We start from the raw sequence: 223,689 nt of genomic DNA, 5'->3' as shown, positions 1-223,689 counted from the left end.
GGCGAGGCGATCTTCGTCGGCCTTGAGACGACCATCGCCCTGATGCGCCAGGCGATGGACGAGGGCCGCGCCGCCGGATAAAGCGGGCGTATGATCCTCGGCATCGGCTCCGACCTCTGCGACATCCGCCGCATCGAGAACTCGCTGCAGCGGTTCGGGACGCGCTTCACGCAGCGCGTCTTCACGGAAGGCGAGCAGGCGAAATCGGACCGAAGGGCGACCCGCGCGGCCTCCTATGCCCGCCGCTTCGCTGCCAAGGAAGCCTGCTCCAAGGCACTCGGGACCGGCATCAGCCACGGCGTGTTCTGGCGTGACATGGAGGTGGTCAACCTGCCGGGAGGCCGGCCGACCATGAAGCTGACCGGCGGCGCAGCGGCGCGGCTCGCCGAGATGACGCCGCCAGGGCACGAAGCGATCGTCCATGTCTCGCTGACGGACGATCCGCCGCTGGCGCAGGCCTTCGTGGTGATCGAGGCGCGCCCGATCCTCGCCTAACAAAAAAACCGGCCGCCCGCGGGGGCAGCCGGTCAATTCTTCGACAAGCCCGGCGCCGAAGCGTCGGGACCATGCCTTTTCAGGCCTCGTCGTTGATCCAGCGATAGAGCACGCCGCCGCAGATGCCGCCGAGGATCGGCGCCAGCCAGAACAGCCAGAGCTGCGAGATCGCCCAGCCGCCGACGAACAGCGCCGGGCCGGTCGAGCGCGCCGGATTCACCGAGGTGTTGGTGACGGGAATGCTGACGAGATGGATCAGCACCAGCGCCAGGCCGATGGCCAGAGGCGCGAAGCCGACCGGCGCCTGCTTGCTGGTCGCGCCGAAGATCACGAAGAGGAAGACGGCGGTCATGACGAATTCCATGACGAAGGCCGCGCCGAGCCCGTACTTGCCCGGCGAATGCTCGCCGTAGCCATTGGAGGCGAAACCCTTGGCGACGTCGAAGCCGGGAGCGCCGCTGGCGATGAAATAGAGCACCGCCGCCGCCGCGATGCCGCCGATGACCTGCGATACGATGTAGCCAGGGACCTGGCTCGCCGGGAAACGCCCACCAGCCGCCAGACCGATGGTCACGGCCGGGTTGAAGTGCCCGCCGGAGATATGGCCGACCGCATAGGCCATCGTCACGACGGTGAGACCGAAGGCGAGCGCGACGCCGAGCAGGCCGATGCCGACTTGCGGGAACCCGGCAGCGATGACCGCGCTGCCGCAGCCGGCAAAGGTCAGCCAGAAGGTGCCGATGACTTCGGCGGCGTATTTCTTTGCACTCATGTTGATTCCCCCAAAAGCGCCAGTCTCAGGCGAGACTGTTCTTGTGCCGCACTTTCGTCAACGCGCATCGCTGTACTTCGCCCGCGCACTGGGCAGGCCGGCCATGCGCCGTCCGGAGGTTCCGCCACGCACGAGGCCGTGACGCGATGCGCGTTGTCCCTTGCCCGACATTCGGCTAGACCGCGCATTCGAACAGGTAGCCAGCGGGAGCCCCTTGTGGCCAACGACGCCGAAATCAAGAGCAAGGCCAAGGACGAAGGCGGGTTCCTGGAGACCGTGAAGGTGGTCGTCCAGGCGCTGCTGATCGCGCTGGTGATCCGTACCTTGCTGTTCCAGCCCTTCAACATCCCTTCAGGCTCGCTGATCCCGACGCTGCTGATCGGCGATTACCTCTTCGTCTCGAAGTACACCTATGGCTATTCCAAGCACTCGGTGCCGTTCAGCCCGCCGCTGTTCAACGGCCGCGTCTGGGCCGCCGAGCCGAAGCGCGGCGACATCGCCGTGTTCAAGCTGCCGAGCGACAATTCGACCGACTACATCAAGCGCGTGATCGGCCTGCCGGGCGACCGGATCCAGATGATCGACGGCGTGCTGCACATCAACAACCAGGCAGTGAAGCGCGAGCGCATCGCCGATTTCACCACCACCGATCCCTGGGGCCGCACGGCGCCGGCGATCCAGTATCGCGAGACGCTGCCCAACGGCGTCAGCCACAACATCATCGAGCGCGAGGGCGACACCGGCACCTTCGACAACACCCCGGTGTTCACCGTGCCGGCCGGCCATTTCTTCATGATGGGCGACAATCGCGACAACTCGCTGGATTCGCGCGACCGCAGCGTTGGCTACGTGCCCTTCGAGAACTTCGTCGGCCGCGCCGAGATCATCTTCTTCTCGATCGACGAGGGCGCCTCTGCCTGGCGGATCTGGGAATGGCCCTGGACCGTGCGCTGGAACCGCATGTTCACGACGATCAAGTGACGAAAACCAGTGAAACCGGCCGCAAGCTGCCGGAGCTCTCGCGGCTCGAGGCAAAGCTCGGCCACCGCTTCGCCGAACGCTCCCTGCTGGAGACGGCGCTGACCCATATGAGCGCCGACCAGCGTCGGCTCGCGAGCTATCAGCGCCTGGAGTTCCTCGGCGACCGCGTACTCGGCCTCTCCATCGCCGACATGCTGTTCACCACCTTCCCGCAGGCGGTCGAGGGCGACATGTCGCGCCGCCTCGCCGATCTCGTGCGCAAGGAAACCTGCGCCGAGGTCGCCGCCGCCTGGGAGCTCGGCCCGCATCTGCGCCTCGGCGAAGGCGAGATCCTGGCCGGGGCGCGAAAGAACAAGGCGATCCTGGCCGATGCCTGCGAGGCCGTCATCGGCGCCGTCTTCATCGATGGTGGCTATGCCGCCGCCCGCAAGCTGGTCGAGGCCGGCTTCGGCCAGCGCCTGCTGAAGCCCGTCACGCCGCTGCGCGACGCCAAGACGGCACTGCAAGAATGGGCTCAGGGTCAGGGCCACCCGACCCCGACCTATGCGGAACTCGGCCGCTCTGGGCCTGACCACGCCCCGGTATTCCGGATCGTGGTACGGATCGGCACGCTCTCGGAAGCGGAAGCCGAGGGGCGCTCAAAGCGCCTCGCCGAGCAGGCGGCCGCCGAAACTCTCCTGCGCCGGCAGGGCCTGTGGAACGAAAATGCGGAGGGCGAGCATGGCTGAGCCTCAACTGCCGACCCGTTGCGGCTTCGTCGCGCTGATCGGCGCCCCCAATGCCGGCAAGTCGACGCTGCTCAATCAGCTCGTCGGCGCCAAGGTCTCGATCGTCTCGCGCAAGGTCCAGACGACGAGGACGCAGGTGCGCGGCATCGCGCTCTCCGGACCGACCCAGATCATCTTCGTCGACACGCCCGGCATCTTCGCACCGAAGCGCCGGCTCGACCGCGCCATGGTCACCAGCGCCTGGGGCGGTGCCGGCGATGCCGACCTGATCGGCGTGCTGATCGACGTCGAGCGCTTCGACCATGAGGAGAATACGCGCCTGCTGGAGAAGCTCGCCGAGCTGAAGCAGCCGAAATTCCTGATCCTCAACAAGATCGACACGATCCCGAAGGAGAAGCTGCTCGCCATCACCGCTAAGGTCAACGAGCTCGGATCGTTCGAGACGACCTTCATGATCGCCGCGCTGACCGGCTACGGCGTCAAGGACATCCTGACCTGGCTCGAGACGCGGCTGAAGCCCGGACCGTGGCTCTACCCGGAAGACCAGATCTCGGATGCGCCGCTGCGCTTCCTCGCCGCCGAGATCACGCGCGAGAAGATTTTCGAGCGCCTGCACGACGAATTGCCCTACCGCTCGACCGTCGAAACGGAGAGCTGGCAGCAGCGTCCGGACGGTTCGGTCCGGATCGAGCAGACGATCTATGTCGAGCGCGAAAGCCAGCGCAAGATCGTGCTCGGCGAAGGCGGGCAGACCATCAAGGCGATCGGCCAGAAGGCCCGCATCGAAATCTCCGAGGCGGCCGAGGCGAAGGTCCACCTCTTCCTGTTCGTCAAGGTTCGCGAGAACTGGAGCGACGATCCGGAGCGCTATCGCGAAATGGGACTGGAATTCCCGAAGGGCTGAGCCGGCCCGCCCCTGCCCTCACCGCGCCAGAAAACAGCGCGCAACGCCTCAGTGCGTACGACCGATGCCGGAATTTCGACCGGCATTCGACATTGTTACAACGCCTTTGTTTCAGATTCTTTATAATCGAGTGAATTTCAGCAGGAGATATTGCCATGGCAGCCGAGCCGCGCATCGCGCTCTTCATTGACGGCGCAAATCTCTATGCGACCTCGAAGCAGCTCGGCTTCGACATGGATTACCGCCGGCTGCTCAAGGAATTCCAGGGCCGCGGCAATCTGATCCGGGCCTTCTACTTCACCACCCTGGTCGAGAGTGAGGAGTACACCTCGATCCGGCCGCTGGTCGACTGGCTCGACTATAACGGCTACCGGGTCATCACGAAGGCGGCGAAGGAATTCACCGACGCGACCGGACGCCGGCGCGTCAAGGGCAATATGGACATCGAGCTGGCGATCGAGATGCTCGAACTCGCGCCGCATCTCGACCAGATCTACCTGTTTTCCGGCGACGGCGATTTCCGGCCGCTGGTCGAGGCGGTGCAGCGCAAGGGCGTCAAGGTTTCAGTGGTCTCGACCATCAATACCAACCCGCCCATGGTCGCCGACGATCTGCGCCGGCAATGCGACGAGTTCGTCGAGCTCGGCAACCTGATGCAGAAGGTCGGACGCGACCCGGCCGAGCGCAGCGCCCGCGCCCCGAGCGGGCATGGTACGCCCGCCCATCCCGGGTTGGAGCGGCGCTACGGCATCCGCCAGAGCGACGAGCCTACCGACACCTGAGGCTACAATCGTCTTTGAAGTCCGACGCGGAGCAGGCGCCCCCCTTTGTCATTCCGGCCGCGGCGAAACTGGGCGCCGGAAGCCGTCACAGGGTCCTGCGTTCCAGGATGGTTTGCGGCGCTCGTCCGGCACGACGCGATCGTTAGACAAACCGCACCCGGGGCGACACTAGCCCCCGGTCTTCATGATCCGCGCCTTGTCGCGGTTCCAGTCCCGGGTCTTCTCGGTCTCGCGCTTGTCGTGGAGCTTCTTGCCCTTGCCGAGGCCGAGCTCGACCTTCGCCCGGCCCTTGTCGTTGAAATAGACCTTGAGCGGGATGATCGTGTAGCCTTCGCGCTGGATCGCGCCCATCAGCTTGTCGATCTGGCGCCGGTGAAGCAGCAGCTTCCTCGGCCGGCGCACATCATGGTTGAAGCGATTGGCTTCCAGATATTCCGGGATATGGGCGTTGAACAGGAAGAGCTCGTCGCCCATCGGGCCGGCATAGCTCTCGCCGATCGTCGCCTTGCCGCCGCGCAGGGACTTGATCTCGGTGCCCTGCAGGGCGATCCCGGCTTCCAGCGTCTCGGTGATCGCGTAGTTGTAGCGGGCCTTGCGATTATCGGCCGCGAGCTTGTAGCGCTCGGGATCGGGCTTGCTCATTCAGAAAACTCCGGCTTCGGCGGCCGCGGATAGCGACCGCCGAACGCCTCACTTAAGCATTGAGCAGGCCGGCGTGAACCATGGCGCCGCGAATGACCTCGCCGGTCGCCGGTGTCACCGGCAGCAGGGGCAGGCGAACCTCCTCGGAAATGCGGCCGAGCAGCTTCAGCCCGTGCTTGGCGCCGGCGAGGCCCGGCTCCTTGAACACGGCGTCATGCAGCGGAACCAGCCGGTCCTGCAGCTTCAGCGCGCCGGCATAATCGCCCTTGAGCGCGCAGACCATCAGTTCGGCACAGAGCTTGGGGGCGACATTGGCGACGACCGAAATGCAGCCATGGCCACCGGCTGCCATATAGGCCAGCGCCGTCATGTCCTCGCCCGAGAGCTGGATGAAGTCCGGGCCGAGCGCATGACGCTGCTGCGAGACTCGCGCGAGATTGGCGGTGGCGTCCTTCACCCCGGCGATGTTCTTCAGCTCGTAGAGCCGCTTCATCGTCTCGACCGACATGTCGACGACGGAGCGCGGCGGGATGTTGTAGATGATGATCGGGATGCCTACGGCATCGTTCACCGCCTTGAAGTGCTGATACATGCCCTCCTGGGTCGGCTTGTTGTAGTAGGGCGTGACCACGAGCAGCCCCTGGGCGCCGGCCTTCTCGGCGTGCTTGGCCAGGGCGATCGCCTCGGTGGTGTTGTTCGAGCCGGCGCCGGCGATCACCGGCACCCTGCCCTTCGCCTGGTCGATGACGATCTCGGTGATCTCACCATGCTCGTCATGGCTCAGCGTCGGGCTTTCGCCGGTGGTGCCGACCGGCACGAGCCCATGGCTGCCGCTCTCGATCTGCCAGTCGACCAGCGCGCGCAGGGTCGCTTCGTCGATCTTGCCGTCCTTGAACGGCGTCACCAGCGCGGTGAGCGAACCGGTGAAGGGCACATGCTTGGTCATGGGCGGTCCTGAAAACGACATAGTTGCGCGGAAAACGGGCGACAGACATAGCCTTTCAGTCGCAGTCCGCAAAGCCGGCAACCCATCAATTATCGTGGCGGCATGGTTAGGACTTCATAAAGCTCCGTCTCGGAGCATAGGCCACTGCTACGATTCTGTTTGCCGGAGCAGGTTCCGCAAAAGTCGGCAGCTCTTTTGCGATGAGAACGTGCTCCAGTTCGTAACGCTGCGCGCCTTCTCCCGTTCGGCCGCTTTCGACCGACCGAGAGAAAGTGCGCTAGGGGGGATCCCTCGATGGCGCTATCGCCGGGCCGACGGTTCTTTGGAGCTGGCCTGACGCTCATATTGGTGGCAACCGGCCCGTGCTCGGCAGGCCCCGACGGCTCGCATCCCTTTCAGGAAGAGCGGCTGGCGAGCGTCAACACGCCTGCAGCAGATACCGGAAACACCAGCGTCGATGTCGGCGTCACCGCTTCGCTCGCGCCGCAGGTCGAGCCGCCCGCATCGCCCGTGCCGCCGGCCGAGATCGCCCGGCCGGAAGAGCGGATCGACCTCGAGCCGCTGAAGAAGGCGGTCCTGGCCTATCGGACCGGCAAGCTGGAAGAAGGCGACGCCGTCGCCCGCGGCGTCGACGACAAGGCGGTGCGCGGCATGCTGGAATGGGTGGCGCTGCGCAGCCTGACCAATGTGGTGAGCTTCGAGCGCATCGACGCCTTCCTCGACGAGTTCCCGAACTATCCCGGCACCACGCCGTTCCGCCGGCGCGCCGAGGCGGCGCTGATCAACGACCGCCGCAGCCCGGAGACCGTCCGTGCCTTCTTCCATGGCGGCGAGCCGATCAGCCCGGCCGGCCGCGTCGCGCTCGCGCGGGCCCTTGCCGCCGAAGGCAAGCAGCAGGAAGCGCTGGCACTGGCGCGTCGGACCTGGCTCAACGACCATCTCGGCGTCGGGCTCGAAAAGATCGTGCTCGACAATTTCGGCGACAAGCTCAGCACCCCCGATCATCGTCTGCGCACCGAGCGTTACCTCTTCGCCGGGAAAAGCGAGGAGGCGCTGCGCAATGCCGCGCGCGTCTCGCAGGACTATGTCGCGCTGGCGAAGGTCCGCCTCGCCTCGGCCAAGGCCAAGGGCCCGATCGCGCAGAAGCAGATCGACGCCGTGCCGGCGGCCATGAAGAAGGACATCTCCTTCGCTTTCCTGCAGGCGCAACAGGCGCGCCGCAGCGGCAAGGCTGCCGATGCCGCAAAGGCCATTGCCGAGGTCCCGCGCGACCCGGCCCTGCTCGGCGACGGCGATGGCTGGTGGACCGAGCGCCGGCTGATCGCCCGCAGGCTGCTCGACGATGGCGACGCCAAGGCTGCCTATGCCGTGGTTTCCGGCCATGGCGCCGAGGATGCGGCCGAACGCATCGACGCCGAATGGCATGCCGGCTGGATCGCGCTGCGCTTCGAGAAGGATGCGGAACGGGCAGCGAAACACTTCGCCGAAGCCGCCAAGATTGCCGAGACGCCGATCTCGGTTGCGCGCGCCACCTATTGGCAGGGCCGGGCTGCCGACGTTCTCGGCAAGGCCGAGGAAGCGAAGGCCTTCTATGCCCGGGCCGCCGAGCACCCTGTCGCCTATTACGGCCAGCTTGCCCGTGCCCGGCTCGGTCTCACCGAGCTGCCGGTCAGGCGTACCGTCGCGGCGCCGCTCGCGCACCTGCCCGGCTTCAAGGCCGCCAAGCTGCTCTACGAGATCGAGGCGCCCGACCTTGCCGGCCAGTTGCTGATCGACCTGTCGCAGCGCCTGCACGACACCGCCGCTCTCGAGGCCATCGCCGACCTCGCCCGCCAGCGCGGCGACCCCAAGACCCTCCTCACCATCGGCAAGATCGCGCTGCAGCGCGGCTTCCCGCTGGACGAGGCGGCATTCCCGACTTTCGGCGTGCCAGAGTTCCCAACCCTGGGGGACCCGATGGAGCGCGCCATCGTCCATGCCATCGCCCGGCAGGAAAGCGCCTTCGACCCGGCGGCGGTCTCGCATGCCGGCGCGCTCGGGCTGATGCAGATGATGCCGGCGACCGCGCGCGAAACGGCAAGGCGGGCACAGCTGCCCTTCGAGCTCGAACGGCTGACCAAGGACCCGCTCTATTCGGCGAAGATGGGCGCCGCCCATCTCAACGACCTGCTCGGCGACTGGCGGGGGTCCTACATCCTGACCTTCGCCGCCTACAATGCCGGCTCGGGCAATGTGAAGAAATGGATCACCGCCTATGGCGACCCGCGCCTGCCCGAGGTCGATGCCGTCGACTGGGTCGAGCGCATCCCGTTCACCGAGACGCGCAACTATGTCCAGCGCGTCATGGAGAACCTGCAGGTCTATCGCCAGCGCCTGAACCAGCGCACCGCCTACATGATCGACCAGGATCTGAAGCGCGGAGGAAAGCGCGAGTGAGGCGTAGGTCATCCCGCCCGAAAGAGGCGAGAACGGGCTTTGCCGCAGCGGAGCCGGCATGCGACAAGCCTTGTCGACCACGCCAGAGGATCGCGCATGGACGCCGATAGCGGATTCCGCTCGCTCTATTTCAGCGCCCGCGACGGGCTGAAACTGCATGTGCGTGAATACGGCCCGCTCGCGGCGCGTGCCCTGCCCGTCATCTGCCTGCCCGGCCTCGCGCGCACGGCGGCCGACTTCCACGAGCTGGCGCTGGCGCTGAGCAGCGATGCGGCCGAGCCCCGGCGCGTCCTCGCGCTCGATTATCGTGGACGCGGCCGCTCGGAATACGACCGCGACTGGCGCAATTACGACATCCGCGTCGAGCTCGACGATCTCATGCAGGTTCTCGCAGCTACCGGCATCGAGGAGGCGGCCTTCGTCGGGACCTCGCGCGGCGGGCTCCTGACCATGGCCCTGGCGGTGGCGCGGCCGAGCGTGATCAAGGGCGTCGTGCTCAACGATGTCGGACCGGTGATCGATGCGCGCGGCCTGCTGCGCATCCGCGGCTATGTCGGCAAGCTGCCGACGCCGCGCAGTTTCGCCGAGGGTGCCGAAATCCTGAAACGGCTGTCCGACCAGCAGTTCCCCCTCTTCGGTGACCGGGAATGGGAGATCATGGCCCGCCGCACCTGGACGGAGCGCAGTGGCGCGCTCGTCCCCGATTACGATCCAAGGCTGCTCAAGACGCTCGAGGAGCTCGATCTCGAAGCGCCGCTGCCTGTGCTCTGGCCCTATTTCACCGCGCTGAACCACGTCCCCGTGCTCGGTATCCGCGGGGAGAACTCCGACCTTCTGGCCGACCAGACCTTGACGGAGATGGCCGAGCGCCATCCGCAATGCGAAATCTTCACCGCCCCGGGACAGGGCCACGCGCCGTTGCTCGGCAGCCGCGACATGACGAAACGGATCGGCAGGCTGGTCGGCCGCGCGGAGAAACACGCCGCCTGACGGCACGCCAATATCAGGCTCGCCGGCAATCGGACGGTTCCTCACCCCCTGCCGCGTCGCTCCTTCTCTGCGCGCGAATGCGCCGTCTCGCCACCGGCGGCCAGGATGCGCGCCTCGGCCCGCCATTGCTCGGCGATGTCGCGCCCCGGGAAACCGGTGTGGTGCGCAATGTAGCGCAGCTCTTCCGCCCCGAGCGAAGCGAGTTGGTCGAAATGCCAGATACCGAGCCCGTTCAGCTTTTCGGCGATGGTGCTGCCGACGCCGTCGATCAGGGAGAGATCGTCCGGCCTGCCGTCGCGGGCCGACGCGAGCAGATTGCCCGGCCGCGTGCCTTCGAGAGCCGCACCGGACATGGTCACAGGCGCCGCCTGATCGGCCGGCGCCGCATTTCCGGCCAGCGCCGCAGCCTGCGCGACCCATTCCTCGCGCTCTATCCGGCCGGGGAAGGCGAGGTAGCCGCCGACCCAGTCGACATTCTCCGGTGTCCAGGCCGCGATCTGGCTGAAATGCCAGATGCCGAGCGCGTGCAGGCGCTCCTCGTTCTGCGGGCCGACGCCCTTGATCAGCTTGAGATCGTCGGCAACGCCGCCGCGCGCCGCGACATAGCCCGCCGGCCGGCGTCCGGCGATCGCATCCTCGCCCTCGAGCTTCGGCATCGGCGCCGGCTCGGCTGACGCGGAGCGCGCGGCTGCGGCTGCGGCTGGCGCCGGGAGACCAGGAGCCGGCTGCGGCAGCGCCAGGCGCGGCGCCGGCAAGGCCAACGCCGCCTCGGGCACCACCTCGCTGCCCTTCAACAGGCAGCCGACCAGGCAGCCGGCGGCATAGACCGCGACATAGAGCAGGCCGGTTTCGACCCAGAAGGCCGGCTGGTTGTTCAAGGCGCGTAGCCAGACCAGTGCCGCCGCCCCACCCCAGAGCAGAACGACGAGCAGCACCGGTCCCGACATGAGACCGCGCAAGCCGCCGCGGCAGGTCAGCCAGCCGAAAACCAGACCGATGGCGAAGGCCGCCACGAGGAACCAGACGAAATGGAGCGCGAGATACAGCATGGCTTGCGTCCCTATTTCGCGACGGTGAACTGGACGCGGCGATTCTTGACCTTGGCTTCGGTATCGCCATGGGCAACCAGCGGCCGCTCGACGCCATAGCCCTTGACCTCGAGCTGGTCGGGTTCCAGCCCGCGCCGCACGAGTTCCTCGCGGACCCGCAAGGCGCGCCGCCGCGACAGGTCGAGATTGTTGAAGCCTGCACGCTCGCCGTCGAGATTGGCATGGCCCTCGACGGTGACGCGCGAGGTCGGGCATTGCTTCAGGATCGCCGCCGCCTCGGTCATCGCCCGCTCGGTGATGGGGTCGAGCGTCACGACCGCAGTGCCCTGCCCGAACATCACATAGTAGCGCTGGGTCAAGGCATCGAGGTCGTTCTGGCAGGTGCTGGGCGGATCGATGACGCAACCGGTCTGGCGCAGACCGACCTCGGCCTTGCCGGTGAAGCCTTCCGGAAGGCCGCCCGCGGCATTGGTTTCGATCTCCGCGCGGATCAGATCGCGGCAGGTCAATCCCTGGACGCTGACTTCGTGATCCACGACGCTTACCGAACCGAGGTCGAGCCGCAGCAAATCCTGAACCGCACTGCGCGCCGCGACACCGAACCCCGCCGGCGCCGCCGGCACGATCGTCGTCTCGTCCTGGATCTTGCCATGCAGCGGCGAGGCCTCGATCAAGGCCGCGATCGCCTGCTTCGAACCGGCGTCCGGCAGATGCCCCGTCAGCGTGCCGCCGGTCTTGTCGACTGTGGCCGAGAAGCCGTAGCGGTTGATCGTCAGCGCCGGCACGCCGGAAAGCGCAAGGCCGGCAGGCAGGGCTTGACCCTTCAGTGCCTCCCGCAGCGCCGTCCAGCCCGCATGATCGGACGCCGCGCCCGCAACCGAGAGATTGCCGCCGGCCAGGTTGACGCTGCCGCGCTCGATCTTCGACAGCAGTCCGAGAGCGAAGCGCGTCACGGCACCGTAGTCGGCGGCATTGCGCAGATTCGGCTCGACACTGGTCTGGTCGGAAAGCGTCCCGCCGTTCAGGGCCCCGCGGGCGAGTTCCGCTGCGGCCGCCTTGGCAGCAGCATCGGGCGCGAAGCCCGACAAGGTGATGCCGGCGGCAGATTTTTCCGCCCGCCATTGCAGCGGGCGCGCCGGAACCGCAGGAGCAGGCGGCGGTGCCGGGGGCGGCGGCGCGGTCGCCACCGTCGGCGCGGCAGGAGCCTGCGGCGCGGGAGGTTCCACGGCCGCCGGCGGCGGCGGGGCAAAGGTCAGGTTGAGAGCCGGCGCCTCCGGCATGGGCGGCATCGCCGGCGCGGGAGGGGGCGGCGGTGGCGGCGGGCAGGTAATCGTCGCTACCGCGACCGATTCCGGGCCGTCGGCCTGGGCGATATTGAGCCGCAGCGCCTCGCAGCTGGCGAAATCCTTCGGGCCTTCGCCGCCGATCCGGTAACGGGGCCCATCGATCTCGACCTTGCCGCTATGCAGCCGCGCCAACTCCGAGATCGCGCGTCCGATCTGCGTCAGAAAAGCCGGGGGCTCGCCGGCAGCCGGCAGCGACCGATCGGTGATCCTGCCGTCGCCCGGAAAGGCGCGTGCGAGCGAGCTGGCGAGCTCGCGCTTCACGGCTTCCGACGGGTAGTAGCCGGAAACGGTGACGGCGCCGGCGGCGTTCTTCTCGGCAGTCCACACATAGGGCGCGACGGTCGGCGGGTTGAGCGTGCAGTCGACCCGCGTGAAGCCGGTCAGAGCCGCCGTGGCGGCGGCGGCGCGTAGCGCAAGGTAGGCTTCCGGAGACGAGGCCGTGCCCTCGACGCAGTAGCGGGCATCGTCGAGCGCGACCTTGCCGGCCGAGAGCCGGCCGAGATCGGCGATCATCGTCGCGGTCAGGGCGGCGAACCCGGTCGGCGCGCCGAAAGCGATCTTCTGCTGATCGTCGATCTGCAGATCGCTGCCAAGCGCCCGGGCAGCAGCAATATTGGCTTTGGCCGTCGCCTCGTCGGGCACGTGGCCGGCAAGCGTCACGCGCTTCGCGTCACGGCTCGCAGACCAGCTATAGGGCTTTTGGGCGACCACCTGGGTCAGGCCGCCGATGACGCGTCGGACGCCGAATTCGGAGCCGAGCTGTGCCAATGCCCGGGCGGCGCCGTCGGCACTCGTCGCTTCGCCGTCGAGATAGACGTCGCGACCGTCGACCTTGACCGTCACTTCGCGAATTCCCGGTGCCGCACCAGCGAGCGCACCGGCTGCGAGCGCCCTGCCCTCGACATCGCGGCGCACCGCGTCCGCCTGGATCAGATTGGCCGAGCTCCACAAAACCGCCAGTGGAACGAACCCCCACAGCCAACCGGCCTGCCGTGCCATCCCCGACCCTCGCCCCTGCCACCGAATCGAACCGATTCCGGCTCTTACGGCACCGCAAGAATCAGGCCCTATCCCATGATCAAGTCAAGCAAAGCGGGCAGGTTCTACCCTGAAATTCATTGCCTCCGGGGACGTCGACATGGTCGAGCGCTCCAGCCTCCCGGGGACACCCCAAACGCGCCGGCACCCGCCAAAACGAAAGAAGCCCCGGGTTTCCCCGGGGCTTCCGTCTTCACGATCGGAAGATCGATCAGAAGTCGCGCTGGATGCGGAAGCGGCCAGCCCAAGCGTCGTCGGACTTGATGCTGGTGCCAGCAACACGGCCACCGACGTTGTTGACGGCCAGGACGCGCGAGGCGAGCTCGGTACGGGTGTAGAGAACCTCAACACCGATATCCAGGCCCGAAACCGGCGACCAGATCAGGTTACCAGCGATGATGGCTTCCTTCGGATCAAGCGAGCGGATCGGCGCGCCAGCGGCGTAGACGCCGGTCGGAGCGTTGTAGCCGAGCTTGAGCTCCGAGTACGAGCCGTAGAGCTCCGAACGCAGGGTCGGGGTCCAGAAGTGGCGGAGACCCGCAACGATCGACCAGCCGGTCGAGTTCTTGACGCCGCCAAGGGCATTGATGCCGATGTCGCCGATCACGAGCTGGTTGAGGGCAGTCGCCGAGGTGATGCGGCCCGAACCGAACTGACCACCCCAGCCGAGATAGCCGAGAGCGCCGTCAGCATAGGCAGCCTGCAAGAAGAGGACGTCGCCAGCGGCGAGCATCGGCAGGTTGATCTTGACACCACCCTGGATGGCCCAGCCGAGCTCGTCGCCGCTGTTGATCGCCGGGACCGTGAGCGTGCCGAGCTGGTTGCCGACGCTACGCTGCGTCAGAGCACCCGACAGCTGAGCGGAGCCCCAACCCTGATCGACGCGCAGCGAGGCGACGACGTCCGGGAAGTCCTGACCTTCAAGAGCGACAGCAGTGCCGTCGAAGGCGGCGCCGCCGAGCAGGCCGCTGCGGAAGAACGCGCCGTTCTCACGGGTACCCGTGCCGGAGTTGCGGTCTTCGAGCGAGACGGTGGCCGAGAAGCCCGAACCGAAGGTGGCGGTGTAGGCCAACAGGTTCAGACGGCTATCAGCCGTGCGCAGGGTCGAGAAGCCGAAGTCGTTGGCGTAGAAGTCGAAGAACGACTGAGCGCGACCAGCGGTGATCGGACCGAACTGCACGAAGGCGAGGTCGACCAGCGAGGTCGTCGCAGCCGTCGTGAAGCGACCCTGACCCGGGGCGATGATGCCCTGGTTGCCGCCGATGGCGCCAGCGTACATGCCGGTGCTGTTGGTCAGCTCGTAGCGGAAGAAGGTGCGCAGCGTGCCATAGGCAGTCGCGGTACGGGCGTCGACGTTCAAGCGACCGCGAGCGCGGGTGCCGTAGGCGTCCTGACCGTTACCGTAGCGGGTGCCGACGGTGTACTCAGCGCGGACACGACCGCCAACGCGAAGGCAGGTGTCGGTGCCCGGGATGTAGAAGAAGCCAGCGCCGTAGGCGGAGCAGACGCGAACGTATTCGACCGGAGCGGCCTTCCGCGAAGGAAGGTCGGCGGCCTGAGCCCCGGCAACCGCGGCGATACCGGCGGCAGAACCGAGGAGGAGGCTCTTAACGAGCTTCATTTGATAACCTCCAAAAGAGTTTCGAGACCCTCGGGCTTCGGCGAACTCGTTTTCCGGACGGCCCCAGGAGACCCCACCGGCGAACCCGCCTATCCCGGTCTTCCCCCCCCACTCCCGAACCACTCAGAAGCGAAGTTGAAAAACAGCGACCGGGAATGTCCCGCCGCACAGTCACCATTACGAATGCCCGCCTCGCGATCAACCTTCATCACGTCGGGGTGAGGCTCGGCGGGGCGCTTTGGACCCCGGTGTTGCACGTCGGCCACGCTTTGAGCGCGGAACTTAAGACGCTGTTAACCGGCCGAGCCAGGATCGCTGCTCCCAGAGCGCATCCTGACCTTCTTATGAGGCGAATCTTCGGCCCTGGACGGCGGCGGCGATTCCCCGCCGGCCGACTCAGTATTCCCACTCGGCTCCGACGCCGACCGCGGCGCTGCCGTCGGCATTGGTCTCGGCCTGGAGCTTCAGCCGCCTTGTCACGTCGATGCCGACCGAGACCCCGCTTTCGGAGGGCTTGGCCCCCGCCTTCACGCCGATGGTGATGTTGTCGGACAAGGCGCGCGAGACGCCGACCGTCGGCCCATCCGGGCCCATCTGCACGTCGAGATTGTCGACGCCGAGCTGGCGCCGCAGCTTCTCGAACACGTCGTCGCCACCGGCGCCCGAGAACTGCGCTGCAGTCTGGGCCAGCTGGAGCGCCTGGAATGGCGAGAGCGAGCCGGAGGCGCGCTCGAAGAGCAGCCGTGACAGCACCTCGTCCGGAGGCAGCTCGGGCGAGGAGGTGAAGGTGAATTCCGGCGCCGATGCCTGGCCGCTGACGATGATCCTGGCCGTGACGTCGGCGGCGCGCGTCTCGGCGACGAAATCCAGCTCCGGCATGACATCGCCGGAGAAGGTCACGCGACCGCGGCTGAAATCGAGGCGCTGGCTCAGAACGCTCAGGCGTCCGCGGCGCAGATCGAAGCCGCCATTGAGCACGGGATTCGCCGAAGTACCGCCGACACGCAGCTCGCCGCCCAGCTCGGCGTCGATGCCGCGGCCACGGATGAAGACACGTCCCGGTGCTGAAACCGTGATGTCGAGCACGGCATCGAAGGCCGGCGCGCGCGAGCCTTTGCGCTGCGCGGCGGCACGAGCCTTGCGCTGCGCCGCGAGGCGCTGCGCAGCCTGTCCCTTGGCGTGGACATGCCTGATGCCGTCGACCGGGCGCAGGCTCGACGGCAGCCGGTCCGGCACGGCGACCTCGATCGTGACGACGCCGATCCGCCCGGCGATGCGCGGACGCTGCGCCAGCGGCCCGGCAAGGTCGAGCCCGAGATCGGCCACCGCGGTCACCAGCCCGTTGGCAACGAGCTGGGCGCGCTTCCCCTCGATCCGAATCGTCCCCGGGAAACCCGCTTCCGGATCGAGCCGGACATTGCCCCGGGCCGAGAGCGTTCCGCCGCCCGGTGTCTGCGCCGAGAAACGCTCGATCGCGAGCTCGGGACCGCGCGCGGCGAGCCGCGCTTCGATCGCTGTCAGCCTGACACCCTGGAGGGCATCGCTGAAGCTGCCATTGGTGAGCGTCGCGCCACCGGAGAGCTGCGGTGCGGACATCGTTCCGCCAGCCCGCATGTCGATGGCGATCTGCCCGGTCAGGTTCCGGCCATCGGCCGAGAGCTGGGTGTTGGCGAGCGCTGCGTCGACCCGGCCCTGAACGGCGAGATCGAGCGCGCCATTGCCGCCGAGCGGTACCGTGCCCTTCGCGGTGAGCGCGATGAAGCGGCCGCCATTGAGGCTGGCGTCGAGACTGGTCTGGCGGCCGTTCAGGGTCCCCTGCCCGGCGATCTCAAGCGGCGGCAGTCCGGCCTGGCGGGTCTGCGGCGCGACGAGGCGAGCGATCTTCACCCGCCATGGGCCGGTCGGGGCTTCCGGCGTTCCCTTGATCGTCGCCTCCGCGTCGAGCGTGCCGGACAGATCGAGCGTCGGCGCGGCGAGCCTGGCGGCCGAGAGCGGCACGTTCTGCGCCTGGAAGCGCAGGTCGAGCGCGCGGCCGACTGCGCCGTCGAGCGTGATGCGGCCGGCATCGACGGCGATGGCGAGATCGCGGATGGCGACGCCGCCGTCGATGGCGGTGAAGCTCGCCGGCTTGGAGAGCGCGATGCGGCGGCCATCGCGGCTGGCGGTGAAGCTGGCGAGGTCGAAGCGCAGCGGCTCGGACACGGAGAGCCTGCCCTTGGCCGCCAGCGCGAAACCGCGGGCCGTGGCATCGAGGCTGATATCGCTGGTCTCGGCTGCCCCCTGCGAGACCAGCCTGATGGCGCTGACCGGCTCGCCGGCGATGACGGCCCGGTCGATCTGGACGTTGCCGTCGATCCTTGGCTTGCGGAGCGCATCGACGATGGCGAGCGTGGCATCTAGCTTCTCGAGGGTCAGGCTCGGCGCGGACAGGCGCTGCGCATTGGCCTTGAGGTCGATGTTCTGGCCGCCATTCGGCCGGGCGAGGCGCAGATCGGCATCGATGCGGCCACCGAGCTTGGCCAGCGCCAGGGCCGAGAGATCGTCGAGATTACGGGCGGCGAGCTTCAGATTGCCTTCCGCGAGATTGGCAGCGTCGAGATCGAGCGCGCCGTTCAGCATCACCGAGCCGATGGCGATATCGAGCTGCGGCAGGCTCCAGCCGCCGGGATCGCGCTTGGCGAAGCGCAACGTGCCGGTCGCGGGCTTGCCTTCGACCTCTCCGGAGAGCTTCGCCTCGCCGGTGAGCGCGCCCTGCAGGTCACGCAGCACCGCATCGAGCGCGAGGCGCGGCACCGGCCGGCCGAGCGCCGTGGCGTTGGTGATGGCCGCGCGCAGCGTCGCGTCGAGCTTGTCGAGCGGGCCGGACAGGGTGGCATCGAAGGCGCCCTGCCCCGACAGCCGCGGGTCGGCGCGGCGCAGATCGGGAATCGCGATGTTGGCGCGCAGGTCAGACCCCTGGGCTCCGAGCGCGCCGTCGGCGGCCGCGGTGACATGGGTGCCGGCGATGCGCAGGCCGTTGACGACGAGCCCGCCGCTGCCGGGAACACGGACTTCGCCGCCGAGCGTCAGCTTGCCGGCGAGCAGACGATCGAGCGCCTCCTGATCGAGACCGAGTGCCTCGGCCGAACCGTCGAGCTTCACCGCATAGCTCTTGCGATGCGGCTCGGCATCGACCGCCGCGGCCAGGGTCGCGGCGCCCTTGAGCTTGCGGTCGGCAAGCCCGCTCAGGCGGGACAGATCAGGCAGCCGCGCCTGGACCTTGCCGAGGATGCGCTTGGGACCGAGCTGGCCGACATAGTCGAGCTCCGCGCCGCCGAAGGCGAGCTTCAACGTCTCGAACTCGCCGCCACCGCCCTCGCTCGCCGTGCCGCGCAAGGTGAAGCGGACGCGGTCGCCGACGAAGCGCGCGAGACCGGGATCGGCGAGCGCAATACCCGAAGCCTCGCCATCCGAGACCAGGACGGTCCGGGTCGCAGGATCGCCAAGCGCTCCGTTCGGCGTCGCGGTGAAGGTCAGGTCGAGCTTGCCGAGCTTGCCTGCCGGCACCGAGGCACCTTCCGCCTGCAGGCTGGCATTGACGCGCGGTCCGGCGGCCGGCCCCTGGATCCTGGCGTCGAAGGCGAGCTTGGCGATCTCGGTGCCGGAGGCGACCGTGCGGCCGTCGGCATTTGGCCTTGCCGCCGCGGTCACCGTGAAATCGAGATTCTTGTCGGCGCCGTAGAGACCTTTCACGTCGAGCCGGGCCAGGGCCGAAACCAGCGCCAGTTCCTCGACGGCGACCGCCCCGTCATCGGCGAAGGCAACGGCACCGTCGAGCTTGGTCGAGCCCTGGAAGACCGGAGCGACCGGAGCCGGCATCAGACCGGCGATACGGGAATCGAGCGCGAGCAGCAGGCGGCGCCCGGCGCCGCGCCGCGACAGGTCGGCGGTGCCGTCAGCGCCGATGCTCGGCCCGGCATTGAAGGCGAGCGTCGCCTTGAAACGGTCGAGCGGGCCATCGCCCGAGAGATCGAGCTTGACCGGCGGGCGGTCCGGCAGATCGGCGATGGTCGAAAGCAGGCCGCCCTGCGGCTCGTCGAGCTTCACCGCGAGCTGGAGCTGCGTCGTCTGCGGCACGAAGCGCAAATTGACGTCGAGCGTGCCGCCCATGTCGAGCCGACGGCCGGCAAGGCGCAGGTCGAGCCCCTCATTGGGCGGGCCGAGACGGGCAGAACCTGTCGCCGAAAGCCGCGCCGGCGCCCCGATCACGGTCGGGCCGAGTACGAGTTCGCCGAGCTGGAATGCCTCGATGATCACTTTCAGCGGCAATTCGGGCAGGAGCGGTCCGTCATTGGCCTGTGCGGCCGCGGTCGCCGGATCGGGCAGCGGCCTGCGCAGGATCTCGAGCTTGCCGATCTCGAGCCGGTTGACCTCGAGCCGGCGCAGCAGCAACGCCGAGCGCGTCCATATCAGGCGCGCCCGGTCGAGCCGGAGCCAGGGGCCGTCGCGATCGGAGATGACGATGTCGCGGATCGAGGCGTCCGAGGACAATGCCCCGTCCACGGCGCCGATCGAGACCTGGCTGCCATCTGTCGAGAGCGCCTTGGAGATCAGGTCCGCGAGGACGCCACGCTCGCCCGAGTTCTGAGCATGCAGGCCAAAACCCGAAACGAACATCAGCAGCCCGGCGATCAGGAGCGCCGCGAGGGATAGCACCAGCCGGGGTAAGCGGAGCGCGCCCATCAGAAGGCCTGCCCGATGCTGATGTAGAGGGCGACGGGCTTGTCGCCCTTGCGCGGGTTGAGCGGCGCCGCGACGTCGACGCGGATCGGCCCGATCGGCGTATAGTAGCGCAGGCCGAGGCCGGCGGCGAACTGCAGCTGCTCCTTGAAGTTCGGCACCTGCGATTCGAAGGCCATGCCTGCATCGAGGAAGGGCACGATGCCGATCGTGTTGGTGATCTTGATGCGGGCCTCGACCGAAGCCTCGAAAAGGCTGCGCCCGCCGGTCAGCTGGTAGTAGGGCCCGAGCGGCGCCAGCGAGCGATAGGCGTAGCCGCGCACCGAGCCACCACCGCCGGCATAGAAGCGCCGCGTCGCCGGGATCTCGTCGAGATCGGCGCCGGCGACCGAACCCAGCCCGATCCGCCCGGCGAGCACATAGCGGCTGTCCTCGTCGAGCGAGTAATAGCCGGACAGCGCAGCCTTGCTCTGGAAGAAGGGCGCCGCCGAATGGCCGTAGGAGTAGTAGGGCGCGACCGAAGCGGTGACGCGGATACCCCGCGTCGGGTCGAGCAGGCTGTCGGTCGAATCGTAGCGCAGCGAAAGCGGCACACCGAACATCGTGTAGTCGACCTGGCCGAGCACGTCGCTGGTCTGGCCGCGCTCGGCCTCCAGCCCGGCCTGGATCGAAAAGACGTCGCTGAAGCGGTGACGGATGGCGGCGGTGGCGTTGACGTAGCGGGCGGTATAGCCGCCGTAACGATTGGTGCCGACGCGCTCGCGCGTGGCGACGACATCGACGAGCAGATCGTTACGGGTGCCGCCAAGCGCCGGCTTCATGAAGCCGATCGAGAAACGAGCGCCGAGATCGGACGGCAGGAAATCGCCGAAGCGCTGGATCTTGGTGCCGTCGATCCGCGGCGCGAAGAAGAGATCGCCCTCCAGCCGCAGGCGCTCGGCACCGCCGAACAGGTTGCGATGCTCCCAATAGGTCCGCACCGTCGGGCCATCGATGGTTGAATAGCGCGCCGAGAAGCCGAGCAGGCGCTTGGGCCGCTCGTTGACTTCGACGAAGATCGGCAGGTTGCCGCGGGCATCGAGGGCCGTGCCCTCCCGCATCCGCACCGCGCCGACGGCAGGGATCTGCGCGATCGACTTGCGGGTGTCGGCGAGTGCCTTGGGCGAATAGGGATCGCCAGGCTCGAGGTAGATGAAGGAGCGGATCACCGGCTCGGGGATGTCTCCGCTCTCGCCGATGCTGAAGTCGCCGAAGCCGGCGACCGGACCGGGGTCGACGACGATAGCGACATCCATGATCTTCGCGGCATGGTCGACCACGGGCCGGATCTCGACGACCTTGGCGAGCGGGCGCGAGCGAGCGCGCCAATAGTCGACGAGCGCCGCCTGCGCCGCGCGCAACGAAGCCGACGCGGCCGGGTCGCCCGGCCTCAGCCCGGAGACCTTGCCGGGATCGGCGATCACCGCAGTCGGATCGCGCTTCGCGCCGGGGACGATGTCGACATTGCGGAGCGTGAAGAGCGGCCCGGGATTGACGGTGACGACCACCGGCGCCGGGGCGCGGTTGCGAAAGCGCTCGGCCGCCGCGGCGAAGCCCGGAGGCGGCTCGCCCGCCTGGCGGACCACCGCACCATCGACCGCGATCGTCACCTGAGCGCTGAAATAGCCGCGCGCCCAGAGCGCATCGAGCATCGGGTCGATATCGGCGCTGGCCCGGCGCGCAAGGCTATCGCCGTCGGGCGGCGGATCCTGCCGCAAGCGATAGAGCAGCGAGGCATCCTGCAGATTACGGGTCAGCGCGCTGGCATCGGGCGTATCGCCCAGTTCGAAGCTGAGTTCGTAGGGCAGCGTGGTGGCGCTGACCGCCGGCGGCTTCTCCTTCGAGCCGAACAGTCCGAAGACGTCGAGCGAGGACAGGTCGAAGGCGCGGGCCGGCGGAGTTTCGGCCGCAAGCATCGCGACGAAAGCGCATAAGCCCCCGCCCGCAACACCGAGCCCCCTACTCCGTCTCGACCGCATCAAACCTCCAACGCAACGCGACTAGAATGCAGAAAATGAGTTCTTTTTGTGATCTTGCCGTCAGTTGATCACAATTCAACGCTGCCGACCCGCAGCATGATCCGAGCACCGGCGAAGTAAACGTACCGTTACGTCGCCGCAACGAAAGCGCTCGCGGGCGAGAGTTTCCCGCGAGCGCACGGCCGGCTACGCCAGCGCGAAGGAGATCGCCGTGACCGGGTCGAGCCGGGCGATCACCGGCCCTAGCGTCGGCGCGAGAACGCCGCCGCAGAGGCTGCCGGTGGTGATGATCTGGCCGGCCTTCAGGCCACCGAGCGGCGTCTCGGCCGGGCGATTGGCCCAGGCCAGCGCCGTCACCAGCGGGTCGCCATTGGCGTGCTCGGCCGGGCGCTCATAGAGGACATCGCCATCGAGCTCGACGCTGCAGGTCAGGGCCGAGACGTCGTCGAAGATGCTGAAGGGAACCTCCGGCCCGAGCAGATAGGAGCCGTGGCCGAGCGCGTCGGCCAGCCAGAGCGGAAAGGCGACATGGGTCCAGTCGGCGATGCGGCTCTCGACGATCTCGATGCCGACCAGCGCGGCGTCGCAATGGTCGATCAGCTCGGCGCGCGTGTAGGGGTTGCCGGGCCGCAGCGGCATGTCGCGGCCGAGCCGCACCGCAAGCTCGATCTCGACGCGCAGCTCGGCGCCATGGGCGGAGCGATGCGTGTCGCCCGACTTCAGATACGGGCCCGGCATCGGGGCGGCGATCGGCCTGCCGCCCTCGGCGATCGAGACCTTCCAGCCGGCATCGGCGTAGCCCATCGCCTTCTGGACCTTGGCCTGCACGGCGAGCGCGGCATCGATATCGGCCGGGACCGGCAAGGTCGAGATATCGACCAGGCTGTGGCCGCGGCGTGCGGCGGTCAGCGCCTCGGCAAGGGTATCAATCGTCGTCGCCATCGTGCTGGGTTCCTGTCGCAGCAGCCTCGTAGAGCTCACTGGCTACAGCATCGGTCGGCGAATGGGAATTCTTCAGGCGCCGGGGCGGCTGCCGCCATGCGCGGGCCGGCGCCGCGCTAGGAAAGACGCACAGAGAGGAAACAGGAGAGATTCGATGACCAGATCCGAGAACGACCGCCGTATCGACTATGTCGAATTCGTCGTCACCGACCTTGCGCGGGCGCGGGCCTTCTACGAAGCCGCCTTCGGCTGGACGATGACCGATTACGGCCCGCAATACTGCGCCTTCGCCGATGGACGGCTGGAAGGCGGGTTCACGACGCAGGGTACGCCAAGGCCGGGCGGGCCGCTGATCGTGCTCTATGCCGACGACCTCGCCGCCATGCAGGCGTCGATCGAGGCGGCGGGCGGGCGGATCGTGCAGCCGGCCTTCGACTTTCCCGGCGGCCGGCGCTTCCACTTCGCCGACCCGGACGGCTACGAGCTCGCGGTCTGGACGAAGGGCTGAGCCCTTTCGTCACAAATCGCGGCCAGGAAGCCGGTTTTCGTGGTAGGATCGCCTCCGCAAATGTGGAGGCGCGTCATGCATGCCGTCATGCAGTTGCTGTCAGCCTACATCACCTGGCTCGCCCGGGCGCTCCAGGTGAGCCCCGACTTCATCACCAAGGACCGGCGCGGCAACCTGCCGCCGCCATCGGGAGGCATCGGGGCGTACTGATCGCCCCTGAGCCTCCCTCGCTTAATGCAACGCCGTGATGGCCTGTGCTACTTGCCCCAGCGCAGCGCCAGGGGGTTGAGTTCGCGCGCGAGCTCGATCAGGCCCTCACGGGTCTTCGGGTGCAGCGGCACGAGCGGATGGCGAACGGCCTCGCTCTTGATCACGCCACCCTCCTTCATAAGCGACTTCGTCGCACGCAGGCCGCACTGGCGGTTCTCGAAATTGATGATCGGCAGGACGTCGCGATAGAGCGCGGCGGCCTTCTTGCGATCACCCGCGGCATGGGCGGTGACGATCGGCTTGATCAGATCGGGGATCATGGCCGAGGTCATCGTGCCGGTGGCGCCGGCATCGAGATCGGCCATCAGCGTGATCGCCTCCTCGCCGTCGAACGGACCGACCACCGCCTTGCCGCCGGCCTCGATCAGCGCGCGCAGCTTGTTGGCGGTGCCGGCGATCTCGATCTTGAAATAGCAGACGAGCGGAACCGCCTTGGCCAGCCGGACCATGAAGGGCACGCTCATGTTGACGCCGGCGAGCGGCGCGTCCTGCAGGATGATCGGCAGGCCGCTGGCGTCGGCGACGCGCGCGAAATGCTCGATCATGCCGTCTTCGTCGGCCTTGAGCAGGGCGCCGTGATAGGGCGGCATCATCATCAGCATCTTGGCGCCGGCATCGGCGGCGGCCTTGCCGCGCTGGGCGGCGATGCGGGTCGAGAAATGCGAGGTGGTGACGATCACCGGCACGCGGCCGGCAACCTGCTCGATCGAGAGGAGCATTACCTGGTGACGCTCCTCGTCCGTCAGCAGGAACTGCTCGGAATAGTTGGCGAGGATGCAGATGCCATCGACGCCCTGGTCGATCATCAGGTCCATGACGCGCTTGTTGCCCTCGATGTCGAGGTCACCATTGTCGTGGAAGATCGTCGGCGCGATCGGGAAAATGCCCTTGTAGGCTTCGGTCATGGCAGGTCTCTCTGCGGCGGTGGAGCTGTCAGGCCTTTGCGGCCCGGGCGGTCGTCAGCTTGCGGATGCCGCGCCTGGCCGAACCCAACAGCGGGAAGAGAAGAAGGGCGAGCGCGATCGACATCAGCGACGCGACCAGCGGGTTCGACCAGAAGATCGAGAGCGAGCCTTGGCTGAAGATCATCGACTGGCGGAAGGCGTCCTCCGCCTTGTCGCCGATGACCATGGCCAGCACCAAGGGCGCGATCGGATAATCGAGCTTCTTGAAGAAGTAGCCGAGGATGCCGAAGGCGAGCGCGAGCCAGATGTCGAACTCCTTGCTGGCGACCGTATAGGCGCCAATGAAGCAGACGACGACGATCGCCGGGCCGATGATCGAGAAGGGGATGCGCAGGATCGAGGCGAAGAGCGGCACGGTTGCCAGCACGACGACGACGGCGACGACGTTGCCGAGATACATCGAGGCGATCAGGCCCCAGACGAAGTCCGGACGCTCGACGAAGAGCATCGGGCCGGGGTTGAGGCCCCAGATCATCAGCCCGCCCATCATCACGGCGGCGGTCGCGGAGCCGGGAATGCCGAGCGCGAGCATCGGCAGCATGGCGGCGGAGCCGGCGGCATGGTCGGCCGTCTCGGGCGAGATCACGCCCTCCGGCTCGCCCTTGCCGAACTTCTCCGGATTGCGCGAGGAGCGCTTGGCCATGGCGTAGCTCATGAAGGAGGCCGCAGTCGGGCCGCCGGGCGTGATGCCCATCCAGATGCCGATGATGCTTGAGCGCAGCAGCGCGAACCAGTAGCGCGGCAGCTTGAGCGCCGTCAGGAAGACGTCGCGCGGGCGGACCTTGGCCTTCACGCCGTCGAAGCGCAGCCCGTCCTCCATGGTCTGCAGGAGCTCGCCAAGACCGAACAGGCCGATAACCGCGATCAGGAAACTGACGCCAGCGAGCAGCACGTCGAACTCATAGGTCAGGCGGACATTGCCGGAGACCGAATCCATGCCGATGGATGCGAAGGTGAAGCCCATCGCCATCGAGACGAGGGTCTTCAGCGGCGAGGCGCCGCCGAGGCCGACGAAGCTGGCGAAGGTCATGAAATAGACCGCGAAATACTCCGGCGAGGAGAATTTCAGCGCGAAGCGCGCGACCCAGCCCGAGAGCAGCGTGATCAGGATGACGCCGGCCATGGCGCCGAAGCCAGCCGAGAGGAAGGCGAAGGACAGCGCTTCGGCCGCCCTGCCCTGCTTGGCCATCGGATGGCCGTCGAAGGTGGTGGCGACGGAAGACGGCTCGCCGGGGATATTGAACAGCACCGAGGTGGTCGAACCGCCGAACAGCGCGCCCCAATAGAGCGAGGTCAGGAGGATGATCGCCGAGACCGGGTCCATGGTGAAGGTCAGCGGCAGCATCAGCGAGACGCCGTTCGGGGCGCCGAGCCCGGGCAGCACGCCGACGAGGATGCCGAGAAGCACGCCGGCCATCATCAGCGCGATGTGATGGGTGGTCAGCGCGACTTCAAAGCCGTGAAGGAGCGAGGCGAAATTTTCCATGGGTCGATCCGCTCGCGAAGGTCAGAGGCCGAGCATCGTCTCGACCGGCCCCTTGAGCAGGGAAACCTGGGCGAACTTCTCGAGGCCGAAATAGAAGAAGGCAGCGGTGCCGAAGGCGGTCGCGAGCGTCGGCAACCAGCCGAAGCGCCCCTGGAAGCGCATCGCGAAAACGAGGTAGAGCACCATCGCGATATACATGCCGAGCGTGACGCTGAGCACGATGAAGGCGAGCATCGGCACGAAGAACGAGAGGACACGCTTGGCCTGCTCGCGATCGAGGAAGGTCTCGGCGAGCCCGGCCGAGCCGCCGATGCGCCGGCCGATCGTGGTGACGACGGTCCCGGCGCTGGCGAGCGCAATCAGCAGACCGCAATAGAACGGGAAGGCACCGGGCTGGGGGCCGGAAGAGTCCCAGCCGACGCCGAACTCGCGGGCGCCGTTGACGATCACGAGGCCGAAGGCGAGCGTCGCCAGGGCTGTCGCGATTTCGGCCTGGAAGCGGGTGATCATCGGCAGCCTTCCATCCCTGTCGGTTCTTGTGGCGGGAGGCGGACGAAAGGCCCGCCTCCCGAAGTCTTGCTGGACCGAGCTGCGATGGCTCGCGGGCACCTGTTGCGGTGCCCGCCCATCGCCTCTCAGCCGATCAGTTGACGACCCAGCCTTCGTTCTTGAAGGTCTTGGCGTTGGCGGCCTCGTCCTTGGCGACGAAGTCGTTGAGTTCTTTGCCCTTCATGAAGCGCGCGGTCTGCGCCGTGCGGGCGACGAACTCGGCCCATTCCGGGGTCTTGCTGACCTTCTCCATCACGTCGGCATAGAAGGTCACGGCATCGGCCGGAACCTCGGCCGGCAGCCAGACGGTACGCGGCATCTGGAACGACTCGAGCGGCAGGCCGGCTTCCTTGCAGGTCGGGATATCGCCCCAGCCCTTGCCGTTGTGGACCGGCTCGCCCTTGGCGAGACGCACCGGCGAGAAGACGCAGAGCGGCTTGACCTGACCGGCCTTCCACTGGCCGAGATTCTCGTTCGGGTTGTTGGTGTTGGAGTCGACATGGCCACCGGCGAGCTGCGTCGCGGCAGCGCCACCGCCCTGGAAGGGTACGTAGATCCACTTGGCGCCGGTGGCCTCCTGGATCATCGCGGTCAGCGTCTGGTCGGTGTCCTTGGACTGGCTGCCGGCCATCTTGAAGCCGCCGGGCTTCGCCTTCACCGCGTCGATATAGGCCTTGGCGTCGTTATAGGGCGAGTTGCCGTTGACCCAGATCAGGAACTCGTCGAGCGCGAGCGCGGCGACCGGGGTGAGATCCGAGAACTTGTAGCCGAGCTTGGCGACGTAAGGCAGCAGATAGGCGTTGTTGGTGCCGAAGATGACCTTGTGGGCATCGCCCTTGCCACCCTTGCCGTAGACGAAGGTCTCGGCGCCGCTGCCGCCGCCCTTGTTGAGCACGACGATCGGCTGCTCGACCAGCTTGTGCTTGGTGATGATCGACTGGATGACGCGGGCGAAGTTGTCGGTGCCGCCGCCGGGGCCCGAGGCCACGACGAACTCGATCGGCTTGGTCGGCTGCCAGGCCTGCGCCGGCATCGCCGTCGCGAAGGACGCGGCGACGAAGCTCGCCGCGATCGTGAACTTCTTCATGCTGTTCTCTCCCTTTCTTTGAATGATCGGGCGGCTCTTGACGGCCGCCCTGCCGGAACGTCTCAGGCGGCCGCCTTGCGCGCCGCCTTCCCTTCGCTCGCCATCTTGATGGCGAGCGACAGCGCCGCCCGGGTCGCGCCGAGATTGGCGATGCCCTTGCCGGCGATCTCGTAGGCCGTGCCATGGGCCGGCGTGCAGATCGGGAACGGGAAGCCGCCGATCAGCGTGACACCGCGATCGAAGCCCATCAGCTTCATCGCGATCTGGCCCTGGTCGTGATACATCGTCAGCACGGCATCGAAGTCGCCGTTCTTGGCGCGCAGGAACACGGTGTCGGACGGGAACGGCCCTTCGACCGTATAGCCCTTGGCCTTGGCCGCATTCACCGCCGGCTCGATCGTGTCGATCTCGTCGCGACCGAAATTGCCACCGTCGCCGGCATGGGGATTGATGCCTGCGACCGCGATGCGCGGCGGGTTGAAGCCGGCAGCGCGCAGGTTCTTGTCGGCGAGATCGAGCGCCCGCAGGATGCGCTCCTGGGTGACGTTCTTCGCAACTTCAGAGAGCGGGACATGCGAGGTGACGCGGGCGTTCCAGAGCTTGTCGAGCACATTGAACTCGCTCGCAGGCCCATCAAAGGCGATGGCGTCGCGCACGAAACGGATCTCGTCGTCATAGCCCGGATAGGCGAAGCGCATCGCCGCCTTGTTGAAGGGCGTGAAGAACACCGCGTCGGCCTTGCCGGAAGCAGCCAATTGCAGGGCACGGCGGAAATTCTCGGTCGCAGCCTTGCCGCCGGCGAGGGTCGCCTTGCCGCGCTGCAGATCGGCCGGATCATGGTTGGCGAGATCGACGAAGACCGGCTTGCCGGCATCGGCCGGCAGGGCCTCGCCGTCCTTGACCACGTGCACGTCGGCCTTGAGGCCGGCATCGGCAGCGCCGAGCTCGAGCAGGCGCAGATCGCCGAAGACGACATAGCGCGCAGCCGAGCGCAGATCGGCCTCGGCGAGAATGCGAACAGTGAGCTCAGGGCTGATGCCAGACGGATCGCCCATGGCGACCGCAATGACCGGCTGGGCGGTTTGCGCCTGCGTTTCCAAACAATCCTCCCTCGATCCGGTCAAGAAGCCGGCGACATGGCTTTGGCCTAACATGCGCCCAATGGCTAGGCAAGTATTCTGTATGCAGCATAATTTTAGTGGCGTAGAATGGTTTCGGAGACGCTGCCGGCAGACCGGCCAGAGGCCGCAGGCGTGCGTTTCCACAGCTTCCGCGGCTGCGCCTTCCCGCGCGTTGACACCGGGAAGTGGCCATGCCGTACAGGATGACGGAAAAGGAGCGTCTATGACGAGCGGAGCCGGGACGTTGGACGAAGCGCAGGAGGCCTATCCGCGCATTCAGCGCCGGACCTTGCACGACGAGGTGCTCGAGCGCATGCGCGACATGATCATCGAGGGCACCCTCGCGCCTGGGCAGCGGATCAACGAGGGGCTGATCGGCGCCCAGCTCGGCGTCTCACGCACGCCCCTGCGCGAGGCGATCAAGACGCTCGCCAGCGAAGGCCTCGTCGAGATTCAGCCGGCCAAGGGCGCCATCGTGCGCAAGTTCAGCTCGACGGACATGCGCCATATTCTCGAGGTGCTGAAGAGCCTCGAGCAGCTCGGCGGCCGCATGGCCTGCGAGAATGCCAGCGACGAGACGATCGCGGCGATCCGGGCGCTGCATGACGAGATGATGGAGCAGTACCGCGTCAGGAACCGGCTCGAATATTTTAAGCTCAACCAGGCGATCCATTCGGCCATCGTCGCCGCCTCGGGTAATGATGTGCTGGTGGAGATGCACGGCACGCTCCAGGCCCGCATCAAGCGGCTGCGCTTCATCGGCAATGAGGGCCCGGAGAAATGGGCGGGAGCCGTCGCCGAGCACGAGACCATGATCGAGTCGCTGGAGAAGCGCGACGTCGACGCACTGATGGAAGTCATTCGCCTCCACATGGATTCGACGCGGCTGCGGGTCTGGGACGTGCTCTGAGGCGCGCCCACGGCAGCCCCACCAGGAAGCAGAAGCCGAAGCACCGCACGGCGCCCGCCGTAGCGTTGCGCTGCGCGCAAGGCAGCGTCATCAGATTTTTGTTTAACAGGCCTACCGACGAATGCTACGGTCGGATAGTCGAAATCTGTACAGTTTTTCTAGAAAACTTCCAGACACGCACTCAATAGAATTTTATCCAGAATCCAAAGCAACATGACTGACTGCCGTAGACGTTTCGATGTCGAGGGAAAGCGTCCATGTCTTGGCTCCATGCTCTATTCAATCAATCCCCCGAGATCGCCTTGTTCCTGTCACTGGCGATCGGTTATTGGGTCGGCAAATTCCAGTTCGGCAAGTTTCAACTTGGTGGCGTCGCCGGCTCGCTTCTGGCGGCGGTGATCATCAGCCAGGTCGGCGTCTCCATCGACAATGGCATCAAATCCGTCCTCTTCGCTCTCTTCATTTACGCGGTCGGATTCGAGAGCGGGCCGCAATTCTTCCGCTCGCTGGGGCGTCAGTCGTTGCGCGAAATCGCGATGGCGACGGTGCTTGCCGTCAGCGGGCTCATTACCGTCGTCGTGCTCGCGCGGATGTTCGGCCTCGACAAGGGCCTCGCTGCCGGCATCGCAGCGGGCGGCCTGACCCAGTCAGCGATCATCGGCACGGCTGGATCGGCAATCGGCAAGCTCGGCCTCGCGGCGGACGAGACCCAGCGCCTGCAGGCCAATGTCGCGATCGGCTACGCCGTCACCTACATCTTCGGCTCGTTCGGCGCGATCATCGTCTGCGTCAACATCCTGCCCTGGTTCATGCGCCGCAGCATTCGCGACGACGCGATCAAGGCCGAGGCGGAAATGCTGGCCGGCGCGCGCAATCTCGGCGTCGGCGAATATGCAGCAGCGCCCGATCTCGTCGGCCGGATTTACCGTATCGACAGCGCTGCCGGCCGCACGGTCAGTGAGGTCGAGGGCGGTGCCGCGCTGCCGATCAGCATCGAGCGGGTCAAGCGCGATGGCGCCCTGATCGGGCCCGAGCCTTCGCTCAAACTGCAGGCGGGCGATATCGTGCTCGTGGTCGGCCGGCGCGCCGGCGTCGTCGGCCTGTCCTCGAAGCTCGGCCCCGAGCTCCAGTCCTCGGAAGGGATGGACGTGATCGTCGTGACGCGCGAGGTCGCAGTCACCGCTCCCGCTTTCGTCAAGCGCACTGTTGCCGAGATCCGCACCTCGACGGCCGCCGACATGCGCCACGGCGTCTACGTCGTCGAGGTGAAGCGCGCCGGGGTTCGGTTGTCCCTGAAGGACGATACGGTGATCGAGCCGGGAGATGTCGTCACGCTCTACGGCACCTCCGAGGATGTGCAGCGCGCCGCCCGCCAGGTCGGCAGCATCATCATCCCGAGCGACAAGACCGATTTCGTCTTCCACGGCCTCGGCCTCGTCGTCGGCCTGCTCATCGGCCTCGTGGTTGTCCGCTTCGGCGACATCCCGCTGACCCTGGGCAGCGGCGGCGGCGCCCTGCTCTCCGGCCTCGCCTTCGGCTGGTACCGCAGCCGCAACATGGCGCTCGGCAACATGCCGACCGCCGCCTCGACGCTGCTGCGCGATCTCGGTCTGGCCGGCTTCGTCGCGGTGGTCGGGCTGCAGTCCGGCCAGCAGGCGGTCACCACGATCGCCGAAAAGGGGCTGTCGATCTTCCTGATCGGCGTCGTCGTGACGCTTCTGCCGCTGCTGATCACCATGGTATTCGGCCGCTACGTGCTGCGCTACGACAACACCGCGGTCTTCGCCGGCGCGCTGTCCGGCTCGCGCAGCGCCAATCCGGCCTTCGGCGAGGTGCTCGACAAGGCCGGCAACTCGATCCCCACCACCCCTTTCGCCATCACCTACGCGCTCGCAAACGTCTTCCTGACCCTGCTCGGACCTCTCGTCGTCGCCTTCGTCTGAACCGATCGGAGACCGCCCATGACCACCGATTATTCGAAATATGCGAAGCTCAGCCCGTTCGAGCTGAAGGACGAGCTGATCAAGCTGGCCTCCGGCAAAGCGAACCGCCTGATGCTCAATGCCGGCCGTGGCAACCCGAACTTCCTCGCCACCCTGCCCCGCCGGGCCTTCTTCCGCCTCGGCCTTTTCGCCGTGGCCGAGGCCGAGCTGTCCTATTCCTACATGGAGAACGGCGTCGGCGGCCTGCCCAAGATCGAGGGTATCGAGGGACGGTTCGAGCGCTTCACGGCCGAGCACCGCGACCAGCAGGGCGTCGTCTTCCTCGGCCGGGCCTTGAGCTATGTCCGCGACCAGCTCGGGCTTTCCGCCTCGGACTTCCTGCATGAGATGGTCGAGGGCATCCTCGGCAGCAATTATCCGGTGCCGCCGCGCATGCTCCGGATCAGCGAAGAGATCGTCAAACAGTACATCGTCAAGGAGATGATCGGCGGCTTCCTGCCGGCCGGCAGCATCGACCTCTTCGCCACGGAGGGCGGCACGGCCGCGATGGCCTACATCTTCAACACGCTGAAGCAGAACGGGCTGCTCAAGCGCGGCGACAAGGTCGCGATCGGCCTGCCCGTGTTCACGCCCTATATCGAGATCCCGGAGCTCGACGAGTACGGGCTGGTCGAGGTCGCGATCAATGCCGACCCCGCCATGGAATGGCAGTACCCGGACAGCGAGCTCGACAAGCTCAAGGACCCGGCGATCAAGATCTTCTTCTGCGTCAATCCGAGCAACCCGCCTTCGGTGAAGATGGATGATCGCAGCCTCGACCGCGTCGCGGCGATCGTCAGGGAGCATCGGCCGGACCTGTTCATCCTGACCGACGATGTCTACGGCACCTTTGCCGACGGGTTCCGCTCGCTCTTCGCGACCTGTCCGCAGAACACCATGCTGGTCTACTCCTTCTCCAAGTATTTCGGCGCTACCGGCTGGCGTCTCGGCGTGATCGCCACGCACAAGCAGAACGTCTTCGACGGCGCCCTCGACGCGCTGCCCGAAAAGGCCAAGAAGGGGCTCGACCACCGCTACGGCTCGCTGCTGCCGGATGTGAGGTCGCTGCGCTTCATCGACCGCATCGTTGCCGACAGCCGGGCCGTCGCCCTCAACCACACGGCCGGCCTGTCGACGCCGCAGCAGGTCCAGATGGTACTGTTCTCGCTGTTCGCGCTGATGGACGAGAGCGATAGCTACAAGGCCGAGCTGAAGAAGCTGATCCGCCGCCGCGAGGCGGCGCTCTATCGCGAGCTCGGCATCGAGCAGGAGAGCGATCCGAACGCCGTCGACTACTACACCCTGCTCGATCTCGAGGCGATTTCGCGCAAGCTCTATGGCGACGATTTCGCGGCGTGGGTGCTCGAACGCTCGCAATCGGGCGACTTCCTGTTCCGCATCGCCGACGAGACCGGGATCGTGCTGCTGCCCGGGCGCGGCTTCGGGACGAAACAGCCGGCCGGCCGGGCTTCGCTCGCCAACCTCAACGAGTACGAATACGCCAGGATCGGCCGTTCCCTGCGCGCCATGGCCGAAGAGTTCCATGCCGCCTACAAGAAAGGCGGGGGGTGAACGGCGCGAGCAGCGCCTTGGCCATGAGATCGACAGGAGAATGCCGATGATCAAGCGCGCCATAGCCGCAGCGCTCGTCCTCGCCGCCTTCGGCGGCGGCGCCGGCATCACCGCCGCCTCCGCCTGCAACCGGATGGATGGCTGCATCCACGAGTTTCAGAACGAGAACTACGGGATGATGCATGACGGGCGCATGGACGAGATGATGCGCAGCGGGGCGGCCAATGTCGAAGCGTTCCGGTCGCCCGGCAGCGCTGCGCCGCCCCCGCCGGAGAACACCCGGCCGCATGTCTCGGGACGGTCCGGGCGGCGCTAAGGCCGAGGCTGGGCGGCAAGCCGCCTTTGCGTTCCACCGGTCGCTGACGGCAAGCGGATCGCCCCGCTTGACAGTTTTCCCGCGCTCGCTTCCGCTGGCGAAACAAGACCGGCGCGGGGGACCGCCTTGCCATGCTGACGCTGCGCCAGATCGAGGTGGTTCGGGCGATCATGATCACCGGCACGGTCGCCGGCGCCGCGAAGCTCCTGAACGTATCCGCGCCTGGCATCAGCCGGCTGATGAAGCACACCGAGCGGGCCCTGCGGCTCAGGCTGTTCGAGCGTCGGCACGGACGCTACGTGCCCACACCGGAAGCCAAGGACATCTTCGAGCAGATCAACGGCGTCTACCAGAAGGTCGACGACCTCCAATACACGCTGGCGCGGATCGATCGGGGTGGCGGAGTCGAGCTCCGGCTCGGCTCGGTGCCGAGCATCTGCAATGTCATGGTGCCGCGTGCGATCGATCGGCTGAAGCGCAAGCACCCGGACCTGCGCATCGAGATCAACATCCTCAAGATCGAGGAGGCGCTCGACTATCTCCTGCTCGGCAAGGGTGAGATCGCGGCGATGAGCTATCGGCTCGACCATCCCGGCCTCGACTTCGTGCCGCTGGCGATGGGCGAGCTGCTCTGCATCGTGCCCGAGGGCCATCCGCTGGCCGGGCGCGACAGGGTCTCGGCCAACGAGATCGTCGCGCACCCGCTGATCGGCATCGATCCGAACGATCCCTATGGTCGGATCATGAGCGAGATCTTCGTCCGCAGCGGGCTCAGCTTCGAGATGGCGATCAAGGCTCGCTTCGGCACCACTGTCTGCGCGCTGGTCAAGGCGGGGCTCGGCATCGCGATCATCGACCAGTTCACCGTCGCCCATGGTGCGATGCCGGGGATCGTCGCGATCCCGATCGCGGAACCGACGCAGTTCCAGACCTATGTCGCGATCAAGAAGGACAAGGCCCCTTCCCTCTATGCCGAGAGCTTCGTCAAGCTGCTGCGCGAGGAGATGAATGCGGTCGTGGTACCGCAGGGGCACGGCACGGCCTCGTCTGCGCCCAAAAGATAACATCGAGTTAGGTATGTGCGATAGATTGGTTATCGCGTTAGCGCAGGGGATCGGCTTATCTTTCGCCATCGCGCAGCCTGCAGAGACGGGCGCGCCCGGAAGGGACGGACATGCCGGCAAGCGTCAACGCCAGGAAAGCCAAGCGGGTCCTGCTCGGGCTGATCGGATACCCGATCGCCCATTCGGCCACACCGGCGATGCAGGAGGCGGCGGCCCGTGCGGCCGGATTCGAGGCGCATTACCATCTGATCGAGGTCGAAGGCGCCGGCACGAAAGATCTCGCCGCCATGCTCGACGGCGTCCGCCGGCTCGGCTTCTCCGGGATCAACGTCACCTACCCCTACAAGGAAGCGGTGGTGCCGCTGCTCGACGCGCTCTCGCCCGAGGCCGCGGCGATGGGCGCGGTCAACACTATCACCGTCAACGATGGGCGCCTCACCGGCCACAACACCGATGCCAGCGGCTTTGCCGCCGCCTATCGCAGGCTCGGCCGCCGGGATGGCGACGGGCCGGTCGCGATCATCGGCGCCGGCGGCGTCGGCAAGGCGATCGCCTTCGCGCTGTCCGGCAGCGGCGTCGGAACCTTGCGGCTTTACGACATTGACCGTGGCAAATGCGAAGCTCTGGCGCAGGCGCTCGCCGGCCGCGCCCGAATCGAGATTGCTCCGAGCGCAGCCGCTGCGGCGGAGGGCGCTGCCGGCATCGTCAACGGCACCCCGCTCGGCATGGCGCCGAACCGCGAAATGCCAGTTCCGGCCAGCGTTTTGCAGCCAGCGCAATGGATCGCCGATTCCGTCTACCATCCGCTCTGGACACCGCTCATGAAGGCTGCGCAAAGCATTGGCGCAACGGTGATGAGCGGGCGTGAGCTCGCCATCAACCAGGCTCTCGACGCCTTCACGCTGTTCACCGGCGCGGAAGCATCGGAAACCGCGATGAGCAGTGCGTTCGATGCCGCGATGGCGGAGCGCACCGGCGAACGTGCGGCATAAGAAGACGGACCGGCACGACCGGGACGACAAGAAACAAAACGGTTGGAGGAGACGTAAGACCATGAAGTCGCATTGGATCATCGCCGCCGCGCTCAGCGCCGGCATCGCCCTGCCCGCCTCGGCGCAGGACAAGGTCAAGCTGATCAACGTCGTCGAGCTCTCGGGCGCGGGCGCCACGGCCGGCACCAACTTCAAGAACGGCATCGACCTCGCCGTGGCCGAGATCAACGCCAAGGGCGGCCTGCTCGGCAAGCAGATCGAGATCATCCACTACGATACCCAGACCAATCCGGGGAACACCCGCGCCGCCGTGCAGCGCGCGATCGACGAGGGCACCTATGCCGTGCTCGGCCCGGTCTTCTCCGGCCCGATCGGCGCCTCGATGCAGATCGCCCAGCGCGCCGAGATCGCCCAGATCGTCGGCGGCGAGGCAGCCGGCCTGACCAAGCAGGGCAACCAGTACCTGTTCCGCACCTCGCTCAGCCAGGCGGCGGCGATGCCAAAGATCGCCAACTATCTCAAGAACACGGTCAAGGCGAACTCCGTCGCCGTGGTCTGGGTCAACAACGACTTCGGCAAGGGCGGCCGCGACGCGATCATCCCCGAGCTCGAGAAGGCCGGCATCAAGGTCGCCGCCGACGTTTCGACCGAGCAGGGCCAGGCCGATTTCTCGGCCGACGCGATCAAGATCAAGAACGCCAATGCCGACGCGGTCTTCGTCTATCTCAACGAGGAGGAAAGCGCCCGCTTCCTGCGCGCCGCCAAGCAGCAGGGCGTCAACAAGCCGATGGTCGGCGAGACGACGCTGCTCGGCGCCAAGGTGATCGAACTCGCCGGCGACGCCGCCAACGGCGCCAAGGGCCATGTCGGCCTCTCGATCGACGCGCCGATCCCGGCCTTCCAGGAGTTCGGCAAGAAGTTCCAGACCAAATACAACTACGCCTCGGACCATAACGGCATGAAGGGCTATATGGGCGTCTACATGATCAAGTGGGCGACCGAGAAGCAGAAGAAGTTCGACAAGAAGGGCCTTGCCGACACGCTGCGCGGCGCCACGATCAAGCCCTCCGAGGAGCCCGGCATCCTGATGGAGACCACGATCGAGCCCAATGGCGACCTCGATCGCGTCAGCTTCATCGCCGAAGTCATCGACGGCAAGCAGGTGATCAACGCGACCCTGCCGAAGATCAAGCCGTAAGGACCGTTCCACCCTCGACGTCATCCCGGGCGAGCAAGGCTCGACCCGGGATCGATCGAAGGGCGGCACGGCTGCATGGATCCCGGCGCTCCGCGTGCCTGCGGCCGGGATGACGCGAGCAGATAGAACGCAACGCTCAACGAACCGAGCGAGAACACCGCCATGGCCGAATTCATCGCCTATCTCATCGCCGGCGTCGCGACGGGCGCGATCTACGCGCTCGCCGCCATCGGCTTCACTTTGGTCTGGCAGACCTCGCAGACCATCAACTTCGCCCAGGGCGAGTTCGTGATGCTGCCGGCGGTGCTGGTGCTGCTCGCGATCAAGCTGTTCGGCGCACCGATCTGGCTCGCCGCGATCATCGGGATTGCGGCCTTCATCCTGATCTTCGGGGTCGGCTTCAAGATCGCCGTGGTCGACCCGATGATCCGCCATGGCGTGCTGCCGCTCGCCATCGCCACCATGGCGCTCTCGATCATCATGAAGGAAGGCGCCAAGGACGGGTTCTCGGCCGAGGCCCAGAACTTCCCCTCTTTCGTGCCGACCGACACGCTCTCGATCTTCGGCGCGGCGATCTCGCTGCAGCACCTCGCCATCATCGCCGTCGCCTTCGCCGTGATCGGCGCGCTGCAATGGTTCGTCGGCGGCACGAGGCTCGGCCGCCAGATGCAGGCGACGGCGCAGAACCCGACTGTCGCCCGCATCCTCGGCATACCCGTCGAGCGCATGGTGCTGCTGACCTTCGTGATCAACGCGGCGCTCGCCGTGGTCGCCTCGGTGCTGATCTCGCCGATCTATCTGGCGAAATTCTCGAATGGCGAGGTGATCGGTCTCTTCGCCTTCATCGCGGCGATCGTCGGCGGCTTCAACCAGGTGCGCGGCGCCCTCGTCGGCGGCCTGATCGTCGGCATCGTCGACAGCCTCGCGGCCGGCTACTTCTCGAGCCAGTACAAGCTCGCCGTGCCGCTCGTCCTGCTCATCATCATCATCCTGCTCAAGCCGGAAGGCCTGATGGGCCGCAGAGAGGAGCGCCGCGTATGACCGCGCCCGCAAGCCGCGCCGCCGTCCAGGCCGCGCCCGCCCGCTCGGCCGCCCTCGGCGGCTTCGCCGACGGTCCCCTGATCGCCCTGGTGATCGGCGCCGTCATCCTCTGGTTCGCCCCTTCCGGCATGGGCCGCTACGGCACCTATGTGCTCTCGCTCTGGCTGGTGATGGCGATCGCCGTGATGGGCCTCAACCTGACGCTCGGCTATGCCGGCCTGAAATCGCTGGCGCAGGCCGCCTTCATGGGCATCGGCGCCTATATCACCGCGCTCCTGACCACCAAGACCGGCATCTCCTGGTACGCCGCCTTCGCGATCTCCGGCATCGTCACCTTCGCGGTCGGCCTCTTGCTCGGCTTCCCGGCGCTGAGGGTCAAGGCGCATTACCTCGCTTTCGTGACGCTGGCCTTCTCGACCCTGGTCTGGCTGGTGATGCGCAACGAGCAATGGCTGACCGGCGGCGTCTTCGGCCTCTCCAACATCCCCCGGCCCTCGCTGTTCGGCTTCAAGCTCGACGGAGCGCTCGCCTTCCATCGCTTCGTCGTGGTGGTGACCTTTCTGCTCGCGGTGCTGCTCTGGTGGATGATCCGCTCGCCCTGGGGCCGTGCCTTCACGGCGCTGCGCGAGAACCCGATCCGGGCGGCGAGCCTCGGCATCGACACGCGCATGTACACGCTGCTCGCCTTCGCCATCGGCTCGGCCTATGCCGGCTTTGCCGGCGCGCTCTACGCGCCGCTGGTCGAGTTCATCGACCCCTCGCCCTTCTCGCTGTCGCAGAGCTTCTTCCTGCTGCTGATGGTGGTCGCGGGCGGCGCCGGCTACCTGCTCGGTCCGTTCATCGGCGCGCTGCTCGGCGTCGTGCTGCCGGAATGGCTGCGCTTTGCCGGCTCGCTCTACCTGATCATCTTCGCCGCCATCGTCATGCTGCTGCTGATCGCCTGCCCGCAGGGGATGAGCGGGCTGATCGAACGCGGCTGGGCCTGGATCACCGGCCGTAACAAGGCGGGAGGCGGCCGATGACACAGGTCCTCGAAGTCACCAACCTGCACAAGGCCTTCGGCGGCATCAAGGCGGTGAACGGGGTCTCCTTCTCGGTCAATGAAGGCGAGATCCTCGGCATCATCGGCCCCAATGGCTGCGGCAAGTCGACCCTGTTCAACTGCATCCTCGGCCAGCTCGAGCCGACCGAAGGCACGGTGAAGCTCGACGGCCGCGAGGTCACCAATATGCGCCCCTCCGAGCTCAACCGGCTCGGCGTCAGCCGCACCTTCCAGCTGCTGCAGGTCTTCCCCGAGCTCACCGTGCGCGAGAACCTGATCCTCGCCGGGCAGGAGCATCAGGGCTCGATGCTGTCGCGCTTCTTCGGCGCCCGCGATGCCGGGCTCGGCGAGGCCGCCGACAGGATGATCAGCTTCTTCAAGCTCGGCCATCTGATCGACGCCAAGGCCGGCGGACTGTCCTATGGCCAGCAGAAGCTGCTCGACGCCGCCATGGCCTTCATGGCCGGGCCGCGGCTGGTGCTGCTCGACGAGCCGGCCGGCGGCGTCAACCTGACCATGCTCGGCGACCTGAAGGAGCGCCTGCGGGCCATCAATGCCGAGCAGGGCTCCACCTTCGTCGTCATCGAACACAACATGGATTTCGTGATGTCGCTGTGCACGCGCGTCCTCGTGCTGGCCGAAGGCAAGGTGCTGGCGGAAGGCACGCCGGCCGAGGTCAGGGCCAATCCGGCGGTGATCGAAGCCTATCTCGGGCATTGAGGAGCGGTGCCATGACCACATCCCCCATCCTCGAGCTCGACGGCGTGGTCGGCGGCTACGGCGCCATGACCATCCTCAACGGCACGAGCTTCAAGGTTCGCCGCGCCGCGATCACCACCGTGATCGGCCCGAACGGCGCCGGCAAATCCACCGTGTTCAAGGCGATCTTCGGCCTGCTCAAGGTGCGCGAGGGCCATATCCGTCTCGATGGGCGGGACATCACCAACTGGAACCAGCGCAAGCTGCTGGAAGCCGGGATCTGCTATGTCCCGCAAGGGCGGAACATCTTCCCCGAGCTTTCCGTGCGCCACAATATCGAGCTCGGCAGCGTCGCGGCGGGGGCCGGCATCACCGACATGCCGAAGCGGCTGGAGGCGGCGCTCGACCGCTTCCCGGCACTGAGGCGCAAGGCCGACCAGCAGGCCTCGACCCTTTCGGGCGGCGAGCAGAAGCAGCTCGAAATCGTCCGCGGCCTGCTGCTCGACCCGCAGCTCGTGCTGATCGACGAGCCCTCGATCGGGCTCTCGCCGATGATGGTGCAGGAGACCTTCGGCATCCTGAAGGACCTGCGCGCGAAGGGCGTCACCATCCTGATGGTCGAGCAGAACGCCCGCTCGGCACTGGAAATTTCCGACGAGGGCCTGGTGCTCGAGCTTGGCCAGACCAGGATGCAGGGCCCGGCCGCAGAAATCCTCGCCGATCCGCGCGTCGGCCAGCTCTTCCTCGGCGGCGCGATGACGGACGCGGCGTGATCGGACCTCAGCCTGTTTGGCTCCCCGCTCCGGTCATCCCGGGCGGAGCGCAGCGTAGACCCGGGATCCATGCCTGGACCGTTCCGGCATGGATCCCGGATCGGCGCCGCTGACGCGGCTTGTCCGGGACGACCAAGAGGCACCACGGCACTGTTTCTGGCTAGCTGAGGACACGCATGAACCCGACCTCGATCGCCACCGTCTCGATCAGCGGCGACCTCGCCGAGAAGCTGACGGCGATCGCCGCAGCCGGCTTCGAGGGGATCGAGGTCTTCGAGAACGACTTCCTGAGCTTCGATGGCGGCCCGCGCGATGTCGGGCGGATGGTCGCCGATCTCGGCCTGAAGATCTACGCCTTCCAGCCCTTCCGCGATTTCGAGGGCATGCCGGAGCCGCTGCGGGCCCGCACCTTCGCCCGTGCCGCCCGCAAGTTCGAGGTGATGAACGAGCTCAGCGCCGAACTCATGCTGATCTGCTCGAATGTCTCGCCGCAATCCCTGGGCGGCATCGACCGGGCCGCCGCCGATTTCGCCGAGCTCGGCGAGCTTGCCGCCAAGCACGGCGTCAGGGTCGGGTACGAGGCGCTGGCCTGGGGCCGGCATGTCAACGACTACCGCGATGCCTGGGAGATCGTACGCCGCGCCAATCATGAGCGCATCGGCTTGATCCTCGATTCCTTCCATACGCTGGCACGCCGTTCGCCGCTGGAGCCGATCGCCAGCATTCCGGGCGACCGGATCTTCCTCGTCCAGCTCGCCGATGCGCCAAAGCTCGACATGGACGTGCTGAGCTGGAGCCGGCATTTCCGCAATTTTCCGGGCCAGGGCGACCTGGCGGTCGTCGATTTCGTCAAGGCAGTCGAGGCCACCGGCTATTCCGGCCCGCTCTCGCTGGAGATCTTCAACGACCAGTTCCGCGCGGGATCGACGCGGCGCCTCGCCACCGACGGGCTGCGCTCGCTGATCCAGCTCGGCGACAAGGTCGCGCGACTGGAGACGCCGGCCCGGTCCGAGATGCCCGATCGCGCCCCCTGCCTCGGCGTCGAGTTCATCGAGTTCGCACTCGACGAGGAGCCGGCCCATGAACTCGCCGCCCTCTTCACCGCCCTCGGCTTCCACCAGAGCGGAACGCATCGCAGCAAGGCGGTGACGCGCTGGAGCCAGGGTGGCATCAACCTGATCATCAACACCGAGAAGGATGGCTTCGCCCAGTCGCATGCGATCATGCACGGGCCCGGCGTCTGCGCGCTGGCGCTGCGGGTCGCCGATGTCGAGGCGACGATGGCGCGGGCGCGGGCGCTGAAGGTGCCGACTTTCGAGCAGCCGGTCGGCCCCGGCGAGATGGAAATCCCGGCGATCCGCGGCGTCGGCGGCAGCCTGATCTATTTCACCGAGCCCACCGGCGACCGAGCACATAGCTGGGAGAACGACTTCCTGCCGGTCGAAGACGACAGCGGCCGTCCTGCCCTGCTCGCCGGCGTCGACCACATCTCTCAGTCGATGGACTATGACGAGATGCTGTCCTGGCTGCTGTTCTACACCTCGCTTTTCGCGCTCGACCGGATTCCGCAGCTCGCCATCGCCGATCCTGCCGGGCTGGTGGAGAGCCGGCCGCTGGTCAATGCCGAGGGCAGCCTGCGCTTCATCCTCAACGGCTCGCAGGCGACGCGGACCCTGTCGTCACGCTTCGTCTCCGAGCATTTCGGCTCCGGCGTGCAGCACATCGCCTTCTCGGCCCCCGACATCTTCGCGGCGGTGACGGCGATGCGCGAGGCCGGCCTCTCCTTCCTCGACATTCCCGAGAACTATTACGACGACCTCGAAGCCCGCTACGATCTCGATCCGGACTTCCTCGAGCGCCTGCGCGAGCACCACATCCTCTACGACCGCGACGGTGAGGCCGAGTTCCTGCAGGTCTACACCCATGTCTTCGCGCAGCGCTTCTTCTTCGAGATCGTCGAGCGCCGCGGCGGCTATTCCGGCTTCGGCGCCGTCAACGCGCCGGTCCGTCTCGCCGCACAGGCGAGAGAGGCGCGGCCGGTGACGGTGCCGCGCCCCCTTCGCGAGGACTAGATCGTCACGACCACCTTGCCGACGAGGCGGCCGCCTTCGAGCAGTTCATGAGCTTCGGCGATGCGCTCCAGCGGGAAGCGCGCCGCGACCGCGTGGCTGAGCCAGCCCTGGCGCACCCCCTCGCCGATGGCGGCGGCCGCCGCGTCATGCGCAGCCCGATCCATCACATAGACGAGAACGAAGCGGATCGTCGCATCGAGCGTGATCAGCGGCCAGAACGGCACGGCCGGATCCGGGATCGCGTCCGAGGCATAGGTCGCGACGACACCACGCGGCGCCAGCACCTGCATGGTCACATCGAGATTGGCGCCGAAGGCAACATCGACGATGCGATCGACGCCGCGCTCCGCACCGGCGAAGGCGCGAATGCCGGCGGGCAGGTCATCGCTCAGGCGGTTGAGCACGAGGTCGGCACCAGCCGCCCTGGCCGAGCGCGCCTGCTCCTCGCGGCTGACTGTGGCGATCACCCGCGCTCCGCCCTGCTTGGCAAACTGGATCGCATAGCGGCCGACCGCGCCGGCACCGCCGGTGACGAGGACGACCTTGCCGGAGACCGGCCCGTCGGCGAAGACGCAGCGATGCGCCGTCATCGCCGGCACGCCAAGGCAGGCGCCCTCCTCGAAGGAGACGCCGTCCGGCAGCGGCTGGACCTGCCGCTCCGGCAGCGCGACGTATTCCGCCGCCCCGCCGAAGGGGCGGCCGAGCGCCGCCTCGTAGAACCAGACCCGCTCGCCGACACGGTGCTCCAGCTCCGGCGAGCCGGCCGCGACGACCTCGCCGGCACCGTCCTGATGCGGGATGATCAGCGGGAACGGCATCTGGTCGCGGCCGAGCCAGCCGGCGCGCGCCTTCCAGTCCGACGGATTGATGCCGCTGGCGCGAACCCTGACCAGCAACTCGCCCGGTCCCGGCGCCGGATCAGGCCGCTCACCCAGTTGCAGAACCTCGCGCGCCGGGCCCTTGCGCTCGTACCATGCTGCCTTCATCGCCGTGCTCCTGCTCGATTGCGAAAGCAGGCAAATGCCGCCATGGTTCACATTGTACAAGTACGTACAAAGAGAACATGTACTATCATGAATGTAAGTGTCGAGACTGAAATCGAGCCCCAAGCGGCGGAGACGAGGCCGAGACGGCGCCCCGCCGGCCGTACCGGCTGCGGGGTCGAGGCGACGCTCTCGGTTCTCGGCGGCGTCTGGAAGCCGGTGCTGCTCTTCCATCTGCTGCGCGGCAAGCTTCGCTTCAACGCGCTCTGCCGGCTGACGCCGCGGGCGACGCAGCGGATGATCACCTTGCAGCTGCGCGAGCTGGAAAACGACGGCGTGCTGCGCCGGATCGTCTATCCGGAAGTGCCGCCGAAGGTGGAATACGAGCTCACCGAGTTCGGCCGTTCGCTGGAGCCGGTGCTGCTGAGCATGCGCGCCTGGGGCGAGGCCTTCCAGGCGCGCATGGACGGGCCGGACAAGCCGGCGCGGACCTGCTGAGCCGCGTTCAGGCCCGCAGGGCCTCCAGCCCCTGCCAGTCGAAGGCGATGCCGTGGCCCGGGCGCGACGGAGCGATGGCAAACCCCTCCTCGATGCGCAGGGGCTCGGCGATGTAGCGGTCGAGCCCAAAACCGTGCGCTTCGAGGAAGGCGCCGTTCGGCGCCGCGGCGAGCAGGTGCACCGTGACGTCGTGGGCCCCGTGCGAGGTCACCGGCAGGTTGAAGGCCTCGGCGAGGTGGGCAATCTTCTGGAAGGCGGTGACGCCGCCGCAATTGGTGACGTCGGGCTCGGGGAAGGTGACGCCGCCGGTGGCGACGAGCTGCTTGAACTCCCAGAGCGTGCGCAGATTCTCGCCGGCGGCGACCGGCAGGCCGCCCTCGCGGACGATACGGGCGTGCCCGGCAACATCGTCGGGAATGATCGGCTCCTCCAGCCAGGTCAGCTCATAGGGCTGGAAGGCCCGTGCGGCGCGGATCGCCTCGTCGACGCTCCACTTCATGTTGGCGTCGACCATCAGCGAGAAGCCGTCGCCGAGGTGCCGGCGCATCGCCGCGACGCGCTCGACATCCTCCGACAGGCGCTTGCGGCCGACCTTCATCTTGATCGCCCGGAAGCCCTTCTTCAGGTTCCCGTCCGTCTGCGCCAGCAGCTTCTCCAGCGGGTAGTCGAGATCGATGCCGCCGGCATAGCAGGTGACGCGGTCGGCGTTGCCGCCGAGCAGCTTCCACAGGGGTTGGCCGAGGCGCACGCCCTTCAGGTCCCAGAGTGCGATGTCGGCGGCCGAGAGCGCGAGCACGGTCGGCCCGCCGCGGCCGCCATAATGCTGCGCCCACCAGATCTTGTTCCAGAGATGCTCGATGCGGTCGGCATCCTCGCCGATCAGCAGCTCCGGCAATTCGCGACGCAGGATGGCGTCGATGGCGGCGCCGTTGCGGCCGCAGGTATAGGTGTAGCCGACGCCGACCGCGCCGTCGGCATCGGTGATGCGGACGGTATTGAGCTCGAAGGCCAGCATCTCGCCATGCATGCTGTCGCTGACCGCGACCTCGAGCGGGATGCGGTAGAAGCCCGCCTCGACCTTGCTGATGAGCGCCATGGAACCTCCCGTGGATGGCCCGGACCCGTCCAGGCGTCGTTGGGAGGGAGCCTAAGGAGGCCGCGGCCCCGCCGGAAGGCGCCCGGCTGCATGCAGGCAGGCGCCCGGACGCGGGGCGGACGCAAGGGGTCGTCAAGACCGCGCCAGCCTAACCCTTTTCATCACCACCAGGACCGGCCGGCCACCGTCACCTTCGACGCCAGGGGGAAGGTCGCTTCGGCGTCGAGCCGGATTTTTGCGACCTGCCCGCGCGAGGGCGGGCGAAAGGCGCGCTGGAACTCCGCCGGGAGCGGGACGGTGATCGGCTGGATCTCGGAAATCGTGCCGTCCGTCTGCTTGAAGCCGTCGGCGACCTTCACGGGGTCGCCGACCTTGACCTCGTACAAGGTCCCGGTCTCCAGATAGACCAGCGCGAATTTGTGGCCGACATAGAGCTGCATCAGATTGTCGCCCGGCCGCAGGACGTCGCCCTGGACCGCTGTCTTCGGTCCGATGGTTCCGTCGGCGGGCGCCGTGATGATGCCGTCATTGTAGCTCCGGCGCAGCTGCTCCAGGGCTTGCCGGGCCTCGCCCAGCGACAGGTCGAGCTGGGCGAGCTGCTCGATCGTGCCGCGGCGCTCGGCCTCGCGCGAGACCTTCTCCTGCATGGCGGCATAGCGGTCCTTCTGGACGTTCGCGGCAAAGGCGTCCGAGACGAAGCCAAGCCCGGCGCGGGAGCTGTTGACCTTCCGCAACTGCACCTCGGTCTCCTTGAGCCGCTCCTCGGCCGTTTTCATCACCGCATTGGCGACTTCGAGCTTGATCGCGAGTTCGGCCTGCCGGGCCGTGGTCTCGGCAGCCCTGGAGGTCAGCGTCGCCATGGCCTCCATGATCTGCGGTGAGCTGACCGTGGCCAGGACATCGCCCTGCTTCACCAGTTGTCCGGGCTGCGCCGCCATCTTCGTGACCTGGACCGCATAGGGCGAGGCCACGATGACATGATCGGACAGGATCAGGCCTTCCGCCCTCAGCCAGAGCAGGTTTCCGACCAGGACATCCCCGAGATACAGGAAGGTCGCGATCACGGCCGCGATGTAGACATAGCGCCCGTAGTTGCGCCTCGCCTTTTGGTTGGCGCGCACGTCGTTGAGGAACTTGTCCGCGCGCTCATGGTCTCTCAGTTGCGTGATCATGGCGTCACCGTTTCCAGTGGGCTTGGTGGGAGACGCGGGATGGCGAATAGGAGTCGCGCGCCGAGGCGCGATAGATCCACTCCTCCCAATAGGCATGGAGACGCACGCACCGCATGAAGACGCCGTTGTAGAGGCCGAAGGTCAGGATGTAGGGGGCGATGGTCCAGACCATGGCGGCGCTGTAGCGCCGGCAGATCGTCAGGGCCATCAGGAAGCCGATGGCGTCGAGGACGAGATAGACGAGCGCGACCGCGATCAGGATGTTCAGGGCGCCGAGGCCGAAGCACAGGAACAGCCAGGCGACGTAGATCGGGAAGACCAGCGTCACGAGACCGTTCATCACCAGCCATTCGCACTGCTCGAAGGTCTCCAGCAGCGCGAACCGGCGCCGCCTGGCATGGAACGTGTCGCGGAACTTGCGCAGGCGCGTGCGCAGGGTGTCGCGGTCCCAGCGGCGGCGCTGGCGTATCAGCGCGGCAAGGGTCGCCGGGGTATCGGTGAAGCACCAGGAATTGGCGGCGAACCGGATCTTCCAGCCGCAACGGCGCAGCCGCAGCGTCAGGTCGAAATCCTCGCCCGGGCCGGGCGCGAGCAGGCCGACCTGATGGATCGCCTCGCGGCGAAAGGCGCCGAAGGCACCCGAGGCGCAGACGACCATATCGAGCATGTCGAGGGCGCGCTTACCCATGCCGATCGAGACGATGTACTCGATCGCCTGATAGGCGGTGACGGCGGAGTAGTCGTAATTGCGCACCCCGATCGAGCCGGTCGTGGCGCCGACCCTGGGATCGATGAAGGGCTCGATCAGCCTCTCGATGGCGTCGCAGTCATAGGAGCAATCGGCGTCGAGATTGATGATGATGTCGCCCTTGGCCAGGGAGAAGCCGAGGTTGCACGAGGCCGATTTTCCGCTGCGCACCTGATTGGACAGGGCGATGTCGATCTGACCCAGGAGCCGGTACTTGTGGATGATCTCGCGCATCCCGTCGGTCGAGCCGTCATCGATGAAGATGATCTCGTCGATCTTGCGGGTCTGCTCGCCGAGCGATCGCAGGCAGCGCTCGATGGCATCCGCCTCATTGTGGCCGGCGATGACGATGCTGAGCTTCAGCCCGTCGAGATGGCGCTGTTCCGCCGGCGTCGGCACGGCGGCCTTGGCGAAACTCGCGGCGAAGACCGCGATGGCAGACAGCGTGTAGCGCGGGACCTCGAGGAGCACCATGAACCAGAACATGGAAAACCAGGTGGCCCAGTCGAACTGCCCCAGCATCACCAAGGGAGCGTCGAGGTCGATCATGTTCAACCCTGCCGGCTGCGGAGGCCTTCGAGCACGACGTCATCGACCAGCGTGAAGCGAAAGCCCGGATCGACCTTGAGGACGCTCCTGATCCTGCCGGCGACCAGCTGCAGCGCGCGCGCGGCATCGTGTGGACCCGTGCGGGGCATCAGGATGAGGAAGCCCTCGGCATGCTCACGCACGGCATCGACCTCACGCAGTGCGCTGTGCAGGGTGTCGCCGACGAGTTGCAGGCTCTGTTCCCAGAGCCGCAAATCCTGCTCTGCGATCAGCTCGCGGTTGGTGAAGGTGACGTTTGCGACCTGATAGGGCGAGCCAAATTCCCGCTGCTCCTTCCTGGTGTGATCGAGCAGGAGCTGGAAGCGATCGAGCCCGGTCTGAGCCGGCAGGCTTTCGTCGGCTGCGCCCCGCAGCACCCGGCGCTGGCCGACAGCGGTCAGGCTGTAGGCGTACCAGGTCCGAGCCGGGACCTGGTCGGGCGCGTGATGAGCACCGCAGTCGATGCACTTGAAGCCGACCGCAGGCTTGTCGTTGATCGCTCCGCACTCGAAGCAGCGGGTGATCGAGCCCGGCTTGTCGTAGTCGAGCCCGATATGGCGCAGCGGCCGGGCGCATTTCGGACAGGTGAAGCCGCCATGGCTGCGGAACTGCGATTCCGGTGCCTCGTGCGCGCACTGGAAATGGTGGACGACGACCTCTTCGCTGATGTTGGCGGAGCGGCAGGAATGACATTCCTCCCGCACCGACAAATGCGCGGAACGGCATTGCGGACAGCAGAACAGCCGGTCGAAGAAGCGGCGCCTCAGGTAGCCCTTGTTGTCGAGACCGGCCGCCAGTTCCGAGACATTGTCGAGCGCCCCGGCGACTGGATAGCGCACCAGGTCTCGCAAGCCGGGATCATGGATCGGGACAAGCCCCTGATCGCGCGAATAGACCCTGGCAAGCAGGATGTCCTCGGGTTCGGCACTGTGGCGGATCGAGACAGGCAGCTCGCGCAGCTTGGCCTGAATCGCATAGGCGCGTTCCCAGGCGAACTGCTCGCCCTGCCCGGCCGCATCGATGCCCTGCCGTTCGTCCGGGACCAGGCTGACGATCGGCACCAGCGGATCGCCGATATGTGCCAGGATCGTCCGAAGCGCGTGATCGGGCACGGCGGCCGTCAGCACCAATGCGTCGATCATCTCGCCGCGTGCCACGAGTTGCCAGCCCGGCGGAAAGCGGCATTCGTCGTGGAGCCTTGGATAAGCGAGGAAGTTTGCGGTCGGCGTCAGTGCAAAGCCGTCGACCCCCATGAGCATGACGATACTCCATGCAGGAAGCGACGGGACCAGCCAGCACCGGCCGGCGGCCGCCTCTCAACGGGACACGAACGGGTGCGTCGGGAAATTTGGTAACACATCTTAACCATGCGGGAATGGCAAAGCCCCGCTCCCGCGGGGGGCATTCGGACTACTCCGTCCAGGCTCGCCGTGCGGTCGCACAAATGCGCGATCAGGTTTCGCCCGGCGACCGCAAGAGACACGGCAAGGACAACAACACAGCATGGCTGGAACCGCCGCTACCGCGGGAACGGGAAGGCGCGCCTGCGCTCTCCGGCGCGCGCTCCCCTGCCCTGGGCGGATCGGCTCGCTCCGCTCAGCCCCGCAGCATCTGCATCGGCGCCGGGTAGTAGCGGAAGCCTTCGCCGGCCTTGGCGAGATTGCCGAAGCCCGGCCAGGCGAAGTGATAGGACATCACCGGCGTCTTGTTCTCGGCGAGCATGCCGAGCAGCCGCACGCGCGACTGCGCCGCCTGCTTGGGATCGCTATCATAGGCGAATTCCATCAGCGGCTTTTCCAGCAGCAGCACGGCGTGATGGGTGAGATCCCCGAGGAAGGCGAAGGACTTTCCGCCGGACGAGACCACGAAGATGTGGTGGCCGAAGGTATGGCCGGGTGCGGCGATGGCCTGGACGCCGGGGAGAAACTCCTGCCCGTCCTTGAAGAAGACGATGCGGTCGCGCACCGGCAGGAGATTGGCCCTCGCATGCTCGATGAAGGCCTTGAGCGGCGAGCCGAGCTTGCTCTCATCGGTCCAGAAGTCGAAATCGGTCTGGCTGAGATAGATCTGGGCGTTCGGGAAGTGGGTCTTGCCCTCGGCCGAGCAGATGCCGCCGATATGGTCGATATGGGCGTGGCTGCAGACGATGGCGTCGATGTCGCCGGGATTGATGCCGGCCTCCTGCATGCTCTTCAAGAGCCGCCCCGTAGTCGGCCCGAAGGCCTTCGAGAAGCCCATGCCGGTGTCGAACATCACCAGCCGGTCGCCGAAATTGACGATCGGGATGTTCTGCTCGAGCACGACATTGTCCTTGGGCAGGAAGTTCGTCTCCAACATCTTGTAGACGTCCTCCTTGGGGACGCCGGCGAAGTTGGTGCCGGGATCGCCGAGCGGCAGGGGCCCGTCGGAGACGACGCTGACCTCGGCCTGGCCCAGCATGAAGCGATAGAAGTACGGCGCCTGACTGCCCGCGAGCGGCGCCTTGGCGAGCACCGGCCCGGCAGCCGGCAGGCCTGCTCCCACGGCGAGCGCCGCCGCCCCGGAGAGGAAGCCGCGGCGGCTGGTCGGCGATGTGATGAGCTTCGACATGGCGTTCCTCCTGGTTTCAGAGCGACGCCGGGTCTGGGCGGGCGCCCGGCCTTGCCGCACGGGCAGCTTGCACGCCCGCGCAGTGGACGGCCAATAAGCCTTCGCTCTAGTCTGCATAAGCGAAAGCTGCCGCCGCCCGCCGGGCCGGCAGGGCGCTGATCAGAGATCGGGAAGCAGGAGCGGCGATGGATCTGCGCCAATTGCGCTATTTCACGGCCATCGTCGAACAGGGCTCTTTCTCGAAGGCGGCGACCAAGCTGCGTGTTGCGCAGCCGGCGCTGAGCCAGCATCTGCGGCATATGGAGGACGAGCTCGGCGTTGCGCTTCTGCACCGGGGCACGCGCGGGGTCGTGGCGACGGAGGCCGGCGAACGCCTGCTCGAGCGGGCCCGTACCATCCTCGCCGAATTCGCGGGACTGCGCGACTGCGTACGCGGCGAGACGGTCGCCCCGACCGGCGAGGTCCGCATCGGCTTGCCGGGGACCGTCAGCGAACAGTTCAGCGTGCCGCTGATCGAGGCTGCGAAGGAGCGCTACCCGGCGGTGCGCATCCGCATTGCCGAGGCGATGAGCGGCTTCGTGCTCGACTGGCTGCGCAAGGGCGAGGTCGACCTCGCCGTGATCTATTCGACCTCTGATCCCAAGGGGCTCGGCATCCACCATGTCCTGACCGAGGAACTCTGCCTGTTCGGCGTGCCGGCGCTGACGGCGCTCGCAACGCCGCCGGGCGAGCCGGTGACGCTGGCCGAGGCGGCGGGGCTCGACCTGATCCTGCCGGGGCCTGGCCATGGCCTGCGCGACCAGATCGACGAGGCAGCGACCGGCATCAACGCCACGGTCCACGCCGCCGTCGAGATCGAATCCTATGCGCAGATCAAGCGCCTCGCCGAACGCGGCCTCGGCTACGGCATCCTGCCGCGAATGGCCGTGAGGGCGCAGGAAAAGGCCGGCATCTTCCGGACCTGGCCGATCGAGCGGCCCTCGCTCTATCGCAAAGTCTATCTCGCCTATTCGACGGAACGGCCGATGCCGGCGGCGGCACGAGCCATCGGCCAGCTCTCCTGGGAGATCCTGCGCGGCCTCGTCACCGATGAGAGCTGGGCTGCGACGCTCGGCGAGGATGGTGATCAACCGGCCTTATATGGCTGATCGGCATTTCGTCTTTGACAGGATGCCGACGAAGCCGAACACTCGCGCAACCATCCTCAGCCCTCGTCCTGAGGAGCCGCGCGGCGGCGTCTCGAAGGATGCTCCAGGAGATTCTGGAGACAACTCGTCCATCCTTCGAGACGCGATCTGCGATCGCTCCTCAGGATGAGGTCTGAGCTCAACGAAGCGTTCGATGCGAGGATACGCCTTGAAGACCCGTGCCGCCGTCCTCCATGCCAGCCCCGTCGCCGCCCCCTATGCGCAATCGAAGCCTCTCCGGATCGAGGAGGTCGAGCTCGCCCCGCCCGGCATGGGCGAGGTGCTGGTCAAAGTGCGGGCCGCCGGGCTCTGCCATTCCGACCTCTCGGTGATCGACGGCAACCGGCCGCGCCCGGTGCCGATGGTGCTCGGCCATGAGGCGGCCGGCGAGGTCGAGGAGGTCGGCCCAGGCGTCAACGACCTCAAGAACGGCGACCGGGTCATCATGGTCTTCGTGCCGTCCTGCGGCCATTGCGCGCCCTGCAGCGAGGGCCGCCCTGCCCTGTGCGAGCCCGGCAATGCCGCCAATGGCGTCGGCGAACTGATGGCCGGCGGGCGCCGGCTCTCGCAGAACGGCAAGCCGGTGAACCATCATGTCGGCGTCTCCGCCTTCGCCGAGCATGCGGTGATGTCGCGGCATTCGCTGGTCAAGATCGAAGCCGATATCCCGCACGAGATCGCCGCCCTGTTCGGCTGCGCCGTGCTGACCGGCGTCGGCGCCGCCGTGAACACCGCCAAGGTGCGTGCCGGCGAAACAGTGGCCGTGGTCGGGCTCGGCGGCGTCGGGCTTTCGGCTCTGCTCGGGGCCGCCGCCTGTGGTGCTGCCCGCGTCATCGCCGTCGACCTCTCGGACGAGAAGCTGAAGATCGCGCGCGAACTCGGCGCCACCGACACCTTCAACGCCGGCGCGCCGGATGTCGTCGAGGCGATCCGCGCCGCCACGAAGGGCGGCGTCGACCACGGCCTCGAAATGGCCGGTTCGGTCAAGGCGCTCGAACTCGCCTACCAGATCACCCGGCGCGGCGGCACGACCACCACTGCCGGCCTTGCCAACCCCGCCCATACGATGTCGCTGGCGCCGGTGCGTCTCGTCGGCGAGGAGCGGACGCTGAAGGGCTCCTATGTCGGCTCCTGCATCCCGGTGCGCGACATTCCCCGCTTCATCGACCTCTATCAGCGCGGCCGGCTGCCGGTGGACAAGCTCTGGACCAGCTCGAGCCCGCTCGACGGCATCAATGAGGGCTTCGACGCGCTGCATGAAGGCCGCACGATCCGGCACATCATCCAGATGTGAGGCCTATTCGGCGGGCTGGTTTCCTGCCGCCGCGGTACGCGGGGCGAGCGCGGTGGCGAGCGCCGCCGTCAGCATCAGAGCGACCGCCGTCAGCGCAAGCGCCGCAAAACCGGCGCGGGCGTAGAGCGGCCCGAAGGCCGTCGTCCCGACGAAGAGCGCGAGATAGGTCACGCCGCTGTTGAGGCCCATGATCGCGCCCCGGCGGGCAGGATCGAGCGCGGCCAGTCTGACGATCAGCACGTTCAGCGCCGCATGGTTGGCCATGCCCCAGCAGAACACCACGGCGAGCAGCGCGGGATAGGACCCGGCGACCAGGCTCATCAGCAGGTAGACGCAGCCGACCACCGCGAAGAACAGCGGCAGCAGCCGGGCCGGGCCGAGGCGATCGATCCAGCGATCGAGAAAGGCGGTCGCCCCGAAGCCGAGGCCGTAGCAGAGGGCGAGCAGGCCGGCGGCGCTTACGGGGAGACCCAGCACCCGGTGCAGATGGTCGCCGAAGTAGGCGTAGACGCCGTAGAACGAGGCCATGAAGGCGGCACAGGCGAGGAGCAGCGGCGCGATGCCGGGAACACGCAAGGCGGAGAGTGGCGATGGCGCAGCGCGGCCGGCCGCACTGCCTGCAGCAGTGAGCTTGGAGGTTCCGGCGACGGCCGCCAGGCCTGCTACGACGACGATGCCGTAGACCATGCGCCAGCCGAAGAGATCGGCGATCACCGCCGAAAGCGAGACGCCCGCGACCATGCTCAGTGTCCAGCCGAACAGGACGACGCCGAGCGTGTCGCTCTCGCGGCCGGGCGGCGATGCCAGCGCGGCGAGCGTGTAGATCGCGGGGAGCGCGACGCCGGCGGCGAGCCCGGCCAGCAATTGCGCGCCGATAAAGGCCGGCAGGACCGGCGCCGCCCCGCTCGCCGCAAGCGCGGCCAGAAAGGCGAGCAGCGCATAGCGCAGCATGCGCCCCGGCCCGAAGCGGTCGATCAGCCCGGCGAGCAGGAGCGCGCTCGCCGCCGTGCCGATCCCGAAGGCGGCAGAAGCGGCCATTACCGCCGGCACGTCGCTGGCGAAGCTCTCCGCCACCCGGGGTGCGATCGGGCCGAGCGCGAGGGAGTTCGCGCCAACCAGCCCGATGCACAGGCAGAGCGCATAGGCGGCCGCCGGAACCCGAGAGGTGATTTGATCTGAATTCGCCATTTCGGCAAAATGACCGAACTGCATTCCGGTTCAATCGGAGAATATCGAATGCTGGAAAAAACAGATGGCGTTCGGCGCGGCCGCACCTCCGAGCGCGAGCTCGATGCGATGGACCGAAAGCTGTTAGGCGTTCTCGTCGAGGATGCGACGACGAGCTACGCCGAACTCGGCGAGCGCGTGGGCCTGTCGCCACCGGCGGCGCATGAACGGGTGAAGCGCCTGCGGCGTTCCGGCGCGATCAAGCGGATCGCGGCGCTGATCGAACCGGAGGCCACCGGCAAGACGCTGCTCGCCTTCGTCCATGTCGACACCACCGGCTGGGGCAAGACGACGACGCTGCTGGCGATCGAAGCGCATCCCGAGGTCGAGGAGATCCATTCGGTCGCCGGCGACACCTGCATGCTGCTGAAGGTCCGCACCGAGAGCACGCATGCGCTCGAAGGCCTGCTGGCGAAGATCTACGACGTGCCCGGCGTCACCGCGACGCGCAGCTATGTCGTGCTCTCGACCTATCTGGAACGGCCGGTCCAGCCGGGCATCACGCAGGAATGGCCTGGGCGGGTCAAGGATCCGCGCGCACCGGGCGGGCCCAATACCAGATAGGCGACGCTGTCAGCCGTAAAGTGCGGGATTGCCCCCCGGACGCGGTCCGACCGGCACCTTGAGATGGTGCAACCGGATCGGCTGATGCAGGAGATAGCCGCGCCCGTCGCGCTCCGACAGGGTTTCGAAACGCGCCTGCAGCTTGTCGCGCGCCGCCACCGCCTGCTCCAGGCGCGCCGGATCGGCGGCGACCGCACGCGCGACGAAGGCGGCGAGATCGGGGAAGGCCTCGATCCGATCGAATTCGATGCGGCGCTGCTCGCTGACGACGCCGCGACGCATCGCCCTGACGATTGCATCCTGGGCCGCCTGGCGAACCTCGGTCTCGTCCTCGATCAGGCGCAGCGCATCGAAGAAGGTACCTTCCGAAAGCGGCTCGACGACGATGACGGTGCCGCCCTTGCCGACGACGCGGGCGGCCTCCTCCAGCGCCGGCAGCATCTCCGGGACCGGCACGTGATGCAGGCTGTTGAGGAAGATCGCCACATGCATGGAGGCATCGCCCCAGGGCAGATGCAGCGCGCCGGCCTTGCGGAGCTGCGCCTTGGGCACGAGCGCGCGCGCCGCTTCCAGCGCCGCCTCGTCGGGATCGACGCCGGCCATGCGAGCGCCACGCTCGGCCAGCGCATGCAAGAGATGGCCCCGCCCGCAGCCGATATCGACGATGCGGCGATCCTGCAGGGGCGTCAGCAGCGCTGCGAGAATGTCGACGGTGTCGCCAGCCGGCCGGGTTCCCATGTCGGTCATTGGATACGCGGCCGGCGAACCGGCGCAAGACCCGATTTCGGGGGATCCTGCGCCGGGCGTTTTAGAGCCGGGCTCAGCCGTGCTTGTGCACGATGGTCTTGGTCACCGCGAACTCCTCGAGCGCCATGAAGCCCTTCTCGCGGCCATGGCCGCTCTTGCCGGTGCCGCCGAAGGGCAGCTCGATGCCGCCGCCAGCGCCATAGCCGTTGATGAAGACCTGGCCGGCCCGGACGCGCTTGGCGACACGCTGCTGGCGCCCGCCATTGCCCGTCCAGACGCCGGCGACGAGGCCATAGTCGGTGGAGTTGGCGAGCCGGACCGCATCCTCCTCGTCCTCGAAGGAGAAGGCGGCGAGCACCGGGCCGAACACCTCTTCCTGCTCCAGCCGGTTGCCGCGCGGCACCTGGCCGAACAGGGTCGGCGTCACATAGAAGCCGCCATTCGGCACGCCCTGGGCGATCGCGCCCTCGGCGAGAACCGGGATGCCCTGCTCGCGGGCCTGGTCGATGAAGCTCTGCACCCGGCCACGCTGCTTGGCGTTGATCACCGGGCCGCAATCGAGGTCCATCTCCGGCGTGCCGGCGCGCAGCTTGGTGAACTCCTTGGCGACGGCGCCGATGAAGTCGTCATAGACGTTCTTCTGGACGAGCACACGGCTACCGGCCGAGCAGGTCTGCCCGGTGTTCTGGACGATCGCCTTGCAGACGGTCGGGATCGCCGCGTCGAAATCGGCGTCGTCGAAGATGATCTGCGGAGACTTGCCGCCGAGCTCGAGCGTGCAGGTGATGAAATTGTCGGCGCAGGCCTTTTGGATGATCTGGCCGACCTGCGGCGAGCCGGTGAAGGAGATGAAGCCGACGCCGGGATTGCGGCAGAGCGCCTCGCCCGCCTCATGGCCGCGGCCGGTGACGATGTTGATCGCGCCATCGGGGAAGCCGACTTCCGAGGCGAGTTCGGCGAGGCGCAGCGCGCTCTGGCAGGCATCCTCGGCCGGCTTCAGCACGACCGCATTGCCCATGGCCAACGAAGCGGTCAGCGAGCGGCCAATCATCTGCGCCGGATAGTTCCAGGGCAGGATATGGCCGGTGACGCCGTAGGGCTCGTGGACGACGTTGACGCTGTAGCCGTTGAGGAACGGGATGATGTGGCCGTGCACCTTGTCGGCAGCCCCGCCATAGAACTCGAAATAGCGCGCGGTCGCCTCGATATCGGCCCGCGCCTGCGCCATCGGCTTGCCGGTGTCCCGCGCCTCGATCTTCGCCAGCTCCTCGAAATGATCCTGGACCTTGAGGGCGAGCTTGGAGATCAGCCGGCCGCGCTCGGCGGCGGTGAGCTTGCCCCAGGCGCCCTCATAGGCGGCCTGCGCCGCCTTCACCGCATCGTCGATATCCTGCGCGTTGCCGCAGGCGATGCGGGTGAACTCCTCGCCGGTCGCCGGGGCGAGCACGGCCATAGTCTCGCCGGTGCGGCCGGCCACATAACGGCCGTTGATGAAATGCTGGGTCATGTAAGATCCTTCCAAGTCCTGCGAGGCATGTCCTGTGAGGCGAGCCCCGACCTGTGGCGCCCCTTGTGAGGGATCGTCAGGGATAGGGATAGTCGGCCGTGCGATCGGACGCCTTGCGCTGGCCGCACGACGAATCGCTGCGGGCAGTAAAAGGTCGCCTCCCTCGCCCGCCCTGCCCGGCTCGGGAAAGGAACTTGCGCCCGGCCCTCAATGCAGCCCAGCCGCAGCGAGCGAGCTCGCGGCCAGCGCAGCCTCGCTGACCTCGCCACGCTCGATAGCATAGGCTTTCTCGGCAAAGTTGCGCAGCAGGCTCGGATTGGATTCGGTGATCAGCAGGGCGATGTCGGGGTGGCTGTCGCGCAAGGTCCGCAGCGCCGCCGCATAGCGGTTCGCCAGGACCGGGGCGAGCCCCTGGAAAGGCTCGTCCAGCAGGATCACGCGACTGCCGACCATCAGGGCCCGCGCCAGCGCCGCCATCTTGCCCTGGCCGCCGGAGAGGCCCGCCGCCGGCCGGTGGCGCAGCTCGGCGAGTTCCGGCAGCACGGCATAGATGCCCTCCAGCCGGCGTGCGATCTCCGCCGCCGGCAGCTTCATCACCTCGGCCGGGAGGCGAATATTCTCCTCGATGCTGAAGCTCGAGAACAGCCGCCGGTCCTCCGGCGCGTAGCCGATGCCGAGCCGCGGGCGCAGATGCGCCTTGACGCTGTCGAGCGGGCGCCCATCGAAGCTGATCGCGCCCTCCGTCACCTTCATGAAGCCCATGATGGCGCGCAGCAGGCTGGTCTTGCCGGCGCCATTGCGGCCGATCAGCGCCACGGTCGCGCCCTCGGCCAGCGACAGGTTCGCGCGGCGCAGCACCTGCACGCCCTCGATCTCGGCTGACAATCCCTTGATTTCCAGCATGATCAGACCCCCACTCCGATCACGGTCTCGCGCACTTCGGGATGGTTCAGGATCTCCTCGGGAGAGCCTTCGAGCGCGATCCTGCCGCCGGACCAGACGGCGACGCGGCTGGCATAGCGGGCAACCACGTCCATATCGTGCTCGACGAAGATCGCCGTGGTGGCGCGGGCGTCGAGGGCGCGCGTCAGCGTGTCCATGACCTCGAATTTCTCGGTCGAGGAGACGCCGCTGGTCGGCTCGTCCATGAAGATCAGCTTCGGTTCGAGCGCCAGCGCGACGGCGATGTCGACGAGCTTGCGCATGCCCTCCGGCAATTCGCGCACGATGCGTCCGCCGATCGCCTTCAGCCCGACCATGTCGAGCAGCTCCCACATCTCCTCAGCCTTCGGATGGCGCTCCATCACCAGGAAGGGCGACCATGAGCCCTCGCGGGCGGAGAGCGCCAGCAGCAGGTTGTCGATCACCGTGTTGTCGAGGAAGAGCTGCGGGATCTGGAAGGAACGGCCGATGCCGAGCCTGGTGATGGCGCGCGGCGAGAGCGCTGTGATGTCCTGCCCGGCGAAGACGACGCGGCCGGATTGCGGCTTGAGATAGCCGGTGCAGAGATTGATGAAGGTGGTCTTGCCGGCGCCATTGGGGCCGATGATGGAGATACGCTCATTGGCCGAGACCTTGAGCGAGGCACCGTTCGCCGCCTGCACCCCGCCGAAGCGCAGATTGAGGTCGCTCGCCTCGAGGATGATGCTCATCGCCCGCCCTCCTTGCGGCGCGAGCCGGTGGCGATGCCATAGAGTCCGGCCGGCGCGAAGAAGATGATGACGAGCAGCATGACGCCGAGCACGGCATGCCAGGTCTCGGGCGCGTAGACCGCCGCATAGCCGCGGATGATCTGGAACATCAGCGCCCCGAGGAAGGGCCCGGCGACGCCGCCGATGCCGCCGAGGATGGCGATGAAGACGAATTCGCCGGAACGCACCCAATAGGCCAGCTCCGGCGTGACATGCCCGGAGACCAGTGCGATGACCGCGCCGCCGAGGCCGGCAAGCAGGCCCGAGAGCAGATAGGCGCCGAACAGCACCCTGCGCGGGGATACGCCGAGATATTCGAGCCGCGTCTCGTTCGACTTGATCGCCTCCAGCGCTTTGCCGCCGGGGGAGGCCAGGTAACGGGCGACGAAGAGCGCCGCGACGAGGCAGAGGCCGAGCGTGATATAGAAGATCCAGAGCTCGAACTGCTCGCGGCCAAACTCCATCCCCGCGAGCGTCGGGCGCGGCACGCGCTTGCCGTCGGCGCCGCCGGTGATCGGGAAGAGCTTCTCCAGAAGCGAAAAGAACACCATCGAGATGGCGAGGTTGAGCATGCCGAAGAAGATCGCCCGGTAGCGGACGATGAACAGGCCGACGATGGCTGCGAGCAGGCCGGATGCCGCGGTCGCGACCGGGATCAGGATCAATGCTTCATGGCCGAGCCGGGCCGCCGCCATGAAGGCGACGGCATAGGCGCTGAACGAGAAGAACAGGCCATGGCCGAAGGAGACCTGACCGGCGCGCAGCAGCACCATGATGCCGAGCGCCGCCAGCCCCTCGCAGAGCGCGACGGTCAGGATCACCGTCGACCAGGGCGAGAACAGCGGGAAGACGGCGAGCGCGATGAGCAGCGCGAGGCCGAGGACGAGCTGGCGCGCCATCACACCTTCCTCGTCTGCACGGTCGAGAACAGGCCCTGCGGACGCACCAGCAGCACCAGCATCATGATGAGATAGGGGATCAGCACGTCGAACTCCGGCGCGAAATAGACCGCGACGGAGCGCCCGAGACCGATCAGCAGGGCCGCGACCGCCGCGCCCTCGATGCGCCCGAGCCCGGCTGTCGCGGCGACCGCGAAGGAGAGCACCAGCGTGCCAGCCCCGATGCCGGGGGTCAGCGAGGTGGTGGCGGAGGCGAGCGCGCCGCCGAGCGCCGCCAGCGAGGCGCCGATGATGAAGGTGATGAGGTAGACGCGGGCCGCGTCGATGCCCATCGCCGTCGCAGCCTCGCGGTCCTGCGTCACCGCGACGATGGCGCGGCCGAAACTCGTCCGGCGCAGGAAGAAGCGCAGGCCGGCGAGCACTGCGAGCGCCACCAGCGGCATCAGGATGAGCTGATACTTGGTGTAGAAGATGCCGAAGACCTCGACCGTGCCGAGCCAGTTCATCGGCGCATTGGCGAAATAGGGCTGCACCCCGAACACCACCTTCTGCGCGTCCTCCAGGATCATGAAGACGGCGAAGGTGACGATCAGCTGCAGCACCTCCTCCTTGCCGTAGACCCGGCGCAGCAGGACGATCTCGACGAGGCCGCCGACCACGGTGCCGACCAGCGCCGCGGCGACCAGCAGAAAGGGAAAGGCGAGCCAGGCGGGCAGGCCCATCGCGCCCATCGCGAGAACGCCGGCGGCGGCGACATAGGCGCCGATCGCGTAGAACGAGCCATGGGCGACGTTGATGATGCCGAGTACGCCGAAGATCAGCGAGAGTCCGACCGCGACCAGGAAGATCAGCGAGCCATAGGCCAGGCCGTCCAGCGCGGCGAGAAGAAGCATTTCAATGGGCATGCAGACCGTTCTTCAGAAACTGATTCAAGTGCCTGAGAGGCTGATTCAATTTGTCGCTCCCATCGTCCCGGGCGAATGCAGGGAGCCCCCGGGACCCATGCCTGAACCGTTCCGGCATGGGTCCCGGATCAGCGCCGCTGACGCGGCTTGTCCGGGACGACCATTGACGAGGACAGCCGCACTCACTTCGCGTAGTCGAAGGTCTCGATCGACTTGTCGTTGACCAGGGCCTGGGTCGCCTTGGCGAACCAGTCGAGCGACTTCTCGCCGACCGGCGTCGTCACCAGCTTGCCGGGATAGAGCGCCATCTTGTCGTAGACCGCGAACGGGTATTCGGGCACGCGCTTGGTCGTGCCGAGCATCTGGTCCTCCAGCCCCTGATGGTCCGCGCGGATGGTGATCGTGCCGGTCAGCGACTTGAACTCCAGCCCCTCGAAGGCGGCGATAACCTGCTCCTTGCTCGGCCATTTGCCGCCAGCACCCGCCTTCTCATAGGCCTTGGCTAGCCCGGTCAGGGCCTGCTGCATGTGGAAGGTCGGATAGATCGGATAGACGCCGGTCTTGTCCTTGTACTTCTTGACGAAGGCCTGCATCTCCGGGGTGTTCTTGGTCTTCGGGTGCAGCCAGTAATGGTCGCCGCGAGCGCCGACGATGACGCCTTCGGGCAGCACGTTGCCGAGCCGCTCCAGCGAGCTTTCGGCCAGCGGCAGCACGAAGGTCGACTGCTTCAGGAGGCCGCGCGCCGCCGCCTGCTGGACGAAGGTGTCGAGGTCGCCGCCCCAGGAAGTCGAGAGCACGACGTCGGGCCGCAGCGCCGAGAGCCTCGTGATCTCGGTCGAGAAATCAGGCGCGCCGAATTTCGGGAAGAGCTCGGCGACGACCTTCACATCGGGCTTCAGCGCCTTCAGCCCGGCCTGGAACAGCGCCCAGGATTCGCGGCCCCAGGCGTAGTCCTGGTTGACCACTGCGATCGACTTGAAGTCGGGCTTGACCTTCATCAGGTAGAGCAGCGTCGCCATCATCTCGGCGCCGGCATGCCCTTGCGTGCGGACGGAATACTTCCACTTGCCGTCCTCGAAGATCGTCTGCGTGCCGCAATCCCACATCACGTTGACGACCTTGAGGTCTTCCGCGACCGGCGCGAGCGCGTTGCAGGAGCCGGACGAGATCGCACCCAGCATGACCTGCGCGCCCTGCTCCTGCACGACACGGCGATATTCGGAGAGAAGCTGGTTGGTGCCGGCGCCCTCGTCGACATAGACCGGCTTCACCGGCACGCCGAGAATACCGCCCTTGGCGTTGAGTTCCTCGATCAAGAGGTCGGCGGCGTTCTTGCCGGGCACGCCGAACACCGAGGCCGGGCCGGAGAGGAAGGTCGCGATGCCGACCACGAGCTCTTTCGGCTTGTCCTGCGCCAGCGCCGGCAGCGACGCGAGCACACCAGCCAGGACGGCACCCGCCGCCGCCAGTTTCATCCTCACCATGATCTCCTCCCTGATGTCCGCAGAACGGGGCACGGCGCTCTTTTGCGGCGCCTGAACCATGGCGGAAGGGGCGCATAGGCGCGCTGAGCTCACAAGTAGGATAAAGCGATGAAGCCCATAGCGATTTTCTATAGTCCCTCGCCCGCGCCGCGAGCCGGCAGCGCTATGGCCCCCATCGCAAAAGACTATTTGACTTCGCCCTGCCGAACGGCGCGTCTCGCCCGAAACGGAAGGCGGACCAAATCAAGATGGCGGATGCTCTCGAAGGAATCCTGGTGGTGGCCTTGGAACAGGCGGTGGCGGCGCCGATCGCCAGTTGCCGCCTCGCCGATGCCGGAGCACGCATCATCAAGCTCGAACGGGCCGAGGGCGATTTCTCGCGCGGCTATGACGACTACGCGGAAGGCCTGTCCTCCTATTTCGTCTGGATCAACCGCGGCAAGGAATCCTGCCGGGTCGACCTCAAGGACCCGAACGACCTCGCTCTGGTCGAGACGATGCTGTCCGAGGCCGATGTCTTCATCCAGAATCTCGCGCCCGGTGCCACCGGCCGGCTCGGCATCGGCTCGGCCGAGCTGCGCCAGCGCTATCCAAAGCTGATCACCTGCGACATTTCCGGCTATGCGCCGGGAACGCCGCACTACAACCGCAAGGCCTACGACCTCCTGATCCAGGCCGAGGCGGGCCTCTCGGCGATCACCGGCAGCGAGAGCTCGGGGCCGATGCGGATCGGCGTCTCGATCGCCGACATCGCCACCGGCAACGCCGCCTATGCCGCGATCCTGGAGGCGCTGCTCCGGCGGGCACGCACCGGCCAGGGCTCGCAGATCCAGCTCTCGCTGTTCGACACCATCGCCGACCTGATGAACGTGCCTTATCTCACCCGGCGCTATGGCGGGATCGAGCCGCCGAAGCTCGGCCTCGCCCATCCCTCGATCGCACCCTATGGCGTCTTCCGCCTGGCCGATGCCGAGGTGCTGCTGGCGGTGCAGAGCGAGCCGGAATGGCGCATCCTCGCCCGCGACGTGCTGCGCGACGAGGCCCTCGCCGATGATCCGCGCTTTGCGAGCAATGTCCTGCGCGTCCGCAACCGCGCCGCACTCGACGCGGCGATCCAGGCCATTCTCGCGCCGCGCAGCTTCGCCGAGGCGACCGCCGCGCTCGACAAGGCGCGCATCGCCTATGGCACCGTCTCGCATGTCGGCGACCTGATCAGCCATCCCGCCGCGACGGCGCTGCCGGTCGAGACGCAGAACGGGCCGGTCCAGGTGCTGGCGCCGCCGGCGATCGTCGACGGCAAGCGCACGGTGATGCGGCGCGTGCCCGCGCTCGGTGAGCACGAAGCCGCGCTGCGCCGGGAATTCGCGCCCAAGGCAGCGCGCACGGCCTGAGTTGATCCGATGACGCAGCACGACCACAGCGAAATCCGCCACGCCGTCGCCAGGCTCTGCGCCGATTTCCCCGGCGAGTACTGGCGCAGGCTCGACCGTGAGATGGCCTATCCCACGGAGTTCGTGACCGCGCTAACGCAGAGCGGCTTCCTCTCGGCGCTGATCCCGGAGGCTTATGGCGGCGCCGGCCTCCCTCTCTCGGCTGCTGCGGTGATCATGGAGGAGATCCAGCGCCAGGGCTGCAACGGCGCCGCCTGCCATGCCCAGATGTATGTGATGGGCACGCTTTTGCGCCATGGCTCCGACGCCCAGAAGCAGCAATACCTGCCGAAGATCGCTTCGGGCGAACTCAGGCTGCAGGCCTTCGGCGTCACCGAGCCGACGAGCGGCACCGACACCACGGCCCTGCGCACCACCGCAAGGCGCGACGGCGACCACTACGTCGTCAATGGCCAGAAGATCTGGACGAGCCGGGCGGCGCAATCCGACCTGATGCTGCTGCTGGCGCGGACGACGCCGCGCGATCAGGTGCAAAAACGCACCGACGGGCTCTCGGTCTTCATCCTCGACATGCGCGAAGCGCTGAAGGCCGGCCTTACCATCCGGCCGATCCGGACGATGATGAACCACGCCACCACTGAGGTGTTCTTCGACAATGTCCGCGTGCCGGCGGAGAACCTCATCGGCGAGGAAGGCAAGGGCTTCCGCTACATCCTCTCGGGCATGAATGCCGAACGCATCCTGATCGCCGCCGAATGCGTCGGCGACGCGAAATGGTTCATCGAGAAGGCGTCGGCTTACGCGAGGGAGCGGCAGGTCTTCGGCCGGCCGATCGGCCAGAATCAGGGCATCCAGTTCCCGATCGCGAAGGCCTACGCCAATATGCGCGCCGCCGAGCTAATGGTGCGCGAGGCGATCTCCCTCTACGAGGCCGGCGAGAACCCGGGCGCCGAAGCGAACATGGCCAAAATGCTCGCGGCCGACGCTTCCTTCGAGGCGGCCAATGCCTGCATCCAGACACATGGCGGCTTCGGCTTCGCCGAGGAATACGATGTCGAGCGCAAGTTCCGGGAGACGCGGCTCTATCAGGTCGCCCCGATCTCGACCAACCTCATCCTCTCCTATCTTGCCGAGCATGTGCTTGGCATGCCGCGGTCGTATTGAAGACAACGACATCGACCATCACCCCTGCCCCTCTCCTGGAAGGAGAGGGGCAGGGGTGAGGTGTTCGGACTGGAAACGTTGGCTTGAACCCAGCCGCGCGGTGAGCGCTCGCGGAACTGGTCACAGGGCCTACACCTCACCACTCTCCTTCCAGGAGAGGGTGCCCCGCGCCCTTCCTTGCAGGGAACATCATGGACATCGACCATCTGAAATCCTGGATCGGCAGGACGGAAGAGGCTTCCGACCTCGTCACGCCGCGGCTCGTCGCGAGCTATGAGGCGACGTTTGCCCCTCATCTGGCGCCGTACCAGCAAGGCGAGGCGCCGCTCGCCCTGCACTGGTGCCTCGCTCCGCCGATCGCGCCGATGGCCGCGCTCGGGGAGGACGGACACCCGGCCAAGGGCGGTTTCCTGCCGCCGATCCCACTGCCACGACGGATGTGGGCCGGCGGGACGATCGAGACGATCGCCCCCTTGCAGACCGGCGACGAAGTCACCCGCCGCTCGCGCATCGCCGACATCGCCTACAAGGAGGGACGCAGCGGGCCGCTCTGCTTCGTCGCCGTCGACCATGAGCTCGTCACGCCGCGTGGCCTGGCCCTGCGCGAGCGTCACAACATCGTCTACCGCGAGGCCGCGCAGGCCGGCGCCGAACCGGCAGCGACCACACCGCCCGTACCGGCGGCCGAGCCGCGGACGGCCGACCTCATCTGGACGGTCGAGGGCTCGCCGGTGCTGCTGTTCCGCTATTCGGCGCTGACCTTCAACGGCCACCGCATCCATTACGATGAGCCCTATGTCACCGGGGTCGAGGGCTATGCCGGCCTCGTCGTGCACGGCCCGATCCAGGCGACGCTGATCATGAACATCATCGCGACGCTCTCCGGCGGCGAGCCGATCCGGCTCGAATATCGTGGCCTCGCCCCGCTGATCGCCGGCGAGCCCTTCGTAGTGAAGGCGAAGCGGCTCCCGAACGGGGCGATCGCCGCCTGGACGGAGGGCCCGGATGGCCGCGTGCGGATGGAGGGCGTGAGCCGCTGAAGAGAGCCTTTTCACAAGACAGAGAGAACCGCCACGCGAACCCCTCTCACGGATGGGAGAAGGGTTTCCCGCGCTCCTCCGTCAGCTGGCTCGCTGCACAGCCATCTTCTGCGATGTCACGGTCCTGCCATGGTGCTAGCGTCTGTCGCAGCACCTCGCTTCAGGAGCCGACGATGGACCGCGCCCCCCGTTTCAGCCGCCGCGACACGCTCAAGGCTGGAGCGGCGATCGCCGCCTCGGCCGCCCTGCCCGCCCCGCTCGCGGCGCAGGCCCCGGCGCGCCTGAAACTCAGGCTGCTCGAAACCACCGATCTGCACGTCAATGTCGTACCTTACGACTATTTCCGCGACGCGCCGGACGACACGGTCGGCCTTGCCAAGACCGCGAACCTGATCAAGGCGGCGCAGGCGGAAGCCAGGAACAGCCTGCTCTTCGACAATGGCGATTTCCTCCAAGGCTCCTCGCTCGGCGACTATGTCGCCTACAAGAAGGGGCTGAAGGCGGGCGAGACCCATCCGATGATCGCCGCGATGAACGCCCTACCCTATCAGTGCGGCACGCTCGGCAACCATGAGTTCAATTACGGGCTCGACTTCCTTGAGCACGGGCTCGCCCGCGCCGAGTTCCCGATCGTCTGCGCCAATGTCGAGCGCGTCGGCGGCGGCATGCTGATCGAGCCCTGGCGCATCTTCGAGCAGAGTTTCGAGGACGAGGCCGGCGCCAGGCATGTCCTCAACATCGCGGTGATCGGCTTCGTGCCGCCGCAGATCATGCAATGGGACAAGGCCCATCTCGATCGCAAGGTGACCGCGACCGACATCGTCGAAGCCGCGCAGAAATACCTGCCGGAGATCGCGCTCGCCCATCCGGACCTGACGATCGCGCTCTGCCATTCCGGCATCGCCGGCGGCGAGCGCCGGGGCGGCGAAGAGAACGCGGCGCTGCATCTTGCGAAGCTCGACGGCATCGACGTGATCCTGACCGGGCACCAGCATCTGGTCTTCCCCGGAGCGAAGGCCTTCGACGGCATTGCCGGCGTCGACAACAAGAAGGGCTCGCTGCATGGCAAGCCCGCCTGCCAGCCCGGCTTCTGGGGCTCGCATATCGGCATCCTCGACCTCGAACTGGAGAAGCGCGAGGGCGGCTGGAAGATCGCCGATTTCAAGATTGATCCCAGGCCGATCTTCGAGCGCACGCCCGACCGAAAGATCGTGCCGAAGGCGCAGGCCGAACCCGCGATCCTCGCCACGGTGAAGGCTGATCACGAGGCGACGCTGGACTATATGCGTGAGCCGGTGGGCGCGACCTCGGCGCCGATCACCAGCTTCTTCGCTTTGGTCGCCGACGATCCTTCGGTGCAGATCGTCGCCGACGCGCAGCTCGCCTATGCCCGGCCGCTGATGGCGCAGACGCAGTACAAGGATCTGCCGATCCTCTCTGCCGCCGCCCCCTTCAAATCCGGCGGGCGCGGCGGTCCGGGCTTCTTCACCGACATCCCGGCCGGGCCGCTGGCGATCAAGAACGTCGCCGACATCTATCTCTACCCGAACACGGTGCAGGTGGTGAAAGTCACGGGTGCGCAGCTTCACGAATGGCTGGAGCGCTCGGCCGGCATCTTCAACCGCATCGACGTCGCGAAATCCGAAGAACAGCCGCTGATCAATACGGGCTTCCCGGCCTTCAATTTCGACGTGATCGACGGCGTGACCTATCGGATCGACGTGACGCAACCCTCGCGCTACGACCTCGACGGCAAGCTGGTCGCGCCGGACGCGCGGCGCATCGTCGACCTTTCCTTCGAGGGCAAATCGGTCGACGAGAAGGCGCAGTTCCTCGTCGTCACCAACAACTACCGCGCCTCGGGCGGCGGCAATTTCCCGGGCACCAGGACGACGATCGTTCTGGAAGCGCCGGACCTCAACCGCGACGTCGTGGTGCGCTACATCCTCGACAAGAAGACGATCGACCCGACCGCCGACGGCAACTGGTCGCTCGTGCCGCTGCCGGCCAACGTCAACGTCACATTCCCGACCTCCCCGGCCGCCGCGAGCCGAAAGCCGGAGGGGCTGAAGGCGCAGGCCGTGGGCGATGCCGGCGAAGGGTTTGTTAAATACCGGCTGGGCGGGTGAGCGTAGCCGAGCGGCAAACCAATTCAGTAGATACCAATATCGCCAATCATATATTTAGAAAAAAAATTGCATTTATTGTCGACAACACAAAAGACAACACAATCATCGCCGTCGCGGCTTTTTTAGACTGGACAATAAGCGCTTCAGAGACATTTCCTCGCTCAACCCCCTTGCGAAGAGGGCTTATCAACATCATTACGAGCCCCAAAAAAATTAAGAAAATCGCCAGAAAAGTCACTATTAATTGAGTATCAAGACTCATTAATCTACACATATGATTGAATAATAGTATCTGCATAATGATAAGCGCAGGCCCCAGCCAAATGGCATCCGGGTCGATCTTCTTCCACAAGAATGTCGGGAACGGCATACCAGGGTCTCCGAATCACGACCTTGGGTAGCGATCTCTCGATGCCGCGACCATAAGCATCTGCAAATTGACTTAACGAGCCTTGCCCAGGAGGCCCTGGATGGCGGCATAGTCCCGCGAACGGCCTTCCACGCCGGTTCGCTATCGTGCTGCGCGTTTGGCCCATCGGCGCCTCGTCGCGGCCCTTCCAGCTACGGGGACGCCTTCTCGTTAGAACCTGACCTCGAACCTGCCCTTGAGGGCGTGGTCGCGGGTGCGCTCGCCGATGGCGGCGGAGTAGGCGATGCCGACCGTGGTCGAAGCGGTGGCGCGCCAGTCGAGCCCGGCCTCGGCGACGAGGGCGTTGCGGTCGATCTGGGCGGCATAGACCCGCGCCGGGGTGATGCCGGCGACGAAGGCGGTTCCGGCCTGCGGGGTGAGATCGCCAAAGCCGTAGCGCCAGCCGACGACGCCGCGCGCGAACAGCGGCATCGCCCCGATCTGCGCCTCGGCCCTAAGGCCGAGCGTGGTGAAGCCGAGAGACTGGTCCTTCGACGCGACCCAGAGCGCCGCTGCTCCACCCTGCTCGATCGCCGAGCCGGAGGAGACCCGCAGCAGCGCGATCTGGGCGAAGGGCTCGAGCGCAAAGCCCTGGAAGCGGAAGGCGTAGCCGAGCTCGGCGAAGGCCTGCAGCAGGTCGGTATCACGCTCCGAGCGCAAGCTGTCGCCAAGACCGCGGATCCGGACCTGGCGGGTCAGATTGGTCTCGCCGAAGGAATAGCCGACGCCGCCATCGAGCCGCCAGTTACCGTAACGCCCCCCGGCATAGAGCAGGACATGGCCGCTCTCGAGCCGGCCGCTCGACAGCCTGGCGTCGACGTCGAAATCCGAGCGGGTATAGCCGCCGGCGATGCCGACCCTGAGCGAGCTCAGGCCGCTGTCGTAGAGCTTCAGGTCGGCGCCGACCACGGCGCCACCGGTGCGGCGCGACAGGCTCGCGGCATTGCCGTCGCCATCGGTGTTGGCATGGGCACCGAACGCCTCGCCCCAGAGGGTGAAGCGCTCGTCGAGACGCGGCGCCGGCATCACGACCGGCCCCTTGGCGCTCGGCAGATCAGCCGAGAACCCAGCCGAAATCTCAGCCCCCGGCACCGGCAGCAGCGAGCCGCGCAGGCGCCCGAGCACCGCCTCGCGCACCAGCCGGCTTTCGCCGACCGCGACCGCAACGCCCTGGGCATGGGCCTCGCCAGAGAGCGCATCGAAGCCCGCCCTTGCCTCGGCTGCCGTTGCCGAGACCAGCGTGTCGTAGATCGGGTTGCCGACGCCCAGCCGCTCCGCCGCATTGGCGATGAAGCCCTGGTTGCGGGTCGCAGCGATGTAGGGCCGGGAGCCGGCATTGCCGCCGCTGCCGCCGCCCGTGGCCCCGCCGCCACCGGAGCCGCCCGAACCACCACCGCTCCCGCCCCCCGCGCTTCCACCACCCGACCCGCCTCCGCCATCCGGGCCGAAGCCGGTGTCGTTGCGGGTCATGGTCAGCGTCACGTCGCTGGCACCATGGACCAGCGTCGGGGTCAGGAAGGCGAGGTTCGACGAGACGCCGGCGAAGCGGCCGGCCACGCCGCCATTCGCGGTCAGGATGGTGTAGTTCGTCGCCGCCGCATAATTGCCGGCCTCGGCCAGCACCTGGACGGTTCCGCCGGACAAAGTCGCCATCCCCGTCGCAGCGATCCGGTCGCCCTGGCCGGCGGCGTTGATCTCGACCTGATAGGTGGAGCCTGCCGCGAAGGCGACATTGCCGGCGACGTTCAGCGTCCCGATCGAGTTGCCCGGCGCCACCGTGCCGCCGCTTGCCACCGCGATCCCGCCGACCGTGCCGGAGCCGCCGAGCGTCGCCCCGCCATTGACCGTCACTGCGCTCGCCAGCGAGCCGTTGACCACCAGCTTGCCGGCATTGACCGTAGTCACGCCGGTATAAGTGTTGGCGCCCGACAGCGTCAGCGTGCCGGCGCCGGTCTTGATCAGCGCGCCGCCGCCGCTGATCACCGCGGCCAGCGTCGCGGCGTCCGTGAAATCGGCGACGATGCGGCCCTCATTGCGGATGATGCCGGCGTCGAGCTGGACCGTTCCAGCCTTGTCGCCCGCGCCGAGATTGAGCGTACCGAACTCAGCGATGACGATGTCGCCTGAGGTCTGGACGAGCGTGCCGCCATCGGCGACCGTAACCGAAGCCGCGAAGGTTTCGCCGGAGCGGCCGATCTCCAGCCCGCCATCGACGCTCCAGCGCGAGCCGGTGCCGGTCACCAGCACGGAAGCATTCGCGCCGAGGCCGTAGACGCCGCCCCCCGGGCCGGGCCCCAAGCCGCTGGCGCGCGACGTCAGCGTGGCGCCAGCGGATATGCTCACCGTCGCGGGATCGAAGAAGCCCTGCACGAAGGTGTCGCCGACCGTCACGCGGGTGCCGGCGCCGTCGATGCGCAGCGCCGAGGCGACGAGGAGGCCATTTCCGCCAGCATCGAGCCTGCCGCCCTGGTCGACGACGAGCGTGCCGCTGGAGACCATGACGAAGTCGCCAAGCGTCAGCGAACCGCCGCGGATGACGAAGGAGCCGCCGCCAGCGCCGCAGGAACAGACCGAGAGCCCTCCGCCGAGCGAGCCGGTGCCGGTGTAGATCTGGGTGCCCGTACCATTGTACTCGAGCGAGCCACCGCCGCTGAAGCTGCCGGAGAAGGTGGTCGTCGCATTGGTAGAGCCGGTGACGAGCACGCTGCCGGTGCCGATCACGACCTCGCCGGCTCCCGCGAGCGAGCCGACCCCATAGAGGCCCCCGCCGCCGGTGGCTTCCAGCACCGCCCCGGCTGCGATCGTGTAGTCGGAGTTCGGCGACAACCCGGCCGCGGTATCACTCACCAGCCGTCCGCCGAGCACTGATGTCGCGCCGGAATAATCATGCGTCCCGCTCAGCACCAATGAGCCGGCGCCGGCCTTGGAGAGCGAGCCGGGCCCGGAAAAGGATTGCGTCACCGTGAAGCTGTGGCCGGCCTCGACGATGTCGAAGCCGCCGCCATTGGCGCCGAAGACGATGTCGCGGGTGAGCCCGGCCAGCGCCGTCCCGGTGACCTGCAGCACGCCGCCATCCAGGGTCAGCGCCCCCGACACGTTGCCGAGCTTGCCCTCCTTCTCGATGCTGATCGCCCCGCCCGCGATCGTGGTGCCACCGGAATAGCTGTTCTCCCCGGTCAGTGTCAGCGTGCCGGTGCCGAGCTTCCGCAGGCTGCCGCTGCCGTAGATCATGCCGGAGAAGCTGACCGCATCGCTGCGGTTGAAGATGAGCTGTGCATTGTTTGCGATATTGCCGGTGATCGAGCCGGTCGTGCCGCCATTGCCGATCTGCAGCGCACCGGCAGAAATGGTCGTACCGCCGGTGTAGGTGTTCGTGCCGGTCAGGGTCAGCGTGCCCGTGCCGGTCTTGACCAACGCGCCGCCGGCGCCGGAAATGACACCGCTCACCTCAGTCGAGAGGTCGTTCGAGCCGACCGTGAACTGCTTGGCGCCGATGAGGTAGTTGCCGGCGCCTTCGATCGAGCCCGCGGTCATCGTCGCGTGGCCGGTCGGGTCCGAGATATCGACAACGCCGCCGGACTGAGTGATGAAGCGGGCTCCGGCGCTGCTGCCGGCGGCGATGAACTGGGTCGTGGCGCCGGCGGCCGTCGTGATCGTCGCGGTGGCGGCCGTGCTGAAGCCGCGAAAGATCAGGCTGCTCTCATTGACGATCGTCGCGCCGTCGGCGGAGCTGCTATCGTAGAATGTCAGGCTGTTCCGGTTGGTGATCGTGGCGCTTCCGGCCTTGCTGTTGTCGTAGAAGCTCAGGCTGGCATTGTTGGTGATCGATGCGTTCCCGGCCGTGCTGTCGGTATGGAAATTGATCAGGCCCGAATTGTTGCTGATCGTGGCGCTGCCGGCGGTGCTGTTGTCGTAGAACAGCAAGGTCCCCGTGTTTGTGATGGTGGCGCTGCCCGCCGTACTGGTGCCGTGGAACTCCGTGAAGAAGCTGTTCGTGATGGAGGCGCTGCCAGCGGAGCTGGCGTTCCGGAAGTAGAGGTCGCCGCTGTTGGCGATGGTTGCGCCGCCGCCATTGATGACGATGCCCGCGCCGGTGAATTCGAGCACGCGGCTGTTGCTGAAGCTGTAGTTCGCGGCCCCTGCGTTGAACGTCCATCCGCCGATCTGCGCGTCACTCGCGAAGAACAGGCTGGTCCGGTTCGATGCGCCGAAGAAGGCCGTGCCCGTCGGCAACGTGCTGGTGCTCCAGTTTGCGCCGGCGTTGAAATTGGCCGAGCCGGGCGCCGCGAGCCAGGTCGCATCCTGCGCCAGGGTAGAATCCCCGGCGGCTGCCAGAGCCGCCGCGGCCAGGAAGGCGGCGCCCAGGACGCGGCCGAGCGTCAGCGTCGATGTGGAATGGCGTAGCCGGCTGCGCGCCGGCAGCCTCCCTGCAGGCTTCCTGTCATTTCGCATCGATATTCGGACCCCAACCGCAGCGGCAGGGTTCACGCAGCTCGGCGCGCAAGGCAATGAACCGCCATTCACAACCCGCCAAATCGCTCCGGTGTGGCAAATCTGCTGCCGAAACCGCCCCCGCCCCGCTTCCAGCTCATGGCTAGCCGCCACGCTACGTGCTAAAGGCCCGCCGCCATGCTCGCCCGCTTCTTCGCCTATTACCGCCCGCATCGCGGCCTCTTCCTGCTCGACTTCTCCTGCGCGGTGATCTCAGGGCTGCTCGAGCTCGGCTTCCCGATTGCGGTCAAGCTGTTCGTCGACGAGTTGCTGCCCGGCGGCGACTGGCCGCTGATCCTGCTGGCCTCGCTCGGCCTGCTGGCGATCTATCTCGTCAATACCGGGCTGATGGTGGTGGTGACCTATTGGGGCCACATGCTCGGCATCAACATCGAGACCGAGATGCGCCGCAAGGCGTTCGACCATCTGCAGAAACTCTCCTTCGGCTGGTTCGATAACCAGAAGACCGGCCATCTAGTCGGCCGGTTGACCAAGGACCTGGAAGAGATCGGCGAAGTCGCCCATCACGGGCCGGAAGATCTGTTCATCGCGGTGATGACCTTCATCGGCGCCTTCGCGCTGATGCTGATGGTCCATGTCGAGCTGGCGCTGATGACGGCGGTGATCGTGCCGCTGATGGCCTGGCTGACCAGCCGCTATGGACGGCGGATGACCAAGACCTGGCAGAGCCTGTTCGGCCGCGTCGGCGCCTTCAACGCCCGGATCGAGGAGAATGTCGGCGGCATCCGCGTCGTCCAGGCCTTCGCCAACGAAGAGCATGAGCGCAAGCTGTTCGCGCAGGACAACCAGCGCTACCGCACCACCAAGCTCGACGCCTACCGGCTGATGGCCGCCTCGATCTCGCTCTCCTATTTCGGCATGCGGCTGACGCAGATGGCGGTGATGATCGCCGGCGCCTATTACGTGCTGATCGGCGATCTCAGCGCCGGCGGCTTCGTCGGCTTCCTGCTGCTGGTCAACGTCTTCTTCCGCCCGATCGAGAAGATCAACTCGGTGATCGAGACCTATCCGAAGGGGATCGCGGGCTTCCGGCGCTACACCGAATTCCTCGACACCCGGCCGGACATCGCCGACCTGCCCGGCGCCGTCGCCGTTGCCGGCCTCAAGGGCGACATCGCCTATGAGAACGTCTCCTTCGGCTACACCAGGGACCGCAGCATCCTCAGCGGCATCGATCTTGCGATCCGCGCCGGCGAGACCATCGCCTTCGTCGGCCCGTCGGGCGCCGGAAAGACCACGATCTGCTCGCTGCTGCCGCGCTTCTACGACGTCACGGGTGGGCGCATCATCATCGACGGCATCGACATCCGCCAGATGACACTGGCCTCGCTGCGCGGCCAGATCGGCATCGTCCAGCAGGACGTCTTCCTGTTCGCCGGGACGCTGCGCGAGAACATCGCCTATGGCAGGCTCGGCGCCAGCGAGGCCGAGATAGAGGACGCGGCGCGGCGCGCAAAGCTCGACGAGATGATCGCGCGACTGCCGGACGGACTCGACACCGTGATCGGCGAGCGCGGCGTCAAGCTCTCCGGCGGGCAGAAGCAGCGCCTCGCCATCGCCCGGATGTTCTTGAAGAACCCGCCGATCCTGATCCTCGACGAGGCGACCTCGGCGCTCGACACCGAGACCGAGCGGGCGATCCAGGCCTCGCTGGCCGAGCTGTCGAAGGGCCGCACCACGCTCGTCATCGCCCACCGGCTCGCGACGATCCAGGACGCCGACCGCATCATCGTGATCGACGAGAGCGGCGTCGCCGAGCAGGGCCGGCATCAGGACCTGGTGCAGCGGCCAGGCATCTACCGGCGTCTGCACGAGGCGCAATATGGCGGGGGCGGACGCTAGCTAGCCAGCCGCCGCGCCTGCTCCTTGCAAGTCGAACCTCGTCAGATTGCGCCCGTGCCTTGAGGTTTAGTCTGGGACAGAACTTATCCCCAGCGCGTTTTCCGAGCTTACTATCTGTATCCGTCGCGGAGATCAGGGACGGATGCTCAGCTATCGCTCAATCCTAAGAAATACCAGCACCGGCCGGTTGCGAAGGAACGCCGTTGCGAGCCGCATCGCTGGTGAGAAGATGATGGCCGCCTTCACGCGGTTGCAAACATTAGTACTCACAGCAAAGTTCAACCCAGACCAGCCTCGCGCGCCAGCAGATTCCGCCATTCAACTACTGAGAACAGCGATGGTCATGATGCGTAGAGGGTTGACCTACCGAAGCGACACCGGCGACCTTGCGGTTCCGGTGACGGTCCACGCTCCCCTCAAAGGCGAGCACGACTGGTCCTGTGCCTACGAGATCGGCTGGCCGGACCGGACACACCGCGGCCACGGCTACGGAATCGACGCCACGCAGGCGATGTTGCTCGCCCTGAAGGCTATCGGGGCTGACATCTACACCAGCGACTTTCACCGGGCCGGCAGACTTCGCTGGCTGGAGCAGGGCGACGGCTACGGTTTCCCTGTGCCCAGTGCCATCCGGCACCTCCTGATCGGCGGGGATGCCGAGGCCGAGGGGTAGCGCCTCAGCCCTCGACCAGCCTTCGCGCGATCACCTGCGCCTGGATCTCGGCCGCGCCCTCGAAGATGTTGAGGATGCGGGCGTCGCAGAGCACGCGACTGACCGGATATTCCAGCGCAAAGCCGTTGCCGCCATGGATCTGCAGGGCGTTGTCGGCCGCGGCCCAGGCGACGCGGGCGCCTAACAGTTTGGCCATGCCGGCTTCGAGATCGCAGCGCCGCTCGGCATCCTTCTCGCGGGCGGCGAAATAGGTGAGCTGACGGGCGATGACGAGCTCGGCCGCCATCATGGCGAGCTTGTCGGCGACGCGCGGGAAGGCGATCAGCGGCTTGCCGAACTGGATGCGCTCCTGAGCATAGCGCAAGCCGAGATCGAAGGCCGATTGCGCGACGCCGAGCGCGCGCGCCGCAGTCTGGATACGGGCGGCCTCGAAAGTCTGCATCAACTGCTTGAAGCCCTGCCCTTCGACGCCGCCGAGCAGATTCTCGCTCTTGACCTCGAAACCGTCGAAGGCGAGCTCGTATTCCTTCATGCCGCGATAGCCGAGCACCTCGATCTCGCCGCCGGTCAACCCCTCGACCGGGAACGGCTCGGCGTCGGTGCCGCGCGGCTTCTCGGCGATCAGCATGGAGAGGCCGCGATAGCCCGGCGCATCGGGATCGGTGCGGACCAGCAGGGTCATGATGTCGGCGCGGACGGGATGGGTGATCCAGGTCTTGTTGCCGTAGACTTTCCAGACGTCATCGTCCTTCACTGCCTTGGTGCGCAGCGATGCAAGGTCCGAGCCGGTGTTCGGCTCGGTGAAGACAGCGGTCGGCAGGATCTCGCCGGACGCGATCTTCGGCAGCCAATAGGCCTTCTGCTCGTCGGTGCCACCGCAGAGGATCAACTCGGCAGCGATCTCGGAGCGGGTGCCGAGCGAGCCGACGCCGATATAGCCGCGCGAAAGTTCCTCGGAGACGACGCACATCGAGACCTTGCTGAGGCCCATGCCGCCGAATTCCTCGGGGATGGTCAGGCCGAAGACGCCGAGCTCGGCCATCTGCTCGACCACCGGCATCGGGATGTACTCGTTGGCGAGATGCCATTCATGAGCGTGCGGCGTGACCTGCGCCTCGCAGAAGCGGCGCATCTCGGAACGGATCGCCTCGAGCGTCTCGTCGAGGCCGGGATCGCCGACGCTGGCGAGGCCCTGCGACTGGCTGAACAGGGAAACGAAGCGGGCGCGGTTCTCGGGCGTGTTGCCCTGCGCGATCAGCGCGTCCGCAGCGTCGGAGCAGGCATCTGCAACCGCCTTGGCCGAGAGCCCGAGTGCCGGGAGCCGGACGATCTCGCCCTGGCTCATCGGAATGCCGCCGAAGATCTGCGCGGCATATTCGCCGGCGCCAATCCTGATGGCGTAGTCCTCGATCGCGCCGTAGCGATCCTCGGCCTGGAGGCGCTCGCCATAGGCCTTGAGCTCGCGCAGCGCCATGACATAGGTGGCAAGCCAGGAGAGGCCGTGGGCAGCGTGCTGCTCGTGCTCGAGCTTCGCCGCGGAAACCCGGCCCTCGACCACCACCTTCTGACGAACCGCCGCGACGGCCTGCTCCAGCAGGGTCTCGAAGCCCGGTAGCGCGGCGCCGATCAGCTCGATGGCGGAAGCTTGCGTCGCGGTCCTGAGGGCGGCGTTGGCGCTCATGTCTCTCTCCCTTGTTGCGGCGCAGCATAAGGGAAGTCGGAGCGCTTGCGATAGTCGTGTTTCGGCGCCCGGTGCCCTACTTTCGGCTGGCGAGAACAACGCCGAGCACGGCGACCGACATGCCGACGAGCTGGATCGGCGACAGGGTTTCGCCGAAGAGCAGCCAGGCCTCGACCGCCACCGCCGGCGGCACCAGAAAAAGGAAGGTCGCAGTGCGCGAGACCTGGCCGCGGCGGATCAGGATCAGATAGAGGCCGATCCCGCCGAGCGAGAGCGCCAGCACCGACCAGGCGAGCACCAGCGTCATCGTCAGGTTCCACTCCATCCGCATCGGCTCGAGCAGGAAGGCGAAGGGCAGCGTGAACAGGAAGGCGGCGGCATATTGCACCGCCGTCACCGTGCGCAGGTCGCCGGAGACGATCCGCGCCTTCTGCCAGAACGAGCCGAAGGTGACGGCAAACATGCCGATGACATTGACCACAATCGGCACCAGCACGGCGCGCAGCGCCTCGGGCTCGACGCCGACGAGCTTGGGCTCGAGGACGAGCCCGATTCCGACAAAACCGCAGACGATGCCGGCCCAGCGCACAGGCGAGATCCGCTCGCCGACGATCAGCGGGGCGAAAAGGGCCGTCAGCACCGGCTGCAAACCCGCGATCAGCCCGGAGACGCCGGCCGGCAGGCCATGGCGCACCGCCCACCAGACGCCGCCGAGATAGAGCGCGTGCAGGAGGATGCCGGCGATGGCACAATCGATCCAGGCACGCCGCCCCTTCGGCCAGGGCGCCCCGACCGCGACGGAGAGCGCCGCGAGCGCGACGAAGGCGCAGGCGAAGCGCAGCGAGAGGAAGGTCAGCGCGTCCGAATGCCGGGCCGAGTAGCCGGCGACGATCCAGCCGCTCGACCAGAGGAAGACGAAGAGCACCGGCGCGAGGCGCAGGAAGAGCGGCGAGTCGAACATCGGGCGACCTTTCCGAAGGGCCTGATACGCCGGAACGGCCTCCCTTGTCGTCGCCGCGGACGCCGTGACGGCATGTCCTCCGCGCCTTCCCAGCTTGCCAGCGGCGACGAAGCTGTGACAATCGCCGCCTGCCCTACCGAGCCTGCCGATGTCCCTGCTCTCCGCCCCCGCCATCGCCTTCGAGCGCTTCATCGCCCATGACGGCTGGGCGATCGCCAGCCACATCGCGCTGTCGGTGCTGATGTCGCTGTTCCCCTTCCTGATCATCGTCACCGCGCTCGGCGGCCTGTTCGGCTCGCAGGCGGCAGCCGACGAGGCGGCGCAGCTCCTGCTCGAAGCCTGGCCGCGCGAGATCGCCGAGCCGATCGCGCGCGAGGTCCGCTCGGTGCTGACCGCGGTGCGGCGGGATGCGCTGACGCTCGGCGCCGTGCTGGCTCTGTACTTCTCCTCCTCCGGCGTCGAGGCGCTGCGGATCGGGCTCAACCGGGCCTACGAAGCCTATGAATGGCGCTCCTGGTGGCGCACCCGGCTGGAATCGATCGTCTATGTGATCGGCGGCGCCTTCTTCATGCTGGCCTTCTCGCTGCTGGTCGTGCTCGGGCCGCTGATCTGGCGAGGCGTCGTCGGCTACGTGCCGGCGCTGGCGCCGCTCGGCTTCCTGCAGGCCTTCCTGCGCCTCTCCGCTGCGACGGTGGTGATCGTGCTGGCGCTCTGCGTCGCCCACAAGCTGCTGCCGGCGCGGGCGCCGCATATCGGGGCGATGTGGCCGGGCATCCTCATGACGCTCGCGGTCTGGCTGGTCGGGGGGCTCGGCTTCGGCTGGTATCTCGATTCCTTCGCCGGGGCCTATGTCACGACCTATGCCGGCCTCGCGACGGCGATGATCGCGCTGGTCTTCCTGTACTGGCTGGCTGCGATTTTCCTCTACGGGGCCGAGCTCAATGCCGCGATCGCGATCGTGAGGGCGCCGAAAGCCACGCCGGGCGAAGCGATCGCGTCGCTCTAGCCGGTGATGTCGACGCGCAGTGCCAAGATGGGGTCTGTGACCGGATGATCGAGACTGCGCGCCTGCAACTGCGCCCTCATGCGCTCGGGGACTTCGAAGCCTGGTACGCGATGTTCTCCGACCGGGAGCTGTTCCGGTTCATCGCCGCGCCGCAGCTTTCGCGCGAGGATGGCTGGAACCGGCTGTTGCGCTATGCCGGCCACTGGTCCCTGCTCGGCTACGGCATGTTCGCGGTCTTCGACAGAGCGAACGACGCGTTCATCGGCGATGTCGGCTTCGCCGATTTCCATCGCGGCCTGGGCGAGCGCTTCGATGCCATCCCGGAAGCGTCCTGGATTCTGAACCGCGCGGCACAGGGGCGCGGGCTCGCCGCCGAGGCCGTCGCGGCCTGCCATGACTGGATCGACCGGACGCGTGCGCCGGCCCGTACCGTCTGCCTGATCAATCCCGACAATGCCGCGTCGCTGCGCATCGCCGACCGGTTCGGTTATCGAGCCTTCGGGAACTGCCTCTACAAGGATGCGCCGTGCATCATGCTGGAACGGCTGTGTCCTCTGCCGTAAACGGCGCGGCGCGATTGAATATCTCCGAACCGAGGGAAAGCCTGCCACCATGCGGATCGAAGCCTGCACCGCCGACATGCTGGACGACTGGGTCGCGCTGCGCCTTGCGCTGTGGCCGGAAGGCGGCGCGCAGGACCATCGCGACGAGGCCGCAGGGATGCTCGAAAGCGAGAATGACGTGGCCTTCATCGCGCGAGATGATGACGGGCTCGCCATCGGACTGGCCGAGGCTGCCCTGCGGCACGACTATGTCAATGGCTGCGACAGCTCGCCGGTCGGCTTTCTCGAAGGCATCTATGTGCAGCCCGAGAACCGGAAGCGCGGCGTGGCCCGTGCGCTGTGCCGCGCGGTCGAGGCTTGGGCCGCCGGCCATGGCTGCGCCGAATTCGCCTCCGATGCGGGCCTGCTCAACACCGGCTCGCAGCAGATGCACGAAGCGCTCGGCTTCGAGGAAACCGAGCGGGTCGTCTATTACCGCAAGCTGCTGCAGCCGGGCTGAGCGTCCGGCCGGCAGCGTCAGCCCTCGCCGAGCAGCGACATCGCCCGGGTGATGTCGGTCTTCTCGAGCCGGCAGGCGACGCAATAGGCGGGGTTGAAGACGTTGGCGACGTCGTAGCGCACCATCTGTCCAAGCAGATGGCTCGCCTCGAGCGCATCGACGCCGAGATCCTCGACGATCCAGCGCAGCATCTCGGTCGTCGCGAACTGCAGCGGCTGGTCGAGCGGGCGGCCGCTCGCCAGGGTGACGATCTCGGTCGCGGTCTCGCAGCGCGGCCAGCGGCCCGGCGCGTTCTTGCGCAGATGCAGCGTGAACTCGATCTCGAAGCTGGTCTCGATGCCGGTGCCGACGATCTCGCCATCGCCCTGGCAGGCATGCCCGTCGCCGAGGAAGAACAGCCCGCCCTTCTCGGATACCGGAAAGGCGATGCGCGCCCCCGGCCCGAAGCGGCGATAGTCCATATTGCCGCCATAGGCGCCGCTGGTCGCGGTCGAGATCGCCTGGCCGCCGGCCGGCGCAACGCCGAAGCAGCCGATCATCGGCGCCAGCGGAAAGCTCCAGCCGGAAATGCGCTCCGAACCGCCGATCAGGCTGACCGTGCCCTTCTGCGCATCGATCGCCCATTCGAAGCGCTCGCTCTTCGGCAGATCGGCGACCGCCTTTGGATCGACCACCTGCTGCGAGAGCGGCGAATAGGTCCAGCCGGTGGCCCGGTTCGGGGTCATCCGCTCGATCGTCACGATGATCGCATCGCCGGGCTCGGCGCCCTCGACCGCGAACGGGCCGGTCATCGGATTGCCGCGCGGCGCCTTCTGGACGCCGGCATGGTCGAAGCCGGCAGCGTCGAGCGTCGTCGTCACGATCGTGTCGCCACTCGCGACCGTGAGAACCGGCGGCAGCGTCGCCATGACGTTGGAATAGGTGGTCGGGACGAAACGATGAAGCGTCATGGGTCTCCTTCCGGTCTTTACAGGCGCCGCGGACGGCAAGGATCAGCCGTCGCGACGCATGCCGGCCGAATCCCGCGGGAGCCGGCCGTTGCGTCAGCCTAGGCGAACGCGCGGCGAGAACGCCAGCGATGCGACTCGGTGGCGCCGGGCTGGCGGCCGGTGGCCGGGCAACGGCAACGCTTGCCCGACCCCACACCGGGTTGTGAACGGCGGTCCACAGCGCCGGCGCTTCGGAGGGCACAGCAAGGCGATGCGGGCCGAAGCGTCTCCGCCTGTGAACAACCGTTCGAATGGCCGGTTTGACGGTCCCGGCGGGCGTGAAGCCTATCGCGACGCCGCCGGACCAGGCGGTGATCGAAGAGGCTCCACCATGAAACTCAAGCTTTCGGCGCTGCTCCTGGCGGGCGGCGTTCTGGCCAGCGCATCCGCTTTCGCGCAGAGCGCCGACGACAAGAAATGGATCAACCAGTGTCTGAGCGACAACAAGGACGCGAAGGTCGCGGCCAGTGTCGTCAGCACCTACTGCACCTGCATGAACGGCAAGATGAGCGACAACGAGACCCGCTCGATCACGCAGTGGGAGAAGGCCAACCCGAACGCCCGCAAGGCCTGCGAGCAGGAAGCCGGCTGGAGCTGAGCGAGCGGGCTTCAGCCTCCCAGCGGCCGGCCCGCAAGGCCGGCCGCCCATTCTTCGACTGCTGCTGCCAGGAGCTGTCAATCATTGCCGAGTTTGGGCTTCAACGGGGGAGACGCCTGTTGCACGATCGCCCCGCCACGACGGCAATGAGTGTCGAGATGTCCCAGGTGCTGCCCGGCCAACCCTCCCCGTCCCTGCCCGGCGGCACGGCGCTGCTGCTCGGTCAGATGCTGCTCTGCTCCTGCCTGTGGGGTTCGTCATTCCTGCTGATGAAGTTGATCGGCACGGAGATCTCGCCGCTGGCACTGACCGCGCTGCGAGGCCTGATGGGCGCCATCCTGCTCGGGCTCTGGCTCGCCTCGCGGGGCGAGAACGTGCTGCCGCAGGGGCGCGAGTGGCGCGACTGGGCGATGCTGGGCCTGCTGCAGGGCGCGATCCCCAACACGCTGACGGCCTATGCGCTGACGCAGATCACGGCCTCGCTGACCTCGCTGATCCAGGCCTGCACGCCGCTGATCGTCGCCCTGCTGGCGCATCTGCTGTTTGCCGACGAGCGGCTGTCGGCGAAGCGCGCCCTCGGCGTGCTGGTCGGCTTTTCCGGCATGGCGATCCTGCTCGGCCCCGCCGCCTTCGCTTCGGGCACGCCGAGCGCCATGGGCACGCTCGCCATGGCCGTCACAGCGCTGAGCTATGCACTCGGCAATCTCTATATCCGCAGCATCCCGAAGGTTCGGCCGGCGCGGCTCGCGCTCGGCCAGCAGGTCTTCTCGGGACTGCCGACGCTTGCGCTGATGCTCGCCCTTTCCGGCCCGGCCGCCTTCGCGGCGGCACCCGGCCTCGCCCTGCCCTTGCTAGCGCTCGGCATCTTCGCGACCGCGCTGCCGATTCTGCTCTACATGCACATCGTGCACCGCGCCGGCCCCGTGCTCGGCTCGATGAACGGTTACCTCGTGCCGTTCTGGACGATCCTGATGGGCGTCGGCCTGCTCGGCGAAAGCGTCGGCCTGCGCGAGATCACCGGCGGTCTCGTGGTGCTGGCCGGCCTCGTCATCGTTTCCCTGACGCGCCGGCCCGCCGCTGCCGTCAAGGCGTGAGCGCGGCGAGCCCTTCACGATAGCGGCGGCCTACCCCGGGCCTTCAGCCGTCCAGCGCCTCGGCCACGTCCTCATAGGTGCGCAGGCCGGTGCGCGGAGCGTAGACCAGCACGGCCATGTTGCCGGGCGCATGCTCGTTCTTCCACATCTTGTGGTGGGCGAGCGGGATCTTGTCCCAGGGGAAGACCTCGGACATGCAGGGGTCGATCCGGCGGTCGAGCACGAACTGGTTGGCGGCCGACGCCTGCTTGAGATGGGCGAAATGCGAGCCCTGCACGCGCTTTTGCCGCATCCAGACATAGCGGGCGTCGAAGGTGATGTTGAAGCCGGAAGTGCCGGCGCAGAACACCACCATGCCGCCGCGCTTGGCGACGAGGCAGGAGACCGGGAAGGTCGCCTCGCCCGGATGCTCGAAGACGATGTCGACGTCCTTCTTGCCGGTGATGTCCCAGATCGCCTTGCCGAACTTGCGGGCTTCCTTGGTCCACTCCGCATATTCGGGCGAATTGACCTTGGGCATCTGGCCCCAGCAGTTGAAATCCTTGCGGTTGATCACGCCCTTGGCGCCGAGGCCGAGCACATAGTCGCGCTTGGTCTCGTCGGAGATCACGCCGATCGCGTTGGCGCCCGACGCCGCACAGAGCTGCACGCCGAAGACGCCGAGGCCGCCCGAGGCGCCCCAGATCAGGACGTTGTCGCCGGGCTTGATCGTGTGCGGCGCGTGGCCGAAGAGCATGCGATAGGCGGTCGCCAGCGTCAGCGTGTAGCAGGCCGATTCCTCCCAGGAGAGGTGCTTCGGCTTGAGCATCAATTGCCGCGACTGCACCCGGCAGAACTGGGCGAAGGAGCCGTCCGGCGTCTCATAGCCCCAGATGCGCTGGGACGACGAGAACATCGGGTCGCCGCCATTGCACTCCTCGTCGTCGCCATCGTCCTGGTTGCAGTGGACGATGACCTCGTCGCCGACCTTCCAGCGCTTCACCTTGGAGCCGACGGCCCAGACGATGCCGGAGGCGTCGGAGCCGGCGATGTGAAGGGAGCCCTTATGGACGTCGAAGGGCGAGATCGGCTGGCCGAGGCCGGCCCAGATGCCGTTGTAGTTGACGCCGCCGGCCATGACGAGGAGCAGCACCTCCTCCTCGCCGATCGACCAGGTGGGCACCACCTCGACCTGGAAGCTGTCCTGCGGCGGGCCATGGCGCTCGCGGCGGATCGTCCAGGCGTACATGCTGGCCGGGACATGGCCGAGCGGCGGGAGTTCGCCGAGCTCGTAGAGATCCTTCAGCGCGGGCTTCGCGACGGGTTGCGGCTTCGACATTCGCTTTCTCCCTTGTCGCCACGCCTGTTTTCGGTGGCGTTGCCGGCGATCATGACGCTCGATGCTGCATCGCGCCATACTCCTATGGAATTATTCCGCATTGCAACAAAAACGGTCGACATCGGCTCGACACCGTCTGAGGCGAGGTTTCCGAGGCCATGGTCGATTGCGCTCGCGGCGTTATCGCGGCGGCGGAAAGCCGAAGGCGATCCGGACGAGGCCGGCCTGGCTGTTGACATCGGTCTTCGCGTAGACGGCCTTGAGCTGCGCCCGCACCGTCTCGAGCCCTATGCCGCTGCTCTCGGCGACCTGGATCGGCGTCAGCCCGGCGACGATGCCTTCGACGGTCCGCGTCTCGGCGCGCGTCAAGCCGTAGCGGCGCGCCAGCCAGCCGATGTCCGGAGCCCCGGCGGGGCGCGCCTCCTCGATGATCAGCGTCGCGGCAAGCCCGGAAAAGTAGCCGGTGGCGCCCTCGGCCTCCGCCTTGACCAGGGTCAGCCTGTAGGCGCCGAGATGCGTGCTGAGGGAACGCGGACCGGCATAGTCGCGCATCAGCATCTGTTTCAGCAGGGTTGCGGCCGCATCATCCCGCAGCCGCAGCCTCCCCATGGCCGTCAGCCCAACCACTGCTCCCGATGAGAGCAAGGCTTCAGCCCGCGGCGAAGCCGCCCGCACCACCATGCCCTCCCCGACCACGATGACGCCGACATCAGGCGATTCCAGCAGCGAGCCGCCGAACTGCGCGAGCGCTCCGTCGAAGCGGCCGGTACGATAATAACGGAAGGCCCGGGTCAGATGCGGCGTCAGCCGAGTCAGCAGGTCGGCGACCTGCTGGTTCGCGTCGGGGTCGATGCGCGCCGTCAGGGTGCTGAGCAGGAACGAGCAGGCTTCCTCGCGCCAAAGCGTCACCCCGACTCCGGCCTCGATCTCGCGGCGACGCAGGAAGTCGGCGTAATATTCAGTCCTGACGAACTCGTCGCGCGGAACGATGCGCTCCCCGATGATTCCGGTGCCGAGCGGCGTGCGCGCGACATTGTGCATCCACGGGTTCAGGCCGACATAGTGGGCGGCGTAGTCGCGCGCCGTGTCGGCATCGAGCCCGGCCGCCAGGGAGATACCGCCTTCTCCCGATTTCTCGTCATGGAAGAACAGGGTCGAGACGCCGCCCGGGATCAGGGCGTTCAGCCGGTCGAGAAAGTCCTGCCACGATCTCTCGCCGAGCAGAGCGGCATAGATCAGATCAGTCAAATCCCGCTCGGCAGGCTCGATCATCGTCTCCTTCAGCATGCCGCGCTCGCCAGTGTCCTGTCTCCATATCCGGGCCGCGCAAGAGCGACTCAGGAAAACCTAACCGCATCCCCTAGGGATGCACCATACTTCTTGGCGAATCTGACACGGCGCACAGTGTCCGGCGCCTCTACCAAGCTTCCTTTCGGGCCTAGCCCTGCGATGTTCTTCATTCACCCGCGCAGGCGCAGCGGCCTCTTAGGGACATGATGCAGCAGGGAACGCCGCCCGCGCCGGCCCGGAAGCGGCGCTTGCCCCGGATCGAAGCCCCGGCGATACCGCTGCCATGGACATGATTCGAGAGCTTCACGGCACGCATGTGCTGATCTGCGCGGAAAATGGTCCGCCGCTCGCCAGCGAGCGCGACGCCAACGACTTCCTCGGCGCCGCCTGGGCGGCCGAGGCGACGATGGTGGCGATCCCTGTTGCGCGGCTCGATCCCGCCTTCTTCCAGCTCGCAACGCGGCTCGCCGGCGAGGTCGCCCAGAAATTCGTCAATTACCGGATACGCCTGGCGATCGTCGGCGACATCTCGCCCCAATGCGCGCAGAGCAAGGCGCTCCGCGACTTCGTCCACGAGAGCAACCAGGGCCAGGCGCTCTGGTTCGTCAGGGATATCGCAGCACTCGACGCCCGGCTCGCGGCCTGACGGCTCAGGCCGCGGCGCGCGCCGCCAGCATGTAGTTGACGTCCATGTCGGCCGAGAGCGACCAGCGATCGGCGAGCGGATTGTAGGCAACGCCCTGGCGCGAGAACGGCGTGAACCCGCCGGAAGCGATCGCCGCCTCGAGCTCGTCCGGCGTCACGAACTTCTCCCAGTCATGGGTGCCACGCGGCAACCAGCGCAGGATGTACTCGGCGCCGACGATGGCGAGCGCCCAGGATTTGAGGGTGCGGTTCAAGGTGGCCATCACCAGCAGGCCATCGGGCTTGGCAGCGGCGCAGCAGGCGGAAACGAAGGCCTCGACATCGGCGACATGCTCGACCACCTCCATGGCCAGCACGATGTCGAAGCGCCGGCCGGAGGCGACCACGGCCTCGATGGTCTCGTCGCGGTAGTCGATGGCGAGCCCGGATTTCTCGGCATGGGCCCGCGCCACCGCGATGTTGCCGGCGGCGGGATCGAGCCCCGTCACCTTGGCGCCCAGCCGCACCAGCGGCTCCGACAGCACGCCGCCGCCGCAGCCGATATCGACGACATCGAGCCCTTCCAGAGCCCGCAGCGATTTCGGATCGCGGCCGTAATGCTCGCAGGCAAGGTCGCGGACATAGGCGAGGCGCACCGGGTTGAACTTGTGCAGCACCGCCATCGGGCCCTTCGGGTCCCACCAGCTCTTCGCCATGGCGTCGAAACGGGAGACCTCTGCCGGATCGATCGTCGAGCCTTCGCGCGCCGCTGCGCTCATCGCCTTGTCTCCCCGTTTACGCCGGTGGCGCGCCGGCCGCATTGACACTTTCGGCGCTGGCCGTCATCTACACCGGCCCTTCGCCCGGCGCGAGGGGACGTTTCGTCCCGGCCCGCGCCGGGGCAGTCTCGAAAGCCTTTGGATGTCATGGCCCGTTTGGTGATGAAATTCGGCGGCACGTCCGTCGCCACCGTGGAGCGTATCAAGAACGCGGCCCGCCACGTCAAACGCGAGTTCGACGCGGGCCACGAGGTCGCGGTCGTGGTCTCCGCCATGTCCGGGAAGACCAACGAGCTCGTCGCCTGGGCCAAGGAGGCCGCGCCGAACTACGACCCGGCGGAGTACGATGTCGTCGTCGCCTCCGGCGAGCAGGTCACCTCCGGCCTGATGGCGCTGGTGCTGCAGCAGATGGGCCTGCCGGCGCGTTCCTGGCAGGGCTGGCAGATCCCGATCTACGGCTCGGACGCGCATAGTGCGGCCAGGATCGAGAGCGTCGACGGCGCCGGCATCGTCGCAGGCTTCGACCGCAACCGCGAGATCGCGGTCTGCTCCGGTTTCCAGGGCATCAACCCGCGCAGCCACCGCATCGTCACGCTCGGTCGTGGCGGCTCGGACACCAGCGCGGTCGCGCTCGCCGCCGGCCTCAAGGCCGATCGCTGCGACATCTACACCGATGTCGATGGCGTCTACACCACCGATCCGCGCGTCGTGCCCAAGGCGCGCCGCATGGACAAGGTCTCCTTCGAGGAGATGCTGGAAATGGCCTCGCTCGGCTCCAAGGTGCTGCAGGTGCGCTCGGTCGAGATCGCCATGGTCCAGCGCGTGCCGACCTATGTCCGCTCCTCCTTCGACGACCCAGACAACCCCAATCCAGGCACCCTCATCTGCGACGAGGACGATATCGTGGAACAGCAGATCGTCACCGGCATCGCGTTCTCGCGCGACGAAGCCCAGATCACGCTCCGGCGCGTGGCCGACAAGCCCGGCGTCGCCGCGGCGATCTTCGGCCCGCTCGCCGACGCCAACATCAATGTCGACATGATCATCCAGGTCGTCTCCGACGACCAGGCGACCACCGACATCACCTTCACCGTGCCGACCGGCGATTTCGAGCGGGCCAAGGCGCTGCTCGAATCGAAGCACGAGACCATCGCCTATCAGTCGCTGCAGGGCGCGACCGAGGTGGTGAAGATCTCGGCCATCGGCGTCGGCATGCGCAGCCATGCCGGCGTCGCGGCGCGCGCCTTCCGGGCGCTCGCCGAGAAGGGCATCAACATCCGCGCGATCACCACCTCCGAGATCAAGTTCTCGGTGCTGATCGACGCCGCCTATACCGAGCTTGCGGTGCGCACGCTGCACTCGCTCTACGGGCTCGACGCCGCCTGAGCATCGGACGCTTGGGCTGGGACTGCCACTAATCCTTAATAGTGGCCGCGAGAGATTGCGGCCGCACGCGCCCACATGCTTGATGGAAGCTCCTTCATCTCGGACAGACCGCGATGCATCCGAGCCTTCTCTCCTGCCCGCTCAAGACCATGCGGATCCGGTTCGACGGCCTTCAGCCTGCAGCAGGCGGGATGGCGACCGTCAACTCCGCGCGTTTTGGCTGGACACGAAAGGACGAGACTGGGCTACCGAAATGCCATCAGGGCATCGACCTCGACGCGGAGGTGGGCACTCCCCTCTATTCGATCGCTGATGGCAAAATTACCTATGCGGGCTCAACCAAAGGCAACTATGGCAACATAATTATTCTTTCTTTCAAGCCTTCGAATGCTTGGGTTCGTTTCCTTGCTTCACAGAACGTCGCTGACAAGGACGGCCTTTTTCATGCGCTCTACGCCCATCTCAAGGGCGTCAACGTCAAGCCGGGCCCGGTCAAGCGCGGCCAGTTCATCGGCAGCGTCGGCATTTCGGGAAATGGTGACCAGCGCTATCCGCATCTGCATTTCGAAATCTGCAGAGTTGCACGCTTCGTCAGCGGCCTCGACGGGCGGATCGACCCGGAGCTCCTATTCAAGGTCGACTATGCGCGCCCGACCGAGGCGATAGCCCGTACAAGAAATATCGCCTGAGGTCATTCCTAGCCGCTCTATGATTACGAATTGCGCTGATCACGTTCAGCGTCAGATCCGGCCACGAAGTCGGCAGTCGCGCAACAGCGGACTCGCACAGGTCGCAACAACAGCGAACCGACGGTCGTCACGAGAATTGCCGGCCGATCAACGCATGATGGTGTGGCTCTGCTCGCGCATGAACTGCGGCAGGTACCAGGCGCCGAGCCCGCCCTTCGAACCGGTGCCGGAGCCCTTCCAGCCGCAGAAGGTCTGGATGCCCGGCCAGGCGCCGGTCGTCGCGCCGCTGGCGCGATTGGCATAGAGCACGCCGGCCTCGGCGGTCTCGAGGAATTCCTCCAGCTCGGCCGGCTCGCCCGTGTAGACGCCGGCGGTCAGGCCATAGGGCACAGCATTGCCGCGCGCGATCGCATCGCCGAGATCGCTGAAGGTCCTGACCGTCAGGAAGGGCATGAAGAGCTCGTCGCGGTGCAGGGCATGATCGTCCGGCAGGCCAGTGACGATCGCCGGACGGACATAGGCGCCGTGATCGTAAAGCCCGCCGGTCAGCCGCTCGCCGCCATGGACCCTGCCGCCGGCCGACTTCGCCTGCATCCGTGAAGTCTCGAAGCGCTCCAGCGCGGCCTCGCTGATCAGCGGCCCCATGAAGCTCTCGCGCTCGCAGGGATCGTCGACGACCAGAGCGGCCGCTGCCGAGCGGAACCGGTCGAGGAAAGCGTCGGCCAGCGTCTCGTGAAGGAAGACGACCGAGCCTGCCGAGCACTTCTGCCCCTGCAGGCCAAAAGCCGAGCGCAGCACGCCGGAGACGGCGGTATCGAGATCGGCGGAAGCGGCGACATAGGTCGGGTTCTTGCCGCCCATCTCGGCCAGCACCGGGCGCGCATGCCGGCCGCCGCAGCCGAACTCGCGCAGCATGCGCATGCCGACCGCGTGCGAACCGGTGAAGGCGATGCCGTCGATGCCGGAATGAGCGGCGAGTGCCGCGCCGGTCTCGGCGCCGCCGCAGATCAGGTTGAAGACGCCGGCGGGCAGGCCGGCCTCGACCAGGCAATCGCTGAGCAGGCGCCCGGTCAGGCCCGCCATCGGGCTCGGCTTGAACACGACAGTGTTGCCGGCGAGGAGCGCGCAGATCGACATGCCGAGCGAGAGCGCGACCGGAAAGTTGAACGGCGCGATCACGGCGAAGACGCCGTAGGGACGCAGCACGTCGAAGGTCTCCTCGCGCGGATTGGCTCGCGCCAGATCGCGCCGGAAACCGTCATTCGCCTCCATCTCGCCGGCGTAGAAGCGAATCAGGTCGATCGCCTCCTCGACCTCGCCGAGTGCTTCCATCCGCGACTTGCCGACTTCGAGCAGGCAGGCTGCGGCGACTTCGAACTTGCGGGCTTCCAGCAGGTCGGCCGCGGCACGCGCCAGCGCGACGCGACGCGGCCAGCCGAGATCGCGCCAGCCGCGCTGAGCCGCCCTGGCGGCCGCGACGGCGCTGTCCACCTCTCGCGGCGAGGCGGCGAAGAATGTCCCGAGGCTGAGCCTGCGATCGATCGGGCATGGCGCGTCATAGGCGGTGCCCTCCGTGCTGTCGCGCCCGCCGACATGGTTCGGCCGTTCGAGGCCCAGTTGCCTGCCGCGCATTTCGGCAATGACCTTGCCGAAATGCGCGTGAACGCCGGAAAAGTCCTCGGCGATGTTGGAGTAGGTCACGCGCGGCAAGGCGGCAACGTCGTTCATTCTCGTCCTCCCAAGACAAAGCACCCTGCCCTGTGACGCCGGGCAGGTCGCAAACGATAGCCGTTCATGTGGCGCCCCGGCATGCGGCGCGTGCCTGCGGGCAATGCCGAAGGCTGCGGACGGGCAAGCTCAGTTCCAGAATGGCTTCGCCGCCGCAAATTCCCGCCAGCGCTTCAAGAGCTTGCGGCTGGCGTCGAGCTCATGCCGGCGCTGCCAGCCAAGGACCGCACCGGCCGCGAAGTCCAGCTCCGGCCGGGGCTCGCCGCGCCGCAGTTCGGCAAGCAAGGGCTGCGTCGTCGCGACGTCGTTGGCCGCGCCGAGCACCTCCTGCAGCTTCTCCAGGCGGGCGAGATATTTGCGGGCGGCCGGTTGCTCGGCATAGAGCGGCAGGAAGAACTCGATCGTATAACGCAGCTTCTTCAGCGACAGCCTGAGCTCGTGGCGGGCTTCCGGCGCCAGCTTGGCAAAATGCCGGCCGCGCCGCAGCGCCTTGCGGTGGCTGCGCGCCAGCACCCGCCCGGCAAAGGCGCCGACCGGCTCGGCCAGCACCGTCAGCGCCTCGCTGGCGATGCCGTTGCGCCAGCTGCGTCGCTCGATCAGAACGCCGAAAGCAAGGAGGAAGCGGTTGACCCTCCGGCTGGCGAGCGCGGCGTGGACGGCGGCATAGCTTTCCGCCTGCATCGGCCGCGCCGCCTCCTGCAGGCTCGAAAGGTCGATGTCGGTCAGCCCTTCGGCGGTGATGTCCGGCAATGTCTGCGTGATGAAGACGTCCCAGTTGCGGGCCGGGCCGAGCACATGGGCAAGGCGCTTGGCCTCCGCTGCGATCGGCTCCAGCGCCGGCGGCGCCAACTCGCGTCCGAACAGCGAGAAGGCCGTGCGCAGGCGGCGCAACGAAACCCGCATCTGGTGAACCGCCTCGGGCAGGCCACCGGCAGCGGCCGGGCCGAGATTGGCGATGAGGTGGCGATAGCCATTGCCGAGGATCGTCGCGATGGCGGCATCGACATTGTCGCCCGCCGCGAGCGCGACGGGCTTTGCCTTCTGCGCCTGCAAGGGCAGGTCGAAGGCGAGCCGGCAGCCGCGCGCCGCCTTGCTCGCGGTTTCGACCCGCAAGGGCGCGATGTCGAGCAGTGCGTGCCCGAACTCGTAGAGCGCCGCCGCCTCGCCCGACTTCAGTTCAAGCTCGACTTCGCAGAGCGGCAAACGCCGGTCGGCGATCTCGATCGCCCCATCGTCAAGCGCCAGCTCGATCTCGGCGCCGCCGAAATCGAGCTTCTGAACCCGGCGGCGCACCTTGGTGGCGAAGGCCAGCGCGAGCGACGTGGCAGGCAGGGAGACGAGCGGCTCGCCGATTTCCGCCAGCGGCAGCAGGCCAAGGTCGAGCTTCTCGTCCGGGAGGTTTACTTCCCACTCGTCACGCGCCAGCGGGTCACCCGACTTATTGGCGCGCTTCACGGTCTGGACATGGCGCCGACCACTGCGCCGTACCCGCAGGGAAAGGCCGTTGCGGTCGAGCAGGCGATCCGGCGTGTCGTAGTAGACCGCCTCGAGCCGGCGCACGACGCCGCGATTGCGGGCGTGCCGTGCGATCAGCTCGGCATCGCGCAGGGTCGCCAGCGCTTCGGCCGAACCGGCAAGCTTGAGTTCCACTTCGCGCGGCGCAGCCTTCGCCGGCGACGAAACATCGTCCGACTGCGGCTCCTTCGCGTCGGGGTTCGGGTTGGCTTCCAAATCGGCTCCTTTTGCGAGACCGCGGGTCAGCGCCCGGCGAAAGACTAGCCTCGCCGGGCGCGAACTGTCACCCTGTCCTTCCGGACAGGCCCCAGGGGCGACATGTCGCAGCGTCAGAGCGCCTGCCGAATTGAGGCCTCGACGGGCGAGTAGGCGCCATCCTCCCGGTCGAGCCTCAACGGCTCGCGCGGCAGCAAGGGCGGCTGCGCCAGGAAGCGCGGCCTCGTACCGCGATGCGGTTGCGCGGAATGCACCAGGAAAGGATGGCAGAGATAGACCGTGCCGGCCTGTCCCGTCGCCAACACTTCCTCGCGCCCGGCACTGCCGGCGAAGCCGTCGGCGACGAGCTCGCGCAGCGACAACCCGGCCTCTCCCGCGGGCGCGAGCTGGCGGGCGATGTCATGGTGCGAGCCCGCCCGGATACGCGTCGGCGCGTCCTCCTCGCGGACGTCCGAGAACAGGAAAAGCATCAGCAGCGCCCTGCCCTTCGAGGCGAGATTGACGCGCCAGTTCATGAAATCCGGGTCGTCGAAGCCGAAGCTGACATCGACATGCCAGCCAGCATCGCCGGGATCCTCCGGCGAGGGAAAACGCACCGGGAAGGTGCCCATCGCGCGACAAGGCAGCCAGCGCCCGGCGCCGACGAGCTGGTCGAAGGCGCCCTGCAGGCGCGGGGCGTTCGCCGCCGCGACGAAGGGCGCGTCGCTGTACATGCCGAGCCGAATGACCGGCTTCGTCCAGCTCGCGGGATCGCAGGGATCGCAGCCGAGATCGCGCCAGAGGATGGCGCGTGCCGCTTCGGCGAGCTCAGGCGGGAAGGCATGGTCGATGCGGACGAAGCCGCGTTCCACGAAATGGGCGATCTGCGCGTCGTCGAGGACGCGTGCATCGGATTCAGGGTGAGCCATTGATTGACGTCTTTCGATAGCGGCCAGCCAAAACGCCCGCCGCGCGGGCAGGCTGGCAAAGGACCTCCGGACGCAAGGCGCGTCCGTTCGCGGTGCCGGAGCGCCTTTGGCGCCTCAGGTCCGCACGAAGGTCAGGCGAGATCGAAGACTGCGAACATCATCATGGTGCGGGCAGTATCGCAGCCCCAGCTTGCACGATCAACCCGTGCCCGGCCGCCTGAGCCGAAAGGCGCACTGGCCAAGCCGGCATTCGCGCTGCCAGATACGCCAAGACCAGCGGACCCGCCTCGCCCGACATGCGCATCGCCGTTCTCTCGGACATCCACGCGAACCGCGAGGCACTGGAGGCGGTGCTGGAGGCGGTGAGCCATCTGCGGCCGGATCGGCTCGTGTTGCTCGGCGACATCGTCGGCTACGGACCCGATCCCGGCTTCGCCGTCGACATGGCGACCAGGCTCGTCTCGGCCGGCGCGCTGTGCATCCTCGGCAACCATGACGAGGCCGCCGTGCACGGCCCAGTCGGCATGACGCCACATGCCCGTGAAGCAGCCCTATGGACGCGCGCGCAGCTTTCGCCGGAGCAGCGCGGCTTTCTCGCGGGCCTGCCATTCTTGGTGACGATCGACGACACGCTCTTCGTCCATGCGAGCGCGCGGACGCCGGCCGACTGGCCCTATGTCACGGACGCCCATGCCGCCGGACAATGCCTCGCCGCCAGCGAAGCCCCGCTGATCGTCTGCGGACATACCCATATCCCGGCGCTGTTCTACGCCAGGCCGGGCCGCGAGCCGGTGAAGTTCACGCCGCGCCGCAACCTCGCCGCGCCGCTCTCGGCGCTGCGGCGGCACGTGCTGGTGGTCGGTGCCGTCGGCCAGCCGCGCGATGGCGACCCGGCGGCCTGTTTCGCCTTGCTCGACACCGATCTCGCCGAGGTGACGATGGTTCGCGTGCCCTATGACATGCAGGCGACTGCCCGCAAGATCGCCGCCGCCGGACTGCCGGAATGGCTCGGCATGCGCCTGCTGATCGGCCGCTGAGGGAGAACCGGAATGGAGAGGCCGCAGGTGGGCACGGTGATCGACGGCTTCACGCTGACGGAAAAGCTGAAGGCCGGCGGCATGGCGACGCTCTGGCGCGCCAGCCATCCGGACGAGGCGGCGCCGCTCGTGCTCAAGATCCCGTTCTTCGACCCGGGCGACGACGTCTCGGCAATCCTCGGCTACGAGGCCGAGGCGCTGATCCATCGCCGGCTCGCCGGCCCGCATGTGCCGCGCTTCGTCGCCGCCGGCGATCTTGCCCGCACGCCCTATATCGCCATGGAGTTCGTCGCCGGCACGAGCCTGGCGGAGATCATGCGCCGGGCACCCTTGCCGGCCGCCGAGATCGCGCGCATCGGCGAGGCGATCGCCATCGCACTCGCCGAACTCCACCGGCAGGGTGTGGTGCATCTCGATCTCAAGCCCGAGAACGTGATGATGGTCGGGAACCGGGTGGTGCTGCTCGATTTCGGCCTGGCGCATCATGCCGAGCTGCCGGACCTGCTCGGCGCCGAGAGCACCATGCCGATGGGCACCGCCGCCTATATCGCGCCCGAGCAGGTGCTGGGCGACCGCGCCGACCCGGCGAGCGATCTCTTCGCGCTCGGCTGCCTGCTCTATCAGATGGCCTGCGGCGAGGAGCCCTTCGGCCGGCCGCAGACCGTCGCCGGCATGAAGCGCCGACTCTATCATCAGCCGAAGCCGCTCAGGGCCGTCAATCCGGAGGCTCCCGCCTGGCTCGAGGAGATCGTCCGGCGCTGCCTCGAGGTCGATCGCGGCCGGCGCTATGCCGATGCCAGCAAGCTCGCCTTCGACCTGCGCCATCCCGAACAGGTCACGGTGGCGCGCCGGCGGCGCGAGCGGCCGCACGGGCTCTGGCAGCGCCTCGTCGCCCTGTTCCAGAAGCGCGACGAGCAGGAGATCACCGGCGCACCGACACAGGCCCGCCGCAAGGCCGGCCCATCGATCATCCTGACGGCGGTCGACCTCTCGGAGGGCGAAGGGCCGCTGGCCGGCGCGATCCTGGCCGAGACCAACCGCCTGCTCGCGGCGCGCGAGGATTCCTGGCTCGCCTGCGTCACCGTGCTGCGCACCGAGATCATCGGCGAAACCAGGACCGTCGATGAAGAGGGCCGCTCGCTCTACATCAAGCGGCTGGTGGCGCTGAAAGACTGGGCGAGGCCGCTGCACCTGCCGGAGGAACGGGTGAGCTATCACGTCATCGAGGCCGTCAGCGCCGCCGATGCGATCCTGCGCCATGCCGAGCGCAACGACATCGACCATATCGTGGTCGGCGCCCGCTCCTCTTCGGCCGTGCGCCGCCATCTCGGCAGCGTCTCGACCAAGGTCGTCGCCGAAGCGCTCTGCTCGGTCTCGGTGGTCAGGCTCAAAACCGGAGAGCCGGACTGAGCGCGCTTGCGCGTTGACCTTCCCCGGCACGCCCCCGAATATGCCCGCCATGTCAGCCGGCCCTGCCTCCGCTCCCCCCGAATTCGATCCCGCCCGGCTCGACGCCTTCCTGCGTTCCGCCCTGCCCGGCCGCGCCGCCGGCAAGCTGGAGCTGGAGCGGATCAGCGGCGGCCAGTCGAACCCGACCTTCTTCGTCTCCTATCCCGACGCCGGCACGCGCCTCGTCCTGCGCAAGAAGCCGCCGGGGCCGCTCCTGCCCTCGGCCCATGCGGTCGAGCGCGAATACCGCATCCTGAAGGCGCTCGCGGGCTCCGCCGTGCCGGTGCCGCCGGTATTGCTGCTGCACGAGACCGACGATGTCGTCGGCACGCCGTTCTATCTGATGGAGCGGCTGGAAGGCCGCGTCTTCCACGAGACCGCTCTCCCCGGCATCGCGCCGGCCGATCGCCGGGCGATGTATTTCGCCATGGCTGAGACGCTGGCCGCGCTGCACGGCTTCGACTGGCAGGCTGCGGGCCTCGCCGATTTCGGCAAGCCGGGGAATTATTATGCCCGCCAGCTCGCGCGCTGGGGCCGGCAATGGCGGGAAACCAAGACGCAGGACATCCCCGCGATCGACCACGCCATCGACTGGCTCGGCGCAAATCTCGACGAGACGCCGGACACAACCATCGTCCATGGTGACTTCCGATTGGGCAATCTGATGTTCGCGCCCGCGGAGCCGAAGGTCGTCGCCGTGCTCGACTGGGAACTCTCGACGCTCGGCCACCCGCTCTCGGATGTCGCCTTCTCCTGCCTGCCCTGGCACTCGACGCCGGACATGTATGCCGGCATCGTCGGGCTCGACCGGGAAGCGCTCGGCATACCGACGCAGGAAGAGTACATCGACCGCTACTGCGCCGCCGCCGGCCGGGCGCGGGGACCGGGGCGCTTCCATATCGCCTTCTCGCTGTTCCGCTTCGCCGTCATCCTCGACGGCATCGCCGCGCGGGCAAAGACCGGAAACGCGGCCGCCGAGAACGCGGTCTCGGTCGGCGCGATGGCCGAAAGCTTCGCGCGACGTGCCGCGAGCGTGATCGAGCGCAATGACGTCTAGGTTTGTTCTTGTTGTCATTCTCGGACGGAGCGAAGCGCAGACCCGAGCATGACACCTTAGGTTCGAGGAGAAACACCATGGATTTCGCTTATTCGGCCAGGGTCGAGGAGCTGCGCGCGAAGCTGCAGGACTTCATGGATACCCATATCCAGCCGGCCGACGCCGCCTGGAAGCACGAGGTCGAGGCCGGGCGTTATCCGACGGCCCTGATCGACGGCCTCAAGCAGAAGGCCAGGGCGGCCGGGCTCTGGAACCTGTTCCTGCCGGCGCTGAAGGAAGGCGAGCCGGGAACGCGGCTCAGCAATCTCGAATACGCCCCGCTTGCCGAGATCATGGGCCGGATCTTCTGGTCCTCGGAGGTGTTCAACTGCAACGCCCCCGACACCGGGAACATGGAAATCCTGCACATGTTCGCGACGCCCGAGCAGCGCGAACACTGGCTGAACCCGCTGCTCAACGGCGAGATCCGCTCCTGCGTCGGGATCACCGAGCCGGGCGTCGCCTCCTCTGACCCGACCAATCTCCAGACCACGATCATCCGCGACGGCGACGATTACGTCATCAACGGCCGGAAATGGTGGACGACCGGCGCTCTGCATCCGAAGGCGAAGCTCTGCATCGTCATGGGCCTGTCGGATACGGCGCCCGACGCCGATCCGCACAAGCGCCACAGCATGATCATCGTGCCGATGGACGCTCCCGGCCTCACCGTGATGCGCAACCTGCCGCTGCTGAACCATTATTCGATCGAAGGCCACACAGAGACCGACTTCAACAATGTCCGCGTGCCGGCGGCCAACCTGCTCGGCGAGGAAGGCGCAGGCTTCGCGCTCGCCCAGGCGCGGCTCGGGCCGGGCCGCATCCATCATTGCATGCGCACGATCGGCCAGTGCGAGGTGGCGCTCGAACTGATGGTCGAGCGCGCGCTGGAGCGGAAGGCCTTCGGCCGCCACCTCTCCGACTATGCCAATGTCCAGGACTGGATCGCCGAGGGACGCATGGAGATCGACCAGGCCCGCCTGCTCTGCCTGCGCGCCGCCTGGATGATGGACAAGCACGGCAACAAGGCCGCGCGCACCGAGGTTTCGGCGATCAAGGTCGTGGCTGCCAGACTGCAGACCAAGATCGCCGACAGGGCCATGCAGGTCTTCGGCGCCGGCGGGCTCTCCAACGACACGCCGCTGGCCTTCATCTACAGCTGGGGCCGTGCACTGCGCTTCATCGACGGGCCGGACGAGGTGCACCTGCGCACCGTCGCCCGCGCCGAGATCAAGAAGCGCAAGGAGAGCAATCGCAGCACCTTCGCCGAACAGGGCGTGCTGCGGCCGCATGTGAAGGCGAGCGGGTCCTGACGCCCGCTTTTCCAGATTGTCGCTGTCATTCCGGACGAGCGGCTAAGCCGCGCGACTCCGGAGGCAACCGTAGAGCGCGAGCTTGAGGCGTCAGCGCCCTACGATGGCCTCCGGCCCTCCGCTTCGCTGCGGCCGGAATGACGGGCGCTGTCGTAAAGGTCCGTCCCGGCCGCCTCAGCGGCTGAAGATACCGTGAAAGCGCCCTAGGAAGCTGCGCAGGCGCTCGTTCTTCGGATTGTCGAAGACCTCGGAGGGCTTGCCCTCCTGCGCGACCCGGCCCTGGTCGAGGAACAGGACGTGGTGCGAGACCTCGCGGACGAAGAGCATTTCGTGGCTGACCAGCAGCATGGTCATGCCGGATTCGGCGAGCGCCTGCATCACGCCGAGCACCTCGGCGACCAGCTCGGGATCGAGCGCCGAGGTGACCTCGTCGAAGAGCAGGAGCCGCGGCTGCATGGCGACGGCACGGGCGATCGCGACGCGCTGCTGCTGGCCGCCCGAGAGCTGGTAGGGGTAGTGGTCGCGGCGCTCGGCGAGGCCGACGCGGCCGAGCCAGTGCTCGGCGATCTCCTTCGCCTCGGTGGCGCTCTTGCCCTGCACCTTGGTCAGGCCGAGCATGACGTTCTGGCCGGCGGTCAGATGCGGGAACAGGTTGAACTGCTGGAAGACCATGCCGATACGGGCGCGCTGGGCCGAGATTTTCGTCTCGCTCAGGCGCTTGCGGGTCTCGCCCACCATCCGGTAGCCGATCGGGTCGCCGTCGAGCAGGATCTCGCCGCCATCATGCTCCTCGAGGAGGTTGACGCAGCGCAGGAAGGTCGTCTTGCCGGAGCCGGAGGCGCCGATCAGCGACACCACCTGCCCCTGCCTGACGGTGAGATCGATCCCCTTCAGCACCTCGATCTCGCCGAAATGCTTGCGGACATTGGTGGCCTGGAGCAGGGCTGGCTCGGTCATCGGCAGTCGCATCCCGTTCAGTAGCGCAGATAGGAGGTCTTGCGTTCCAGCAGCGCGCCGAGCTGCGCCAGCGTGAAGTTGATGATCAGGTAGAGAACTACCGTCAGCATGTAGAACTCGACGATCATGTAGTTGCGCGCCATCTGCTGCTGGGCCGAGAGCAGCAGCTCGACCACGCCGATGATCGAGAGCAGCGTCGTGCCCTTGACGATCTCGAGCCCGGTATTGACCCAGGGTGGCAGCATGCGCCGGAACGCCTGCGGCAGGATCACATAATACAGGCGCCGGCCGAAGGTCAGGCCGATCGCCTTCGCGGCCTCCATCTGCCCGGCCGGCACGGATTCGACCGCCCCGCGAAAATTCTCGGCGACATGGGCGGTGGCGAAGGCGCCGAGCGCGATCACCCCGGCCCAGAAGGCGGCGACGTTCACGCCGAACAGGGCGAGCCCGTAATAGGTGAAGAGGATCAGCACGAGCACCGGGATGCCGCGCATCAGGTCGACATAGAGCCTGGCCAGCAGCCTCAGCCACCACCAGCCATAGGACAGCGCGACACCCATCAGGACGCCGCAGAAGGTCGCCATCACGATGCTCAGCGCCGAGCTCAGCAAGGTGACACCCAGGCCGGAGAGCAGCGAGGCGCGCGCCTGCCATGCCTCGAACCAGAAGGTGCCGGGAGCCATCGAGAAATCCATCGCCGGCTCCTAGATCACGATGATTTTGGATCGTGTCGATCCAAAATCATAAAACGTGATCGATTCTAAGAGTTTAGAGCAGGATTGCTGCAAAAAACCGGTTTCCACTTTTTCGCATCCTGCTCTAGCGGATCGAGGCGTAGCGGCGCTCGACCTGGCGCAGCAGGAAGGCGATGAGATAGGCGGTGGCGAGATAGAGCGCGCTCGCCGTCAACCAGACCTCCATGACCCGGAAGGTGTTGGCATTGATCTGCCTTGCGATGAAGGTCAGTTCCGGCACCGCGATCGCCGCCGCGAGCGAAGTGTCCTTGAACAGCGAGATCAGGTTGTTGCTGACCGCCGGCAGGGTGATCCGGAACATCACCGGCAGTACGACATAGGCCTGACGCTGCCAGGGCCGCAGGCCGATCGCCTTGGCCGCCTCGACATATTGCTTGGGGATCGAGGAGAGGCCGGCGCGGAAGACCTCGGACATGTAGGCGCCGGCATAGAGCGAGAGCGAGAGTACGAAGCTCTCGGTCTTGTCTAGGAAGTTGATGTCGAATTCCGGCAGGCCGAAATACAGAAAGAAGATCAGCAGCAGCAGCGGCGTGCAGCGGATGAACTCGACATAGGCCCAGACCGGCCCCGAAAGCCATTTCTTGCCGGAAAGCCGGGCATAGGCCGTCAGGATGCCGATGATGCAGCCGATCGCCAGCGAGATCACCGCCAGCCAGAGCCCGAGCAGCAGAGCGTCGGTCAGCTTGTCCCAGTTCCGCGCGATGACGGACCAGTCGAAATGGTAGTCGATCATGGCTGTCGCGATGTTCCCGAAAGCGGCGGGCCGCAGGAGCGGCCCGCCATCGCCACGTTGCGATCAGGCGAATGCGGGATCAGGCGAATTCCTGCGGGAAGCCGACCTTCGGGATCGGCAGGTCGATGCCGAACCACTTCTTGTAGGAGGCGGCGAAGTAGTCGAAATCGACGCCCATCATCGCCTCCTTGTAGACGGTGTTGACCCAGTTCAGCCAGATCGGGTCACCCGGCTTCACCGCCGAGGCGTAGGAGTTCGGCATCCAGCCGAAGCCGGAATCGACGAAGCGGCCGGGCGCCTGCTGCATCAGCCAGCGCATCGCCGACTGGTCCTGCATCGAGGCGTCGATGCGGCGGGCGTTGAGCGCCTGCATCGCTGCATCCGGGCTGTCGAAGGCGTCGACCTTGGCCTGCGGCAGGGCCTTGCGGATCCACTCCTCGAGGAAGACGTTCTGCATGCCGCCGACGGTGACGTCCTTGCCGGCCGCCTTCAGCTCCTCGTAATTCTTGAACTTGCCGCCGCGAGCCAGCATCAGCAGGCCGACGCCTTCGCGGTAATAGGGGACGGTGAACTCGACCTGCTGGGCCCGGCCCGGCGTCACCGTCATCCATTGGACGACGATGTCGACCTTGTCGGTGACGAGGCTGGGGATGCGGGCATCCGAGCCCTGCAGCACGAACTCGACCTTCTCGTAATCGTCGAACAGGCCCTTCGCCAGAAGCCTGGCAAGGTCGATATCCATGCCGACGAGCTTCCCGCTGGCGTCCTGGAAGTGCCAGGGCGGGTTGGTGCTGCCGGTGCCGACGATCAGCTTGCCGCGTTCCTTGACGATATGGAGTTTGCTCTTCGCCGCCGTCTGGGCCTGGGCCGAAGCCGGGGTCAGGAGCCCGGTCGCCGCCGCGCCGATCGCAGCGCCGGCGAGGCCGAGGCCGAACAGGCTGCGTCGCTCCAGGGTCAGGGCCGCCTCGTCTTTTTGGGGAGTGGCGCCGTCCAAAGTTCCGTCGTCATGAATGCCCATCACGAACTCCCCTCTTTTGATCCACGTTCCCTGCAGACTTCAGCCCGCAGCATCATGAACGTGGCAAGAAAAATGCCAGCTGCAAAGCCGGATAATTCGACTTTCCGCCAAGGGAATTCGGAAGCGTTCTCAGGCGGCCTCTAGGGCAGGCTCGCAAAGCCTCCTGCCTCCGACCGTTCAGGGTGGCAGGCGTCGCGATGTCGACGGACCGAACGAGGTGCGCCTGCGTGCATCGCCGGGGCCGGTATCGAGACGTGCAAGTATAAGCAACAGCGACGCCTCTGCCGAAGCGGGCAGTGGCGCGCTCTTGAGCAAACGGCGCAGCAGCTCGACGTTGCTCAGACGTCTTCGATCAGCGCGTGCAGACGAAAATCCGATCGAGCCCCTGCGGGGCAAGCGCGTGGGTCTCCGTCAAGCGATGCTCCTCGCCCTCTTTCGGCGAGAAGGAGATTTCGTCGACCTTGAAGCCGACCGCGGCGAGCTTGTCCGGAAAATCGCGGCCATAGAGCCGGACATGGTCCCAGCCGCAGATGCTTTCGACCTCCTCCGCCGACATCTCCGGCGGCGGCTCCCAGGTTTCGGCTCTGGATTGATCGAGCGGCACCGAGAAGAATGCCGTGCCGCCGGGCTTCAGGACACGGAAGCACTCCCGGATGCCCTGGGCGTCGTTGGGCACGTGCTCGAGGACATGGTGGCAGATCACATGGTCGAAATGGCCATCGCCGAACTTGATGTCGGTGATGTCGACCACGGCGTTCGCGACCTTGCTGATCTTGATGTCGCCGGCGACATAGCCGGGATAGTGCTTCCACTGCCTGAAGAACGGTCGCTCGGCAGAGAAGTGCAGAAGGTTCTTGTCCTTCATGTCGACGCCGTTATTGCGCAGGTAGAGTCCCATGATCCGGTCGCGCTCCTTGGAGGAGCAGTTCGGACAGCGTGCTTCCGGGCGCGGGCCGACATCGAGGAAACGCCCCTCATGGCCGCAGATCGTGCACAGGCGCTTCGGGCGGGTCTCCAGGAATTGCTTCGGTTGGCGGATCGCTGCGCGCAGATACTCTTGTACGTAGACACCGATATCCATGCCGGAAACCCCAGCCGAAACAGCCGCGCGAAGCTGCGATCCGCAGCCCCAGCGCGAGATGTCCCGGCTCCCCCCAAGTGACGACCGAACAAATCGGTCGGACTTGGGCGCCTCCTGCACCCGCATGCATCACCCAAAAGGGTGATGAAGCCGAATTTTTCTGCTGCCCCCTGCCCTGGCCGAGCACCCACGCACCAGAGGCCACGCGAGACCAGGACGCGCGCGAGGAAAGCAACCGCAGCGCGTTTGCAGCACAGGAGTGAGGAAGCCTTGGGTGAAGGGGAGCAGGTCCGGAGTTCGGGCTTTGGGTGCCTCGTCGCCGGACAAGGAGGCGGCCGGTCCAATCGGCCGATCGCTGGCTCTCAATCGGCTGCAACAGGCGGTCCGGCGAGCTGGGCAGCAACCGTGCCGAACCAGCGCGTTTCGACCTCGAAGCGCAAGGGCAGCGGAAACTCGCCGCCCTCGCGCAGCGCGATCAGGACCGAGCCTTTCAGGGGCCGCATCGCCGCCTGCCGATCATCGTCATGCCGGAAGCCGGCGATCGTCCGGACGGTGAAGCCGCAGTTCAGAGCGCGGCCGTTCAACGACCCCTGGTCGCTCACCTCAACCTTCGCCGACGAGGTCATGACCGCGACCGAGCGGCGGCGGCCGTCATAGATCGCCGTCGAGCCGTCGCAGCTTTCTGTCTCCGCCACCTTCTTCAGCATTCCGGCAACGCCGGAGAGCGAGTCGACCGTGCCGCGGATCAGCTCGGGCGGGACGGCCTCGCGGTCCTCGTTCGACGGCTCCTGCCGCCGTATCGTCGGCAAGCCGCGCTGATAGAGCAATTCGCTGACATAGGTCCGGCCGCGCCACGAGCCGTTCGCGCTGTAGAGCCGAGGCTCGGGGCCGCTGCGGCCCCAGCGACCTTCCACCTTGCCCGATTGCTCCGCGGCCCCGACGAGCTGAGCCGCCCCGGAGGGCCGCGAGCGGATCTCGATGCGATAGCCGGCGCGGTCGAGCATCGCCTTCATTTCGATCTCGCCGAGAGAGACCCCGCCCAGCACCGTGACATCGTAGCGAAGGCGCAGCTCGCGCGCCGAGGCGGACGAGGGTGCCGCGCAGGCGAACGTCCCAGCGATCAGGGCACTTGCCACGATGGCCCGTGCCTGTCTCGATGCGATGCCGGCTGCCCTCCCGCCGCGCTCGGGCCTCATCATCATCGTCGGAGAGGCTGCGCGGCCTCGCAGCCGCTGCGCGTCGTCGCTGTCGCATTCGCGCCCGAGCATCCGCATCATCCCGCACAGGACCAGCTGGTCCCCTTCCCTACGTGTGACTGCCCGGTGTTACCGGGCCACGGCGATGTGCCGTTTTAGAGCGGACGACGAGAGCCCCGCCATGCACGAAGGCGCGACGAGCGCAGTCGCCGGTCGAGCCATACAGGGCCCAATGCCGGCGGGCGCCCACCGACACGCCTGGCGTTCATCGCCTCCCAGGCCGGGCAGCTGCGCACCATCGCCCGCATCCCAGGCGACGTTGAACTCCCCCGGGATTGTCAGAATTCGCGATCAAAAGAGCGTGAAGTATCGATTTGATGCACGATTTCACTACCGGCGTCATTCCGTCGAACGCAAGGTATTAGCGGTGCGTTCAGGATGGTCGTTCACTTTCAGGCTGCGAAGATCGCTTCTACGCAACAACAAGCCGGAGGAGACACTATGCGCTTAAAGCTCTTAGCCGCTGTCGTCCTTGCCAGCGGTATAGCCAACTCAGCCTACTCGGCTGATCTCCCGGTCCGACAGGCGCCTCCCGTGTACGTGCCTGTCTTCACATGGGCGGGCTTCTACATTGGCCTGAACGCAGGTGTCGGGTGGGCCAACTCCCGCAACGTCCACATCACCGGGCCTACGGTTGCCTCGTCCGGCATTCTGTCAGGTGGCGGCGGTGACGGGTCCTTCGTCGGCGGAGGGCAGATCGGCTATAACTGGCAGTCCGGCGCGATCGTGTACGGTCTGGAGACAGACATTCAGTACGTCGATATCGGCGGGCGCGTTGCCTGGGGGCCTTACGACTGGTGGCGCGGCAGGGGCGAGGATGACGGCGGCTATCTCGGAACCGTTCGCGCTCGCGTCGGTTACGCCTTCGACCGCACGCTGATCTATATTACGGGCGGCTTGGCCTATGGCGGCCTGAACAGCAACCCGCTGACGGGCAATAACACCAGCAACGTGGGTTGGACGATCGGCGGCGGCGTCGAGTACGCCTTTACCAACAACTGGTCGGTCAAGCTCGAAGGTCTCTACCTCGACACCAGTGAGGGCAGGAAGTCGAGATTCTTCGTCAACCCGCCGGGCGGAGCGCTTCCGGCGGGCACCTATACAGCGACGACCGATAGCAGCGCTGGAGCCGGCCTCGTCCGGGTGGGCGTCAACTACAAATGGTGAGCTAGACGATGTGTGCAGCCCAGTCGGCGATTGGGCTGCTCACATCGGCGCTCGTGACCGCAAGATCGGGCAGGCGACGTCCGCCATATCGCCTCGACCGAAAGCAACGACAGCCAAAGCACCTTGAGCTGCAAGCGCGAACATCGGCTTCCGACCGGTAGGCTGATGTCTGCTTGCGGCGCCCCACGCCAACCTGGCGTTGCTGTGAACGTCATGGCCGAACAGCATCACCATTGCAGCCAACCCAATAGAGCTTAGCCCCGCCATGCCTTCCGGCATGACAGGGCTGTCGGCAGGGACGGGAACCGGCAGGATCGCGCAAAGCGCAACCCTGCCAGCGATCCCCTAGGCCGCCTCGGCCAGCTCCCCCTTCTCCTCCACCCCATGCTGGCGCAGCGGCTTGTTGCCCGAGAGCTTGCGCATCAGCACGTAGAAGACCGGCGTCAGGAAGATGCCGAAGGCGGTGACGCCGATCATGCCGGCGAAGACCGCGATGCCCATGGCCTGGCGCATCTCGGCGCCCGCCCCGGTCGAGATCACCAGCGGCACCACGCCCATGATGAAGGCGAGCGAGGTCATCAGGATAGGCCGCAGGCGCAGGCGGCTGGCCTCGATCGCGGCCTCGACCGGCGTCCGGCCCTCGAATTCGAGCTCGCGCGCGAATTCGACGATCAGGATGGCGTTCTTGGCCGATAGCCCGACAAGGACGACGAGGCCGATCTGGGTGAAGACATTGTTGTCGCCACCGCTCCACCAGACACCGGCCATCGCCGCGAGCAGGCCCATCGGGATGATCAGCAGGATCGCGACCGGCAGGGTCAGGCTCTCATACTGCGCCGCCAGCACCAGGAAGACGAGCAGGATCGCGACCGGGAAGACCAGGACGGCGGAATTGCCGGCCAGGATCTCCTGATAGGTCAGCTCGGTCCATTCGAAGGCAAAACCCTTGGGCAGCGTCTCGGCGGCGATGCGGGTGACGGCGTCCTGCGCCTGGCCCGAGGAGAAGCCGGGAGCCGGGCCGGCATTGATGTCGGCGCTGAGGAAGCCGTTATAGCGCATCGCCCGTTCGGGGCCGGCATCGGTGCGCACGTTGAGCACGGCCGAGAGCGGCACCATCTCGCCCGAGAGCGAGCGGACCTTGAGCTTGCCGATATCCTCCTGATAGGCGCGGTAGGGCGCGTCGGCCTGGACGCGCACGGTGTAGGTGCGGCCGAACTTGTTGAAGTCGTTCACATAGGACGATCCCAGATAGATCTGCAGCGTCTCGAAGACATCGGTGACGGGAACGCCGAGCTGGCGCGCCTTGGTCCGGTCGATGTCGGCATAGAGCTGGGGCACGTTGACCTGGAAGCTCGAGAACATGCCGGCGAGCTCGGGCGCCGCCGCGGCCTTGGCCATGAAGGCCTTGGTCGCCTCGTCGAGCGCCTTGTAGCCGAGGCCGGCGCGGTCCTCGATCTGCAGCTTGAAGCCGCCGATGGTGCCGAGGCCCTGGACGGGCGGCGGCGGAAACATCGCGATGAACGCCTCCTTGATGCCGGCGAACTCCTTGTTGAGCTGCATGGCAATGGCGTTGCCCGAGAGCGAGGGGTCCTTGCGCTGGTCGAAGGGCTTCAGGCCGACGAAGACGATGCCGGCATTGGAGGAGTTGGTGAATCCGTTGATCGACAGGCCCGGGAAGGAGATCGCGTTCTCGACGCCGGGATGCTTCAGCGCGATCTCGTCCATCTTGCGGATGACGTCCTCGGTGCGGTCAAGCGTCGCCGCGTCGGGAAGCTGGGCGAAGCCGACGAGATACTGCTTGTCCTGGCCCGGCACGAAGCCCGACGGCACCGCGCGGAAGAGCACCACGGTCAGGCCGACGAGCACGAGATAGACCGCCATCATCGCCGTCTTGCGGGTCAGGATGCGGCCGACGCCGACACCATAGGCCTGCGAGGAGCGGTTGAAGAAGCGGTTGAAGCCGCGGAAGAACCAGCCGAACAGCTTGTCCATGAAGCGGGTCAGCGCGTCCTTGGGGGCGTCGTGCCCACGCAGCAGCAGCGCGGCGAGCGCCGGCGAGAGCGTCAACGAGTTGATCGCCGAGATGACCGTCGAGATCGCGATGGTGAGCGCGAACTGGCGGTAAAACTGGCCGGTCAGGCCGCTGATGAAGGCGAGCGGCACGAAGACCGCGACGAGGACGAGCGCGATCGCGATGATCGGGCCGGAGACCTCGCGCATCGCCTTGTAGGTGGCCTCGCGCGGCGAGAGCCCGTTCTCGATGTTGCGCTCGACGTTCTCGACCACGACGATCGCGTCGTCGACGACGATGCCGATCGCCAGGACGAGGCCGAACAGCGAAAGCGCGTTGATCGAGAAGCCGAAGAGATACATCACCGCGAAGGTGCCGACGACCGAGACCGGGACCGCGGCGAGCGGGATGATCGAGGCGCGCCAGGTCTGCAGGAAGACGATGACGACGAGCACGACCAGCGCCACCGCCTCGAGCAGCGTGGTGATCACCGCCTTGATCGAGGCGCGGACGAACTGCGTGGTGTCGTAGACGATCGAGTAGTCCACGCCTTCCGGCATGTTCTGCTTGATCTCGCGCATCGTCTCCTGGACCTGGTCGGCCACGGCGATGGCGTTCGAGTTCGGGGCCTGGAAGATCGGCACGGCGACAGCCGACTTGCCGTTGAGCAACGAGCGCAGCGCGTAGTCGGCGGCGCCGAGCTCGATGCGCGCAATGTCCTTCAGGCGCACGACCGCGCCGCTCGGAGCGGTCTTGACGATGATCTCGCCGAACTCCTCCTCGCTGGCGAGGCGGCCCTGCGCATTGACCGAGAGCTGCAGGTCGAGCCCAGGCCCGCTCGGCGAGGCGCCGATGACGCCGGCCGCGGCCTGGACGTTCTGGGCGCGGATCTCGCGGACGATGTCGGAGGGCGAGAGCCCGTGCTCGGCGACCTTCTGCGGGTCGAGCCAGACGCGCATCGAATAGTCGCCCGAGCCGAAGAGCTGGACCTGGCCGACGCCGTCGATGCGCGCCAACCGGTCCTTGACGTTAAGGACGGCGTAGTTGCGCAGATAGGTCATGTCGTAGCGGCCGTTCGGCGAGGTGATGTGCACCACCATCGTCAGGTCGGGCGAGCTCTTGATGGTGGTGACGCCGAGGCGGCGCACCTCCTCCGGCAGGCGTGGCTCCGCCTGGGAGACGCGGTTCTGGACCAGTTGCTGGGCCTTGTCCGGATCGGTGCCGAGGCGGAAGGTGACGTTCAGCGTCATCACGCCGTCGGTCGTCGCCTGGCTCGACATGTAGAGCATACCCTCGACGCCGTTGATCTGCTCCTCGATCGGCGTCGCCACGGTCTCGGCGATGACGCGCGGATTGGCGCCGGGATACTGGGCCCGCACCACCACGGTCGGCGGCACGACCTCGGGATATTCCGAGATCGGCAGCACGCGCAGCGAGAGCAGGCCGGCGATCAGGATGAGGACGGAGAGGACGCCGGCGAAGATCGGCCGGTCGATGAAGAACTTCGAGAGGTTCATTGGGGTGCCCCTTCAAGGCGGCTGCCCCGCCGGTCCCGAAGCGGCCGGCGGGGCGGGGAAACGGGCGCGCGCTCAGCGCTGCGCGAGTTCGGTTGCAGGCTTCTTCAGTTCGGTGCGCTCGGCCATCGGCACCTGCTCGGGAGCGACGGTCGCGCCCGGGCGGATGCGCTGCAGGCCGTTGACGACGATCTGCTCTCCGGCCTCGAGCCCGCTGGTGACGACGCGCAGGCCCTCCGCGGCGGTGCCGAGCGTGACCTCGCGCCACAGCGCCTTCTGGTCCTTGCCGACTACGAAGACGAACTTCTTGTTCTGGTCGGTGCCGACGGCGCGCTCGTTGATCACCAGCGCCGGCTCGCTCCTGGCCTGGCCCATGCGCAGGCGCACGAACTGGCCCGGCAGCAGCGCGCCATCGGCATTGTCGAAGATCGCCCGGACGCGGACCGTGCCGGTCGCCGCGTCGACGCCGTTGTCGACGAAGTTGAGATGGCCGGAGACCGGTGCGGCCTCGTTGACCGCGGTCGTCATCTGCACCGGGATGCGCTTGAGATCGCGGGCCTTGCCGGGCTCGACCGGCAGGGTGGCCAGCGCCTTGAGGAGCGAGCCCTCATCGGCGCTGAAGCCGGCATAGACCGGATCGACCGAGACCAGGGTGGTCAGCAGCGGCGCGGCGGCACCGGCGGCGACGAGATTGCCGACGGTGACCTCGAGCCGGCCGATGCGGCCGGAAATCGGGGCGCGGATCTGGGTGTAGTCGAGGTTCAGCCGCGCCGATTGCAGGGCAGCGCGGGCGGCGCGCTCATTGGCCTGCGCCTCGCGCAGCGCGTTCAGCCGTGTGTCGAGATCACGCTGCGAGACGTTCTGCGAGGACATCAGGCGCTGGCCGCGCTCATGCTCGTTCGCGGCGAGCGCGACGCGCGCCTCGGCCGCGAGCAGCTGCGCCTGGGCGCGCTCGAACTCAGCCTGATAGGGCGCCTGATCGATGCTGACGAGCAGATCGCCCTGCTTCACCAATGCGCCTTGCGAGAAGTGGACCTGCTCGACCACGCCCGAGACCCGCGAGCGGATCTCGACGCGCTCGATCGCCTCGAGCCGGCCGGAGAACTCGGCCCAGCTGACGAGATCGCGCTGCTCGACCACGGCGACGGAAACCGGGGTCGGCGGCGGCGCGGCAGGCGCGGTATCGCCCTGCGCCTTGTCGGAGCCGTGGACGGCGACGGCGAGCGCGGCGAGCGAAACGCCGGCGGCCAGAGCGGTGCCCAACAGGGCGTGACGGATCGTTCCCAGAATCATGGGTCATTCCTTCCTGGAGCTGAAATTCGAAAGTCGGGGGTGGCGGCGCGCCCTAGCGAGGCGCGGTCATCGAGAAGAATTCGCTTACATTCTGGCAGGCCGAACAGAGGCAGGAGCCGTCCCGCGGCGCCTCCGCGAAAGCCTCCGGCCAACGGCTCGGGCCGCCGACGACATGGACCGTCGCCTCGCCCCCGGCAGCCCGCAGCCGAAGCCCGTAATTGACGCTCTCATCGCGCAGCAGGTCGTCCTCGGCGCTGACGATCAGTGCCGGCGGCAAGCCGGACAGGCGCGAGGCATTGGCCGGCGTCGCATAGGGATGCGCGGCCTTCTCCGGCGAGCCGAGATAGGCGTGCCAGCCATCCGCCCAGCGGCAGCCGACCGGACCGGCCTCGGCATGACGAAAAGAATAGGTGCCGAGGCAGGCATCGAGCATCGGCGAGAACAGGATCTGCCCGGCGAGCGGCGGGCCATGCCGGTCGCGCGCCATCATGGCGAGCGCGGCGGCGAGGTTGCCGCCGGCCTCCTCGCCCGCCACATAGAGCGGTGCCCGCTTGCCGACCCAGCGCGCCTTGTCGCGGGCGATCTTCTCGAGCGCTGCATAGGCGGTCTCGAGCGCCTGCGGGAAGCGGGCTTCCGGCGCCAGCGGATAAGGCAGCGAGATCACGATCGCGCCGGCCTCCGCCAGCGTTGTGGCGACCGCCTCGCCGGAAGCGAGCGAGCCGCTGTCGAAGGTGCCGCCATGCAGATGCAGGACGAGGCCCGCATCGTCGGGCACCGAGGCCGGAGCATAGAGCCGTCCGGACAGCGTCTGCGAGCCGGCCTTGACGGCCTGCTCGCGCCAGAAGACGGCGCGGCGATAGCGGCTTTGGGGGAGCGAAGGAGCGAGCATGACTGACGACTGACGAATATTGCGATCCGTCAGCATTTAGGAGATAGTGCGAACGCAATAAACCGCCGATCCGCTCCCACATTGTTTCCATATGGAAACAATCCCCGGATCAACCAGGAGATCTGGATGGACCAGCTCAACGCCATGCGCGCCTTCGTGCGCGTCGTCGAGGTCGGCACCTTCACCCGCGCGGCGGAGCTGCTCGACCTGCCCAAGCCGACCGTGACCAAGCTGATCCAGCAGCTCGAGGGCCATTTGCGAGCGCAGCTGCTCAACCGCACGACGCGGCGCGTCACCGTGACCATGGACGGCGCCGCCTATTACGAGCGGGCGCTACGCGTGCTCAGCGAGATCGACGAGCTCGATTCCAGCATGGCATCGTCGCAGGCGAGGCCGAGCGGGCGCCTGCGCCTCGACGTCAGCGCGCCCCTGGCGATCGATGTGATCCTGCCCGCCCTCCCCGGCTTCCTGGCGCGCTATCCGGAAATCCAGATCGATATCGGCCTCGGCGACCGCCCGGCCGACCTGATCGGCGAGAATCTCGATCTCGCCGTCCGCGCCGGCGAGATCCAGGACCAGAGCCTGATCGCGCGGCGCGTCGGCGAGATGCTGCTCGTCACCTGCGCCGCACCGGACTACCTCGCCCGGCACGGCACGCCGGAACATCCGCTCGACCTCGAAACCGGCCACAAGGTGATCGGCTATCGCGCCGCCGGGACCAGCCGGATCCTGCCCTTCACCTTCGCGACCCATAAGGAGACGATCGAGGTGCGCGGCGAGTATACCGTCTCGCTGAACGAGGGCACCGGCTATCTCGCCGCCGGGCTCGCGGGTCTCGGCGTGATGCAGGTGCCGACCTTCATGGCGCAGGAGCACATCGCCGCCGGGCGGCTGGTGCCGCTGCTCACCGGCTGGTGCACGGCACCCAAGCCGCTGCACATCGTCTATCCGCCGAACCGGCATCTCTCCAACAAGGTCCGGGTCTTCGTCGACTGGCTCGCCGAGCTCTTCGCCAGGGACGATCTGATCCAGCGCCGCTCCACCCTGCCCGCCCCCTGCGGCGAGGCCGCCTGAGCCCCGGGCGGGGTTTCTTCGACCACGGAATGCGCTAACCAGAAGCGCCGCCGGATGCGGTGCCCGAACCGAGGTCGATTCCCATGTCACGCAGCGCCCGCGACCAGCTTGAATCCATCTTCGGCCGCATTGGCGACGGCAGCCCCGTCTTCACCCGCCTCCTCGCCGAAACCGCGCGCGCCGAAGCCGACGCCGCCGACACCCGCCGGGCTGCCGGGCTCAAGCTGAGCCCCCTCGACGGCACGATCATCTCGATCAAGGACCTGTTCGACGTCGGCGGCGAGACCACCTGGGCCGGCTCCAGCCTGCTCAAGGGCGCGGCCCCCGCGGCGCAGGATGCGCCGATCGTCGCCCGGCTGCGCCAAGCCGGCGCGGTGGTCATCGGCAAGACCAATATGAGCGAGTTCGCCTTCTCCGGGCTCGGCCTCAATGCCACCTTCGGCACGCCCGGCAATGCGCTGGATGCGGAACGCATTCCCGGCGGCTCTTCATCGGGGGCGGCGGTCTCGGTCGCGCAAGGCTCCTCCGAGCTGACCGTCGGCACCGATACCGGCGGCTCCTGCCGCATCCCGGCGGCGCTCAACGGCATCGTCGGCATGAAGCCGACCCACGGTTCGGTTCCCGACGAAGGCTGCTTCCCGCTGGCGCCGAGCCTCGACGTGATCGGCCCGCTGGCGAAGGACGTCGCGGGCTGCGCGAGGCTGCTTTCGGTGCTGGCCGGCCGCCCCTTCGCGCTTGCCGAGGGGCTCAAGCCCGGCCGCTTCCGCATCGGCGTCGCGCGCGGCGGCTTCCTCGCCGAGTCAACCCCCTCGGTGGTCAAGGCCTATGAGGCGGCGATCGAGCGCGTCGCCCGCCTCGGCGTCGCCGTCGAGCCAGTGGATTTCGACGGGGTCTGGCAGGAGATGATGGCCGCCTATTCGGTGCCGCTGGTCGCCGTCGAGGCCGCCGCGGTGCATCGCGAAGCGATCGCGAGCAAGCCGGAAGCCTTCGACCGGCGCGTCGCGGCACGCATCTCGCTCGGCACCTCCTACAAGGCCGCCGACTATATCGCGGCGATGCAGACGCGTCGCAGGCTGATCGGCAAGCTCGCCGCGCTTCTCGACGGACTCGACGGCTTCCTGGCGCCGACCGTGCCGATCGAGGCGCCGACGATCGCCGCGCTGGAGGCCAGCGACGACGCCTTCTTCACCGCCAACCGGCTGATGCTGCGTAATGCCGCTTTCGGCAACCTGTTCGACCTGTGCTCGATCTCGCTGCCGATGCCGCTCGGCGACAAGCTCTCGGGCGGGCTGATGCTGAGCGCCGTGGCCGGACGGGATGAGCGCCTGCTCAACCTGGCAAAGCTGATCGAGCCGGCAGCCGCCGGGCACTGAAACACACGTGCCGCGCGCCCCGCGCCAATTCGAGGCGGGACGCGCGGCACGGCAGAAAACGACGAATGCCCGGATCAGCTCCCGGGCTTCTGGTCAGTGGCTGGCGAAGACCGTGTGGGAGCCGTCCTTGGCGATCAGCCAGGTGTCGTAGCGATCGGCCTTGACGCCGGGGACTTCCATGCCGGGCGAGCCAACCGGCATCTCCGGCACGGCGAGACCGCGGGCCTGGGGACGTTCGCGCAGCAGGCGGCGGACATCGGCCGCGGGCACGTGGCCTTCGACGAAATAGCCGTCGACCATCGCAGTGTGGCAGGATTCGGCGGCATCCGGCACGCCGAACTCGCGCTTGCGGGCCGCCAGCTCCTCGGTCATCACCACCTTGGTCTCGAAACCGGCCTTCTTCATATGGTCGACCCAGGCGCCGCAGCAGCCGCAGGAGGCGCTGCGATAGACGGTGACGACCGGAGCCGCCCCCTGGGCTGCGAGAGGCAGCGACGCGGAGCAGGCAAGGGCCCCGGCGATCAGGCCACGACGCGTAAGCATTCGAACTCTCCTTCTGGCGGGCGAAGCTGCAGCCCTCATTCCGGCTGCTCTTCCTGCGTCCCTTCGCGGACGCAGACACCCTTGATGCAACTGACGATGACGACCTTGTGCGCCGAGCCGAAGCAATTGGCACGATAGCTCGTCACCCCGTCCCGGTCGAACAGCTTCTCAAGCTGGAAACGGGGACAACCGGCCTCGAGCAGCACGGATTGCAGGTTCCCGTCGCTGCCGAGGCCGACCTGCGGCGCGCCCAGCGCGATCACCGCGGCCAGGCAAGCCGGCCGGAGGATCGCGAGGGCGTGCCGGGGGCTCATTTCTGGATCTTCGTGACCGTAAGCTGGCCGTTCACGCGCTCGGCGGTGAACTTGATCTTGTCGCCGGCCTTGACGGTCTTGAGCATGTCGGGGTCGCCGGCCCGGAACACCATGGTCATCGAGTCCATATCGAGGTTCTTGATCGGGCCGTGGTCGACGGTGAGTTTGCCCTGAGCGGTGTCGACCTTCTTGATCGTCCCGTTGACCAGCGGCGGCGTCTGGGCGAGTGCCGGCATGGCAAGCAGCGAAGCAAAGGCGAAGGCGGTGATGGCGGTACGCATGGAAGAACTCCTCTCGGGTTTTGTCTGGCGGCTCACTTGACGATGACCTTGCCGGTCATGCCGGCCTCGCGATGGCCGGGGATCAGGCAGGAGAAATCGAACTCGCCGGCCTTGGTGAACTGCCAGAGGATCTCGCCGGTCTTCTTCGGCGCGAGACGCTTGGCGTTCGGGTCGTCGTGCTCCATGTCAGGGTTCTTCTGCATCTCGACGGCGTGCTTGAGGTTCTCCTCCAGCGTCGCGACGACCAGCTCATGGTCGAGCTCGCCATTGTTGCGGAGCTGGAAGCGGACCTGCTCGCCACGGCGCACCTCGACCCGGTCCGGGATGAACAGCATCTTGCCGTCGCGCTCGGTCATCGAGACCTGGACGATGCGGGCCGGCTTCTTCGGATCGCCCGGCTTGCCATAGGCGGTCTCGTCGCCGTGGCCGTGGCCGGCGCCGCCGGGACCGGCGAACGCCGCCGCCGAAAGCGCCAGGGCCGCGACGGCGCCAAGGGCGATGGATCTGATCTGCGTCTTCATCGGCGTGCTCCGTTTGCGATTGCGCCTTCAGTGATTGGAATGTCCGCCGGCCTTGGCGCCGGAAAGCGGCCTGCCGTCCGGCCCGAGCTGCGGCTTGCGCCGGTCCTTGACGCGCCAGTCGACCGAGGGCGCCCCGCTGTCGGGCCCCTCCGTGCGCGGCGCCTCGGCGAGCTTCGGGCCCTTGTATTCGTAGGCCACGGTGCCTTCGGGGTGCTTGAACCAGCCCGGATCCTTGTAGTCGTTCTTGGCCAGGCCCTCGCGGACCTTCACGACCGAGAACATGCCGCCCATCTCGACCGGACCGAACTGGGCGAAGCCGGTCATCATCGGCAGGGTGTTCTGGGGCAAGGGCATCTCCATCGAGCCCATCTCGCCCATGCCGTTGGAGCCCATCGGCATGTAGCCCGGGGCGATCTTGGCGATGCGCTTGGCGAGGTCCTTCTTGCTGACGCCGATATAGTTCTTCACGTCATGGCCCATCGCATTCATCGTGTGATGCGATTTGTGGCAATGGATCGCCCAGTCGCCGAGCTCGTCGGCGACGAAGTCGAAGGCGCGCATCTGGCCGACGGCGACGTCGATCGAGACCTCGTCCCAGGCAGCGGCGGGATCGACCCAGCCGCCATCCGTGCACGACACCTTGAACTCGTAGCCATGCATGTGGATCGGGTGGTTGGTCATCGTCAGATTGCCGAAGCGGATTCGGACCTTGTCGTTCTTGCCGACGACGAAGGGGTCGATGCCCGGGAACACGCGGCTGTTCCAGCACCACATGTTGAAATCGGTCATCTCGTTGACCCGCGGCACATAGGAGCCGGGCTCGATGTCGAAGGCGTTGAGCAGGAAGACGAAGTCGCGGTCGACGCGGCGGAAGGCCGGGTCCTTGGGATGGACGACGAAGAAGCCCATCATGCCCATCGCCATCTGGACCATCTCGTCCGAATGCGGGTGGTACATATAGGTGCCCGAGCGCCGCAGCTGGAACTCGTAGACGAAGGTCTTGCCGGCCGGGATATGCGGCTGGTTCAACCCGCCGACGCCGTCCATGCCGTTGGGCAGGCGCTGGCCGTGCCAGTGGATCGTGGTGCTCTCCGGCAGCTTGTTGGTGACGAAGATGCGGACCTTGTCACCCTCGACCGCCTCGATGGTCGGGCCCGGCGACTGGCCGTTATAGCCCCAGAGATAGGCCTTCATGCCGGGCGACAATTCGCGCTCGACCGGCTCGGCAACGAGGTGGAATTCCTTCCAGTCGCCATTCATGCGCCAGGGCAAGGTCCAGCCGTTGAGCGTCGCGACCGGCTGGTAGTCCGGCCCGCTGGTCGGGGTGAGCGGCGCCTGGGTCGACGCTTCCCTCATGGTCGGCGCCTCCGGCACCGAAGCGAAGGCCGTGCGGCCGGAGACGGCGCCGGCCGCGGCGACGACGAGGCCGGACGTGCCGATGAAGCCTCTGCGTGAAATGGTCATGCTGTCGTTCCCCGCTCGCTAGTGACCGCCGCCGCCGGCATCGCCGCCGCCCGCAGCGGCGACGGTGACCCCGCCTCCACCCGAGCCGCCGCCGATGACGACATGCTTGAGGTCGGTATGGGCGATCCAGAAGTCCCGCCGCGCATTGATCGCGACGACGTTCGAGAGGATGCGGGCGCGCGCATCGGTGATGAGCTGCGTCACGTCGATCAGCATGCCGCTGTAGTGCAGCAGCGACTCGTCCTGGATGATCTTGCGCAACGGCAGCACATTGTTCTGGTACTGGCGGGCGATGTCGTAGGTGGCGCGGTAGCCGACATAGGCCTCGCGCGCCTCGGAGCGGATGTTGACCGCCTTCTCAGCCAGCTTGTTCGCCGCCTGCATGTAGTTCTGCTCGGCCTGGACGACCTTGGTCTGGCCGAAATCGAAGATCGGGATCTCGATATCGAGCTCGACGGTCCGGCTGCGGCTCGTCTCGCGCTCGACATGGCCGTCGCCGGAGATGCTGCGGCCGCGGTCATAGGTGCGCCGGCCCAGCAGGTCGATGTCGTTGACGAAGCGGGTGGCATTGGTCAGGCCGAGCGACTTGGCGAGCACGTCGAGATCGGCGCGGGCGACCTGGAGGTCGATGCGCTTGCGCAGCGCCTCGGATTCGATGGCCTTGGCACTCTGCAGCCGCGGCAGCGGGGGAAGCGTGCCCGGCAACTTGAACTTGAGGTCGTCGCCCCAGAGCCCGAGCAGGCGCACCAGCCGCTCGCGCTCCTGGCGCTGCACCAGCCGCGCCTGGGCGAGCTGCGCGCCGAGCTCGGCGTCGAAGGCGTATTCGCGCGCCTGATCAAGCTTGTTGACGCCGCCGGATTCGCCTAGGCGCTTGAACAGTTCGGAGGCGGCCTCGGCCGAGCCCTTGGCCTGCTCGATGAAGCCGACCTGAGCGTTGGCCGCGACGGCACGATGGAACTGCCGGCGGGTGTCGGCCGCGAGGGTCATGACGGTCTCGGCCGTGCGCAGCTGCTGCGACTGGAAGCGATCGCGGGCGATCTCGGCGCGGAAGGGCAAGGTGACGAGCGCAAACAGGCTGCCGGCGATCTGGCGCTCGACCTCGATCTCGAAACGGCCGGAAAGCTTGGAAATGCCGAAGGTCGGGTTGGGCGGCAGGCTCGCCGCGACCATCTGCGCCTCGGCGACGCCAAGCTCGTTGAAGGCGGCTTGCAGGCCGCGATTGTTGAGCAGCGCGATCTGCACCGCGGCGTCGGCGGTGAGCGGCTTCTTCAGGAGCTGATCGACGCGCTCCTTGGCGCTGATCGCGCCGGCGACGTCGTTGATCTTGACCACGTCCTTGTTGAGCTCGGCGAAGGCGGAGTTCCGCGCGACGTCGAGCCCGCCATCGGGCGAGAAGGAGGCGCAACCGCCGAGGAAGGCAGCGAGTGCGAAAGGCAGGCCGCGACGGCCGTGGGCTAGGGTCCGCAGCTTCACGATCAATGCCCCTTCGGCGTCACTTGGCGGTTGAGCTCCTGCCAGCCCTTGGGATCGACCGGACGCAGCGGCGCAGCGCCGGAAACGGCGACATAGGACGGCGCCGCGACGGCGACGCTGGCATCGGCCGGATGGCGACCGGCGATCGGCGGCACCGTCGCGGTGCAGCCTGCGAGCAGGGCAGAGAATGCGGCGCCGACGGCGACGCGGCGCATTGTGCAAGAACGTCGGAGAGGACGCGGTGGTGGCTCTATCGGCATCGTTCGCTGGCTTTGCTCGGTGAATCAGTGGGCAAAGCGAAACTAGCGAAGCGCCCTCCGGCGCGGTGTTACATATTGTTTCAGCGGCCCGCGGGCGCCTCCGCGCCCGTCTGCGGCAGGCGGACCCGCGCCCGCAAGCCGCCTTCCGCGCGGTTCTGCAAGGTGACGTCGCCGCCATGGCCGCGCAGCGCGCCGCGGGCGATGGTCAGGCCGAGGCCGACGCCGCCGGTCTCGCGACTGCGCGAGGTTTCGAGCCGTACGAACGGCATGAAGACCTGCTCGAGCTGGCTCTCCGGCAGCCCTGGCCCGTCATCGTCGATCAGGATGAGCGCCTCTCCGGCGGCTCGCGACAGGCTGATCCTGACCCGTCCCCCATAGCGCGCGGCGTTGTGGACGAGATTGGTCAGGGCCCGCTTCAGAAGCAGGCGCCGGCCGCGCCAGCGCAGCTTGGCCGGCCCTTCGAGCATCACGTCGTGCCCGGCATCGAGCGCGTCGTCCTTGATCGTCTCCAGCAGGGCCGCGAGGTCGAAATCGCGCAGCGGCTCCTCGCTGCGCTCGCCGCGCAGGAAGGTCAGGCTGGCGTCGAGCATCGCCTCCATCTCGTCGAGATCGGCATCGATCGCCGGCGGCAGCGCCTCGTCCCGGACGCCCTTCGCCTCGCGCAGCTCCTGGGCCCGCAGCCGCAGCCTGGTCAGCGGCGTCTTCAGATCGTGCGAGATCGCCGCCAGCGTCTGGGTGCGCTCGTCGATCAGCCGCTTGATCCGGTTCTGCATGTCGTTGAAGGCGCTGGCGAGCTCGCGCACCTCGGCCGGTCCCTCGACCGGCAATTGCGGCGCCTCCGCCCCGACATAGGCGCGGCGGGCGGCATCGGCGAACATGCGCAGCGGCCGCGTCAGCCAGCGCACCATCAGGATCGCGACGAGGACGACGCCGAGCGCCATCAGGCTCGTCGACCAGACGATGCCGTGCATGCTGCCATGCGGCCCGCTGAGCCTTGTGACGCTGAAGTTCACCCAGCCCTGGTCCTGGGCCTTGATCGAGAGCTGGAACTGATGCGAATCGACGCCGCCCTCGGGCAGGCGCGGCGCGGAGAGGATCAGGCGTTCCTGTGCGAGCTCCGGCGCAAGCTCGAGCAGCCTGGCCCGCAACGTCTCGAGCTCGGGACCGGCGTTGGCCCCCGCGCCGCCGGCGGTCAGCTCGGTCGCGCTCCAGTGCACCTCGATCGGCCCGCCCGAGAGCGAATGGGCGATCGTCTCGCGCTCGCCCACCGGCAGCGCCAGCACGGCACGCTTGATGGTGACCAGCCGCTCGGCCAGGCGGCTCTCATTGGCGAGATCGACCTCCGAGCGCAGACCGACCTGATAGCTCCACAGGCTGAGCAGATGAAACAGGCCGAGCCCCAGCAGCAGGACGATGACGGTGCGCGACTGGATGGTATCGGCGGCACGCCAGTTCATCGGCGCTCGACCTGCGGCAGGAACATGTAGCCGGTGCCGCGCACCGTCTTGATCATGGCGTCGCCGCCGGCATCGGCCTCGATCTTCTTGCGCAGGCGGCTGATCTGGACATCGACGACACGGTCGAACCCGGTCGCGACACGGTTCTTGGCGATGTCGAGCAGCGCCTCGCGGGTCAGGACCTTGCCCGGCGCCTCGACGAAGGCGCGCAGCATGTCGAATTCGCCGGTGCTGAGATCGACGATGGTGCCATGCGGGTCAACCAGCTCGCGACGGACGATGTCGAGCGCCCAGCCGGAGAAGGCATAGGTCCGGACCGGGGCTGCCCCCGCCTGGCTGACCGCCCGGCGGGCCCGCCGGATCAGCGCATTGATCCGCGCCACCAGCTCGCCCGGGCTGAACGGCTTGGCGAGGTAGTCGTCGGCGCCGAGATCGAGCCCGGCGATGCGATCATTCTCCTCGCCGCGCGCCGTCAGCATGATCACCGGCACGGCCGAGCTGCGGCGCAATTCACTGCAGAGGTCGAAACCGGAGGTGCCCGGCAGCATGACGTCGAGCACGATCAGGTCGACCGGCGCGCCCTGCAGGAACTCGTTCATCTCCCGGCCGTTGGCGGCGGCGCTGACGCGATAGCCATTGGCGCGCAGCAGGCGGCTGACCAGGAAGCGGATCTGCGGATCATCGTCGACGACGAGGATATGGGCTTCGGGAGAGCCGAGCGGAGCAGCGCTCGCGGCGGCGGTGTCGGTCACGGCTTGCTGATCCCTGCTCGCCTGCGGCGAAAGCCCCTTCTAGCGCGGGCGACCCCGGCTCGATCGTGACAAATTGTTTCACCCAGCGCCACGCCCCCGCGCCGCCGCTATCGCGGCAACGCTTTGGACCGGGGCCAAGGAGGCCTTCGCCTTGTTGCGGTCGGCGAAGTCGATAATATCGCCGTTCGATCACAACGCGGCAAGACGGGGCGCCGTGCTCACCAGCAAGGGCAAGTACGGCCTCAAGGCCATCATTCATCTCGCCGGGCTCGAAGCGGGCGCGACCGCGCAGGTCGCCGAGATCGCGCAGAAGAACAACATCTCCAAGAAGTTCCTCGACGCGATCCTGCTCGACCTGCGCAATGCCGGCATGCTGCGCAGCAAGAAGGGGCCGGGCGGCGGCTACGCGCTGGCGAAACCGGCACGCACAATCATGGTCGGCGCCGTGATCCGGGCGCTCGAGGGGCCCGTTGCGCCGATCGCCTGCGCCAGCCGCTCGGCCTACCGCCCTTGCGAAGATTGCAGCGACACCGAAGCCTGCTCGGTGCGCGCAGTGATGGGCGAGGTCCGCGACGCGATAGCCGAGATCGTCGACAACACGACGATCGCCGACCTCGTCCGGCGTTCGCAAGCGGCGGCGCGCGGCGTGAGCGACTACGTGATCTGAGCAACGGCCTTCCCGCCTCTCGGACAAGGAGCCTGCCCCCGGACACCGGCACGGACGAGAAGCGGCAACCCGCCAGCTGCAGCACGGTTTCGGGAACTCTCCAATTGGCTCGGAAGGGCCGCTCAGTAGGCGAGGAACAAGGGAACGGGGCTGTTTTCGAGCAGCGAGCGCGTCGTTCCTCCCAAGACGGCCTGGCGAAAGCGCGAGTGCACGAAGGCCCCCATGACGACGAGTTCGACCGCGCTGTCGAGGACATGCCGGCGCAGGGTCTCGGCAACATCGCCGCCGACTGCCTCAAGGGCCACCAGATCGCTCTTCACGCCATGATGCTCGAGATAGCCGATCAAGCCGCTGGCAGGCGCGACGCGGCTCAGATCCTTCTCGCCCCCGATGACGACGACGGAGACCGATTGCGCGGCCGCCAGCAGAGGCAGCGCATCGCCGACCGCGCGGGCCGAGCGGGCGCTTCCGTCCCATGCGACCGCGATCCGCTTTGGCGCGGGGTTGCCACCCGTCTTGGGGATCACGATCAAGGGGCGGCCGCTGTTGAACAGCGCCTCCTCGATCATGCTCCGATTGTTGCCCAGCAGATCGTCACCCGCATCGAGAACCGTCACGTCCTGCAGCCTCGCCTGCTGGATGAAGCGCTCCGCAAGCTCCTCGAGAGCCAGATCGGGCAGATCGGCGACGCAGGCCAAACCGGCCTCGTTCGCCAAGGCCCTGGCCGCGGCGGCGGCGGCCTCGACAAGTTCGCGCCGCCGCTTGTTCTCCTCTGCAACCATGCCGGCGGCAAAGCCGCCGACGACGCTGTACGGCAGCGTCACATGCGGGACGATCGCCTGGAACGTCAGGGCCGCCCCGAAATGTCGCGCAAGCCCGACGCCGAAGCACACCGCAGCCGTCGCCCCGCCACTCTCGTCGGCCGGTACCAGCCCGATCAAGACCTTCCTGAAGTCGTGCGCCATCTGTCTTCTCCTGGCAGCGAAACCGGCAATCTTTTCCTTGCGGCGACAGTTTTTTGCTGCGGCGTGAACTCGTCGACGAGCTTGCCGACTTCCAAGGTGAGCACGGCGCCGACATTCTTCTGCCGGAGCAGCCGAGGAACCGGATCGCCCCCCAGGCCTCTGCTAGTGCCCCCTGCCGAAGCGCGCGCCAGCTACATCCTCATGACGACACGGCCGTCGATCTGGTTCTTCCGCATTCTGTCGAAGATGCCGTTGATGTCCTCCAGCCGCTCGACGGAGTAGTGAACCTTCACTTTCCCCTCCCCGGCGAATTGCAGGCACTCGGCGAGATCGAGGCGCGTGCCGACGATCGAGCCGCGAATCGTCTTCCGCATCAGCACGGTCTCGAAAATGTCGAGATCGAAGGTTCCCGGCGGCAGGCCGACCAGAGCCATGGTTCCGCGCTTCGAGAGCATGCCGAGTGCCTGGCTGAACGCTTTCGGAGAAACCGCGGTCACGAGCACGCCCTGGGCACCGCCGCACAGCGCCTGCACTTCGGCGACCGGTTCGGTCGTCATCGCATTCACCGTGGCCGAAGCGCCCATCTCCCTGGCGAGCGCCAGCTTCTCCTCGGAGATATCGACGGCGATGACATCGAGCCCCATCGCCTTCGCATACTGCACGGCGATGTGCCCGAGCCCGCCAATGCCTGAGATCACCACGGTATCCCCGGGCTTGGTGTCGGTCTCCTTGAGGCCCTTGTAGACAGTCACCCCGGCGCAGAGGATCGGAGCGGCTGTTTCCCAGCCGAGCGCGTCGGGCAGGTGGCCGACATAGTCGGGGTCGGCCAAGGTGTACTCCGCGAAGCCGCCATTGACCGAGTAACCGGTGTTCTGCTGCTCGTCGCAGACCGTCTCCCAGCCACCGAGGCAATGCCGGCAATGGCCGCAGGCCGTGTGCAGCCAGGGAACGCCGACGCGGTCGCCCTCCTTCACCGCCCTGACCCCTGCGCCGACGGCAACCACGGTGCCGACGCCTTCGTGGCCGGGTATGAAAGGCGGCTTGGGTTTGACCGGCCAGTCGCCATCCGCGGCATGGAGGTCGGTATGGCAGACGCCCGACGCCTCGATCTTCACCAGGATCTGGCCCTGCCCGACCTCCGGTATCGCGACTTCTTCGATCGACAGCGGTCGCCCGAATTCGCGCACGACCGCCGCCTTCATCGTTCTTGCCATTGCGATGCTCCCTGTCTGCACCTCGATCAGATCCCGCACCGGTGCGGCGTCGACTGCGATCGCCTCGCAGACAAGGCACGGCGAAACCGGCCCCCGCGATGCGGCAAAGGACATGGCAACCCTGCCGGCGCGCCTTCGTCCAGAGGCGCGTCCTCTGCGATGCCGGCCTCAACAGCTTCTCCGCTGAAACGCCGCAGTCAACCCAAAGCTGTTTCTCCATCGCGGCAGGCCCCGGGGGGCGTGGCACCAGGGCATCGAGGGCAAGCCCGGCCGTCCTCGGGGGCCGACGCGAGCAAGTCCGCTGACCACGAGATCTGGATCTGACCGCAGAGCGCGGAAGACAAGCCGGGAGGCTTGAAGCGCTAGATCGGCTGCAGGCGCATCTCTGTCATGGGCGACCGCAGTGGCTGCTGCGCCGGCTTTCGACGGCATTTGCTCCTGGCAGCGTCGATCGAGACGTCCACTTCCCCGCAAGGGGCAACTTCCGCAGTTCGCGCGCGCTCGCCGCCTGCGGCTGGTCTGCCGTGCTCATCGGCTCCATCCGATCACCGACCGTCCGCTGGTCAGATCCGATAGCAGTCGCTCGACGCCGCCTGCTTCCGATTTGGGCGCCGACACCGACAGGATGGCGCCGCCCTCCGTGAAGGCCTGGACGGCAGCCTGCACGCCTGAAAGAGCGCCCAAACGCGCTTGAACCAGCGCCAGATCACTGAAGCCGCATGTCACCGTCCCGGAGACCGTCTCGACAAGCGCCTCCCTTTCAGCCTCGCGCAAGCACAGGGCCGCCGTTCCGCCATAGGCACGGATCAAGCCGCCGCTTCCCAGAAGAATGCCTCCGAACCAGCGTGTCACGACAACAACGATGCCATCGAGGCCTTGCCCGTCGATTGCGGCCAGGATTGGCTTGCCGGCGGTCCCGCTGGGTTCGCCGTCGTCGCTGAAGCGGTACCGCTGCCCCAAGCGCCATGCCCAGCAATTGTGATTGGCCGCCCGATCTGACCGCGCCGCAATGAAACTCTTTGCTGCCGCCTCGTCGGCGATGGGACCAGCGACCGCAGCGAAGCGGCTCTTCTTGATCTCCTGCTGACGGCTGGCGATTTCAACGAGAGTAAGGCGTGCAACCATACGCCCGCATATCACGCCCTGAGATCCTGATCCCCGCAAAAGCGAGGAAGCGCAGCTTCCCATCGCCCGCCGGCATGCTCTAACTGTGACATGCCGCAAGAGCCCGCCACGCAGACCACGGCCGAGACCGCCGAAGCCGACCTGGCCGCCGCGGGCGAAAAGCCTCGCTACGGCCGCTATGCGGTTTTCGCGCCGTTGCGCCAGCCGATTTTCCGTGCGGTCTGGATCGCAAGCCTCGTCTCGAACTTCGGCGGCCTCGTTCAGATGGTCGGCGCCGCCTGGCTGATGACCTCGCTCTCGGATTCGCCGGACATGGTCGCGCTCGTCCAGGCCTCGACCACGCTGCCGGTGATGATGTTCTCGCTGGCCGCCGGCGCGATCGCGGACAACTACGACCGCCGCAGGATCATGCTGACGGCACAGGGCTTCATGCTCGCCGTCTCGGCCATGCTGGCGGTCTTCGCCTGGTATGGGCTGCTCTCGCCCTGGCCGCTGCTTGTCTTCACCTTCCTGCTCGGTTGCGGCAACGCGCTCAACAACCCGGCCTGGCAATCCTCGGTCGGCGACATGGTGCCGCGAGCCGAGGTGCCGGCGGCAGTGACGTTGAACAGCGTCGCCTTCAACATCGCTCGCAGCGTCGGCCCGGCGATCGGCGGCGCCATCGTCGCCGCCTCCGGGGCGGTCGCCGCCTTCGTCGTCAATGCCTTCAGCTATATCGGCCTGCTCGTCGTGCTGGCCCGCTGGCAGCCGCCACGTGTCGAGCGCGTGCTGCCGCGCGAGACGCTGTGGCTCGCGATGAGCGCCGGTCTCCGCTATGTCGCGATGTCGCCGAACATCCGCGCGGTGCTACTGCGCGCCTTCCTCTTCGGCTTCGGCGGTGTCGCCGGTCTCGCTTTGATGCCGCTGGTCGCACGCGATCTGGTGCGCGGCGGCCCGCTGACATTCGGCATCCTGCTCGGAGCCTTCGGCGCCGGTGCGGTCGCCGGAGCTTTCCTCAGCGCCCGGTTGCGACGCCGCTTCAGCACCGAAACCCTCGTGCGCCTGACCTTCCTGGCCTATGCGGCCGCGTCCCTGGTTGTGGGGCTGAGCCCCACCATGTGGCTCACCATGCCGGCGCTTGCTGTCGGCGGCGCCTGCTGGGTGCTGGCGCTCTCGACCTTCAACTCGACGGTGCAGCTCTCGGCGCCACGCTGGGTCGTGGGGCGCGCGCTCGCGCTCTACCAGATGGCTGCCTTCGGCGGCATGGCTGCGGGCAGTTGGGCCTGGGGCTGGGTCACCCTCCATTCCGGCGCCGCCGGCGGCCTCAGCGCGGCGGCGGTCGCGCTCGTCTTCGGCGCAGCCGTCGGGCTGCGCTATCAGCTGCCCCCGCTCGAGGCGCTCAATCTCGATCCGCTCGGCCGCTGGCGAAAGCCCGAGGTCGCGGTCGATATCGAGCCGCGCAGCGGCCCGGTCTTCGTCACCATCGAATGGCGGATCAGGCAGGAGGATGTGGTCGAGTTCCTGAAGGCGATGGAGGAACGCCGGCGCATCCGCCGCCGCGACGGCGCGCGCCACTGGTCGCTGCTGCGCGACCTGACCGATGCCGAGCTCTGGATCGAGCGCTACGACAGCCCGACCTGGGTCGAATATGTCCGCCAGGCCCAGCGCGTCACCCAGGCCGACGCCGAAATCGGCGACCGGGTCAGGGGCCTGCATATCGGTCCTGAGCCGCCGGTCGTGCACCGCATGGTCGAGCGTCAGACCGGCGTGCTGCCGCGCGAGGTGCTGCGCGCGAGCCGGCAGGCACAGGCGTCACCCTGAGCAGCGGCGCCGGCGCGCAAGGCGACGATCCAAGCCCGCCCTTCCCGACGCGAGACGCGTTTCACCGGGGCAGCTCAAACGATCCCATGGTGGGCGGCACCTTTTCGAGCTTCGGCACGAAGCCGTGCACAGCGCCGATCGACCTGCCCGAGAAAGTTCAACCCTGGGATCACTCGCTGCTGGCGATGTCAGTGGTTTCTCATGCGCATCCAGGTCCGGCGCCGCTTGCGCGCCCCTGCCCGATCAAACGAACCGCCTTGATCTTGAACTCGCGCCCAAACTTAGTGGCTGCATATGCCACGCCCGGCTTCATGAGACATCCAATCGCGGTATCCACCAAACGGGCAGCAGGCCATTACGTCAGTTCGAAGTGAGCGAGATCGAAGGGCCGATGCGGCAGGTTTGCCCCATCACCGGACCACGACCTTCATGCCAACATGAACCTGGTCGTAAAGCGCGATCACGTCCTCGTTGAACATGCGAATGCAGCCGGAAGAGGCCTGGGTACCGATCGTCCAGGGCTCGCTGGTGCCGTGTATGCGGTAGAGCGTGTCACGCCCATTCCGGTAAAGATAAAGCGCCCGCGCGCCCAGCGGATTATCGTCGCCCGGCGGAATGCGCGCCGGGATTCCGGGCGCGTCCCGCCGCATCTCATCCGTAGGGTACCAGGCGGGCCAGCGCGCCATCCGGCCTACCGTCGCGCTGCCCTTCCAGGCATAGCCGCTGGTCCCGACGGCGATGCCGTAGCGCAGAGCCTGATCCCTGCTCCGGCTCAGATACAGATGTCTTCCGGCGGTATCGATCAGAATGCTTCCCGGCTCCTGACCGGTGACGTTTGCCACGATGGTCGGTCGCAAGGCGGGCTCGAACCGCTCGCGATTGACGCGACGCACGGGAAACGGCTCGCCAGGCACGAACCACCCATCCCTGCCATGGGGACGCTCGGTATCCGCTTGGCATCCCACCAGCGGCAGAGCCAACGCTCCGCCGAAGGCCGCTTCGATCCAGCGGCGGCGCGACACCCCGGAGGACGCTGCGCCACCGCGAGGCAGTCCCGGCGATTGCGCGCCGCCTTCCGATTTGCCGGTCACGCCGCCGCTCAGTTACCAGACGACCTTGATGCCGGCGCGGCCGCCCAGGCTCGTCCCCTTGCCCTGGTCGAGCGCGAAGTTGTAGTCGGCCGTGGCGAAGAGGCTGACATTGCTCGTCACCTGACTGGCGACGCCGAGCCCGACCTGACCCCACGTACCGCCAAGGCTCGTCCCGAGGGTCACCGGGTTGAGGCCCTGCAAGCTGGCGAAACTGGTCTTGGCGTCGCCCCCGAAGCTATGCCAGACATTGGCCCGGGCCCAGGTCGTGATCGCGCGTCCGCTGTCGAGGGTCCAGGATTTCGTCAGCCGGCCGCCGAGGCGGCCAAAGAGCGTGTCGGTATCGTCATAGCTGATCCGGCCGAAGCGGTCGGCAGCGCCATCGATCGAGATGCGCTGGTAGATCAGCTGAGCCTGCGGCTCGATCGTCCAGCCGGCACCGAGCGCAATCGGGTAGCCGCCTTCGAGCGAGGCTGCGAAACCCCACCCGTCAGTGCTCAGCGTCTCACCCAGCACCGAGCGCGCCCGGATTTGATCGTACCAGGTGGCCTGCACCACCGCATCGACATACCAGCCGGAGGCTCCCTTTCGCGTCCAATAGGCTCCGACCGAGTAACCGTCCATCGAGGTCGAGCCCGCCTTGCCGCCCAGGACCGCCCTGACATCGCTCTCGATCCGGCCGAAGCCGACGAAGAGGCCAGCGATGTCGCGCATGCCATTGTCGTATTGCTTGCGATAGAGGTCCATTCCGACCTGAAAGCCGCCGAGATCGTAATCGTAGGACGGGCCGTTCTGAAGGAACTTGCCGAGCCTCCCGAACTGACCGCCCCGGTTGCCGTAACCGACCGAGCCGGTCTCACCGAAGACACGACCCCAGCCTGCGAAACGGCGGCCTCCTTCGCCGGTCGCCGCATCGGCATAGGCGGCATTCTGCTCCGCCGTCGGCATGCAGCGGAAGTTGCGGGCCGGATCCTTGCACCAGATTGGCGCGACCGGCGCCGGCTGCGGCAGGGCATCGGGGTAATCCTCGCCTGCCCGATCATGATAGCTGCCGAGCATCGCGAGCCCCAGTCGGCTCGCCAGCGCCGGCACAACCATGTCGACGGGGACCTCGACACGATGGTTCGGCGTCGGAGTCGGCGTGGGAGTGGGGGTCGGCGACGGGGGAACCGGCGGCACGGGCGCCGGCGGCTCTGGCGAGGGGGGCGTCGGTGTAGGCGGTACCGGTGTCGGCGGCGTGGGTGTAGGCGGTTCGACGGTGTTCCGCAGGTACCAATTGCCGTCGGCAGAATCCCCGCCAACGCCGTTGTGATAGAGCAGATACTCGAAGGCTCCGCTCGCCACGCGACTGCCGAGCACGAAGGCGTCCCCGGCCGAAGCGGTCTTGTTGCGTACCTCGACCAGCGCGATGCCGTTGCCGAGGGTGAGCGCGCCGGCCGAAGCCGGATCGGGGGTGATCAGGATTCGCGTAGCGCCTCCAGGACCCGTCTGGGTCGAGTCGACGATCAGCATGTCAGAGTAGCTGTTGGTTTGGCCTCCGGGCGGAATGCCGGAGTTGAGCACGGTGTTGAGCAGGAGCTGGCCGCCATTGGAGATATAGACGCCATTGCCAGCTTGGGGCACTCCTCCAACGACACCGGGGCCACCGGTAATGAAGAGCGTATTGCCGGTGACCGTGCCCCTCAGATCGATGACGCCGGCATTGCTGAAGCGCTCGAGATTGACCATCTGGCCCTGGAGCAGGCCCGCACGCGTGAAATCGTAGAAACTGGCCTCCAGCGCCCTGCTGTCGATGCCGGTCGTCGGGCGGTAGTAGCCGGCCGGATCTGTCGCGGCTGCCGCTGCGACCGGAGCAAGCCGCACCACACCATTGGTCTCGTTGAGAAACAGGTCGTTGCCGGCGCCGAAATCGGAAATCGCAACGCGCTTGGTGTCACGGATGCCATCGCCATTGGTATCGGCGAAGTGGCGCATGTCGAAGGAAGTGGGCGTCAAGTTCCTGAAGGTCGCATCGCCGGCACCGAGCTGGATGAAACCGGTGACATTGCCGTTGTTGACGATGCTCAGCGGCCCGAGCGCGCCGATGCCGAAGCGATCGAGCTCGACGATGGCGCGATCCGACAAGGCGCCCACTGCGCCATTGTTCGTCAGCGTGGTTCCCGTCCCGCGGGATCCAAGCGCGATTCCGCTGGCGGGCACGCCGCTCAGGCCGACGCTCGCCAGATCGGATTGCCAGCCGCCGGACACGCTGCCCCCGGCACCGATCGTTACATCCGCGCGGTTGCCGAACGCATAGATGCCGGCCGAGAAGTTTCCGCTGGCATTCAACGCACCCGCGCTGGTCACGGTCACGGCTCCGACCGTGGTGCCGGCTACGCTTGCCTGAAGGCCGTTGCTGTTGGCGCCCGTCGTGGTCACAGACCCTTGATTGGAGATCGTGACCGCACCCGCGGCCCCGGTCGAGGTGCTCGTCGCGGTGGCGACGATGCCGTGACTCTGGCTGCCCGCGGTCGCAATGCTGTTGCTGCTCGTGATGGAAATCGCGCCGGAGGCATTCGCGCCATTGGTCAAAGTGTCGATGATGATGCCGCTGCTGTTGTTGCCTGACGTCGTGATCGGGCCCGAATTGGTGATGGTGACGTTTCCGAGCCTGGCATCCCCCCGGATGCCGGCGGCACGGGGTCCCGACGTGATGATCGCAGCCCCGGTCGTCAGGCCGATCGTGCCGACGCCAAGGGTCGTCACGTAAATTCCGGAGTTCGGCCTCAGCGCGTTGTTCGCACCCGCGATGGTATTGTCCAGATTTATCGTGAGGCCGGATCCGACATTTCCGCTGATGTTTCCGCCAGCGGCGAGAGAATCGATCAGTATCCCGTTGCCGCCCTTGACGTTGACCGTGCCGGACGCGTCCGGCATGTTCAGCGTGGCGTTTCCGCCGCCATGCGTCGTGGTCTCGATGCCATCGTTGTCGTCGGTATTCGTCACAAGGCTGTTGACAGTGATCGTCCCGGATATGTTCGTTGTGGCACTTCCGGTTCCACGAACATTTGTCTCAACGGACGTTCCATTCGCAGTCGTCACGGAATTGGTTCCCGTCATCGTCAGCGTACCGTTTCCGGCCGAACTGAACGACGATATCAGCATGTACACACCGATGGACGGGTATGTTGTATTGTTATTTATGACTGTCGTATCGCTGACAGTCGCCGTCCCCGAGGCAGCATTTCCGGTAACTTCCGCGAGAATACCGTTGTGGACCACAGCCGCATTCGGGACGGTTATCGTCGCCGGGCCGGTCATCGTGAAATTCACGGCGCCCGCGCTGGTGCACGTTACCTCACCGGTATAATTGCCCGGTCCGTTGGTGCAGGCGGCCCATGATGGCGAGGGAAAGAGACTGGAGTATGCAGCAATTGCAGAGAGACTCGTCGCACCCAGTAAGGTAATCCTTTTTAGCCCCTTGATTACTTCGCTGCTGCAGCTCCGCATCGCATATCTCCCTGGATTATAGTCACAGAGGGTTGAATCAACAGGCAAGAACCTCAGAATGCGTTTTGTCTCGGATCTGACCGACAAGGCGCTTCAAGAGCAGGGATTACTGACGAAACGAGATGGTCCGCGGGATCTAAATTCGATTCATCTTGCAACCGCGTTGACCGAGAGGCATCGCCGAGCCATGCGACGGCGCAATGCAAAGGAGGTTTTCGTGAGAACAACGCGGCAGATGACAGACATGTGGCAGCCCTGCGTTTCGCGCTCGTTGTGAACGGGCATCTATTCAGGCGCAGGCACAGGCGAAATCAGGATGGCGCCAAGTGAGGCGCCCTTGTTAGCGTGAGCCCTTGAAAGCGCACCCGCGTCGGCCTAGGCCGATCGAGCGGCCTTCCGAGACGTGAAAAGCCCGACGCGCTCGCCCTCGAAACACGCACATGGGCATGGCGGCACGGCACCTGCCCAGCCGGATGCACATGCCTGGGGAGTCTGGGATGGGGCTGCTCATGCCCCCCGTACCGCCAGCCAGGACATGGCCTGACCGGGCGCTCAGCATATTCTTGTCGCCAGTCGTCGAAATCTTGAGGCCGAAATCCGTCGCCTTGAAAGCCATGACGCCTCCACAGGTTGTTTCGAACTGCCGGAGCCCTAGAATTCGGTACCTTCCGCCAAAACCAACAACGAATCACAGAGATTAAAGATTTGAAATCACAGGACGTCAAGGTCTTGCGAACAGAGCATACTGCCCTTCGGCAGGATTTCGGTGTTCTATTTTTATCTATCGATTTCTCTAGATGCTTCGCCCGTATCAATCAGTTTACGCCGTTAGTAATAATTTCTTAGTTTTAAGGCTCTGGACGATGCGCAGGACGCTACCGGGTGTTCACAAGCGCGTGACCGCCCCCCCCCGCAGGTGGCCGCTGCGAACGAGCGATAAGCAGTCCGGCGATGGCCACCCAACCTGCGGCGGAGCCCCCGTGCCCACGGGCGAATCGAAGCAAATCGAGGAACGCCCAGCGAAAGCAAAAGCTGCAGACCAAATTGGACAGAGAGATCAGGAGCGCTTCGACGTATTCTCGTGACGTGCGGAGCCCTGTCGCTCTGCGTCGTGATCGCGAGCTGCCCTCGCCGCCGGTGAGGCAGAGAGGGACAGGCTGGCACGCAAGAGTACTGGCCCGGAAGCACTGATCGACCTCACGAAGGGCAGTCAGCGCGACGGCCGGTTTGATCGCGAGATCGGCCCGATTGGCTGCTCGCTTGGCGACTGATGCGTTTGCTGCGGCATCGTCACGGGCGCCCGATCCGCCGCAGCCATGGGAGAGAATAGGTGAGCGACGCGCTCCCTGATCATGACACCTTCACCCTGTCGGCGCTTATGATGGTGATGGACATCCATGGATGGTGGGCAAGGGCTTGGCGGTGATAGTCTGCCGCAATGCGCAATCCGCAGCGACCCTACGACAGCAATGGCACGATGGCTCAGCCGGCAACCAGCGATTGAACTGTCCGTGCGATCCAGCGCAAAGAGCGGAGGTTGCCGCGTGCTAGTCAGTTCCGGCCAGGCGTCTGGGAAGGGCGCTAGCCGGTTCGTCGAGAATCGTATCCGCTGACTTCCCTGGGCACACGGAAATCGCCGAACCATGACGCTCGCCCTGCTCAGACGCGCGCTTGAACCCGCCAAGATCACGGTGATCGCCGGCTGTCCCGAGGCAGAGCTGCTGGCGACACAGATCCGCTCGGGGCCCTATCGCGGCGCACTCACCGTGCTTCCGGGCGTGGATGCCCTTCCTGCGCTTGCGCCGTCCGATCTTCTCATCGCGTCCGTCGCGGTCGCGGAGCAGGTGATGGCGGCTGCGGCAGGGCGCGATTGTGCCGGACTCCTCGTGCCCGATGGGGAGGCCGCCGATAGCGAGCGCCTGCGGAGCGCGGCAGAGGCCAGCGGCATGCGACTGATCGGGCCGGACTCGCTCGGTCTCGCCGCGCCCCGTCTCGGCCTCAATGCGACGGCCGTCCCCGTGCAACTGGCCGCGGGCTCTGTCGCGCTCATTGCGCAGTCCAATTCCGTGGCGGCCGGGATACTGGCCTGGGCCGCGCGGCGCGGTATCGGTCTCTCCGGTGTGGTGACCCTGGGCGGAAGCGCCGATGTCGACATCGCCGACGCGCTCGATCATTTCACGGCCGACCCGTCGACACGCACCATCCTGCTGACGATCGACGCCGTCACCGATGCCCCGCGCTTCCTGTCTTCGGCACGCGCCGCGGCACGGCTCAAGCCGGCCCTGGTCCTGAAGCCGCCGCGCCTGGAGCCGCCATGGCCCGCCCTGACGCATTCAGCCCTGATCGTGACCAGTGATGCCGCGCACGACGCGGCCTTTCACCGCGCCGGCCTGCTGCGGGTCGACGATCTCGACGAGCTCTTTGCGGCTGCCGAGACGCTCGGGCGCGCCCGCGCCGCCGATTCCGGCCGGCTGGCGATCGTCAGCAATGGCGATGGGCTGGCAGCGCTCGCAGCCGCCCGGATGCGGCAAGCCGCCGGCACGGAGCAGAGGCTCCTGGAGCCGGAGATCGTGCGGACGGCGCATGACTACCGGGAGGCGGTCTCCCGCCTTCTGGCCCGGAACGATGTCGACGCGGTCCTGGCACTCAACGCGCCGCTTGCGCCCGACGATTCCGGGGATTGCGCCCGCGCCGTGGCCGAGGCCTACGCGGCACCAGCGTTTCGGAAGCCGGTTCTGGCGGTGTGGGTCGGCGGTGGAGAAGAGATTTCGCGGTTCTTCGCATCGGCCGGCATCCCCTCCTTCGCGACGGAGCAGGCGGCGATCGTCGGCTTCGAGCATCTGACCCGGCACGCAAGGCTGCTCAAGGAGCTGATGGCGACGCCACCCGCGCTCGACGAGAGCGATCAGCCCGACATCGATGCCGCCGCCGCGCTGGTCGACCGCGCCATCGCCCAGGGACGCGCCTGGCTCGAGCCGGACGAGGTCACGCAGCTGCTCGTCCTGTTCCGAATTCCGACGCTGGGGCTGGTGATCGCGGCCGATGCCACAGCAGCCGCCGAAGCGGCCAGGGCACAGTTCGCGGCCGGTCGCACCGTCGCACTCAAGATCGTCTCGCCCGATGTGGCACACAAATCGGATGTCGGCGGGGTCGAGCTCGAACTCGCCAATGAGCAGGCCGTCCGGGACGCCGCGGATCGCATGGCCGAGCGCCTGCGGCAGCTGCGCCCGGAAGCCCGGCTTGCCGGATTTCTCGTGCAGCCCATGGCGCACCGCGCCAAGGCGCGAGAGTTGATCGCGGGCTTTTCGGTCGACCCGTGCTTCGGGCCGGTCATCGTTTTCGGCCGCGGCGGCACGGCGGCCGAGCTCATCGCCGATACGCAGGTGGCGCTGCCGCCGCTCGACCTCGCCTCGGCCGAGAGCCTGATCGCCCGGACGCGGGTTTCCCGTATCCTCGCCGCCTATCGCGATGTTCCTGCTGCCGACCGGCGCGCGATCGCCGAGGTCCTCGTCGCGGTGGGCAACATCGCCTCGGCGCTTCCCCAGATCCGCGCGATGGACCTCAACCCGATCCTTGCCGATGCCGGCGGCGTCGTCGCGGTCGACGCGCGTGTCGTGCTCGAGCCTGACCAGGCCCGCCGCCGTCGTCCGGCGATCCGGCCCTATCCGAACAGCTGGACGCGGCGGCTTGCGCTGGGCGAGCGGCGCTTCTTCATCCGCCCGATGAAGCCGGAGGACGAACTGCTGATCGGCGCGATGCTGGCGCGCGTCACCGCGGAGGACCTCAGACTGCGGTTCTTCGCGCCGCTGAAGACCTTCAGCCACGCCTTCCTGGCCCGCCTCACCCAGCTCGACTACGCCCGGGAGATCGCATTCATCGCCATCGAGGAGGACAGCGGCGAAGCGGCAGGCGCCGTCCGGCTCCATGCCGCGCCCGGGCACGCCGAGGCGGAGTACGCGATTCTGCTGCGCTCCGATCTGAAGGGCCTCGGGCTCGGCCGCGCGTTGATGGAGCTGATCATCGACTGGGCCAAGGCCGAGAAGGTGCAGCGCGTCCATAGCCAGGTCCTGGCGGAGAACGGGCCGATGCTCGCGCTCTGCCGAGACCTCGGCTTCGAGATCACGGCCGATCCCGACGATATTTCGACCAAGCACGTTGCGCTGGACCTGCACGCCTTCGGGAACTCCCGGCCGGCCGGGCCCTGAAATTCAGGATGCCGACGATCGGCAGGACTGAGCACCGATGTTGTTCGATCGCGGCCGAAGCGCTGCGCCTGTCCTACTTTTGGGCATTGGCAAAAAGCCCAGCTGAAGAAACTCTTCTCAAAGCAGCAGTAGAACGTGCTCGATTGGACCGTCTGCTGCCGGCAACGAAAGACCGCCTGCGCTCTTGTGAGATCGCAAGGGCAGCCTCGCCACCAGGACAAGGGCCTAGCCTTACTCCATGATCCGCCCCGGCAGCTTCACCCCGTCAGGACTTGTAGCCTCCGTCGCGCGGACCGACGCAGCCTCCATCGATGGTGAGATCATGACCAGCCGCTTCGTCACATGCGCGCGCCTTATGTCCGGCATCGGCCTTGCCGCAGCCTGGGCGCTCCTAGCCTGCACGGGCGCCTTCGCTCAGCAGCAGCCGCCCGACTGGATCGTCCCAGACGTGACGACGCTTTCGGACAGCCCTGCCGATCGATTGATCAGAAAGGGCCGCGAACTCGTCGTCGCCACCCCGTCCCTGATCGGGCCGAATGTCGGCGATGCCAGCAAGCGCTATGCCGGCAACAACCTGTCCTGCAGCAATTGTCATCTCTCAGCCGGCACGCGCAAGTTCGGCTTGCCCCTGTTCGGCCTGGCTCACCTGTTTCCGCAGTACAGCGCTCGCAAGGGCGGCGAAATCACGATCGAGGACCGCGTCAACTCCTGCATGACCCGGAGCCTGAACGGTCGCGAAATGCCCGATTCCGCGCCCGAGATGCGCGCGCTCGTCGCCTATATCGACTTCCTCTCCACCAACGTCACGAAGGGCGAGACGTTGCCCGGTCTTGGCGCGGGATCGATGCCCGAACTGGCGCGCGCGGCCGATCCGGCGCGGGGCACCACCATTTTCCGGGACGCCTGCGCAGCCTGCCACGGCAATGACGGTCTCGGCGTCCGGCGAAGCCTGCCAACCACCGATCTCGGCTACATGGTGCCGCCTCTCTGGGGACCGGACAGCTTCAACAACGGGGCCGGCATGGCCAGGCTGAGCGTCGCGGCGAACTTCGTCCACTTCAACATGCCGCACGGGACCGACTATGCCAGCCCGCGTCTGTCCGTGGAGGATGCCTGGGACGTCGCGGCCTTCATGCTGTCCCATGAGCGGCCGGCAAAGCCGGGGCTGGAGCGCGATTTTCCCGATCTGCTCCTGAAGCCCGTCGACGCGCCCTATGGCCCCTATGCCGATGGCTTCGGCGTCGATCAGCATCGCTACGGACCGTTCGGGCCGATACGGCAGGCGATCGACAAGCTGAAGCAAAACCCGCCACCGCCCGCGCCGCGCTAGGTCGTGAGCGGCGGCCGGATTGCAGGCTTCGGATTGCGGTGAGCCAACGGCGCGCGCATCGCCGCCGCCGGCTCCTATCGCATCATGTCCATCAGTGCCTCGCGCGTCGACACGCTGGAGATGTGGAATACGCCTTGGTAGGGCATGCTCAGATCGACGATCACGAACATGATGCTCGAGATTGAAAGCACCCCGATCGCCAGGACCACGCCTTCAAGGCGGGCCTCGCGATCGGGCTCTGAACGACGCGATACGCGCCCAATCACCAGATCGCGCTGCCCTCGGGCGGCGTGGTCCAGTCTGGTGTCGCGCTCCTTGCGCGGGGCGGCCAAGGAAGGGCTGATCGGTGACCTAGCCCCCCTCGCGCCGGTCTAGATGACAAGAGTGTTGAGCCGGGAATGTCGCGTAGCGGGAGACGATGCAGCCCCCTCAACGGCCCGCGGGTGCGCCGAGCCGATAGTCCTTCTGCAATGCCCGGTCAGAAGAAGGGTAAAGGGCCTGGCATTCGTCAAAGTAGAAATTCTGGGGCTGCCTGTTGACGGGGTTTGCGCAAATCGCCGCGAGCTCTTCTTGTCTCGACTGCGACGTCTGACAGCCGCTGAGGACGATGCCTGTCAGAAAGACCAAGCCGATCATTCGGATTGATGTCATGCGATCGCTCCTTTTCAAGTTCGGGAGAAGATCCGGGTCGAAAGCTCGACCCGGATCCTCAGCGGAGGGGTAGCGCCTTCAGATCAGGGCTTCATCTCGATGCCGCGCTCGGCGCGCATATCCTTGAATACCACGGCGATAGCTTCGATCACGCGCTTGTTCTGGTTGGCTTTGCAGTACTGGATGACTTCGTGCTCGGCTTCTTTGCCGCGCTTGACGTTGAGCATGTGCTTGCGTGCCAGGCCGTTGTACCAGCCGCTATACCAGGTCGTCAGCATGTCCGCGTCCTCCTGGAACGTCCCCGCAAGTTGTGCGCAGGTCAGTTTCTGGACGTCGATGTATCCCTTCTCGTCCGCATAGGCGCTCAGGGCGGTCTGCGCGGCGGCCGGAGTCGCAAGCATCATCCCGACGAATGCTGCTGCCATTGCCTTTCTGGTCATTGTCTTCGTCTCTCTAATTTCACCGGTGATCGTTGGAGCGGAGGCCTAGCAGGGCCCGATTCAAGCCTGTTTCTCCGCGGCAGGGATCGTCCATGTGCCGTTGAGGATCGACGGGTCGGTCTCGCTCGGCCAGTACATGCGAAGCATCAGGATGAAATCGCCCGCGGGGGCGGGAAGCCAGTTCGACTCCTTCTCCTTCCCGGGGGATTCATGCTGGATGTAGAGGTCGGTGGAGCCGTCCGGATTGGACTTGAGGTTCTGGCGGGCGCTGATCGAGTACCGGTTCAGCGGGTTGTTCACGAAGAAATACTTGTCGTCGTACATGGTCAGCGACCAGAAGCCGTCCGCGGGGGGCAGATGTCCCTTGGCGAAGCGCATGACGTATTTGTTCGCCCCGCTGTATTTGCGGCCGACGGCATCGCGCTGCGAGGTCGGGTAGACCGCGTCCTGCGGACGGTTGGCGCCGAGGCCGATCGCGGTCACCAGCGCGCGCATCAGGTAGTCGGTGCCGTAGATGCCGGTCTTCTTCGTAAAGGCCCAGCCGTTCTCGTGCTTGACGGCTCCGTTGATCTTGAACTGCAGCATGATCCTGTCGAAGGCGATCTCGGGGACCCGCTTCGCCAGATCGACCTTGAACTTGCTCTCGTCGAAATCCTGGCCCGGAACGATGCCGAGATGGGCGAAGCGCGCGAGCTCGGGGGCGTCGGCGGCCGACGGCGGATTGCTCTTCATGAGTTCGCAGAGCAGCTTGAAATAGGACACCGCATCCATGCGATTGACCTGCTCGCGCACTGCGGTCTTCATGTCGATCGACGGGTCGACCTTGCCGGGCGGCGGCGTGTAAGGCTTGCCATAGGCGCTGAGCGGCACGAGCTTGAACTCATCCTGCAGCTTGTGGACCGCGGCGTAATCCTCCGGCGTGCCGGTGCAGTAGATGCGCCCGAGCAGCCAGACGATATTGGTCGAGGATTTGTATTCCTTCACGCCCTCCGGCAGCGTGCCCTTCCAGCCGGGGCCGGTGATCGCGTAGGTCTGGGCTCCGGTGCCGGTGGTCCGCTTGCCCGGCACCTGGAAGACCGTCGTCCAGCCGTCCAGCATCGGTAGCAGGAAGTAGCGCCCCTTCATGTCGGGAACGCTGAGGACCCAGGGCTCGGTGCCGACGTCGAAGAACGCGGTGGTGTAGAGCGTGTCGGCATTCGGTGCCGTTACGTCCCTGAAGGACGCATCGGGATAGCTGCGCAGCTTGATGATATGGCCCATCGGGGCCCGCGTTCCGACGGCATCGGCAGCGTTGGTTATGACACGCCGGGTCATCTCCATCGTGACCAGCGGGTAGCCGAAAATATAGGCGTCGGTCGCCAGCCAGAAATCCTCCAGGCCCTCGCCGATTCCGAGGAAAGCTCCCTGCTCGGCGAGCGCGGGATGTCCCGTCGTCGCGCCAGCAAGCACCGCTGCGCCGCCGAGAGCGGCGGTTCGCCGAGTGATCTTCATCTTCAACCTCCATCTTGCGCCAGACTGAAGCGCGCCGGACAGGCCTCCTGCGGCCGCTCGCCCCGGTCACTCCCCGCGAAACCGTGCGCCTTCTGGGCTCCGAACCGAGTGGGTCGGCGGCGATTTACGCTTCGTCATTTGCCACTTCCGCCCGACCGGAATCTTGCCATTACGCGCCAAGAGCGGACTTGCTGAGAGTGGCGCGGAACACGGGGCGGCTGATTGCAACAAGCCTCATCTGCGCTGCTGCCGCCGGTAGCTCGCGGGCTGGATCTTCATCAGGCGCATGAAGCTGCGCGAGAAGCTGGTCGGGCCGGTGTAGCCAAGGAGACAGGCGATGCGCGAAACCTTCTCGTCGGTTTCGATCAGCAGGCGGCACGCGGTCGCCAGCCTGACCTCGGCGACGATTGCGCTGTGGCAGGTTCCGTTCGCCGCGAGATGCCGCTGAAGCGAGCGGGTGCTGAAGCCGAGGCGGCTTGCAATCTGCCGGAGCGATGCGCCACTCTGCAGCGACGCTGCAACGGCTTCGCGCACGGCGTGTTGGGAGGGGATATGCCCGAGCTTCATCGCCTTGTCGCGAAAGGGCGAAACCTTCGCGTCTCCGTTCACCCAGCTCGCTATTTAGTGATCGATCGGATGGTCCGTCTGGCCATTGCCCGCCAAAAGCAGGCCAGCGCGATTGCCCTCTCGGGGTAACGGAGCGGCTATGGTTCGCTGAAGACCAGAACTCTACAGCCTTGGGGGAGGCGAGATGAGCAGCATTCCGATCACCCGTTGCCAGTTCCTGATCCCGTTCACCGACATCCACGACGAGATCGGCGCGCCCACCGCGTCATTGCTGGAGAAGTTCCGGCTGCCGAGCTGCCTCGAGGAGAAGGCTGACGATTTCGTCCCGCTGCTGCGCGCGGTGAGCTTTGCCGAGAGCGCGCAGAGATCCCAGGGCATTGTCGATTTCGGCTTTCAGGCCTCCAGGCGCCTCCAGTTCTGCCATCTCAGCGCGAAGTTCAGGGCGATGATCGGATATTCGCCGACCTTGTTCCTGGCTCTGCAGCAGGTCTGCAAATGGGCGACGCTCGAGGACAACGTCCTCGACATGTGGCTCGAGCGAGCCGACGACCACATCAAGATCTGCAGCAAGCTCGTCGGCACGGCGGGCATCGCCCATCTCGAACATTCGCAGTGGCTGCAGAACATCTTTCCGATCCATATCGTGCGGCAGTTCGCAGGGCCGGACTGGGAGCCGGCGACCATCGCTTTCGAGGCTCGCTACGTCCCGAGCCTCGAAACCCGGGCTCGTTGGCCAAATACCCGGTTCCTCTCCGGGCAGGTCGCCTCGTGGATCGAGGTGCCGCTCTCGCTCATGGGCCTTCCCGGCTGCGCGATCGAGACACCGCTCGAGTTCCTCGGTGACGATGCCGACCCGGCCGGGGGGGACATCATCCGCGCGCTCAAGCTGATGCTGCCGTCCTATCTCGACGAAGGCGTTCCGACCGTCGCCGAAGTCGCCGAGATGGCGGGGACGAGCGCCAGAAGCCTTCAGCGCAAGCTGGCGCTCGCCGGCCTGACCTATTCCGACCTGATCGAGGCCGCACGCTTCGAGAAGGCGGCCAAGCTGCTGCGCACGACGGACGCCAAGGTGATCGAAGTGGCGTTCGCTTCGGGCTATGCGGACCCGGCCCATTTCACGCGGGCATTCCGTCGCATGTCGGGCACCACGCCGCGTCAGTTTCGCAACGAAGCGAGGCCGCGTTGATCTTCTCGCACCGCCGAGCAGGCTGGCGCCGGATGTCCGCTATCGGGTACTCCGCCAACGCCGCTATCGGCGCGTCGTCGCGATGTGCGTCATAGACCAGGCGAACGGAGCCGGCCGAGCGCCCGCGGGAAGTCGGCCGCAGACCGAACAGATGGAGCTGACCCTATGATTGAACGCATTGGCATGACGGAACGCTGGAGCGACGCTGTTATCGTTGGAGATCTGATCTTCCTTGCGGGCCATGTTGCCGAGCAGACGCGCGGCCAATCCGTCAAGGTGCAGACCGAGGAAGTTCTGCTCAGCCTCGATGACACGCTGGCCCAGGCCGGCGTCTCCAAGAACAACCTGGTCAGCGTCACCATTTACCTCGCCGACATGGCGGGGTTCGCCGCCATGAATGAAGCTTGGGACGCCTGGGTTGCAAAAGGCCACGCGCCGGCCCGCGCGACCGTCGAGGCGCGCCTTGCCTATCCCGACCTCCTCGTCGAGATGACGGCGATCGCCGCCCGATAGCCCCGTGCCGGTCCGATCGGCTCTATCGCCAAATGCGAAGACGATCCGTCGGGCTTGATCGCTCGACGGAAAGATGGTGAGCGCCTCGGCTTGTGCTTCCCGCTTGGCGATGTGCGAACGGAAATCGTCGCCGTCATCTCGTGCAATTGCTTGCCGGCACCTTCGTCGCCGGCGCCGCCGAAAATTCCGGCATCGTAGATTGCGGCAGCTGCGCGCTACTTCTTCAACACGGCCCGATCATGCTCGCCGCGCAGAAACTCGCGGGCGCTGTCGCGCTTTTCGCGGGCTTGGGCCAGTGTCACCTCTGGCTGCCGGCCGAACGAGAGCAGCTTCACCCTGCCAACATACCGGGCATTTCATCCGCCACAGCTTCGAGGCGTTCGGGTTGAGCTGAAGATAGAACCCGCCACCACAGACATCTTGGTCGGCTGCGCGACGAATCTGTGCGTTGGCGAGGAGTTCGATTTCCTCTGTGAGGGCGATCCCCCCACAGCGCGGAATCGAGTCCCCGAAAGTACCCCCAGATGCCTGCGGCAGGATGGGAAGGCGCGGGAGCAAGAGCGAGGGGCAAGGTCACGTAACCTGTTGAATTATCAACAAGTCTGCGTCGGAGCGGGAAAGCCTGGGCAAGGAAAATGGCGGAGACGGAGGGATTCGAACCCTCGATACCCTTATGGGGTATGCTCATTTAGCAAACGAGTGCCTTCAGCCTCTCGGCCACGTCTCCGTTGAAAGGCTCTATGCCCGATCCTATGCCGCTTTGACAAGCGACCGTTTCGAACAAGCGTGGAAAAGACGCGATGCCTGTCTCGGTGTGGCCTCAGCCCCTCGCCTCGTCCAGCGCCTCGACGAAGGCCAGAGCCTCGGGAAGCGTCTCGAAAACCGGGCAGGGCAAACGCTCATCCTCGGCTTCAGTCAGCCCGAAGCGCACCGCAAAACCTACGGATTCGCAACGGATCGCGATCGGGCGCAGCGGCATCGTGGCGCGGTCAGCAAGCATGGCGGCGGCGTCTTGCATGGCTTGTCGTCCTGCGGAAACTGCCGCCAGTAGCGCCCTCGCAGCTGAACGGCTGCCGAACGGAGCATGCAGGAAGGCGGCAGTGATCGCCCGAGCCGTCCAAGCCGCATGCGACCGTTGCCGACTCGGGTCGCAACCTCGCCCTCGCCGCGTGCATGGCACCATAGCCCACCAGGGCCCATGCGCAGTGTCGCTGCGCGCCAACTCGCCTGGCATCGCGGATCGAAGCGCCGGTCTGGTCTTGCGCTGCTTGCCCCTTGGCCCAGCCATCTGCCACCGCCGGCCTCGATTTCCTTGTGAAGTGGTGTTCCGACGCCGTTGTTCGATTGCGCCCTTCGGTGCGGCCCCTGCGGATTTCAAGTGAGACCAAATGCATGGCCCGTCTCATTCGGCCCGCTGTTCGCGGAAGCCAGCCATCCCCATCTGAATGCCATGAGCGCGTATTCGATTGGCGGGTTTCACCATGTGCGAGAAAGAAATGGCTGATCCGCAGGTTCAGCGGTTGGCGCAGGCCATCTACGCTGCGATCTGCAAGCAGTTCGATGCCGAAAGTCCAACCGCGCCCATGGTCTGCGGTCAAGGAGGCATGCGCGATGTGCTCGTAGAAGGCCATCTCGATTTGGTGAAGGTGGCGGCGGCCCTCAACAAGCGCTGCTGTCTGCAGATGCCGGACATCGAGACGGTTGCTGCCATGCGTCCAGATGATGACGCCAACATGCCCGGCCGCGAGGACAACGCCCGCTGTTCAGTCGAAGGCACTGCAGATGCCGAGGAATCATCGCCGGGTTCGCAGATTTTCCAGGCCTAGATTCTGGGCGCGCTGCCGAGGATCTGCCCGACATTGGGCGCCCATGCCGTGCGCTCGTCCGCCAGACCTTCCACCAGCGGGCCTGACGCGCTGTTCCCGACGATCCTTCCTCACGCGGGAAGTTGGTGACGAGAAAGCGGACTGCCCGAGTCGGCGCTCGCCCAAACTGAAGCTTGAAAGGAAAAATGGTGCCCAGAGCTGGAATCGAACCAGCGACACTGCGATTTTCAGTCGCATGCTCTACCAACTGAGCTATCTGGGCATCCGGCGAAGCGCGCTGCGCCTCGGTTGGTGAGTGGCGTATAGAGGCAGCCGGGCGAGCTGTCCAGCCGACAAAACACCGGCAGTGGAAAAATGCGGTGCGGAAGACGAAATGCCTTCCGCTGCGCGGCCTCACTCCTCCTCGTCGCGGCGCTTCGGCACCGGCTCGGCCATGTCCTCGACGGGTTCGCCGGGAATCACATAGCTGCCCTTCAGCCAGCGGCCGAGATCGATGTCGGCGCAGCGCGCCGAGCAGAACGGCTTGAAGCGCTGCACCGCCGGCTTGCCGCAGATCGCGCAAGGCCGGCCGGTCGGCGTCGTGCCCGAAGGGGTCTCAGGCGCCATATTGCAGGGTCACGCCGCCGTCGACCACGAGCTCGAGCCCGGTGACATAGCGCGCCTCGTCGCTCGCCAGGAACAGCGCGGCCCAGGCCACGTCCCAGCCCTCGCCCATATGGCCCATCGGCACCTGCGCATCGCGGGCCTTCCACATCGCCGCGACATCGCCCTTGGCATAGGATTGCGCGAGCCCGGCCGAATGCTCGACCATCGGCGTCTTCATCAGCCCGGGCAGGACGGCGTTCACGCGGATCTTCTCGCGCGCATATTGCGCCGCCGTGGTGCGGGTGAGCTGGTTCATCGCCGCCTTGCTGGCGCCATAGCTGGCATAAGGCACGCCGGTGTGGCGGATCGAGGCGATCGACGAGATGTTGACGATCGACCCCCCCCCCCCGCTCTCCGCGAACTGGCGCTGCATCACCGGGATGACGTGCTTCATCGCCAGGAAGCAGCCGGTCAGGTTGACGTTGAAGACCCGCTCCCAGGTCTCGAGCGGCAGGTCGACGACGCTGCCGACCTCGGCGATGCCGACATTGTTGTCGAGCACGTCGATGCGGCCATAGGTCTTGAGCGTCGCCTCGACGAGCGCGGCCAGATCCTCCGGACGGGTGACGTCGGTGCGGATCGCGAAGGCCTCGCCGCCCTCGCCCTTGATGATCTCGGCTGTCTCCTGGGCCGCGTCGAGATTGCGGTCGGCGCAGACGACGCGGGCGCCCTCGCGGGCGAACACGGTCGCGGTCGCCTTGCCGTTGCCCCAGCCGGGGCCGATCGAGCCGGCGCCGGCGACGATCGCGACCTTGCCCTTCAGGCGTTCGCCCATCTCGTTTCCTCCATCGTCATTGTTCTGGTTCAGGCGGCGTTGAGCCAGCCGAGGCGAATCGGAAAGCCCTCGCCGCCGAGCAGGTTCACCGTCTCGTGCAGCGGCAGGCCGACCACGCCGGTATAGGAGCCGACGAGTTTGACGACGAAGGAACCGGCAATGCCCTGAATGGCATAAGCGCCGGCCTTGCCGCGCCATTCGCCCGAGGCGAGGTAGTTCTCCAGGTCCTCGCTCGACAGGCGCTTGAAGCGCAACCGCGTCTCGACGATGCGCTCACGGATCGCGCCCGAGGGCGTCGCGAGCGCGACACCGGTATAGACACGGTGAGCCCGGCCGGAGAGCAGCCTGAGGCAGGCGGCCGCCTCGTCGACGATCTCGGCCTTGGGCAGGATGCGGCGGCCGACCGCGACCACGGTGTCGGCGGCGATGACATAGGCGCCTTCGAGATCCGGACGGCTCTTCAGCGCGGCGTAGCCTGCCTCGGCCTTGGCACGCGCCAGACGGCGGGCGAGATCGCGCGGGCGCTCGCCCTTGAGGGGGCTCTCGTCGAGATCGGACGGCAAGAGCGCATCGGGCTTGAGGCCGGCCTGCTCGAGCAGAGCGAGCCGGCGGGGCGAGGCCGAGGCCAGCACCAGTTGCGGGCGCCAGCCGGCCGGTTTCGAGGAAGAAAAGAGGTTCAACGGGTCAGGCTCGTTCCGGGGCAGCCATGCAATGGCCTTCCCCGATGGCTTTAGAGCAATTTGCGACAGGGGGGAATGCAGCGCCCAACCAATGCGCCGGACGCAACACAACGCCGATCGTCAAGCGTCTTTTATGCAGATAGCGCATATTTTATTCACCGCATCGCATTGCACAATCAACGCTGCACTGCCACATTCGACCGCCCGCGGCACTGCAGCCGCCCTCGGAGCGCGCGCCGCCCAGCGCCCTCCCCTTGCCTCGCGGAGATATTCAGACATGGCGACATCGCGGAAACGCCCGGATTCCGTCTCCGCGGGAGCGCAGACGCAGGCCATCGTCGCCAAGGTGGTGACGATGCAGGCCGATGCCGGGCTGACCATCGCGATGCGGCTGCCGATCCTGATGAAAGGCGCCTTCGGCGACGCGAGGGGCCAGCGCGAGGCCAGCAAGGCCGTGGTCGAGAAGGTCTCGGCCGTGATGGAGAGCAGCTTCGCCATCGGCCATGCCGCCACCCTGTTCTGGCTGAACATGGCGATGACACCGCTGACGCCGGGCGCGCTCGGCGAAGCGGCGGCCAAGGCCGCGCACAACACGCTGGAGCCGTTCTCGAAGCGCACCCGCGCCAATGCCAGCCGGCTGTCGGGCCGGCGCAGCTAGAACGAACGGGAGCTAGCGCTCCGCCGTCCCGGGCTCGTCCGCCGCAGCGACTGGCAGCGCCGCCTCGGCGGCAGGGTGCTGCTGCGCTGCATATTCGCGTTCGAGCTTGCGATAGCGCGCGACGCTCACCGGAATCAGCCCGAGATAGGCGACGACGATCAGCGTCAGCATCTCGAAGGGATAGGCGAAGAGCAGGCCGGCGACGACGACCACGGCGACGAAGATCGGCAGCACCTGGTCACGCGGGACGCGGGTGCCCAGCGTCTTGCCGGCATAGCAGGGGATTCGCGAGATCGTCAGGAAGGCGATGAAAAGGATGTAGAGGCCGACGAACGGCGCGCCATAGTCCTGCACCGGGACGCCGATGAAATGCAGGTAGAGCGGCAGCATCGCGGTGATCGCGCCGGCCGGAGCCGGCATGCCGACAAAGAAGTTCTTCTGCCATTCCGGACGGTTGGGATCGTCGATCATGACGTTGAAGCGCGCGAGCCTGAGCGCCATGGCGCAGGCCAGCGTCAGCACCGCGATCCAGCCGAAGGATTTGAGGTCGTGCAGGACGAAGATCCACAGCACATAGCCGGTGGCGACGCCGAAATTGACGAAATCGGAGAGCGAATCGAGCTCGGCGCCGAAGCGCGAGGTGCCCTTGAGCATCCGCGCCAGCCTTCCGTCGACGCCATCGAGCGCCGCGGCGATCAGGATGCAGATCGTCGCCGTCTCGAGCTTGCCCTCGACCACCAGCCGCATCGCGGTCAGGCCCAGGCAGAGCGCCAGCAGGGTGATGACGTTAGGCGCGATGAGCCTGAACGGGATCGGCTTGAAGCGCGCGCGCTTGGTTTCGACGCGCTCGGGTTCGAAAGGGGGGAAGAGATCGCTCATGCCAGCCGGAATACGCGGTTTTCAGGCGGCAGGCTAGGCGGGGGCGGCACGCCTTGCCCGGCCTGAGCCGAGCATTCCCTGGAAAATTTCCCGGGCCTGCGTTCCGCTCGGCCCGGGAAGGATGGCGCGATCTCAGATCGCGCGGAACACGCGGTCGGTGTCGTTGGCCGAGAGATCGGCCAGCACGGTCTCGCCGGAGATCATGGTCTGGCCCTCGCTGACCAGCGGCGTCACGCCCTGCGGCAGGTAGACGTCGACGCGCGAGCCGAAGCGGATCAGGCCGAAGCGCTCGCCGGGGGCGAGATGGTCGCCCTCCTTGACGAAGGGCACGATGCGCCGCGCGATCAAGCCGGCGATCTGCACGACCCCGACGATGCCGGCCTTGGTCTCGATCGCCAGCGCGTTGCGCTCATTGTCCTCGCTCGCCTTGTCGAGCTCGGCATTGAGGAAGAGGCCCGGCGTATAAGCCATCTTGGCGATCCGGCCCGAGACCGGGCTGCGGTTCACATGGCAGTCGAAGACGTTCATGAACACCGAGATGCGCAGCATCGGCTCGGCCGGCAGCTCGAGCTCGGGCGGCGGGAGGGCCGTGCCGATCTGGCTGATGCGCCCGTCAGCGGGCGAAACCACCAATCCTTCGCGTTGCGGCACGATGCGGACGGGATCACGGAAGAAATAGCAGATCCACAAGGTGATCAGCGTGCCGAGCCAGCCGAACGGGGCCCAGAGCTGGCCGAGCACCAGCGTCGCGACGGCGCCGATGGCGATGAAGACATAGCCTTCCTTGTGGATCGGCACGATCAGCTTGCGGACGGAATCGACGAGCGACATTGGGTGGCATCCTGTTGGTCTTGCTGGCGCACCGCGCCGTCATGGCCTTGCCTTCGCGGCCAGGTTGCGGCCGCCGGGCAGAGGACGCTGTTTAGGGGCTCGCGGGCCGCTCGGAAAGAGGCGTCTCTGACGCGGGCAGAATCAACGCCTTCAGACGACGGCCTGCGCAGCAGCCCTCCCGGCCGCGCGGCCCGAAAAAATGCAGCCGCCGAGGAAGGTTCCTTCCAGCGCCCGGTAGCCGTGGAGGCCGCCGCCGCCGAAGCCGGCGGCTTCGCCGACCGCGTAGAGGCCCGGCACCGGCGCGCCGTCCTCTCCGAGCACGCGGGCGGACAAATCGGTCATCAATCCGCCCAGGGATTTGCGCGTCAGGATGTTGAGCCTGACCGCGACCAGCGGGCCATGGGCGGGGTCGAGGATGCGGTGGGGCTTTGCGGTGCGGATCAGCCGGTCGCCGAGATAGGCGCGTGCGCCGCGCAGCGCCGTAACCTGCAGGTCCTTGCCAAAGGGATTGGCGGCGTCACGGTCGCGCGCCTCGATCTGCGTCCGCAGATGCGCCTCGTCGATCAGCCCGGCGCCGCCGAGCGCATTCATGCGCGCGACCAGGCGGGAGAAGTCGGTCTCGACGATGAAGTCTTCGCCCTTGTCCAGGAAGGCCTGGACCGGCGCCGGCATGCCGGCCCGGGCACGTTGGATGACCTGGCGCCAGCTCTTGCCGGTGAGGTCCGGGTTCTGCTCGGAGCCGGAGAGCGCGAATTCCTTGGCGACGATGCTGCGGCTGGTGACGAACCAGGAATGATCGAAGCCGCTGCGGCGCAGATGTTCGAGCGTGCCGAGCGTGTCGAAGCCGGGAAAGAGCGGCACCGGCAGGCGGCTGCCGCGGGCATCGAACCAGAGCGAGGACGGGCCGGGCAGGATGCGGATCGCGTGAGCCGGCCAGATCGGCGCCCAGTTGGCGATGCCCTCGACATAGTGCCACATCCGGTCGCCATTGATCAGCTTAGCGCCGGCACCTTCCGCCACCGCGAGCATCGCACCGTCGACATGGGCCGGCACGCCCGACAGCATCCGCTTCGGCGGCTCGCCGAGGCGCCGCGGCCAGTTGCGGCGGACGAGTTCGTGGTTGCCGCCAATGCCGCCCGACGCGACGATCACGGCCTGGGCCCGGATCGCAAAGCTGCCCGTCACCGTGCGGGCGCTCGCCTGCCCGCGTTCGGCCGCGCTCTCCTCCAGGATCTCGCCCTCGACGCCGTCGACAGTACCGCCGCTGCGGGTCAGGCCGGTGACACGGTGGCGGAAGCGCAGTTCGATCAGCCCCCTCGCCTCGCCTTCGGCGACACGGCGCAGGAAGGGTTCGAGCACGCCCGGGCCCGTGCCCCAGGTGACATGGAAGCGCGGCACGGAGTTGCCGTGGCCGGTGGCGAGATAGCCGCCGCGCTCGGCCCAGCCGACGACGGGGAACCAGCGCATGCCCTGCCGGTGCAGCCAGCTGCGCTTCTCAGCCGAAGCGAAGTCGAGATAGGCGTCAGCCCATTGCCTCGGCCAGTAATCCTCCTCGCGGTCGAAGCCAGCCGAGCCGAACCAGTCCTGCCTGGCCAGCGCCAGCGAATCCCTGATGCGCAGCCGGCGCTGCTCGGGCGAATCGATCAGGAAGAGCCCGCCGAAGGACCAGTGCGCCTGGCCGCCGAGCGAGGCCCGCGGCTCCTGCTCGACGATGATCGTCTTGCGGCCGGCATCGGCGAGCTCGGCGGCAGCGACGAGGCCGGCGAGCCCGGCACCGACGATCACGACATCGGCGTCCTCAGCCATCTTCCCCCCTCGCTCGCCCCACGGCTTTCGCTTTGGCGCCGAGCTTGCCGAGAATTCGCGAAGCCGCAAGGGCCGCGGCGTCACCGCCGGGGAACTCTCGCTGCAGCGACACGTTGCGCCCCTCAGTAACGAAGGACGATGACGAGGAGGAAGCCATGGCGAAGGCCGCAACCAAGCGGAAGGAAGACAAGCCGGCCAAGGCGGTGAAGGCGGCGACAAAGCAGCAGCGGCGCATCCAGAAGCAGATCGCGCGCGCCGACGCCCGGCCGAAGAAGCGCCGGGACAAGGCGAGCGAGAGCGGCGCGATGCAGGCCGGCGCCCGGCTCTACCCGGTGCCGCCCTTCGAGCGGCAGCATCAGGCCAAGCCGGGTTCGGAGGCCATCCTCGACCCTGCCCCGATGTACGACGCCCCGTTCTACAAGGGCTCGGGCAAGCTCGAAGACAAGGTCGCCCTGATCAGCGGCGGCGATTCCGGCATCGGCCGGGCCGTGGCGGTGCTGTTCGCGCGCGAGGGCGCCGATGTCGCCATCCTGCATCTCGGCGAGCATGAGGACGCCGCCACGACGCTCAGCGCAATCAAGGCGGAAGGCCGGCGCGGGCTGGCGATCTCAGGCGATGTGCGCGATGTCAGCTTCTGCCGCGATGCCGTCGCGCAGGTGGTCAAGGCGTTCGGCCGGCTCGACGTGCTCGTCAACAACGCCGCCTTCCAGGTCCATTCGCCGCGCTTCGAGGATCTCAGCGAGGAGCATTTCGATACGACGATCCGCACCAACCTGCACGGCTATTTCCATATGGCCCAGGCCGCCCTGCCCCATCTCGGCAGGGGTAGCGCGATCATCAATACCGGCTCGGTCACCGGGCTGGAGGGCAGCAAGGAGCTGATCGACTACGCCACGACCAAGGGCGGCATACACGCCTTCACCCGCTCGCTGGCCGCGCATCTCGTTCCCCGCGGCATCCGCGTCAACGCGGTCGCGCCCGGCCCGGTCTGGACGCCGCTCAACCCGTCCGACAAGACTGCGGAGAACGTCGCCGAGTTCGGCTCCCGCGTGCCGATGGGCCGCCCGGCGCAGCCCGAGGAGATCGCTCCGGCCTATGTCTTCCTCGCCTCGCCGCAATGCTCCAGCTACATCACCGGCGAGATCCTGCCGATCATCGGCGGCCATGGTTGAGCCCGATCGCCGCCGCGAAATGATCATCAAAGATTTCGGAACGGCTCCTGCACCGACGGGTTGAATCCCCAAGCGTTATCGACAGGAGATCGACGATGAAACCTCTGAAGATCAGCCAGATTGCGGGTGTTCTTGCTGCAGGAGCGCTCGCGCTTTCTTCCGGCGCGGCCCTGGCGCAAGGCGTCGACCTCAGGCCCGAGAACAGCGGGCCGAAATACGAGCGTGGCCCGACCAGCTGGGACAATGCACCCCAGCGCGGCAACACCTATCGCGCCGACGATTACCGACCGCGCTATGATTACCGGCCAGACTACCAGCGCAGCGAAGCCGTGACGCAGCGCGAGGCGCTGCGAATCGCCAGACGCAACGGAGTCAGTGAGGTCGACGGCGTTCGCTGGAACGGCAATGCCTGGGTGATCGACGGCGCCGACCGGCGCGGCGACGAGATGCGCGTCGAGATCAACTGGCGCGGCGAAATCGTCGACGTCGACCGCGACTAGCCCGCTTTCAGAGACGAACCACCTTGAGCGGCCCCAACGGGCCGCTTCCTTTTTGCGGCTCAGACGGCGCGCAACGGCGCCGAGTTGCCCGAGGAGCGCTTTGCCGCCAGCACCGTCAGAACCAGGAAGACCATGAGCGTCAGGGCCTGGGCGATGGCGAAGGGCGGCTCGGCCTGCGTCGGCGCCATGGCGTTCAGCGCCGGCACCTTGAGGAAGAGCTGCGCGATCAGGACGAAGATCAGCAGGTAGAAGGAAAGCATGGCGGTGATGGCGTACGTCCGCCGCCAGCCACCCTGCAAGCCGCGCGCGTAGAGGGCGATGGCGGCGACCGCGAGCAGCACCAGCGAGATCGCCCCGACGATATGCGAGGGCAGGACGCCGCTGAACGGGAAGAGGAAACCGGTGGCGCTGGTCGCGATCGCCGTCCAGAGGAAGATGCCGTTCCAGCGCGGGCTGAGATGGCCCTTAAGCAAGGCCGCCGCCGCCGGAAAGCCGGCGACGATGGCGATCAGGCTGAGCCAGGTGTGGAAGCCGACAAGCGTCGTCGGATCGAGCACGAACATGAAGAAGCGCCCTCATTACCCAAGGGCACTCTGCGCTTCGTCCCTGCGGCTGCCAAGCCACAATTTCGAGCAGATCCAATCTTCGCGCGATCAATCCGTCAGGCTGACGCGGACGCTCTCGCCCTCCTCCGCCGTGGCACGCTGCAGCGTCGCCTTGGCTTCGTCGACCTGGCGCTGGCGGTTCCAGAGCGCGGCGTAGACGCCGTCCGCCGCGAGCAGCTCGCGATGGTGGCCGCGCTCGACGATCAGCCCCTTGTCGAGGACGATGATCTCGTCGGCATTGATCACGGTCGAGAGCCGATGCGCGATCACCAGGGTGGTGCGGCCCTGGCTGACCCGGTCGAGTGCGTCCTGGATCTCCTTCTCGGTGAAGGAATCGAGCGCCGAGGTCGCCTCGTCGAGGACGAGGACCGGCGGCCCCTTCAGGATGGTGCGGGCGATGGCGACGCGCTGCTTCTCGCCGCCGGACAGCTTGAGGCCGCGCTCGCCGACCGAGGTCGCATAGCCTTCGGGCAGCGTCCTGATGAAACGGTCGATCTGGGCGAGGCGGGCCGCCTCCTCGATCTCTTCCTGAGTGGCCTCGGGGCGGCCATAGCGCAGATTGTACTCGATGGTGTCGTTGAACAGCACCGTGTCCTGCGGGACCATGCCGATCGCGGACCGCAGCGAGACCTGCTGGACGGCGGCGATGTCCTGTCCGTCGATCAGGATGCGCCCCTTCTGCGGCTCGTAGAAGCGGAAGAGCAGGCGCGAGATCGTCGACTTGCCGGCGCCGGACGGGCCGACGATGGCGATGGTCTTGCCCGCCGGCACGGAGAAGGAGATGCCGCGCAGGATCGGCCGCTCCGGCACATAGGCGAAGTGCACGTCCTCGAAGGTGACGGAACCGGCCCGAACGTCGAGTTCAGGCGCCCCCGGCTTGTCCTGGATCTCGGGATCGCGGCCGATCAGCGAGAACATCTGCTCGATGTCGAGCGTCGCCTGCTTGATCTCGCGATAGACCGTGCCCATGAAATTCAGGGGAATATAGAGCTGGATCAGCATGGCGTTGATCAGCACGAAGTCGCCGACCGTGTTGGTGCCGGCCTGGAAGCCGCGCACGCACATCACCATCGAGATGGTGAGCCCCGCCGCGAAGATCGCGGCCTGGCCGAAATTGAGCCAGGCGAGCGAGGTATAGGCCTTGATCGAGTTGCGCTCATAGCGCGCCATGGAGAGATCGTAGCGCGCCGTCTCGCGGGCCTCGGCGCCAAAGTACTTCACCGTCTCGTAGTTGAGCAGCGAATCGATCGCCTTGGCGTTGGCGTCGGTATCGGACTCGTTCATTTGGGCGCGGATGGCGATGCGCCATTCCGTGGCCTTGATGGTGTAGGCCATGTAGCCGACGACCATGACGACGAGCACCACGACATAGCGCCAGTCGAACAGCCAGAGCAGCACGGCGACGATCAGCGTGACCTCGATGATCACGGGCACGAGCTGGTTGAGACCGAGGCGGACCATTTCTTCGATGCCGTTGCGGCCGCGCTCGAGCACGCGCGTCAACCCGCCGGTCTTGCGCTCGAGATGAAAGCGCAGCGAGAGATGGTGGAGATGGCCGAAGGTCTGCAGCGCCAGCGTGCGCACCGCATGCATGAAGACCGGCGCGAAGATCGCGTCGCGCAACTGGATAAAGGCCGAGGAGCCGACGCGGGCGAAGCCGTAGATCACCGTCAGCGCCAGCGGCGCGCCGACCAGCCAGGGCAACCAGGCCGCGAGCGTCGTCGGCGTGCCGGCGAGGGCATCCGTCGCCCATTTGAAGGTGAAGGGCACGCCCATCAGGACGAGGCGGCCGACGACAAGCAGCGCGAAGGCGATCACCACCCGGCGGCGCAGATCGGCCCGCTCCGGCGGCCAGAGATAGGGCCAGAGCGCCTTGAAGGTGGCGACGAAGCCGGAGCCCGGCTGGAGCACGGCCGAGCGCGCGAAAGGCGCCGGGGACGGCGCGGCAGGCGGGGACATTGTCACTCTTCCAAATTGAAGCGCCGATATAGGCCAGTTCTCCCGCAAATGCAGGGGGCCGGAGGAAATAACTCTCGCGAGGAATGCTGGCCCTTCAGGCGACCCGGTCGTGGTTGTGCCAGACGATGTCGGCCGGGCGGCTCTCCGCCAGGACAAGGCGCGCATTGGGCAGATCGTTGCCCGCCACCCAGGCCCGCGCCGCCGCCGGCTCGCGGCCGTGATGCGTCCAGCGCGCGAGCAGCCGGCGCTCCAGCTCGTCGAGCGGCACGTCGATGAAGACCGTCAGGTCGAAGAGCCGCGCAAGGCGGGCCCAGGGTGCGCGGTCGAGCAGAAGGTAATTGCCCTCGACCAGCACGATCGGCGTCGCAGCCGGCACGATCGCCGCCCCGGCCCGGGCGAGATCGGCAGCACGGTCGAAGAGCGGCACGGCGACATCGGCATCGCCGGCGCGCAGCCGGAGCAGGGTCGCTTCCAGCCCGGCGCAATCGAAGGTTTCCGGCGCGCCCTTGCGGTCGCTCAGGCCCATGGCGGCGAGCACCGCATTGTCGAAATGGAAGCCGTCCATCGGCACCAGGGCCGATTCGGGCAGCAGCTTCGCAAGCCGGGCCGACATCTCCGACTTGCCGGCTCCCGGTGGCCCGGCGATGGCGACGATGATGCGCCCTGCTTCGCCGGCCTTGGCGCGGATGCGCGACGCAACATGCGCGATATCGACCATGATCGCGCTCCCCTGCGCCCGAAATGCCTGTTGCCGCGCGATGCAGGCGCTCCTGTCAGGCTCCGCTCCCTGCCATGAAGTGGCGCCGATCAGGCCTTGTTCTCGTCGCAAGGGCAATGCCAGACTGGCCTCAAGGCCTTGAAGGCTGAGACCGGGGACGAAAGCTCATGAACCTTCGCCGTGTATTGCCGACCGCCTGCGCGCTCGCGCTCCTGCCCGCCCTGCCTGCTCTGGCTCAATCCGCCCGCCCGCCGGCGCAGGTCAAGATCACCAATGCCCGTACGGTGCCGCTCGAGTCGCTGGAGATCACAACCACGGGCGAACAGCCCCGCCTCGTCGCCAAGCTCGCCAAGCCGCTGGCGCCCGGCAAGAGCATCTCGCTGAAGCTGAACAAGCCCGCCGGCTGCACCTACTACCTGCTCGGCAAGTTCAGCGACGACAGCGAAAGCGACAATGACGGCATCGATCTGTGCAAGGAAAGGTCGCTGCGCCTGACCGAGTGACGGGCGAGCCGGCGGCGGCGCACCCGTCATGCTCGGACTTAACCCGAGCATCTCCGAACCCAGATGGTCATGTGTTTCTCGGGCCTGCACTGCGCTCCGCCCGAGAATAACGGCGCGTCCTACGCCGTCGCGCCCTCCCGCATCAGCTTGTAGACGATCGAGTCGGTCAGCGCTTGGAACGAGGCGTCGATGATGTTGGCGCTGACGCCGACCGTGGTCCAGCGCTCGCCCTTCTCGTCAGCCGATTCGATCAGCACGCGCGTCACAGCATCGGTGCCGCCCTGGAAGATGCGGACCTTGTAGTCGACGAGGCGCAAGCCCTCGATCAGCGACTGGTAGCGGCCGAGATCCTTCCGCAAGGCGATGTCGAGCGCGTTGACCGGGCCGGAATCGCCCTCCGCCGCCGAGATCAGCACTTCCTCACCGACCTTCACCTTGACGATCGCCTCCGAGAAGGTGACGAGCTCGCCAAGCGCATTGTGCCGGCGCTCGACATTCACGGCGAACCGCTCGACCCCGAAGAATTCCGGAACCTCGCCGAGGATGCGGCGCACCAGCAGGTAGAAGGAGGCATCGGCGCCCTCGAAGGCATAGCCCTGCGCCTCCTTGTCCTTCAGCTCCTCCAGCACCCGCGAAAGGCGCGGGTCATCGCGAGCGATCGTGACGCCGACCCGTTCGAGCTCGGCCAGCAGGTTGGACTTGCCGCCCTGGTTGGAGACCAGCACCTTGCGGCTGTTGCCGACCGCCTCGGGCGCGACATGCTCATAGGTGCGCGGGTCCTTCAGCACGGCCGAGGCATGGATGCCGGCCTTGGTGGCGAAGGCCGAGGAGCCGACGAAGGGGGCGTGGCGGTTCGGGGCGCGGTTCAGCATCTCGTCGAGCGCGCGAGAGACATGGGTGAGCTCGCCGAGGCGATCATCCTCGACGCCGATGGAGAAGCGCTCGCGATAGCGGTCCTTGAGCTTCAGCGTGCCGATCAGGGTCACCAGATTGGCGTTGCCGCAGCGCTCGCCGAGCCCGTTCAGCGTGCCCTGGACCTGGCGGGCGCCGGCTTCGACCGCCGCGAGCGAGTTGGCGACGGCGCAGCCGCAATCATCATGGGCGTGGATGCCAAGGTTCGCGCCCGGCACGACCTTCGCCACCGCGGCGACGATGGCACCGATCTCGTCCGGCAGCGTGCCGCCATTGGTATCGCAGAGCACGATCCAGCGGGCACCGGCCTCGTAGGCGGTGCGGGCGCAGGCGAGCGCATAGTCCGGATTGGCCTTGTAGCCGTCGAAGAAGTGCTCGCAATCGAGCATCACCTCGCGGCCCGCCGCCTTCGCCGCCGCGACGCTCTCGGCGATCCCGGCGAGATTCTCCTCCAGCGAAATCTCGAGCGCGACATGGACATGGTAGTCCCAGCTCTTGGCGACGAAGACGATAGCGTCGGCCTTCGCCTCCAGCAGTGCGGCGATGCCGGGGTCGTTGGCCGCCGAGCGCCCTGCCCGCTTGGTCATGCCGAAGGCCGCAAACTTCGCCTGCCGCGTCGGCTTCTGCTCGAAGAAGGCGGTGTCGAGCGGGTTGGCGCCGGGATAGCCGCCCTCGACATAGTCGATGCCGAGCTTGTCGAGCATCGCCGCGACCGCACGCTTGTCGTCGAGCGAGAAGTCGACGCCGGTGGTCTGCGCGCCGTCGCGCAGCGTCGTGTCGAAGAGATGGACGCGGGCGCTCATCGCCGGGCTCTCAGGCGATAACGCAGCACCTTCGGCATCACCATGGCGAGCATGACGAGCTTCATCGCGATCGAGAGCGAGCCGGCGGGGCGAATACGGGGCGGGTTCATGCGCTTCTTCCTTCTTGGTTCGATGATGTTTCAGGCCGCGTCGCCACATCGATCTCCGGCTCGTGGATCGTAGCGCCGTCGAGATCGTGCCAGAGCGTATCCCTGACCTCGTCAGGGCGCAGCGAGATGTCGGCATTCCAGAAGCGGCGGACGCGAAATCCCTGAGCGATCAGCCAGGCGTCGCGAGCCTCGTCATAGGCGCTTTCGGCATGCTGGCCGCCGTCGACTTCGACGATCAATCGCTTGGCCGGGCAGATGAAGTCGACGATGTAGCGCCCGATCTGCACCTGCCGACGAAACTTGAAGCCGCTGAATCGGCGGTCCCGCAGCAAATGCCAGAGCTTCCGCTCCGTCTCTGTCGGCTCCCTGCGCATGGTCCGCGCACGCTTCGTCAGGGTCTCCCGCGAAGCAGGCGCACGCTCCCCTTCTCCCCCTGCGGGAGAAGGTGGCCGCGCAGCGGCCGGATGAGGGGTCGCACTATCCTTTCCGGCCAGCTCCTCGCGGAGCCAGCGATCAGCGTCGCGCGACCCCTCACCCCAACCCTCTCCCGCAGGGGGAGAGGGGGTGCGGTCGCGGTTCATCGCTTCACTTCCCAGGTCGTGATCGCCTCGCCCGTCGCCGGGTCCTTGCCGTCCTTGAGCGCGATACTCATGGCGGCAAGCTCGTCGCGGATGCGGTCGGATTCGGCGAAGTTCTTAGCGCGCCGGGCCTCAAGGCGGGCAGCAATCAAGGCCTCAACGTTCGCGCGCAGGGCGGGATCGATCTGCGTCGTCGCAACCTGCGGCAGCGCTATGCCGAGCAGATCGAGGCTCGCCTTCAGCCCGGCGAAGTCACCGGCCTTGCGCAGCGCGTGCAGCTCGGCGAGCACCTGCGAGGTGTTGAGATCGTCCGACAGGGCATCGAGCACGGCAGCCGGGACCTTCCCGGCCGTGCTGTCGCCAGCGGCCGCGGACCAGTCGAGCAGCGTCCTCTCCGCTTCCTCCAGCGCCTTCACCGTCCAGTCGATCGGCTGGCGGTAGTGGGTGCGCAGCATGGCTAGCCTGAGCACTTCGCCCGGCCATTTGCGGCCGCCGAAGCTCTCGGTCGCGAGCAGTTCGTTGATGGTGACGAAGTTGCCGAGCGACTTCGACATCTTCTCGCCCTCGACCTGCAGGAAGCCGTTGTGCATCCAGACATTGGCCATCAACGGTGCGCCGCCCTCGCCGCCGAAGGCGCAGCAGGACTGCGTCAGCTCGTTCTCATGATGCGGGAAGACGAGATCGATGCCGCCGCCATGGATGTCGAAGACGTTCTTCGCGGGATCATCGCAAGCGAGCCCTCCGCCGAAGGGCTCGAGCAGCGCCTTCATCGACATGGCCGAGCACTCGATGTGCCAGCCGGGTCGGCCGGGCGTCGCGATGCCGGCCGGTGACGGCCAGCCGGGATCGATGCCCTCGCGGCTCGGCTTCCAGAGCACGAAATCCATCGGGTCGCGCTTGTAGGGCGCGACGTCGACGCGGGCGCCAGAGATCATCTCGTCGAGCGAGCGGCGGGCGAGCGAGCCATAGCGCGGCGCCTGCTTCATGCCCGCGACGGCGGGGACGTGGAAGAGCACATGCTCCTCGGCGACATAGGCGACGCCGCGGGCGATCAGCCGCTCGATGATCGCCTTCATCTCCTCGATATGGCCGGTTGCGCGCGGCTCGTCGTCGGGCCGCAAATTGCCGAGCGCATCGACATCGGCGTGGAACTGCGCCGTCGTCGTCTCGGTCACCTTGGCGATCGCCTGGTTCAGCGAAAGATCAGGATAATCGCGCGCGGCTCGCGCATTGATCTTGTCGTCGACGTCGGTGAGGTTGCGGGCATAGCGGACATGGGCTTCGCCATAGACATGCCGCAGCAGCCGGTAGAGCACGTCGAAGACGATGACCGGCCGGGCATTGCCGATATGGGCGTAGTCATAGACCGTCGGGCCGCAGACATACATGCGGACATTGTTCGGATCGACCGGGGCGAAAGCCTCCTTGGTCCGTGTCAGCGTGTTGTAGAGCCTGAGTTTCGGCTGCATCGAAGCGGTGTCCTGACGAAAAGGCGACAAAAACGGCGTATCCTGGCCGCTGGCCGGGGCGCTGTCTGTCTTTTCGTTGGGACGAGGACGTGAGCAGCCGGCCAGCGAAAGCTAGCGGCAAATAATGCAGATAATGGCGAGGGCTCGCGTCATCGTCTCGTGAATGCCTGCGGCGTGCGCTTACGTCAAGTGGCAGCGCTGCAACGCTCTGCCGCCGACATGCGGCATTCATCGCCTTGTCCAGCGATTCCGGCTCTGGCCGCCGCAATCCCGCCACAAGCGCCCTCGCCTTGTGCGGCGCAACAAAGCTTGCCGCATTTCACCGTATTTTAAGCATTCGGAACCAAGCTGTGATGTCGAAGGTTCAGAGCTCGTCGAAGCTCAGGGAAAATATCATGCGCCGCGCAGTGGCTCTGGTCGGTTTGTTCGGGATCATCGGAGCCGGGCTTTCGCTTGCCGTGGTGCCCACCACCGGCACCGTCGCCGCCCCTAAGCCCGAGCGCACCTATCTGATCCCGGCCAGCGACGGCTACGGCGTCGCCGATTGCCTCGCCAGCAAGGCCGAATGCGGCCAGATCGTCGCCAATGCCTGGTGCGAGGCGCAAGGCCACCGCATCGCCAAGTCCTATGGTGTCGCCACGGCCGAGGATTTCACCGGCACCGTCAAGGTCGCGGCCTCGAGCGAGGCCGAGCGTCCGCTCGTCATCACCTGCGGACACTGACCCCTCCGGGCGAGATTTCCCCAGAGCGAGCCAAGCGCTAGCCTGAGCGGCCGCGGATCGACCCGGCCGTAGCAGGGAGCGTAGGCCCATGCCCCGTCCAGCATTGACCCATCCAGCACTCGTTGCCGGCCTTATCCTGGCGAGCCTCCTGCCGGCCCAGGCCTTCGAAGGTCGCTATCGCAGGGAAGACGCCAGCATGACGATCCGCCCAGCGGGCGCGGGCATGCTCAGGGTCGATGCCGAGATCTCGTACATACGCTGCGTCGGCGCGATCTCGGCCCGCGGTCGCGTCCAGGGCGACCGCCTCGTCGCCGAAGCCGAACGGGACGGCGACATCTGCCGGCTGGAAATCCGCCGCAAGGGCCGCAACCTCGTGGTGTCCGAGAGCGGCGAGTGCACGACCTTCCACGGCGCCAACTGCAACTATGTGGGCACCTACACGCCGCGCTAGAGGTCGCTGTTCAACCGCACCCGCCTCAGCGCACCCATTCGGCGCATTTCGCGACTTCGCCCATGCCGCCCCAGGGCATGATCGGCACGCTCGAGGTCGAGTTCTGCGGCGAACCGTCGATCAGCTTGTCGGTGTAGACCATGTAGATCAGCACGTTGCGCTTGACGTCGCAGCCGCGAACGATCTGCATCTTCTTCCAGATCAGCGAACGGCGCTCGCGGAAGACGACATCGCCCTGCGAGAACTTTTCCTTGAACTTGATCGGGCCGATCTGGCGGCAGGAGAGCGAGACGTCGGAGACCTCCTCGGCGACGCCGAACATGCCGGAGACACCGCCCTTCTCGGGCACGGTGTAGTGGCAGGCGACGCCCTCGACCACGGGATCGTCGACGCCGTAGACGGCGAGCTTGTCGTCCGGGGTCATCATCTTCCAGACCGTCGACTTGCGGAAGATCAGATCCTCCTGGGCCTGTGCCGGGACAAGCGCAGCGCCGCCGAAGGCGCAGGCAGCCAGCACGGCCAGGATATGACGACGAAACCGCATTCAAATTCTCCCGACGCTTTTCCGTATGACGCCCGGCAGGATATGGGATGCCGCGGCCCGGTGCACCAGAGCGGCCGGACAGAGCCGAGACATGACGACGACCTTGCCCGAATTCCAGACCGCGCGCCTCGCCCTGCGACCGCGCACGATCGCCGATCTCGACCTGATCGCCGCGCTCAACGCCGATCCTGAGGTGATGCGCCACATCGCCCCGATCGGCGATCCGGCCATGGGCAGGGAAGGCATCGCGGCGCGCAGCTTCAGCCATGTCGCCCGTGGGCTCGGCTACTGGTCGCTCTTCATACTGGACGGGGCCGAGGATTTCGTCGGCTATGTCGGGCTGATCCCGGATGGCGAAATGCCGGACCGTGTTCAGGTCAGCTACCGCTTCGCGACCCGGTACTGGGGCAAGGGCCTCGGCTTCGAAGCAGTCTCGCGCCTGCTGCATCACGGCTTCGAGGCGCTGGCGCTACCGGAGATCGCTATTGTCACGCATCCGCAGAACATCGCCTCGCTGCGGCTCGCCGAGAAGCTCGGCTTCGAGCCGGAAGCCACGCGCCCCGACGCGCTGATCGGCGACCCGCCGGTGCCGGCGCTAGGCTTGCGCCAGTCGCGGGCGCGCTGGCTGGCGCGGGCTCAGACGGCCAGCGGCCTGAACGCCAGGTAGGCGGCAGCGATCGCGCCAACCACGCCGAGCGCGAACAGCACGAGCTTGATGCGCGTGAAGCCGCTGGCGAAGGCGACCGTGCCCTCCTCGACCTTCGGATAGCGATCGAGCAAGCGGGCAACTGCAAGATTCTCGGCGATATCGCAGAGCCCGCCGAAGAGCCAGCCGCCGCCGCAAAGGGCCGCGACCCACCAGGGATAGCCACGCATCGACACCCCGGCGATGATGAAGCCACCGACGATAGCGTAGGTCAGCGCGACCGCCGCGTCGGCCGGCAGCAGCTTGTGGCGATAGGCGGCGCGGAGCCGCTCGCCATAGGCCGCGAAGAGCTTTTCGACATCGTCCTTGGTGAAGCCGTCCCAGTCGCTCTCCAGGGCGCGGGCGACGCCAAGCTTGCGAGCCCAGAGCCCGACCAGCCAGAACAGCAGCATCACCAGCGCCGGCCCCCAGAAGAAGAAGGCGAGCGGGATCAGCGTCGGGTAGAAGGGCGCGAGATCGTCCATCTGGCGGCAGGCTCCGGAATCCGTGGTCCGCGCCGACGTTATCGTGCTTGCCGCGCCAGCGCCACGGCCTCGCGCAGCACCGCGAGATCGCCGATCTGGTTGGCCAGGATCAACACCAGCCGCGCATTCAGCGCCGCGCTCTCGCGCTCGTCGAGGTCGCGGTGCGCCTCAGCCAGCAGGCGATAGGCGGCATCGGGGTCGGCGAAGCGGGCTTCGCGCGCAAGAACGGCGGGCTCGGTCATGATGCGCGGCCCTCCAGCCTTTCGATAGCCATGACGATGTCGGCCGGGCTCGCCTGACGGAACCGGGCCGCAACATGGCCGTCCGGCCGCAGGACGACGGCATCGCCCGGCGCCAGCCCATAGCGCCGCCTGAGGAAGTCGTCGCCGTCGGCAGCCGGCTCGACGGCGACCGTTCCCGACGGGGCGAACCCGGCCGCTCCACCGGTGATGACCACGGGCATGCCCGGCCGCAACGCCTCGCTCAGCCAGGCAGCGCGCCCTGCCCCGCCGGAAAGCGGCGAATCGAGGAACGGGGCGCCCGGCGGCAGGCCCCCCTCCCAGCCGGAATCAGGCGTCGATAGCGGCGAAGCCGCATAGGCCGAGGGCAGAGAAAGCCGGCCGGAATTGACGAAGCGCTGGGCAAAGGGAGCAAGCGGCGCCAGCGACAGGGCGGCAGCGCGCAGCAGGCGCTCGCCAGGCGAGCGCGGCGCGATGAAATCGGTCGCGCGCGTCGAGTTCAGGATGTTCTCGTCGGCGGCCAAGCCACGCTCGCTGTCATAGCTTTCGAGCAGCGCGGCCGGGCTCCTGCCCTGCAGGACCAGCGCCAGCTTCCAGCCGAGATTGTCGACGTCCTGGATGCCGGAATTGGCGCCCCGCGCGCCAAAGGGCGAGACCTGATGGGCAGCGTCTCCGGCGAAGATCACGCGGCCGTGCAGGAAACGGTCGAGCCTGCGGCACTGGAAGCGGTAGACCGAGACCCATTCCAGCGCGAAATCGGCATGGCCGAGCATGCGCTCGATCCGGGGGCGGACGATCTCCGGGCGCTTCTCATGCTCGGGATCGGCATCGGGGCTGAGCTGCAGGTCGATGCGCCAGACATCGTCCGGCTGCTTGTGCAGCAGGGCCGACTGGCCGGAATGGAAAGGCGGGTCGAACCAGAACCAGCGCTCGGTCGGGAACGGCGCCTGCATCTTCACATCGGCGATCAGGAAGCGATCCTCGAAAGCCTCGCCGCGAAACTCCAGGCCGAGCATGTCGCGGCTCGGCGAGCGCGCGCCGTCGCAGGCGACCAGCCAGTCGGCATGCAGCGAATAGTCCCCGTCCGGCGTGGCGATGGTGAGCGCGACTCCGTCCTCGCGGTTGACGAGGCCGGCCAGGCGGTTGCTCCAGCGCAGATCGACCAGCGGCTCGGCGAGTACGGCCTCGACCAGCGCCGCTTCGACGTAGAATTGCTGGAGGTTGATGAAGGCGGGCTGCTTGTGGCCGCCCTCGGGCAGAAGATCGAACTCGTAGAGCCCGGCATCCCCACGGAAGACCTTGCCCTTCTGCCAGGTGACCCCTTTCTCGACCATCGCCTCTGCGAGGCCGAGCCTGTCGAAGATCTCGAGCGTGCGCTTGGCGAAGCAGATTGCGCGCGAGCCCTCGCCGATCCGGTCGGCATCGTCGATCAGCACCACGGGGACGGCGCGACGCGCGAGGTCGAGCGCCAGCGTCAGCCCGACAGGACCTGCCCCGACGATGACGACCGGGTGACGCGCTGGGTCGGCAGCATCCTGGTCCAAGCTCCGGCGATAGGCGAACTGGCGGAAAGGCTGCATCAATACAGGGCCTCCGGCCCTTCCAGCCCGAGCGCCGTGAGATCGGCCGCGCGCCGGCCGGCATCGAAGGCGAGGAAAAACTCGTCGAGCTGCGGCGGGGCGATCCGGGTGCCGGCCAGCATGGCGTGCGCCTGGCCACGATGGTGGATCTGGTGCTGAAATAGGTGGCCGAGCAGGTCGTCGACCCGCTCCAGCACCATGCCGTCCTCGCCGCGGTCCGTTGGGACGAGGCGGGAGAGGAGCGCTTCGTCCTGGGCATCGCAAAAGGCGATCAGCCGCCGGTCGGAGGCGAGTTGCGTCGTGCGCAGCTCCGGCGCGGCCAGTGGCCGGATGCCGTCGAAGATCGCCAGCCCAACACCGCCCTCCTCCAGCATGTCGAGATAGTAGAGATCGACCGCGAGATTGTGGTTCAGGGTCTCGTGGAGCGACGGGAAGAAGCTCGTCCGCCGCGCCAGGAATTCGTCGTCGCTCAACTCCGCGCAAGCGCGCAACAGGCGGTCGTTCGACCAGGCGTTGTTGCGGGCCGCCTTGCGGAAATGCAGAGCGAGCGACACCGCCCTACTCCCGCAAATCCAGCCACATCTGGCGGTCGCGCTCATCCGTCCAGATGCGCGGGTGGTCGAGGCCGCCGGCCTCGTCATAGGCGCGGGTGACGTTGAAGGGCAGGCAGTGCTCGAAGATCACCCAGTCGCCATAGGCCGGCTTCAGCGCCTCGTGCACGCGCTCGAAGGTCTCGCGCAATGAGCGGCCGGCGGCGACATGGCCCCGCACCGCCTCGAAGAGATCGGAGAGGAAGGCGCGGGTACCCTTGATGCCGTCGGACACCATCGCCCGATTGGTCAGGGCAGCGCCGCGGCCCGGCACCATGGCGGCCGGCGCGAAGCTCGCCAGCGCATCGAGCGTCGCCGGCCAATCGGTGAAATGCGCATCGCCGCAATAGGGCGTCGCGCCGTATTCGACGAGGTCGCCGGCGAAGATCACATTGGTGTCAGGCATCCAAGCGACGATGTCGCCTGCGGTGTGGCCGCGGCCGAGCTTCATCAGCCGGACCTCGCGCGAGCCCAGCCAGATCGAGGCGTTGTGCGAGAAGGTGGTGGTCGGCCAGGTCAGGCCCGGGCGGATCGAGTCGGCACCCTGGAACAGGCGGGGGAAGCGGCCGATCTCGCTCGCCTTGTCCTCCTCGCCGCGCTCGACGATCATCGCCCGTGCCGCATCCGAGCAGACGATCTCGCGGGCGCCATAGGCCGGCGCGCCGAGCACGCGGACCGCATGGTAATGCGAGAGCACGACATGGCTGACCGGCTTGTCGGTGACCTCGCGCACCTTGGCGATGACGCGCTCCGCCATGGTCGGCGTCGCCTGCGCATCGAAGACGAGCACGCTGTCGTCGCCGACGACGATGCCGCTATTGGGGTCGCCCTCGGCGGTATAGGCGTAGACCCCCTTGCCGATCTCGTCGAAGGAGACGGTCTTCTCGCCGAGATCGGCGGTGGAGGCGAAAGCGGGGCCGTCAGACATCGTCAGAACCTTTCAGGCTTGTACTGGTGCGTATTGCGTTCGCCGGGAGCTACCTCGTCATCCCGGACAAGCCGCCAAGCGGCTGCTCCGGGATGACGGAGCGGCGTTCACCGCACATAGGGCATGATCTCCTGGTCGATCGCGCCGAAGATCGAATGGCCGGCTGCGTCTTTCATCTCGATGCGGACGCTGTCGCCGAAGCGCAGGAAGGGCGTCTTGGCCGCGCCGTCGCGGATGGTCTCGACCATGCGCTGCTCGGCGATGCAGGCGTAGCCGAGGCCGCCCTCGCCGACCGGCCGGCCCGGTCCGCCATCGGCATCACGATTGGAGACGGTGCCCGAACCGACGATGGTGCCGGCGACGAGCGGGCGGGTCTTGGCAGCATGGGCGATCAGCACGCCGAAATCGAAGGTCATGTCGATGCCGGCCTCAGGCTTGCCGAAGGGCTTGCCGTTGATCTGGGCAAGCAATGGCAGATGCAGCTTGCCGTCCTTCCAGGCGGAGCCCAGCTCCTCCGGCGTCACCGCCACCGGCGAGCAGGCCGAGGACGGCTTGGACTGCAGGAAGCCGAAACCCTTCGCCAGCTCCGCCGGGATCAGATTGCGCAAGCTGACATCGTTGACGAGCATGACGAGACGGATCAGCGCGCGCGCCTCGTCTGGGCCCACGCCCATCGGCACGTCGCCGGTGACGACCGCGATCTCGGCCTCGAGGTCGATGCCGTAATCCTCGCTCGCGATCCGAATCGGCTGGCGCGGGCCGAGGAACGAATCGGAGCCGCCCTGGTACATCAGCGGGTCGGTCCAGAAGCTCGCGGGCATCTCGGCGCCCCGCGCCTTCCGAACGAGTTCGACATGGTTCACATAGGCCGAGCCGTCGACCCATTGATAGGCACGCGGCAGCGGCGAGGCGCAGTCGTGCTCGTGGAAGCGGAAGGACGGCACGGAGCCGTGCTCCAGCCCCTCCGCGAGGTCGGAAAGGCGCGGCGCGCAGCGCTCCCAATCATCCAGCGCCCCCTGCAGCGTGGCCACGACCGGGAAGGCATCCGTGGCGCGGGTCAGGTCGTTCGAGACGACGACGAGACGGCCGTCGCGGCCATGCGTGAGCGATGCAAGCTTCATCTCTTTTCATTCCTCCCCGGACACGCCATGAAGGGCGCAACGAGCTTTCGGGAGGAGACCATATGGAACGCCGCACGTTTTTGAAAACTGGTGCGCTCGCTGCCGCCGCGACCTCGATCGCGATGCCGGCCATCGCCCAGTCGATGCCTGAAGTGAAATGGCGGCTGACCTCGAGCTTCCCCAAGCAGCTCGACACGATCTACGGCACGGCCCAGCAGTTCGCGAAGTTCATGTCGGACGCCACGGACGGCCGGTTCCAGGTCCAGACCTTCTCGGCCGGCGAGATCGTTCCCGGCCTGCAGGCGCTCGACGCGGTCAGCTCCGGCACCGTCGAATGCGCCCATACCCCGACCTATTTCTACATCGGCAAGGAGCCGGCCTTCGGCCTCGGCACCGGCATCCCCTTCGGCCTGAATGCCCGCCAGCAGCATAGCTGGTGGTACTTCGGCGGCGGCGAGCAGATCATCAACGAGGCCCTGGCCAAGTTCAACGCCTACTCGATCCCCTGCGGCAATTCCGGCTGCCAGATGGGCGGTTTCTTCCGCAAGGAGCTGAAGACGGTCGACGACCTCAAGGGCCTGAAGTTCCGCATCGGCGGCATGGGCGGCGCGGTCCTCGCCAAGCTCGGCGTGGTGCCGACGCAGATCGCCCCCGGCGATGTCTACCCGGCGCTGGAGCGCGGAACGATCGACGCCGCCGAATTCGTCGGTCCCTATGACGACGAGAAGCTCGGCTTCGTGAAGGTCGCGCCCTATTACTACTATCCCGGCTGGTGGGAGGGCGGCGCCATGCTGCACCTCGTCATCAACCAGGAGCAGTGGAACAAGCTGCCCAAGCACTACCAGGCCATGGTCTACCATGCCTGCGAGGCGGCCAATAACTGGATGCTGGCGAAGTACGACGCCGTGAACCCGGGCGGCCTGCGCCGGCTGGTCGGCCAAGGCGCGCAGCTCCGGGCTTTCCCGCAGCCGATCATGGAAGCCTCGCTCAAGGCGGCCGAGGAGTACTATGCCGAGACCTCGGCCAAGAGCGAGCTGTTCAAGAAGGGCTATGACTCGATGGTCGCCTTCCGCGGCGAGAACCTGCTCTGGTGGCAGGTCGCGGAACTCTCCTACGACGCCTTCATGAACCGGTTGAAGTCGCGCTAACAAATTGGAATGTATGAATATTTCAATTCTTCGACCATACTTCGTTGATCGAAGAGGGTAAGACGGGAATTCGTGGGATTGATTGATCATCAAGAGTCCCACGAATTTCACCTGGCCCCCTCGCGCTTTGACCTCGTTTATTGAGGTATTCGAGATTTTCCTGGCGCGCGGTCCACGCTCCTACCATGGAGTGTCTAGAGACCAGATTTGACATCAATCAGCCTGACGTGCCCGACGAGCATAACCCATGCCGACAGCCTCTTATGACCTGCCTGACGGCGTTGCCTTCCGATCGTTGAATCTCCATCGCGACGACCGCGGAGCCTTCCTCGAGATATTTCGCAACGAGTGGGGCACCGGTTGCGAGCCGATTCAATGGAACGTTGTACAGAGCGAAGCCAACGTCCTGCGCGGCGTTCACGTCCACATCACTCATGCCGACTATCTCGTCGTTATTGCGGGTAGAATGCAGTTGGGCCTTCACGATATCAGACCAGAGGCACCGAAGAATGCGGCATCACGGATGATCACACTCGATGCAACGCAACCTGTCGCGGTGACGATCCCGGCAGGTGTCTGTCACGGGTTCTACTTTCCAATCCCAAGCATCCACGTCTACGCAGTATCCCACTACTGGAACACCTCTGACGAATTGGGGTGCCGGTTCAACGCGCCTGAACTTGGGCTCTCATGGCCAACGACGGCGCCGCGCCTATCGGATCGCGACGCAACCGCTTCAGAATATCGTCAGATGGTGGATCAGTATCTCGCCGGACGGCAGACATTTGCAGCGACCGACGACAACAAACCGGGCCTGGAACGGGCATGACGGCGATAGGCTTGGTCGGTTTTGGTCGTTGGGGGAAGCTCATATTCCGAGACCTCCGCACGCTCGGTGCCGCAGTCCACGTGGCTGTGCGGTCCCCGGCGAGTCAGGCAGCGGCTCACGCCGCAGGCGCAAGCTCGGTTTGTCAGGATCTTCGGGACCTGCCGGGCGTTGACGGCTTTGTCGTTGCAACCCCAACATCGCTACACGCGGAAACCATCGAGCGCCTGATCCCACAAGGTCGGCCGATCTTCGTTGAGAAGCCGCTTACCAGTGATCTCAACAGTGCCCGCAGGCTGGTCGAGCTGGCGCCCGAACGCATCTTCGTCATGGATAAATGGCGTTACCATCCGGGGGTCGAGGCGCTCGGCGCCCAGGTTCGTTCTGGCGCACTTGGCGACATCCTCGCCGTGCGCACGTACCGGCTCGGTTGGGACAACCCACACCGCGATGTCGATGCCATGTGGATTTTGATGCCGCATGACCTGAGTATCGCCTACGAGATTCTTGGCTTCCTGCCTGCCGCTCGGGCCGCCTTCGTCACGATACCCGGTCGCGGCTATTCGAACCTGATCGCCATTCTAGAGAATCCGGGTGGCGGCCCGCAGGTCATCGCTGAAATCTCCGCTAATCATCCGGCATCCCGCCGGGCGGTCGTCGTTGTCGGAACCAAAGGCAGTGCCCAGCTCGCAGATTCCTATGACGACCGGATCCTCGTCGCCGACGGCACGCCCGGCCTTGATGCTGCACCGCCGAGACAGATCGCAGTTGGCAATGCCATGCCACTCCAGCGAGAGCTAGCCGCTTTTATCGCGCATCTCAACGGCGGGCCACCTCCGCGATCCTCTGCGGCCGAAGGTCTGCTTGTCGTTGAGCGGATCACCTCCCTACGGAGCCTTGCGAGCCTCGACCAGCCATGAATGCGCCGCGCTTCACTGTGCTCCTGCCAGTCAACCGCCCACCGGAACTGTTGCCTTTCGCAATCGAGAGTGTCCTCGCCCAGGAAGGCGTCGAACTCGAACTGTTCATCATCTGCGACGGCGCTCCTCCCGCGACCGCCGAATGCGCCCGAGCTTATGCAAAGCGAGATCCTCGTGTCAGCGCCTTTGTCTTCGAAAAGGGGGAAAGGCATGGAGAAGCTCACCGACACACTGCGCTGTTCGAGGCGCGTTATCCGCTCGTCGCCCAGATCGGGGACGATGATCTATGGTTTCCGGACTATCTGGCCACTCTCGGCCGCCTGCTTGAGAGGGTCGACTTCGGCAACTTGCTCCAAGCCAGTCTGGCGGTATCAGGCGCAATTCATGTTCCTCCTGGCGATTTGGCTGACCCGGCCATTCGCAGCAAGATGTGTCACGAGGCATGGAACTTCTTTGGACCTTCCACAGCCGGCTACCGACTGTCTGCCTATCGACGCCTGCCGATTGGATGGTGTCCTGCTCCGCCAGACGTCTGGACCGATCTTCATATGTGGCGGAAATTCCTCTCTCGCGACGACCTCGCCTTTGGAACGACGTTTGCCGTCCGGGGGATAAAATTAGGCGCCAATGAGCGAGTTGGCATGCCGCTCGCGGACCGAGCAGCAGAACTTGCCGCCGTAGCAGCCCATTTCCGGAATCCAGGCGAGCGCGAAGATTTCGCCGCTCGTGCGTTCAAATCCATCTGGCGCGGGCTCGATGTTTCACTGACTGCGGCGTCCCAGGCCCTGGAGCGCAGCCAAGCAGAGACGCATGAACTGCGCCAGCGCTGCGAGTCGGAGGCGCAGGAACTACGTCAGCGCTTCGAAGCAGATCTACGAAATCTGACTGTGCGCATCGGGGAACTCAACAGCGAATTGTCCGGTGTCTACGCCTCTGCGCAATCGATCGCGGAGCAACGCGACACGACGCTTGCCGCCTACCGTCAGGTCGTGTCCTCGAAGTCGTGGGCGGTGACGAAGCCGCTGCGTTGGGGCAAACAGAAACTTCTGTAGGTTGCTGGAAAAGGCGTTGGCGATGCTGCCTAGGGCCGCGGGCTTTTCCGGGTGAAGTGAGTGACAGGCCCATCAGCTCGAAACAGTGTCAACTCGATGGGCAGGTCGCGGAACTCTCCTACGACGCCTTCATGAACCGGCTGAAATCGCGCTGAGGAGCAACGCTTCTCCAACTCGTCATGCTCGCCCTCGTGGCGAGCATGCATGTCTTGAACACCGCCTGCGGCGAAGGAAGGCGTGAATGGTCGGGACAAGCCCGACCATAACGGAAAAGGCGCTGCCAAGAATTTAGGGCCCTTCGCGACCCGAAGTCCCGGAATGACGGCGAAGCTCACCAAGCCTCGGGCTTGTTCGGGTCGAAGCGCTTCTTCAGCCCGCTCCAGCAATCGGCATAGTTCTCCTGCAACTGCGGCAGGCCGGCGGCGTAGCCGGTGACGCGCTGGGCGAAGCGCGTCTCGAACATGAAAGCCATGGTGCCGGTGAGCTTCACCGGCTTCAGCTCGACCGTGCTCGCATGCTCGAAGGCCTGGGTGTCCGGGCCGTGCGGCAGCATCATGTTGTGCAGGCTGAAGCCGCCCGGCGTGAAGCCTTCGGGCTTGGCGTCGTAGACGCCGTAGATCAGCCCCATGAACTCCGACATGATGTTGCGGTGGTACCAGGGCGGACGGAAGGTGTTCTCCGCCACCATCCAGCGCTCGGGGAAGATCACGAAGTCGATATTGGCGGTGCCGGGCGTTTCGGAGGGCGCCGTCAGCACGGTGAAGATCGACGGGTCGGGATGGTCGAAGGAGATCGCGCCGACGGGCGAATAATGCCGCAGATCGTATTTGTAGGGCGCGTAATTGCCGTGCCAGGCGACGACGTCGAGCGGCGACTGGCCAATCGGGGTCGAGAAGATTTCGCCGCCCCATTTCGCATAGAGGGTCGAGGGCTCCTCGATATCCTCATAGGCCGCGACCGGGGTCAGGAAATCGCGGGGGTTGGCGAGGCAGTTGGCGCCGATCGGCCCGCGATCCGGCAAGGTGAAGCCGCCGCCATAGTTCTCGCAGACATAGGCGCGGGCCGGCCCGTCGATCAGTTCGCAGCGGAAGACGACGCCGCGCGGGATGACGCAGATCTCGCCGGGCTCGATCTCGATGATGCCGAACTCGGTGAAGAAGCGAAGCTTGCCCTCCTGCGCCACGACCAGGAGCTCGCCATCGGCACAGAACAGGTATTCGCGCTCCATCGAGGCGGTGACGAAGACCATGTGCGCGGCCATGCCGGCCTGGGCATCGCCGTCGCCGGCGGTGGTCAGGGTGCGCAGCCCGGTGAGGAAGGTCAGCTTCTCCTGCGGCACCGGGATCGGGCTCCAGCGCAGCGGCCCTAGCGAGGGCTTGGTCTCGTCGCGGCAGGGCGCGGTGCGAACCAGCCCCTTGTCGAGAAGCGTCCAGCGGCCGCCATGCTTGACGCTCGGGCGGATGCGGTAAAGCCAGGAGCGCTCATTGGTCGAGCGCGGGGCGGTGAAGGGCGAGCCGGAGAGCTGCTCGGCATAGAGCCCGTAGGCCGCCTTCTGCGGCGAGTTGCGGCCGATCGGCAGCGCGCCCGGCAGGCTTTCAGTCTCGAAGGAATTGCCGAAGCCCGACATGTAGCGCAGGCCGTTCTGAACCTGCTGGCTGATCGCCGAGAGCGACGTCGTCTGGACGTTCATGACTGCATCCTCCCTGGAGCCGTCGGCGCCTCTTGTAGTGGCACCGGTCCGGCGGTGATGGCGTTTCGGCAGGGGATGTGGAAATGGCGCACAGCTTCTGCGAAAACCGGCTTCCATCCGCTCCGCGCCCGCTGCCCGTTCCCCGCTGATTAGTTGCAAGTGAAACTAATGTCAACCAAACCGACCACGGCAGATGGCGAGCGCGCCCTGCACCTCGAGCAGTTCGTTCCCTACCGCATCAATGTGGCGGCGGTGTTCGCGAGCCGGGCGCTGGCGCGCATCTATGGCGAGCAGTTCGGCATCGGCATCCCGGAATGGCGGGTGATCGCCCAGCTCGGCGAATTCGGCAAAATGACCTCGCGCGACATCGGCGAGCTCTCGCAGATGCACAAGACCAAGGTCTCGCGCGCCGTCTCGGGGCTCGACCAGCGCGGCCTCGTCGCGCGCAGCGAGAACCGGGCCGACCGGCGCGAATCCTTCGTCTCGCTGACCGCGGCCGGGGCGCGGATCTACGCCCAGATCGTGCCGCTGGCGCTCGCCTTCGAGCAGCGCTGGACCGAGGGCATTGCACCCGACGAGCTGCGGACCTTCGAGCGCGTACTCGCCGTGCTGACCGAGCGCGGACGACTGCTGGCAGGCACCTATCGCGAGGACGGCGCCTGATCGTCGCTGACAAGCGCCGCGGGAGAGCCGCGGCGAGCCGGTCAGACGTACTCTTGTTTAGAAATACCCGGCGAGGTTCCGCCTGATCCGCGCCAACGGCGCCTCATCGGCGGGCGGCGGGACGAAGGTTGTCCCCGTGATCGTCTCGAAGGCCTTCACATAGACGGCGGTCGTCTGCGCGATCAGCTCATCCGGGATCGGCGGCAATTCCTCCTTGTAGGGGTCGCAGCGCGCCACCACCCAGTTGCGGACAAAATCCTTGTCGAAGCTCTCAGGCTTCCCGCCGGCGGCGAAGCGCTCCGGATAGCTGCCCGCGAACCAGTAGCGGCTCGAATCCGGCGTATGGATTTCATCGGCGAGCAGGATGTTGCCATCCTTGTCGGTGCCGAATTCGTATTTGGTGTCGGCGAGGATCAGGCCGCGCTCGGCCGCGAGCTTCTGTCCCCGGGCGAACAGCGCCAGTGCATGGTCCGCGACCGTGTCCCATTGCTTCCTGGTCAGAAGGCCGCTGTCGACGATCTCCTGCGCCGAGAGCGGCTCGTCATGGCCACCGTCGAAAGCCTTGCTGGTCGGGGTGATGATCGGCTCGGGCAGCTTTTCATTGTCGCGCATGCCGTCGGGAAAACGCATGCCGTAGATCTCGCGCCTGCCCTCCTTGTAGAGCGTCAGCACCGAGGTGCCGGTGGTGCCGGCGAGATAGCCGCGCACGATCACCTCGACCGGCAGGATATCCAGCCGCTTGCCGACCACGACATTGGGATCGGGGTATTCGAGCACATGGTTGGGGCAGATGTCGGCGGTGTTCTCGAACCAGAAGCGCGCGACCTGCGTCAGCACCTGGCCCTTCAGCGGAATCGCGGCAATGGCGCGGTCGAAGGCGCTGAGCCGGTCGGTCGAGATCAGGATGCGGCGGCCGTCCGGCAGGTCGTAGTTCTCGCGGACCTTGCCGCGATAGTAGTTCGGCAGTTCCGGGATGAACGCCTCGTCGAGCGCTTGATGGAGGGGCATGGTTCGCTTCGCCTGATCGAGGAATGGGCGGGTCTTCTGGTCCGCGCTGCCTTCGCTTCTAATCACATGGCCGCTCGGACACCACCATGCCCTTGCGTCCGGCGGAGCGTTGCATTGAGCCGCGCCCCAAGGAGAACCAGCAGGACGGGCGATTGTCGACATCCCGCAAATGTGCCATCTCGGCCCTCGTCTGGCATACAGATGCGAATCTGCGTGGCTAAGGCTCCATAGTTCCGTCGCCTTTGTGACATGTGCTCAGCGAATGCGCGCCGCCGGCTGCGGCGTCCGATGGCTAACAAGGGTTCAGACGCGTCCTCCGATGATCTTCGCTACGCTCCGACGTCTCCTCGCCCCGGCACTGGCGCTTGCCGCGCTGACCGGTGCAGCCGTCGCGCAATCGCCCGCCTGCAACAACTGGCGTGCGGAACTGGCGAGCCTGCAGGGTCAGCGGGGCGGCGATCCCCGCGCCGCGCAGGCAGCGCAGCGCGTCGCGGGGCAGATCGCCCGGCTCTCCGGACAGTATCGTTCGATGGGCTGCGACCGGGGCGGCTTCCTGTTCTTCGGCGAGCAGGCGCCGCCGCAATGCGGCGGCGTCCGGGCGCAGCTCAGCCAGCTCGAGGCCCAGTACGGTGCCTTGCAGCGGCAGGCGGGTGGCGGCGGCATCGAGCAGCGCCGGGCCCAGCTCGCCGCCCTGATCGACAATAACTGCCGCGAGCAGCGCCGCGGCTTCTTCGAGACGATCTTCGGCATCGAGCCGCGCCGCGGCGAGATCGATTCGACCCTGCCCGAGCTCGACCCGGAGCCGCTCGAGCCCGGCGAGAGCCAGCCGCGCCAGGGCGGCCCCTACAGCGTCTGCGTGCGCACCTGCGACGGCTTCTTCTTCCCGCTCTCCAACAGCCCGGGCGGCCGCGAGAGCCAGGACGAGATGTGCCAGGCGCTCTGCCCGGGCACCGAGACCCTCGCCTTCGGCATGAGCAATGGCGGCGATGTCCAGAACGCGGTCTCGCGCAGCACCGGCACGCCCTATGCCTCGCTGCCCAACGCGTTGAAGTATACCCGCAGCTTCGATGCCGCCTGCACCTGCCGGGCGCCGGGCCAGAGCTGGGCCCAGGCCCTGCAGAATGCCGAGAACCTGATCGAGCAGCGCAAGGGCGACATCATCGTCACCGAGCAGCGTTCGCTGGAGATGTCACGTCCGAAGCCGGAGGCACCGGCCCGCGGCAAGAAGGGCGCCGCCAACGCGCCGGAGGCCAAGCCCGCCCCCGCAGCGCCGGCCCCGACCGTGCTCCAGGCCGCCCCCGGCGACGAGCCGACAGCCGACGCCAATGTGCCGACTGCGAGCACCGAATCCGCCGGCGTCGGGCCGCAGAGGATCGACAGCGAGAAGACGCTGCAGCAGGGCGACGGCGTGAAGCGCGAGAGCAAGAGCGTCACCGGCGAGCGCCGCACGGTGCGGATCGTCGCGCCAAACCTCGCCCCCAATCTCGGCGTCGGCGCGACCGCCCGGCCCTGATCAGGCCGTGAGCTTCGCCAGCAGCTCGCCATAGTCGTCGAAGATCAGGTCAGGCCCGCGCGCCCGGAGCGAGGCGGCGCTGTTGTAGCCGAAGGTCACCGCGCCGGCCGCAATGCCGGCGCGCCTTGCCGCGTCGATGTCGCGGATCTCGTCCCCGATGGCGATGGTCCGTTCCCTCGAAGCCCCTGCCCGGCCGATCACCGCCTTGAACTTGGCGCTCTTGCCCCAGAGCGAGGCGCCGCAGCTGAAATGGCTGACATGGCCGGCTGCCTGCCCCAGCGTGCGGCGTATCGCGTCCTCGCCATTGGAGCTGACGATCGCGACCGTGACATCGCTCGCAACCAGGCGCGCCAGCATGCTCTCGACGCCGGGAAAGAGCCTGACTGCATCACCGGCCTCGGCGCTCAGTCTGCGCATATGCATCGCGATCGCCGGCAGCTTCCATAAGGGCACGCCCAGGCGCGCCATGATCTCGCGCGATTCGAGCCCCCGAAGCTCCTCGGCCTCGTCTTCCGCGACCTCGCGAAACCCGAACTGGCGCGCCGTCTGGTTGAGCACCGAGCAGAACCACGGAAAGCTGTCGGCCAGCGTCCCGTCATAGTCGAAGATCGCAAGGGAGAAGGCGGGCATCGCGGTGATCGGTCTTGGAACTCGTTGACTGGCCCCGTCATTGGGGCCGGGTGCTTTGCCGCAAGGTCATGCAGGCGTCAATGCGACGGGCCGAAAGCCTCGTCCGCGACATGCTGCCAGGGCAGATCTGTCCTGCACAATCTTCATCGCGCGGGCGGAACGTCTGGCGAGCTTGCGCGTTTATGACCCGCGCCTGAGCGATCCGCTCGCTCGGACCGGACTGAGCGCGGAGCAAGGCCATGTCGGAACCGGCAATCACCGCTGATGGCGGCATGGATCTCGCGGACACCGGCAGGCGCCTCAAGGCGATCTTCATCGGCTCCGTCGGCAATCTCGTCGAATGGTACGATTTCTACGCCTACACCGCCTTCGCGCTGTACTTCGCGCCGCACTTTTTCCCCTCCAGCGATCCCGTGGTGCAGCAGCTCAATGCCGCCACGCTCTTCGCCGCCGGCTTCATCGTGCGTCCGCTCGGTGGCTGGCTCTTCGGCCATCTCGCCGACCGCTATGGCCGCCGTCTCTCGCTGACGCTCTCGGTCGTGATGATGTGCTTCGGCTCACTGATCATCGCGGTGACGCCGACCTATGCCAGCATCGGCTTCGCCGCGCCGGTGATGCTGGCTCTGGCGCGGGTGATCGAAGGCCTCAGCCTCGGCGGGGAGTACGGGGCGAGTGCCACCTATCTCACCGAGATCGCCCATCCCGACCATCGCGGCTTCTATTCGAGCTTCCAGTACGTCACGCTGATCGGCGGCCAGCTCACCGCGATCCTGGTGCTGCTGCTCCTGCAGAACGTCTTCCTGACGCATGAGCAACTGGTGGAATGGGGCTGGCGCATCCCCTTCGTGATCGGCGCCCTGCTCGCGATCACCGCGATGTTCATGCGCCGGCACATGCACGAGACCGAGGCCTTCGTCGAAGCCAAGAAGGCCGGGCCGAAGAAGGAGAGCTCGCTGCGCGGGCTCCTTCGCTACCCGCGCGAGGTCGCGATCGTAGTCGGCCTCACGGCCGGCGGCACCGCCGCCTTCTACACCTTCACCACCTATATGCAGACCTTCGTGAAGCAGACGGTCGGCCTCTCCGACATCACCACCACCTATGTCATCGCGGGATCGCTGATCTTCGCGCTGATCCTGCAGCCGATCTATGGCTGGATCTCCGACCGGATTGGCCGCAAGCCTCTGCTGATCTTCTTCGGCCTTGCCGGCGCGCTGCTGACCGTGCCGATCCTGACGACGCTCTCGCACACCAAATCGCCCTGGACCGCCTTCCTGCTGATCGCCGGGGCCTGGGTCTTCGTCGCCGGCTACACCTCGATCAACGCGGTGGTGAAGGCGGAACTGTTCCCGACCTCGATCAGGGCGACCGGCGTCGCCCTGCCCTATGCGGTGACGGTCTCGATCTTCGGCGGCACGGCCCCCGCGATCGCCCTGTTCTTCAAGCAGCAGGGCCACGAGCAATGGTTCTACTACTACCTCGCCGGCATGATCTTCATCTCGCTGCTGGTCTACGCCACGATGCGCGACACCAAGCATGAGTCGGCGATGCACCGTCATGATTGAGGGGGAGGACGCGCAATCTTGGGCCTGAATGGCCGAGAGCAGTAATAAGGCGCCACTGCTTATCGCGATGCTTGTCCTATAATCCAACGGCCAGCGAAGACCGGAGCAGGCCAGCGTTGTCTGGGGAGCAGACCTCACGCCATCGCCAAGGAGGAATATCTTTAACCAAGCGGCACACCAAGATCAAAGTCCTGGAACCGAACTCTCCGCAACAAGCCAAGCGGGATTCTGCCAAAATCGATAGACTACGCGACCGACAATATCGGCCACCGGCACGAAACCTTGATTGGGATCTCTGCTGTCCAACGAACGGTCGCGATTGTCCCCCACGACAAAAAGCGAACTTTCAGGCACTGAAAAAATACCAACATTGTCAAAGAAACCGCTGTCGCCGTCTGCTTCGATAATTCTGTAGGCCACTCCGCCAGGAAGCGTCTCTTCATACTGCGGCACGGAAAAAGGCCATCCTCTGGGACTTATGCCGGAATAGGCGGCAAGCGACAGGCGCGGGACGGTCACCCCATCAATAACAAGCCGGCCCCTCACCGTACTGACTTTTTCTCCGGGCATGCCGACAACCCTGAATATTCGCCTTGATCCGTCAGGGCCTATTACAAGTATGTCGCCACGCTTCGGCAGTTGGCGAGCAGGGCGCAAATCGACCAGCACGGAATCCCCCGCTTGCAGCGTTGGCTCCATGTTTCCGCTCGCAATTGAAAAGCTACGTGCGGGGATCCCTGCTGCCACGAAACGCCTCGCTATTGCCAATCCGGCGGCGAGGTCTTCTGGACTCTGCGCGGGAACATTCGACACGCAGACGCTGCCGCATGCGCCAATGAGCAGCGATCGCCGGCTGAGCATGCCACCCCCCATCAGGCACAATGAGAGCAAAACGGGACGCCGCAATCTAGCAGTGCATTCTAAGACAATGCAACGATCAGTACGCATTGACGGTAACATTCGCCAGCCTGCCGACAGTTGCCGGAACACGCGACGCAGACCGCTCTTGGTAGTCGAGACATTCTTCAAATTGGGAAGTCAGCTCGTCATCGCCGAGCTTTGCGAGGGCGCTGCGGAGATTGAAGCCCAGTCTCAGGCACGTCTCCGCGCGCTTCGGTCAAGAGAACCGCGAAGCACTTCATCTCATATCTTAAATGACTGTCTGGAACTTATCTCGCAGCTAGCGTCCGCGACGGATCGACTTCGGCTGTTCAGAAAATCCGGCAATGAGCCGGACCTCAGGCCACCTCGCCCGCCAGCCGCTTCAGCGCCTTCTCGCGTCCGATCAGCGGCAGCAGGGCCGCGAGCTCGGGGCCGTGGTCTAGCCCGGTCAGCGCTTGGCGCAGCGGCATGAACAGCGCCTTGCCCTTGGCCCCTGTCGCTGCGGCGACCGCCTGCGTCCAGCTCTTCCAGGTCGTCTGATCGAAGGGTTCTTCCGGCAACAGCGCCCCGGCAGCTGCCGCGAAGGCGGGGTCGGCGATCCCTGGCGTGATCGGCCCTTCGACAACCCGCCACCACTCAGCGGCATCGCTCAGCCGCGCGAGATTGCCGCGCACCGCCAGCCAGAACGGCTCAGTCGCGGGAATGCCGAGCGCCGCCAGACGATCGGCGACTGCTGCGAACCCGAAATGATGCAGCGTCCTCGCCGAAAGCGCGTCGAGCTCATGCTCGTCGAACTTCGCCGGGGCGCGCGAGACATGGGCGAGCTCGACCAGCCCAGCGAGCTCGTCGAGCCTCGCCACGGGGCGCACCGCATCGGAGGTGCCGGTCAGCACCGCCAGCGCCGCAACCGCGAGCGGCTCGACGCCGGCCTCGCGCAAGCCCCTGAGCGAGAGATGGCCGAGGCGCTTGGAGAGCCCCTCGCCGCTCGCCGTGGTCAAGAGATTGTGATGGCCGAAGATCGGCAGCGCGCCGCCGAGCGCCTGGATGATCTGGATCTGCACCGCCGTGTTGGTGACGTGGTCCTCGCCGCGGATGACATGGGTGATGCCCATGTCGACATCGTCGACCACCGAAGGCAGCGTATAGGGATAGGTGCCGTCCTCGCGGACCAGGACGGGGTCGGAGAGCGAGGCGCAGTCGACATGCGAGGGGCCGCGCACCAGATCGTTCCAGCCGATCTCCTCCCAATCGAGCAGGAAGCGCCAGTGCGGCTTGCGGCCCTCGGCCTCCAGCGCCGCCCGCTCGGCCGCCGTCAGCTTCAGCGCGGCGCGGTCATAGATCGGGGGCAATCCGCGCGCGAGCTGGCGCTTGCGGCGGCGATCGAGTTCGTCGGCACTCTCATAGCAGGGGTAGAGCCGCCCGGCGGCACGCAGGCGCTCAGCCGCCTCGTCGTACAGGGCGAGCCGTTCCGACTGCTTGATGCAGGCATCGGGCCTGACGCCGAGCCAGGCGAGATCCTCAGGGATCGCCGCGGCGAATTCGGGCTTCGAGCGCGCCTTGTCGGTATCGTCGTAGCGCAGCAGGAAACGCCCGCCATGCCGCATGGCGAAGAGCCAGTTGAACATGATCGAGCGGGCGTTGCCGATGTGGAGATAGCCGGTCGGCGACGGCGCGGTGCGGACGAAGGGTGCGGTCATGGCCGGCGCTTGTCGCGCGGGACGGGCGCAAGAGCAAGGGCATCTCCGTTTCGTGCTGTCGGAGCCGTCGACAGGCGCCCAGATTGACGCAAGGTTAGAAGCGGAGGGTGACGGGCTGTCTGCGCGAGGAGGCGAGGATGAGCATCACGGCTTCGGTCGGGCTCGGCGGCAAGAACACGGTTCCCGATACGCGTCTGGTCCAGGCGATGATCAATCCGCATGCGGTGGCGCTCGGCATCGAGCTGCTCGAGGTCGACGGAGACTGTGGACCGCTGACCCGCGGCGGCATCCGGCGCTACCAGCAGGTCTTCCTCAAGATCGCGAACCCGGATTCGCGGGTCGACCCGGGCGGCAAGACCTTCCTGCATATGGCCAGCAATCCGGCTCCGGCAGGGGTCGTGGTCAGCGCCATGCGCTTGCCGGTGAAGCTCAAGCCGGGCGACTTCCTGCAGGTACCGGTGGTGATGGATCCGGCCGACGGCACGGTTCAGGACGCCTACACAGCCTTCGAATACGAGATCTTCGACAAGGGTGCCCGCATGGTCGGGACGGACTATGCCTTCGGCGTGCCCAACGAGATCGAGGTATGGCCGAGTGCGCAGGTCAGGATCGGCGTGACGCTGACCGCGCCCCTGCTGGCTCACGAACAGTTCCACTACGATGTCGGCTATGTCGTCTGCCGGGCGCTGGCGCACCAGCTCACCATCGCCCGCGCCCCGACGATCGGCGGGCTGGTGACGCAGCTCAGCAGCCTCGTCGACCTGCACATCAAGCGCCGCGTCAAGCTGATCCAGCGCCGCTACGACATCGACACCCAGCACGGCCAGAACGCCAAGTACCAGCGCATCTGGCTCGACCGCATGACCGCCTGCATCGCCAACCCCGCGGCCAACCAGATCGGCGGATTCTGGCTGTAGCGGCAAGCGCTTCGCCGTCCTTCCGAGCAGGCCGCAGGTCTGAGCCCGGAACCCATGAACACGACGCTGCTCCAGATCGTCATGCTCGCCCTTGTGGCGAGCATCCACGTCTTGAACACTACATTCGGTGAAAGAAGGCGTGGATGGTCGGGACAAGCCCGACCTCGGAAAGGTCAGTGTTCATGGGTTCCGGGCTCGCCGCTACGCGGCACCCCGGAATGATGGCGTGTTTCCCCGGCTCAGAAATCGAAGCTCTCGCCGCCCGCCTTGCAGACGCCCTTGACCAGCGTTGGATCGGGCTTGTGCGCGCCGTTGCCGGGGTCGCGGAAGCCGTTGACGATCGGGTAGCGGCGGTCGCGGCCGAAATTCTTGCGGGTCACCTTGACGCCCGGGGCCGCCTGGCGCCGCTTGTACTCGGCGAGGTAGAGCAGCCGCTCGACCTTTTTCACGGTCTCGAGGTCGTGGCCGCGGGCGACGATATCGGACAGCCGCATCTCGTGCTCGATCAGGCAGGCGAGGATATCGTCGAGCACCTCGTAGGGCGGCAGCGAATCCTGATCCTTCTGGTTGTCGCGCAGTTCGGCCGATGGCGGCTTGACGATGATGTTTTCAGGGATCACCTCACCGTCCGGCCCGAGCGCGCCGACCGGCTTCCAGCGGTTGCGCAGCGCGGAGAGGCGGAACACCTCGGTCTTGTAGAGATCCTTGATCGGGTTGTAGCCACCGTTCATGTCGCCATAGAGCGTGGCATAGCCGCAGGACATCTCGGACTTGTTGCCGGTGGTCACCACCATCGGCCCGAACTTGTTGGAAATCGACATCAGCAGCGTGCCGCGCACCCTACTCTGCAGATTCTCCTCGGTGATGCCGCGATTGGTGCCGGCGAAGAGTTCGGACAGCGCGCTCTCGAAACCCTCGACCGGCTCGGCGATCGGCACGATCTCATAAGCCACGCCGAGCGCATCGGCGCAGGCCTTGGCGTCGTCGAGGCTCTCCTGCGAGGTGAAGCGATAGGGCATCATCACACAGCGCACGCGCTCCGCGCCGAGTGCATCGACCGCCATCGCCGCGCAGATGGCGGAATCGATACCGCCGGAGAGGCCAAGCACGACACCGGGGAAGCGGTTCTTCTCGACATAATCGCGCAAGCCGAGGACGCAGGCCGAATAGTCGGCCTCGTCGCCGCTCTCCACAGCGGCGACCTCGCCGGGCAGGCAGTGCCAGCCCTCAGGCGTGCGCGCCCACTGCGTCACCACCAGCGCCTCGCGGAAGGCCGGCAACTGATGGGCGAAGCTGCGGTCGGCATTGAGAACGAAGGAGGCGCCTTCGAAGACGAGTTCGTCCTGGCCGCCGAGCTGATTGAGATAGACCATTGGCAGGCCGCTCTCGACGACGCGGGCGACGGCGACGTTGAGCCTTTCCTCGATCACGCTGCGGCGGAAGGGCGAGCCGTTCGGCACCAGCAGGATCTCGCCGCCGGTCTCGGCGATGCACTCGACGACCTCGTCGCTCCAGATGTCCTCGCAGATCGGGATGCCCAGGCGGATATGGTTGCGGAAGACCACCGGCCCGGGCAGCGGGCCGGGCTCGAACACCCGCTTCTCATCGAAGACGCCGTAATTCGGCAGATCGACCTTGAAGCGCACCGACTGGATCAGGCCGCCGTCGAGCAGCGCATAGGCGTTGTAGAGCTTGCCGTCCTCGAGCCAGGGCAGGCCGAGGAGCAGGGCCGGGCCGCCATCGGCGGTCTCGCGCGCCAGCTCCTCGCAGGCCTTGCGGCAGGCGTCCTGGAAAGCCGGCTTCAGCACCAGATCCTCCGGCGGATAGGCCGAGAGGAAGAGTTCCGAGAACATCACCAGGTCGGCCCCGAGCGCAGCCGCGTCCCGCCTTGCGGCTCGGACCTTCTCGGCATTGCCGGCGACGTCGCCGACGGTCGGGTTGAGCTGGGCCAGGGCCAGGCGGAAGGAGGTCGCGGTCATGACCCGGATTTAGCCTGCGGACGATAGAGCGGCAACGGCAGCACGTGCGTGCGGGTCTGCGTTTGAGCGCTGCCTGCCCTCCCCTCCACCCGGGCTCGCCGGGCCGCAACTCAGCTCAATGTCGAACGGAAATCGGCCGAGTAGCGCAACTCGCGCATCGGACGGACCAGCCGGGTGGTCTCGTCATAGATCGGATGCGCCTTGTAGGCGGCAAGCGCCGCCTCGTCGGCGAACTCGCCATAGACGACGATATCGATGTCGTTGCCGTAGGGGTCGATCTTGCCGTTGGCGACGACCTCGAAGGCGAGCGAATGCGGAATTTCGCCGAGGCGGCGGAGCGCATGGAGGATCGTTTCGCGCTTCGCGGGGTCCTTTGCCGTGAAGAACACGATGTGACGTAGCATTGTCTCGTTCCCGAACTCACAAGGCCGGCCACGCCGGCTTTCCGGCGGTCTGGTTAGCGGCCAGCCTCCTGAGTCGTCGATGCGGCCTGAGAGCCCAGCTCGTAACCGCGCTGAATCTCGCAACGTTAACCCGGTATTAGGGTTACCATTGGATGAATATCGCTCGGGCAATGCGAAAAGGGCCATCTCGGCCGTGCCCGGGGGAGATCAAGATGCATATCCGTTCCGTTGCATCGGCGCTGGGTGTTGCGGCGCTCGGAATGTCGCTGACCGCCATGCAGGCCCATGCGGCGGACTATCCCGTACTCCGCGGCTCTCAGATCTCGGACACGCCGCCGCCGCCGGATTTCCTCTCCGGAACCGCCAACTGGTCCGGCTTCTATGTCGGCGGCACTGCGGGCTACGTCAGCGGGCAGTTCGACGCCTTCAAGCAGTCGGACGCCCTGGCACATCAGGCTTTTGGAAACCTGCTCATCAAAGATGCTGCCGTGGACCTCTTGCGCTTCGGCAAGGCGAGCAACGACAAGATGAACTTCGGCGGGTTTATCGGCTATAATTTTCAGTTCGGTGATACTATCCTTGGCATCGAGGCCGAATACATCCGAACGAACATCCAGACGGACCAACGCGGCAGCGTCTCGCGCATTTACACCAACCTCTTCCCCACTACGATCCCTGCGGCGCCGAATGTCGAGCCGGTCAATACACAGACAGCAGTGACCGTAGACGGGCATTCGGCCACCAAGATCGACGACCTTGCGATCTTCAAGGCACGCGCGGGCTATGCCTTCGGCAACTTCATGCCCTTCGCGAACATCGGCCTTGCGGTCGGGCGCATCAGCACCAATGGCCGCATGCGCCAGAGCCACACGACCGGCGAGAACTTCGGATTCTTCAACACGGTAACCGGTCCCACGGGAACAGTGACGCGCACGACCTATGCTGGTCCCGGCCGGATCGCGCGCCCGGATGCTTCCGGCAGCTCGGAAGCGAGCGTCATTTCTTCCGGCTACGTGCCCGGCTTCGCCGTCGGCGGCGGCCTTGAAGCCCTGCTCGCCGAGAACCTGCTCCTGCGTGCGGAATTCACCCGCATCTACTTCGCGAGCTACAAGGGCGTCGATGCGATCGTCGACTCGGCGCGCGTCGGCGCCGGCCTGAAGTTCTGATCTTCAAGGCACAGCTTGAACAAGAAGGGCCGCAGCAACGCTGCGGCCCTGTTTCGTTGGCGAGGAAGTTCGCGGGCTACTCCGCAGCCTCGACCTCGGGCCTCGCCCGCCCTGCCCGCTCACGCTTGACGAGCTCGGCGACAAGGAAGGCCATCTCCAGCGCCTGCTCGGCATTGAGACGCGGATCGCAGACCGTGTGGTAGCGGTCGTTGAGATCGGCGTCGGTCATGCCGCGCGCGCCGCCGGTGCATTCGGTGACGTTCTTGCCGGTCATCTCGAGATGGATGCCGCCGGCATGCGTGCCCTCGGCTTGGTGGACGGCGAAGAAGTTCTTCACCTCGGTCAGGATCAGGTCGAAGGGCCGGGTCTTGTAGCCGCTCGCCGCCTTAACGGTGTTGCCGTGCATCGGATCGCACGACCAGACGACATTGCGGCCTTCCCGCTTGGTGGCGCGCACCAAAGCCGGCAGATGATCGAAGACCTTGTCGGCGCCGAAGCGGGCGATCAGCGTCAGGCGGCCCGGCTGATTCTGCGGATCGAGCGCGTCGATCAGCTTGAGCAGCTCGTCCGGCTTCAGCGACGGGCCGCATTTCAGGCCGATCGGGTTACGGATACCGCGGAAGAACTCGACATGGGCGTGGTCGAGCTGGCGCGTACGGTCGCCGATCCAGACCATATGGCCGGAGGTGTCGTACCACTCGCCGGTGGTCGAGTCCGTGCGCGTCATCGCCTGCTCGTAGCCGAGCAGCAGCGCCTCGTGGCTGGTGTAGAAATCCGTCGTGCGCATCTCGGGATGCGTCTCGGGATCGATGCCGATGGCGCGCATGAAGTCGAGCGCCTCGGTGATGCGCCCCGCGACTTCCTGATAACGGCCCGACTGCGGGCTGTCCTTGACGAAGCCGAGCATCCAGCGATGCGCATTGTCGAGATTGGCGTAGCCGCCGGTCGCGAAGGCGCGGATCAGGTTCAGCGTCGCCGCCGACTGGCGATAGGCCTCGAGCTGACGGCGCGGGTCCGGGATCCGGGACTCGGCCGTGAACTCGTTGTCGTTGATGATGTCGCCCTTATAGCTCGGCAGCTCGACGCCGCCGATCGTCTCGGTCGGAGCCGAGCGCGGCTTGGCGAACTGGCCGGCGATGCGGCCGACCTTCACCACCGGCGAGCCGCCGGCGAAGGTCAGGACCACCGCCATCTGCAGGAACAGCCGGAAGAAGTCGCGGATGTTGTCGGCGGAATGTTCGCCGAAGCTCTCGGCGCAGTCGCCGCCCTGGAGGAGGAAGGCCTCACCGGCAGCGACCTTGCTCAACGCCCGTTTGAGCTTGCGCGCCTCGCCTGCAAAAACGAGCGGCGGAAAGCCGGCGAGCTGCTGCTCAACCGCCTTCAAGGCTGCCTGGTCCGGATAATCCGGCATCTGCTGGACGGGCTTTGCCCTCCAGCTCTCGGGCGTCCACCGCTCGGACATCATAGTGCTCCTGATTTCACAAATCGCGCCTGCGTTAACCTCTTCTGAAGCGCGAAGGGCGGCCTATACACCCGCAAGTGGCCGCTGACCACCGTTACGGCAAGCAACACCCGGCAACATCTGCGCCAGGCGTGTGAAAGACCGAGATATGTCAGGCTCTTGGTGCCATCGGCTGAAATCGCGATTCAGGTGCCTGAAAGACTGATTCAACCCATTCAAGCATCGATCCAACCAGCTCCACGCCAGAACAGGACGACCGACCATGCCCAAGCGCAGCGTTTCCTCCGACCGCGTCTACAAGAGCCGGCTGCCCTTCGCCCAGGCGACGATCGCCGGCGACTTCATGTTCGTCTGCTGCGTCGGCGCGGACCTGCAGGGGAACTACGCGACCGGCGATGCGAGGCGGCAGACGCAGCAGTGCATCGACAACATCAAGGCCCTGCTCGAAGAGGCCGGGGCGAGCCTGAAGGACGTCGTCAAGTGCACGGTCTACGTCACCGACCGGGCCTATTGGGAGCCGATGAACGAGGTCTACTTCGCGAACTTCGCGGAGGAGCCACCGCACCGCGTCTCCTGCATCGTCAACGGCCTGGGTTCGCCCGACTGCCTCGTCGAGATCGACGCGACCGCCTATCTCGGCAAGGCGGTTTGAGCGGAAGGCCTGCGCGCGGCCGGCTCAGCCCTCGCGCGCTTCCTTGAGCACCCAGTCGCGGAACAGGCGGATCTTGCGGGAGTTGCGGCGCCTCGTCGGATAGGTCAGCCAGTAGTCCTGTCCATCGCGCAGCATCACGTCGAAGGGCTGGACCAGCACGCCCTGGTTCAGCTCTCGCCGGAAGAAGGCCGGCTGCGCCATCACCGCCCCGTTTCCGGCCAGCGCTGCGGTCACCTCGAACTGCTGCACGACGAGATCGATCCGCGCTTCGGAAGCCGTATCAGCCGTCGGAGCCCCTGCCGCGGCAAACCAGCCGGCCCAGGCCTTCGGGCAGCCGAAATGCGGCACCGCCACGAGATCTGCGGGCTGCGCGGCACGGCCTAGATGCCGGAACAGCCCTGGACCACAGAGCGGAGTGTACTCATTGGTCATCAGCCAGTGCGCCTCCAGCCTCGGCCATTGCCCGCTACCGCGCCGGATGACGACGTCGCAATCGTCGACCTCCGGCTGGCGCTGGCTCACCTGAGGAACCAGCCGGATGGCGAGACTGGGATTGGCGCATTGGAACAGGCCGAGCCGCGGGGCCAGCCAGTTGGCCGCGAACGTCGGCAGCGCCTGTACCGAAAGCACTCCTTCGGCTGTCTCGGTGAGCGCGGCGAAGGCGCCGCGCAGGCCATCGAACGCGTCGGTAACCGCATCTCCCAGCCTTTCGCCGATCTCGGTCAGGACGACGCCGCGCGGCCGGCGTCGGAACAGCGGCGCCCCGAGCCGCTCCTCCAGCAGCTTGATCTGATAGCTCACCGCGGCCTGCGTCATGCCGAGCTCAGCCGCGGCAAGGGTGAAGCTGCCATGCCGCACCGCGGCCTCGAAGGCCCGCACGGCACTCAGCGGCGGCAAGCCGATCGCCAGATCAGACATCAGCTGTCCTTATGTGTCGGGCGTGAAAACCGGTTTGTCCGCGGCGCCCTCGATCGGCATTCCCTAACGAAAGCACGACTTTCCCGGGAGCCGAACGATGACGGCCGAGATTAGCAGAAAAAACGGATATGTCAGCCTTATGCCGGCCCTGTGGCTGCGCTGGGCCCGGTTCCTGGGGCACGCGCAGGGGCGCAAGGTCGCGCTCGACGAGCGCTTCGAGCCGGATGGGCTGAGCGCGCATATCAGCCGCGACATCGGCCTGAACGACGCAAGCCTGCTTTATGACAGCCGGCGCTCTGACCGCGAGCCGTGACGCCGCGCGTACCGCCCAGCGCTCGTCCCGCGGCAGGGAGCCGACATCTCGAAGGATGAGGCTCCCGCTGGCTTCGAGCCGGTCCTCAGAGAGCGCTCTTGCGGGCCGTGCGCATGGTGACGAGCTCTTCAGCGGCACTCGGATGCAGGGCGATGGTGCGGTCGAAATCCGCCTTGGTCGCCCCCATGGTCACGGCGATGGCAACGGCCTGGATGATCTCGCCGGCATCATGGCCGAGGATGTGGACGCCCAGCATCCTGTCGGTCTTCGCATCGACAACGAGCTTCATGTAGATGCGCTCGTGACGGCCCGAGATCGTCGCCTTCATCGGCCGGAAGCCGGTCTCGAAGACGCGCAGCTCATAGCCGGCGGCGACAGCCTGCTGCTCGGTCAGCCCGACCGTGCCGATCTCGGGCGTGGTGAACACGGCCGAGGCGACGATGCTGTGGTCGGTCGTCCATGGCTTGTTGCCGAAGGTCGAGTCGGCGAAGGCGTGGCCCTCGCGGATCGCGACCGGGGTCAGGTTGATCCGGTTGGTGACGTCGCCGACCGCATGGATCGACGGCACGCTCGAGGCCGAATTCTCGTCGACCATGACCTGGCCGACCGGTCCGAGCTTGACGCCGGCCGTTTCCAGCCCGAGCCCGGCCGTGTTGGGACGGCGACCGGTCGCGACGAGGATGACGTCGGCGTCGATCGGTTCGCCCTTGGCGCAATGGGCCCGGCGCGTGCCGTCAGGCAGCAGCTCGATCCGGTCGACCGTGCAGCCGAGGCGCAGCGCGATCCCGGCATGAGCGAGCGCCTCGCGCAGGCGCGTGCGCACATCCTCGTCGAAACCGCGCAGCACGTTGTCGCCGCGATGCAGCACGGTGACGGCGACGCCGAGCCGCGCGAACAGGCTGGCGAATTCGAGCGCAATATAGCCGCCGCCGACGACCAGCATGCGGCGGGGCAGCTCCGGCAGATGGAAGACCTCGTTCGAGGAGATGCCGTATTCGCCACCCGGGATCGGCGGATCGAAGGCCGGGTAGCCGCCGGTAGCGACGAGGATATGGCGCGCTCTCACCGGCTTGCCGCTGCGCTGCAGCCGCACGGTGTGCGCGTCCTCGATGACCGCGCGCTCCTCGTGGATCTGGACCAGCGCCGCCTCGAGCCCCTTGCGATAGAGCCCGGAGAGCCGGCCGACCTCGTTGGCGACGGCATCGCGCAGGGTCGGCCAGTCGAATTCCGGCTTGCCGAGTTTCCAGCCGAAGCCTGCGGCATCCTCGAACTCGTCGGCGAAGCGGCTGGCATAGACGAAGAGCTTCTTCGGCACGCAGCCGCGAATCACGCAGGTCCCGCCGATCCTGTCCTCTTCCGCGATCGCGACGCTGGCGCCATGGCCGGCCGAGATGCGGGCCGCGCGGGTGCCGCCGGAGCCGGCGCCGATGACGAAAAGGTCGACGTCGAACTCGCTCATGACCTGTCCTCGAGATTTTGCGCGTCCCCAGGGGGTGCGCAGAACAGCAGCGCCGCCATGGTCAGAATGGCGATCCACCAGCCTTGCCAGGCGCCATGGGCGACCACGACGATCGCGAAGCAGCCGGCGAAGAAGGCCGTCGGCAACGCGGCCCGCGCCGGTGGCAGGGGCCTTAGCCGAGCAAGCAGCAGCAGCCCGGCTGCGGCGAGCAGGGCCGCTCCGACCAGGCCGGTATCAACCCAGGTCTGCAGCGGCGCGCTATGGGGGTGGCCAACCGGGAGCAGCGCCCGGCGCGGCTCGGAGATGCCCTGCGCCACCGGATTTCGGTCCAGTGTTGCGGCAGCGTTGAAACCGTAACCGAGAATCGGCCGCAGCATCGCCGCCTCGCCGAAAGTCTCCCAGATGTCGATGCGGACCTCGTGCGACGGATGGAGCTTGCTGCGCAGCGCGGTCGGCATCTGCGCCTCGAGCACTGGCCCGATCGCGGGAGCTAGCGCCATGGTCGCGAGGAAGGCGGCACCGGTCGCCGCCAGGATCAGGCGCGGCGCAGCGGCGAAGGCGAGCCGCGCGACGAGCATCACGACGAGCCCGAGCTTGGCCGCTTCGCTGTCCGACACGAAGACCAGGACTGTCACGACGAGCCCGACCAGGCCGGCGAGCGCGCGATCGAACCCACCCCCTTCACGCCAGAGCCGGTAGATCACCGGCACTGCCAGGATCAGGGGCGTGAGGGCGGCGCGGTTGAAATAGAAGCTCTCCTGGCGCCGGTCGAGAGCGAGCCATTTGCGCACCGCGAACTCGGTGAGGAACTCGTAGAAGAGCAGGCAGCTTGCCAGGATCACCGTGACGGCGAGCACGCGCAGGAACCGCCGGGACGGCGCGAAGGCGCCGCTCGCGGCGATCACCAGCCCGGCAGCCGGCGGCAGCATGAACTCACCCCACATCCGCAGGCCGCCCAGGGGCTGGTGGCTCCAGCTCGTGCTGGCCAAAGCCCAGAGGGCGAACACCAACAACAGAATGGCGAGCGGCGACGACAAGAGTTTGCGCGCGCGCGCACGCATCTGCATACCGCCATCCGCGGCGAGGCCGGCGACCAGGAAAGCGAGTGCGGCCAGGCACAGAAACAGCGGCGCGGAACGCGTCGCAGCCCACATTGCGAGGGGAATGGCGGCCAGCAGCCCGTGGCCGATCGCGGCGGCGGCGGCAGCCATGCGGCTGTCCATCGCAGGGGAAGAAGCAGGTGCGAACATCGGCCTGCTCTTACGCGATCGCCGGAGCCGGCAACAGGGGGAAGTCTGGCACCAGCGAAAGACCTTGACTTAAGATTGATCAATCAGGCGCAATTGACCGGGCGGGCGGCGCAATGTCACAGGCAGGCGCCTACAACATATTGCGCGGAACGGCCGCGCGCGGGAGGTAGAACATGCTGACAACCATTCTCAAGCGCGGCGCCGTCACGGCGGTCGCGCTCGCAGGCCTGACGACGGCAGCCTTCGCCCAGCTCGAGCTGAAGATCATGGCTCCGGCCGCCCCCGGCGGCGGCTGGGACGGGACGGCCCGCTCCATGCAGCAGGCCCTGACCGCGTCGGGCATCGCCAAGAGCGTCCAGGTGACCAATGTCACCGGCGCGGGCGGCACGATCGGCCTCGCCCAGCTGATCGGCGCCAAGGGCGACGGCCACCAGCTGATGGTCAACGGCTTCGTGATGGTCGGCGCGATCCTGCTCAACAAGTCGCCGGTCAACCTCTCGCAGGCGACCCCGATCGCGCGCCTGACCGCCGAGGCGCTGGTCATCGTCGTTCCCGCCGACTCGCCGATCAAGACCGCCAAGGACCTCGCCGAGCGCGTCAAGGCCGATCCGGCGAAGGTAACCTGGGCCGGCGGCTCGGCCGGCGGCGCCGACCACATCCTCGCCGCGCTGTTCACCGACGCGGCCGGCGGCGACGCCAAGAAGATCAACTACATCCCGTTCTCGGGTGGCGGCGAGGCGCTGGCCGCCATGCTCGGCGGCCGGGTCACCGCCGGCATCTCCGGCTATGGCGAGTTCGAGGGCCAGATCAAGGCAGGCAAGCTGCGTGTCGTCGGCGTCAGCTCCAGCAAGCGCCTGGAGAACGCGCCGGACGCGCCGACCCTGAAGGAGGGCGGCGTCGATGTCGAGCTGCTCAACTGGCGTTCGGTCGTCGCGCCTCCGGGCCTGACGGACGCGCAGAAGAGCACGCTTTCCGGCGCCATCGACAAGATGGTGAAGTCGAAGGAGTGGGCCGAGATCCTGAAGGCTCGCGGCTGGGACGACGCCTATCTCGCCAGCGCCGAGTTCGACGCCTTCCTGAAGGCCGAGACCGTGCGCGTCGAGAAGGTCATGCGCGATGTCGGCCTGGTGAAGTAAGGCCATCTGACACAAGCGGGCGGCCCAGCGGCCGCCCGCACTCTTCCCTTTTCGCACACGCTCGACGGCAAAGCCCATGTCCCGAACCATCGACCGCCCTGCCCTCGTCGTCGGGCTCCTCCTCCTGGCCGCGGCGGCGATCGTCGCCTTCGACGCCTCGCGCCAGACGATCACCTCCAATTACGGCGTCGGCCCGACCGCGATGCCCTATGTCGTCTGCGCCGGGCTCGTCGTGCTCGGCCTCGCGCATCTCGTCGTCGCCTTCAAGGAAGGCCTGCCGAAGCCTGAGCCGGCCGATGTGCGGGCGCTGCTCTGGATCGGCGGCGGGCTCGTCGGGCTGATCGCCTGCATCGCGCTCGGCGGCGGCTTCATCATCGCGACCGCGATCCTGTTCGCCTGCGCGGCCCGCGGCTTCGGCCGCGATGCGCTGCCCGCCGACATCGCGATCGGCTTCGTCATGGGCGCCTCGATCTACCTGCTCTTCCTCAAGCTCCTGACCCTGTCGCTGCCGGCCGGGCCGCTCGAACGTCTCCTCGGCTGAAAGGCGCGCCAAGATGGAAACCCTGCTCGCGCTCGCCAACGGCTTCTCCGTCGCCTTCGAGCCCTCCAAGCTGCTGTTCTGCCTGATCGGCGTCTTCCTCGGCACGGCCGTGGGCGTGCTACCCGGCATCGGCCCGGCGCTGACGGTCGCCCTGCTGCTGCCGGTGACCTTCAAGCTCGATCCGGCCGGCTCGCTGATCATGTTCGCCGGCATCTACTATGGCGGCATGTATGGCGGCTCGACCACCGCCATCCTGCTCAATGCACCCGGCGAGAGCGCCTCGCTGGCGACAGCGCTGGAAGGCTCCAAAATGGCCAAGGCCGGGCGCGGCGGGCCGGCGCTGGCGACGGCGGCGATCGGCTCCTTCGTCGCCGGGCTGATCGCGACGATCGGCCTCGCCTTCCTGGCGCCCTGGCTGGTCGAGCTCGCGATCAAGTTCGGGCCCTGGGACTATTTCGCCCTGATGATCGTCGCCTTCGTCACGGTCTCGGCGACCTTCGGCGACTCGCCGCTGCGCGGCCTGACGAGCCTGTTCCTCGGCATGCTGCTCGGGCTGATCGGCATCGACAAGCTGACCGGCCAGGCCCGCCTGACCTTCGGCGTGCCGGAACTGCTCAACGGCGTTGAAGTGACGACGCTGGCGGTCGGCCTGTTCGCGGTCGGCGAGGCCTTCTACGTCGCCTCCAAGCGCTGGCGCGAGCCCGAAGAGATCATTCCGATCAAGGGCTCACTGTGGATGAACAAGCAGGACTGGAAGCGCTCCTGGGCGCCCTGGCTGCGCGGCACCGCCTATGGCTTCCCGATCGGAGCACTGCCGGCGGGCGGCGCCGAGGTGCCGACGTTCCTGTCCTATTCGACCGAGAAGAAGCTCTGCAAATACCCGGAGGAGTTCGGCAAGGGCGCGATCGAAGGCGTCGCCGGGCCGGAAGCCGCCAACAACGCCTCCGCCGCCGGCACCCTCGTGCCGTTGCTGACGCTCGGCCTGCCGACCTCGGCGACGGCGGCGATCATGCTCGCCGGCTTCCAGCAATACGGGCTCAACCCCGGCCCGCTGCTCTTTGCCGAGAAGCCGGACCTGGTCTGGGGCCTGATCGCCTCGCTGTTCATCGCCAACGTCATGCTGGTGATCCTGAACCTGCCGCTGATCGGGCTCTGGGTCCGGCTTCTGGCGGTGCCGCAGCCCTGGCTCTATGCCGGCATCCTGGTCTTCGCGACCATGGGCACGCTCGCCGTCAACCCCTCACCGGTCGAGCTCGGCATGCTCTTCCTCTTCGGCTATCTCGGCTATCTGATGCGCCGCTACGACTATCCGGTCGCGCCGATGGTGGTCGGGCTGATCCTCGGGCCGATGGCCGAGGCGCAGCTGCGCCGCGCTTTGCAGATCAGCCTCGGCGATCCGATGATCCTGCTCGAGAATCCGGGCTCCGCGACGCTGCTCGGCATCGCCTTCATCGCCCTGGTCGCGCCCTTCGTGATGAAGGGGCTGAACAAGTTCAAGGCCGCCGAGGACTGACGCCAGACGCGCAACCGGTACGTGCAAACGCCGGTTGCGCTCGAACAAATGCGGCGCGACTGTGTTGCGATCTTCACCGGCCCTGCGTGGGCCCGACCGAGGATCGACCATGAGCGACGTAACGCTTTCTCCCACCGCCGCCCCGCCTGCAACCGCCGAGCCCAGCCTGCACCGCGTGATGGGGCCGTGGCTGCTGCTGCTCTTCATCGTCGGCGACATTCTCGGCACCGGCATCTACGCGCTGACCGGGCAGGTCGCCAAACAGGTCGGCGGCGTGGTCTGGCTACCCTTCCTGATCGCCTTCATCGTCGCGATGATCACGGCGTTCAGCTATCTCGAACTGGTCACCAAATATCCGCGGGCCGCCGGCGCGGCGCTCTATGCGCACAAGGCCTTCGGCGTCCATTTCATCACCTTCATCGTCGCCTTCGCGGTGATGTGCTCGGGCATCACCTCGGCCTCGACCGCCTCGCGCGCCTTCGCGGCGAACATGTCGAGCGCCTTCGGGCTCGGCCTTTCCGGGGGCATCGGCATTACACTGCTCGGGCTGGGCTTCATGGCGATCGTCGCGGCGGTGAATTTCCGCGGCGTCGGCGAGAGCGTGAAGGCCAATGTCGTGCTGACCTGCGTCGAGCTGACCGGCCTCCTAATCGTGATCTTCGTCGGGCTATGGGCGATCGCCGCCGGCCAGGGCGACGTCTCGCGGGTGATGCAGTTCAAGCCGGCCGGCGATGGCGGCATGTTCTGGCCGGTGATCGCCGCGACCACCCTCGCCTTCTTCGCGATGGTCGGTTTCGAGGACTCGGTCAACATGGCCGAGGAATGCAAGGAGCCGACGCGGATCTTCCCGAAGGTGCTGCTCGCCGGCCTCGTCATCACCGGCGTAATCTATGTGCTGGTCTCGATCTCGGCGATCACCCTGGTCTCGCCCGAGCAGCTCGGCGAGGGCGAGACGCCGCTGCTCAAGGTGGTCGCGGCCGGCGCGCCGAACTTCCCGATCTGGATCTTCGGCTTCATCACCATGTTCGCGGTCGCCAACAGCGCGCTGATCAACATGCTGATGGCGAGCCGGCTGGTCTACGGCATGAGCCGCGAGCATGTGCTGCCGCCGGTGCTCGGCAAGGTCCACCCGAGCCGGCGCAGCCCCTATGTCGCGATCGCCTTCACGACGCTGCTCGCCTTCGCGCTGATCACCTTCGTCGGCGAGGTCCCTGCGCTCGGCGGCACCACGGCCCTGCTGCTGCTCTGCGTCTTCACGGTCGTCAACATCGCCGTGCTGATCCTGCGCAAGGACCCGGTCGACCACGACCATTTCCGCACCCCGACGATCCTGCCGGTGGCGGGCGCCCTGTTCTGCGCCTTCTTCGCCGGGCCATGGACCGGTCGCGACCCGGTCCAGTACAAGATCGCCGGCGTGCTGATCGGCATCGGCGTCGTGCTCTGGGTGGTCACCGTGATGGTCAATCGCGCCACGGGCGTGCGCCCGAGCGACCCGACCATGGAGGACATCGGCGGTCACGGGCCGGTGAACTGAAGGCGGCGGCAGAAAAGAAAAAAGCCGCCGGCGCGCGAGCACCGGCGGCTCTCATGCGGCAGTGACGCCGCTCAGAGCTGGTGGCCGCGCTTGCGCATCTCGGCATAGAAGCGGTCATAGAGGAGATTGCTGGTCGCAACGCTCCAGGGCTGCATCACCGTGAAGATCTCATCGATGACCTCAGGCCGGAAGGTGTTGTAGCGCTGGCCGACCGGCGAGTTGAAGAAGGCCGCGACTTCCTTCAGGTCAGGCTCGGTCATCTTGCCGGCGAAAGCGCGCGCAGAGGTGTCGACGATCTCGTTGCGCTTGGCCTCGGCATCGTCCTTGAGGCTGGCAAGGATCTCGTCGATGTCCTTCTTCAGCTCGGGCCGCGTCGTGCCGACGCTCTGGCGCACGCCGGCGACGAATTCGGTGTAGATCGAGTCGAAGGACTGGGCGAGGCCGGAGGAGACGACCACGTCGCGGGCTGCCTTCAGATGCTCGGGGCTCGGCGCCTGCTGCGCCAGCGCCGGCGCGGCAAGCAGCGCCAGCGAAAGGATCGCGCCGGCAAGGCTGTGACGGATCATGCAGGTTTCCCCTTTATCGAATCGCGGCGCCGGCCGCACCCGCCGCATGAGGCGGCAAATCGTGGCCGGACACACTGTTGGCCGCTCTTAGAACATGTCCAGCCAAAGTGGAAACCACTTTTGCTGCGTGCCTTCATTGTCGGGACATTGCCGAGAAAGCGGGCGCCAACGTGGCGAGAATCCGGCTTCAGCCGCGCTTGGCCGCCACGTCCCCGTAGACCTGCACGCCAGCCGGCCCCGCGACGAAGGCGGCCGTCGCCAGGCCGATGAACAGGCCGCTCTCGACCACGCCGGGCACCTGGTTCAGCAAGGCCGCAAGCCGCTCGGGATTCGCTATGCTGCCGAGATGCGCATCCAGGATGAAATGACCGCCATCGGTCAGCAGCGTCGATCCATCCGGCAGCTTGCGCAGAACGAGATCGCCACTCGCACCGGCAGCGGCGATCGCGGCTGCGGTCGCGCGCCGGGTCGCCTCGAGGCCGAAGGGCACGACCTCGATCGGGAGCGGGAAACGGCCGAGCGTCGCGACCTGCTTGCCGGCATCCGCGATCACCACCATCCGCTGCGAGGCGGCGGCGACGATCTTCTCGCGCAGCAGGGCGGCGCCCCCGCCCTTGATCAGCCGCAGGAAGCCGTCGATCTCGTCGGCCCCGTCGATGGTGAGGTCGAGCTCCGGCGTCTCGTCGAGCGTCGACATCGGGATGCCGAGACCGAGCGCCTGCGCCTGCGTCGCCTCCGAAGTCGCGACGCAGAGTACGTCGAGCCCGGCGGCCACCTTCGCACCGAGGCCGTCGACGAAGTGCTTGGCGGTGGAACCCGTGCCGAGGCCAAGCCGCATGCCCGGCTGCACCAGCGCCAGCGCCGCTTCGGCAGCAGCCTTCTTGAGATCGTCGCTCATGCGCCGAGCCCGCCGACGAGCATGTACTTCATCTCGACGAACTCATCGATGCCGTGCAGCGAGCCTTCACGGCCGAGGCCGGATTCCTTGACGCCGCCGAAGGGCGCAACCTCGGTGCCGAGCATGGCCGAGTTGATGCCGACCATGCCGTATTCCAGCTCTTCGGCAACGCGGAAGGCGCGGCCGAGATCCCTGGTGTAGAAATAGGCGGCAAGGCCGAAGGGTGTGTCGTTGGCGAGCGCGACGACCTCGTCCTCATTCTTGAAGCTGTAGACCGGCGCGACCGGACCGAAGGTCTCCTCGCGCGTCACCAGCATCTTGGTGGTCACACCCGACAGCACGGTCGGCTCGTAGAAGCTGCGGCCAAGCGCATGGCGCTTGCCGCCGGTCACGACCTTGGCCCCGCCCGCCACCGCATCGGCGACATGGCGCTCGACCTTCTCGACCGCGCGCGCATTGATCAGCGGTCCCTGCACCACGCCGACCTCGACGCCGTTGCCGACCTTCATCTTGGCGACTTCGCCGGCGAACTTCGCCACGAACTCGTCATGGATGCCCTCCTGGACGAAGAGCCGGTTGGTGCAGACGCAGGTCTGGCCCATGTTGCGGAACTTGGCCGCGATCGCGCCCTGAACGGCCGCGTCGACATCGGCATCGTCGAAGACGATGAAGGGCGCGTTGCCGCCTAGCTCGAGCCCGACCTTCTTCACGGTCGAAGCCGCCTGCTGCATCAGGAGCTTGCCGACCGGGGTCGAGCCGGTGAAGCCGATGAAGCGCACCGTCGGATGCGAGGTCATCACGCCACCGATCGCGGCGGCGTCTCCGGTGACGAGGTTGATCACGCCCTTGGGGAAGCCGGCGCGCTCGGCGAGCTCGACCAGGGCGAGCGCGGTGAGCGGGGTGTCCGGCGCCGGCTTGACCACGAAGGTGCAGCCTGCGGCAAGGCCGGGCGCACATTTGCGGGTGATCATCGCCGCCGGGAAATTCCAGGGCGTGATCGCGGCGCAGACGCCGACCGGCTGCTTCTGCACGATGATGCGCGAATTCGGGAAGGGCGAGGGAATCGTCTCGCCATAGATGCGCTTGGCTTCCTCGGCGTAGAACTCGACGAAGGAGGCGGCATAGGCGACCTCGCCGCGCGCCTCGGACAGCGGCTTGCCTTGCTCGGCCGTCATGATCTGCGCCAGGTCCTCCTGGTTCGCCATGATCAGCTCGAACCATTTGCGCAGGATCGTCGAGCGCTCCTTGGCGGACTTCTTGGCCCAGGGCTTGAAGGCGCGCGAAGCCGCCTCGACCGCCGCTGTCGTCTCGTTCGCGCCGAAGCGCGGCACCTTGGCCAGAACCTCGCCAGTCGCGGGATTGTCGACCGTATCGACGCCCTCGCCGATCCAGCTGCCGTCGACATAGCACTGCGAGCGAAGGAGCGCGGGGTCGTTGAGCTTTAGCATGGCAGGCCTCGGACATTGCGGAGGGGATGCCGGGCTCTAGCATGCGCGCACCGGGCTTGCCGACAGCAAAAAGGCCGCATCAGGCGCATGGGCGCCCGGCGAAGACCGTCCAGCCGGCAAAAACGCCTGCTATTTCGCCTGCGGCGTGCAGACCACCTTATCGTCGAAGACGTAGCAGATGCTCATTTCGCCGGTGCGGACATTGGCGCGGAAGATGCCGCCTTCGCGCTCATGTCGCGACGGCACGAGAACGTAATCGCTCGGCGGCTGGGGGCCCGCCCCCTCGCCGGCCGGGAAGCAGGCGGTGACGCCGATGCCGCCCTCCTTGAGCTGGAACTGGCAGGCGCCGACTTCGCCGGTCGCCTTGTCGACGCGATAGACGCGGTTGAGATCGGTCTGCGGCGCCGGGGCGAATTCGAACGGCGCCGCATGGGCGGGAGCCGCCAGGAACGCCGCAACGAAGCCGGCGAGCGAGAGCGCCCGGCCAAGCCTGCGCTTCGGATTTTCCGAGATCTTCGACACCACTGCGACCCTTCCGACGATTCGTCCGCAGACTACCATGCCGGCCAGCCGGGATGAGCCCGCCAAATTGCCGGGCACGCCAATGTGAGCGGAAACGCGCGGCGCCGCCCGGCTCTTGCCAAGCTGGGGACGAAGGCCTTTAAGCCGAGCAACGCAGCCATAGAGATCGCCATGTCCCTGCCTCCCATCGTCGTTTTCGACCTCGACGGCACGCTCGCCGAAACCGCGCCCGACATCATGCGCACGCTCAACGTCATCCTGGAGCGCGAGGGCCTGCCGGCCCTGCCGGTCGAGCGGGCACGCGAACTGGTCGGTGCCGGCGCGCGCGCCCTGATCGAGCGCGGTTTCAAGGTCAGCGGCCGCCCGCTCGGAGCCGAGAAGCTCGAACTGCTGTTCGAGGATTTCCTTTCGATCTACGCCGAAGCCGTCGCGCCCAACAGCTTCGTCCATGACGGCGTCATCGGCGCGCTCGACACGCTCGCCGCAGAGGGTTTCGTCTTCGGCGTCTGCACCAACAAGCCGATCCTGCACACGCGGTTGATCCTCGACCATTTCGCGATCACCGACCGCTTCGCGGCGATCGCCGGGCGCGACAGCTTCCCGTTCTTCAAGCCGGATCCGCGCCATCTGACGCAGACGATCGCCGAGGCCGGCGCCGATCCGCGGCGCGCGGTGATGGTCGGCGATTCGCACACCGATATCGCGACCGCCCGCGCCGCCGGGCTGCCCGTGATCTGCGTGCCCTTCGGCTACACCGACGTGCCGATCGAGAGCCTGTCGCCCGATCTGGTGATCCAGCACTTCAGCGAATTGCCGAAGGCGGTGCGCCGGCTGACCGGCGGTGAACCGGCACTCGCTGAGCGTTCTTGACGGCGCAGCCGCGCCCCACTAGGAACAGCGCGGTCCGGGCGGCTAGCTCAGCGGTAGAGCACTCCCTTCACACGGGAGGGGTCACAGGTTCGATCCCTGTGCCGCCCACCATTACCTTCCCAAGCCGATAGAATTTGCCGCGCTGGCGGCACCGAACTGGTTCGGCCTCGGGCCAGCTCGACGTTGCCGCAGACCAGACACGCCTTCGGCCGGGAACAATCACTGACGGCGATTCGTTTCAGCATGGTGCCTTGGCGCCCGAGGCGGCGACGACGCCCGTGAGGCATTAGCGGAAGATTTACTGCAGGGCGCCCATGATCGCCTTCGGCGTTGGCGCTCGAGTGACCCATGATCTATTTCGGAATCATCTGCCTGGCTTCGCTGGCCATCTTCGTCGAGATGGCAGACCGCGCGCCCGAGCTCCCGTGGCACGACTGATCGATCCGTCGCGACCCAACCGAGTCTGCCAAATCCAATAGCGCCGGAAAGCAGCGACCGCCCGGTCGGGCAAGGCCACTTTTCGTAGCCAACCGCCCCCGCCGCACAGCCGGGCAATGTTCCAGCAAGCCGACACGCCGACCACTCCGCCGGGATCTCCCGTGGAGCTCGGATCATGCGATTCGGAAATCAACCCTCTGCGGCCTTCGCCGGCCGCGCCCTGCACGCCTATCTCGACTTCGTCCAGCGGACGACGCGCTTCAAGCCGGCGATCCCCGGCGCCAGGCCTTGGGAGCGCAGCCGCGAGCCCTTCATCGCTCTGACCTGGCACGGCCAGCAGATGCTGAGCCTCGCCGCGCTCGACGGCGCAGCACAAGTCGCGGTCCTGACCTCGCTGCACTTCGACGGAACCGTGGTGGCCTCGGTGGTGGAGCGAGCCGGCTTTCGCGTCATCCGCGGCTCGGGCACCCAGAGCCGCCCGAAGATCATGGCCAAGCGGGCCATTCCCGCCTTCTTCGAGATGCGCGAGGCGCTGCGCGACGGAACCAGCCTGCTGCTTACCGCCGATGTGCCGAAGGTCGCGCGCATCGCCGGCAAGGGGGCGGTCCAGCTCGCGCGCTCAACGGGCCGGCCGATCTATCTGTTCGCGGCGGTAACGAGCGCGCGCCTCGACCTAGACAATTGGGACAGGGCCAGCATCGCCCTGCCCTTTGGCCGCGGCTGCATCCTCTGGTCGGAGCCGCTCTTCGTTCGCAGATCGGCCGACGAGCGCGAAATGGGCCTGATCGCACTCGATATTTCGAGTCAGCTCGACGAATTGCACGCCACGGCGCACCGCCTTCTCGAGCGGCGCTGACCCGGCTTGCCCTTCCTGCCCTGGTCGGTCCGGCGCTCTTCAGCGGCCGGGCGGCGCGCAGTCGGCCGGCGTGGCGCAGATCCTGCGGGGCGGACGCAGCTGTTGCGGCGCCTCGCTCGGCGCGATGACGATGCGGCTGAGGTCGCCGGAGAAGCGCAGGCCGAGCCCGGAGGAGATCAGCACGATCCGGGCCCGCGGCGATGCCAGGATCGTCGCATTGGCACCGGCGAGGAAATGGGCGCTGCCGCCGATGCTGGCATAGGTGCCGAAGACATCCTCGCGCCGGTCGAGACCGTAGACCAGCATGATCACCCGGCCGTAATCGGCGCCGAGGCCGATGCCGACGGAGAGCGCCGACCAGCTCACGGGAACCGGGACGCCATCCGAGAAACGCAATTCGCCGCTGCCATGCCGCCCGCCGATCACGAAGGAGCCGCTGAGCTCGCCGCCGACGATATAGGCGTTGGGTTCGCCAAAGAGCGCGAGCGAGCGTTCGATCGGGATACTGACCGTCTTGGAGGTGGTGTCGAACACCGTCTCGACCAGCCGGAAGATGTCCTGCCGCGAAGTCGTCGGCAACTGGCCGGCCCGGACATCCCGATCCGTCACCGCAACCTGCGCCGGCGCGAGGCCCGGAGCGAGAGCCAGCAGCGCAACCAGCAGGCAACACAGCGCAGGCCAATTCCGGGGGACACGCAGCGCAGGCATCAGGCCGGCAGCTCCAGGAGAGAGTTGAACGGCAATGGCGATACGGTCCATGCAGAAGGCGGAAGGGGCGAGTGCCCGGCTCCGCAACCCATAGCCCGATCGAGGTTCCGTGACGACCCGCAACGCCGCCTCGATCTTGCTTCGGCCCGGGCCGGCCGCGCTGCCGGCCTTGGCCGGCCTCCATCTTCTGCCGCATAGTGGCGCCGACCGGTCATGACATCGCTGTCACGCGCCCTCACCATCCGCCTGTCGCTTCTCGGCATCGTCCTGCTCACCGCCTTCATCGGCGCCGTCATCGCCTTCGCCTTGATCACCGAGGATCCGGCGGCCCTGCGCAACGACGTCACCTCCCAGATCATCCAGCAGAGCGTGCGCCAGCCAGCCGGCAACGCCTTGCAGGTCGAGAAGACCGCGGGCCTGCTCCAGATCGAGCGCGACAGCCCCGGCCTCTGGTACCTGGTCTCCGACGGACGTTCGGTCGTCGAGTATGCGCCAGAATTGCGGCCCGGCCTGCCGATCGACATCAGGCTCGATGGGCCGACCATCGCGGCACAGATGCGGGTCGGCGGAGACAACGCCCTCGCCTTCGACGTGGTCGAGAACGACGGAAACCGATTCATCGTGGCCACCGGCGGCGGACTGCCGGGCTGGGATCGGATCCTCGGCTATTCCTTGCGCTCGCTCGCCTGGCCGGCGCTGGCGATCTCGGTGGTTTTCGGCCTGCTGATCGCAGGAGCCATCGCGATGTCGGTCTCCTACATCAGTGAGCGACTGCACAGCGCGGCGGAAGCCGCGGCCCGAATCGACCCGAAGGCGCCGCGCGGCCTGCTGCCGACCGAGGAGACGCCGGCCGAGCTGATGCCGCTGACGACCGCGCTGAACGCCGCGCTCGACCAGATCGCCGGCAATATGGAGACGCAGCGGCGCTTCATGAACAATGTCGCGCATGAGCTGCGCACCCCGCTGACCGTGATGCGCGGCCGGGTCGACGCGCTGCCGAACGACCAGATGCGGCTGGCTCTCACCACCGATATCAGCCGGCTGACCACCATCGTCTCGTCGATGCTGCAGCTCGCCCGCCTGCACAGCAGCGAGCTCCCCTTCGAACCGCTTCAGCTAAACGCGATCGCCCGCGCGGTGCTGGCCGACCTGGCGCCGCTGATTCTCGACAATGGCGCCGATGTCGCGCTGGAAGAGGAAGGCGAGCGGCGGGCGCTGATCGAGGCCAATGAACCGACGGTACGCGCGGCCATCGCCAATCTCGTCGACAACGCGCTGCGCCATGCCAAGGCGAAGTCGACGATCATGGTCAAGGTGATCGACGGCGCGGTGATCGAGGTCGCCGATGACGGGATCGGCATCGCGGCTTCCGACCGCCCGCAGATGACCGAGCCGTTCAACCGGATGTCGCCGAACTCGACCGGCGCCGGACTCGGCCTGACCATCGTGCGCGACATCATGGCCGCCCATGGCGGCACGCTGACCATTCTCGGCAGGCCGGGCGGCGGCACCGTGATGCGCCTCGTCTTCCCGCCGCAGGAGACGCGTGCCTGAGGCGCTGATACGTTCTGCGCCGGCAAAAGCGCCATCCCGGCCGCTACGACGTTGAGCGGCGCTGCGGGGCTTGCCTGGTGTGATGGCTGGCTCGGATCGAGATCCAAACTCAGCCGACCGCTTCGGAGACCCGCAACATGTAGCCGATGCCGCGCAGCGAGGTGATCTCGACCCGGGCGCCGGCATCCCTGAGCTTGCGCCGCAGCCGCGAGATCTGTGCCTCCAGCGTGTTGGATTCGATCAGATCGTCGAAGCCGTAGACCGCCTCGATCAGGACGTCGCGGGTGACGACCCGGCCGACGCGCTGAACCAGCGCCTCGAGGATCAAGGTCTCGCGTCGACGCAGATCGAGCATCTCAGAATCGACGGACGCGCAGCGGCCCTCGAGATCGAGCGAGAGATTACCCGCCGTGATCACCAGCGAGCGTTTGGGATGGCGGCGGCGCATGATGACCCGCAGCCGCGCCAGCAATTCCTCCGGCTCGAAGGGCTTGATGAGATAGTCGTCGGCGCCGCCGTTCAGCCCCTCGATAACGTCGGCCTTGGCATCGCGGGCTGTCAGAACCAGGAAGGCCGGCCGCGTCTCGGCCGTGCTGAGCGCCTTGACGATCGAAAGGCCGTCGCCATCGGGCAGGCGCCGGTCGACGATGGCGATGTCGAAGGGCGTCGAGCGCAGGGCGGCGAGCGCCGCATCGACCGTCGTCGTGCGATCGGCGATGAGGCCGGCATTGGTGAGAAGGGAAGAGAGGAAGGCCATCAGCTGTGGCTCATCCTCGACGATCAAGGCGCGCATGAGGGAGAATCAGATCAGGGGTGCACGGATGAAACGTGATGCCGGAATAGGGGCGATGTATCCAGACGCATCACGCTCCATCCATGCCTGGGAACGGCCGCAGGCGCCGGCGCCGAACTGGTCACATCGACCTGGTCGGTGAGCCGGCCGCTCGCTTCTGGACAGAGCCTCTTCGTAGATCGGCTTGCGCTGCAAGCCGGCAGAAGAGCATCCAGGACCGCAAGGTAGTCCGGGCCGGTTCCCGGCCCGGGATTTCGAGGCTCAGAACCGGTAGTTCAGACCGGTCTTGATGAGATGCTCGTTGACACCGACGCGGGTGCGGCCGGCACCCAGCTGGAAGTTCTGCTTGCCGAGCGAGACGTAGTTGTACTCGATCTTGGCGGAGAGATTGTCGGTGATGCCGTATTCGGCGCCGGCGCCGACGACATAGCCGAGCTTGCTCTTGTCCTTCGAGATCGGGCCGTTGCTGGCCTTCAGGCTGCCATAGGCGGCGCCGGCGAGGCCGTAGACCAGCACGCGGTCGAAGGCGACGCCGGCGCGAGCCTTCAAGGTACTGACGTAGCGCATGTCAGCACTGGTGCCGACGGTGCGCTTGGAGCCCTGGCCGATGCCGTTTATCGAGATGTCGGCCTCGAGACCGGTGACGAGACGGCCTGACTGCACGGTGTAGCCGATCTGGCCGCCGAACAGGGCCTCGTTGCGGCTCTTGCGGGCGACGCCCTGGAAGCGGTCGAAAGCGGCGCCGGCGTGGGCACCGACATAGACACCGTTCCAGTTATAGGTCCGCGGCTGGGAATAGGCCGGCTGCCATTGCTGGACGGGCACGCGACGATCGGCCGCCATAGCGGGAACTGCGAGCAGGGCCAGCAGGCCGACCATCGGGATGAGACGTTTCATCGAAGACTCCTTGCAGCGGCTCGCTCGCCGCCGACGCATCTGCCTTGCGACCCTCATGTCCGGGCATCGGACCGGGTCGACGCGGTGCAGATTGCGGGCGAAGATTACGGCAAGGTTGCCCGTCCTACGGGCCCCCGCGGCAAGGCAGGTTTCTCCGAGATCTGGGTTGGAGGGGGGACGAGAGCGCGCGAGCGGGGGCGCTCAGTTCCGGGCGCTGCGCACCGGAAGCGCTCCCGAATCTCCTGCGCCGGCCGCGCGCTCGGCCAGCGGCGCAGTCGCCAGGAACTGCTCGATCGCAAGCTGGGTGATGTCGCCGGAATGGCCGGAACGGTGCAGGCCGAGTATCAGGCGTGCGAGCCATTCGCGGTGCGGGTTCTCGAAGGGGCCGTCGATCGGCGCGACGCGCTGCCACGCCTCGTGAAAGACGCTTCCCAGAGCGGCGAGCTCTTCGGGCCCGGCATTGAATTGGCGCGCTGACATGGCGAGCTTCCCGGCTTATCCCGGAGCGGAACAGAGCCCGCCCGGCCTTGCAATCGGAAATTGCCCCTCGCCGCAGTTCTATGGGAACGATCGGTTAACGACAATCCGAAAAGCCATCACAGGCTGCGCACGATTTCGCGCGGATGAAGCGCCGCGAAAGCGCGGGCCGAATCACGAAACGCCATCCAGGCGGACCGCATTTCGGTGTCGGCGCGGTGCGCTGCGGGAAGCAGAGGACGGGTGCGCTCGTCGACCGCCGCATCCGGGTCTATGCGTGCCGAGCGGCAGAGTGCGCGCGCGATCCTGATGATGCGCTGTTCCTCATTGTCGTCGGGAATCATGGTCGGCAGGCCTCGTTTTCGCCGCGAAGCATGCGGCGCGACCAGAACGCGCGACGGCGTGTGGGGTTCCATGATCGGCTGCCCAGCTTTCGCCGGAAAAGCGCCCAGATCGCCCCAAGCGGAACTCGAACGGCTGGGCTCTGTTGCAGTGCCGCAACGGACCTGCCCAAAGGAGAGAGGGTCGCGCCGATGTGAATGTCGATCGATTGCGCCAGACAGGCGTTGCTGTCAGAAACTTGGGGAATTGTTGACGTTTTTGCGTCAGCTTTCGCTCCGCGCCACCGCTCACTTCCTGTTTGAGGCTACAATGACCCGTTTCTTCAATCTGGCACTGATCGCCGGCGTGTGCCTTTCGGCCAGCGCGACCGTCGCCGTCGCCGAGATCGACCCGCTGACCCGCCAGCCGCTGATCCAGTATGTCGATCCGGCCAAGGCGCAGGCGACCGCCATCCCGCGTGAGATCGTTTCCTATTCCACCAATCAGCGCCCCGGCACCATCGTCATCAACACTGCCGAGCGCCGCCTCTACTACGTGCTGCCCGATGGCAAGGCCGTCCGCTACGGCGTCGGCGTCGGCCGCCCCGGCTTCGACTGGGCCGGCGTGCAGACTGTCTCGCGCAAGACCGAGTGGCCGACCTGGACCCCGCCGGCGCAGATGCTGAAGCGCCGCCCCGACCTGCCGCGCTTCATGCCGGGCGGCCCGGAGAACCCGATGGGCGCCCGCGCGCTCTATCTCGGCTCGACGCTTTACCGCATCCACGGCTCGAACGAGCCGGAGACGATCGGCCAGGCTGTGTCCTCGGGCTGCATCCGCATGCTGAACGACGACGTGATCGATCTCTACGAGCGCGCCAAGGTCGGCACCCGGGTCGTCGTCGCCCGCTGAGCGACACCCCCTCTCATCTTACGGAAAGGCCGGCCTCGCGCCGGCCTTTTTTGTTGCGGCGATCGGGACTGCCCCACTCCCGCGACGCCCTGACCAAGCGCCTCAAGCGGGCGCTTCTGCTTCCAGCACAGGAGCCGCGTCGGTGCTGTGCCGACGCGCGAAGACTCGCGGCGAGCAGCCGACCCGCTTGCGAAAGGCCGTGCTGAAGGCGCTGGCCGAGTCGTAGCCGACGGTTTCCGCCAGCCGGTCGAGCGATCTGACGCCCCGGCTGAGGGCGTCGCGGGCGAGCGCCATACGCCAGCGCATGAGATAGTCGATCGGCGCGCAGCCGACGGCCTCCGTGAACCGGGCCGCGAAGGTCGAGCGCGACATGCCGGCGAGGCTTGCGAGCCCGGCGACCGTCCAGCCCGCCGCGACATCGGCGTGAATGGCGCGCAGGACCCTGGCGAGAGCCGGCTCGCCCAATCCTGCCAGAAGGCCGGCTGGCAACTCGCCCTGCTCTGGGACGCGTGCTCGGAGGCACTCGACCAGCATAACCTCAAGCAGGCGGCTCAGGATCATGTCGCGACCGGGCCGATCGGCCTCGCACTCCTCCCTGATCAGCCCGGCGATGCCGGCCATCCTTCCGGTCAGCCCTTCGGCCGCACGGATATGGATCATCTCCGGGAGGAGCGCGAGCAGCAGCCCGGCATTGGCCGGCTCGATCTGGAAGGCGCCGCCGAGCATCGCGAAATCAGGCTCGCCCTCGCGCTCGCCATGCCTGACGGCCTCGTGCGACGGCTCCGCCGGGCGGCAGGCCATGCCGGGCTCGCTGGACAGCGAGAAGGCGGGCGTCGCCGGCAGAAGCAGGAAATCGCCCTCACCGAGCCGCAGCGGCGCGCCATCGCCGAGCGCGAGCCAGCAATGCCCGGCGAGCACGAGCGCGAAGCCCGGCTGCCCATAGGCTGCATAGCGCACGCCCCAGGCGCCGCGGCCGGTGATCGGCTTAGACACCGCAGTGTGCGGGCGCAGCAGGGCGACGATCTCGCTGAGCGGATCCATTCTGGACGATCCATAACTCTTTCTGGCGATCTGATTATAGATCGTCGCGAGGCACTGTCTATTGAAGGGATGCAGAAAATGGAGATCTGAATGACCGAGACAGTCCTCATCACCGGCACTTCGTCAGGCTATGGCAAGGCGACGGCCGAACATTTCCTCAGCCGCGGCTGGAACGTGCTGGCGACGATGCGACGCCCCGATCCCGGCCTGTTCGGCGCGCGCACCGAGCGGCTGAAAGTGCTTCCGCTCGACGTGACGGACCAGCGCAGCATCGACGCGGCAATCGCCGAGGGGGTCGCCGCCTTCGGCGCCATCGACGTGCTGGTCAACAATGCCGGGATCGGCATGGCCTCGATCGTCGAAGCGACGCCGGATGCGACGATCCGCGAGGTGTTCGAGACCAACACCTTCGGCGTCTTCGCAACCTGCCGGGCCATCATCCCGCAGATGCGCCGGCAAGGTGGCGGGCGGATCGTCAACGTCACCTCGAGCACCACCATCGGGGTCATGCCGCTGGTCGCGGTCTATGCCGCCAGCAAATGCGCCGTCGAAGGCTTCACGGAATCGCTCGCCTATGAGCTTGAGGGTTTTGGCATCAAGGCGAGGCTGGTCGAGCCCGGCTATGCTCCGACCACCAGCTTCACCGCCAATGGCGCCCAGCGCATGCAGGGCCTGATGCCGGCGGATTACGGCGCCTTCATCCAGTCTTGCTTCGGCAAGATGGCGAATTATCCGACCGCCTACTGCACCGAAGCGGAGGTCGCGGAGGCCGTGTTCCGGGCTGCGACGGAGGATGGGCCGCAGTTGCGCTATCCGGCAGGCCCGGACAGCAAGCTGTTGGCGCAGCTGCGCTGGTCGACCTCGGAGGAGCATTATCTCGGCAGGATGCGGGAGATGTTCGGCCCCGCGCCCTCCCTCTGATGGAGCCTGCGGCTCAGCCCCGCCGCAGCCGCTCCCGCGAGAGCCCCTTCGCCGCGAGCTCGTCGAGATAGGCCTGGAGCTTGGCTTCGCCATCGCGGCCGAGCTCGCGCAGATAGTCCCAGCCATAGATGCCGGTGTCGTGCATGTCGTCGAAGGTCAGGCGCACGGCATAGTGACCGACCGGCTCGACCTTGAGGATTTCGACCTCGCGCTTGCCGGGCACGGTCTGCTTCTGGGTCGGGCCATGGCCCTGGACCTCGGCCGAGGGGCTCTCGACGCGCAGCAACTCGGCGGAGAGGCCGAAGCTCTCCCCGTCCTCGAAGGAGACATGCAGGGTCCGCCGGTCCTTGGACAGGCGTATTTCGGTCGGCCAGGCTGACATCTTCGTCTTTCACCAAGGTGATGTGGCGTTTGCAGCTATTGACGCCGGCCGTACCGGTGCCAATCTCTTTCCTTGTTATAATGATGCGGCTGCCACCACGCACGTGCGAGCAGCGCTTGGTGGAAACGCTGGCGAGACGAAACCAGAGTGCTGATCAATTCCCATATGCCGCTGACGCGTGCGCCGCTGGTCGATCCGTTCGGGCGCGACATCTCCTATCTGCGCATCTCGGTGACGGATCGCTGCGATTTCCGCTGCGTCTATTGCATGTCGGAGGACATGGCCTTCCTGCCGAAGCGCGACCTCCTGACGCTGGAAGAGATCGACCGGGTCGCCACTGCCTTCGTCTCGCGGGGCACGCGGAAACTGCGCATCACCGGCGGCGAGCCGCTGGTCCGACGCGAGATCATGAACCTGTTCCGCTCGCTCTCGCGCCACCTGACCTCCGGCGCGCTCGACGAGCTGACGCTGACCACCAACGGCTCGCAGCTTTCCCGCTATGCGCAGGAGCTGGCGGATTGCGGGGTGCGACGGGTCAACGTCTCGCTCGATACGCTCGATCCGGAGAAATTCCGCAAGATCACGCGCTGGGGCGACCTTTCGAAGGTCTTGGCCGGCATCGAGGCAGCACGGACGGCGGGTCTGCGCGTCAAGATCAACGCGGTTGCGCTGAAGGGCGTCAACGAGGACGAGATCGAGGGGCTGATGCAATGGGCCCACGGGCTCGGCATGGACCTGACCCTGATCGAGGTGATGCCGCTCGGCGAGATCGAGCCGGCGCGGCTCGACCAGTTCCTGCCGCTCTCGGTGGTGCGCGCCCGGCTGATGGACCGCTACACGCTTGTCGACGATCCCTACCGGACCGGCGGGCCGGCCCGCTACGTCAAGGTCGCGGAAACCGGCGGGCTGGTCGGCTTCATCACGCCGATGACCCATAATTTCTGCGAGAGCTGCAACCGCGTCCGCCTGACCTGCACCGGCACGCTCTACATGTGCCTGGGACAGGAGGATGCCGCGGATCTGCGCGCACCGATCCGCGCCTCCGCCGACGACGCCCTGCTCTACCGGGCGATGGAAGAGGCGATCTCGCGCAAGCCCAAGGGTCACGACTTCGTCATCGACCGCCGCCGCCCGCGCGCCGCGGTGGGCCGGCATATGAGCGTGACCGGCGGCTGAGCGACTAGTGGATCTAAGCGAACTCAGCGAGCCCGCAATGCGCGCACGATGTTCGCCGCCCGCCTGAGAGCGGTTACCGCGGCCCCTACCGCGATCACCCCGAGCGCGATGAGCAGCACCTCGTTCTGGCCGCGCCAGAGCGGCTCGAGCAGCGACAGGAGCGCCGCGGCGGTGATGGTCGCCATGCGGTGCTGCTTGGCCATCGGGCCGGAAAAATCGGCCGGCAGCCCGCAATTGCGACCGAGCTCACGGGTATAGGCGGTCAGCACGGCAAAAGCGGCCGCCGCCCAGCCCAGGGCCGGGACTCCGATCCCATAGCCGACGCCGGCGAGGATCAGGATATCGGCGACCCGATCCGGAAACTCATTCCAGAACGGGCCGTCGGCCTCCTGCTTGCCGCCCTCGATCGCGACCATGCCGTCGAAGAGATTGCAGAGCAGCCTGAGCTGGCAGAACAGCGCCGCGGCGAGCAGCAGCGCAGCGCGCGGTCCGGAAGCCGCGCTACCCGCGAGCCAGAAGGCCGCGCCGGCGACCGCCGCCATCGCCATGCTCGCCATCGAGATCTGGTTCGGCGTGATGCCGCTGGCGCTCAGCCGGCGCGCTATCCCCCGGGCCCAACCGGTGTCGCGGCTCGCGAGCGGGCGTCGATCGTCACTCTGCGCCATGGTTCTTCGCCTCCCTGCTCCGCCACAGCGAGAAATTGTAGAGCGCCGCATAGCTGGTCGCGACGGTGAGCGGCACGGCGATCGTCCTCACGATTTCAGGCGTGCCGCCGATCGTGTGAATAAGGGTCAGCAGGCTCGCGGAGACGGCCCCCGCGATCAGGGGCGGGGCCAGAAGCGCGGTCAATCCGGAGAAGCGGCTGGCGAGATACTCGATGCCGCGCTTCAGCAGCAGCGTGATGAGCGCCGACAGCGTGCCCTGGATGAGCCCGGCGAGCAGCGGCGCCGGCATCGGGTGGGCGCGATTGGCGAAAACCGCCCAGCTGCCCATGGCGAGGAAGGCGAAGCCGACATGGACGATGCTGCTACGCATCAGGCGGGCGAGCGGCGGGCTCATGTCGCCGACCAGCCATAGCGGACGAGATGGAAAAAGATCGGGGCGGAGAACACCACCGAATCGAGTCGGTCGAGGAAGCCGCCATGGCCGGCGATCAGATGGCCCCAGTCCTTGATGCCGCGATCGCGCTTGATCGCCGACATGACGAGGCCGCCGAAGAAGCCCATCAGCACGATGACCAGCGCCAGGAAAGCCGCCTGCAGCGGCGTGAACGGCGTCATCCAGGACAGGGCCGCCCCGACCGCCGTCGCGCTGAGCGCGCCGCCGATGAAGCCCTCGACCGTCTTCGATGGCGACAGCCTCGGCGCGATCTTGGTGCGGCCGAGCAGCTTGCCCCAGACGTACTGCAGCACGTCGCTGATCTGCACGACGATGACGAGGAAGGCGATCAGCAGGACGTTGCGGCCCTGAAAACCGGGGATGTCGAGGCTGAGCAGCGCCGGCACATGCGAGATGCAGAAGACGCAGATCATCAGCGCCCACTGCACCTCGGCGATGCGCACGAGGAAATGCTCGGTGTCGCCGCGCAGCGAGGCGATGATCGGCATCAGCAGGAAGGCGTAGACGGGGATGAAGATCGAATAGAGGCCGTACCAGTCGATCCAGATCAGGTAATACTGCACCGGCAGCACGACGAAGAAACCGGCTGCGAGCGCCCAATGGTCGGCGCGGCGGGTGTCGGTCAGCGTGATGAATTCGCGCAAGGCCGCGAAGGAGCAGAAGCCGAAGAGCAGCGTCACGCCGGTCTTGCCGCCGATCAGCGCCAGCCCCATCAGCACGATCATGATCCACCAGGCGCGGATGCGATCGTTCAGGTTCTCGACCACGGCATTCGAGCCATCGGGCGACAGCCGACGCTGCAGCACATAGCCGATCGCGGATGCCACGATCAGCACACCGAGCAGGCCGGCCAGCACGGCAAGAAGATCAGGATGCGGCATCGTCATGGTGCGCTGGCCTTCGGTGACAATGCGAGCAGCGCCGCTTCAGCCCGCGTAAGGAAATCCTGCTTCGTCTCGGCCTCGGAAAGGGTGAGAGCAGCGCCGAAGCTGACGGTGCAGACCAGTGGGACCGGCACGAACTCTCCTTTCGGCATGACGCGGTTGAGATTGTCGATCCAGACCGGAACGAGCGCCGCGTTCGGCCGGGCCTGCGCCAGATGGAACAGCCCGCTCTTGAACGGCAGCAGCGGCGCGTCCGTCGTGTTGCGCGTCCCTTCCGGGAACACGATGAGGGACGAACCGGCGTCGAGCGCTTCGGTCATCTGGGCGATCGGATCAGTCGTTCGGGTGGCTTGGTTCCGATCGATCAGGACGGCGTTGAAGACATCGCGGCCGATGAAGCGCCGAAGGCCGCTCTTCAGCCAATAATCGCTTCCTGCGACCGGCCGGGTCGCGAAACGCAGGCGGCGCGGCAGCACGGTCCAGATCAGGACGAAATCGCCATGGCTGGCATGGTTGGCGAAATAGATCCGCTGCTCGTCGGTCGGTGCGATACCGTCCCATCGTCCGCGCACCGCCGTGATGAAGCGGGCAAAGAACAGAATGAACGCGCCAGCCAGGCCGGCTCCGATTTCGCGCATTCCCCCACCCGATTACCAGACCTGCGATGACGTAGCGTTCACAGCGAACGCTGTCGACATTGCGCGGGTCTGAGGCAGTTTCGAAACCGCCAATCTCAAATATCTGCGCGCCCGATCCGCATTTCCGCCGACGATGCCCTGCTCTACCGGGCGATGGAGGCGGCGATCTCGCGCAAGCCTCGGGGCCACAACTTCATCATCGACCGCCGCCGCCCGCGCGGTCTTGGGCCGGGACATGCGCGCGGCCGGCGGGTCGAGATCGGGCCGGGCGAGACGGTATCGGGGCGCGCCCGCCACGCATCGAGCCATTTCGAAAGCGCCGGAGTTGAATTAGGCTGCGACATCGATGGGGCGGCCGAGCCTATGCCCCGGGCCGGAACCCAGCCATGACGGGTGTCGGCCTGACGTGGGTCAGAAACTTCGCCAGCACTCGCCCATCTTGCCTGCACGAAGACAGTCGATGGAGGTGGACATGAAGCTCCCGATCACATTGGCGGCATTGGCAATCGCATTCGTCGGCATCAGCGCAGAAGACGCCGGTGCAGTCGTCTACTGCACTTATGTCGGCTATCCCGTCGGCTGCGTCGCGAGACCCGGCGTGGCCCTGGCGCCACGACCGGTCGCCCGCGCCGTCGCGACGCCCGGCGTCGGCGCGCCCGGCGTCGGCGTGAGGCCTGGAACCCCGATGAATCGCGGCGGCCCGGTCAATCGGGCCGGCAGGCGCTGAAGACTTCTGCTCCGCGGCAATCGCGGAGCAGAACCTGCTCTTCACACTTTTGCAGACCGGGCCACGACCATTCCGGCCGAGCGGCGCCGTAGAAGCGCAGGTTCGCGCAGGTATCCGACCAAGGGACAGATCGATGGACAGGAAGGCGCCGGAAACCGGCCAGGCCCTCCCGGCCTCGACGATCATCGACACCGCGATCCGCGTCGGGCTCGTCGCCATCCTGGCCTATGCCGGTGCCCGCATCATCCTGCCGTTCGTCTTTCTCCTGATCTGGTCGGTGATCCTGTCCGTGATGCTCTACCCGCTGCATCGCCATCTGGCGCCGCGGCTCAGCAACCGTGGATCGGCCTTGTTGATCGGCCTGCTCGGCGTCGCGCTGTTGCTCGGACCGACGGCGCTCATGGTGACGTCTCTCGCGACGTCGCTCTATTCGGTGGTCTCGAGCCTGCAGGGCCAGGATCTGACCTTTCCGCCGCCACCGCTCTGGCTCGGCGGCGTGCCCGTGATCGGCGCGAAATTGACGGAGAACTGGGCGCTCGTCGCATCCAACCTGCCCGCTGCCCTGGCAAAATACGGCCACCTGCTGACCGGCCCGCTTGCCTGGCTGGGTTCGTTCGCGGGCCGTCTGGTGATCGGCGAATTATCGTTCATCGTTTCATTCGCGATTGCCGCCGTGCTCCTCGCCTATGGCGTGGATGCCGCTGCTTTGGTCCGTCGCGTGCTGCTGCGCATCACCGGAAGCCAGGAACGGACGGAGCGACTGGCGAGCCTGACCGCGGCGACGATCCGCGGCGTCGGCCTCGGCGTGGTCGGCGTCGCCCTGGTCCAGTCGCTGCTGCTGGGCCTCGGCTTCTTCGCCATCGGCCTGCAGGCCGCCGGCCCGCTGACGCTTGTCGCCCTGCTGCTCGGCATCATCCAGATCCCGCTTATCCTGCTGACTCTGCCGGTCGTCGCCTATGTCTTCTTGACCGAAGCGACGCAGGTAGCGGTGATCTTCCTGATCTGGAACGTCGTCGCCGGGCTCAGCGACAATGTTCTCAGGCCGCTGATGCTCGGCCGGGGCCTGGAAGTCCCGATGCCGATCATCCTGTTCGGGGTCATCGGCGGCATGATCGCCGAGGGGCTGCTCGGCCTGTTCGTCGGCCCCGTCCTGCTCGCCGTCAGCTACGTGCTGCTGCTCGAATGGCTCGAACAGCGCCCGACCTGACGCATCCGGCGCGCCCCTTCACGCGACCGGACGCGCGGCATGCTCCAGCCGCCTTCGCCGTCGACGCTCTACGACCGCAGCTCGGTCCGCAATTCCCGAACACCGCGACCAAGCCGGCGCCGCAGCAGGGTCCGCAAGGTCGCGGAATCGGCATAGCCGACCTCACCAGCAATCTTCTCGAGATCCTGCCCGATCGAGACGAGATGCTGGGCCCGCTCGACCCGCATGTCCTGGAAGAAGGCGAGCGGCGATTTTCCAAGCACGGCTTCCGTACGACGCTGCAAGGTCCGGGTGCTGACCGCCAATGCGTTCGCCGCCTCCTGAAGCGAGAAGCCGGAGGCGAGATTGTCGCGAGCCCAGCGCTCGAAGCGTTCGATCAGCGGGTCGGCATGGGCGAGATGATCCGGGATGATATAGCGGGCCTGGGAGGACCGCCGGTCGATCAGCATGAAGCGCGCGACGAGCGCAGCCATCTGAGGGCTCGCCTGGCGCACGAGCCATAGCGCCAGATCGAGATGGCCCATCATGGCTCCAGCCGTGATCATGCGCTCGGATGCGATGACCATCCGTGAATCGTCCAGCCTCACATCCGGATAGCGCCGGCGGAACAAGGGTGCGAGCGACCAGGTCGTCGTCGCCTCCCGGCCATCGAGCAGGCCGGCCTCCGCCAGCAGGAACGTGCCGATGCAGGCACCTGCCATCCCCACTCCCTCCGCGTGCCAGCTGCGCAGCTGGGCGAGGCCCTCGACGACGTCCGGCCGCCCCAAGGCATCGACCAGCCGGTCCGGCTGCTTGGCGTTCAAGGCCGGCACGATCACCCAATCCGGCCTGCGCACCGAAGCCGCCGCCTCGACTGTCGCGGCGAGGCCGATCGCGGTTCGGATCTGGGGCCGTACCCCGACGAGCTTCACATCGAACAATGGGCGCTCGATCCCCTGGGCGACCGCCAGCTCGTTGGCGGTCGAGAAGGTGTCGAGCAAGACGGTCAGACCGGTATCGAAAACCCCGTCGAGTGCGAGAACCGTCAGACGCATGGCGTAAATGATCCCAAGATTGTCATTTACGACGATAGTGCACCGCTGGGCACAGGTCTATTTTTCGATCGCAGCCCATGCCGATCGCCCGGCCGTTTCCGTCGGGCTGACGAGCCGCCCCCTGTCATCCCCTGCAATCTCGCGAGCCCCCCCGATGAACAACGCCCCCGCGACCATTCTCGACACGATCGGCAACACCCCGCTGCTCGCCTTGCGCAATGTCGTCCCAGCCAATGGCGCGCGCATCCTCCTCAAGCTGGAAAGCCGGAACCCGACCGGCAGCATGAAGGACCGGATGGCGCTGGCCATGATCGAGGCGCCGGAAGCCGACGGCCGCCTGAAGCCGGGCGGCGCGGTCGTCGAATATACGGGCGGCAGCACGGGCGTCTCGCTGGCGCTGATCTGCGCGGTCAAGAAGCATCCGCTTCACCTCGTGACGTCGGACGCCTTCTCCAGGGAGAAGCTCGACCACATGCGTCTTCTCGGCGCGAAGCTGACGATCGTGCCGAGCGAGAACGGCAAACAGACCGAGAAACTGACGAAGAATATGATCGCCGAGGCTCATCGCATCGCGCAGAATCTGGGTGCCTACATCACCGCCCAGATGGAGAACACCGACCAGCTCGCGGCCTATGCGAAGCTCGCCGACGAGATCTGGGAGCAGACCGGAGGGCGCATGGACGGCTTCGTCCAGAGCGTCGGAACGGCGGCGGCGCTCCGCGGCATCTCCGAAAAACTTCGCCAGCATGACGGGCACATCCGTTTCGTCGCCGTCGAGCCGGCCGAATCGGCCGTGCTTTCGGGTGGACCGTCCGGCGCGCACAAGATCGACGGGATCGGCGCCGGCTACATCGTGCCGCTCTGGCATGAGGGCATCGCCGACGACATCGAGCGCGTCTCGACCGAGGAAGCCAGGGCGACGGCGTTTCGACTGGCGGCCGAGGAAGGCCTGTTCTGCGGCACCTCGACAGGCGCCAATGTCGCTGCCGCCCTGCGGCTGGCCGAACGTCTCGGGCCGAACGCCACGATCGTCACGATCATGTGCGACACCGGCATGAAGTATCTGAAGACGTTCTCACAAGCTCTGGAGCCCTGATGGGTCCCCGTGTCGAATCCTGCGGCACCCGTACGTGCGGCAAGGCTGGCAGCCGATCTCCCCGGTCTCACTGGCCGCCCTCCCGAGCAATGGACGGCCCCGAGTATCGGCAGGAACCCGATCTCACGCTCCTGGACTTTAACGCTTCAACCTCTTGCCCGCCGCTGCTTGTGCACTAGTATACATGCCAAGGTCACAGCAAAATCGACCGGGACAGAGGGAGTGAGACATGGCCAATCCGACACGGCGCGGCGTGATCGCCGGTGCTTCCAGCCTTGCGGCACTGCATGCGAGCGGCGCCTTCGCACAGGGCGCGATGCCTTCGAGCCCGGTGATGCTCAACATCATCGACGTCGCCGGAAACCTGCAGCTGACGCAGAGTTCGATCGAGAAATTCGCCAAGGACAATCCGAAGCTGATCTCGCGCCTGAATTTTTCGCGCGCGCCCTCGCCCGAATTGCCGGCCAAGCTCAAGGCTCAGCAGGATGCCAACCGCGTCGACATCGACATGGTGCTGACCGGGCCGGGCGCGATGTCCGACGGCATCCAGCAGGGGCTGTGGGTCGACGTCTGGAAATCGCACACGGCGGCCCTGCCGAAGGCGGAGGACACCTATCACGAGCAGGCGCTGATGATGCAGCGCAATTTCGGCCAGAACGAAGGCGTCGCCGTCGTCTATTCGCCCTCCGGGCCGCTGTTCGAGTACATGCCCGACAAACTCAAGACGGTGCCGAAGACGGCCGAGGAGTTCCTGGCCTATGTGAAGGCCAATCCCAACCGCTTCACCTATGCCCGCCCGCTGAACTCCGGCCCGGGCTGGACCTTCCTGCAGGGCATGCCGTACATCCTCGGCGACAGCGATCCGAGCGACCCGATGAACGGCTGGGCCAAGACCTGGGCCTATCTCAAGGAACTCGGCACGGCGATCGACTACTATCCGACCGGCACCGCCGCGACGATGAAGGAACTCGGCGACGGCACGCGCGACTGCATCGTCTCGACGCTGGGCTGGGACATCAACCCACGCGCGCTCGGCATCGTGCCGAAGGAGGCCAAGGTCTTCACCATCGCCAACACGCACTGGATTCCGGACACCCAGTTCATGTGCATCCCGAAGGGCGTGGCGGCGGCCAAGATCCCGGTGATCCTCGCCCTGATGTCGCATCTGCTGAAGCCGGAATCGCAGGCTGCGACCTATGACAAGGGCTATTTCTACCCCGGTCCGGCGATCAAGGGCGTTACCCTCGCCATGGCGCCGCAGGAGAGCCAGGACGTGCTGAAGGAGTTCGGCCGGCCCGAATATGACAGCCTGATCGCGAGCCTGCCGACGCGCCCGCCGCTGACGCCCGAACGCCTGGTCGCCGCCTTCCGGCGCTGGGACCAGGAGATCGGCGTCGGCCACGCGCCGAAGTGAGAGGCGGCGAATGCGTTTCGCCGCCATCGGCCTCGACCATCGCCACATCTACCACATGGTCGGTGGCCTGCTGGAGGCCGGCGCGCATTGCGCCGGCTTCGACCCTACGACCAGCGACCCGCGGGTGCTCGCGGGCTTTCGCGAACGCTTCCCGCAGCTCGCAGAAGCGCCGGCCGAGCGCCTGCTGGATGATTCCACGATCGAGCTGATCGTCTGCGCCGGCATCCCCTCGGAGCGGGCAGCCCTCGCCGTCCGGGCGATGCGGGCCGGCAAGGACGTGATGGTCGACAAGCCCGGCGTCACGTCCTTCGAGCAACTCGCCGAGGTCGAGCACGCCGTCGCCGAGACCGGCCGGATCTTCTCGGTCTGCTTCTCCGAGCGCTTCATCGTCCCCTCGACCATCGTCGCCGGCAAGCTGATCGCGGACGGCGCGATCGGGCGGGTCGTCCAGACGGTCGGCCTCGGACCGCACCGGCTCAACCGGACCATCAGGCCCAGCTGGTTCTTCGACAGGCAGTATTTCGGCGGCATCCTGACCGACATCGCCTCGCATCAGATCGACCAGTTCCTGCATTTCACCGGCTCGCAGGATGCCGAGATCGTCGCCTCCGGCGTCGGCCATTTCGGTGCGGCCGACCTGCCTGACTTCGAGGATTTCGGCGAGATCCTGCTGCGCAGCGACAGGGCTTCCGGCTTCATCCGTGTCGACTGGTTCACCGCCGACGGGCTGCCGACATGGGGCGACGGGCGGCTCACCATCCTCGGCACTGAGGGCACGATCGAACTGCGCAAATATGTCGACATCGCCGGCAGGCCGGGCACCGACCACCTCTTCCTGGTCGACAAGACCGGCACCCGCCATATCGACGCATCCGGCGAGCCATTGACCTATTTCCGCGACCTCATCGCGGATGTCGAAGCCCGCAGCGAGAAGGCGGCGACGCGAAGGCACGTCTTCACCGTCTGCCGCCTCGCCCTGCATGCGCAGGACCGGGCCGTGCGCCTGCCGATCAGGGGAGCCGAGGCAAAGTGACACGCAAGATCGGCATCGCCGTCATCGGCCTCGGACCGGCCGCTCTGCCCCATTCGCGCAGCCTCGTCGATCTCGCCGAGCGGGTCGACGTCCGGCATGTCGTCAGCCGCTCGCAGCAGCGTCTCGACGCCTACCGCCAGCAGTTCCCATTTCCGGGAACGACCGACATCGAGGCGGTGCTCGCCGACCCCACCGTCGAGGCGGTCATCGTCCTGACGCCGCCCTCCAGCCATCTCGAAGTCTCGGCACGCTGCCTCGCCGCAGGCAAGCATGTGCTGGTCGAGAAGCCGCTCGAACTGACGGCGGCGCGGGGCGCCGATCTTGTGGCGGCGGCGCGGCGGGCCGGCAAGGTCTTCGGCGTCGTGCTGCAGCACCGTTTCCGGCCTGCGAGCCTGCGCCTGAAGGCTGCGCTCGACGATGGCGAGCTCGGCGAGGTCGAGGCCGCGCTGCTGCAGGTGCCGTGGTGGCGGCCGCAATCCTATTACGACGAGCCAGGCCGCGGCACGCTCGCCCGCGACGGCGGCGGCGTGCTGCTGACGCAGGCGATCCATTCGCTGGACCTGTTCCGCTCGCTGGTCGGGGTCTCGCGTGTCGTGGCGGCCCAGGTCCGCACGACCGGGCTGCACCGGATGGAGACGGAAGACTATGTCGGCGCGCTGCTCGAAACCGCCAATGGTGCCCCGGCGACGCTGGTCACCACCACCGCCGCCTACCCGGGCCATCCCGAACGGATAGAGATCATCGGCCGCAAGGGCCATGCGGCGCTGGTCGGTGGGCGGCTCGAGCTCGCCTTTCTCGACGGACGCAGCGAAACCGTGGAGGCCGAAGGCAGCACCGGCTCGGGCGCCAACATCATGGACTTCCCCCACGATGCACACAGGGCGGTGATCGCGAACTTCCTCGATGCGATCGAGAGCGGCGGCGACCCGGTCGTCACCGGCGAGGAAGCCCTCGCCTCACAGAGGCTCATCGACGGCATCCTCACCGCCAGCCGGCGCTGACGCCCCGGCCCGGAGCGCGGCCCCTCACATCCGATAAGCCATCCGCACGCCGCCCCAGTGGCGGCCATGGATGCTGAGCGGGGCGTCGACCTCGCGCATCAGCTGCGTGCCGGCAGCGCCCATGTCGCGATGATAGGATTGCACCAGGAACGGCCGGGTCGAGCGCGCCGCCATGATGCCGGCCCGGTCGTCGAAGATGCGGCGGTCGCGGCTGTAGGCCGGGTCCCAGTCGGCCTCCCCCGGACGCTGCGGCTGCGAATACTGCGGGTGGTGCACCGGGATGTAGCCGTTGCGATCGATCGCCACGGCGAAGACCAGACGCGTATCGCTCCGCAAGGTCTCCGCCAGGATCGGAGGCAGGATCGCTTGCAGGACCGGCAGGGCACGGTTGCTGAACTGCCGCGGCTCGGTGTCCGGCAGCGCGACATAGTCGGTGTCGAACAATTCCTCCTCGCGCAGGCGGCGCTGGCTCAGCGCATCCTCAAACAGCAGGGCGACCTGTTGCGAGAACAGCTGGGCGCGCTCGATCAGCGGGCGATAGGCCTCCTCGACCTCGGCTAGGCGCTGGTGGAGCGCCGTCTGTCCCTGGCTGTCCTCGTGATCGAAGGCGATGTGGAGGCCGAGATCGCTCCTCGCCTTGATCCGGCAAGCCAGCGGCGGCATGCCTTCGACGACGAGCTCGCCGCGCGCTCCCACCGGCAGGCGCAGATCATCCGCCCCGGCGAGAAGCGTTCCGCCGAAGCCGAGATCGATGGTCTGCAGCGCATGGCTCTCACCCGCGACCGAAAGCGTCGCGGCAAGTTCGGCCGGAAAGCGGTCGTGCCGCCGGCGATCGGCGAACAGGGTCTGGCGCAAGGTCGGGACGAAGCGCTCGAGGAGCCCGTCGGCCTGGCGTGCCCCCTCCGAGAGCGCCCGGCGTGCGCCTGCGCTTTCGTCGGCCGCTGCGAGCGCGACCCGGTCGATGTCGCTGACGCGATGCTGGACGGTCTCGATGAAGCGCGCCGTGACCTCGGCCGAGCGTGACAGCTCGGCGGCTGCGGCAGCCTGCTCATGCGAAGCCTCTCCGATCGTCGCCATCACCGGGTTGACGTCGCCGACCAGCCGGAACGCGTCGCTGACGAAGGACGCCGAGCCATGCGTCGCCTGGTTCAACCGGTCGACCCGGCCGCGGATGTCCTCGACAGCATTGCGGACCTCGAGCGAAAGCGACTTCACCTCCTGCGCCACGACGCCGAAGCCGCGGCCGGCCTCGCCGGCGCGGGCGGCCTCGATGGTGGCATTGAGGGCGAGCAGGTTGGTCTGGCGGGCGATCTCGGCGATGGCATCGACGATCGAGCGGATCTCGGCGGTCGCCTGCGTCAGATCGCTCATCATCCTTGTTGCCTCGGCGGCGCGCGTGGCGGCGGCGTCGAGCATGTCCCTGGCGCCCATCATCGAGGCGCCCACGCGTTCCGCCGCCTCGGAGACCTGTACGGTCGCGCTGGCGAGCGCCGAGGAATTGGCACTGGCGGTGAAGGTCACCTCGCGCAATTCGGCCATGCCGCCATGAATCTCACGCGAGCGCGCCTCGGAGCGTGCGGAGAACTCCTCGGCGCGGCCGAGCCCGTCATTGAGCCGGCGCATGGCGGCGACGACGTCGTTCTCGAGTTCGTTGACGGCCTCGCCAAGAGGGGCGTCGGCTGGCGGCGCTGGCTTCGCGAGCTCAGGAGGCGGAGCGACCGGCTCCGCAACCGGCTCGGCGGGACCGACACGGCCCAACAGACGCCGGAATGAGCGAGCAAGCATAGGCCGATCCCGGAAAAGCACGTATTCGCAAGCTATGCCGCGCGCACGGTTAACAAACCTTCTGCGCGGGACCGCCCCGCCTCCCACCGCGCGCATGCAGCCGACCTGCCCGCGGGCATGGACCGTCGCGGACCCGTGGGACTAGATTGCCGCATTCGCCCGGCCGGACATCGAGGACAAGAACAGCAATGACTGCGCCTCATTACGACGTGATCGTCGCCGGCGTCGGCGCCATGGGATCGGCCGCCTGCTGGCATCTGGCCAAGCGCGGCCTGCGTGTCCTCGGGCTCGAGCGCTTCGATCTCGGCCACGCCATGGGTTCCTCGCACGGGCTGACCCGGATCATCCGCCTCGCCTATTTCGAGGGCTCGCATTACGTCCCGATCGTGCGCCGGGCGCACCAACTCTGGCAGGAGACCGGCGATGCTGCCGGGCTGAAGCTGCTGCACGTCACCGGCTCGCTTGACCTCGCCCCTGAAGGTGCCGGCCCGGTCGAATCCTCGCTGCAATCCTGCCTGGACCACGGACTGGCGCATGAGGTGCTCGACCAGGCCGAGATCGCCAGGCGTTTTCCGGCCTTCCAGCTGCCGTCAGGCCATCTCGGACTCTGGCAACCCGACGGCGGCTTCGTCGCCTCGGAGAAGGCGATCTACGCCCATGTCGGCCTTGCCCAGTCGAAAGGCGCGGAAATCCGTACCGGCGAGCCGATGCTGGACTGGCGCCCGACCGCCGATGGCGGCGTCATCGTGCGGACCGAGCGGGGCAACTATTCGGCCGGCAGGCTGGTGATCACTTCCGGCGGCTGGATCGCCGACGCGGTGCCGGCGCTGGCCTCACAAGTCAAGACGGTGCGCCAGGCGATCGGCTGGTTCACGACGCGCCGGCCCGAGCTGTTCCGCGAAGGCGCCTTCCCGGTCTTTATCCTGACCGTCGAGGAAGGCAATTTCTACGGCTTCCCGCTCTACGAGCATCCCGGCTTCAAGCTGGGCGGACCGCATTTCGGGCGCGAGCCGATGGATCCGCGCGATCCCGACCGCACGCCGAGCCCGACGCAGGTTAGGCTGATCCGCGAGTGCCTCGCGCGCTATATCCCCGACGCGGCCGGCGATCCGCTGACGGTAAAGGGCTGCGTCTATACGGTCTCGCCCGATGAGGGCTTCGTGATCGACACCGTGCCGGGCGTGCCACAGGCGGTGTTCGCCTCGGCCTGCTCGGGCCACGGCTTCAAGTTCGCCAGCGCCATCGGCGAAATCCTCGCCGATCTCAGCACCGACACCAAGACGCCTTTCGACCTCTCCCCCTTCGCTCTCGCCCGCTTCGACGCCTGAGCAGGCCGCGCCCGACTGGAGCCCGCCTTGGCTACCGCCGCCCAGAATCGCAGCGGCCTCCTCGCCATGGTGGCGGAGATGGCACTGCACCCCCCGGAAGGCGGCAAGCCGCTATGAGCCCGAAGCGCCCGGCCCTGCTGATCCTGGTCGCAATCTCGACGCTGCAGCCGATCGCCCTCAACATGGTCGCGCCGGCGACGCCGGCGCTGGCCCGCGGCTTCTCCGCCAGCTACGCCACGATCCAGCTGACGCTGACGCTCTTTCTCGTCGCGGTGGCGCTGACGCAGCTCATCGTCGGGCCGCTCTCCGACCGCTTCGGCAGGCGCCCCTGCGTGCTCGCCGGCATCGTCGCCTTCATCCTCGGATCGGCGCTCGGCGCGATCGCCGAAACCACCGGAGCATTGCTGTTCTCGCGCGTGCTGGAAGGTGCCGGCGCCGGCACGACCTTCGCCCTCGCCCGCGCCATCATCCGCGACACATCGAGCCGCGACGAGGCGGCCGGCCAGATTGCCTCCGTGACCATGGTCATGGTCGTCGCCCCGATGCTCGCTCCTTATGTCGGCGGCCATATCGAGACCTGGTTCGGCTGGCGGATGATCTTCTGGACGATGACCGCCGTCGGCGTGGCAGTGCTGGTGCTGACGGCGATGCGCCTGCCTGAAACCGCACCCAGCGTCGGCATCCGCACCTCGCTGCTCGGGATTTTCCGTGCGTTCCCCGAACTAGCCGGCAATCGGGCCTTCATCGTCGACGTCATCGCGCTGACGATGACGTCCGCCTCCTTCTTCGCCTTCATCGCGGCGGCGCCCTTCATCGTCGTCGAAACCATGGGGCGGGGCTCCGACGTCTACGGCGCGTACTTCATCCTCAACGCCTTCGGCTACATGATCGGCAACTTCGCGATGTCCCGGCTCGCCATCCGGGTCGGCACGGCGCGGATGGTCCGGATCGGCCTCGCGATCTCCTTCGTCGCGATCAGCGCCGCCTTCGCGATCTCGCTTTCGCCGTACTGGACGCCGCTGACGCTGTTCCTGCCGCTGGCTCTGAACGCGATCGGCAACGGTCTGACGATCCCGGGAGCCACCGCCTCCGCACTCTCGGCCAAGCCCGAACTCGCCGGCTCCGCCGCCGGGTTGATGGGCGCCGTCCAGCTCGGCTCCGGAGCGCTCGCGACGATCGCGATCAGCGCTTTGGTCACCATCTGGCCGCAGACGCTGATGGCGATGATGTGGCTGATGCTTGCCGTGGCGCTGCTCGCGCTGCGCTTCGGGCGCTGATCCACAGCCCGGCTCAGACATAATCTTGCGCGTCATGTAGCATTGGTATAACCGCCCTTCATGCGGCGCATGATGCCGCCATAATCGATAGACGTCAGGGAGCCCCGCAGTGGAAGGACCACTCGCTTTCAGCCGCGTGATCGACAAGATCAATCGCGAGATCGGAAAGAAGGTCGCCTGGCTGATCCTGCTGGCCGTCATCGTCGCCACCGTCAACGCCATCGTCCGCAAGGTCTTCAGCGTCTCGTCCAATGCCTGGCTCGAGCTGCAATGGGTGCTGTTCGGCACGGTCTTCCTGCTCTGCGCCGCCTGGACGCTGCAGGTGAAGGAGCATATCCGCATCGACATCGTGAACAGCATGCTGCCCAAGCGCGTGCAGCAGTGGATCGACCTGATCGGCCACACCCTGTTCCTGATGCCGTTCTGCCTGCTGATGATCTACCATTCCTGGCCGTTCTTCACCCGCTCCTATGCAGTGAACGAGCAGTCGCTTTCGGCCGGCGGCCTGCCGCAATGGCCGGCCAAGGGCCTGGTCATCATCGGCTTCATCCTGCTCGCCTTCCAGGGCATCTCGGAGATCATCAAGCAGATCGCGATCATGCGCGGGAAGCTCGACGACGACGACGCGCTGCGCGGCCACGCCGCCGCTGCCGAGGCCGAGGCCCAACGCCTGCTCGACCAGGCGAAGGCCGAAGGCCTCGCCCCGTGA

205 protein-coding genes, 3 tRNA genes and 2 pseudogenes (1 of these 210 only partly in view) are annotated in these 223,689 nt (G+C 66.8%); 93 read left to right on the top strand and 117 right to left on the bottom strand.

The features are described 5' to 3' along the window. On the top strand, window positions 1–81 hold the end of the coding sequence (locus AC1REK_RS18125) for a pyridoxine 5'-phosphate synthase (protein ID WP_492269127.1). Its footprint begins 672 nt before the window's first position; the window shows 81 of its 753 coding nt (coding positions 673–753); the start codon falls outside the window, past its left edge; its stop codon occupies window positions 79–81. Window positions 82–90: 9 nt separating this feature from the next. Then, window positions 91–495, top strand: coding sequence for a holo-ACP synthase (gene acpS, locus AC1REK_RS18120; protein WP_327523935.1), 405 nt, complete (start codon window positions 91–93; stop codon window positions 493–495). Between the two features lie 79 nt (window positions 496–574). On the opposite strand, the gene aqpZ is transcribed toward acpS, so the two are convergent. Next, on the bottom strand, window positions 575–1,267 hold the full coding sequence (gene aqpZ, locus AC1REK_RS18115; protein ID WP_316017971.1) for an aquaporin Z: 693 nt from the start codon (window positions 1,265–1,267) through the stop codon (window positions 575–577). A 216-nt stretch (window positions 1,268–1,483) separates the two neighbouring features. On the opposite strand from aqpZ, the gene lepB (AC1REK_RS18110) reads away from it, so the two are divergent. From lepB (AC1REK_RS18110) to AC1REK_RS18095, 4 genes are all read left to right on the top strand, one after another. Continuing rightward, window positions 1,484–2,248 (top strand): signal peptidase I, encoded by a 765-nt coding sequence (gene lepB / locus AC1REK_RS18110; protein WP_327523936.1) that lies wholly within the window; start codon window positions 1,484–1,486, stop codon window positions 2,246–2,248. Further along, window positions 2,245–2,976, top strand: coding sequence for a ribonuclease III (gene rnc / locus AC1REK_RS18105; protein WP_316017973.1), 732 nt, complete (start codon window positions 2,245–2,247; stop codon window positions 2,974–2,976). The genes lepB (AC1REK_RS18110) and rnc overlap by 4 nt, the downstream gene beginning before the upstream one ends. Then, window positions 2,969–3,880, top strand: a complete 912-nt coding sequence (gene era / locus AC1REK_RS18100; protein ID WP_492268972.1) for a GTPase Era — start codon at window positions 2,969–2,971, stop codon at window positions 3,878–3,880. The genes rnc and era overlap by 8 nt, the downstream gene beginning before the upstream one ends. Before the next feature lie 155 nt (window positions 3,881–4,035). Further along, window positions 4,036–4,662, top strand: coding sequence for a LabA-like NYN domain-containing protein (locus tag AC1REK_RS18095; RefSeq protein WP_316017975.1), 627 nt, complete (start codon window positions 4,036–4,038; stop codon window positions 4,660–4,662). Window positions 4,663–4,830: 168 nt separating this feature from the next. On the opposite strand, the gene smpB is transcribed toward AC1REK_RS18095, so the two are convergent. Both smpB and dapA read right to left on the bottom strand, forming a co-directional pair. After that, entirely contained in the window at window positions 4,831–5,304 is a 474-nt protein-coding gene (gene smpB, locus AC1REK_RS18090; protein WP_492268973.1) for an SsrA-binding protein SmpB, read from the bottom strand. 52 nt (window positions 5,305–5,356) lie between these two features. Then, window positions 5,357–6,250, bottom strand: coding sequence for a 4-hydroxy-tetrahydrodipicolinate synthase (dapA, locus tag AC1REK_RS18085; protein ID WP_492268974.1), 894 nt, complete (start codon window positions 6,248–6,250; stop codon window positions 5,357–5,359). 348 nt (window positions 6,251–6,598) lie between these two features. Between dapA and AC1REK_RS18080 the strand changes: the two genes are divergently transcribed. Then, window positions 6,599–8,686, top strand: a complete 2,088-nt coding sequence (locus tag AC1REK_RS18080) for a lytic transglycosylase domain-containing protein (RefSeq protein WP_492268975.1) — start codon at window positions 6,599–6,601, stop codon at window positions 8,684–8,686. 96 nt (window positions 8,687–8,782) lie between these two features. Next, entirely contained in the window at window positions 8,783–9,676 is an 894-nt protein-coding gene (locus tag AC1REK_RS18075) for an alpha/beta fold hydrolase (RefSeq protein WP_492268976.1), read from the top strand. Window positions 9,677–9,717: 41 nt separating this feature from the next. Here the strand turns inward: AC1REK_RS18075 and AC1REK_RS18070 are convergent, their stop codons facing one another. From AC1REK_RS18070 to AC1REK_RS18045, 6 genes are all read right to left on the bottom strand, one after another. Continuing rightward, window positions 9,718–10,725 carry a helix-hairpin-helix domain-containing protein gene (locus AC1REK_RS18070; protein ID WP_492268977.1) on the bottom strand — a complete coding sequence of 336 codons (1,008 nt, stop codon included), beginning with the start codon at window positions 10,723–10,725 and terminating at the stop codon, window positions 9,718–9,720. A gap of 11 nt (window positions 10,726–10,736) precedes the next feature. After that, complete coding sequence (locus AC1REK_RS18065) at window positions 10,737–13,070, bottom strand: OmpA family protein (RefSeq protein WP_492268978.1); 2,334 nt, start codon at window positions 13,068–13,070, stop codon at window positions 10,737–10,739. A gap of 250 nt (window positions 13,071–13,320) precedes the next feature. Further along, complete coding sequence (locus AC1REK_RS18060; protein WP_316020047.1) at window positions 13,321–14,730, bottom strand: porin; 1,410 nt, start codon at window positions 14,728–14,730, stop codon at window positions 13,321–13,323. Between the two features lie 396 nt (window positions 14,731–15,126). Continuing rightward, window positions 15,127–19,452 (bottom strand): translocation/assembly module TamB domain-containing protein, encoded by a 4,326-nt coding sequence (locus AC1REK_RS18055; RefSeq protein ID WP_492268979.1) that lies wholly within the window; start codon window positions 19,450–19,452, stop codon window positions 15,127–15,129. Next, window positions 19,452–21,404 carry an autotransporter assembly complex protein TamA gene (locus AC1REK_RS18050; RefSeq protein WP_492268980.1) on the bottom strand — a complete coding sequence of 651 codons (1,953 nt, stop codon included), beginning with the start codon at window positions 21,402–21,404 and terminating at the stop codon, window positions 19,452–19,454. The genes AC1REK_RS18055 and AC1REK_RS18050 overlap by 1 nt, the downstream gene beginning before the upstream one ends. A 249-nt stretch (window positions 21,405–21,653) precedes the next feature. Further along, the gene (locus AC1REK_RS18045; protein WP_316020044.1) at window positions 21,654–22,409 is read right to left on the bottom strand and encodes a fumarylacetoacetate hydrolase family protein; all 756 of its coding nucleotides are present in this window, start codon (window positions 22,407–22,409) and stop codon (window positions 21,654–21,656) included. Between the two features lie 154 nt (window positions 22,410–22,563). On the opposite strand from AC1REK_RS18045, the gene AC1REK_RS18040 reads away from it, so the two are divergent. Both AC1REK_RS18040 and AC1REK_RS18035 read left to right on the top strand, forming a co-directional pair. Further along, entirely contained in the window at window positions 22,564–22,917 is a 354-nt protein-coding gene (locus AC1REK_RS18040) for a VOC family protein (protein WP_492268981.1), read from the top strand. 75 nt (window positions 22,918–22,992) lie between these two features. Continuing rightward, a complete protein-coding gene (locus AC1REK_RS18035) occupies window positions 22,993–23,127 on the top strand; it encodes a hypothetical protein (protein ID WP_316020042.1) in 135 nt (44 codons plus the stop codon). Between the two features lie 47 nt (window positions 23,128–23,174). Here the strand turns inward: AC1REK_RS18035 and AC1REK_RS18030 are convergent, their stop codons facing one another. The 5 genes from AC1REK_RS18030 to AC1REK_RS18010 form a co-directional block, all read right to left on the bottom strand. Further along, window positions 23,175–24,092, bottom strand: coding sequence for a dihydrodipicolinate synthase family protein (locus AC1REK_RS18030; RefSeq protein ID WP_492268982.1), 918 nt, complete (start codon window positions 24,090–24,092; stop codon window positions 23,175–23,177). A gap of 28 nt (window positions 24,093–24,120) precedes the next feature. Further along, on the bottom strand, window positions 24,121–25,638 hold the full coding sequence (locus tag AC1REK_RS18025) for a tripartite tricarboxylate transporter permease (protein WP_316020040.1): 1,518 nt from the start codon (window positions 25,636–25,638) through the stop codon (window positions 24,121–24,123). Between the two features lie 21 nt (window positions 25,639–25,659). Continuing rightward, entirely contained in the window at window positions 25,660–26,148 is a 489-nt protein-coding gene (locus AC1REK_RS18020) for a tripartite tricarboxylate transporter TctB family protein (RefSeq protein WP_327523416.1), read from the bottom strand. A gap of 133 nt (window positions 26,149–26,281) precedes the next feature. Beyond that, complete coding sequence (locus AC1REK_RS18015) at window positions 26,282–27,274, bottom strand: Bug family tripartite tricarboxylate transporter substrate binding protein (RefSeq protein ID WP_316020038.1); 993 nt, start codon at window positions 27,272–27,274, stop codon at window positions 26,282–26,284. A gap of 62 nt (window positions 27,275–27,336) precedes the next feature. Beyond that, window positions 27,337–28,329 (bottom strand): 4-hydroxythreonine-4-phosphate dehydrogenase PdxA, encoded by a 993-nt coding sequence (locus tag AC1REK_RS18010; protein WP_316020048.1) that lies wholly within the window; start codon window positions 28,327–28,329, stop codon window positions 27,337–27,339. 289 nt (window positions 28,330–28,618) lie between these two features. Here AC1REK_RS18010 and AC1REK_RS18005 point away from each other — a divergent pair, with 289 nt between their 5' ends. The 12 genes from AC1REK_RS18005 to AC1REK_RS17950 all read left to right on the top strand — a co-directional run bounded on the left by AC1REK_RS18005 (window position 28,619) and on the right by AC1REK_RS17950 (window position 42,056). Further along, a complete protein-coding gene (locus AC1REK_RS18005) occupies window positions 28,619–29,305 on the top strand; it encodes a GntR family transcriptional regulator (protein ID WP_316020037.1) in 687 nt (228 codons plus the stop codon). 257 nt (window positions 29,306–29,562) lie between these two features. Then, window positions 29,563–31,248 carry an aspartate-alanine antiporter gene (gene aspT, locus AC1REK_RS18000; RefSeq protein ID WP_492268983.1) on the top strand — a complete coding sequence of 562 codons (1,686 nt, stop codon included), beginning with the start codon at window positions 29,563–29,565 and terminating at the stop codon, window positions 31,246–31,248. An 18-nt stretch (window positions 31,249–31,266) separates the two neighbouring features. Then, entirely contained in the window at window positions 31,267–32,859 is a 1,593-nt protein-coding gene (locus AC1REK_RS17995) for a bifunctional aspartate transaminase/aspartate 4-decarboxylase (RefSeq protein WP_492268984.1), read from the top strand. 46 nt (window positions 32,860–32,905) lie between these two features. Further along, complete coding sequence (locus tag AC1REK_RS17990) at window positions 32,906–33,175, top strand: hypothetical protein (RefSeq protein WP_327523413.1); 270 nt, start codon at window positions 32,906–32,908, stop codon at window positions 33,173–33,175. Window positions 33,176–33,306: 131 nt separating this feature from the next. Beyond that, window positions 33,307–34,239, top strand: a complete 933-nt coding sequence (locus AC1REK_RS17985) for a LysR family transcriptional regulator (RefSeq protein ID WP_492268985.1) — start codon at window positions 33,307–33,309, stop codon at window positions 34,237–34,239. Between the two features lie 110 nt (window positions 34,240–34,349). Beyond that, window positions 34,350–35,231 (top strand): shikimate dehydrogenase, encoded by an 882-nt coding sequence (locus AC1REK_RS17980; protein ID WP_492268986.1) that lies wholly within the window; start codon window positions 34,350–34,352, stop codon window positions 35,229–35,231. A gap of 61 nt (window positions 35,232–35,292) precedes the next feature. After that, window positions 35,293–36,429, top strand: a complete 1,137-nt coding sequence (locus tag AC1REK_RS17975) for an ABC transporter substrate-binding protein (protein WP_316020031.1) — start codon at window positions 35,293–35,295, stop codon at window positions 36,427–36,429. A gap of 162 nt (window positions 36,430–36,591) precedes the next feature. Then, window positions 36,592–37,470 carry a branched-chain amino acid ABC transporter permease gene (locus AC1REK_RS17970; RefSeq protein WP_291647821.1) on the top strand — a complete coding sequence of 293 codons (879 nt, stop codon included), beginning with the start codon at window positions 36,592–36,594 and terminating at the stop codon, window positions 37,468–37,470. After that, entirely contained in the window at window positions 37,467–38,492 is a 1,026-nt protein-coding gene (locus AC1REK_RS17965; protein WP_492268987.1) for a branched-chain amino acid ABC transporter permease, read from the top strand. The genes AC1REK_RS17970 and AC1REK_RS17965 overlap by 4 nt, the downstream gene beginning before the upstream one ends. Then, a complete protein-coding gene (locus tag AC1REK_RS17960; protein ID WP_066474320.1) occupies window positions 38,489–39,232 on the top strand; it encodes an ABC transporter ATP-binding protein in 744 nt (247 codons plus the stop codon). The genes AC1REK_RS17965 and AC1REK_RS17960 overlap by 4 nt, the downstream gene beginning before the upstream one ends. 11 nt (window positions 39,233–39,243) lie before the next feature. After that, window positions 39,244–39,984 carry an ABC transporter ATP-binding protein gene (locus AC1REK_RS17955; protein ID WP_492268988.1) on the top strand — a complete coding sequence of 247 codons (741 nt, stop codon included), beginning with the start codon at window positions 39,244–39,246 and terminating at the stop codon, window positions 39,982–39,984. 176 nt (window positions 39,985–40,160) lie between these two features. Further along, window positions 40,161–42,056 (top strand): bifunctional sugar phosphate isomerase/epimerase/4-hydroxyphenylpyruvate dioxygenase family protein, encoded by a 1,896-nt coding sequence (locus tag AC1REK_RS17950; protein ID WP_492268989.1) that lies wholly within the window; start codon window positions 40,161–40,163, stop codon window positions 42,054–42,056. Here the strand turns inward: AC1REK_RS17950 and AC1REK_RS17945 are convergent. Beyond that, on the bottom strand, window positions 42,053–43,042 hold the full coding sequence (locus AC1REK_RS17945) for an NADPH:quinone reductase (RefSeq protein ID WP_492268990.1): 990 nt from the start codon (window positions 43,040–43,042) through the stop codon (window positions 42,053–42,055). The two genes, AC1REK_RS17950 and AC1REK_RS17945, sit on opposite strands and share 4 nt — an antisense overlap. Before the next feature lie 87 nt (window positions 43,043–43,129). Here AC1REK_RS17945 and AC1REK_RS17940 point away from each other — a divergent pair, with 87 nt between their 5' ends. Beyond that, entirely contained in the window at window positions 43,130–43,537 is a 408-nt protein-coding gene (locus AC1REK_RS17940; protein ID WP_492268991.1) for a winged helix-turn-helix transcriptional regulator, read from the top strand. 7 nt (window positions 43,538–43,544) lie between these two features. Here the strand turns inward: AC1REK_RS17940 and AC1REK_RS17935 are convergent, their stop codons facing one another. From AC1REK_RS17935 to AC1REK_RS17915, 5 genes are all read right to left on the bottom strand, one after another. After that, complete coding sequence (locus AC1REK_RS17935; RefSeq protein WP_492268992.1) at window positions 43,545–44,633, bottom strand: mandelate racemase/muconate lactonizing enzyme family protein; 1,089 nt, start codon at window positions 44,631–44,633, stop codon at window positions 43,545–43,547. 161 nt (window positions 44,634–44,794) lie between these two features. Next, window positions 44,795–45,805 carry an HlyD family secretion protein gene (locus AC1REK_RS17930; RefSeq protein WP_327521273.1) on the bottom strand — a complete coding sequence of 337 codons (1,011 nt, stop codon included), beginning with the start codon at window positions 45,803–45,805 and terminating at the stop codon, window positions 44,795–44,797. Window positions 45,806–45,809: 4 nt separating this feature from the next. Then, the gene (locus AC1REK_RS17925; protein WP_492268993.1) at window positions 45,810–47,102 is read right to left on the bottom strand and encodes a glycosyltransferase family 2 protein; all 1,293 of its coding nucleotides are present in this window, start codon (window positions 47,100–47,102) and stop codon (window positions 45,810–45,812) included. A gap of 2 nt (window positions 47,103–47,104) precedes the next feature. Further along, window positions 47,105–48,400: a TackOD1 domain-containing metal-binding protein gene (locus AC1REK_RS17920; protein ID WP_492268994.1), complete on the bottom strand. Its 1,296-nt coding sequence runs from the start codon at window positions 48,398–48,400 to the stop codon at window positions 47,105–47,107. A 337-nt stretch (window positions 48,401–48,737) separates the two neighbouring features. After that, entirely contained in the window at window positions 48,738–49,718 is a 981-nt protein-coding gene (locus tag AC1REK_RS17915; protein ID WP_492269128.1) for an MBL fold metallo-hydrolase, read from the bottom strand. 197 nt (window positions 49,719–49,915) lie between these two features. Between AC1REK_RS17915 and AC1REK_RS17910 the strand changes: the two genes are divergently transcribed. Further along, window positions 49,916–50,878, top strand: a complete 963-nt coding sequence (locus tag AC1REK_RS17910; RefSeq protein ID WP_492268995.1) for a LysR family transcriptional regulator — start codon at window positions 49,916–49,918, stop codon at window positions 50,876–50,878. Between the two features lie 208 nt (window positions 50,879–51,086). Continuing rightward, window positions 51,087–52,211: a zinc-dependent alcohol dehydrogenase family protein gene (locus AC1REK_RS17905; protein WP_492268996.1), complete on the top strand. Its 1,125-nt coding sequence runs from the start codon at window positions 51,087–51,089 to the stop codon at window positions 52,209–52,211. A gap of 3 nt (window positions 52,212–52,214) precedes the next feature. Here AC1REK_RS17905 and AC1REK_RS17900 read toward each other — a convergent pair whose 3' ends face one another. Then, a complete protein-coding gene (locus AC1REK_RS17900; protein ID WP_492268997.1) occupies window positions 52,215–53,399 on the bottom strand; it encodes an MFS transporter in 1,185 nt (394 codons plus the stop codon). A 48-nt stretch (window positions 53,400–53,447) separates the two neighbouring features. Between AC1REK_RS17900 and AC1REK_RS17895 the strand changes: the two genes are divergently transcribed. Further along, complete coding sequence (locus tag AC1REK_RS17895) at window positions 53,448–54,002, top strand: Lrp/AsnC family transcriptional regulator (RefSeq protein WP_492268998.1); 555 nt, start codon at window positions 53,448–53,450, stop codon at window positions 54,000–54,002. A 9-nt stretch (window positions 54,003–54,011) separates the two neighbouring features. On the opposite strand, the gene AC1REK_RS17890 is transcribed toward AC1REK_RS17895, so the two are convergent. The 7 genes from AC1REK_RS17890 to AC1REK_RS17860 all read right to left on the bottom strand — a co-directional run bounded on the left by AC1REK_RS17890 (window position 54,012) and on the right by AC1REK_RS17860 (window position 61,235). Continuing rightward, window positions 54,012–54,749 carry a class I SAM-dependent methyltransferase gene (locus AC1REK_RS17890; protein ID WP_492268999.1) on the bottom strand — a complete coding sequence of 246 codons (738 nt, stop codon included), beginning with the start codon at window positions 54,747–54,749 and terminating at the stop codon, window positions 54,012–54,014. Between the two features lie 73 nt (window positions 54,750–54,822). Then, on the bottom strand, window positions 54,823–56,256 hold the full coding sequence (locus tag AC1REK_RS17885; protein ID WP_492269000.1) for an aldehyde dehydrogenase family protein: 1,434 nt from the start codon (window positions 56,254–56,256) through the stop codon (window positions 54,823–54,825). A 207-nt stretch (window positions 56,257–56,463) separates the two neighbouring features. Continuing rightward, window positions 56,464–57,159, bottom strand: coding sequence for an ABC transporter ATP-binding protein (locus AC1REK_RS17880; protein WP_316020013.1), 696 nt, complete (start codon window positions 57,157–57,159; stop codon window positions 56,464–56,466). Window positions 57,160–57,161: 2 nt separating this feature from the next. Continuing rightward, window positions 57,162–57,908 carry an ABC transporter ATP-binding protein gene (locus tag AC1REK_RS17875; RefSeq protein WP_492269001.1) on the bottom strand — a complete coding sequence of 249 codons (747 nt, stop codon included), beginning with the start codon at window positions 57,906–57,908 and terminating at the stop codon, window positions 57,162–57,164. After that, window positions 57,905–58,846, bottom strand: coding sequence for a branched-chain amino acid ABC transporter permease (locus tag AC1REK_RS17870; RefSeq protein ID WP_492269002.1), 942 nt, complete (start codon window positions 58,844–58,846; stop codon window positions 57,905–57,907). The genes AC1REK_RS17875 and AC1REK_RS17870 overlap by 4 nt, the downstream gene beginning before the upstream one ends. Next, the gene (locus tag AC1REK_RS17865; protein ID WP_492269003.1) at window positions 58,846–59,751 is read right to left on the bottom strand and encodes a branched-chain amino acid ABC transporter permease; all 906 of its coding nucleotides are present in this window, start codon (window positions 59,749–59,751) and stop codon (window positions 58,846–58,848) included. The genes AC1REK_RS17870 and AC1REK_RS17865 overlap by 1 nt, the downstream gene beginning before the upstream one ends. A 182-nt stretch (window positions 59,752–59,933) precedes the next feature. Continuing rightward, complete coding sequence (locus AC1REK_RS17860; RefSeq protein WP_492269004.1) at window positions 59,934–61,235, bottom strand: ABC transporter substrate-binding protein; 1,302 nt, start codon at window positions 61,233–61,235, stop codon at window positions 59,934–59,936. Between the two features lie 248 nt (window positions 61,236–61,483). Between AC1REK_RS17860 and AC1REK_RS17855 the strand changes: the two genes are divergently transcribed. From AC1REK_RS17855 to AC1REK_RS17840, 4 genes are all read left to right on the top strand, one after another. After that, entirely contained in the window at window positions 61,484–62,626 is a 1,143-nt protein-coding gene (locus AC1REK_RS17855; RefSeq protein ID WP_492269005.1) for a CaiB/BaiF CoA transferase family protein, read from the top strand. Window positions 62,627–62,635: 9 nt separating this feature from the next. Then, window positions 62,636–63,790, top strand: coding sequence for an acyl-CoA dehydrogenase family protein (locus AC1REK_RS17850; RefSeq protein ID WP_492269006.1), 1,155 nt, complete (start codon window positions 62,636–62,638; stop codon window positions 63,788–63,790). Between the two features lie 191 nt (window positions 63,791–63,981). Further along, a complete protein-coding gene (locus AC1REK_RS17845) occupies window positions 63,982–64,830 on the top strand; it encodes an HTD2 family dehydratase (RefSeq protein WP_492269007.1) in 849 nt (282 codons plus the stop codon). 173 nt (window positions 64,831–65,003) lie between these two features. Beyond that, window positions 65,004–66,959 carry a bifunctional 2',3'-cyclic-nucleotide 2'-phosphodiesterase/3'-nucleotidase gene (locus tag AC1REK_RS17840; RefSeq protein WP_492269008.1) on the top strand — a complete coding sequence of 652 codons (1,956 nt, stop codon included), beginning with the start codon at window positions 65,004–65,006 and terminating at the stop codon, window positions 66,957–66,959. A 46-nt stretch (window positions 66,960–67,005) separates the two neighbouring features. Here AC1REK_RS17840 and AC1REK_RS17835 read toward each other — a convergent pair whose 3' ends face one another. Together AC1REK_RS17835 and AC1REK_RS17830 are read right to left on the bottom strand one after the other, a co-directional pair. Continuing rightward, window positions 67,006–67,329 (bottom strand): hypothetical protein, encoded by a 324-nt coding sequence (locus AC1REK_RS17835; RefSeq protein WP_492269009.1) that lies wholly within the window; start codon window positions 67,327–67,329, stop codon window positions 67,006–67,008. 210 nt (window positions 67,330–67,539) lie between these two features. Continuing rightward, window positions 67,540–71,820 carry an autotransporter outer membrane beta-barrel domain-containing protein gene (locus AC1REK_RS17830; protein WP_492269010.1) on the bottom strand — a complete coding sequence of 1,427 codons (4,281 nt, stop codon included), beginning with the start codon at window positions 71,818–71,820 and terminating at the stop codon, window positions 67,540–67,542. Window positions 71,821–71,997: 177 nt separating this feature from the next. On the opposite strand from AC1REK_RS17830, the gene AC1REK_RS17825 reads away from it, so the two are divergent. Continuing rightward, a complete protein-coding gene (locus tag AC1REK_RS17825; protein WP_492269011.1) occupies window positions 71,998–73,722 on the top strand; it encodes an ABC transporter ATP-binding protein in 1,725 nt (574 codons plus the stop codon). 142 nt (window positions 73,723–73,864) lie between these two features. Continuing rightward, on the top strand, window positions 73,865–74,395 hold the full coding sequence (locus tag AC1REK_RS17820; protein ID WP_492269012.1) for a DUF6968 family protein: 531 nt from the start codon (window positions 73,865–73,867) through the stop codon (window positions 74,393–74,395). 4 nt (window positions 74,396–74,399) lie between these two features. Here AC1REK_RS17820 and AC1REK_RS17815 read toward each other — a convergent pair whose 3' ends face one another. After that, window positions 74,400–76,076, bottom strand: a complete 1,677-nt coding sequence (locus tag AC1REK_RS17815; protein WP_492269013.1) for an acyl-CoA dehydrogenase family protein — start codon at window positions 76,074–76,076, stop codon at window positions 74,400–74,402. Window positions 76,077–76,152: 76 nt separating this feature from the next. After that, window positions 76,153–77,037: a DMT family transporter gene (locus AC1REK_RS17810; protein WP_327523600.1), complete on the bottom strand. Its 885-nt coding sequence runs from the start codon at window positions 77,035–77,037 to the stop codon at window positions 76,153–76,155. A 148-nt stretch (window positions 77,038–77,185) separates the two neighbouring features. Here AC1REK_RS17810 and AC1REK_RS17805 point away from each other — a divergent pair, with 148 nt between their 5' ends. The 3 genes from AC1REK_RS17805 to aac(6') are packed head-to-tail and all read left to right on the top strand — an operon-like array spanning window position 77,186 to window position 79,105. Continuing rightward, a complete protein-coding gene (locus tag AC1REK_RS17805; RefSeq protein ID WP_327523601.1) occupies window positions 77,186–78,043 on the top strand; it encodes a YihY/virulence factor BrkB family protein in 858 nt (285 codons plus the stop codon). 44 nt (window positions 78,044–78,087) lie between these two features. Next, the gene (locus tag AC1REK_RS17800; protein ID WP_492269014.1) at window positions 78,088–78,606 is read left to right on the top strand and encodes a GNAT family N-acetyltransferase; all 519 of its coding nucleotides are present in this window, start codon (window positions 78,088–78,090) and stop codon (window positions 78,604–78,606) included. Between the two features lie 49 nt (window positions 78,607–78,655). Beyond that, on the top strand, window positions 78,656–79,105 hold the full coding sequence (gene aac(6') / locus AC1REK_RS17795) for an aminoglycoside 6'-N-acetyltransferase (RefSeq protein ID WP_492269015.1): 450 nt from the start codon (window positions 78,656–78,658) through the stop codon (window positions 79,103–79,105). A 17-nt stretch (window positions 79,106–79,122) separates the two neighbouring features. Here aac(6') and AC1REK_RS17790 read toward each other — a convergent pair whose 3' ends face one another. Beyond that, window positions 79,123–80,055, bottom strand: a complete 933-nt coding sequence (locus tag AC1REK_RS17790; protein ID WP_492269016.1) for an acetamidase/formamidase family protein — start codon at window positions 80,053–80,055, stop codon at window positions 79,123–79,125. Window positions 80,056–80,329: 274 nt separating this feature from the next. On the opposite strand from AC1REK_RS17790, the gene AC1REK_RS17785 reads away from it, so the two are divergent. Then, window positions 80,330–80,692 (top strand): hypothetical protein, encoded by a 363-nt coding sequence (locus tag AC1REK_RS17785; protein ID WP_492269017.1) that lies wholly within the window; start codon window positions 80,330–80,332, stop codon window positions 80,690–80,692. Between the two features lie 119 nt (window positions 80,693–80,811). Beyond that, window positions 80,812–81,786, top strand: coding sequence for a DMT family transporter (locus AC1REK_RS17780; protein WP_492269018.1), 975 nt, complete (start codon window positions 80,812–80,814; stop codon window positions 81,784–81,786). Window positions 81,787–81,829: 43 nt separating this feature from the next. Here the strand turns inward: AC1REK_RS17780 and ccrA are convergent, their stop codons facing one another. Both ccrA and AC1REK_RS17770 read right to left on the bottom strand, forming a co-directional pair. Continuing rightward, the gene (ccrA, locus tag AC1REK_RS17775) at window positions 81,830–83,104 is read right to left on the bottom strand and encodes a crotonyl-CoA carboxylase/reductase (protein ID WP_492269019.1); all 1,275 of its coding nucleotides are present in this window, start codon (window positions 83,102–83,104) and stop codon (window positions 81,830–81,832) included. A gap of 180 nt (window positions 83,105–83,284) precedes the next feature. Then, window positions 83,285–84,391 (bottom strand): helix-turn-helix transcriptional regulator, encoded by a 1,107-nt coding sequence (locus AC1REK_RS17770; RefSeq protein WP_492269020.1) that lies wholly within the window; start codon window positions 84,389–84,391, stop codon window positions 83,285–83,287. Between the two features lie 286 nt (window positions 84,392–84,677). Here AC1REK_RS17770 and AC1REK_RS17765 point away from each other — a divergent pair, with 286 nt between their 5' ends. Then, on the top strand, window positions 84,678–85,040 hold the full coding sequence (locus AC1REK_RS17765) for a DUF4180 domain-containing protein (protein WP_492269021.1): 363 nt from the start codon (window positions 84,678–84,680) through the stop codon (window positions 85,038–85,040). A gap of 4 nt (window positions 85,041–85,044) precedes the next feature. Here the strand turns inward: AC1REK_RS17765 and ubiG are convergent, their stop codons facing one another. Beyond that, on the bottom strand, window positions 85,045–85,797 hold the full coding sequence (gene ubiG / locus AC1REK_RS17760) for a bifunctional 2-polyprenyl-6-hydroxyphenol methylase/3-demethylubiquinol 3-O-methyltransferase UbiG (protein WP_492269022.1): 753 nt from the start codon (window positions 85,795–85,797) through the stop codon (window positions 85,045–85,047). A 147-nt stretch (window positions 85,798–85,944) separates the two neighbouring features. On the opposite strand from ubiG, the gene AC1REK_RS17755 reads away from it, so the two are divergent. Further along, the gene (locus AC1REK_RS17755) at window positions 85,945–87,183 is read left to right on the top strand and encodes an aspartate kinase (RefSeq protein ID WP_327523610.1); all 1,239 of its coding nucleotides are present in this window, start codon (window positions 85,945–85,947) and stop codon (window positions 87,181–87,183) included. A gap of 113 nt (window positions 87,184–87,296) precedes the next feature. Next, window positions 87,297–87,872 carry a M23 family metallopeptidase gene (locus tag AC1REK_RS17750; RefSeq protein ID WP_492269023.1) on the top strand — a complete coding sequence of 192 codons (576 nt, stop codon included), beginning with the start codon at window positions 87,297–87,299 and terminating at the stop codon, window positions 87,870–87,872. 147 nt (window positions 87,873–88,019) lie between these two features. On the opposite strand, the gene AC1REK_RS17745 is transcribed toward AC1REK_RS17750, so the two are convergent. The 3 genes from AC1REK_RS17745 to AC1REK_RS17735 all read right to left on the bottom strand — a co-directional run bounded on the left by AC1REK_RS17745 (window position 88,020) and on the right by AC1REK_RS17735 (window position 92,239). Next, the gene (locus AC1REK_RS17745) at window positions 88,020–89,600 is read right to left on the bottom strand and encodes an aldehyde dehydrogenase family protein (protein WP_327523611.1); all 1,581 of its coding nucleotides are present in this window, start codon (window positions 89,598–89,600) and stop codon (window positions 88,020–88,022) included. A gap of 129 nt (window positions 89,601–89,729) precedes the next feature. Then, window positions 89,730–91,331, bottom strand: a complete 1,602-nt coding sequence (locus AC1REK_RS17740) for a CYTH and CHAD domain-containing protein (protein ID WP_492269024.1) — start codon at window positions 91,329–91,331, stop codon at window positions 89,730–89,732. Window positions 91,332–91,444: 113 nt separating this feature from the next. Further along, window positions 91,445–92,239 carry a phytanoyl-CoA dioxygenase family protein gene (locus tag AC1REK_RS17735; protein ID WP_327523613.1) on the bottom strand — a complete coding sequence of 265 codons (795 nt, stop codon included), beginning with the start codon at window positions 92,237–92,239 and terminating at the stop codon, window positions 91,445–91,447. A 296-nt stretch (window positions 92,240–92,535) separates the two neighbouring features. Here AC1REK_RS17735 and AC1REK_RS17730 point away from each other — a divergent pair, with 296 nt between their 5' ends. The 4 genes from AC1REK_RS17730 (at window position 92,536) to AC1REK_RS17715 (ending at window position 97,134) form a co-directional block, all read left to right on the top strand. Next, window positions 92,536–93,276 carry a metallophosphoesterase family protein gene (locus AC1REK_RS17730; RefSeq protein WP_492269025.1) on the top strand — a complete coding sequence of 247 codons (741 nt, stop codon included), beginning with the start codon at window positions 92,536–92,538 and terminating at the stop codon, window positions 93,274–93,276. Window positions 93,277–93,288: 12 nt separating this feature from the next. Beyond that, complete coding sequence (locus tag AC1REK_RS17725) at window positions 93,289–94,686, top strand: protein kinase domain-containing protein (RefSeq protein ID WP_492269026.1); 1,398 nt, start codon at window positions 93,289–93,291, stop codon at window positions 94,684–94,686. 49 nt (window positions 94,687–94,735) lie between these two features. After that, window positions 94,736–95,782, top strand: coding sequence for a phosphotransferase family protein (locus AC1REK_RS17720; RefSeq protein WP_492269027.1), 1,047 nt, complete (start codon window positions 94,736–94,738; stop codon window positions 95,780–95,782). A gap of 77 nt (window positions 95,783–95,859) precedes the next feature. Further along, the gene (locus AC1REK_RS17715) at window positions 95,860–97,134 is read left to right on the top strand and encodes an acyl-CoA dehydrogenase family protein (RefSeq protein WP_492269028.1); all 1,275 of its coding nucleotides are present in this window, start codon (window positions 95,860–95,862) and stop codon (window positions 97,132–97,134) included. Window positions 97,135–97,308: 174 nt separating this feature from the next. On the opposite strand, the gene AC1REK_RS17710 is transcribed toward AC1REK_RS17715, so the two are convergent. From AC1REK_RS17710 to AC1REK_RS17685, 6 genes are all read right to left on the bottom strand, one after another. Then, on the bottom strand, window positions 97,309–98,091 hold the full coding sequence (locus tag AC1REK_RS17710) for an amino acid ABC transporter ATP-binding protein (RefSeq protein ID WP_492269029.1): 783 nt from the start codon (window positions 98,089–98,091) through the stop codon (window positions 97,309–97,311). A gap of 17 nt (window positions 98,092–98,108) precedes the next feature. Continuing rightward, entirely contained in the window at window positions 98,109–98,786 is a 678-nt protein-coding gene (locus AC1REK_RS17705) for an amino acid ABC transporter permease (protein ID WP_492269030.1), read from the bottom strand. A 124-nt stretch (window positions 98,787–98,910) separates the two neighbouring features. Continuing rightward, window positions 98,911–99,576, bottom strand: a complete 666-nt coding sequence (locus AC1REK_RS17700; protein WP_316019609.1) for an amino acid ABC transporter permease — start codon at window positions 99,574–99,576, stop codon at window positions 98,911–98,913. An 82-nt stretch (window positions 99,577–99,658) separates the two neighbouring features. Continuing rightward, window positions 99,659–100,597 carry a transporter substrate-binding domain-containing protein gene (locus tag AC1REK_RS17695; protein WP_327523816.1) on the bottom strand — a complete coding sequence of 313 codons (939 nt, stop codon included), beginning with the start codon at window positions 100,595–100,597 and terminating at the stop codon, window positions 99,659–99,661. Between the two features lie 352 nt (window positions 100,598–100,949). Beyond that, window positions 100,950–101,678 carry a class I SAM-dependent methyltransferase gene (locus AC1REK_RS17690; RefSeq protein WP_492269031.1) on the bottom strand — a complete coding sequence of 243 codons (729 nt, stop codon included), beginning with the start codon at window positions 101,676–101,678 and terminating at the stop codon, window positions 100,950–100,952. Between the two features lie 362 nt (window positions 101,679–102,040). After that, window positions 102,041–102,814: a DUF3108 domain-containing protein gene (locus AC1REK_RS17685; RefSeq protein WP_492269032.1), complete on the bottom strand. Its 774-nt coding sequence runs from the start codon at window positions 102,812–102,814 to the stop codon at window positions 102,041–102,043. A gap of 654 nt (window positions 102,815–103,468) precedes the next feature. Between AC1REK_RS17685 and AC1REK_RS17680 the strand changes: the two genes are divergently transcribed. Then, entirely contained in the window at window positions 103,469–104,101 is a 633-nt protein-coding gene (locus AC1REK_RS17680) for an outer membrane protein (protein WP_316019578.1), read from the top strand. A 345-nt stretch (window positions 104,102–104,446) separates the two neighbouring features. Here AC1REK_RS17680 and AC1REK_RS17675 read toward each other — a convergent pair whose 3' ends face one another. The 3 genes from AC1REK_RS17675 to AC1REK_RS17665 form a co-directional block, all read right to left on the bottom strand. Next, window positions 104,447–107,629: an efflux RND transporter permease subunit gene (locus AC1REK_RS17675; protein ID WP_492269033.1), complete on the bottom strand. Its 3,183-nt coding sequence runs from the start codon at window positions 107,627–107,629 to the stop codon at window positions 104,447–104,449. A 72-nt stretch (window positions 107,630–107,701) separates the two neighbouring features. Next, window positions 107,702–108,919 (bottom strand): efflux RND transporter periplasmic adaptor subunit, encoded by a 1,218-nt coding sequence (locus AC1REK_RS17670; protein ID WP_492269034.1) that lies wholly within the window; start codon window positions 108,917–108,919, stop codon window positions 107,702–107,704. A gap of 52 nt (window positions 108,920–108,971) precedes the next feature. After that, the gene (locus AC1REK_RS17665; RefSeq protein ID WP_492269035.1) at window positions 108,972–109,808 is read right to left on the bottom strand and encodes an alpha/beta hydrolase fold domain-containing protein; all 837 of its coding nucleotides are present in this window, start codon (window positions 109,806–109,808) and stop codon (window positions 108,972–108,974) included. A 126-nt stretch (window positions 109,809–109,934) separates the two neighbouring features. On the opposite strand from AC1REK_RS17665, the gene AC1REK_RS17660 reads away from it, so the two are divergent. Together AC1REK_RS17660 and AC1REK_RS17655 are read left to right on the top strand one after the other, a co-directional pair. Beyond that, window positions 109,935–110,882 carry a LysR family transcriptional regulator gene (locus tag AC1REK_RS17660; RefSeq protein ID WP_492269036.1) on the top strand — a complete coding sequence of 316 codons (948 nt, stop codon included), beginning with the start codon at window positions 109,935–109,937 and terminating at the stop codon, window positions 110,880–110,882. An 83-nt stretch (window positions 110,883–110,965) separates the two neighbouring features. After that, window positions 110,966–112,255, top strand: coding sequence for an amidase (locus tag AC1REK_RS17655; protein ID WP_492269037.1), 1,290 nt, complete (start codon window positions 110,966–110,968; stop codon window positions 112,253–112,255). 93 nt (window positions 112,256–112,348) lie between these two features. On the opposite strand, the gene AC1REK_RS17650 is transcribed toward AC1REK_RS17655, so the two are convergent. The 9 genes from AC1REK_RS17650 to AC1REK_RS17610 form a co-directional block, all read right to left on the bottom strand. Further along, window positions 112,349–112,798: a DUF411 domain-containing protein gene (locus tag AC1REK_RS17650; RefSeq protein WP_291650491.1), complete on the bottom strand. Its 450-nt coding sequence runs from the start codon at window positions 112,796–112,798 to the stop codon at window positions 112,349–112,351. A 35-nt stretch (window positions 112,799–112,833) separates the two neighbouring features. Beyond that, complete coding sequence (locus AC1REK_RS17645) at window positions 112,834–113,112, bottom strand: hypothetical protein (protein ID WP_327523808.1); 279 nt, start codon at window positions 113,110–113,112, stop codon at window positions 112,834–112,836. Beyond that, the gene (locus tag AC1REK_RS17640; protein WP_492269038.1) at window positions 113,109–113,393 is read right to left on the bottom strand and encodes a copper-binding protein; all 285 of its coding nucleotides are present in this window, start codon (window positions 113,391–113,393) and stop codon (window positions 113,109–113,111) included. Before AC1REK_RS17640 ends, AC1REK_RS17645 begins: the two co-directional genes overlap by 4 nt. A 32-nt stretch (window positions 113,394–113,425) precedes the next feature. Next, a complete protein-coding gene (locus AC1REK_RS17635; RefSeq protein ID WP_327523806.1) occupies window positions 113,426–113,914 on the bottom strand; it encodes a cupredoxin domain-containing protein in 489 nt (162 codons plus the stop codon). 27 nt (window positions 113,915–113,941) lie between these two features. Continuing rightward, window positions 113,942–115,378 (bottom strand): multicopper oxidase family protein, encoded by a 1,437-nt coding sequence (locus AC1REK_RS17630; RefSeq protein ID WP_492269039.1) that lies wholly within the window; start codon window positions 115,376–115,378, stop codon window positions 113,942–113,944. Between the two features lie 18 nt (window positions 115,379–115,396). Beyond that, window positions 115,397–116,851: a TolC family protein gene (locus AC1REK_RS17625; protein ID WP_492269040.1), complete on the bottom strand. Its 1,455-nt coding sequence runs from the start codon at window positions 116,849–116,851 to the stop codon at window positions 115,397–115,399. Between the two features lie 2 nt (window positions 116,852–116,853). After that, window positions 116,854–117,066, bottom strand: coding sequence for a hypothetical protein (locus AC1REK_RS17620; RefSeq protein WP_492269041.1), 213 nt, complete (start codon window positions 117,064–117,066; stop codon window positions 116,854–116,856). Between the two features lie 125 nt (window positions 117,067–117,191). Then, on the bottom strand, window positions 117,192–118,568 hold the full coding sequence (locus AC1REK_RS17615; protein WP_492269042.1) for an ATP-binding protein: 1,377 nt from the start codon (window positions 118,566–118,568) through the stop codon (window positions 117,192–117,194). Beyond that, window positions 118,565–119,320, bottom strand: coding sequence for a response regulator (locus tag AC1REK_RS17610; protein ID WP_492269043.1), 756 nt, complete (start codon window positions 119,318–119,320; stop codon window positions 118,565–118,567). Before AC1REK_RS17610 ends, AC1REK_RS17615 begins: the two co-directional genes overlap by 4 nt. Before the next feature lie 214 nt (window positions 119,321–119,534). Between AC1REK_RS17610 and AC1REK_RS17605 the strand changes: the two genes are divergently transcribed. Beyond that, window positions 119,535–119,987 carry an RrF2 family transcriptional regulator gene (locus AC1REK_RS17605; protein ID WP_316019593.1) on the top strand — a complete coding sequence of 151 codons (453 nt, stop codon included), beginning with the start codon at window positions 119,535–119,537 and terminating at the stop codon, window positions 119,985–119,987. 122 nt (window positions 119,988–120,109) lie between these two features. Here AC1REK_RS17605 and AC1REK_RS17600 read toward each other — a convergent pair whose 3' ends face one another. The 3 genes from AC1REK_RS17600 to AC1REK_RS17590 all read right to left on the bottom strand — a co-directional run bounded on the left by AC1REK_RS17600 (window position 120,110) and on the right by AC1REK_RS17590 (window position 123,291). Further along, window positions 120,110–120,952 (bottom strand): universal stress protein, encoded by an 843-nt coding sequence (locus AC1REK_RS17600; protein WP_492269044.1) that lies wholly within the window; start codon window positions 120,950–120,952, stop codon window positions 120,110–120,112. A gap of 191 nt (window positions 120,953–121,143) precedes the next feature. Further along, window positions 121,144–122,166, bottom strand: a complete 1,023-nt coding sequence (gene adhP / locus AC1REK_RS17595) for an alcohol dehydrogenase AdhP (protein WP_492269045.1) — start codon at window positions 122,164–122,166, stop codon at window positions 121,144–121,146. 528 nt (window positions 122,167–122,694) lie between these two features. Beyond that, window positions 122,695–123,291, bottom strand: coding sequence for an IMPACT family protein (locus AC1REK_RS17590; protein ID WP_492269046.1), 597 nt, complete (start codon window positions 123,289–123,291; stop codon window positions 122,695–122,697). A 90-nt stretch (window positions 123,292–123,381) separates the two neighbouring features. Between AC1REK_RS17590 and AC1REK_RS17585 the strand changes: the two genes are divergently transcribed. After that, complete coding sequence (locus AC1REK_RS17585) at window positions 123,382–125,091, top strand: MFS transporter (RefSeq protein WP_492269047.1); 1,710 nt, start codon at window positions 123,382–123,384, stop codon at window positions 125,089–125,091. A gap of 410 nt (window positions 125,092–125,501) precedes the next feature. Here AC1REK_RS17585 and AC1REK_RS17580 read toward each other — a convergent pair whose 3' ends face one another. After that, the gene (locus AC1REK_RS17580) at window positions 125,502–126,182 is read right to left on the bottom strand and encodes a L,D-transpeptidase (RefSeq protein ID WP_492269048.1); all 681 of its coding nucleotides are present in this window, start codon (window positions 126,180–126,182) and stop codon (window positions 125,502–125,504) included. Between the two features lie 12 nt (window positions 126,183–126,194). Continuing rightward, window positions 126,195–129,491: an autotransporter family protein gene (locus tag AC1REK_RS17575; protein ID WP_492269049.1), complete on the bottom strand. Its 3,297-nt coding sequence runs from the start codon at window positions 129,489–129,491 to the stop codon at window positions 126,195–126,197. 1,820 nt (window positions 129,492–131,311) lie between these two features. Here AC1REK_RS17575 and AC1REK_RS17570 point away from each other — a divergent pair. Both AC1REK_RS17570 and AC1REK_RS17565 read left to right on the top strand, forming a co-directional pair. Continuing rightward, the gene (locus tag AC1REK_RS17570; RefSeq protein ID WP_492269050.1) at window positions 131,312–133,873 is read left to right on the top strand and encodes a bifunctional acetate--CoA ligase family protein/GNAT family N-acetyltransferase; all 2,562 of its coding nucleotides are present in this window, start codon (window positions 131,312–131,314) and stop codon (window positions 133,871–133,873) included. Window positions 133,874–134,195: 322 nt separating this feature from the next. Continuing rightward, a complete protein-coding gene (locus tag AC1REK_RS17565; protein WP_492269051.1) occupies window positions 134,196–135,203 on the top strand; it encodes a c-type cytochrome in 1,008 nt (335 codons plus the stop codon). Window positions 135,204–135,277: 74 nt separating this feature from the next. Here AC1REK_RS17565 and AC1REK_RS17560 read toward each other — a convergent pair whose 3' ends face one another. From AC1REK_RS17560 to AC1REK_RS17545, 4 genes are all read right to left on the bottom strand, one after another. After that, entirely contained in the window at window positions 135,278–135,535 is a 258-nt protein-coding gene (locus AC1REK_RS17560; RefSeq protein WP_492269052.1) for a hypothetical protein, read from the bottom strand. Window positions 135,536–135,937: 402 nt separating this feature from the next. Next, entirely contained in the window at window positions 135,938–136,294 is a 357-nt protein-coding gene (locus AC1REK_RS17555; RefSeq protein ID WP_492269053.1) for an HdeA/HdeB family chaperone, read from the bottom strand. Window positions 136,295–136,354: 60 nt separating this feature from the next. Beyond that, window positions 136,355–137,785 carry a DUF1254 domain-containing protein gene (locus AC1REK_RS17550; RefSeq protein WP_492269054.1) on the bottom strand — a complete coding sequence of 477 codons (1,431 nt, stop codon included), beginning with the start codon at window positions 137,783–137,785 and terminating at the stop codon, window positions 136,355–136,357. 234 nt (window positions 137,786–138,019) lie between these two features. After that, on the bottom strand, window positions 138,020–138,352 hold the full coding sequence (locus AC1REK_RS17545) for a helix-turn-helix domain-containing protein (RefSeq protein ID WP_492269055.1): 333 nt from the start codon (window positions 138,350–138,352) through the stop codon (window positions 138,020–138,022). A gap of 184 nt (window positions 138,353–138,536) precedes the next feature. On the opposite strand from AC1REK_RS17545, the gene AC1REK_RS17540 reads away from it, so the two are divergent. Further along, complete coding sequence (locus tag AC1REK_RS17540; protein ID WP_492269056.1) at window positions 138,537–139,538, top strand: helix-turn-helix transcriptional regulator; 1,002 nt, start codon at window positions 138,537–138,539, stop codon at window positions 139,536–139,538. Between the two features lie 165 nt (window positions 139,539–139,703). Then, on the top strand, window positions 139,704–140,051 hold the full coding sequence (locus AC1REK_RS17535) for a RidA family protein (RefSeq protein WP_327524801.1): 348 nt from the start codon (window positions 139,704–139,706) through the stop codon (window positions 140,049–140,051). 215 nt (window positions 140,052–140,266) lie between these two features. On the opposite strand, the gene AC1REK_RS17530 is transcribed toward AC1REK_RS17535, so the two are convergent. The 3 genes from AC1REK_RS17530 to AC1REK_RS17520 all read right to left on the bottom strand — a co-directional run bounded on the left by AC1REK_RS17530 (window position 140,267) and on the right by AC1REK_RS17520 (window position 141,069). Beyond that, window positions 140,267–140,386, bottom strand: a complete 120-nt coding sequence (locus tag AC1REK_RS17530; protein ID WP_492269057.1) for an integrase arm-type DNA-binding domain-containing protein — start codon at window positions 140,384–140,386, stop codon at window positions 140,267–140,269. A 301-nt stretch (window positions 140,387–140,687) separates the two neighbouring features. After that, window positions 140,688–140,778, bottom strand: a tRNA-Ser gene (locus AC1REK_RS17525). A gap of 93 nt (window positions 140,779–140,871) precedes the next feature. Continuing rightward, a complete protein-coding gene (locus AC1REK_RS17520) occupies window positions 140,872–141,069 on the bottom strand; it encodes a hypothetical protein (protein WP_492269058.1) in 198 nt (65 codons plus the stop codon). A gap of 448 nt (window positions 141,070–141,517) precedes the next feature. Here AC1REK_RS17520 and AC1REK_RS17515 point away from each other — a divergent pair, with 448 nt between their 5' ends. Further along, window positions 141,518–141,877 (top strand): hypothetical protein, encoded by a 360-nt coding sequence (locus AC1REK_RS17515; protein ID WP_492269059.1) that lies wholly within the window; start codon window positions 141,518–141,520, stop codon window positions 141,875–141,877. Window positions 141,878–142,063: 186 nt separating this feature from the next. On the opposite strand, the gene AC1REK_RS17510 is transcribed toward AC1REK_RS17515, so the two are convergent. The 4 genes from AC1REK_RS17510 to AC1REK_RS17495 all read right to left on the bottom strand — a co-directional run bounded on the left by AC1REK_RS17510 (window position 142,064) and on the right by AC1REK_RS17495 (window position 143,977). Then, window positions 142,064–142,139, bottom strand: a tRNA-Phe gene (locus tag AC1REK_RS17510). 131 nt (window positions 142,140–142,270) lie between these two features. Further along, the gene (gene yacG, locus AC1REK_RS17505) at window positions 142,271–142,483 is read right to left on the bottom strand and encodes a DNA gyrase inhibitor YacG (RefSeq protein ID WP_492269060.1); all 213 of its coding nucleotides are present in this window, start codon (window positions 142,481–142,483) and stop codon (window positions 142,271–142,273) included. Beyond that, complete coding sequence (locus AC1REK_RS17500; protein WP_492269061.1) at window positions 142,473–143,297, bottom strand: SDR family NAD(P)-dependent oxidoreductase; 825 nt, start codon at window positions 143,295–143,297, stop codon at window positions 142,473–142,475. The genes yacG and AC1REK_RS17500 overlap by 11 nt, the downstream gene beginning before the upstream one ends. A gap of 29 nt (window positions 143,298–143,326) precedes the next feature. Next, entirely contained in the window at window positions 143,327–143,977 is a 651-nt protein-coding gene (locus AC1REK_RS17495; protein ID WP_327522983.1) for a Maf-like protein, read from the bottom strand. Between the two features lie 277 nt (window positions 143,978–144,254). On the opposite strand from AC1REK_RS17495, the gene AC1REK_RS17490 reads away from it, so the two are divergent. Continuing rightward, the gene (locus AC1REK_RS17490) at window positions 144,255–144,635 is read left to right on the top strand and encodes a hypothetical protein (protein WP_066470305.1); all 381 of its coding nucleotides are present in this window, start codon (window positions 144,255–144,257) and stop codon (window positions 144,633–144,635) included. Window positions 144,636–144,647: 12 nt separating this feature from the next. Here AC1REK_RS17490 and AC1REK_RS17485 read toward each other — a convergent pair whose 3' ends face one another. From AC1REK_RS17485 to AC1REK_RS17475, 3 genes and pseudogenes are all read right to left on the bottom strand, one after another. Next, on the bottom strand, window positions 144,648–145,514 hold the full coding sequence (locus AC1REK_RS17485) for a CDP-alcohol phosphatidyltransferase family protein (RefSeq protein WP_316018925.1): 867 nt from the start codon (window positions 145,512–145,514) through the stop codon (window positions 144,648–144,650). A gap of 132 nt (window positions 145,515–145,646) precedes the next feature. Beyond that, window positions 145,647–146,348 (bottom strand): annotated as a pseudogene (locus AC1REK_RS17480) (phosphatidylserine decarboxylase); the annotation flags it as partial. 147 nt (window positions 146,349–146,495) lie between these two features. Then, window positions 146,496–148,151 carry an FAD-binding dehydrogenase gene (locus AC1REK_RS17475; protein ID WP_492269062.1) on the bottom strand — a complete coding sequence of 552 codons (1,656 nt, stop codon included), beginning with the start codon at window positions 148,149–148,151 and terminating at the stop codon, window positions 146,496–146,498. Window positions 148,152–148,354: 203 nt separating this feature from the next. On the opposite strand from AC1REK_RS17475, the gene AC1REK_RS17470 reads away from it, so the two are divergent. Further along, the gene (locus AC1REK_RS17470) at window positions 148,355–149,323 is read left to right on the top strand and encodes an SDR family oxidoreductase (RefSeq protein WP_492269129.1); all 969 of its coding nucleotides are present in this window, start codon (window positions 148,355–148,357) and stop codon (window positions 149,321–149,323) included. 95 nt (window positions 149,324–149,418) lie between these two features. Further along, window positions 149,419–149,823, top strand: coding sequence for a hypothetical protein (locus AC1REK_RS17465; protein WP_492269063.1), 405 nt, complete (start codon window positions 149,419–149,421; stop codon window positions 149,821–149,823). Window positions 149,824–149,882: 59 nt separating this feature from the next. On the opposite strand, the gene AC1REK_RS17460 is transcribed toward AC1REK_RS17465, so the two are convergent. The 3 genes from AC1REK_RS17460 to AC1REK_RS17450 all read right to left on the bottom strand — a co-directional run bounded on the left by AC1REK_RS17460 (window position 149,883) and on the right by AC1REK_RS17450 (window position 153,105). After that, window positions 149,883–150,386, bottom strand: coding sequence for a hypothetical protein (locus tag AC1REK_RS17460; RefSeq protein ID WP_492269064.1), 504 nt, complete (start codon window positions 150,384–150,386; stop codon window positions 149,883–149,885). A gap of 90 nt (window positions 150,387–150,476) precedes the next feature. Then, window positions 150,477–152,387 carry an ABCB family ABC transporter ATP-binding protein/permease gene (locus AC1REK_RS17455; protein ID WP_492269065.1) on the bottom strand — a complete coding sequence of 637 codons (1,911 nt, stop codon included), beginning with the start codon at window positions 152,385–152,387 and terminating at the stop codon, window positions 150,477–150,479. Window positions 152,388–152,481: 94 nt separating this feature from the next. Further along, complete coding sequence (locus AC1REK_RS17450) at window positions 152,482–153,105, bottom strand: nucleoside triphosphate hydrolase (RefSeq protein ID WP_492269066.1); 624 nt, start codon at window positions 153,103–153,105, stop codon at window positions 152,482–152,484. A gap of 167 nt (window positions 153,106–153,272) precedes the next feature. Between AC1REK_RS17450 and AC1REK_RS17445 the strand changes: the two genes are divergently transcribed. Further along, window positions 153,273–153,608: a hypothetical protein gene (locus AC1REK_RS17445; RefSeq protein ID WP_066470320.1), complete on the top strand. Its 336-nt coding sequence runs from the start codon at window positions 153,273–153,275 to the stop codon at window positions 153,606–153,608. 119 nt (window positions 153,609–153,727) lie between these two features. Here AC1REK_RS17445 and cimA read toward each other — a convergent pair whose 3' ends face one another. The 3 genes from cimA to cysS all read right to left on the bottom strand — a co-directional run bounded on the left by cimA (window position 153,728) and on the right by cysS (window position 157,480). Continuing rightward, window positions 153,728–155,323 (bottom strand): citramalate synthase, encoded by a 1,596-nt coding sequence (gene cimA, locus AC1REK_RS17440; RefSeq protein WP_492269067.1) that lies wholly within the window; start codon window positions 155,321–155,323, stop codon window positions 153,728–153,730. 106 nt (window positions 155,324–155,429) lie between these two features. Then, entirely contained in the window at window positions 155,430–156,014 is a 585-nt protein-coding gene (locus AC1REK_RS17435; RefSeq protein WP_492269068.1) for an endonuclease domain-containing protein, read from the bottom strand. Continuing rightward, on the bottom strand, window positions 156,011–157,480 hold the full coding sequence (gene cysS / locus AC1REK_RS17430) for a cysteine--tRNA ligase (RefSeq protein WP_492269069.1): 1,470 nt from the start codon (window positions 157,478–157,480) through the stop codon (window positions 156,011–156,013). Before cysS ends, AC1REK_RS17435 begins: the two co-directional genes overlap by 4 nt. Before the next feature lie 395 nt (window positions 157,481–157,875). Here cysS and AC1REK_RS17425 point away from each other — a divergent pair, with 395 nt between their 5' ends. Next, window positions 157,876–158,202, top strand: coding sequence for a hypothetical protein (locus AC1REK_RS17425; RefSeq protein WP_316018916.1), 327 nt, complete (start codon window positions 157,876–157,878; stop codon window positions 158,200–158,202). Window positions 158,203–158,290: 88 nt separating this feature from the next. After that, window positions 158,291–158,653, top strand: coding sequence for a hypothetical protein (locus AC1REK_RS17420; RefSeq protein WP_492269070.1), 363 nt, complete (start codon window positions 158,291–158,293; stop codon window positions 158,651–158,653). Between the two features lie 25 nt (window positions 158,654–158,678). Here the strand turns inward: AC1REK_RS17420 and AC1REK_RS17415 are convergent, their stop codons facing one another. Next, window positions 158,679–159,197 (bottom strand): CreA family protein, encoded by a 519-nt coding sequence (locus tag AC1REK_RS17415; RefSeq protein WP_492269071.1) that lies wholly within the window; start codon window positions 159,195–159,197, stop codon window positions 158,679–158,681. 91 nt (window positions 159,198–159,288) lie between these two features. Here AC1REK_RS17415 and AC1REK_RS17410 point away from each other — a divergent pair, with 91 nt between their 5' ends. Further along, window positions 159,289–159,864, top strand: coding sequence for a GNAT family N-acetyltransferase (locus AC1REK_RS17410; RefSeq protein ID WP_492269072.1), 576 nt, complete (start codon window positions 159,289–159,291; stop codon window positions 159,862–159,864). Here AC1REK_RS17410 and AC1REK_RS17405 read toward each other — a convergent pair. From AC1REK_RS17405 to AC1REK_RS17380, 6 genes are all read right to left on the bottom strand, one after another. Then, window positions 159,834–160,367, bottom strand: coding sequence for a hypothetical protein (locus AC1REK_RS17405; RefSeq protein WP_492269073.1), 534 nt, complete (start codon window positions 160,365–160,367; stop codon window positions 159,834–159,836). The genes AC1REK_RS17410 and AC1REK_RS17405 overlap by 31 nt on opposite strands. A gap of 38 nt (window positions 160,368–160,405) precedes the next feature. Then, on the bottom strand, window positions 160,406–160,609 hold the full coding sequence (locus tag AC1REK_RS17400) for a DUF2783 domain-containing protein (RefSeq protein WP_492269074.1): 204 nt from the start codon (window positions 160,607–160,609) through the stop codon (window positions 160,406–160,408). Next, entirely contained in the window at window positions 160,606–162,186 is a 1,581-nt protein-coding gene (locus AC1REK_RS17395; protein ID WP_492269075.1) for an FAD-dependent oxidoreductase, read from the bottom strand. The genes AC1REK_RS17400 and AC1REK_RS17395 overlap by 4 nt, the downstream gene beginning before the upstream one ends. After that, on the bottom strand, window positions 162,186–162,740 hold the full coding sequence (locus AC1REK_RS17390; RefSeq protein ID WP_492269076.1) for a DinB family protein: 555 nt from the start codon (window positions 162,738–162,740) through the stop codon (window positions 162,186–162,188). Before AC1REK_RS17390 ends, AC1REK_RS17395 begins: the two co-directional genes overlap by 1 nt. Before the next feature lie 4 nt (window positions 162,741–162,744). Next, entirely contained in the window at window positions 162,745–163,704 is a 960-nt protein-coding gene (locus AC1REK_RS17385; protein WP_492269077.1) for an MBL fold metallo-hydrolase, read from the bottom strand. 107 nt (window positions 163,705–163,811) lie between these two features. Further along, the gene (locus AC1REK_RS17380; RefSeq protein WP_492269078.1) at window positions 163,812–164,825 is read right to left on the bottom strand and encodes a fumarylacetoacetate hydrolase family protein; all 1,014 of its coding nucleotides are present in this window, start codon (window positions 164,823–164,825) and stop codon (window positions 163,812–163,814) included. Window positions 164,826–164,887: 62 nt separating this feature from the next. On the opposite strand from AC1REK_RS17380, the gene AC1REK_RS17375 reads away from it, so the two are divergent. The 4 genes from AC1REK_RS17375 (at window position 164,888) to AC1REK_RS17360 (ending at window position 168,771) form a co-directional block, all read left to right on the top strand. Continuing rightward, complete coding sequence (locus AC1REK_RS17375) at window positions 164,888–165,973, top strand: TRAP transporter substrate-binding protein (RefSeq protein WP_316018906.1); 1,086 nt, start codon at window positions 164,888–164,890, stop codon at window positions 165,971–165,973. 247 nt (window positions 165,974–166,220) lie between these two features. Beyond that, the gene (locus AC1REK_RS17370; RefSeq protein WP_492269079.1) at window positions 166,221–166,802 is read left to right on the top strand and encodes a dTDP-4-dehydrorhamnose 3,5-epimerase family protein; all 582 of its coding nucleotides are present in this window, start codon (window positions 166,221–166,223) and stop codon (window positions 166,800–166,802) included. Then, window positions 166,799–167,719 (top strand): Gfo/Idh/MocA family protein, encoded by a 921-nt coding sequence (locus tag AC1REK_RS17365; protein WP_492269080.1) that lies wholly within the window; start codon window positions 166,799–166,801, stop codon window positions 167,717–167,719. Before AC1REK_RS17370 ends, AC1REK_RS17365 begins: the two co-directional genes overlap by 4 nt. Further along, window positions 167,716–168,771 (top strand): glycosyltransferase, encoded by a 1,056-nt coding sequence (locus tag AC1REK_RS17360; RefSeq protein ID WP_492269081.1) that lies wholly within the window; start codon window positions 167,716–167,718, stop codon window positions 168,769–168,771. The genes AC1REK_RS17365 and AC1REK_RS17360 overlap by 4 nt, the downstream gene beginning before the upstream one ends. Window positions 168,772–169,102: 331 nt before the next feature. Here AC1REK_RS17360 and hmgA read toward each other — a convergent pair whose 3' ends face one another. Next, window positions 169,103–170,461: a homogentisate 1,2-dioxygenase gene (hmgA, locus tag AC1REK_RS17355; protein ID WP_327523001.1), complete on the bottom strand. Its 1,359-nt coding sequence runs from the start codon at window positions 170,459–170,461 to the stop codon at window positions 169,103–169,105. Between the two features lie 168 nt (window positions 170,462–170,629). Here hmgA and AC1REK_RS17350 point away from each other — a divergent pair, with 168 nt between their 5' ends. Continuing rightward, window positions 170,630–171,124 (top strand): MarR family winged helix-turn-helix transcriptional regulator, encoded by a 495-nt coding sequence (locus AC1REK_RS17350; RefSeq protein WP_316018904.1) that lies wholly within the window; start codon window positions 170,630–170,632, stop codon window positions 171,122–171,124. Between the two features lie 57 nt (window positions 171,125–171,181). On the opposite strand, the gene AC1REK_RS17345 is transcribed toward AC1REK_RS17350, so the two are convergent. Beyond that, the gene (locus AC1REK_RS17345; protein WP_492269082.1) at window positions 171,182–172,132 is read right to left on the bottom strand and encodes a phosphoribosylaminoimidazolesuccinocarboxamide synthase; all 951 of its coding nucleotides are present in this window, start codon (window positions 172,130–172,132) and stop codon (window positions 171,182–171,184) included. A gap of 319 nt (window positions 172,133–172,451) precedes the next feature. On the opposite strand from AC1REK_RS17345, the gene AC1REK_RS17340 reads away from it, so the two are divergent. Next, window positions 172,452–173,645 (top strand): DUF2865 domain-containing protein, encoded by a 1,194-nt coding sequence (locus tag AC1REK_RS17340; protein WP_492269083.1) that lies wholly within the window; start codon window positions 172,452–172,454, stop codon window positions 173,643–173,645. Here AC1REK_RS17340 and AC1REK_RS17335 read toward each other — a convergent pair whose 3' ends face one another. Beyond that, entirely contained in the window at window positions 173,646–174,275 is a 630-nt protein-coding gene (locus tag AC1REK_RS17335) for an HAD hydrolase-like protein (protein WP_492269084.1), read from the bottom strand. It lies immediately after the preceding gene. Between the two features lie 239 nt (window positions 174,276–174,514). On the opposite strand from AC1REK_RS17335, the gene AC1REK_RS17330 reads away from it, so the two are divergent. Continuing rightward, on the top strand, window positions 174,515–175,837 hold the full coding sequence (locus AC1REK_RS17330; RefSeq protein WP_316018900.1) for an MFS transporter: 1,323 nt from the start codon (window positions 174,515–174,517) through the stop codon (window positions 175,835–175,837). A gap of 183 nt (window positions 175,838–176,020) precedes the next feature. Here AC1REK_RS17330 and lepB (AC1REK_RS17325) read toward each other — a convergent pair whose 3' ends face one another. Beyond that, a complete protein-coding gene (gene lepB / locus AC1REK_RS17325; protein WP_492273811.1) occupies window positions 176,021–176,698 on the bottom strand; it encodes a signal peptidase I in 678 nt (225 codons plus the stop codon). A 377-nt stretch (window positions 176,699–177,075) separates the two neighbouring features. Then, window positions 177,076–178,416, bottom strand: coding sequence for a glutamate--tRNA ligase (gltX, locus tag AC1REK_RS17320; RefSeq protein WP_492269086.1), 1,341 nt, complete (start codon window positions 178,414–178,416; stop codon window positions 177,076–177,078). Window positions 178,417–178,553: 137 nt separating this feature from the next. Between gltX and AC1REK_RS17315 the strand changes: the two genes are divergently transcribed. After that, on the top strand, window positions 178,554–179,333 hold the full coding sequence (locus AC1REK_RS17315) for a hypothetical protein (protein WP_492269087.1): 780 nt from the start codon (window positions 178,554–178,556) through the stop codon (window positions 179,331–179,333). 239 nt (window positions 179,334–179,572) lie between these two features. Here AC1REK_RS17315 and AC1REK_RS17310 read toward each other — a convergent pair whose 3' ends face one another. Both AC1REK_RS17310 and AC1REK_RS17305 read right to left on the bottom strand, forming a co-directional pair. Further along, on the bottom strand, window positions 179,573–181,312 hold the full coding sequence (locus tag AC1REK_RS17310) for an NAD+ synthase (RefSeq protein ID WP_492269088.1): 1,740 nt from the start codon (window positions 181,310–181,312) through the stop codon (window positions 179,573–179,575). A gap of 110 nt (window positions 181,313–181,422) precedes the next feature. Continuing rightward, window positions 181,423–181,716, bottom strand: a complete 294-nt coding sequence (locus AC1REK_RS17305; protein ID WP_492269089.1) for a Dabb family protein — start codon at window positions 181,714–181,716, stop codon at window positions 181,423–181,425. Window positions 181,717–181,928: 212 nt separating this feature from the next. Between AC1REK_RS17305 and AC1REK_RS17300 the strand changes: the two genes are divergently transcribed. Further along, the gene (locus AC1REK_RS17300) at window positions 181,929–182,882 is read left to right on the top strand and encodes an outer membrane protein (RefSeq protein WP_492269090.1); all 954 of its coding nucleotides are present in this window, start codon (window positions 181,929–181,931) and stop codon (window positions 182,880–182,882) included. Between the two features lie 76 nt (window positions 182,883–182,958). On the opposite strand, the gene AC1REK_RS17295 is transcribed toward AC1REK_RS17300, so the two are convergent. Then, window positions 182,959–184,344 carry a class II 3-deoxy-7-phosphoheptulonate synthase gene (locus AC1REK_RS17295; RefSeq protein ID WP_316018890.1) on the bottom strand — a complete coding sequence of 462 codons (1,386 nt, stop codon included), beginning with the start codon at window positions 184,342–184,344 and terminating at the stop codon, window positions 182,959–182,961. 262 nt (window positions 184,345–184,606) lie between these two features. Between AC1REK_RS17295 and AC1REK_RS17290 the strand changes: the two genes are divergently transcribed. Further along, complete coding sequence (locus tag AC1REK_RS17290) at window positions 184,607–184,996, top strand: RidA family protein (protein WP_492269091.1); 390 nt, start codon at window positions 184,607–184,609, stop codon at window positions 184,994–184,996. 24 nt (window positions 184,997–185,020) lie between these two features. Here the strand turns inward: AC1REK_RS17290 and AC1REK_RS17285 are convergent, their stop codons facing one another. Beyond that, window positions 185,021–185,914 carry a LysR family transcriptional regulator gene (locus AC1REK_RS17285; protein WP_492269092.1) on the bottom strand — a complete coding sequence of 298 codons (894 nt, stop codon included), beginning with the start codon at window positions 185,912–185,914 and terminating at the stop codon, window positions 185,021–185,023. 97 nt (window positions 185,915–186,011) lie between these two features. On the opposite strand from AC1REK_RS17285, the gene AC1REK_RS17280 reads away from it, so the two are divergent. Next, a complete protein-coding gene (locus AC1REK_RS17280) occupies window positions 186,012–186,227 on the top strand; it encodes a hypothetical protein (RefSeq protein WP_492269093.1) in 216 nt (71 codons plus the stop codon). Window positions 186,228–186,312: 85 nt separating this feature from the next. Here AC1REK_RS17280 and gor read toward each other — a convergent pair whose 3' ends face one another. Together gor and AC1REK_RS17270 are read right to left on the bottom strand one after the other, a co-directional pair. Beyond that, on the bottom strand, window positions 186,313–187,686 hold the full coding sequence (gor, locus tag AC1REK_RS17275) for a glutathione-disulfide reductase (protein ID WP_492269094.1): 1,374 nt from the start codon (window positions 187,684–187,686) through the stop codon (window positions 186,313–186,315). Beyond that, a complete protein-coding gene (locus AC1REK_RS17270) occupies window positions 187,683–188,897 on the bottom strand; it encodes an O-antigen ligase family protein (RefSeq protein ID WP_492269095.1) in 1,215 nt (404 codons plus the stop codon). Before AC1REK_RS17270 ends, gor begins: the two co-directional genes overlap by 4 nt. Before the next feature lie 212 nt (window positions 188,898–189,109). Between AC1REK_RS17270 and AC1REK_RS17265 the strand changes: the two genes are divergently transcribed. The 4 genes from AC1REK_RS17265 to AC1REK_RS17250 all read left to right on the top strand — a co-directional run bounded on the left by AC1REK_RS17265 (window position 189,110) and on the right by AC1REK_RS17250 (window position 193,660). Further along, entirely contained in the window at window positions 189,110–190,072 is a 963-nt protein-coding gene (locus AC1REK_RS17265; protein WP_492269096.1) for a Bug family tripartite tricarboxylate transporter substrate binding protein, read from the top strand. Between the two features lie 76 nt (window positions 190,073–190,148). Then, on the top strand, window positions 190,149–190,613 hold the full coding sequence (locus tag AC1REK_RS17260) for a tripartite tricarboxylate transporter TctB family protein (RefSeq protein WP_492269097.1): 465 nt from the start codon (window positions 190,149–190,151) through the stop codon (window positions 190,611–190,613). 13 nt (window positions 190,614–190,626) lie between these two features. Beyond that, window positions 190,627–192,126, top strand: coding sequence for a tripartite tricarboxylate transporter permease (locus tag AC1REK_RS17255; protein ID WP_316018883.1), 1,500 nt, complete (start codon window positions 190,627–190,629; stop codon window positions 192,124–192,126). A gap of 109 nt (window positions 192,127–192,235) precedes the next feature. After that, window positions 192,236–193,660: an APC family permease gene (locus AC1REK_RS17250; protein WP_316018882.1), complete on the top strand. Its 1,425-nt coding sequence runs from the start codon at window positions 192,236–192,238 to the stop codon at window positions 193,658–193,660. A gap of 71 nt (window positions 193,661–193,731) precedes the next feature. On the opposite strand, the gene AC1REK_RS17245 is transcribed toward AC1REK_RS17250, so the two are convergent. From AC1REK_RS17245 to AC1REK_RS17230, 4 genes are all read right to left on the bottom strand, one after another. Further along, the gene (locus tag AC1REK_RS17245) at window positions 193,732–194,226 is read right to left on the bottom strand and encodes a DUF2059 domain-containing protein (RefSeq protein WP_316018881.1); all 495 of its coding nucleotides are present in this window, start codon (window positions 194,224–194,226) and stop codon (window positions 193,732–193,734) included. 187 nt (window positions 194,227–194,413) lie between these two features. Then, the gene (gene rpiA, locus AC1REK_RS17240) at window positions 194,414–195,124 is read right to left on the bottom strand and encodes a ribose-5-phosphate isomerase RpiA (RefSeq protein WP_492269098.1); all 711 of its coding nucleotides are present in this window, start codon (window positions 195,122–195,124) and stop codon (window positions 194,414–194,416) included. Next, window positions 195,121–196,572 carry an NAD-dependent succinate-semialdehyde dehydrogenase gene (locus AC1REK_RS17235; RefSeq protein ID WP_492269099.1) on the bottom strand — a complete coding sequence of 484 codons (1,452 nt, stop codon included), beginning with the start codon at window positions 196,570–196,572 and terminating at the stop codon, window positions 195,121–195,123. Before AC1REK_RS17235 ends, rpiA begins: the two co-directional genes overlap by 4 nt. A 129-nt stretch (window positions 196,573–196,701) precedes the next feature. After that, window positions 196,702–197,019 (bottom strand): hypothetical protein, encoded by a 318-nt coding sequence (locus tag AC1REK_RS17230; RefSeq protein ID WP_316018940.1) that lies wholly within the window; start codon window positions 197,017–197,019, stop codon window positions 196,702–196,704. A 246-nt stretch (window positions 197,020–197,265) separates the two neighbouring features. Between AC1REK_RS17230 and AC1REK_RS17225 the strand changes: the two genes are divergently transcribed. The 3 genes from AC1REK_RS17225 to AC1REK_RS17215 all read left to right on the top strand — a co-directional run bounded on the left by AC1REK_RS17225 (window position 197,266) and on the right by AC1REK_RS17215 (window position 199,258). Next, the gene (locus AC1REK_RS17225) at window positions 197,266–197,964 is read left to right on the top strand and encodes an HAD family hydrolase (protein ID WP_492269100.1); all 699 of its coding nucleotides are present in this window, start codon (window positions 197,266–197,268) and stop codon (window positions 197,962–197,964) included. Between the two features lie 36 nt (window positions 197,965–198,000). After that, window positions 198,001–198,075: transfer RNA gene (locus AC1REK_RS17220), tRNA-Val, on the top strand. Window positions 198,076–198,577: 502 nt separating this feature from the next. Then, window positions 198,578–199,258, top strand: a complete 681-nt coding sequence (locus AC1REK_RS17215; protein ID WP_316018877.1) for a lysophospholipid acyltransferase family protein — start codon at window positions 198,578–198,580, stop codon at window positions 199,256–199,258. A 39-nt stretch (window positions 199,259–199,297) separates the two neighbouring features. Here AC1REK_RS17215 and AC1REK_RS17210 read toward each other — a convergent pair whose 3' ends face one another. Continuing rightward, window positions 199,298–199,966 carry an EipA family protein gene (locus tag AC1REK_RS17210; protein WP_492269101.1) on the bottom strand — a complete coding sequence of 223 codons (669 nt, stop codon included), beginning with the start codon at window positions 199,964–199,966 and terminating at the stop codon, window positions 199,298–199,300. Between the two features lie 213 nt (window positions 199,967–200,179). Here AC1REK_RS17210 and AC1REK_RS17205 point away from each other — a divergent pair, with 213 nt between their 5' ends. Further along, the gene (locus tag AC1REK_RS17205; protein WP_327523027.1) at window positions 200,180–201,520 is read left to right on the top strand and encodes a sensor histidine kinase; all 1,341 of its coding nucleotides are present in this window, start codon (window positions 200,180–200,182) and stop codon (window positions 201,518–201,520) included. Window positions 201,521–201,629: 109 nt separating this feature from the next. On the opposite strand, the gene AC1REK_RS17200 is transcribed toward AC1REK_RS17205, so the two are convergent. The 4 genes from AC1REK_RS17200 to AC1REK_RS17185 form a co-directional block, all read right to left on the bottom strand. Then, entirely contained in the window at window positions 201,630–202,313 is a 684-nt protein-coding gene (locus tag AC1REK_RS17200) for a response regulator transcription factor (RefSeq protein WP_327523028.1), read from the bottom strand. 261 nt (window positions 202,314–202,574) lie between these two features. Next, window positions 202,575–203,210 carry an outer membrane protein gene (locus AC1REK_RS17195; RefSeq protein WP_316018873.1) on the bottom strand — a complete coding sequence of 212 codons (636 nt, stop codon included), beginning with the start codon at window positions 203,208–203,210 and terminating at the stop codon, window positions 202,575–202,577. A gap of 201 nt (window positions 203,211–203,411) precedes the next feature. Further along, window positions 203,412–203,690 (bottom strand): hypothetical protein, encoded by a 279-nt coding sequence (locus AC1REK_RS17190; RefSeq protein ID WP_492269102.1) that lies wholly within the window; start codon window positions 203,688–203,690, stop codon window positions 203,412–203,414. Between the two features lie 116 nt (window positions 203,691–203,806). Continuing rightward, window positions 203,807–204,103 (bottom strand): hypothetical protein, encoded by a 297-nt coding sequence (locus AC1REK_RS17185; RefSeq protein ID WP_492269103.1) that lies wholly within the window; start codon window positions 204,101–204,103, stop codon window positions 203,807–203,809. A gap of 235 nt (window positions 204,104–204,338) precedes the next feature. Between AC1REK_RS17185 and AC1REK_RS17180 the strand changes: the two genes are divergently transcribed. Continuing rightward, window positions 204,339–204,917, top strand: coding sequence for a L,D-transpeptidase (locus AC1REK_RS17180; RefSeq protein ID WP_316018870.1), 579 nt, complete (start codon window positions 204,339–204,341; stop codon window positions 204,915–204,917). A 102-nt stretch (window positions 204,918–205,019) separates the two neighbouring features. On the opposite strand, the gene AC1REK_RS17175 is transcribed toward AC1REK_RS17180, so the two are convergent. Next, window positions 205,020–205,958: an AraC family transcriptional regulator gene (locus tag AC1REK_RS17175; RefSeq protein ID WP_492269104.1), complete on the bottom strand. Its 939-nt coding sequence runs from the start codon at window positions 205,956–205,958 to the stop codon at window positions 205,020–205,022. A 90-nt stretch (window positions 205,959–206,048) separates the two neighbouring features. Between AC1REK_RS17175 and AC1REK_RS17170 the strand changes: the two genes are divergently transcribed. After that, the gene (locus AC1REK_RS17170) at window positions 206,049–206,879 is read left to right on the top strand and encodes an SDR family oxidoreductase (protein WP_492269105.1); all 831 of its coding nucleotides are present in this window, start codon (window positions 206,049–206,051) and stop codon (window positions 206,877–206,879) included. A gap of 13 nt (window positions 206,880–206,892) precedes the next feature. Here the strand turns inward: AC1REK_RS17170 and AC1REK_RS17165 are convergent, their stop codons facing one another. Next, window positions 206,893–207,261 (bottom strand): gamma-butyrobetaine hydroxylase family protein, encoded by a 369-nt coding sequence (locus tag AC1REK_RS17165; protein ID WP_492269106.1) that lies wholly within the window; start codon window positions 207,259–207,261, stop codon window positions 206,893–206,895. A 165-nt stretch (window positions 207,262–207,426) separates the two neighbouring features. Between AC1REK_RS17165 and moaA the strand changes: the two genes are divergently transcribed. Continuing rightward, a complete protein-coding gene (moaA, locus tag AC1REK_RS17160) occupies window positions 207,427–208,437 on the top strand; it encodes a GTP 3',8-cyclase MoaA (protein WP_316018939.1) in 1,011 nt (336 codons plus the stop codon). A 23-nt stretch (window positions 208,438–208,460) separates the two neighbouring features. Here moaA and AC1REK_RS17155 read toward each other — a convergent pair whose 3' ends face one another. Genes AC1REK_RS17155 through AC1REK_RS17140 form a run of 4 tightly spaced genes read right to left on the bottom strand, consistent with a single transcriptional unit; the run spans window position 208,461 to window position 211,078 of the window. Continuing rightward, window positions 208,461–209,102, bottom strand: a complete 642-nt coding sequence (locus tag AC1REK_RS17155; protein WP_492269107.1) for a CDP-alcohol phosphatidyltransferase family protein — start codon at window positions 209,100–209,102, stop codon at window positions 208,461–208,463. Further along, window positions 209,089–209,496, bottom strand: coding sequence for a hypothetical protein (locus AC1REK_RS17150; RefSeq protein ID WP_492269108.1), 408 nt, complete (start codon window positions 209,494–209,496; stop codon window positions 209,089–209,091). Before AC1REK_RS17150 ends, AC1REK_RS17155 begins: the two co-directional genes overlap by 14 nt. Then, a complete protein-coding gene (locus AC1REK_RS17145) occupies window positions 209,493–210,443 on the bottom strand; it encodes a phosphatidate cytidylyltransferase (protein ID WP_492269109.1) in 951 nt (316 codons plus the stop codon). The genes AC1REK_RS17150 and AC1REK_RS17145 overlap by 4 nt, the downstream gene beginning before the upstream one ends. Then, window positions 210,440–211,078, bottom strand: coding sequence for a lysophospholipid acyltransferase family protein (locus AC1REK_RS17140; RefSeq protein WP_492269110.1), 639 nt, complete (start codon window positions 211,076–211,078; stop codon window positions 210,440–210,442). The genes AC1REK_RS17145 and AC1REK_RS17140 overlap by 4 nt, the downstream gene beginning before the upstream one ends. A 108-nt stretch (window positions 211,079–211,186) precedes the next feature. Here AC1REK_RS17140 and AC1REK_RS17135 point away from each other — a divergent pair. The 3 genes and pseudogenes from AC1REK_RS17135 to AC1REK_RS17125 form a co-directional block, all read left to right on the top strand. Then, a pseudogene (locus AC1REK_RS17135) lies at window positions 211,187–211,297 on the top strand (GTP 3',8-cyclase MoaA); the annotation flags it as partial. A gap of 253 nt (window positions 211,298–211,550) precedes the next feature. Further along, window positions 211,551–211,805: a hypothetical protein gene (locus AC1REK_RS17130; protein ID WP_492269111.1), complete on the top strand. Its 255-nt coding sequence runs from the start codon at window positions 211,551–211,553 to the stop codon at window positions 211,803–211,805. A gap of 133 nt (window positions 211,806–211,938) precedes the next feature. Further along, window positions 211,939–213,012 carry an AI-2E family transporter gene (locus AC1REK_RS17125; protein WP_492269112.1) on the top strand — a complete coding sequence of 358 codons (1,074 nt, stop codon included), beginning with the start codon at window positions 211,939–211,941 and terminating at the stop codon, window positions 213,010–213,012. Between the two features lie 68 nt (window positions 213,013–213,080). On the opposite strand, the gene AC1REK_RS17120 is transcribed toward AC1REK_RS17125, so the two are convergent. After that, on the bottom strand, window positions 213,081–214,046 hold the full coding sequence (locus tag AC1REK_RS17120) for a GlxA family transcriptional regulator (protein WP_492269113.1): 966 nt from the start codon (window positions 214,044–214,046) through the stop codon (window positions 213,081–213,083). Between the two features lie 154 nt (window positions 214,047–214,200). Between AC1REK_RS17120 and AC1REK_RS17115 the strand changes: the two genes are divergently transcribed. From AC1REK_RS17115 to AC1REK_RS17100, 4 genes are all read left to right on the top strand, one after another. Then, on the top strand, window positions 214,201–215,142 hold the full coding sequence (locus AC1REK_RS17115; RefSeq protein ID WP_492269114.1) for a PLP-dependent cysteine synthase family protein: 942 nt from the start codon (window positions 214,201–214,203) through the stop codon (window positions 215,140–215,142). Between the two features lie 229 nt (window positions 215,143–215,371). Next, on the top strand, window positions 215,372–216,556 hold the full coding sequence (locus AC1REK_RS17110; protein WP_316018858.1) for an ABC transporter substrate-binding protein: 1,185 nt from the start codon (window positions 215,372–215,374) through the stop codon (window positions 216,554–216,556). Between the two features lie 10 nt (window positions 216,557–216,566). Continuing rightward, entirely contained in the window at window positions 216,567–217,589 is a 1,023-nt protein-coding gene (locus tag AC1REK_RS17105; RefSeq protein ID WP_492269115.1) for a Gfo/Idh/MocA family protein, read from the top strand. Further along, window positions 217,586–218,590 carry a Gfo/Idh/MocA family protein gene (locus AC1REK_RS17100; protein WP_492269116.1) on the top strand — a complete coding sequence of 335 codons (1,005 nt, stop codon included), beginning with the start codon at window positions 217,586–217,588 and terminating at the stop codon, window positions 218,588–218,590. The genes AC1REK_RS17105 and AC1REK_RS17100 overlap by 4 nt, the downstream gene beginning before the upstream one ends. Before the next feature lie 24 nt (window positions 218,591–218,614). Here AC1REK_RS17100 and AC1REK_RS17095 read toward each other — a convergent pair whose 3' ends face one another. After that, a complete protein-coding gene (locus tag AC1REK_RS17095) occupies window positions 218,615–220,375 on the bottom strand; it encodes a methyl-accepting chemotaxis protein (RefSeq protein ID WP_492269117.1) in 1,761 nt (586 codons plus the stop codon). A gap of 188 nt (window positions 220,376–220,563) precedes the next feature. Here AC1REK_RS17095 and solA point away from each other — a divergent pair, with 188 nt between their 5' ends. The 3 genes from solA (at window position 220,564) to AC1REK_RS17080 (ending at window position 223,689) form a co-directional block, all read left to right on the top strand. Next, complete coding sequence (gene solA / locus AC1REK_RS17090) at window positions 220,564–221,703, top strand: N-methyl-L-tryptophan oxidase (RefSeq protein WP_492269118.1); 1,140 nt, start codon at window positions 220,564–220,566, stop codon at window positions 221,701–221,703. Window positions 221,704–221,816: 113 nt separating this feature from the next. Then, complete coding sequence (locus AC1REK_RS17085; RefSeq protein ID WP_492269119.1) at window positions 221,817–222,980, top strand: multidrug effflux MFS transporter; 1,164 nt, start codon at window positions 221,817–221,819, stop codon at window positions 222,978–222,980. Between the two features lie 109 nt (window positions 222,981–223,089). Next, on the top strand, window positions 223,090–223,689 hold the full coding sequence (locus AC1REK_RS17080; RefSeq protein ID WP_492269120.1) for a TRAP transporter small permease subunit: 600 nt from the start codon (window positions 223,090–223,092) through the stop codon (window positions 223,687–223,689).

Source organism: Allobosea sp. GW823-FHT02B03 (genome assembly GCF_058797755.1).
Note: the sequence above shows the minus strand (reverse complement) of the source record. Positions and strands in the feature narration are given on the sequence as shown.

What these genes read in the sequence shown, in the direction of transcription:
- AC1REK_RS17085 (WP_492269119.1), top strand. Translation starts at nt 221,817, where the DNA reads ATGAGCCCGAAGCGCCCGGCCCTGCTGATCCTGGTCGCAATCTCGACG.
- AC1REK_RS18005 (WP_316020037.1), top strand. Translation starts at nt 28,619, where the DNA reads ATGACGAGCGGAGCCGGGACGTTGGACGAAGCGCAGGAGGCCTATCCG.
- AC1REK_RS17180 (WP_316018870.1), top strand. Translation starts at nt 204,339, where the DNA reads ATGACCCGTTTCTTCAATCTGGCACTGATCGCCGGCGTGTGCCTTTCG.
- AC1REK_RS17675 (WP_492269033.1), bottom strand. Translation starts at nt 107,629, where the DNA reads ATGAACCTCTCGAAGTTCTTCATCGACCGGCCGATCTTCGCCGGCGTC.
- AC1REK_RS17990 (WP_327523413.1), top strand. Translation starts at nt 32,906, where the DNA reads ATGATCAAGCGCGCCATAGCCGCAGCGCTCGTCCTCGCCGCCTTCGGC.
- AC1REK_RS17565 (WP_492269051.1), top strand. Translation starts at nt 134,196, where the DNA reads ATGACCAGCCGCTTCGTCACATGCGCGCGCCTTATGTCCGGCATCGGC.
- AC1REK_RS17310 (WP_492269088.1), bottom strand. Translation starts at nt 181,312, where the DNA reads ATGACCGCGACCTCCTTCCGCCTGGCCCTGGCCCAGCTCAACCCGACC.
- AC1REK_RS17715 (WP_492269028.1), top strand. Translation starts at nt 95,860, where the DNA reads ATGGATTTCGCTTATTCGGCCAGGGTCGAGGAGCTGCGCGCGAAGCTG.
- ubiG (WP_492269022.1), bottom strand. Translation starts at nt 85,797, where the DNA reads ATGAGCGCAGCGGCGCGCGAAGGCTCGACGATCGATCCGGCAGAGGTC.
- AC1REK_RS17650 (WP_291650491.1), bottom strand. Translation starts at nt 112,798, where the DNA reads ATGCTTACGCGTCGTGGCCTGATCGCCGGGGCCCTTGCCTGCTCCGCG.
- AC1REK_RS17250 (WP_316018882.1), top strand. Translation starts at nt 192,236, where the DNA reads ATGAGCGACGTAACGCTTTCTCCCACCGCCGCCCCGCCTGCAACCGCC.
- AC1REK_RS18065 (WP_492268978.1), bottom strand. Translation starts at nt 13,070, where the DNA reads ATGGCACGGCAGGCCGGTTGGCTGTGGGGGTTCGTTCCACTGGCGGTT.
- AC1REK_RS17345 (WP_492269082.1), bottom strand. Translation starts at nt 172,132, where the DNA reads ATGCCCCTCCATCAAGCGCTCGACGAGGCGTTCATCCCGGAACTGCCG.
- AC1REK_RS17890 (WP_492268999.1), bottom strand. Translation starts at nt 54,749, where the DNA reads ATGACCGACATGGGAACCCGGCCGGCTGGCGACACCGTCGACATTCTC.
- AC1REK_RS17790 (WP_492269016.1), bottom strand. Translation starts at nt 80,055, where the DNA reads ATGACGCTTCATCGTTTCGTCCCGACCACCTATTCCAACGTCATGGCG.
- AC1REK_RS17260 (WP_492269097.1), top strand. Translation starts at nt 190,149, where the DNA reads ATGTCCCGAACCATCGACCGCCCTGCCCTCGTCGTCGGGCTCCTCCTC.
- AC1REK_RS17410 (WP_492269072.1), top strand. Translation starts at nt 159,289, where the DNA reads ATGACGACGACCTTGCCCGAATTCCAGACCGCGCGCCTCGCCCTGCGA.
- AC1REK_RS17190 (WP_492269102.1), bottom strand. Translation starts at nt 203,690, where the DNA reads ATGTCAGCGCGCCAATTCAATGCCGGGCCCGAAGAGCTCGCCGCTCTG.
- AC1REK_RS17895 (WP_492268998.1), top strand. Translation starts at nt 53,448, where the DNA reads ATGCTGGAAAAAACAGATGGCGTTCGGCGCGGCCGCACCTCCGAGCGC.
- smpB (WP_492268973.1), bottom strand. Translation starts at nt 5,304, where the DNA reads ATGAGCAAGCCCGATCCCGAGCGCTACAAGCTCGCGGCCGATAATCGC.
- AC1REK_RS17140 (WP_492269110.1), bottom strand. Translation starts at nt 211,078, where the DNA reads ATGCGCGAAATCGGAGCCGGCCTGGCTGGCGCGTTCATTCTGTTCTTT.
- AC1REK_RS18075 (WP_492268976.1), top strand. Translation starts at nt 8,783, where the DNA reads ATGGACGCCGATAGCGGATTCCGCTCGCTCTATTTCAGCGCCCGCGAC.
- AC1REK_RS17600 (WP_492269044.1), bottom strand. Translation starts at nt 120,952, where the DNA reads ATGGCGCACGACTTCAGGAAGGTCTTGATCGGGCTGGTACCGGCCGAC.
- AC1REK_RS17460 (WP_492269064.1), bottom strand. Translation starts at nt 150,386, where the DNA reads ATGTTCGTGCTCGATCCGACGACGCTTGTCGGCTTCCACACCTGGCTC.
- AC1REK_RS17845 (WP_492269007.1), top strand. Translation starts at nt 63,982, where the DNA reads ATGGACATCGACCATCTGAAATCCTGGATCGGCAGGACGGAAGAGGCT.
- AC1REK_RS17630 (WP_492269039.1), bottom strand. Translation starts at nt 115,378, where the DNA reads ATGACCATTTCACGCAGAGGCTTCATCGGCACGTCCGGCCTCGTCGTC.
- AC1REK_RS17640 (WP_492269038.1), bottom strand. Translation starts at nt 113,393, where the DNA reads ATGCGTACCGCCATCACCGCCTTCGCCTTTGCTTCGCTGCTTGCCATG.
- AC1REK_RS17210 (WP_492269101.1), bottom strand. Translation starts at nt 199,966, where the DNA reads ATGCCTGCGCTGCGTGTCCCCCGGAATTGGCCTGCGCTGTGTTGCCTG.
- AC1REK_RS18015 (WP_316020038.1), bottom strand. Translation starts at nt 27,274, where the DNA reads ATGAAGAAGTTCACGATCGCGGCGAGCTTCGTCGCCGCGTCCTTCGCG.
- AC1REK_RS17695 (WP_327523816.1), bottom strand. Translation starts at nt 100,597, where the DNA reads ATGGGCATTCATGACGACGGAACTTTGGACGGCGCCACTCCCCAAAAA.
- AC1REK_RS18060 (WP_316020047.1), bottom strand. Translation starts at nt 14,730, where the DNA reads ATGAAGCTCGTTAAGAGCCTCCTCCTCGGTTCTGCCGCCGGTATCGCC.
- AC1REK_RS17755 (WP_327523610.1), top strand. Translation starts at nt 85,945, where the DNA reads ATGGCCCGTTTGGTGATGAAATTCGGCGGCACGTCCGTCGCCACCGTG.
- AC1REK_RS17815 (WP_492269013.1), bottom strand. Translation starts at nt 76,076, where the DNA reads ATGAGCGCCAACGCCGCCCTCAGGACCGCGACGCAAGCTTCCGCCATC.
- AC1REK_RS18045 (WP_316020044.1), bottom strand. Translation starts at nt 22,409, where the DNA reads ATGGCGACGACGATTGATACCCTTGCCGAGGCGCTGACCGCCGCACGC.
- AC1REK_RS17215 (WP_316018877.1), top strand. Translation starts at nt 198,578, where the DNA reads ATGCGATTCGGAAATCAACCCTCTGCGGCCTTCGCCGGCCGCGCCCTG.
- AC1REK_RS17375 (WP_316018906.1), top strand. Translation starts at nt 164,888, where the DNA reads ATGGAACGCCGCACGTTTTTGAAAACTGGTGCGCTCGCTGCCGCCGCG.
- AC1REK_RS18030 (WP_492268982.1), bottom strand. Translation starts at nt 24,092, where the DNA reads ATGACCGAAGCCTACAAGGGCATTTTCCCGATCGCGCCGACGATCTTC.
- AC1REK_RS17665 (WP_492269035.1), bottom strand. Translation starts at nt 109,808, where the DNA reads ATGCTCGCTCCTTCGCTCCCCCAAAGCCGCTATCGCCGCGCCGTCTTC.
- hmgA (WP_327523001.1), bottom strand. Translation starts at nt 170,461, where the DNA reads ATGAACGTCCAGACGACGTCGCTCTCGGCGATCAGCCAGCAGGTTCAG.
- AC1REK_RS17920 (WP_492268994.1), bottom strand. Translation starts at nt 48,400, where the DNA reads ATGCTCATGGGGGTCGACGGCTTTGCACTGACGCCGACCGCAAACTTC.
- AC1REK_RS17645 (WP_327523808.1), bottom strand. Translation starts at nt 113,112, where the DNA reads ATGAGCCCCCGGCACGCCCTCGCGATCCTCCGGCCGGCTTGCCTGGCC.
- AC1REK_RS17285 (WP_492269092.1), bottom strand. Translation starts at nt 185,914, where the DNA reads ATGTCTGATCTGGCGATCGGCTTGCCGCCGCTGAGTGCCGTGCGGGCC.
- AC1REK_RS17585 (WP_492269047.1), top strand. Translation starts at nt 123,382, where the DNA reads ATGCCGCAAGAGCCCGCCACGCAGACCACGGCCGAGACCGCCGAAGCC.
- AC1REK_RS17125 (WP_492269112.1), top strand. Translation starts at nt 211,939, where the DNA reads ATGGACAGGAAGGCGCCGGAAACCGGCCAGGCCCTCCCGGCCTCGACG.
- dapA (WP_492268974.1), bottom strand. Translation starts at nt 6,250, where the DNA reads ATGACCAAGCATGTGCCCTTCACCGGTTCGCTCACCGCGCTGGTGACG.
- AC1REK_RS17940 (WP_492268991.1), top strand. Translation starts at nt 43,130, where the DNA reads ATGAATGTAAGTGTCGAGACTGAAATCGAGCCCCAAGCGGCGGAGACG.
- solA (WP_492269118.1), top strand. Translation starts at nt 220,564, where the DNA reads ATGACTGCGCCTCATTACGACGTGATCGTCGCCGGCGTCGGCGCCATG.
- AC1REK_RS17850 (WP_492269006.1), top strand. Translation starts at nt 62,636, where the DNA reads ATGACGCAGCACGACCACAGCGAAATCCGCCACGCCGTCGCCAGGCTC.
- AC1REK_RS17185 (WP_492269103.1), bottom strand. Translation starts at nt 204,103, where the DNA reads ATGGAACCCCACACGCCGTCGCGCGTTCTGGTCGCGCCGCATGCTTCG.
- AC1REK_RS17835 (WP_492269009.1), bottom strand. Translation starts at nt 67,329, where the DNA reads ATGCCGTTCCCGACATTCTTGTGGAAGAAGATCGACCCGGATGCCATT.
- AC1REK_RS18040 (WP_492268981.1), top strand. Translation starts at nt 22,564, where the DNA reads ATGACCAGATCCGAGAACGACCGCCGTATCGACTATGTCGAATTCGTC.
- era (WP_492268972.1), top strand. Translation starts at nt 2,969, where the DNA reads ATGGCTGAGCCTCAACTGCCGACCCGTTGCGGCTTCGTCGCGCTGATC.
- AC1REK_RS17365 (WP_492269080.1), top strand. Translation starts at nt 166,799, where the DNA reads ATGACGGCGATAGGCTTGGTCGGTTTTGGTCGTTGGGGGAAGCTCATA.
- AC1REK_RS17205 (WP_327523027.1), top strand. Translation starts at nt 200,180, where the DNA reads ATGACATCGCTGTCACGCGCCCTCACCATCCGCCTGTCGCTTCTCGGC.
- AC1REK_RS17975 (WP_316020031.1), top strand. Translation starts at nt 35,293, where the DNA reads ATGAAGTCGCATTGGATCATCGCCGCCGCGCTCAGCGCCGGCATCGCC.
- AC1REK_RS17200 (WP_327523028.1), bottom strand. Translation starts at nt 202,313, where the DNA reads ATGCGCGCCTTGATCGTCGAGGATGAGCCACAGCTGATGGCCTTCCTC.
- AC1REK_RS17175 (WP_492269104.1), bottom strand. Translation starts at nt 205,958, where the DNA reads ATGGATCCGCTCAGCGAGATCGTCGCCCTGCTGCGCCCGCACACTGCG.
- AC1REK_RS17865 (WP_492269003.1), bottom strand. Translation starts at nt 59,751, where the DNA reads ATGCCCATTGAAATGCTTCTTCTCGCCGCGCTGGACGGCCTGGCCTAT.
- AC1REK_RS17490 (WP_066470305.1), top strand. Translation starts at nt 144,255, where the DNA reads ATGGCGACATCGCGGAAACGCCCGGATTCCGTCTCCGCGGGAGCGCAG.
- AC1REK_RS17805 (WP_327523601.1), top strand. Translation starts at nt 77,186, where the DNA reads ATGTCCCTGCTCTCCGCCCCCGCCATCGCCTTCGAGCGCTTCATCGCC.
- AC1REK_RS17810 (WP_327523600.1), bottom strand. Translation starts at nt 77,037, where the DNA reads ATGTTCGACTCGCCGCTCTTCCTGCGCCTCGCGCCGGTGCTCTTCGTC.
- AC1REK_RS17305 (WP_492269089.1), bottom strand. Translation starts at nt 181,716, where the DNA reads ATGCTACGTCACATCGTGTTCTTCACGGCAAAGGACCCCGCGAAGCGC.
- AC1REK_RS17315 (WP_492269087.1), top strand. Translation starts at nt 178,554, where the DNA reads ATGAGCATCACGGCTTCGGTCGGGCTCGGCGGCAAGAACACGGTTCCC.
- aqpZ (WP_316017971.1), bottom strand. Translation starts at nt 1,267, where the DNA reads ATGAGTGCAAAGAAATACGCCGCCGAAGTCATCGGCACCTTCTGGCTG.
- AC1REK_RS17290 (WP_492269091.1), top strand. Translation starts at nt 184,607, where the DNA reads ATGCCCAAGCGCAGCGTTTCCTCCGACCGCGTCTACAAGAGCCGGCTG.
- AC1REK_RS17655 (WP_492269037.1), top strand. Translation starts at nt 110,966, where the DNA reads ATGTCACGCAGCGCCCGCGACCAGCTTGAATCCATCTTCGGCCGCATT.
- AC1REK_RS18010 (WP_316020048.1), bottom strand. Translation starts at nt 28,329, where the DNA reads ATGGGCGATCCGTCTGGCATCAGCCCTGAGCTCACTGTTCGCATTCTC.
- AC1REK_RS17670 (WP_492269034.1), bottom strand. Translation starts at nt 108,919, where the DNA reads ATGATTCTGGGAACGATCCGTCACGCCCTGTTGGGCACCGCTCTGGCC.
- AC1REK_RS17235 (WP_492269099.1), bottom strand. Translation starts at nt 196,572, where the DNA reads ATGCTAAAGCTCAACGACCCCGCGCTCCTTCGCTCGCAGTGCTATGTC.
- AC1REK_RS17300 (WP_492269090.1), top strand. Translation starts at nt 181,929, where the DNA reads ATGCATATCCGTTCCGTTGCATCGGCGCTGGGTGTTGCGGCGCTCGGA.
- AC1REK_RS17295 (WP_316018890.1), bottom strand. Translation starts at nt 184,344, where the DNA reads ATGTCCGAGCGGTGGACGCCCGAGAGCTGGAGGGCAAAGCCCGTCCAG.
- AC1REK_RS17735 (WP_327523613.1), bottom strand. Translation starts at nt 92,239, where the DNA reads ATGGCTCACCCTGAATCCGATGCACGCGTCCTCGACGACGCGCAGATC.
- AC1REK_RS17465 (WP_492269063.1), top strand. Translation starts at nt 149,419, where the DNA reads ATGAAACCTCTGAAGATCAGCCAGATTGCGGGTGTTCTTGCTGCAGGA.
- AC1REK_RS17380 (WP_492269078.1), bottom strand. Translation starts at nt 164,825, where the DNA reads ATGAAGCTTGCATCGCTCACGCATGGCCGCGACGGCCGTCTCGTCGTC.
- AC1REK_RS17935 (WP_492268992.1), bottom strand. Translation starts at nt 44,633, where the DNA reads ATGGCGCTCATCAGCAAGGTCGAGGCGGGCTTCTACCGCATCCCGCTC.
- AC1REK_RS18070 (WP_492268977.1), bottom strand. Translation starts at nt 10,725, where the DNA reads ATGCTGTATCTCGCGCTCCATTTCGTCTGGTTCCTCGTGGCGGCCTTC.
- AC1REK_RS17930 (WP_327521273.1), bottom strand. Translation starts at nt 45,805, where the DNA reads ATGATCACGCAACTGAGAGACCATGAGCGCGCGGACAAGTTCCTCAAC.
- AC1REK_RS17445 (WP_066470320.1), top strand. Translation starts at nt 153,273, where the DNA reads ATGAACCTTCGCCGTGTATTGCCGACCGCCTGCGCGCTCGCGCTCCTG.
- AC1REK_RS17095 (WP_492269117.1), bottom strand. Translation starts at nt 220,375, where the DNA reads ATGCTTGCTCGCTCATTCCGGCGTCTGTTGGGCCGTGTCGGTCCCGCC.
- AC1REK_RS17400 (WP_492269074.1), bottom strand. Translation starts at nt 160,609, where the DNA reads ATGACCGAGCCCGCCGTTCTTGCGCGCGAAGCCCGCTTCGCCGACCCC.
- lepB (WP_492273811.1), bottom strand. Translation starts at nt 176,698, where the DNA reads ATGCTCAGCCGGCGATCGCTGCTCATTGGCGCATGCGGCAGCGTCTGC.
- acpS (WP_327523935.1), top strand. Translation starts at nt 91, where the DNA reads ATGATCCTCGGCATCGGCTCCGACCTCTGCGACATCCGCCGCATCGAG.
- AC1REK_RS17710 (WP_492269029.1), bottom strand. Translation starts at nt 98,091, where the DNA reads ATGACCGAGCCAGCCCTGCTCCAGGCCACCAATGTCCGCAAGCATTTC.
- AC1REK_RS18020 (WP_327523416.1), bottom strand. Translation starts at nt 26,148, where the DNA reads ATGATCACCCGCTTCCAGGCCGAAATCGCGACAGCCCTGGCGACGCTC.
- AC1REK_RS17145 (WP_492269109.1), bottom strand. Translation starts at nt 210,443, where the DNA reads ATGACGATGCCGCATCCTGATCTTCTTGCCGTGCTGGCCGGCCTGCTC.
- AC1REK_RS17910 (WP_492268995.1), top strand. Translation starts at nt 49,916, where the DNA reads ATGGATCTGCGCCAATTGCGCTATTTCACGGCCATCGTCGAACAGGGC.
- AC1REK_RS17370 (WP_492269079.1), top strand. Translation starts at nt 166,221, where the DNA reads ATGCCGACAGCCTCTTATGACCTGCCTGACGGCGTTGCCTTCCGATCG.
- AC1REK_RS17255 (WP_316018883.1), top strand. Translation starts at nt 190,627, where the DNA reads ATGGAAACCCTGCTCGCGCTCGCCAACGGCTTCTCCGTCGCCTTCGAG.
- AC1REK_RS17980 (WP_492268986.1), top strand. Translation starts at nt 34,350, where the DNA reads ATGCCGGCAAGCGTCAACGCCAGGAAAGCCAAGCGGGTCCTGCTCGGG.
- AC1REK_RS18050 (WP_492268980.1), bottom strand. Translation starts at nt 21,404, where the DNA reads ATGCTTGCGGCCGAAACTCCGCCGGCCCGCGCCTTCGACCTGTCCTCG.
- AC1REK_RS17970 (WP_291647821.1), top strand. Translation starts at nt 36,592, where the DNA reads ATGGCCGAATTCATCGCCTATCTCATCGCCGGCGTCGCGACGGGCGCG.
- AC1REK_RS17875 (WP_492269001.1), bottom strand. Translation starts at nt 57,908, where the DNA reads ATGAGCATCATCCTCGAGGCGAGCGACCTCAATCTGCGCTTCGGCGGG.
- rpiA (WP_492269098.1), bottom strand. Translation starts at nt 195,124, where the DNA reads ATGAGCGACGATCTCAAGAAGGCTGCTGCCGAAGCGGCGCTGGCGCTG.
- AC1REK_RS17705 (WP_492269030.1), bottom strand. Translation starts at nt 98,786, where the DNA reads ATGGATTTCTCGATGGCTCCCGGCACCTTCTGGTTCGAGGCATGGCAG.
- AC1REK_RS17520 (WP_492269058.1), bottom strand. Translation starts at nt 141,069, where the DNA reads ATGCAAGACGCCGCCGCCATGCTTGCTGACCGCGCCACGATGCCGCTG.
- AC1REK_RS17730 (WP_492269025.1), top strand. Translation starts at nt 92,536, where the DNA reads ATGCGCATCGCCGTTCTCTCGGACATCCACGCGAACCGCGAGGCACTG.
- AC1REK_RS17435 (WP_492269068.1), bottom strand. Translation starts at nt 156,014, where the DNA reads ATGAACCGCGACCGCACCCCCTCTCCCCCTGCGGGAGAGGGTTGGGGT.
- AC1REK_RS17725 (WP_492269026.1), top strand. Translation starts at nt 93,289, where the DNA reads ATGGAGAGGCCGCAGGTGGGCACGGTGATCGACGGCTTCACGCTGACG.
- AC1REK_RS17830 (WP_492269010.1), bottom strand. Translation starts at nt 71,820, where the DNA reads ATGCGAAATGACAGGAAGCCTGCAGGGAGGCTGCCGGCGCGCAGCCGG.
- cimA (WP_492269067.1), bottom strand. Translation starts at nt 155,323, where the DNA reads ATGAGCGCCCGCGTCCATCTCTTCGACACGACGCTGCGCGACGGCGCG.
- AC1REK_RS17840 (WP_492269008.1), top strand. Translation starts at nt 65,004, where the DNA reads ATGGACCGCGCCCCCCGTTTCAGCCGCCGCGACACGCTCAAGGCTGGA.
- AC1REK_RS17540 (WP_492269056.1), top strand. Translation starts at nt 138,537, where the DNA reads ATGAGCAGCATTCCGATCACCCGTTGCCAGTTCCTGATCCCGTTCACC.
- AC1REK_RS17765 (WP_492269021.1), top strand. Translation starts at nt 84,678, where the DNA reads ATGGACATGATTCGAGAGCTTCACGGCACGCATGTGCTGATCTGCGCG.
- AC1REK_RS17330 (WP_316018900.1), top strand. Translation starts at nt 174,515, where the DNA reads ATGTCGGAACCGGCAATCACCGCTGATGGCGGCATGGATCTCGCGGAC.
- AC1REK_RS17570 (WP_492269050.1), top strand. Translation starts at nt 131,312, where the DNA reads ATGACGCTCGCCCTGCTCAGACGCGCGCTTGAACCCGCCAAGATCACG.
- AC1REK_RS17590 (WP_492269046.1), bottom strand. Translation starts at nt 123,291, where the DNA reads ATGGTTGCACGCCTTACTCTCGTTGAAATCGCCAGCCGTCAGCAGGAG.
- AC1REK_RS17170 (WP_492269105.1), top strand. Translation starts at nt 206,049, where the DNA reads ATGACCGAGACAGTCCTCATCACCGGCACTTCGTCAGGCTATGGCAAG.
- AC1REK_RS17825 (WP_492269011.1), top strand. Translation starts at nt 71,998, where the DNA reads ATGCTCGCCCGCTTCTTCGCCTATTACCGCCCGCATCGCGGCCTCTTC.
- AC1REK_RS17555 (WP_492269053.1), bottom strand. Translation starts at nt 136,294, where the DNA reads ATGACCAGAAAGGCAATGGCAGCAGCATTCGTCGGGATGATGCTTGCG.
- AC1REK_RS17335 (WP_492269084.1), bottom strand. Translation starts at nt 174,275, where the DNA reads ATGCCCGCCTTCTCCCTTGCGATCTTCGACTATGACGGGACGCTGGCC.
- AC1REK_RS17545 (WP_492269055.1), bottom strand. Translation starts at nt 138,352, where the DNA reads ATGAAGCTCGGGCATATCCCCTCCCAACACGCCGTGCGCGAAGCCGTT.
- AC1REK_RS17360 (WP_492269081.1), top strand. Translation starts at nt 167,716, where the DNA reads ATGAATGCGCCGCGCTTCACTGTGCTCCTGCCAGTCAACCGCCCACCG.
- AC1REK_RS17110 (WP_316018858.1), top strand. Translation starts at nt 215,372, where the DNA reads ATGGCCAATCCGACACGGCGCGGCGTGATCGCCGGTGCTTCCAGCCTT.
- AC1REK_RS17455 (WP_492269065.1), bottom strand. Translation starts at nt 152,387, where the DNA reads ATGTCCCCGCCTGCCGCGCCGTCCCCGGCGCCTTTCGCGCGCTCGGCC.
- AC1REK_RS17885 (WP_492269000.1), bottom strand. Translation starts at nt 56,256, where the DNA reads ATGACCCAGCATTTCATCAACGGCCGTTATGTGGCCGGCCGCACCGGC.
- AC1REK_RS17880 (WP_316020013.1), bottom strand. Translation starts at nt 57,159, where the DNA reads ATGCTGGAAATCAAGGGATTGTCAGCCGAGATCGAGGGCGTGCAGGTG.
- AC1REK_RS17405 (WP_492269073.1), bottom strand. Translation starts at nt 160,367, where the DNA reads ATGGACGATCTCGCGCCCTTCTACCCGACGCTGATCCCGCTCGCCTTC.
- AC1REK_RS17720 (WP_492269027.1), top strand. Translation starts at nt 94,736, where the DNA reads ATGTCAGCCGGCCCTGCCTCCGCTCCCCCCGAATTCGATCCCGCCCGG.
- AC1REK_RS17245 (WP_316018881.1), bottom strand. Translation starts at nt 194,226, where the DNA reads ATGATCCGTCACAGCCTTGCCGGCGCGATCCTTTCGCTGGCGCTGCTT.
- AC1REK_RS17105 (WP_492269115.1), top strand. Translation starts at nt 216,567, where the DNA reads ATGCGTTTCGCCGCCATCGGCCTCGACCATCGCCACATCTACCACATG.
- AC1REK_RS18025 (WP_316020040.1), bottom strand. Translation starts at nt 25,638, where the DNA reads ATGGAAAATTTCGCCTCGCTCCTTCACGGCTTTGAAGTCGCGCTGACC.
- AC1REK_RS17615 (WP_492269042.1), bottom strand. Translation starts at nt 118,568, where the DNA reads ATGAACTGGCGTGCCGCCGATACCATCCAGTCGCGCACCGTCATCGTC.
- AC1REK_RS17120 (WP_492269113.1), bottom strand. Translation starts at nt 214,046, where the DNA reads ATGCGTCTGACGGTTCTCGCACTCGACGGGGTTTTCGATACCGGTCTG.
- AC1REK_RS17945 (WP_492268990.1), bottom strand. Translation starts at nt 43,042, where the DNA reads ATGAAGGCAGCATGGTACGAGCGCAAGGGCCCGGCGCGCGAGGTTCTG.
- AC1REK_RS17155 (WP_492269107.1), bottom strand. Translation starts at nt 209,102, where the DNA reads ATGGCGCAGAGTGACGATCGACGCCCGCTCGCGAGCCGCGACACCGGT.
- aspT (WP_492268983.1), top strand. Translation starts at nt 29,563, where the DNA reads ATGTCTTGGCTCCATGCTCTATTCAATCAATCCCCCGAGATCGCCTTG.
- AC1REK_RS17660 (WP_492269036.1), top strand. Translation starts at nt 109,935, where the DNA reads ATGGACCAGCTCAACGCCATGCGCGCCTTCGTGCGCGTCGTCGAGGTC.
- AC1REK_RS17770 (WP_492269020.1), bottom strand. Translation starts at nt 84,391, where the DNA reads ATGCTGAAGGAGACGATGATCGAGCCTGCCGAGCGGGATTTGACTGAT.
- cysS (WP_492269069.1), bottom strand. Translation starts at nt 157,480, where the DNA reads ATGCAGCCGAAACTCAGGCTCTACAACACGCTGACACGGACCAAGGAG.
- yacG (WP_492269060.1), bottom strand. Translation starts at nt 142,483, where the DNA reads ATGGCGCCTGAGACCCCTTCGGGCACGACGCCGACCGGCCGGCCTTGC.
- AC1REK_RS17960 (WP_066474320.1), top strand. Translation starts at nt 38,489, where the DNA reads ATGACACAGGTCCTCGAAGTCACCAACCTGCACAAGGCCTTCGGCGGC.
- AC1REK_RS17535 (WP_327524801.1), top strand. Translation starts at nt 139,704, where the DNA reads ATGATTGAACGCATTGGCATGACGGAACGCTGGAGCGACGCTGTTATC.
- AC1REK_RS18055 (WP_492268979.1), bottom strand. Translation starts at nt 19,452, where the DNA reads ATGGGCGCGCTCCGCTTACCCCGGCTGGTGCTATCCCTCGCGGCGCTC.
- AC1REK_RS17265 (WP_492269096.1), top strand. Translation starts at nt 189,110, where the DNA reads ATGCTGACAACCATTCTCAAGCGCGGCGCCGTCACGGCGGTCGCGCTC.
- AC1REK_RS17425 (WP_316018916.1), top strand. Translation starts at nt 157,876, where the DNA reads ATGCGCCGCGCAGTGGCTCTGGTCGGTTTGTTCGGGATCATCGGAGCC.
- AC1REK_RS17270 (WP_492269095.1), bottom strand. Translation starts at nt 188,897, where the DNA reads ATGGCTGCCGCCGCCGCCGCGATCGGCCACGGGCTGCTGGCCGCCATT.
- AC1REK_RS17955 (WP_492268988.1), top strand. Translation starts at nt 39,244, where the DNA reads ATGACCACATCCCCCATCCTCGAGCTCGACGGCGTGGTCGGCGGCTAC.
- AC1REK_RS17690 (WP_492269031.1), bottom strand. Translation starts at nt 101,678, where the DNA reads ATGGATATCGGTGTCTACGTACAAGAGTATCTGCGCGCAGCGATCCGC.
- AC1REK_RS18095 (WP_316017975.1), top strand. Translation starts at nt 4,036, where the DNA reads ATGGCAGCCGAGCCGCGCATCGCGCTCTTCATTGACGGCGCAAATCTC.
- AC1REK_RS17280 (WP_492269093.1), top strand. Translation starts at nt 186,012, where the DNA reads ATGACGGCCGAGATTAGCAGAAAAAACGGATATGTCAGCCTTATGCCG.
- AC1REK_RS17995 (WP_492268984.1), top strand. Translation starts at nt 31,267, where the DNA reads ATGACCACCGATTATTCGAAATATGCGAAGCTCAGCCCGTTCGAGCTG.
- AC1REK_RS17855 (WP_492269005.1), top strand. Translation starts at nt 61,484, where the DNA reads ATGGCGGATGCTCTCGAAGGAATCCTGGTGGTGGCCTTGGAACAGGCG.
- AC1REK_RS17800 (WP_492269014.1), top strand. Translation starts at nt 78,088, where the DNA reads ATGATCGAGACTGCGCGCCTGCAACTGCGCCCTCATGCGCTCGGGGAC.
- AC1REK_RS17195 (WP_316018873.1), bottom strand. Translation starts at nt 203,210, where the DNA reads ATGAAACGTCTCATCCCGATGGTCGGCCTGCTGGCCCTGCTCGCAGTT.
- AC1REK_RS17450 (WP_492269066.1), bottom strand. Translation starts at nt 153,105, where the DNA reads ATGGTCGATATCGCGCATGTTGCGTCGCGCATCCGCGCCAAGGCCGGC.
- AC1REK_RS17225 (WP_492269100.1), top strand. Translation starts at nt 197,266, where the DNA reads ATGTCCCTGCCTCCCATCGTCGTTTTCGACCTCGACGGCACGCTCGCC.
- AC1REK_RS17745 (WP_327523611.1), bottom strand. Translation starts at nt 89,600, where the DNA reads ATGAACGACGTTGCCGCCTTGCCGCGCGTGACCTACTCCAACATCGCC.
- AC1REK_RS17475 (WP_492269062.1), bottom strand. Translation starts at nt 148,151, where the DNA reads ATGGCTGAGGACGCCGATGTCGTGATCGTCGGTGCCGGGCTCGCCGGC.
- gor (WP_492269094.1), bottom strand. Translation starts at nt 187,686, where the DNA reads ATGAGCGAGTTCGACGTCGACCTTTTCGTCATCGGCGCCGGCTCCGGC.
- AC1REK_RS17150 (WP_492269108.1), bottom strand. Translation starts at nt 209,496, where the DNA reads ATGAGCCCGCCGCTCGCCCGCCTGATGCGTAGCAGCATCGTCCATGTC.
- ccrA (WP_492269019.1), bottom strand. Translation starts at nt 83,104, where the DNA reads ATGTCGAAGCCGCAACCCGTCGCGAAGCCCGCGCTGAAGGATCTCTAC.
- AC1REK_RS17870 (WP_492269002.1), bottom strand. Translation starts at nt 58,846, where the DNA reads ATGGCGCGCCAGCTCGTCCTCGGCCTCGCGCTGCTCATCGCGCTCGCC.
- AC1REK_RS17130 (WP_492269111.1), top strand. Translation starts at nt 211,551, where the DNA reads ATGAAGCTCCCGATCACATTGGCGGCATTGGCAATCGCATTCGTCGGC.
- AC1REK_RS17900 (WP_492268997.1), bottom strand. Translation starts at nt 53,399, where the DNA reads ATGGCGAATTCAGATCAAATCACCTCTCGGGTTCCGGCGGCCGCCTAT.
- AC1REK_RS17820 (WP_492269012.1), top strand. Translation starts at nt 73,865, where the DNA reads ATGCTCAGCTATCGCTCAATCCTAAGAAATACCAGCACCGGCCGGTTG.
- AC1REK_RS17965 (WP_492268987.1), top strand. Translation starts at nt 37,467, where the DNA reads ATGACCGCGCCCGCAAGCCGCGCCGCCGTCCAGGCCGCGCCCGCCCGC.
- adhP (WP_492269045.1), bottom strand. Translation starts at nt 122,166, where the DNA reads ATGGCAAGAACGATGAAGGCGGCGGTCGTGCGCGAATTCGGGCGACCG.
- AC1REK_RS17635 (WP_327523806.1), bottom strand. Translation starts at nt 113,914, where the DNA reads ATGAAGACGCAGATCAGATCCATCGCCCTTGGCGCCGTCGCGGCCCTG.
- gltX (WP_492269086.1), bottom strand. Translation starts at nt 178,416, where the DNA reads ATGACCGCACCCTTCGTCCGCACCGCGCCGTCGCCGACCGGCTATCTC.
- AC1REK_RS17340 (WP_492269083.1), top strand. Translation starts at nt 172,452, where the DNA reads ATGATCTTCGCTACGCTCCGACGTCTCCTCGCCCCGGCACTGGCGCTT.
- AC1REK_RS17985 (WP_492268985.1), top strand. Translation starts at nt 33,307, where the DNA reads ATGCTGACGCTGCGCCAGATCGAGGTGGTTCGGGCGATCATGATCACC.
- AC1REK_RS18035 (WP_316020042.1), top strand. Translation starts at nt 22,993, where the DNA reads ATGCATGCCGTCATGCAGTTGCTGTCAGCCTACATCACCTGGCTCGCC.
- AC1REK_RS17550 (WP_492269054.1), bottom strand. Translation starts at nt 137,785, where the DNA reads ATGAAGATCACTCGGCGAACCGCCGCTCTCGGCGGCGCAGCGGTGCTT.
- AC1REK_RS17395 (WP_492269075.1), bottom strand. Translation starts at nt 162,186, where the DNA reads ATGCAGCCTTTCCGCCAGTTCGCCTATCGCCGGAGCTTGGACCAGGAT.
- AC1REK_RS17500 (WP_492269061.1), bottom strand. Translation starts at nt 143,297, where the DNA reads ATGGGCGAACGCCTGAAGGGCAAGGTCGCGATCGTCGCCGGCGCCGGC.
- AC1REK_RS17350 (WP_316018904.1), top strand. Translation starts at nt 170,630, where the DNA reads ATGTCAACCAAACCGACCACGGCAGATGGCGAGCGCGCCCTGCACCTC.
- AC1REK_RS17750 (WP_492269023.1), top strand. Translation starts at nt 87,297, where the DNA reads ATGCATCCGAGCCTTCTCTCCTGCCCGCTCAAGACCATGCGGATCCGG.
- AC1REK_RS17385 (WP_492269077.1), bottom strand. Translation starts at nt 163,704, where the DNA reads ATGTCTGACGGCCCCGCTTTCGCCTCCACCGCCGATCTCGGCGAGAAG.
- AC1REK_RS17115 (WP_492269114.1), top strand. Translation starts at nt 214,201, where the DNA reads ATGAACAACGCCCCCGCGACCATTCTCGACACGATCGGCAACACCCCG.
- AC1REK_RS17420 (WP_492269070.1), top strand. Translation starts at nt 158,291, where the DNA reads ATGCCCCGTCCAGCATTGACCCATCCAGCACTCGTTGCCGGCCTTATC.
- AC1REK_RS17165 (WP_492269106.1), bottom strand. Translation starts at nt 207,261, where the DNA reads ATGTCAGCCTGGCCGACCGAAATACGCCTGTCCAAGGACCGGCGGACC.
- AC1REK_RS17860 (WP_492269004.1), bottom strand. Translation starts at nt 61,235, where the DNA reads ATGGTGAGGATGAAACTGGCGGCGGCGGGTGCCGTCCTGGCTGGTGTG.
- moaA (WP_316018939.1), top strand. Translation starts at nt 207,427, where the DNA reads ATGCCGCTGACGCGTGCGCCGCTGGTCGATCCGTTCGGGCGCGACATC.
- AC1REK_RS17950 (WP_492268989.1), top strand. Translation starts at nt 40,161, where the DNA reads ATGAACCCGACCTCGATCGCCACCGTCTCGATCAGCGGCGACCTCGCC.
- AC1REK_RS17620 (WP_492269041.1), bottom strand. Translation starts at nt 117,066, where the DNA reads ATGCGCCGCGTCGCCGTCGGCGCCGCATTCTCTGCCCTGCTCGCAGGC.
- AC1REK_RS17485 (WP_316018925.1), bottom strand. Translation starts at nt 145,514, where the DNA reads ATGAGCGATCTCTTCCCCCCTTTCGAACCCGAGCGCGTCGAAACCAAG.
- AC1REK_RS17415 (WP_492269071.1), bottom strand. Translation starts at nt 159,197, where the DNA reads ATGCGGTTTCGTCGTCATATCCTGGCCGTGCTGGCTGCCTGCGCCTTC.
- AC1REK_RS17925 (WP_492268993.1), bottom strand. Translation starts at nt 47,102, where the DNA reads ATGATCGACCTCGACGCTCCCTTGGTGATGCTGGGGCAGTTCGACTGG.